The following is a 230686-nucleotide window of genomic DNA, read 5'->3' on the forward strand; positions in this document are numbered from 1 at the left end:
TTGAAAATTTTTAAGGGAATTCTAGTTTCTTCAATTGCATTAACAGCATTTAATGGAGTAGGTGGTATACTTCCAAGTGAAAAATCAGAAGTTGCCTACGCAGCTACTTACAATTATTCAAATAAGCAATTGAATTCTACTGTACATAAGCAAGCTACTAAACAATTAATTTTAAAATTTAAAAATGAAGCGAATTTACCATATCAGGATGGAATAGAAAAATTCATTAAAGAAGAAAAACAAGATCCTGAATTCATTGGAATTTTAGCTGAATATCCAAATGTAACTATAAATCGACTTTTTAATTCTTTAAATCCTAAAGAAATTAAAAATCTAGGTAAAGAAATAAAAGATTCTGATCATATTTCTTCTAATTTGCTAAACTACTATATTGTAGAAACTCAAGATGGTATTGATGTACAAGCGTTACTTACAAAAATTGAGAAATCATCTCTTGTTGAAACGGCGTATTTACAGGAAGAAGAGGCGTCACCAGAAGAGCGTTTACCAAATTTATCTGTTAACCCATATGATGAGCCTAGACTTACAAGACAAGGTTATCTTGAACCAGCACCATTAGGAATTAATGCACCTTATGCCTGGAGCATAAAAGGTGGGGATGGAAAAGGGACTACATTCGTAGATATGGAGTATGGGTGGTTATTTAGTCATGAGGATTTAGTGAATCAAAAGATTGAATTGATATCTGGACAAAATAAAAGCGAGCACCATGATCATGGTACTTCAGTCTTAGGAATTGTTTCGGCAGAGGATAATAACATAGGCGGAATTGGAATCGCACCCAAAGCTAAGGTAAAGGTTGTATCTCAAATTAGGGATAACGGAAATTATAATACAGCTGATGCTATTTTAAGTGCGGTTAACAATATGCAAGCTGGAGATATTCTTTTACTAGAGGCACAAGCAACTTACGATGGATATGGAGATAAGAACTATCTTCCTGTAGAAGTAAAACCGGATATATTTGATGCAATTCGTCTGGGAGCAAATAAAGGAATTATTATTATTGAAGCAGGTGCAAACGGCGGAAACGATTTAGATCAATTCAGAGACCGTAACGGTAAACAAGTTTTAAATCGTAATAGTCCTGATTTTAAAGATTCAGGGGCAATTATGGTTGGAGCAGCTTCTGCAAGAGTTCCTCATAAGCGTTCATATTTCTCTAATTATGGTAGTAGAGTGGATGTGTATGGATGGGGGAATGCAGTAGATACAACAGATGCTAAACCAAGTGAATTTACAACAAATCTATATACTTCTAGCTTTAGTGGAACATCTAGCGCATCACCTATTATTGCTGGTGCTGCTGCATCAATTCAAGGAATTGCAAAAAATAATCAGGGAAAAGTATATACACCAAGCCAGCTTAGGGATATTTTAAGTGACCCTAGTACTGGGACGAAATCTAACGATCCAATCTCTGATAAAATTGGTGTTTTACCTGACTTAAAAGCCATTTTATCTAAACTTGGTTTTTCACCAAACTTAGGTAATGATTCCTCCATTGTATTTCCTGATGAACCAGAGATAAATAAAGGGAATAAGGGAAATGAAGGATCTACTATTACATTCCCAAAAGAAGATTCCACTAATAGTGAAGGGGACTCTACCTTTATTTTCCCAGAATAATGGTAGAAAGAACTTCTTAGTATAAAGGATTCTTATATAACTAGTTATTTATAATAATAGTGAGAAAGGCTCTTATGCGTAGTAGCATAAGAGTCTTTTTGTTTTAAAATATACAAGTAGTTTAGGAAGAGTTAATTGGCATATGAATTAAGAAGATGTCTTACTTGTTCTATAAAATAATGGTGGTGTATATTATTTTTGTTACTTGACTAGCCATAATAGCCCCTTCTATGAAAGAAGCAAGTGACATAACATCTATATCATCTTTCATTTCTTATTTTTCGACTCCTTCTTTAATAAGAGATTCCATTAGTACTACTGTATTATCATATCCTTTTGCACCTGCAGCATGTAATTCAGGGAAAACATCTGTACTTTCAATTGCAACATTAAGTAAAGGATACCCACCAGCTATTAGCTATTGGGGGATTGTTGACCGTATCTTGGTATACAAGGAAGATAGCGATGATTTTATCTATAACATTTTCTTTATTTTCTATAGCCACATAAAAATGTTTCCATATGATTTCTCCACCTTTATCAAGTGCAGCCAATGCAATTTCTTCTTTGCTTTTAAATCGGCGATAAATAGCGCCTTTAGGCAGAGAAGCAGTGTCCATGATATCTTGAAGGGATGTGCGGAAAATTCCTTGCGTATTGAATAGATACAAAACTACAACATACCTACCCCTGAACTATAATAATTTAGGTCAGAAATAAACTTCTAATTTTGTGAGGAGTTAAGTACTAAAAAGGCTTAATTTTATTTAAGTATTTGTGGTAGTTTAAAGGACTTATCATTGGTTATGATATAATAAAATTCAAGTATACTAAGGGGGATTAATGAGATGATTTTTCAAAGTATGATAACAGCTATTATAGAAAAATTACAAGAGACGGTGAATCCCTATTGGATAATTGTGTTTGGATCAACGGCTGAGAACAGGGAACGAGAAGATAGTGATATTGATATAGCTTATTTAAGTGACACAACTTTAGGGAACTATGAACGTTTTTTATTAGCACAGGAGTTAGCTAACATTGTTCATAGAGATGTTGATTTAGTTGATTTATCCGAAGCTTCTACAGTTTTTCAAGCTCAGATTATACATACAGGAAAGACAATATTTTGTTCAGATGAAAAACGTAAGGTCATTTTTGAAATGAAAACCTTAAAAATGTATTCAAAATTGAACGAAGAAAGACAGATAGTATTTGATGATATAAAGAAAAGAGGTTCTATATATGAAGAATGAGGTTATTTTAAATAAAATTTCTACAATAGAGCGTTGTATAAAAAGAATCCAAGATGTATATGGAAATAACCCTGAAAATTTAGAGGACTTTACAAAACAAGATTCAATAATATTGAACATACAAAGAGCTTGTGAAGCGAGTATTGATTTAGCAATGCATATTGTTGCAGGGAAAAAATTAGGACTACCCCAATCTAGTCGAGAGGCTTTTGATTTATTGGTTACAGCAGGATTACTTAGCGTTGATCTAGCAAATAAGTTAAAAGCAATGGTTGGATTTCGTAATATTGCTGTTCATGATTATCAAAGTGTAAATTTAGATATTGTTCGTCAAATTATTGAAAAACATTTAACTGATTTTAAACTATTTACGAAAGAAGTAATGGGGATATTGGAATTTTAGGCAAAAGAACAGAATAATAGGACTGAGAAAGAAAGTAATTCTATGATTCCCGAACCAGCTATTGAAACAATTACTTAATTTCGTAAGAAGAAACTTTCGTAAGAAGAAACGCAGTCATAAGATGAATTTGTTTATGTTGTAGCGAGGCTTTGCATGAGATGTGTGTAGTTAATAGTAGGAACAATATCCACATACAATTTTATCAACAAATAAGTAAATATTTTTAAAACTAATTTTTATACATATAATGTATACCAAAAACAAAAAAGTTTCCTCACGGAAACTTTTTTGTTTTTGGTAAATTTATAGCGATTAATTAATATACAGTTTTTGAAAAAAATGATGAATCATGTCAAATCATCTTCATTTACACGAACATGAACGTAGTATAAAAATGAAGCATATCCAAAATAATTAAAGGGGCTGGAAAAATGATTAAAAAACTTATTATTGGTTCTATTGCTTTAGGCACAACAATAGGAGTGAGCAAACCTACATTTGCTGCTACAATACATTCTCCATCACAGTTTAAAGAAATTCAAAATGTTCATGTGCAATCCCTACACTCCCCACGGCAGTATTTAGGGCAAACTTCAAGGGAACTTCAAATTAAAAGTAAGGATCCAAAAGTACTAGCTTTTGAACTAGCAAAAGAAGCGCCATTTTATGAAGAAGAATTAGTAGACATATGTTCGGTAATTTTAGATGCAAATGTAGACGTTATATATTGGACAAGTAAGGAATGGGTTAGATTTGAAGAAGGAAATTATGAATTTAAACATGAAATTAAAATTTTTAGAGATAAAGAACGTCAGCAATTAATTACTGCACTAGAATCTTAGAACTTTTACAAAAAAGAAGCTATTTTTAGTATGCTATTCTACCCTCATAGTAGATAGGAAAAAGAAAACACATTAACCTATTTATTGTCGAAAATAAATTGCGATTATAATAGCAATTGTATTCCCAAAAGCAATGTGTCAAATGGATTTTAACATACCTGTAACGGTATTGTTATCAATAAAGTATGCACGGAATTACAAATGGTTGTTTAGAATATTAGAAAAAGTTTAACTGATAAAACCCATTGATCTCAGTATGTCTACATGAGATCAACGGGTTTTTATTATTATGTATTCGAAGATATGGAAAGTATTTTGTGTGTCTATAAAGTTTGGTTTTGAATTTTACGGATGTCTGTATATTACATAAACATTTACAGATGTTTTTGTTATAATTATTTATGAGGTGTATGAAATGAAACACAAAACATTTGGATATGTACGAGTTTCCAGTAAAGATCAAAATGAGGAACGACAAATTCGAAATATGAAAGATTTAGGAATAGAAGATCGAGATATTTTTATCGATAAACAATCTAGTAGAAATATGCAACGCGAAAATTATCAAATGTTAAAACGTCTTGCTCGTACAGGTGATACCATTGTATTTGATTCTTTAACTAGACTAGGAAGAAGCATGAATGATGTCCTCGAGGAATTCAGATACTATGAAAAGCATGAGATTAATTTACAATTTATAAAAGAACCATTCATTAATGTAAATTACACAGGTAAGAGTACAAATGATGTTATTCAAAGTGCTATTCAGAAAGCAACGCTTACCATTTTATCTGCTTTTGCAGAAAAAGAACGGCATGATATTAAACAGCGACAAGCGGAGGGTATTGCTCTAGCTAAAAGGCAAGGTAAACGGTTAGGACGTCCTCCAGTAGAAATTACAGCCGAATTTATTGAAGCCTATAAAGAATGGAAGTCTGGTGGTATTACAGCAGTAGGAGTCATGAAGAAATATGGTATCAAACGTTCTTCGTTTTACAAACTTGCTAAGCAGTATGAAGAAACAAAACATAAAAATCTACTGAATGATTAATGATAATTTAGGAGGTTATTATATGAAACATACAGCAAAAGTAAAAATTGGTGATTGCGTTCAATTTTCTTATCGTAAGAATCCTTCCTTGCAATTAACTGGATATGTGGTAAGAGTTTTAACGAATACCATTGTTGTAGAGGTTTCAGATATGATGGAAGAGGAGTTAATTGATGCTAGACAGGTAGTAAAGCATGGGCGTTATCATAAGATAGCCCGTAAACAAGTAAAAAGTAAAGTTTCATGAAAAACACTCTTAAAGAAATCTAGAAGCAACTTTTCAAATGTCATATACTGTCTTGAATACATTTATGTATTGGCATTTTTGTTCGTATTTTGTATACTAAACGTGAGTTTTCCTTACGTAGGCAATCTTTCAATTTCTATGAAAGCCAACTAATCTGTTAATTATGTATGGTAGCAAATAAGCTCTTATGTCCACAGATATAAGAGCTTATTTGCATATGTATCACTCTTTTATGTACAATGAAAGAAAAACATCATATGAGATGGGGAGAGGAAAACCCATGTCCAACAAACAATTAGTGAATTTACGCATTGATTTTGCTTTTAAACAATTATTTGGCACAAGTGGAAATGAAGATATTCTCATTGCTTTTTTAAATGCGATGTTACAAGAATCTTTAGAATCACCCATTGTTTCGTTACAACTAGAAGATCCACACTTGCACCGAGAACATGAAGAGGATAAATTATCGATTTTAGATATTTCCGCTACATTAGATACAGGAACAAAGGTAAATGTAGAAATACAGCTGAATAACAATCATGACATGATTAAGAGAAGTTTGTATTACTGGGGAAGGCTATATACATCCCAACTACAAAAGGGAATGCCATATAGTTCTCTTCACAAAACCATTACGATTAATTTATTAAACTTTGTAATGTTTCCAGAATATGAAGCATTTCATACAACAGGAATCTTATGGAATCGGCAACAACAAAAGAAGTTAAGTGATGATATTGAAGTTCATATTGTGGAGATTCCAAAACTCATGCAACAGTGGCGGAATGAACAAGTTAATCCCTGGGAAGATTCTTTTGTTCGTTGGTTGTTATTACTTCCAGCGAATGAGGATGAACAATTAACTCAAACATTGGAGGATATTGCGATGAACCAAGACCCTATTTTACAAAAAGCGATGAATAAATGGGAACGTATGAGTCAAGATTCTTCTTTCCGACAAGCGTATGAAGCAAGGGAGAAAGCGTTGATGGATGAAGCCGCAAAGTTTGCTTATGCAGAACAAAAAGGGATTGAAAAAGGGAAAATGCAACTTATTCGTGGTATGCATAAAAACGGAATGCCAATAGAAGATATTGCAAAGTTTACAAATTTACGTATAGAAGAAATACGAAATATTTTACAAGCCTAAATAATTAAAAGTAACAACTACAAATACTTGTAGGTATTATTTTTTAGTGACCGCCACCAGGAAGTATAGTTAATGTTTGAAAAGATTTGAACTACTCCTACTTTCACTTCGTTTTACAAAAAAGAAGGGCCAAGGTTGAAAATAGATAAATCATAATAAAAAACTACAGGTCTGTAATTGATTAAGAACCTGTAGTTTTTTTATGTTTATCCTATTTTATTTTCCATTTTTTTGCGTTTCAATAATAAATTTTGAAACTAATTCTGATAATGCTTCTACTTTTTCTTTTATGTTGTTAGATTGATTTGATACTTCCTCAATTGATGCCGCTTGTGATTGGATTGACTGTACAGTTTGAGTGGTTTCTTTAGCTATTTGTGTTGCAGTTTCAGAAACACTTGATATAGAAGCATTAACTTCTTCTGTACCAGCAGACATTTCTTCTGTTGCTGCAGATACCTCTTGAATTTGGCTAGTGATTTTATTAATAGCCACCATAATAGATGAGAATGCTTGATCTGCTTGATAAGCAGCTTCTTTTCCTTCTGTAGCCTTTTGTTGACCTTTTTGCATGACATTCACCGTATCTTTTGTATCTGTTTGAATCAATTGTATTAAATGATTAATTTCATTTGCGGATTCTTTCGACTTCTCTGCTAAATTCCTTACTTCGGCTGCAACTACTGCAAACCCTTTTCCATTTTCTCCAGCACGCGCAGCTTCAATAGCAGCGTTTAATGCGAGAAGATTGGTTTGTTTGGCAATGTTAGTGATAGGTTCTTCCAGTTAATTTTTCATTAGAGAAGATTTGAATAATTGTACCTACTTTTATTGTATTTCCCACAAATTTCTCCTCCGCACTTAAATATGATAATTACTATTTTGTTGATTATTATAATCATTTGATTTTTTGTCCTAATAGCACCTCTATAAGGGTATTTATTCTTTTATCTTGCACACTATAATAAGTTTCGTATCCCTTTCTATTGCTAGCTAGTATTTTTTGTGATTTCATTACGGCTAGATGTTGAGATGTGGTAGACTGTGGCCTTTCTAAAAAGTCTGCTATTTGATTTACATTGCATGGACCTCTTTTAGTAAGTTCTATTATTATTTTGATTCTTATTGAATGTGATATTGCCTTTAAAAGGGTAGCGTTTTCTTTGTAAATAGACATTTAAATTTTTCTCCCTAACGTGTATTTCTATTGCTGTTTAAATAAAAAATATAAAACTATATATAATGATTAATAACTTTATAAAAATATATTATAGAATGTTAACATTTTTATAAGTGAAATTGTGCTTGCCCTTTATCAAGTAGAGGATGAAAAAGCGTTGGTATTGTAAAGTAAGAGCGAATTTTAATAATTACTTCAAGGTATTTACTGATTCCTTTTCTATAAATAAAGAGAGGTCTTAAACCTTAAAGAACTTTTAATTTAACACCTATAAAATATGGTTATAAAACAAAATCCAACTATAAGGATAATGGATATTGTAATAAATTGATTGTAGTATCTTTGCAATTATTGTATTTATTTGAGGGGAATAGTCTTTTTTGTTTTCTTATGTAAATTACGTGAATCACCAACGGTTTATTTGGTAAACATGGGATGAAATATAGCTGTTTGATTGCAATTTCATCCTGGAATTGAAGTTTCTTAATGGATTAGACGATTGCTTTCAAAGATGAAAAGCCCATGTCAATGAAGGTATTGAAGAAATATATTTCTTATCATCTTGAGGAGAATGTTGCAGAAACATTTTATAAATTTGCTCTCATTGAATTTTAAACATACAGGTAGAAAAACAAATAAAAGGGTTACTTTATAAAGGTGCTCAACAAAAATAAACGTTTATAAAATTATTTATATCACCTTTATAAATTTGATATTTCAATGTTTCATGAATATGGACCCATCGTTTGTAAAGGTATACCTTTACAAACGTAGGGGTGTAATAAAATTTCGTGGGATTTAATTTATAATTTAATTAGAATGAAAGAACAAAAGTATCCTTTATAAAAGAGATGAGCAAATTGATCTATTATAAAAGTTCATTAGTTTTAGATAAATTAAGATTCAATTGTTTGAAAAAGGTTTTGTAAGTAGTTGGTTTATTTGGCAGGATTATTAGATATCAAATCAATTATATATTTTATGACTAAAAATAAATTTTTAACTAATTTTTCAAGTTAATATTTTAATAGGTTTCGTTTTGGAAATATTTCAATGGTATTTTCTTTATATAATGGAATAGGGGACGAGAGGAATACCAAAATAATTTTTACTACTACTGAAAAAGAACTTGTAGCAATTTATACAAGTTCTTTTTGGTGTTCAGATTTAGTATGAATAATCAGTTTACATAACTATATATCAGAAATTTATATAGTGATTGATATATAAAGAGTAAATTTAGGCAAATTGAATAATTTTTTTGGTTAGTTCTTTTAATTCATTCTTATCATCTCTAGATAGTAATTCTGCTGGGCTTTTTACGTAGTGAAAAGCTTTCCAAACCTGCTCGCCAAATCCATCTACAATACTACTTTTACCTGAAACGGTTGCTGCTACCTCTTCAGTTCCTTGTATATTGAGATCACACCAAATTGGTAATTTACAATTTCGAAGCGTTAACCCCTTTTTCATGTCAAAATAATCTTTACATTGATCAGGAAAGGAAAAATAAACATGTTCTAAAATACGATTTTCTTGCTCAAGATATTCCTCTAAAGCTTTATCAGGTAAGTAATTTTCCATTTCTCGCTTATTTAGGATATGTAATATATAACCATGACTTTCACAAATACGTTTAATTTTATTAATGTATCTTTCTTTTGATGGGGTGTTATATGTACTAGGAGGAGAAATAATATCACTATCTATTATACAAATGGTCCTATGTTTTCCATTTATACTTTGGGCAACTTTTGATAAATCACTTCCCCCACCATGTACAAACTCAATCCATAATTTATTCGATCTGCTTTCTCCTAAAAGTTCTAAACATTTCTCTATAAAAAGTCTATCGGATTCTACATTTTCTAAAACTATTTTTAATGGTTGTCCTAGAAAATCCCATACAGTATCTATAGTTATTAACTCATATCTAATCCCATTTAAAATAACAGTATACCTATGACCATTTAAATATTTAAACACTTGTACTCCTGAAATTGTACCAATTTGGCTTTCAATAAGAGTATTTAATTCTTCTACACTTGAATATACCTGAACTATTGTCTTATCTTCATGTTGTTTTGATTTATAAAGAGTATTTTGTACTACCTGTTTTGTTATATAGTCTCTATAGCTTTCTAAAGCAGTTGTTTCGAAAAGTGTTAAATCGTCTTTATCATCAATAAACCATTCATGCTTTCCTGATTCAAAGTAACAAAAAAGGAACTTTATAATTTGTTTTACTCTTTCATCACCTATTTTTGACATTAATTCATTTGGAAGGTTTATCACCATGGTATTTTGCTGCCTCCCTGTTTCTCATGTAAAGAACTCCTAAGTTTTAAGACTTCATTGTAATCTTCTTCAAAAAATCCCTCTGGCCAGTTAGATATATTTCCAAATTCATCGATTTTCAATTTTCTTATTATATTATGATTTTTGCTTTTTAATTTTTCTGTATAATAAATTGCAACTTCTTCAGGATTAATTTTTCCTTCTACTATATATCTTCTCAATCTTATAATCATATGTTCACTGTGTGTCTCAACTAAAAATTTGTTTTTAAAACCATAATTTTCCCTAGTTCCTTCAATAAATAGGTCAATTAGGCAAGCTTGAGCAGAGGGATGTAAATGTAATTCTGGTTGTTCTATTATATGTAATTTTGCTAAACTACGCTTGGCATCATAGGATGTTTTAGACTGGTGTAAAAAAGTTTGTACAACAATAGGAATTAATTGAGATAGGCCGTGTCCAACATCGATTAAATTGTTTTTTTGACCAGTTATTTCATCCGTTACCATCAGCCGAAATAAATCAGTTCTGCCGCCATATTCACTTCCTATTAAATCTTCGACATCTATTCTATGGTTTAAATTTTTACTCAGCCAATTTGATACCTGATTAATTAATTGCTTTCCTTTCCTTATATCCTGTCCAAGGATGGCAGGAGCAAACTCTCCGTCATGTCCAACATAGTTAACAGCATTTTCTCTATATCTATAAGAACGTTCAGGGGTTTTTCTAAATGGACCAATATAAAAAATATTACTTGCATAAAAGTTTAGATATCGTATTAATTCCATAAACAAATAGCGGAAAGCCATAACTTGTTCATCGTCATCATCTTTAACATCTAAAGGTAATATTTTGAAATCTGGAATGAATTTATCAAATACAAACTTTTCTGCTTTGATTTTAAAGCTAGTTTGAATTATTCCTTTCACTTCATAAGACTCTGAATCTCCTATTAAATTTAAAGAGAATACTTCACCATGGTTTATATCTATATCGGAAAGGATAAATTTTTTGATTTTTAATACTCCGTATTCGTCCTGTAAAATACAAACATTAAGTTTAAATTTTTCTAAACCAGAAAAAAACCTTAAAAACCTGTTGCGTACATATGGAGAAAAACGATTAAGTTCTTTACGATCAATAATTAATTCAAACTCTATGGATTCATTTCGGTCATGCTCAAATACCACATCTTCAAAGTTTCCATAATCTATTGTTTTTCCATATAATAACAAAGGTGCCATAGAGTCATCTAGAAATGTTTGTTTTAGTACTAATGGAAACCGCATAATACTACTTTTTCCAGAGCTATTTTGTCCTATTATAAATGTTAAAGGTTTTAGTTCTATTTCCTCACTATCAATAAAACCCTTTATACGTTTTAATCTGAAACGTTCCATTCAAAGTTCCCCCTTATACATTGATTAGAAAAAGACTAGTAGTAAATTCATTCCAATTATATCTTAAACAGACCTTAATTTTATACAATTTTTCAATATGTAATTTATAAAATTAATATATACGAGAATTTAATTCATTTTTGTTTTGAGGAGGAATCAATTTCTTGATTTGATGGTGGTGTAAATGCAACCCTTAATTGAATTTTTAAAATAGCCAAAGCCCCCATTACTCATATACGATAAAGTATCTATGAAAGTAGGTGCTTTTTTCTTTGTTATATAGAAATTATACATTAATTCATATTTGGAATACTTTAAAAAGAAAAGGTGATGACGGAAGTAGAGACGGTTTGATATCCTCATGATTAATAGTTACGTTTAACTATATGTACATTACAAATATAAATATTATTCTTAAATATAGATAAATATCTTTCTGCAAGACTGCAACATTCTTCTTTACTTACCCATGTATACATTTTTACGTATTTATTATGGTATCAAAGTTGATTTAAAACGGTTTATATAAAATCAATAAATGAGATTTTTAGAGGAAGGGCAGATCTTTATTTATTGATTCACATAATTTTCAAACATTAAAACTCTAGACGTTAATATTTGTTATATAATGGAATCAATATGGTTTCCCCGTTATGAATAATGAGATAATTTATGTGTTCCGTGTATTCGTTTTAAAGCAAAAAGAACTTGTAGTGATTTCTACAAGTTCTTTTTGTTTTTCTTATTGTATTAGAAAAAAGCCCTTTAAATATAGCAGAAACAATAATAAAGTATTTATTTCTTGTTTGCTATGTAAAATGATAATAAGTGGGTTTAATATTAAAGATGAAATATTTTATAGAAATGAGATGAAGTCGAATGAGTGAAACAAGTATACATATTGAACTTGAACAAAAACCTGAAACCAAGGAGGAGACTTCTTATATTAGGCCATTACAAAGTGCAAATGTTTTGTTTAAGTTTATGAATAGAATAGAATTTCTTAAAGATATTTTATTGAAAAAGGCTATTTTACCTCGATATTACGAAGAAAAAATAGGTTACTTGGAAATTGAAGAATTGGAAAAAATTGCATTTCCTATGAGCTGTTTTTGCGATATTCATTTAAACAAACTTGTACCACATATGGTGAATTACGGTTCGTATGGGATTGGTTTGAGTAAAGAGTGGGGTATAAGACAGGGAATTCAGCCAATCCATTATATTAATAAACACTCAAATTTACGTAAAGATTTTAGTATTATTCTTAGTAAAGCCATTAATGATTCACCAGAAAAAAGTGATGAAAACAATGATTATAATAATTATTTGTTACATGATTTATTGTATATGAAGCCTCTTGATGGAGAAATGCCAACAAATAATCACCGAGAAATAGCTATAAGGAATTTTCATGATGAAAAAGAATGGAGATATATACCTAATATTGAGCAGGTAGAAACAGAATTACCTTTAATTATTAGTCAAGAGCAGATGAACCCAAAAAGTTATTTTACTTATTCACAAGCTATTGCCCAATGTCCTGATTTATGGTTGAATTTTGAATTTGAGCACATTAAACATATTATTGTTAGCAAAGAGAGCGAGAGAAGTGAACTTATAGAGTTTGTCGTCCAAAACAATATTGGTGAAACTTACGAGCAATACATATTATTCTCTAAAATAATTGTTTTTGATGAATTAAGAGAGGACTGGTAAAAATGTTTGCTAATTTTAACAAAGCTTTATTAAACAATAATCAAAAGGATACAAAAATACCGAAAGAAGTATTGGGTTCATTAAACGAGAAACTTCCTAATGACTTAGTTTATGTTGAAATAGAAGATAGGAAAGGTGTAGTTGCACTAACATCAAATAGTTCATCTATGGAATTTGGTGGACTTAGTTTCGATTTAAACAATGATGTATTTGCAGAGTTCAAACCTTCAAATGTTAAAGAAGTTTTGGAGTTTCTATATAGAACTCAGCGTAAATATACAATTAGTAAAGACGCTAATGAGTATATAACTATAAATGGTAATAAGTTTAAAATAGATGAAGTAATTAAAGATCCTTTCAAAGAAAATGAAATAGGGAAATATGACATAACTATTTATCCGCAACCTTTTCCAGAGCCATTTAAGCTGTCTTTTGAAGGAAAAGGAGTAAAGAAAGATATTACTTTCAAAAGACAACCTTTTGCTGATATGCACAAAGTACTATTTAAAAATATTGATAATGAAACTTTCAGTATTTCTTATGTTTTAGATGAGAGAGAGAAACATCTAAAATTCAATTTTAGTCTAAATCTTGAAAATACAAAAACAGTTGAGGAAACAGTTGAAGCACTAAAATTATATTATGCATTCGTTTCAGGTGATATTAAACTTAATGGGTCTGAACTTAATGAATATGCGATTAAAGAAACAGAGAAAACCTCTGTTTTGGAGACGATAAAGTTTTGGGAAAAAGTTTTGGAGTTACAAAGGAGATTGAGGGTTACTTTTATCCCTAAGTCAAAACTTGAAATAGAAGATATAGTATTGATTGAAAAGTTGTACCGGACTTTAATTGAAGAAAAACCCTATAAAGAATATATAAATATCAGTGAATTAACTTTGACAGGTACTAATGATGTTGAGAAGTTATTAGGGCAGAGTGGTTTATCTATGTCATTTCATCAACATGATAATGTTAAAGTATTTGGGGTTAATTTAGACTTGTATAGCATTATCTGTTACTTTGATTTTAAAGTGACTGATATAAAATCTTCGGAAATAAATAAAGCTGATGTTAGTAAAAGTATTTTGGTGGTTGAACCAGTAGAAGGAAGAAAAACTTATCAATCATCTATTCATTTTTCTACTGAGCAAGAGCTTAAAGATTATGAATTGAATAATACCGAATTACAATATGCTGAAGAAATAATAATCAATTAAATTATAAAAAAATTTTATTAAAAAAAAGCATCATTGGGAGATAAACAATAGTAATTGTAACTTCTTTAACAACCAGGTACGATTATACAATAACACTACAGAAACGACTATATTGTTTTATATTTAAGTATAATGAAGAGTTCACATCAAAAATTAAATGAATTTAGTATAGCCCCGTTTTAAAAATCAGAACGGGGTTATACGTGCTTTAGATTTTTAAGATAATCGGATTCATTTTCCAAGTAACATTTCTGGTACGCTATTAAAAGGTACACCTTTTAGAACGTATTTAATATTTGTAAATTGAAAAATGAGTTTTACAAAACATACAAAATGTTAAACTCATAAGAACCAGCGATATCATATAATTTTCTTTGGTATTAATGGTTTTTTTCGCTATAAAATGAAAAGAATAAGATTATCAGCTTTACAAAATAAGTTTATAGTTAAGGTAAGTTTTATATAAAATAATTCTCTTTATTTCTCAATTGATATTAGAATATTCGCATTATGTATTTTTTGTACTTTTATTGCATAAATCATTAATCTAATCTCATAATGTATTGAAAAAACAAAGACATTAAAATTAAATATTAATAAAAATACAAAACGTAAAAAATATGTAGAATACTGTCTAATTTATTATATTTTCTCCTCTTTATATAACAATTAATCTATTAGGTGATAAGAATAAAATCTTACAATAGATTATAGGGGGAGAAATTTATGAAGAAAATTTTAGTTGGTGCAATAACAATAGGAGTTATACTAGGATCTGGTAGTAGTTTTGCTGCTGCAGATGAACTTGATAGCATTTCTAAAAATGAAAATACAATTCAATCAATATCTGCTTCAACCACAAAATCAATAACTACGAATCAATTTAATAAAATTTATGCAGCCATGAAAAAATATGAAGGCACACCATATAAATATGGTGGGAATAGTCCTAAAACTGGATTTGATTGTTCGGGGTTAATGCAATGGGGATATGGGACACAAGGGATTAAATTGCCACGTACAGCACAAGATCAATATAATAAAACTACACGTATCGCTAGAAGTGCTCTCCAACCAGGAGATTTAGTTTTCTTTAAAGGAACAGTTTCAGGCAAGTCAGGTATCACTCACGTTGGTATGTATATTGGCAACAACAAGTTTTATAATGCTAGTAATTCTGGAGTTGGTGAAGCTAGTTTAAATAGTTCTTATTGGAGTAAATATATTGCAGGATACGGTCGAGTTAAATAAAAATATAAGATTTAATAAAAAGAACTGAAGTTCATTTTGACTTCAGTTCTTTTTGATAATCATTTGCTTTAAACTATCAATCTTCAATAATTTATTAAATTTTTCATCTCAGAGTGGAGAAAAATTATAAGACAAGAGAAGCAATAAAATAAAATTGGTGTATCTGTATGAATAGTTCTTTACAAAGGAAAAAAGTTAAAATCGCTTCAATATGCCATATAAGAAAGTAAAAGCTGCTTCACAAAAAAAGCCCTTTCCATTGCTACAAAGCAATAGAAAGGGGGAAGTATGATGAGTGATCGTATTGGTGAAGGGTATAAATAATGATATGCTTTCAAAAATATTTTAGCATGTTCATAAAAGAAATGAAGGAGGAAATTTAACTTGATGAAAACCTATAGAATACTTTGTAAAATTAGTTTTTTGCAGTCTTCTTTAAGGGTTTCGTTTTTTTTATGTCAGCTACTGTTTTAACTACTTTACTAACAGTATTTTAATAAAGAAATTTCTTCCTAAATGAGACCCTGTTGTCCCTTCATCAATCTTATTGTTGAGATAAGAGAATTCTTTCCTTCATTTTTAAAATGATTTCATCAGAATTAATTTTTTTGGCTGATGGAACTCCTAAAATAGCAGAAGCCCCCTCACTGGCATATACTTCTTCTCCATTTTCGTGAGAAACAATAAATAACCCTTGTCCTTCAAATTCAATATATATAATTTTTTTAATTTGTTTTACATTTGTTTGTATAGACCTATAGATTTCATATAAATCTTTACTACGTTTTTCTCCCCCCATACGTATAGGCTCTTGTTCATTTGTAAAAATTAATCCCTCTGGATTGTTTCTATTTAAAATAAACCATAATTTTTCATCTGTGGGCAATAAATATTCAGATAGCTTTTTGGAGTCATTATTTATAATGTTTTGTTGTTGTATTTCATAAACATGGAAAAAAAATGTGGATATTTCTAAAGTTGAATTAGACGTAAAATTATGATTTTGATAAAGTTGCTTGCCGTCTTTTAATAGAGCACTTTTACTATTTTGATAATCTTTTAGTGCTATCTTTTCAGGTGACTCTTTAGAATTATCTGTTGCTTGAGCAATTTTATTCATACTTATTAATGCAATACTTAAAAATACGCCTAAAATTATAGTTCTCGTTATTTTTTTCATAAACTTATTTTCCTCCTTATTTTCATTTAATATCCTCTACTAATACCTTGAACTGTTTCATTCCACCAAAATCTATCGTTATTTTTAAATGATTCAAAGTTATGTTGATAATGATCTCCATACCAAGGATCCATATAGGTAATATAGTTCATATTATTCATACCTTTAAAATAACCATCTAACACAAGAAAATGACCAATATTCCCTCCGTTTTTCCAATTAATTAGTGTAATCATTGGTTTATTGCTATTAATTTGGCTTCTAAACTCATCATAAGAAAGAGTTCCTCTATTAATTGTTGAAGTTAAACCAAAATAAATAAGGCCATTTTGTATTTCTCTAGAAGTAGCTGGATAATTGTATAAGCCTCCCTTTACATATCCTACAAATTGCTGTTGTGTAGTTGGTTGCCCAAAATAGTTTAAAACAGATACTGAAGTACCTGCCCAACACCAATTAGACTGCTGTTGTTTAATGTTAGGAACATTTAGTTTAATAGTTGTTGTAGAATTAGGTGGATTTCCATTTATAAATGCCGAAGCAACATATGCTTTTTTCCCGTTTTTAAAAAAATAAAACCAGCGATTATCTATACTTCCAGTCCAATAATCTTTTAAACCCTCTCCATATTCCCAACCATTGAAGTAAACGGTTTGATTTCCTTGAAGAACATCTATTATATTTCCAGTCGAATCTTTATTATCGCGCACATTTACCCCGATAGGAGCAGTTACACCTGAAAATTCAACTTCTTCGGCAAACACATCATTGACATTAGTAAAATTCCACAGAGATAAAATAAATACAACTATAATTAAAATTCTTTGTGCAAGCTTCATCTTCTCACATCCTCATATGATATGTTGAAAAAACTATTAAAACGAAAAATTAAGTTACTTAACTTTTTAAAATTTCAAGTACACACTACTTTTTTATAACCCATGATGTAACGCCCCTTTCATTTTATTTCTATACTATTTTAATTTATTCTAATATCCACATAATTCCTCTTGAAATTCTAATATGTAAAAAATATGACACAATTAAAATTTGGTTCTCGAATGCTCCCTAGCTAGCAAATAGGAGCATAAAATGTGAGACAGGTAGTCAAATATGGCTGTTATAAGAAAATAGTAGATAGAAAAGGAATCAATCAATAATAAATCATAAAAATACCCCTAGAGAAATCGCAGGCGTTTTTTATAGATGAAGTCTTCAAAAACATACCTTTAACTCATTTTTTAGAAATCTACCTTCCGTTCATTAGTTCCAATATTCTGAGTTTGTTTTAGAAATAGACACCACTTTATTTATATAAATATGCAATTATTCATATTTATATAAATATTTTAAAAGTAATTGTATATTTAAGTTTGTAATTATACTTTTTATTTGACTTATATTGAAGGGGGAAGATGTATGAAAAAAACTGTTATTACATTACTTGCTGCAGGAACAATGTTAGGTGCGCCTTTTTCAACTGCATTTGCAGAAGAACAAGCATCCCAAAAAGAAGTAATGGATAAAATGGAAGTGCAACAAAAGAATTGGAATGAGGAACAAGGAAGTCCATCATTTCTTTCAGGTGAATTATCTGATAAAAAGGTAGAAACTCAAAAAGCAGTGAAAGAGTTTCTTGAAGAAAATAAAGAACTATTTAAGGTAAATCCACAAACGGATCTGACACTGAAAGAAGTGAAATCGGATGATTTAGGTATGAAACATTATGTTTATACAAGGTCTGTAAATAAGGTGCCTGTTGATGGTGCACAATTCATTGTTCATACAGATAAAGAGGGCAAGGTAAAAACAGTAAATGGAGATGTTCATCCGGCTGCTGCAGAAAGTTTAAAAGGTGATACAGAAGCAAAGATTACAAAAGAAACAGCGCTTTCAAATGCTTGGAAACATATTAAACTTACAAAAAATGATACATTAGTAAAAGTAGATGGAAACACATTAGACCAGGTAAAAGAAAACTTAGATTCTACAAATGAAAAAGCGGACTTAGTTGTATATGAAAAAGACGGAAAGTATTATCTAACGTTTAAAGTGCAACTGCAATTTATTAAACCTTATGGAGCTAACTGGCAAATTTATGTGAATGCAGAAGATGGATCAATCATAGATTCATATAATGCAGTTACAGACGCAGATAGCGCTCAAAAAGGATATGGATATGGAGTATTAGGGGATCGAAAAGAACTGAATACAACATTTGATAGTGTACAGAAAAAATACTATTTAAAAGACACAACAAAGCCTATGAATGGAGGCTATATTGAAACATTTACGGTAAATCATAGTGATGCAGATTATCCAGTTAACTATCGTCTACTGGATAATGATAATGCTTGGATAAATAAAGATCAAGGACCTGCGGTCGATGCTCATTATAATGCTGGAAAAGTCTATGACTACTATAAAAATATTCACAATCGTAACAGTTTTGATGGAAAAGGAAAAACAATTCGCTCTGGTGTAAATTATGGAGTAAATGTAAATAATGCATTTTGGAATGGGCAGCAAATGGTTTATGGAGATGGTGATGGGCGCATATTCTCTCCACTTTCAGGTTCCCTTGATGTTGTTGCGCATGAATTAACTCACGCTGTGACACAGTATTCAGCTGATCTTCGTTATGTAAATCAATCAGGTGCATTAAATGAATCTTTCTCTGATGTATTTGGATATTTTGTTGATCCAACAAATTGGGATTTAGGAGAAGCTGTATATACGCCTGGTATTTCTGGAGATGCACTTCGCAGTTTATCAAATCCTGAAAAATATGGCCAACCTTCTCATATGAGGGATTATCAATACCTTCCTGCAACTGAAGAAGGCGATAACGGTGGGGTACATATTAATAGTGGTATTCCGAATAAGGCTGCATATCTGACAATCAATGCTATTGGTAAAGAGAAAGCAGAAAAGATCTATTATCGCGCGTTAACAACATATTTAACACCAACAAGTGATTTTAAACAAGCTCGTACAGCTTTATTACAATCCGCAGCTGATTATGATGGCTATGGTAGTGCAACCTATAAAGCAGTAGAAAATGCTTGGAATCAAGTGGGCGTAAAGTAAATTAAAATTCGTTTATAATATTTTTATGTTTTTAACATTTAAATCATAAAAGGACCTATGTCTTGTTAATACAAGTAGGTCCTTTTATTGTATTAATTATATTTATTAAATGTTATAATATGTGTAAACGATAAATGGAGGTTATTATGAATCTTTCATCAAGTGTAAGCAATCAGGTACTAGATCAAACAATGATTTTGGTTGGACTGGAATCCAATTTAGCAATGATAGAATTTAATTTAGATACAGAGGTAATTTGGGTAAATGATCATTTTGCACAAGCTTTAGGTTATACAATCAGTGAAATGAAGAACATGGTACATAAACAATTTTGTCCCCATAGTTTTATAAATAGTAGAGAATATAATCAGTTATGGGAGAATTTAAAAAAGGGAATTAAGTTTCAAAAGAAAATTCAAAGAGTTGGTAAAAAAGGCGATTTAACTTGGTTTGAGGCTACCTATATTCCAATTAAAAATGAACAAGGGGTAGTAGATGCTGTACTAAAAATTGCAACGGATATTACAAATCGTGAAAATCAAACAAGAGAAGTTGTTTCACATTTAAAGAATTTATCTATAGATTTAGGAAGTAAAGTCGACATTAATTCTAAGGAAAATATGAAAGCTCTACAATCTTTAAAAGAACAGATTAACTTAGTAAGTGAAATTGCTCAAATGATTAAGGAAATTTCTTCCCAAACTAATATTTTATCTTTAAATGCAGCAATTGAAGCGGCAAGAGTAGGAGAACATGGACGTGGATTTGCAGTAGTAGCAGAAGAGGTAAGAAGATTGGCAAGTAATGTTGATGGTGCAATAAAAAAAATAAATTTAAATGTAGAGAGTATCACAAATGGTGTAACCATTGTTAGGAATGTGACTGAAAAATTACAAAGAGAAGTGATTAATAATCAAATTGAAATTAGTAATACTATGGAAAAGTTCGAAAATATTGTGGGGTGAATATAAGCATAAAGAACTATCTTTTGAAGTTAAGCTATAAATTATACATAAAAAAGAAAGGCATGTCTTACATGCCTTTCAAGTGATTACTATTTTCTAAAGAGGGATGAAAGCTTAGGTATATAATGGCTAAATAATTTTTTTGCATATTTTGTTGGTAATAGAGCATGATATTACCAAATTCAACGGAGGTGTTTAAAAAATGCAAATTCGCGAAAATAATAATTCAAACGAAATTTTAATAGCAGCTGCAGCAAGTGCAATTGAACAAATGAAATATGAAATTGCTCAGGAGTTTGGTGTTACACTTGGACCGGATTCAACAGCAAGAGCAAATGGTTCAGTAGGTGGAGAAATTACAAAACGTTTAGTTCGTATGGCGCAAGAGCAGTTATCTGGTCAATATAAAATTCACTAAAGTTAAAGGTATATCCCATTCAAGGGATATACCTTTTTAATTTGCTTTTAAAGAGGGCTGTTCAATTTTTTATTGTTGGTTTAGTTTAGATACTGCAAATTTAGCTGTGAAATTCATTTTCTTCATGTAAGAAGAATTTACTCCTGCTTGAAATTGAACGGAAATATTACCATCTTTTTGTGCTTTGAAGACGCGACCGTATGGTGAATTAGCATTGTATGTGCCAATTACTTGATTATCTGCATCAAAGACTGTATAAGAAATTGGGAACCCTGAATTTTGTACAAAGACTGTAAGCTCTTCCCCTTTATTAAGATTAAATGATTCTTTTTGAGAAACTTCATAGGAACTCATAGAGTAATATTTTGTAACTTCTTGAATATCTAAATTTGTAGTTGCCGCACTCGCTTTAGGTGCCTCTGCTCCTGGTAAGTTCATACCTGATAGTACTGCAATTCCTAATGCCCCTGCTAAAATAACTTTTTTCATAATGCTAGTTCCTCCTTTAATATACTGTGAGATTTGAAACCGGAGTGAAAATATCACTCCTTGAAACCATTATAGTTACAACGAGAATGATTTTCAATGAGATTTGATATGTAATTCTGCATACATAAGGTGTCGATATAGGGTAATCTATCCGAAGTTTAAAGTATTCTTAAAGAAGGAGAGGACAATTTTTCAAAACTATGAATGAGATGGTGGCTGGTTTTTATATACGTTGGTTCTATAAGTAAATATTTTGTTGTTTTCTATCGTGCATTGTATATAATGTAAATAAACACTCAAATGTTGATAAAGTTGTATAATATGGAATTATTAAACAAAATTAAATGATTATATGCTATAATAAAGCTGCAATAAGGTTCAACATCCTAATCTTATTGTGTATATTTAACCTATGTATGTCGTTTGTATAAAAAATAAGAAGTCTCTCAAAAAGAGGCTTCTTATTTTTTTGATAGAGGGGGAATACGGATGATGGATTATTATCAAATTTTTTTATTTACGATGGCATGTATTGCCTTGTTTTTTTATATACTACATGCTGGGAAACCAACAAAAAGAAATAAATGGAAATTTATTGGTGTAATATTTTTATTTTTCCTTTTAAATTATTTATTTCTTAAATTCCTATAGGTAAATGTAAGAGGAAATATGTTTGTTGCTCTAAAATTACAGTAAGAAGAACTTTTAAGACAAAAGAGAGCTACAGGAAAAAGTCCAATAACTGTCATAATTTTTGTGCGAGTTTAATAAATTGATATGCGATAATTTAACTATAGGGTTATTTGAATGTGATAAAGGTAAATGAATAATTGAGTATGAAATTATAAGGTTTTGTATTCAATTGTTAATTTTAGTTATACGTGTTTAGCCTTCACTTACATTCATGCTCTTAATATAGTAAGAAATTCAATAGGAGGGGACTAGTAGTATGAATAAAAAAATTTTAGGGCAGTTTAGAAAAATGGCTACAAATAAAAAAGGATTAAGTGCTGCTGCAGTAGCAGTGGGAATTATGAGTACAACTCTTATTCCTCAAAATGCCTATGCACATGGGTTTGTTGAAAAGCCAGGTAGCCGTGCAGCTTTATGCAGTCAAAATTATGGGGCGCTAAATTCAAATTGTGGAAATATAATGTATGAACCACAAAGTTTAGAAGCTCCTAAAGGATTCCCACAGGGTGGACCAGCAGACGGGAAAATTGCTTCAGCAGGAGGCCTGTTTGGTGGGATTCTTGATCAACAAACAGCTGATCGATGGTTTAAGAATACGATTAAAGGCGGAGAAAACACCTTTACTTGGAAATACACAGCTCCTCATTCAACAAGTCAATGGCACTATTACATCACGAAAAAGGGATGGAATCCAAATAAACCTTTAACAAGAGCAGATTTTGAGCCAATTGGTACTGTAAAACACGATGGTTCTAAAGCATCTAATAATTTATCACATAAAATCAATGTACCAACTGATCGCAGTGGGTACCATGTTATTTTAGCTGTTTGGGATGTAGCTGATACTGTAAACGCTTTCTATAATGTAATCGATGTGAATCTAATAAATGATGAAAAACCAGATACAGAAGCACCAGCTCAGCCATCTGGACTACAAGTAGTAAAAACTACCTCAAATAGTGTAGAACTTAATTGGAAACCCGCAACAGACAATGTAGGAGTGAAAGAATATCAAGTGCTACGTAATGGAGAACTAATTAATACTGTAGTCGGTACAAGTGTAATTGATAAAAAATTAAACCCAAACACAGAATATACGTATACAGTAAGAGCAGTAGATGCTGCAGGAAATATATCTGAGAAAAGTGAAGCATTAGTTATTAAAACAACAGAGGAAAAACCAGATACAGAAGCACCAACTCAACCTAAAGGATTACACAGTATGGGAACTACTACGAGTAGTATTGATTTAATGTGGAGTCCATCGGAGGATAATGTAGATGTGAGCCATTATATTGTATACAGAGAAGTTGGAGGGGCCATGAAAGAAATAGGTACTGCTAATACAACTTCATTTATGGACAAAGATTTGCAAGCGAATACAGTATATAAGTATGTAGTATCTGCTGTCGATACATCTGGTAATGAATCAATGAAAAGTGATGCCATCACAGTTACAACAAAAGGACAAGAAAACTCTTATGAACAATGGAATGCGCGTAAAGCGATAGGTGCGTGGATTGAAATGTGACGGATATAGAGACAGGTGAAAAAACAAAAAGTCGCACCTTATATAGGTGTGTGTGGATTGAAATCTTAAAGAATACTATGAAATTGAAAGAAGTACTGTCGCACCTTATATAGGTGCGTGAATTGAGATCGCTAGTGCTAAACGTCTAAAGGAATTGTATGGGAGTCACACCTTTAGTAGGTGTTTGGATTGAAATTGATAAGACACTTGATAGTATTTTATTAAGCCTTAACGCATTACCCATATACTATTTGACTAACGTCCTTCATAATCTTGAGGGAAAAGGATTCTTTTGGTAATGCGTTAACTTTAATTAAAACCTTCTTGAAATGTATAACAATATTATATAATATATAGGTATATTGTTAGTTTATTTGATTCCGTTTATTCCCACACCTTATGTGTTGTGGTTGAGTTGTAGAAGCAAGTTGCGTCTTGTTTCAATTGTGAAAGGGCTTCTTTGAGCCGATTAGTGTATATATAGCTTATTTTGCTATACACATTTTTAATCGACTTGAAGAAGCCCTTTTTGTGTTGTTTTCAGGTTTGCAGGCGGGGTTATTTTTGATTTATAAAATAACAAATTAAAAAGTAGAGGAGATAAAAAATGAAAAACGATTGTAGACACTTAAGACTAATACCAACAGTAGAGGAACATAAAAAACGAATGGAAAAAAACCGGAAGTCATATGCTGCATCAGCAATGTTAATCGAATCCAGATCGAGAATTAATCAATTGCGAGGTTGTTTAGAGGCAGAAATCATATTACCTGATGGTAAAATGCAATATTTTAAACCAAACGCCATTCATGAAAAGGAAGCCATTCAAGAAATTGCATTATTTATTGAAGGCGTACAGGAAGCAAAAGGAGGCTATGTTATCTTATGGCGCTTTGTCGGGCAACAAAGTTTTTTCCAGGGTACAAAGGTCGTAGCTGAACCGAAGTTTCGTAAAATTATGCGTAAGCTGAAAGATTATTTTTTTGACTACGAGGAAGTTGTTTATGAGACTGAAAAATAAGGAAGATAGAGGGATAGATATGAAAAAAGATAACATTTGGACAGTATTAGATGATCCAAAAGAGCAGGAAACAAGAGGGCCATCTCAAGAACCGGATGATATATTCGCTGGTGTGGATGAACTACCGGAGATTACAGATGAAGAACTACCATTCTAATTATGTCGAGGTAGTGTATAGAGGGTAAAAGGAAGAACTAAGTAATGTATATACTTGGATCTTCCTTTTTTTATTATAAAAAAAGAACTTGGAGGAAAATATAATGAGAATCGGAAATGATTTAGCGGCTGGATTTTATCCAACACCACTAACAGAAGGGAAACATTTAGTACAATTATTACAAATGGAATCACAGCGAGCTTATGCTTGCTTTGACCCGTGTTGTGGAGAAGGTACAATTTTACGAAGTTTTGCAGATGAGGTGAAACAAGTTGGTATACAACTTGATACATATGGTGTGGAATTAGATGCAACTCGATATTACAAAGCAAAAGAGCAATTAGATGTAGTGGTACGCTCGAGCTTTGAAAGCATGATGATTAGTCATGACTATTTTCCACTAATCTTTTTAAATCCACCTTATAATACGGAGCTTCGTATAGATAATGAAAAATCAGAGGAAATGGAGTTCAACTTCCTAAAACGTGCTCACCATTATTTAGCAGAAGGTGGGATTATGGTATATGTAATTCTATATGACAGATTTGCTAGAGACGATATCAGTTATTTCTTGGCTAAGAATTATGAGGAAATAGGCTTAATGCGTTTTGGTGATGAAAATAAGGAGTTCGATGCATTTAAACAGTGTGTCTTCATCGGTCGTAAGCGTGAAGCTATGAAAAATGATACATACTTTAACGATCGGTTCGCTAATTTTTGTGAAAATATGTCAGACCTTATTTTCGTCAAAAAAAATGTGAATACATTAGCAGAAATGGTGAATCGTAAAAGTTGGATTATACCTGAATTGCATCATCAGAAAAAAATCATTTTTACATCAAGAGTGGATTATAAAAGTGCTTATGAAGGAGTAGGGAAATCGGAAGGTATCTCGTCGCTCAAAAAGCGTTTAAATAGAGGGAATGGTTACTCACTACAAGGCGAGAAAACAGCTGCAGAGAGAGCAAAGATGCCAATTGCTTCTGGACAATTAGGACTATTGCTGATAACAGGTGTGGCAGATGGTTTGCTTGGTGAAGGTGATACACTCCATGCAGTTCGTGGATCTGAAAATGTGTATTATGAACATTCATTTGAGCAATTAGAAAAAACAACAAAAGAAGTTGTTTTACAAAAACGTCGCGCTAAATTTATCATTGCAACGCCAAAAGGTGAAGTCAAAGAACTTGTCTAGGAAAGGAAGAAGGCTATGTATGTACTATTAGGAATAGGAGCATTATTTATCGTATGGGAATTTAGTAATCGTATGTTTCGTATTGCTATTGTACTTACAGTCATTTGTTTATGTGCTTCTCAATTAGGTGCAGGTGATATGTTACATGCGGCTGAACAGTCATTACCAGAGTGGAAACAGTTTATAGATTTTCAGCCAATAAATTGAATGAGTAGGACATGAAACGTATCGAATAAGATGCGTTTTTTATTTTAGGAGGGAAACTTATGTTACAAGAAATGATTCAACAAGATACATTTGATCAGGGACAAACACCAGCGATGTTGCAATTGGAGACGGGAACTGCTTCCCATTCAGCCTTCTGCTTTGCTATGGCAATAAATCATCATCGTGAAATACAATTTGCAGTACTAGGGGCGAATGATAGTACATTAAAGTCATTTAGGGCTGCCATATCGATGGGAACTAGCCGTTTGTATTTTGGAGAAGGAAAAAGGGAAGAATCACATTACACATTAGATAAAAAAGTGAATGTGATCTCAAAAGGACAATTTGAATTTATTAATACGCAAACTATCAATAAAAAGAAAGCAATTATTGCGTTTTCTAAACAATTAGAGACGAAATACATTGTTGCAATTGACGAAGCACCAGAAATGCAAGTGAGAGACTTCTTAATGGCTCCTCCGTACGGCTTGCCAATTTTAGAAGAATGGGCGAAGCCAATTTATGAGGAGATGCTAACAAGAAATCTATTACAGCCATTAAAGGTATATTTTGATAAGAATGAATTTTCTTCTCTATCTATTGCACAAGTCGTACTAAAAGAAAAGGATTGTAAAGAGTTTTTATCAGAAATGATTCGCTCTGGAAAATGTCAATTTCCACAAGAGGGTACAGGTGAAAAAATTAATAAAATACAAGATTTAAATGAATATCTATTGGAATATTCACCTGTCATGCTTGATAAGGTAACAAAATTAGATGAGCCATTGCATCAACCAATGAAAGATCAGGCATTATCTCATTTTGATACATACAAAAGACCATTATTCCCTGTACAGGCACATGTAGCAACAGGTGCAGCAAAAGCATTACAAGTACAAAAAGGAATCATTATACAGGGGGAAATGTCGTCCGGCAAAAGTGCAATTATGACAGCGACAGTAGATGGATATTTCCATTTAACCGGGAAAAAAGGGTATCGTACCTGCGTATTTGTTCCACCTACTCTTACTGAGAAGTGGGCAAAAGAAGAAATACGACACTTAATACCAGAAGCAGAAGTACATCTGATTAAACGTACAGAGGATTTAATTGGCATTCATCAATCATGGATTCAATCTGGAAGACCAAAACCAGAAAAACCAACCTACTTTGTCATTAGTTTTACTACGATGCGAGGGGATTCTATTAAACACATGCCATTACGCTATAAGAAAATTGCACTTTCCAAGAAATCGGAGGAAGAGGTGCAAAGATATTATAAGAATGGATACTACTGTCCAGATTGTGGTGCTAGGTTACGTAAAAAAGTGTCTTCTATTATGGTTCAACAAGCTAATGGCGAACAAAAGGAAGTCTGTCAGTATAAAGAATTTACAGGAAGTGACTTAGATTCTAAAACCAATAAAAATAGTGTATGTGCCGATTGTAATTCAAATATTTGGAGCCCGAAGGTAAAAACAAAATATGCAAGTTTTAAAGAGTGGACAAAATATGAGAATAAATTAGTACAGGCAATTAAAGAGGGAAATAAAACTTTACAAAAACAACTAGAGTTAGAAAATCGCAACAAACCTTATAGTGCAAAACACTCAGGAAGAGCATATAGAAAAGTAGCTACAGTTGAGTATATTCGTAGGAAAATGAAGCATTTCTTCGATGCTCTTATCGCTGACGAAATACATGAACTGAAAAGCGAAACTGCACAAGGAACTGCTCTAGGGAGTTTAGTTAAAGTTTGTAAGAAATTCGTAGGTGGAACAGGAACTCTATTTGGAGGGAAGGCAAGCGATGTATTTTATACGTTATGGCGTTTATATCCTTCCAAGATGGTTAAAAGTGGGTTTGAATATAGCTCTTTAATGGATTGGAATGAAACCTACGGAAATATTGAGAGAACGTACTACCATGATGGTGAAGTTGTATCTAATGTAGCTTCACGTGGTGCGCAAGGAATGCTGGATAAGACAAAAGTTGTTCCTGGTATTTCACCTTATGTGTTTACTCAATTTTTAATGGATACAACAATAAATATACGCTTAAAAGATGTATGGCCAAATCCAGTCGAATTAATCAATGTACCTACGATTCTTGTTGATATGTCAGATGAGCAAAAACAAGCATATGAGCATATGAAAGAGTCGTTTGAAAAAGCAATTGAAGCAGCGAAAGGTACACCTGATGTCGGCAAATTATGGCTTTCTTACATCCGTACAGGCAATGCATACCCAGATAACATGAATCATTATCCTGACTATTACTTAGATGGTAATGAAAAAGATGTTGTTTGGTCCAATGGAGAATTTAGATTCGATGAGGATTGTATACAGCCTAAAGAAAAGAAGTTGCAAGAGATATTGTGTACTGAAATTTCTGAGAGCCGACCTACTATCATTTATGTATCAGATACAGGATCTACAGTGAAGGAACGAGACATTCAGCCTCGTTTACAGAAAGTTGCAGAGCAAGTACCTGGTGCGAAAGTAGCAATTTTACGTACCAATACAGTTACTCCGCCAAAACGTAGCGAATGGTTAAAAGAACAAGTAAATAGTGGTGTGAATGTTATCATCTGTTCACAAGAATTGGTAAAGGTAGGATTGGACTGTGCGACAAGAAGTTGCTAACAGATAGTGCTTCATAAGAAGTCATCTTAGTCGTTAGAGATGTTCCCGCCCAAAACTGCTTTTCGAGTAATCGAATTGTTGGGTTGCATGAGGGTTAAATGCTTAATGGAGGACTTTACACAGAAGCTCAACAGAGCTAGGGAAAGATTGAGAAGGTATAAGCGAAGCTGAACCTTTGTAGACTCCGTCACCGACAGCAGACGTACTGTGGTAGAAAAAGTCTGTAGAAGCGGATAGGAAAAGTTCTACGGTCGAGGGACTGTGCGACGACCCATAGATCCGCCGGAGGAAAGAAGGATGCCTAACCCAATCGTATCTATCGTTAGTGAAACTTGGTAAGCCCTATGTATTCCTCTCATTCGAGGTAGGAGAATCGTAAGAGACTTACAACATACAGAGGGTAAAGGATTGTGGAAAAAGCGAATGCCAACAGAACGAAAGTTCAGACGAAAGCTCATTTGTATAAGTCGTTGGATAGGGCAATACCCGAACTGAAAGGTTGCTGACTTCCACATGGTCTTCAACACGAAAGAAAGCGAAAAGAATAATCCTATAGAGAGGGAGATATGTTATGAAAACTAACGAGAGTGTTAAGTCGGCTGTTTCCCCACTAGTGGAGAATTGGCACTCAATTAATTGGGTGAAAATTCAACGCTATGTTAGGAAACTTCAACAACGAATCTATCGTGCCGAACAGTTAAACCAAACAAGGAAAGTAAGAAAACTTCAAAGATTACTTTTAAGAAGCAAGGCTAATCTACTTCTAAGTATTAGACGAGTCACTCAAGAGAATAAAGGTAAAAAGACAGCAGGTATAGACAGTTATATCTCTAACACGCCTCAAGAAAGAGTTGATTTATTCAACAAATTAAGCAGATATAGTGTTAGAAATATCAAGGTTAAACCAGCTAGAAGAACCTATATTCCTAAGAAGAACGGTAAACTTCGTCCACTAGGTATTCCAGTTATAGTTGACAGAGTATATCAAAATGTATTCAAAAACGCATTAGAGCCACAATGGGAAGCAAAATTTGAAATGACCTCTTATGGATTCAGACCTAAACGCAGTACGCATGATGCAATGAGTGATTTATTCACTAAATTAAGCAAAGGTAGTGCTAAGGGATGGATTTTTGAGGGGGATTTTGAAGGTTGCTTTGACAATTTGAATCATGATTACATTATGGGTTGTATTAATAACTTCCCTAATAAATCAATAATTCGAGACTGGCTCGAAAGTGGATATGTAGACAATGATGTATTCAATGAGACAACAAAAGGAACGCCACAAGGTGGAATTATCTCACCATTGTTAGCAAACGTGGCACTACATGGAATGGAGAAAGAAATCGGTGTTAGATACATCCATACAACACGACAAGGAGATACATTGTACTCAAATTCAGTCGGTGTTGTTAGATACGCTGATGACTTTGTAATTGTCTGTCCTACAGAAGAAGAAGCATATGGCATGTACGATAAGTTAGAACCATACCTGAACAAACGTGGATTAAATCTTGCGAAAGACAAAACAAGAGTAGTACACATTAGTAAAGGGTTTGACTTCTTAGGATTTAATTTCAGACAATATCCAACAAAAGACGGAATGCGCTTGTTCATTAAGCCTTCCAAAGATAGTGTCAAACGAGCTAAACAAAAGATTAAAGAAATATTCGAATGGGGTAAAGGTAGAGAAACGTCGGTCCTAATTGATAGATTAAATCGTGTCGTTAGAGGAATAACGAACTATTGGTCTCCTACGGTTGCCAAGAAGATCTTCAGAGATATAGATAGTTATATTCTGAAAAGAACGCTAATTTACTTGAAACATAGACATCATCGTAAATCAATTAAATGGATTAGAAAGATATATTTCAAACCCGACCATACTGGTGTGAGCAAGGACAAATGGATTCTTACGTGTCCACATGATAATACAAAACAACTCATGAAAATGAGTTGGGTAAAAATCGAAAGACATATTAAAATCAAACAATATAACAGTCCATTTGACGCTTCACTAAAAGAGTATTTCGAGCGACGAGATAAAAAAGAGTTCGATAAGGAGAACACTTTAGCGAAACAAAAACTTGCTAAAAAGTCTAAATACAAATGTAGGGTCTGCCATGAATCGCTTGTTGGAGACGAACCATTAGAAGCAAATCATATAATACCGAAAATTATAGGTGGTCGTGACACTTATGAGAACCTTGAGTTACTTCATAAGTCTTGTCATAAAACACATCATGCATTATTAGAGAGATATGGTAACGGTAAGCAATTACCAAAAGTTCAGTCTTACCTTAAAAGAAATAATGTGGATGTAAACAGTAAACAAGCGGTCAAATATATGATGGATGCATTTAAGAAGTTTGCATACTAATTGTCTTCGGATGAAAGAGGGCTTGAGCCGGATGTGCTGAAAGGTACAAGTCCGGTTCTTAGGGGGGAAAGAGATGGTAACATCTTTGACCTACCCGACTGCTGGCAACGCCAACATTGATTTTCGTGCGAAACGTTCATCATTGAAAAGATGATGCACTATCAATCAGAAGTTTCTATGTGAATAGCAACACAGAAAGATAGGAGAACTTTTATTCCGAGAAGTGGAATGACGGAGTAACGCCCCGAAACGCTTCCCCTAAAGCTACGACGTGCATTGAAAGATGTGTTTATTTCTTTGTACGAGGCTCGTTAAGGTCGGCAGAAGTTTGCCGTAAATTCATTTTTATAAATGAAATGCGAAAAGGCGCTGGAGGCAGTGTCCGTAGATGATATGCCGGGGGTCATAAAAAACTAGATATGGCGAGAATGTGTGGAAACACTGACGAACTTGCGAATGTACGGCTCCTGAAGTGACCATATAGAAACTGTATGGCACGCAACAAAAGCGTGGTATCTGTGGTTTAGTACGATTGAAGATTAGGAAAAACCATATGTAGTTATAGGCTACATCAAGGATACGGGGTTAAAGCAAGCGCCTAAGTCTAGGTCTGATAGGAATAAAGGAACGTTGGAAGCTATGGATGTGGAGGGAACACACCCGTTGAAGCAGTACAAGGGAATTCATAACCTTGTTTAATCATAGTGAAAGTAGTGGCACGACCGTTGAAGTCCTTGTAATGAGGATGGAGGAACAGCCACAAGTCGTACCTAATAGAATTGAAACCTCACACTTCATGGATTCTCGTAAGACTTAAAAGGTCACAGATCCAGAAAGGAGTGTGATAAACCATGAGATTCAATTTGGAGAACAAAGCAAGAAAAAATGCTAATCTTCGCCACGCAGAGTATTACGATATGCAAAGCGAATTTGATGCACTATACCAAGATAGCAAGGATGGTAAGAGCTTCAAGAATTTAATGAAACTCATAACATCTGACAATAACATCATACTCGCCTATCGGAATATCAAAAGAAACACTGGTAGCCCGACACCTGGAACTGATGGAATCACTATCAAGGATATAGAGAAAATCGAGACTAATGAGTTTCTTATAATGGTTAAAAAACGGTTTAATTTCTACAAACCAAGAAAGGTAAGAAGAGTAGATATTCCTAAAAGTAACGGTAAAACAAGACCTCTTGGCATACCGTCAATATGGGATAGAATCGCTCAACAGTGTATCTTGCAGGTAATGGAGCCAATTTGTGAAGCTAAATTCAATAGACACAGCTACGGTTTCCGACCATTCCGTTCAACCGAACAAGCCTTTGCCGATGTTTCACATCGAGTCAATAGTAGCAACATGCAATATGTCGTTGATATTGATATAGAAGGATTTTTCGATAACGTGAGCCATACAAAGCTAATGCGTCAAATATGGTCACTAGGAATACAAGATAAACAACTATTGGTCATAATCAGACGGATGTTAAAAGCACCAATCGTCATGCCCGATGGTAAGATCACTTACCCAACAAAAGGTACTCCGCAAGGTGGGGTTCTTTCACCCCTACTAGCAAACATCAATCTAAATGAATTTGATTGGTGGATTGCCAACCAATGGGAGGAAAGAAATCTAAAAGAAATTACACCGCAATATCGCAAAGATGGTAGAAGAAATCGTAAAAATGAAAATGTGAAGCTAAGGAAATCGACCAACCTTAAAGAAATTTACCTTGTAAGATATGCAGACGACTTTAAGATTTTCTGTCAAACCAGAAAGGAAGCGGTCAAAACATATCATGCAGCTAAATTATGGTTGGAAGAAAGGTTGAAACTAACCATTTCCAGTGAGAAATCAAGAATAACTAACCTCAAAAGAGAACCCAGTGAATTCTTAGGTTTCACATTCCGAATGGCGCAAAAGGGAAAAAGAGCATCAGGCGAAACAAAATTCGTCATACGCTCCAATGTCTCACCAAAAGCCATAAAACGAATTCATAACCAATTACGCGACCAAATTAAGAAAATTCAAAAGGCAAATAGAGGATACAAAGCCCTAGCAGAAATGAACAAATACAACAGCATGGTAAACGGTATTCACAACTACTACCGTTTAGCTTCTCATGTATCAAGAGATTTCGGCACACTAGGGGGTCACATCCTAATAACCTTATATAACAGGTTAAATGGACTTAGTAAGATAGGGAAATATGAAGGGAAGCATAAAGGCATTCTCGCATATATGGAATCATCCGGTGTGAGATACTACCGCAAATATCCCATCTTGCCCATTTCTTATGTTCAACACAAAAGTCCAATGAATGCCAAAGTTTCGATCAACAAGTATACAAAAGAAGGTAGATTAGGAATTCACAAAAATCAGTCAATCATTCCTGAATGGAAATTGAAGTGGCTGCGAGAAAATCCTGTAGTAAACAATAGGGTATCCATTGAATTTGCAGATAATAGAATATCCAAATTCATAGCTCAGGGTGGAAAATGCGCTATTACTGGAATCGAATTAGACCTTGAAACCATGCAATGTCATCACGTCAACCCTTACCATAAAACGAAGGATGACTCGTATAAAAACCTTGTAATTGTAAGTTACGAAGTCCACGCACTAATTCATGCAACCAACCTTGAAGTTATTAAGAAATATCTAAAGGCTCTGAAATTAAATGACGAGCAACTGGACAAGCTTAATAAATTGAGGAAAAAAGCAGGAAATGACAAAATTTAAAACCTAATCACCTAAGATGTTAGGAAAAGCAAACTATCCAAATTAAATTGTTGTGAGGGAAACAGATATTTTATTAGATACGAGGGAGCGCCGTATGTGTTGAAAGGCGCAAGTACGGTGTGGATCGGGGGAAAAGGTGGAGATTACCTCAAAGCCTTACCTATCGATATTATCAATTATCATTTAGCTTATTTACGTTAAATCAGGCTGCAAGAAGACATTGGCGTATTGGTCAAACAAAGCAGTGCAGAACTTTCTATCTTGGTTACCGAGAAACGTTCCAAGAACAACTGGCGCAATTAATTGCCCAAAAGAACAAAGCTGCTGAAGCAATGAACGGTGATGCAACAAGCGACGGACTGAATGCAATGCTTGGTGATACTGGTGATCTACAGACTCTATTAATTCAAAACATTAAGAGAGGGAATCAATTAAAAGGTTCAACAGAGGAATGGACAAAAGCAGCATCTGATGAATCTAAACGCGTCCTTGAAAACTTTGGCAATGTAATAAAGACTGTATTTGAACCAATTGAAATTCAATTTATGAATTGGGTGGAAAAATTGCCAAAAACAATGAACGTAGCATTTATGAAAGAGGCTAAATTTGTACAAAAAGCTGTTGAATGTATTAAAAAAGAGCAAGTACCTGGTGTTCGAATGAAGCAGAATGTACTTGAAATAGATGGAGAAATAGAAGATGTGATTCGAACTTTAACAACACTGAATACAGATAAGCGTATGCTTGTACAAAAACAAGACATTACACTGTGGGATGAATTGATTGTGGAAGTAGATACTTCTCAAAAGAAAGGGAAAGGGAAACAAAAAAATAAAGTAATTGAAGGACAATTTGAGTTTGATTTATTTGGTTAAATGAGAGGGGAAAATCATGTTTAAGATGCTTCTTATCGCATTAATTTGCTATATATGTTTTGTAGTTTACAAAACAAAAAGAAATATGTTGATAGAAGAGAAAAGTAAAGAAAAAGGACCAGAACCGGTGGAACGACCTGTTTATTGGTGTCCAAGAGAAAATAGGCCTATTGGCAGGGAACAAGAACGTGTTACTGTTCCAACGAGAGAAATTACCTTAGAAAAGGATGTAGCAAATATATATGATTTAGTTGCTGCATCGATTCAAATGAATGTAGGTGAAGAAGAAAAAACGTTAGAACAGAACAAGGACGTTGCAAAGGAAGTGGAGTATGTTGAAGATTTTCACCATACTCCTGCTTCTGAAGCAGTATATAATATCCCTTTTCCTAGCGATGAGGATATACCAGAGGAATTACTAGAATATGAGGAGACATTTCTGGAACTAGAACAGTTGCCGATCCCACAAGAAACAGAGCATATCGTCACTTTTCAACAAGGAATTTCAGGGGTAGATGATATGGATTTTGTAAAATGGATCGCAAAAGTAATAGGGCGAGAACAAGGACTGACACGTGTACTTAATATGTCTAATAACAAGCGTTATTGGATTCATACAGAGGGAGAAATCTTACCAGAAAATCGACCGTTGTATTTAGAATTACAAATTGATTCACCGTATTCTTATACATTAGTTGAATGGAGCGATAGACAACTAGGGAATATATAAATTAATTTCCTAGTTGTATTTTTATAGATAGATAGTATGAATGCAGCATTTTTCCACTCATTTGTACAAGGATAAAACATTTTTTTATTTTTGTACAAATGAGTGGGACAGAATGATTCACCATATAAGAATATTCGACTATAATGAGACATTGTACGTCATTGTAATATTAAAATGTTTAAGATTAAGTGATTATAATCTTAAAACAGGAGAACTGAGAACTCTCCGCAATATAACAATGCTTAAAATAGATTAAATCCAAACATGAGGATTATATGAAGTAAAAATATTTATGATTTAAAAAATAACAATTTTGAAAGGTGAATGTAAATGATTATTAATTCCCTAAGTAACAATGTAGTAGAAAAATTAGAACAAACGGTGCGCTATGAAAAGAAACAAGTTCAGGTATTACGTGTAAGTAAAAGTAGCTCAAATGTACATGCTTACATGATTTTTCCGGAATTCTCAGAGGTTAAAATTTCAAATACCGAACTGGATGAATATATAGAAAACTTGTCAACAAGCGTGAAGTATGTCATTGATCGTAAGTTGAGTCAACAAGAAATCGAAAAGCAAAATCATTCTTTTATTATGACGTGTGAAGTTGAAGAAGATGGTGTGATAGATGATGAAACTCTTCATTTTAATACGACTTATGTTAAACCACCAACAATTGCAAATAAAGTATTTAAATTAGTATGTGGATTAGGAAATCGTCTAGATAGCCTAAAAGAGTTACATATCACAGTACTAAATAATAATATTAATCGAATTGAAATTGAATTTTACAATGAAAATGAAACATACATTGCAGTAGAGAAGGAAGAAATTGCGAATGCTATTATGGGAGCATATACGAAAGCAAATATCTATTATGCAGCAGATCTTTATTATGTTGCGGAAGGAAATCAAATCAAATTAAAAAGCGTTAAACCGAAATTAGCGGGTGATGTGTGATGAAACAAGAAAAAGGGATGATTGGAGTCCTATGTACGCTTATTTTAATGATTTTACTACTTATACCCTTACAAGCGGCTCAAGCTTCTGTAAAACCAAGTTTTAATGAAGGAAAAGGGAGCGAACTTTCGTCGTCCTTTCAAAAGGGATTAAACAATCGAGCAAAAGCAACAGAGAAAGATGATTCATTTGGCTCATCAATCATACAAAAGATTGAAGGTATGTATGCACCGGCTTTTAAAGTAGGAGTAAATATCTTTTCTATTTCATTCGTATTAGGCGTTATTGTCATGGTTATGGCATTAATTACAAAGAATGGTCAATGGATGAAGTGGGCGACTGGGAGTATGATTTTCTCATTTATTAGCATGATGTCCATGAGACTAAGTGTGTACTTCTTATTTAGTTCCGATGTATTTTCGTTTATGAACATCTTTACGGATTTTTTAGACCTGTTTAAAGCAACAGCACTTATTTTCACACCATTTATGTTAATTGCAGGTATTCGTTTAAGAAAGATTCATGAAAGTACGAAACAGCCTGAGTATTATCGTTGGTCTAACCGTGTCATAACAGGATCTTGTTTGCTGTGTATGTTAGCCGTACTCGCTCCATGGCTATTTGCTAATATGTAAAGAACCATATATAAAGATAGAAAAGGTACTGAATCTAAATTCAGTACCTTTTATCTACCCATTAGGTTACTTCTTTCATATTCCGCAAATGTTTCCTTAGTTATAGGAGATAATATGCCACTTAGATACACTGCTCTATATAAAAAATATTGTTCATCTTTAGTTTGAATGGTAAGAGTTCCGTGTTCCTCATTATAGGGAATAATTCGATCAATTTTTAGTTGTTTTTTGTCGCAAATGATTTCTTGTATTGTATAGAGATTATGTATTGTCAATCTTTCGATATACAGACAACTACGCTCTAACAGATAGAAAGTGAGTGCCATTTGTAGAATGAACACAACTTGTAGTAGAGCTGGTATGCCTGCAAAACTGACAAGGAAAATGGAAACTAAAATAATATTTAACTCGGAAAACCATTTCTCGTATTGTTTCATAGAAAGAATACTTGTCTTTGTTTGAAAGACTAGGAACCTCGTTATAAGGAACAGAATTGTAAATATCCCTTCATAACTAAGCAAAATATGCCACTCCGAATTAGAAAGTTCTATGGCTAAATATATGATGCTGGTTGAAATAAGAATTGGTACGAGGTGTACCAGGGTAAATACTATTGTATGTTCTAACATTCTTTTCTTATAGATGTGATTAGTCATTGAATCCAAGTTTCCTAACTCCTTCTGCAATTTTCATGATGACACCGCCAATAAGTAGATGGTATTCGCCTATGCCCTTTTCGTTCACATACCAGCACATATAGTGTCTGATGCCTTCTTTTGCTCCGTGATCATGTAAAGGGAAAGGAGAAGCATATTTTTCTGGGCAGTTATTATTAAAAGGAACTTGTTCTGCAAGAGTAAAGCGTTTTTTTGAGTCATTTACAATCCAACAACCAAAATCTATTGTTCCATACCACATTGCATCTTTATGAATCGGATCAATAGAAGGTTGTGCTGGATAATTTTCAGTTAAGATTTGCGCTTTTTCTTCACGAAGTCGTTGATGTATATGTGAATTCAATGGATCTTCCGTTCCAATTTCATAGGTTTCTTCAAAGTTCCCACATTCATAAGGGATATGGGGATTATTTGAATCAGCTGCTAATTGTAGACTACAAGAATCTGATTTTGAAAGATAATATACGCAGTCTTTGCAGGTGAAAAAGTTTGAAAAAGCTGAATCTGTTTTTGGTTCCGGTTCTGTTACGGTATTATCTACTACAAGTTTTAACATATCTATCACAATCCTTTATAGGCTATTTCAAAATTTAATATAGACGTATCATATCATGCTTATTTTTAAATGTAAATATTTTCCATTTAAAAACACCCTAATTTATTTTGAAAGGAATGTTTGTTTTGAAAAGAAATCGGGAATATATTGCTTTGCGGAATTCTATTTTAATAGGTTGGTTGCTTACAATCATTGTTATAAGTCTATCTATCTATTTTTCATCTATCGTTTATTTATTAATTGGATGTTTCATTTTATCGCTTAAATACGGATTAACGGGCACTGTAAAGAATGTGGAAAAGCGTTTGCCTACCTGGGCAAATTTTGGAGTTATTGAAAAGCCAGTAAATCGAAGAGTGACAAGACCGTTTCCGTTTAGGGGCGGGCTCCTTCTTTCATTAGCCTTAGGATTTGTAGAGATGGTGATAAAAGGCTTATGTATCTCATATTTTATTTTAGGATTAGAAACATATATCTATCGTCTAATGCGCAGAAACGTAAGAGTATGAAAAGGAGGATTTTATAATGAAAGTATTGATATTCGAGTTAATTCTCATTGCAATTCTAATTCCATTAAATTTTGTTGTGAAAAAACATGTGCCAAAATGGAAAGGGAAAGTCGGAGAAAAATTAGTGAAGCGTACATTGAGCAAATTGGATTCAGAAAAGTATTGCGTGTTACATGATGTTACGATTCATACTGAGTATGGTGATACAACGCAAATTGACCATATTGTTATCGCGGAAACCGGTGTATTTGTTATAGAGACGAAAAACTACGAAGGATGGATCTATGGAAATGAGAAAGCTGCAAGGTGGACACAGGGTATTTTTAGAAAGAAATCTTCTTTTCAAAATCCATTTCGACAAAATTATAAACATATAAAAGCTATTGAATGGGTAATGGAACAACAGCTGCCGTCCATCTCTATTGCAGCGTTCCATCCAAAATGCAGTCTAAAAAGAGTAAATGTTCAATCTAAAGATAAACATGTCCTGTATTATAACGATCTACAAAAATGTATTGAATCATATACTGAAGCGCAACTAACAAATGATGAGGTCCAGCACATCTACCAAACAATATTACGAGCGAACATTATGGATAAGGATGTTGAAAAGAAACATGTGAAGTATTTACATAATAAGTTCGCTAAACAATAAGAAATGGGGAAAGAGAGACATGTTATATGTAATAGGTTTTTTAGTAATCTCCATAGTAGCTATTCGTCTTAACATGAAGTATTACAAACTAAAAGGCGACCCTAAATATTTTATGATGAAGAAAAATAAGTGAATTTCCTAATAAAAAAGGTTCTAGGGGACTAGGACCTTTTTGTGAATAGTATTAAAATTTAAATATATAATTATTTATATATTTAAATTTTAATGAAATTCGTTACTTGACTAAAGAATAGTCGGATAATTAATAGCAAAATCAATTAGAATAAAGATACAGTCTGCACTGATTAAAGTTTTACTTTGTAATGACAATTACATGGCAAGCTGTTTTAGCGTTTTTGTATATCTTATAATTAATAGGGTATTGAGATTATCGTGTGAATCCTTGCTATAAGTATGTGTTAAAATAAACTTAAAAAGTATAATTTATGAGATAGTTTTTCAAGAGTTGAGATATTTAAGCTGAAGTTATCGGTACTCCGAATGAAGTGCAAGGGGAAAGAGTTTCATTTATATAATGATTTATTTATATAAATATCTTACGTTACCTGTTTTAAATATATATAGTTGATTATAAAGAAGGAGTTACACAATGGTAGAAAATATAAGAAGTGAATTGTTTTTCTTAAAGCAGTTCGGCTTTAATAATACCCTTTTACAAGATATTTTTCTTTTAGGAATAGATCCTATAAACATTATTTTTAATAGGGGATACAAAATATATGCTGAATTGGAAAAAAAATTTACTGATAAAGACAGAAAGTTGGCAGAAAATTACTATAAATACAGGGATTTTAAAATCGACTTATTTAAAGAAGATGATTTCTTAAGGGACAGTAAAAGTAAAATGTATTTTAAGTATGATGTGAATGAGATGACAGAGCTAATACCAGAAAAAATAATGCCACTTTTTATGTATTCAAAAGGAGATATTTCACTTTTAGAAGTTAACCAGAAAAGAGTGGCAATCGTAGGTACTCGGCATCCTTCCCCAAAAGCTATTGCAATTACTAAGAAGTTAACCAGAAAATTTGTTGAGGATAATTATGTTATTGTTAGTGGATTAGCAAAAGGTATTGATACAATTTCTCACGAGACAGCAATTGTCCATAAAGGCAAAACAATTGCCGTATTACCTACAAATTTCAACAAAATTTACCCTAAGGAAAACCAAGAATTAGCAAAAAAAATATTAGATGGAGGTTTGTTGGTAACATCCATTGGTCCAAAAGAAAATACTTATAAATCTAGTTTTTTAGATAGAAATCAATATTTAGCAAATATAAGCGATATAGTAGTAGTTACAGAAACGAATTTAAAAAGTGGGACTATGAATACAATTAGAAACGCAAGTGAGGCTAGTAAAAAGATTCTATTTGTTGATCAAGAAGATGAATTAATTAATAATAAAATCAGGGGTTTTGGAGGCGAAATGCTAAATGACTAAAAAAAACAAAATGATTTTTATATCGAAATTAGTATTTTTTACTGAAGATAATGAATTGATTGAGGAAAATTTGAAATTTGCCGACTTGTTTTATGAGAAAGATATATATTTAAGAATTGTTGCTAGAAAATCAACAATTAACATATTACAAAATAAAATACCTAAAGAGTATAAAGATAAAATAAAACTACTTGATCGAAGCTCAGAAACGAAAGATAAAATCAAGGTTTTAAAAAAGAAAGGTGCACTTTTTGGTATGATAGGTATTGTCCAAGAAGATGCTATTTTTGCTTTTAACTGCAAAATACCATTATTTAACCCTGAGAGACTGAATAGTGGTAGAGTTGTCATTTCTGATAAAGTAAAACAATATGGTTTGCCAATCATTGAATTTCAAGATGTTGTTGATTGCTTAAAAGCTTTTGAAATTCATAAAGCAAATTACTTTCATATGTGTTTTGAGGATAACTTCAGTGTTATAAGTTTAAATAATGCAAATACCCATCATCGACCTGAAAAAGAAGCTAGAGTTAAACAAATTTTTGAAACAAATTTAAAAGGTGATAAATCCATAAGAGATCAAAGAATTTTACTTCTTCTATTATTCCATTTAATAAACGAAGTGACAACAAACCCTTATTTTGATAAGATTGACTATTGGGGGACTTTCCCTTCTTCTAAACCTGATAATACAGTTACATCTGTTTCTTTCTTAAAGGAAGCGCTTAGGGTTCTTATTGACGGTAAACCAAGAAGAGGACCAGAAATATTGATTAGACAAATGCCTATGAGATCAAAACATAATAGCAGTAGTACTTTGCGCTTGATTAATAAAAGCGATAAAGATTTCGATACTTTAATCGTAAATCCAGCTTTAGTTGATAAAATTAAGGGTAAGGTGATATGTATTATTGATGATTATATTACTAACGGATACTCGGCTGAATCAGCAAAACATTTGCTTTTCGCCGCTGGTGCTAAAGAAGTTATTTTTCTTTCATTCGGAAAATTCGGGAGAAAATACCACTCGACGAATTATCAGATTAAAGGTGATGTATCGAAAAAATATTCTTATCAGTTTGTTGATGAAATCCCTTATGGAGATACATTTAAAGGGGTAAAATATTATAACTTAGATAATGATTTGGAAATTTTGGATTTTGCTGATTTAGTTTAATGCTACATATATATAAGCATAATTTCTCGATAAAATCGAAAAAGCTTTTATATAGCATTTACATTTGACCATAGATGTTGAGAAATCCTATTCAGTCTCAATTCTATTTGTATATAAATATAGTAAATGTTATTATGTAAATAATCCAATACTAAAAAATCATATTGCAAAAGGACACACCTACGCATAACCATAGCGTAGGTGTGTCCTTTTTTTGTTTAAGGAGGAAAAGTTATGGGGAAAACGTTATTTATTGCAGAAAAATCAAAAGTGGCCAATGAAATTATGAAATCGCCACGATTCCGTCACTCACAAAAGTACATTGGTAGCAAGCCTTATTATGGTTATTATGAAAATGATCATTATATTGTCAGTTGGTGCCGTGGACATTTGCTGGAACTAAAAAATCCGGAAGAGATGGATCCAGAGTATAAAATGTTTAAGTTAGAACATTTACCTTTAATTTATCAGCCAGCTTATAAAGTGATACAAGAAAATGCTGAACAATTACAAATCCTTGTTAAACTACTGCAACGTCCTGATGTTGACCATGCGGTGAACGTATGTGACGCGGACCGAGAGGGAGAGTTAATCTATAGGGAAGTGTACGAATATGCAGGTGTGAATAAAAAGCAATCTCGCGTATTTAAATCCTCTTTTGAAGCTGCAGAACTTGAAGCAGCTCTCAATCGATTAGAAAGCGCATCTAAATACGATGGACTGGCGTATTCTGCTAAAGCAAGGCAGTATCTGGATTATCTATTAGGGATGAATATAACCAGGGGATGTACCACAAAATTAGCGCAAAATAAATTCTTATTGTCATCTGGCCGTGTACAAATGTGTTTATTAAATGAGATACGCCAACGCGAATTAGCAATTGAAAACTATAGAGAGCAATCTTATTATCATCTGCAGCTAATAACAGATTTAGGACTTACACCGGTTATGAAAACAGAAGATCAAGTGTTAAACCCATCGCCATTAAGAAGTTTGGGAGAAAATTTGAAAGGGCAATATCTTGTAGTAGAAGAATTTAAAGAGGGAACCAGGAAGAAAAATCCTAAATTGCTATATAACTTAACAGATCTGTATAAAGATGCCCATGCGCAATTGCAAATTAATGCTGAAACTGCAAAAAAACATATTCAGAACTTGTATGAAGAAGGGTTTATTACATATCCTCGTTCATCTTCTAGGCATTTGCCTACAGAGCAAGTAGAGCGTGTAAAAGGTGTTATGCAGGCACTAGCTAAGAGTCAGTATTCTTTACTGGTACAATCCGTAGATATTGAAGCAATTGATGTGAAACATAAAACATTCAACGATGAGCTTGTATCAAGTCATTTTGCTATTATACCTACGACTAAACAATATCAAGAGGAAGGTCGTCCAGAGATTGAAAAACAACTATATAGCCTCGTAGTAAAACGTTTTGTGGGTAATTTCATGCGTCCTGCAGTATACCTGGTAAGAGAAGTATTACTTATTGACGCGATGGGAAATATCTATCAAACAAAAGAAAGTGTACTTCGAGAAAAAGGATTTCTAGAAGTGTTTCAAGAGGAAGTAGAGGAAGAAAGTGTGGAAGTATTTAAAATTCCTATTATGCAGAAAGGACAGGAACTTCAAATCTGCGATTTTGAATTACTAGAATCCAAAACAAAGAAACCTGCTCTACACACAGAAAGCTCCATTCTGACCTTTATGGAAACAGCAGGACGTAAAATAGACGATGAACATTTAAAGGAATTAATGAAGGGGAAAAGAATTGGAACCGTTGCAACCGAAGCAACCTTTATTCCAGCTTTACATGAGAAGAACTATATAGCCATTGAAAAAGGGAAAATTACTACGACTCCAATTGGACGTGCCTTTATTGAACAATTTCCTGTTCAACAAATTAAAGATCCACTATACACAGCTGAAATGGAAGGAATGATACACCGTATTGAAAAGAATGAAATGAGTTATGAAGACTTCATTGCCCAAACAAATACATTTGTACAAAAAATAGCACAAGAGATTATAAGAATACCTGACACGGTTTCGCACAATCTAATAGAGACCTGGAAGCAACAAATAGAAGTATGCCAATGTCCTTGTGGAAATGGAATAATTTTAGATAGAGGGAAATTTTTCGGGTGTAGCAATCATCCAAACTGTAACATTGGATTACCCAAAAGAATAAAAGAAAAAACGATTCCTGCAGCACAAATTAAAAAACTGTTTGAAGAAAATAAAACGGACATTATAAAAGGATTTAAATCTAATGGCAAAGAATTTTCTGCTTATTTAGCATTCGTTAACGGTGAAGTCAGCTTTAATTTGCCTTCAGTTGAAGAATTATCGCTAGGTCAGTGTCCAAAGTGTCAAAAAGGACAAATCCTAAACCGTAAAACGTTTTTTGGGTGCTCAGAATATCAAAACGGATGCGATTTTATGTTGCCGGCTAAAATTAAAGGAAAGAAATTATCCGATAGCCAGATTAAAAAACTAGTGAATAACAATGTAACAGACTTCATTAGTGGTTTTAGTGGAGAAAAAGGAGAATTCACAGCTGCGATTCGATTAAACCCGGACCTTAGTATTTGTTTTGAATTTCCAACTGCAGAGGATCGTACAGTAGGTAAATGCCCATTATGCCAGAGTAGAGTCATAATAGGGAAAACAAACTATCTATGCGAACAGTACAAGAAGGGCTGTGATTTCATTGTTTCAGGAATGATACTTGAAAAAAGAATTACAGCTAGTCAAATCAAGAAATTATTAGAAAAGAATATGACGGATACAATAAAAGGATTCATATCGAAAAAAACAGGAAAATCATTCGATGCGAAATTAACATATGACTCTACACAGAAGAGAGTCACGTTTATATATGAGAAGAAGAAATAATATCGCAAAATCTTAAATTTCATATATAAAATTAATAAGAAATATGATATGATGAAAGTAACAAAATACTTCTAAAACTATCTTGCAAAAGGACACACCTACGCATATATATGCCATAGGTGTGTCCTTTTTTATTTGTTTTTGAGATGCAGCTATTTACGAATTTTGATTAGGAGGAAGAAATTTCGATATGAAAATATGGATTAAGGCTATTTGTTTAACATCATTCGTACTTCAAATGGCAGCATGTAGCAATTCGACACAAATAAATAATGAATCAAGACCTGCCCAAGCAGTACAAAACGGGATACAACAGCACATGGAAGGGAAAGGTATTGTTGATGTTCCAGAAGCTTATAAGGGAAAAATAAAAGACTTAGAGACTGTTAAAGGGAAGGTATTACATATAAAGGACGGAGATACGATAGACGTGAACGTAAAGAGGCAGAAACAGACGGTACGGTTACTGTTATTGGATACTCCTGAGTCTGTATCTCAAAAAATCCCACCACAAAAGATGGGAAAAGAAGCCTCTTCCTTTTTAAAGAAACAACTAGAAGGGAAAAGTGTAACTTTGGTTTATGATCGGGGACAAAAAGAAGACAAATACGGTAGGAAATTGGCTTATGTATTTTGTAACGGAATACATATTAATGAATTAATGGTCAAGTCTGGTTATGGGATTATAGCCTATATCTCTAGACTTAATACTACATTTCTACCTGAAATGCTAGAAGCAGAAAAAGAAGCAAAAGAATTAAAGGCTGGTGTGTGGGGCATTAAAGGATTTGTAGATGAAAAGAATCGGCATTATAACCGTAATGATGCAGCTTAATATCAATACTTATTCCAAAAGGAGGTTTCTTGAATGAATGGGAACAAAAGAAACATGCTCTTATCTTTTTTTATTTCTACTTTTTTTATTTTTTTGAGTCTATTTCCATTTAGCGGTAATGAATTTGTATATGTTATTGCAAAAATTGGAGCTGCAGCCGGTGTAATAAATATTGTGATGATGAGTGTGGTCTTGTATTTTCAAAGCAAAAAAATGAGACACCTCTTAAATTAATACGGCAAAAACGCTTGTTTTCCTTACTCGTATACAAAAGAAAGGGGTAAGGAAAACCGAAAGGGGCATTTTTTAGATGAGTCAAATTCCAGGGTTTTTGAAGTTCGTTTTAGCAAAGGAAAGACGATATGTATATTTGGCTGTAGCAGAAAAGAAAAACAAACGAGTGAAAACACATATTGTATATAGATTCGGTCCACTAGAAACAGCATTAGAAACTATGTACGGAATGCGTGATGATTTTGAGAATTGCTTTCCACCAGAGTTGAAAGATAAGGGGTATGACTGGGAAGATCTAAATGATTGGATACTATCCATTGAAACCGGTTATTCCAAATACGGAAATAAATTAGTGACATTCTAAATAGATAATTGAGATAATATTGCATCCTTATTATAAAACCTTCAATACAATTAAAATCGTGTGAGGAGAACATAAAATGGAATGGATTCGTAAGTACCACATTGCAATTGCTTGGATGATAGCTACTAGTGCAATGCTAATTAGTTTATTTTTTAGTGAATGGATGAAGCTGCCGCCATGTGATTTATGCTGGTACCAAAGAATGGCCATGTATCCATTAGTATTAATATTGGGGATAGGAATGTATAGAAAAGATCCGCGCGTCAGCATGTATGCATTTCCATTTACGTGTATCGGTTTAATATTATCTGTATATCAAATTACAATACAAGCATTTCCTATTAATGAGATGAAGATTTGTTCAGTAGGAGTTTCATGTACAGAAGATTACTTAAATTTATTCGGTTTCATTTCGATACCTATGCTATCTTTTATTGGATTTTTAGTCATCATAATACTTATATATATTGAATCTGATAGAGAGACAAAAGAATAAACATTATAGTGGTTATGAACAATGTACTCAAGTAAACACAACATACTTAAAAATAGATAATTAAAATAAAACAAAATTATAAAAGGAGAAATTAAAATGACAACTATTCAAGCAAGTAATGAAATGTACAAAATCCCAGAGGCGGATGTAGAATTATTAAAGATTATGGCCCATCCAGTTAGGTTACAAATTGTGAAGGAGCTAGAACACCGCAAAATTTGTAATGTAACACAATTAACAGAGCTATTAGATGTCCCTCAATCAACTGTATCTCAGCACTTATCTAAGATGCGTGGCAAGATTCTCCGCTCGGAAAGAAGAGGGTTAGAGATGTACTATCATATTGCAAATTCCAAAGCATGTCAGATTGTTAGTGTACTAGGTTTATAAATACCTCAAATTAAATAGCGGATTATGAAATTAAAAATAAAATAAGGGCAGCCTAGCATAGCTGCCCTTATTTTATTTGTGATTTTGCATATATTTGTGCGCATTTAGTATAGCAAACATTATTCTTTGCTTTCAACCTTCAATATTTTTTGTTTCTCAATATGTTTAGTATGCTTTTATTTTATAATAAACTTAATTCTTTTTATTTATCTATATTTCCTGGGGTGAATCCTTTTATTAAGGATTCCTTTTTTGTTTTTACCACTTTTTAAATTAAAAAAATTCAATTTTAAGCAGATTTATATTTATAAAGAAACCGTTGAAATAGCTTGTTTATAAAGGAATTGTTGCTTTCCGTTACTGGAGACTAGCACTGAAAATTTATCAACAGCAATAATAATGCCAGGTACTCTTACTCCGTTTATTAAAAATATTGTTACTAGTCTTTGTTCCTCTATTAATTTTTTATAGAAATCTTCTTGTGTATGCATTAATAGTTAATTCCTCTCTTAAAATTTTAAGCTCCCTTTTATGGATGCAAAAGGAACCAGTTACTTTTAATTTCTATATTAAGATTCTGAAATGATTGTATTTTGTAATTTTATAATAGGGATCCCCATATAAAAATAAAAGTCCTCACAATGAAGTGAAGACCCTTGTTTTTTATCATCCGCCAGTATGGCCGTGAGCATATTGTACAATTTTTTCCTCACTAAGCGCTTTCTGTGTATCAGTTGCATGGCTAGAATTCAAAATAAATGTGAATGCAGCTGTAATCCCGATTAAGCTAAAAATTACTTTTCTCATTTTAAAGCCTCCTTCTCAAAGTTTTTTTCTTCGGCTTGATGGCTAAGGTAAAAATAATCACTTGCTTTTGAACGGTTATTCTCTTGATGGAATAAAACTGCTAATTTTTTAGCGTATTCTTGTACGTACTCATGTAGGTTTTCTCTCTCAAAATAAGAGATTCCTGTTTTAATTGTCTTTTCTAATTCGTCAGCGGTTACTTTTTGATTTAACTTTTCTAAAATCCAAAAGTGATGTTCGTACTCTTCATTTTTAAGCTCTTTACAAACTTCTAATCCTTTATCTATAAGGTTAGAAGTTTCCTCTGAATCTCCCATTTCCATATGCTCTCTAGCCTTAATAAAGATTGCTTTATAGTCTTTAGGGAGTTCTTGTATTACTTCAGATAAGTATCGTATTGCTAGTTCAGATAAATTTTGGCCAGCATACATTAATCCTAAGTTGTGACGAACAAACGTAATAAATTTTTCTTCACCTGATTTTTTAAATGTATTAATAGCTGTAATAAAGTGTTCTTCAGCTTCTTCAAATTGTTTTAAGTGTGTACAAGCTAAACCAATTAAATTATCACATAACGCAATAGTAGCCTCATATCCTGCATGCTTTTTAAAAATCTCTTTTGCCTTAGTTGCTTCTTTGATAGCCGCCAATGGCTTATAGATATGATAATGGAAAGTGGATAGTTTGAAATAAAATTCTCCATGTTCAACTTCATCCGGGATATGGTTTAATAGTTCTTCAGCTTTGTTGTAATGTTCTTTCGCACTTGTAAAGTTACCTGTAATATTTGAATGAATAGCTTTAAAGAAATGGTAGTAGTACGATAAAAACTGATCTGCAGGCACCTCTAATGATTCAACCTTATCAAAACTGTCTTTTCCAATGCTTAAACTATCAACCATATATTGATGACGAAAATCTAAAAGAGAATAGTATAAAAGCAGGTTTTGGTCCTCTTCAATATTGTGTATTTTTTGATCAATTTCAACTTTTAATTTATGCGCCTTTCCAATATGTCTGGCACGAATCTCTATATACCAGTCATTTAACATTTTTGTGATTTGCTCATTACCCTTTATCGAAGCAATCATTATATATTCCCCCATCCTATAGAGTATCCTATTTATTACCATCATAGCAGAAAAGCAGGATATATTATGTAATTTTAATTTATTTATCAATAAAATTCTGAAAAAAAAGTTAATTCACTCATCGCTCAAAAAACAACAATAAACTTCATTAAGTTTATTGTTGTTTTTCGTATATATAAAATATATAATTTATATATATATTATTCTAAAATTAATACTCTGAAAGGGGGAGTGCCGAGATGAATATTAATAAGCTATAAGTGAAGAAGAAGGAATTCAACTCAGTAAAGAAAGAATTGTAGAAGTAAGAGAGAAGTGATTTTCATAACTGGGAAGGGATAAATATAATGCATAAATCTAATGAAAAAACCAATGCAAATGTTATAGTGTGTTTTTTTATAACTATTATTACGATTATAATTGTGTGGTTTATTTTTCCGGCAATACAGTCAGCTATGACAGAATATGAAATTGAAGAAGAGACAGTAAAAAAAGGAAGGTTAGTACAGGCGAAGGTTATCGATAAAAAATTTATTGAAGGCGATCCTGGAAATCCTCTTATGGGTGATACAGGTTCTCCAGACAAACATCTTATTACATTATATACGAATGAAAAGATGCGAATTATAGACGTGAAAAGTGATGTTTTTAACCAAATTGATGTAGGTAATGAAATAAAGGCTTATGAATATAAAGAACGCATAACAATAGAACAAGAAAAGAGAAAAAGTGGTTGGGATTAAGGGCAACTGCTCCAAGTGAATATGAAAATTTCACCTTTATTTAGTTAAGGGGGGATAGAAAAATTGAACGGTGATTTTTCGTGATTACATATATAATACATAATATAATGATATAATGTATTATATAAAAACCTAATACGTTTAGTTTACATAAATTGAAATGGGGTTGAACAAGAATGAAAAAGAGTTTACTTGAAAAGATTTTAAGTGCATTATCAAATAATATACCCGCTAAGGGGCTTTCAAATTACTTATACCAACAAATTCAACAGTTAACATCACAAAAGGATATTGAAGCCTTTTCAGCTAATTTACAAGAACGAGTCAAGAATATTGAGTCAGCATCTCAATTCGAATTAGTGAATTTAGGCACAGCACTATATGCAGCGTTCTCAGCTGATAGAGAGTATAAAAAAGGTTGGATCGTAGATGCTTATTGGGAAGTGTATAATAAATGTAATTCAGCCAATCAAGCTGTATTAACTGGTGTTTCAGGCTGGTAAGTTTTTTTATCACTGAGTAATAAATTCAACAGTATAAAAACAGGATACTTCTTTAAGGAAGTATCCTGTTTTTATTCAAATTGTCTTTTTTCTAATCGATCAATGGCTTCGCGTTTCTTCTCGTTATTAATATTAGTATAAATACTAGTAACTTCAACAGAGGTATGGCCAAGTTGATCGCGTAATAATACTAGATCCTTATTTTCTTTATAATGATTTGTAGCATAGGTATGTCGTAGTTTATGAGGACTGCGTTTTTCATCAAATGCACTTGTATATTTATCTACTAAATTTTGTATGGCACGGACAGAAAGCTGGGTGTATTTTCCTTGGTACCTTGTTACAAACATAATTTCTTCTTCTGGAGGACAACCATACCTTTCTTGGCGTACTTTCAAATACTCTTGTACATCATCTAGACTGGATTGAGTAGCAAGTATGGATGATTTTTTATTCCCTTTACGAATCACTTTGATAGTTTTTTGGCGGAAATTAACGCTAGATAGGCTAAGACTTGCTAATTCTGATACACGTAGCCCTGTACCTAAAATAAGGCTAATTAAGGCAATATCACGTTCTTTGTCACGTAAAAAGTAATTGTATTTACGAGTAGAAGTTTCTTTCAGAATAAATTCATAATCGTTTGCTAGAAAGCGCAGGAATGCAGCATCATCATTATTATTAAATATCATATTCGCTACATCATCTGCTCTTGCTGCAGCATCTATTTTTTCTTTATGTAATTCTATTTTATCCATTACATTTCGTGAAAGATAGCTATTCCCATATTCATCTTCAGTTTTTTGTGAAAGGTATTTAAAAAGAGATTTTAAAGCCGAAAAGGTCCTGTTAATTGCTTTGATTTCAATACCTTCACTCTTAAGGTACATATGAAATCGATTCACTTCATTTAAAGGTAGGCTTTCTAACAATTCAATTGGAATTTCATGTATTTCAGTTGCGACATTTCCATTTATGACCGCTATTCGTTTCTCAATCATCCATTTAAAAAACTTTTCAAATTCTGTTATATATCCATATAAAGTAGCAGGGGAGAGCATTGCTTTCATTTCTATATATTCTACTACATACCAGGGCATATTTTTTTTGTGCTTTTCGACAAGTGATTTAAAGCGTTCTTTTTCTTTGTTACTCATTTTATACACCTCTAATACTTTGGAGTATTATACTGATTTACTTTTGGGAAATTCCCAATTAGATTTTTTTAATTCGGGATGAATTTTTTGAATAATTAATTCTGCTTTCATCATTATCTCTTCAAAACTCTCCGTTAAAAAGTCAAACTTCCATTTATATAGGGAGTTATATACTCTAGGTATTGATTGCCTACGAGCAATATTTCCCTTAATTTGGGGATTTTTAGATACTATTGAAATAATATTTGATTTTAATTGATGTAATTCTTGACTTGAAAGATACCCTTCCGTTGGTAATTTAACTTTTAAAATAAGATCTTGATAATTAAATTCCCAATAGAATGTTATTTTTTTATTAGAAATGGTTTTATCTAACCATCCTGGTTCCCAATTCATAATTGGATTATTATTACCACTGTAAATATTCCAGGCTATTTCGTTTTTTGAATTGGATTTTAGATGTTTGTAAAGGTAATAAAAAGCAGTGAAATGCGTACGATACCCGTTCTTGCGCCAAGAATCTTTATCTTTAATATTAGTTAAAGTAGGAAGTAAGTTCTTAATGGTTTTACCTTTTTTTAACTCGACTTGCAAAGAGTCCATCCAATCCCTGTATATATAGTGCTCACTATCAATGTTATTAAAGGCAGACATGATATCATTTAAGCAAAAAGTATTAAAGTGCTTATGTTTTGGAATCTGACAAATTTGAGAAGATCCAAACAGGAAAAGAATAAATATAGCATCTTCGCTGCTGTGAAAACCATCGTAGGTTGCAGTAAGTTGGTCTTTTTTGGCTATAGTGTCAACTTTCATTTCGATTACTATATATTTTAGGTCACCATTATTTAGTGTTATTTCAATAACAAGATCCACTCTTTTTCCACTTCCGATAGAAAATTCGGGTTTACACTCTATAAAATCAATATCCGAACTTTTGAAAGGGGGGAGGATGCCACACATTTTATATAAATTGCGAAGCACATTTGATTTTTCGTTGTGATCAATCAATTCATTGCTTGAGTCTAACAACCATTTTATAGCACCTGTATGAACTTTTTCAAACTGATACCCTACAATATCTACAAAATTAGATCTCACAGTAAAAAACATCCTTTCATAGTGGGAAATTTGATTATATACGAAGAATAAAAAAACAGCTATCTATTCTTCACGTTAAATACAATTTTAACGAACAAATGTTCTTGTCGTTTTGAAATCATATTCTATTTACTAATTCGCTTGAAAATTTCATTATGGATGATTCATACGTCATTCATACTATAACATTTACAAACTATTATTTAGTGTTGGGAAAGTAGGACTCTGTACTATAAGGCACTCTTGTATTCATTACCTGATAAATGGTTAACTGATCAGCTAATATTTGTTTTTCACTGGCATGGTATTCTTTAAATACTTGTAGTAAATTGAAGTAGACGGGTGTTTCTTCATAATATAATTCATTGTATGCTTCAATAAGATCTTCGAAATTATACTTCAAACCTTTACTGAAACATACTTTTTCATGTTTAAAACGAGGTTCCTCAAAGTAATCTTTTATTTCATTCCAAGCTGTCTCAATGTCTTTTCCGTCTCGTATTCTAGGAATCATTAAACCACAGAATAGTTGTACAAATGTTTCTGCTTGCAAATATCTTTTTTCTACTTTTTTTGTTTTTTCTTTCATAAAAGGAATTTTCATATTAATTCTCCTCAACTTATAATAAATGACAATAACATCATAACATATAAATAAGACAATACCAACTGTTCGTTAAATCGGAATTTAACGAACAGTTGGTATTTTGTTCATCCTCCCTCCCCTTTCTTAAATTATTGTACAAAGACATGAAACTCTAAACTAATTAGACAAGAAAGTCTAAACTATCATTTGGGGAACTTAGTTGGGACAAGAAAGTCTAAACTAAAATTTTTTAGATTTATATAATATCCATTAAACATAATGTTAAACCAAATTAATTTGAAAGAATATAATTTATTAAAGAAAAATCCCCAAAAATATGAATTTTTAGGGATTAGATATATTATACGTATAAACGGTTTAACACTTGTTTCATTTCTGGCTTGATACTAATGCTTGAACGGATTTCTTTTGCTTTTTGTTCAGCTTCTTCCACATTAGATGCATGCCCTAATTCTACTAACAACCCTGTAGCAACTGTACCTGTACGATTACGTCCACCAGAACAATGGAAAAATACTTTTTTATCTTGTTCAACAGCTTCCTTGACCGCCGCAATTGCATTTCTTACTGATTCATCTTGCCCTTCAACACCTTCTACGATTGGATAAGCATGACGTTTAGTCCCAGACGGAAACCCTTCTGGTTCTTCTCCACCAGCACGTAAATCAAACACCTCTGTAATCCCGTGCTTGTTTACTGCGTCTTGTATAGCGTCTACTCCACCAATATATACTTTTCCTTTTACTAATTCGTGATAGTTAGTCATGTTTGTTAATCTCCTTCAATTATTAGTTAGCAGCAGTTAGATCCGCCACTGATAACCAGTCCTGCGCCTTGTTGATCCTCTACATAGTCTAAAGTTAAAGTATTAACAATTTCAGCTACTTTTGGATCCATAGCGACTTGAACACCATTTACTGTTTCTGTGATATCACTTTCTTCTGCTTCGCCTAAATTAATACCGTAACTAGGGCCACAGCATCCAGCACCCTCAAATGTAAAACGTAATGTTGAAACACCGTTTTCTTTCATGGCATTTTCAATAAATTCTTTTGCTTTATCTGTAATATTCATTATTATTTCTCCCCTTCACAGTAACTAATTAAAATGTTTTATTTTACTAACTCTTTAAGTTTCTCATATCCTACAATATCTTCCGATTGCCAAGGGATAATAACACAGTTATTTTGTGATTCCTTTTGCACTTCTTGAATCCACTGTATTTCGGACTGTGCTCTTCCTCTTAACACAAAGTCACTTGTATGTGTTGCGTAAAAACTTTGATTGATAACCCACCATTTCGGAGTAATATCCGCACGTTTTAAATCTTCTTGTAGACGGCTTGCTTCATGAACTGGTGTTGCTTCTGCAAGTGTTACAATTACAACGCTTGTTTCTTCTGGATTACGCAAACGTGGTAATAAGTTTTTCACAGACTGTGGTACTTCACCCGTAGAACGTGCAATTTCCTTATGATACGTTTGTGCTGCATCTAGTAACAATAATGTATGACCTGTTGGTGCTGTATCAATTACTACAATTTCATCATTAGCTCTTTCAACAATATCGGCCAAAGCACGAAAGACTGCAATTTCTTCCGTACAAGGAGAACGTAAGTCCTCTTCGAGATACGCTAAACCTTCTTCATCAACTGTATCTTTTGCTTGCTCTATGACTTCCTTACGATAGTTTTCAACTTCTACTTTTGGATCAATTCGGCTTACCGTAATATTCCCTTGTTCTCCATGCATGACATAATCAATATGTGCTGCGGGGTCAGTTGTAGTTAGGTGTACATGGTGCCCTTTTTCAGCCAGACCAACTGCAATTGCTGAAGCTACTGTAGTCTTTCCGACACCACCTTTTCCCATTGTAAAAATTACTCGTTTTCCTGATTCTGAAAGATTAGTAATCAATGTCTGAAGTGAAGGGATAGAGACGGTATTTGCTTCCTCATCTGAAATCAAGAGATTTTCCATTGGTTGAACCAGTTTTCTCATATTCTCTATTCCAGTAACATTAAACGGTACTAATGGAATTTCATAAGTAGGAAGATTTTTTAATTCTTCTGCCATGTTTTCTAACGCGCGTGATTGTCTCTTAAACAGTGCATTTGAGACATTATCATTTTGCATATAGTCTTTCAAAATCCCATTTACAAGTAGAAATTGATTACTAACACCAATTTCTTTTAATTCATGAGCTGCTCGTTCTGCTTCTTGTAATGGAGAACTATCCGGTCGTGTAACAAGCATTAACATCGTTTGGTTTGGATTAGATAGTGCCTGAACCGTTTGATTATACAACTCTTTTTTATCACCAAGTCCTGCTAATGGCCCTAAACAAGAAGCCCCATGAGTACTTTCTTCCAGGAAACCACTCCAAGCCGTAGGAAGTTGAAGAAGACGTAACGTATGACCTGTTGGTGCTGTATCAAATATAATGTGATCGAATTTTGATGTTAATTCTTTATTTGTAAGTAACGTAGAGAATTCATCAAATGCAGCCATTTCTACTGTGCAAGCACCAGATAACTGCTCTTCCATCGTTGCAATAACAGCATCAGGAAGCTTTCCACGATATGGACCAACAACACGTTCTTTATATTCATGAGCAGCAGTTTCAGGATCTAAGTTTGCTACTTGTAGATTTGGAACACTTGGAATTTCTTTCGGTTTATTCGTAAGTTCTATTTCGAACACATCTTGTAAATTAGAAGCTGGGTCAGTACTTATTAATAAAACTTTCTTCCCCATATCAGCTAACGTAATAGCTGTTGCACATGCAGTAGATGTTTTTCCTACCCCGCCTTTACCAGTAAAGAACAAAAATGGTGTGAATGCTATTGTGTTTGGGTTATATAAGTTTGTCATTGCCTTTCACTTCTTTCTCTATTTTTTCACGTTTAGCTTTAAACGTACGACTGGCTTTTGACTCAACTCTTCTTCTGTTATATCTGTTAATTGTGTAAGTTCTTCATTTGTCAGGTGACTTTTTTCTTTTACTACTTTTCCATCCACCAAAGTTACAGGTAACACGTCTGGTCCTTTATCTGTTAATAGTTGACTGATAACACCATTATTGGCAAATGCGTCTGGTTCACTTGCTAAATTATAACGAGTCACATCAATTCCTTTATTCTTCAAGTTGTTCACAGCAACTGAAATACGAATTAACTCTGGATCAACACTTGGACCGCAAACTCCAGTAGAACAACACATTGCAGGATCAAAAATTTCAATTTTTTTCATCTCTGATTTCTCCCCTTCTTTATAAAAAAGCCGAGAAAGAATTCTCGGCCTATTTTGTTTTCAATTATTCTCCTGTTTCAGCATACTTTTTAATGCGTGCGCCAATTTCATCACGAACTCTTTGGAATACAGACCATTCTTGACCCGCTGGATCATCAAATCCCCAGTGAACTCGTTTTACATGAGGTGGTGTTGTTGGACATACGTCATTTGCATGACCACAAAGTGTTACAACTAAATCTGCTTTATCTAAAATGTCACGATCGATGATATCCGATGTTTGATCCGTAATATCAATGTCTACTTCTTTCATTGCTTTAATTGCATTCGGATTTACTCCGTGTGCCTCAATGCCAGCAGAAAGTACATTCCATTTGTCACCTAAGTATTTTTTACCCCAAGCTTCTGCCATTTGGCTACGACATGAGTTTCCTGTGCATAAGAAGTAAATTGTTTTTTTGTTTTCCATGATAATTCCACCTTTATTATGAATAATTATTTTGGTTGTGTTTGAAAGTATTTACGCTGAAACCAAAGTGCTACATTTACAAGCGCTATCATAACTGGAACCTCGACTAAAGGTCCGATAACTGCTGCAAATGCTGCACCTGACTGAATTCCAAATACACCTACAGCTACCGCAATTGCTAATTCAAAATTATTACTTCCAGCTGTAAACGCTAATGTTGTTGATACACCGTAACTTGCACCGATTTTTTTGCCCATAAAGAAAGAGACAAAGAACATGATTACAAAATAAATGAGTAATGGAATTGCAATGCGTACAACATCAAATGGTACGCTAACAATCACTTCTCCTTTTAGAGAGAACATCACAATGATTGTAAATAGTAATGCGATTAAAGTGATTGGACTAATCTTTGGAATGAATACTTTTTCATACCATTCTCGCCCTTTCGTTTTTACAAAAATCAAGCGTGTTAGCATTCCTGCGATGAATGGAATTCCTAGATATATAAACACTGATTTTGCAACCTCTGCCATAGTTATATCTACAACAGCACCTTCAATTCCTAACCATTCTGGAATAACTGTTACAAATACATAAGCATATACTGAGAAAAATAACATTTGGAATACAGAGTTAAATGCTACTAATCCTGCCGCATATTCTGTATCACCTTTTGCTAAGTCATTCCAAACGATTACCATCGCTATACAACGAGCCAAACCTATCATAATTAAGCCCACCATATATTCTGGTTTATCCGGTAAGAATATAACAGCTAAAGCAAACATCAGAACAGGACCAATAATCCAGTTTTGTACCAACGATAATACTAATACTTTTACATCTTTAAAAACTCGCCCCATCTCTTCGTAGCGAACTTTCGCGAGTGGAGGATACATCATTAAAATTAATCCAATGGCAAGTGGAATAGAAGTAGTTCCTACCTGTAAGCTATTCATTCCCTCAACAAAACCAGGGGATAGATATCCAACTCCAATTCCAACAGCCATTGCAAGGAAAATCCAAAGAGTTAAATACCTATCTAAAAATGACAGTCGCTTTTTCCCCGTGTTGCTCATTCTTCTCACTTCCCTTTCCTATTGTCACACTAACATTTACATCGAAGGGTTGGATTACACTTTTCAATTTGTTGAATGTTTTCTTTCTGATCAGGTACATGCTGCAAAATATCTTTAATAATTGGATAAAAACTACTTTCCTCATTTAAAGAATAGTAAATCCATTGTCCCTGCCGTTCTTCCTTTAATAATCCAATATCTTTTAATTTTCGAAGATGTTGGCTTATAGATGGTTGGCTCATATCAAATACTACTTGAAGTTCACATACACAACATTTACGCTCATTTAAAATTGCAATGGTTGTTAGTCTTGTTTTATCTCCAAGTAGCTTCAAAACACCTGATACTTGAGCTAACTCTACAACTGTTTGTTGCATCGCAATCCCTCCTTTCAAATAATTATATAAGCATACACTTATATGTTAGGTAAAAAAATAAATCCTTATGCAGTTATTCAAAATAAATATTAAATCATGACTGAATTCGATATAAGTATATAACTAATTACTTATATGTTTCAAGTAATATAACTGATTTCTAGAAAAAATTATTGCTTCTAGGGATTTAATGCGAATGTTTTATTTAAACAACACCTATAAAGAAAAATATGAGGTTTCTCTTATTTTGTAATCAATTCATCAATCTTACTTATTTCTTTATATGCATGCTCGAAGTTTTGAAATGTATAATTCCCATATGCAGTATGATCTCCTCTAAAAATCCTATTAAAAATAATCTCCTTGGCCTCAATAACAGTACACTGCTGAGAATTCATAACTAATCTAAAATAGGATTTAAAGTATTCGACACTAAGCTGGCTTCCATTATTAATAATCATATAATCACCTTATTTCATTTATTTAACGACCTATCTTACCACTTCTTCTCTCCATCAAAATGTTATCTTTCCAAATTCCATTTACCTGCCCTATTTTCTCTCTTACCCCTACAATTCTAAATCCATTCTTTTCATGAATTTTTATGCTTGAAATATTTTCTGCAAAAATATTTGCCTGCAGTGTCCAATAACTATTTTCCTCTGATAAATCTACAAGCTCTTTGAGTAATCTGAATCCAACATTATTCCCTATATAGTTTGGATGAACATATACACTCGTTTCTCCTACACCCACATATGCACATCTTGATGATATTTTACTAACAGAAGCCCATCCAATAATAATTTGATCCACTTTAGCTACAATACATGTCTTAAGATCACGGTTCATTTTCCATTTATACCAATCCGGACATTCTGTCTCAAAAGTAGCTGTTTTAGTTAAAATACCCTTCAAGTAAATATCACTAACCTGAGGCCAATCCTTTTCTGTTAGCTGAACAATACTATACTCCATAACTTTCATCCCTTCTACTATTTTGCTTTGAAATATTATAACTACGTTTTAAGGCCCTTAGTCAATATGCTAAGGACCTTAAAGTAATTATTTATTCAAAACTTTCAAAACGGATTCCATTTGAGGCTTTGTAGCAAAACTCACTAATGTTCCATTCACCACTACCGCCGGTGTAACGTAACGCAATACAGAATCTTCACTAATATTCCCAAAGCCACGCTCTTGGATTAACTGACTTAATTTCTTTTGAGCTAATACGCGATCCATTGACAATTCATAGTTATACAAATGAACATTAACCAGTTTATCGAAGTGTTCTTTTAATTGTTCCTTTAATTCTAAACTTTCTTCAAAAAATTGATTGCTCTCTTCGCAGCAACCCTCTTCTGAATTATTATCACTGTCACAACAGTCAGTTTGGTTAGTAACAACGCTAGGAAAAATCTCTATTAAATCATTTTTATTCATAGTCATATCCCCCTTAAACTGTCTCATATAAACGATGTACTGGCTTAGGTGGTAATGGACTAAAACATTCATTGTATGTTTCACTCCAATTACTACCTAACTCTTTATTAATAGCACCGATAGAATCTGCTACAACTAAGTTAAGGATAGCAGGAGTTGCCTCAATACGAATATTTAATACGATTCTAAATTCTTTTCCTTCTTTTACATTTTCAACTGTAAATGTAGGTGCATCACCTGTTTGAACCATACTAGCTTTTACATAGCCACCTTCAAATCCTACATGTACTTTTAAATGAGCGATAGCCATTTTTTCACGGATAAAGTGCTTATTAAGATTATCCAACAATTTTTCAGCCCATTCACGAGGGTTTATATCTTGCTCTGCTTTGATATCTCCTAAAATATTCATCCAAGCTAACTGCGCTTCACCCTCAGCATACAGTTCATAGTCAATATCTAAAACCTTATCTCCGCCTAAATCAGTCGTCAGCCATGTATGAGTTAAAGCTTCTAAGTTATCTCCTCTTTCAGCAGAAAAAGTTTGAATGATAGTTTGCGGGTACCTCTGTTGTAAATATGCTTTCAGTTTAGCAATCTCCTCTTCAGAATAGCGGTCTACTTTATTTAAGGCAATAATATCAGCTTCAGCTAATTGCTTTTCAAAAATATAACTAACTGATTGAGAGAAGAACGGTTTCGTATTTTCATCAAGATTAAGCTCATGTAGCAACCTTGCTGGCTCTACTACAATAGTTAATGGTGCTGTCTTAAACTTATCTGCATAATACTGTTTTAACGGTTGAATAACAGTGGCAGCAAGATCCGTACAGCTTCCAACAGCCTCTGCAATAATTACATCTGGTTGTTTTTCTTTCATTAAAGTATTTAAGTTATTGTATAAGTCATCGAATTGACAGCAAAAGCAGCCTCCTGTCACCTCTTTAGACTCTAATCCATTTGCACGAGCTAATTCAGTATCGATTAACTCTTTCCCTTGGTCATTTGTTACAATTGCAACTCTATAACCTTCCTTTTCTAACTTTAACGCTGATTTAATCATAGTCGTAGTCTTACCCGCTCCTAAAAATCCTCCTAATAAAACAAGTCTTGCTGTAGACATTTATCGTTCCCCCTATTTTCTATTGTTCATGTATAAATTTATAGACTATTGCTGCTAATAACGCTCCTAACGTTGTTGCAACTAGGTATATCCATAAGTACTCAAACGTACCAGAGATTAAAGCAGGTCCAAAAGATCTTGCTGGATTCATTGATGCACCGCTAATTGGTCCACCAAACATTGCTTCAAGTGCTACAGTTGAACCTATGGCAACCCCAGCAAAGGATTTTGTTGCTTTTCCATGTGTAGCTGAAGCAAAAATAACCATCATTAATATAAATGTTAATACAAATTCAAGAATGAAACTTTGTGTCCAGGATTGACTTGGCAATGTTGCACCCAAATTCGCAATGTCCCCAAATATGGAAAGTAAAAATAAACTAGCGAATGAAGCACCAATCATTTGAATTAAAATATATAAGATAGCTTCTCTTCTAGAAATTTCTTTAGCCGATAATAACGCAATTGTCACAGCTGGGTTAAAATGAGCACCTGATATATGACCAAACGAATAGATTAATGCAAGAACTACTAACCCGAAAGTGATTGCTACACCTATGTGCGTTAAACTTTGAGTTATAGAATTAACAATAATTGCGCCCGTTCCCGCAAAAACTAGTGTGAATGTTCCGATAAATTCAGCTAATAATTTCCTTTTTAATTCCTTTGAATACGCAATTTCACGAAAAGAGTCTAATTTGACAGTGGTAACATAAGAACTCGCGACTGATTTATCTCTCATACAAGTTCACATCTCACTAACATTTTAAACAACATCTTTTAAAGATTCCTTCCTCCGGTGGAGTCAACATTTCAAAATATAACTCGTCAATCTTTGAATCTGGATGTTTCCAGTCGTAATGGAACTCATATTCTGTTAACTCTAAGTCTTGAATAGATTGTTTACGCAATAACGGAGACCCTTTATATAGATAAAGTCTTGTTTCATATTGAATTGGATCAATAATATTCCCTAACTCATTGTCTTCTACAAATGATCTAAATGTTGTTAAATCCTCAAAAGTTGTCCAAGGATTGAACATAATAAAAGTAGGATTTAATTTAATATCTATTTCTCTTAAATATGCAATTCCTTGTTCAATATCAGCGACAGAAGTATCTTTTGCTACCGCATCTAAAACCTCTTCTGAAGGGAATTCTAGAGCTGAAGTAATAAATTTAACTCCTAGTTCTTTCATTTCAGCAAGTGTCTTCTTGTTCTCAAGAATGTGATCTACACGAGTTGTAAAATCGTAAGTTAATTCTGGAAATTCTTCGTGTAGCTTTCTTAAAATCTTAATGCCATGATATTTAGCATTAAAGAAATCGGCATCAATAAAAGTTAAATGCGTCATGCCGCCCTCTACTAAGTTTCGAACATCTTGCAAAACAATTTCTTCTGGAACTAAAATAACTTTTCCATCATAAGCGGCAAATACTGAGCAGTATAAACATTTATGATGACACCCTCTTGCAATTTCAGTAGATCCAACCACTTGATCAGATCCAAGTAAACGATTGATTTGTTTTTGTGGATATTTATGTAATGCTGGAAGTAAATGTCTTGAAGGAATATCTAGATGATTGCGTGCCATATATGGATGAACTGATTCTCCTTTAATCGCTTGTTCTGCACTTAAAACTCCAGGTAGGCTCTCTTGCGTTTCTCCTGATAAATGTTTAGCTAACAAAGTTAGAGGATGTTCCCATTCCCCACTTATACAAGAATCACTGTAACGACCCGCAAGTCGATTTGCATTTATAGTTGCATGCTGCCCAAAGAAAGTTATATGAGCATCAGGATTTATCTCAGCTACTTTTTTCGCCACTTCAATTCCTGCTGTAACAGCATCAAATAATGGAACAGAAATAGCAACCAATTGTTTGTCTTTAAATTTCTCTTCAACTAAACCTTCTACATATGTATCTAGGATTTCTACATTAAAGCCCGCTTTAACCAGTGGTGTAGCAGCTGTTGCAATTGTGTTGGGCTGAAATCCTCCTTCAAAATTAGAAACCAATAAGATATTCAACTTCTTTCCCCCTATTTCATACTTCAACAATTTCAATATCATTTGTTATACATAATCAACCAATAACACAGTACGTAAGTTTCTTGTAACGTTAACTTACGGCCATACTGGATCAATTAAAAACACTACAGTTGCTGCAAAAAGAACTACTTTCATCCCAAATAATTGAACTTTTGTTTTCATAAATTATTTCCCCCTGTTATTAACCTTTTTAACATTTTTATAAAATTAGTTTTTTGTTACTAACTTTAACTAAATCATAATTCAACAGGTAATCATTGTCAATACATTATTAACATTTATTTTACATTTACTTTTTGTTCAAAATTGTTAATAATAGTGAGTAAGTAGTAAAACACAATATGATTGGAGTTATAATATGTTAGGTCAACGTATCAAAGAGCTAAGAAAACAAAAAAAACTAACTCAAGAGAAGTTAGCCGATGGTATTATTACACGTAGTTATTTAAGTCAAATAGAAAAGGGATTAATTCAACCTTCTTATGAAGTATTAGAGGCTTTAAGCAATAAATTAAACTGTTCTGTAGAGGATTTCTTCGATGTTGTGGAAAACAAAGAATTAACACTCTCTCAAATAAAAAAAGATATTAAGGCAGCAGAAAACCACACTACAGCAAATCTATGGGATAAAGTTAAGAACTTTATTGAGCAAAAGAACTATTTTAATCACCCAGATGTGAATAAGTATGACGAAGGAATTTTGAATTGGATACACGGTAAATATTACGAGCATATTCATGATTTCAATCACGCTATTCCATACTTTACAAAAAGCATTTCCTTATTAAAAGAGGGTAACTATGTAAATGAACTTGTTAGATCGTTAGATTCTCTAGGATACTTATATAGTAGAATTAACAATCACGAAACAGCTCTCTCTACACTGAATAGAGCTTATAAAATAATAATTCATGAACAAATTAGTGGAATTCTACGTGTTTCTTTACTTGCTAATTTAGGTATTGTTCATGGTCGGTTAAGCGAATATTATTCAGCAATTAACTTCTTAGAAGAAGCAATTGAACAAAACGAACAAACACGAACTCATTATAAAGCAGGCGAAATCTATATGGCACTTGGTATTTGTAATATGGAACTCCAACGCTTCGATCAAGCTAAAAAAGCAAATGAAAAAGCTCTTAAATTTTTCAAGCTAAATGAAAACAAACTTTATGAAGCAGGAACATACACGAATCTTGGTATTCTTTCTTCTTATAAAAAAGAGTTTCATCAAGCTCAGTTATCATTTAAAACAGCTCTTAATCTTTATACTCAAAACAATGCAAAACCTAATGAAATTATGAACGTACAGGTCGAATTAGCTAAAAGTTATTTCGCTCAAAAAGATTATGAATCAGCAAAATCAATTTGCTTCGACACGATTGAAACTAAATCGAAGAATAAACATAAAGCACAAGCTTATGAATTGCTGGGCGACATTTATCTTGAAGAATCTAATGAAGAATTAGCACTAAAGTATTATATGGAGGCAAAAGAAATTGCCGAGTTTATATCGCCAAATAATAAACAAGTTTGTAGACAAATTTGCAAAAAAATTGGAGATTGTTATGTTGTATTGAAAGACTTCGAGAAATCTGCCTATTACTACCAAGAGTGTTTCTAAGTAAAAAAAGAACAGTGAATTCATATTGAATTCACTGTTTTTTATTTAAATGCTAACTAATAAAAAATATAAATTTATATAACTTTATAGATAAATTAAATGATTGCTTTTAAAAGATAATATACAATTACCGCTATAATACCAGCCCCTGGCAGAGTCACTATCCACGACAAAATAATATCTCTAATTACAGACCAATTAATCGTTTTTGCTCCTTGCTTCATACCTGCTCCAATGATAGCAGAAGTACTTACATGTGTTGTTGATACTGGTAACCCTAATTGACTAGAAGACATTACTAAGCAAGTTGTCGTTATTACAGAAGATAAAGAACTATTTTCATCAAGTTTTGTTACTTTACGTGCTAATAAATTTGTTACAGCTAGTCCCTTCACAAGACTACCAATACTCATTGCAACAGTAACTAAAAGGAATAAGGATAGGTGTGATTCATCTCCACCCTCTTGAAATCCATTTAATGTTGCTACGAGTAACGCGATTGCTACTATTTTAGGAGTATCATTAACAGATCGTACAAAACAAATAAGTCCACTAGATAACCAAGCAATACCCTTTCCAGCTTGAGGATTAATATGAATTTTATTAACAAATAGATTAAGTATCCAGGCTACTCCAAGACCTAATACAGGACTCAAAAGTAAAGGCAATACAATTTTGCTCACTAAATTCCCCCATAAAACACTGGATACACCATGAGATATACAAGCTACCAAAATTACTGCTCCTATAATTGCGTGGGTTGTTGATACTGGTAATGAAAATTTAGTAGCTAGTGCCACCCATAAAGTTGCCCCAATAGCCATGGCCAATGCCATAGTAGCTGAAAGTTGATAAGAAGAGTTCATTAATCCCTCTGTAAATAGCTTTAATATTTTTGACGCGAAGAAAACCGAAAGTCCTCCTCCTATTGCAGTCATTATAGAACCATATAATAGTGCTGTCTTTTCCGTAGCAATTTCAGCAGCTACAAGAGGTGCAACACCTTTCGAAACATCATTACCACCGTTCTCTACGGCTAACCACGCTACAATACTTAAACCAATAAAACTCATAAATGAATAACTTGGAAAAATACCCAAAGCATAAAATGCCATTGTAATTACACACGCCAGTACCAATCCTGTCAAAGGATTGGATGTAAAATTAAACTTCTTATTTATTACCGTTTCCTGTCCAGAACTAACTTCAATAGGTTGTTGATACACACTTTCTTTCATAAACCCCATCATCCTTAATATATATTTAGTTTTAATATCCCTTCTATCCATCACCCAAGTTCCAATATGCTATATATTTTCATGTTGTCTCCCCTTACAAACATAAAACTTTCTCTTGATCAACATATTGGAGGAAAAGAACAATGAAATTCATTTTGATTCCACTGCTCTTTTAATTAACATTTCATAAACCGCTGGAGAAACTAACTTCTTGATTTCTTCATGATTTACTTCATAAAAAGACCATTGCGCTTGATTATGTTTTGTTATGATTTTGCTACTCAACAACAGCTTTAAATGATAAGACATCTTAGATTGAGGCATCTTAAAAATTTCTTGTAAATCGGAAACACACAATCGATTATTTTGTGAAATTTCATAAAGAATCTTGAGTCTGGTTTCATCCGCCAGTGCCTTGAATTTTATTACATTGTCATTAAGCATCCTAAACTACATCTCCACTAATTCACTAATAGCTAATTCAAAGCACTCATTCAACGAATCAGCTATCTTTTTTGAACTTTCTTTTTTATTACCATCAACAATATAATAACCGATACGATCAAAGTTACTAGTTGTTTTATTTACTCTTTCCCCTTTATTTACATACCAGTGTATTTCTTTAATAGATTCTGCTCTAAAGTTTTCATTGAAAGATATGTAACCTTCTTTATCAGCAATTAAAAAGCGAATTGAAGAAGAAGGAACTAATTCTTTGTTGCAACAACTATTTTTAATAGGTAAACCTAGGTTAATTCTTAATGCTATTCTACGTAAATCTATTCCTGTCACATACTCTACAAGATCAGTTATTCTATCTCCTCCAGGTCTAGCATTAACCTCAATAACCTTAGGTCCGTCACTTGTCACTTTTACTTCAGTATGAGTTACCCCAAAGTCAACACCTATAACATCTAAAGCATTTATTACAGTCTCGTGAATAGATGTTTCTATATCTTCCTCAAGAACTGCTGGGAAGTTATGTCCCACCTCCACAGACAGGGGAAAAGGAGTTACTACCTTTTCAGTAACACCTACTATAGTAGTTTTTCCATCTATAGTATAAGATTCAATGCTATATTCTGGCCCATCTAAATATTCTTCTACAATTGCTTCAGGATCTAGAGTTTGTCCCACTAGATTTAATTTTGAGTTACTAATTACATCCACAGCTTGTTTAACTTCATTGTAATCTTTACAAAGATATACGTTCTTACTTCCCGAATCATTAGAAGGTTTGACAATTACCGGGAAAGAAAAGCCTTCTAATTTTTCATTCAAGTTATCAAGTTTCCTAATAAGAATAAATTTCACAGAACTTACATTTGAATTATTTAACTTTTTACGAGCTAATTTCTTATTCCGACAAGTAATTGCCGTTTCATAGGATAAGAATGAATTAATCTCTAAAATTTCACCAACTTTTGCGGCAAGTGGAATACGATATTCGTTTAATGTGTAAACGCCTACTACATTGTATTTCTCACTTAACTCCTTACATTTTCCCACAACAATTTCTTCATCATTTAGATCAATTTCTACTGGTACTTCAACACTGAACATTTCATCAAAGGAAATATTCTTTCTTATCAAAATAACGCCATAACCTAATTCTTTTACTAAATCAACTTCATTATCTCGAGGACTAATAACAAGAACATACTGGTTATTCATATTGCTCCTCCTTATTCACAGCAAGTCGATGTTGGTTTTGTTTCTACTTTGATATCAAGTAGGCTTCTTGTTTTTTCTGCACTTACTGCAATAGCAATCGCATTTACATGACCAAGTTCTTCTTTTGTAAATCCAATTTGTCTCGCTTGTAACACAGCACTTTTCAGTAACTTTTCATTACCTGTTACAGTAGCTGCTGTAAGAATAGCTACAACTTTTTCTTTATCAGTCAGAACTCCCCCCTCAATAACCTCATTGAAAAACCCTTCAAATTTCTCATTTAATTTTTCGTTTAATGCTAACATTATATTTCTCCTTTTCATTAACATTTTTAACTTTTTTTAAAAATGTATTATTTTGTTAACTAAATAATACCTATGTTATTAACATCAGTCAACAAAAATTCAGAAAAATAAAAATGATAAAAAAGTAAATACGTGTTGACAATGTGATTAGTTGTATTTTACAATCAATTTAGAAACAGTTGCAGAATACAACTAATTGATAACTTTAGAAAAGTGGTGGAAGTATGACTGATATCTTAGGTTATAAAAAAGAAGCTTATCAACTTCGTCAAATGCTTCAAATTTTAATTAGAAGGTTTGGTTTATTAGAAAAAGAAGGCGCACAATGTTGTGGGGTTTCTCTTATACAAAGTCATATCTTATTTGAAGTACAACGTCAGAAAAATCCTTCTTTAAATGAATTAGCTTCTTCATTAGGATTAGATAATAGTACATTAAGTCGTCACATTCAGGGGCTTGTAAATAAGGATCTTGTAGAAAGAACACAATCTCCTACAGATCGAAGATATTTATCTATTACCTTAACTCCTGAAGGTGAGAAATACGAAAATGAAATTGGAAAGCAAATGAACACATATATCGAAGAAATACTATCAAATGTTCCAAAAGAAAAACGTATGCAGGTATTAGAAAGTATTGATTTAATATTGGAGGCTATGCAAAGAAGTAGTTGCTGCTAAAGCCTCCTTCTTCTAAAATCTATAGTTGCAAAATACAACTATTGAAAATAACAATTATATATTAAGGAGGGATTTATATGTCAGAAACATTGACAAGAATATTTTTTGAATTTTTATCATTAAGTAAGAACTTATTAGTTTTATTTATCGGTATTACACTTTTTATTAACTTCATTCAAGCTTATGTACCTTTTGACAAACTTGAAAAATTAATGGGCAGCAAAAATCCATTTATCGGGAATCTATCCGGAGCCATCCTTGGCTTTGTTACCCCTTTTTGCTCTTGCTCTACAGTCCCATTACTTGTCACAATGATAAATCGAAACATTCCGTTTCAAACAGTAATGACATTCTTATTTACTTCTCCACTACTTGATCCTTGGATTTTAGGATTGATGGCTTACATATATGGAGTAAAAATAACAGCAATCTACACAGTAGCTACCTTCTTCTTCTCAATGATTATTGGCTGGATCTTAGATAAACGTGATTATAAGAAATATGTAAAAAAAGTTATGGTTAAAGGGAATCTTGCTGAACAAGATTTAGCAAGAAGAAAGAGTTTAGCCTTAAACATAAAAGAATCTGTTAGAGAAACTGTTGAATTAATGCGTTCTGTAATCCTTTATGTTCTAATCGGAGCATTAATTGGAGCAATTATTAAAGAAGCTGTTCCAATGAATTTCCTAATGTTCATTTCAGATCAAAATCAATGGTGGGTTGTTCCGGTTGCAGCTATCGTGGGGGTGCCATTATATATTCGTCTCTCAACAATGCTACCTATCGCACAAGCGTTACTTATTAAAGGATTTCCGATTGCGCCAACTATGGCTTTACTAATTGGAGGAGCTGGAGCAAGTCTTCCAGAAATTATTATGCTGAAGAGTATCTTCCACAAGAAATTACTTGGTGCATTCATTGTCTCTGTGTTTACAATGGCCACTTTCTCTGGCTATTTATTCTTAATACTAAATTTATAATGGAGGATGATAACTATGGGTTTACTATCAATTTTTAAAAGGGACAAAAAAGAAAAGGATTGCTGTAACATTGAAATTATTGAAATAAAAGATGAGCAAAGTGAGAAAGAAAGTTGCTGCTCTAAGAATACTGAAAAAGAAGATAAAAATTCATAATATCTATTATTACCCTAAATCGGCTAAATCTTCATACGAAGGGATGGGATCAAATTGATCAATGAATATGAGTTTTTAATGTTCGCTAAACAGAAGCAAGAAAAAGAAAGAACTCAGTCAAAAACTTTGGAGTCTAGTTCAACTAGTTCTTATAAAAATAAGGTTATTAATCTATTTGAGAGACGAAGAAATAGCCGAAAATTAAAACCTTGTTGTGTAGAATGTTGCTAAGTAGTAAGTATTAACTATTCACATGAGATACTAACAAAATAGGTATAACAAAGCACCCTGACATTTGAGTTAGGGTGTTTTGTTTTATTTAGGGGATACTGACAGTAACAAACGGGAGGATTGCAGTAGCTAAATCCCAAGAACGATATTTAGGACGGCCACAACTAAATTGATCCATTTTAATACCAAAACAAAATATACATTGATGAAATCCATTCAAAATGGAGTGGCACCTTTATATAAAAAATACATCACTATTTAATATTACTGATTAGTTCAAATAATGATCTTTAGTTATTAATGCCTTTATCGCTAGATTAAGGGTAACAGGTTAGTTTTTTGTCTATATCCATTACAAGACTCTCCATATAATTAGAACGGCCGCTCGGAAAATAGAAGTGGATGCTTTCGTTCTTCTCTAAAGGGATTTTTATAAGATACACAGGAATATCTGCATTTGGATATAAGAGCTCAAACTCCTTTGGATGATGCATTACTTCTAACCATTTAATGTAACGCTCAATTAATAGATATGATGTAATTCTGTTAACAACATAGCTTATAGTACTAAGATTATATTTTAATAAATTAAATCCCCCTTCTCCATTAATAGCAGGTTCTTGCTGAAAAGTGTTTAATATTTCTTTTAAATGAATCATAAAAGGGCCTTTTGGAAAAATACTAAATTTATCATTAAGAAATCTAAAATCAGACAAGCTTGGAATTTGAGCTTGGTTTAAAATTCTTGGATATATTCTTCTTCCTTCACATTCAGATTTCCATAATATAAATGCATAAGCATGTAGGCAGATAGGGCCATCTTGATATGTATCATCAAAATTTCTTATACACTTTTTATGTATATTAATTATTTTATTTTGGATATATCTACTGATTGATTTATATATAATTCTGGTTTGTTTGTAAATTTCAAAGAAGATGCTTTCAGTGGGACATTTTTCTTTTAATTTAAAGTTATGTGTACGATAAGGGAAAATTTGATTATAACTTGCGCTTAAATGATGATAATTATCTTTGATTTGAAAAATATTTTCATTAGAGTAGATATTCATTACTTGAGAGTTATCTATTTTGTTTTCTGTAAAAGCACTGATTAGCAGTTGAGGAATCTCTTTTAAATGCTGAGTCGTATTTTTCTTATCAAATTTAGAATTGTTTTTGTAGTTATAAAAAGGGTAACTTAAATGGTACATATTAATTATATGTTTAGGTAATGCTTTCCATGTATTAACCAAATTACTTTGAACGATTAATTCTTTTTTCCATGAAGAAAAAATGCCCCTTATATTCTTTGAACTTAAAAAATAGTGACCGCAAATACAATTGTATGCATCTATATTTTCTTTGTTTATGGAGTATTCTGGCATTGATCGTTTACATTTTGGGCATGTACTTATTAAATTTTGAAGGGGATGAAATAAACAATGATCAAAAAACTTAATTTGATGAAATATACTATGGTAACCCGTATTTAGACAGGCTGGACAATAATTTAAATGCCGATGAAAATTGTAATCCATGTTACTCCTATTGATAGCAAACGGGTAAAGTGATTTATCTAATAAATAATCATGATATTGTTTTAAATTAACCCCTAGAATTTTTCTACTTAATTTGCAATCAACACCGTGGAAATAAATTAAATCCCGGTGATGCCTACCAGCGTTTGAAATCTCTTTGAAGTTCCTAACTTTTTCATTTCCTATTAACTTTAATACGATATTACCGTTAATAGCATTAGCATACTTGAATTTTTCTATTATCCCCCATGGAGACTCGTATTTTTGAATCCACTCAGTAGACCATGCGAATTGAAAGTTCATAACTTATCCTCCATATTAAATTAACGCTACAGTGTGTCTTAATATGTTGTCTGATATAGTTCGGATTGAATATAACCAGAATTCTTAATAGACTCTTCCCAATGAGTTTTTTCTATTGTTGTTAAATCAAGATTATCAATCCCAAAATTTTTCAATGCATATTCTACCGTTAAAGTTATATGCTGCATTGGAATTTCTACTTTTTGAGATAATCCATGTTCCCTTCTTAAATCAACAAAGACTTGAAACAATTCTTCTGCAGAATTTTGTAATCTAAGACCTCTTATGAAAGAATCGGCAAAAAAGTATTTAGTAAAGGACCAATTACTATTAATAGGATATTCACAATATTCATCGTACCCTGTTAAACAAATTTTTAAATCTCTAGGAGTTTTTATTCCTTTAAATTGATATTCTTGACTCATAAAACGACCAACTATTTGAAATTTCTCTCCACTTATAAATGCTGATCTTTGATGAACTAATTCTTTTTGACCTACTAAAATTGTTGTTAAAGTTATGCCATATTGTTCTAATTCATTGAACAAATCCATTAACCAGTCGTAATGTATTTCAACTAACCTTTGAGCATCATCAATGAAAAAAACAACTTTATTTGTACCAGAAAAATCAGATCGTTCTACAAGAAATTTCAAAAGTCTATTTCTCTTTACATTTGCTTTACCTTGTATAGCAATTGAATGACCAACGGCAAGTAATAAATCTTCAAAAAAGGAATTTTCATTAGGCCGTTTATACGTACGACAACGCACATGATAAATCGGCATATTGTTTCCAAAGTCCTGTGGCAAACAATTCATCAAGTAAGTAATAGCCCTTGTTTTACCTAATCTTGGGCGACCATATATAATAGCACCAGGTATTCGGTTTCCTATCCATTGAAGTACTGTTTGATACATTCTATCTATCTCATTTGTTGAAATTAAATATTTACCTGTTTCAACTGGATGTGTACCTTTAGGAATATAGGGGCGTATGCTATTACTAGTAAGTTGCTCTAACTCTAATTCTTCCGTCATGTTGAGGCCTCCAAATTAAAGAATGATAGTATTTTTTAAAATTCTTTGATCTACTTGTTGGTTGTCATTTGCCTTTTTCTTCGATTGTTCCATTTGGTTTTGTTGTAAATTCCCGCTATTTTTAATAGTATTTTCTTCAATGTGGGTCTCTCTAGGATATCGGCTTTCTCTATTTTTTTTACTTTGATTGAGGCTGGCTAGTTTATTCCTACTAGATTTATTTTTTATGGATTCTTTTTCGAGGTAATTTTGATAAACATTAATGGGATCTTCATATTGATTGAAATGTATCATTTTATTATTTTTAAGTTTATTTATAGCCTTCCTAGTTCTTAGATTATGTGGATTTACACCCCATTTCCCAATAGCAGTTAAATTCCCTAATTCGCTGCCATCTGTTAAAAATGCTTTTATAACCCTTAAATCATCTGTATTGATAAGTAATTCAAGTGATTTATTAATTAGTTGGGGTGAACGAAGTAATACTTCATTGGAGTATTTTACACCTTCGTAATAAACATAAGGTCTTCTTCCTTCTTTGTTATGACCTTTAACTTTCCTTGTTACCTTTAAAGAAAAAAAGTTCATTTCATTTCTCCTTTCTTGAGATAATTGAGTTATTGTCATGCCTCGGTTTATTCTTTGTTGAAAAACTTCTAACGGACTTAGATTATTATTTCCTTCATGGGGTGTTCCGTTATATTCAGCAATTAATACATCTGTTAATTCTTCTAGATGCTCCGCTGATATACGGTATTTAACAGCATTTTCTTCTGGTTTTTTCCTCTTAGTATCTTTTGGATGACTTCCAGTGGTCGAAGGTAGTCGATGAAAACCGTTCTGTTCCAAAGTGCGGAAAAAACGTTCAATTATTGGTCTACGAATAGGTACTGCAACAGGTCCAGTGTTAATAGAACAACCTATTAAATTTACAAGTTTATTTTGTACAATTTTTGCTAGATTTGCTTTTGCATTGTCATAACAGAATTCATCCCATATACCATAGCTTGCTTCTGGTATAGCATTAGATATGAAGTTTGCTGATGAAGAGTATTTTAATCCATTAATAGTTAATTTTCTTTGTTTCCAAGGTATGATTGCATTGCGAATACACATTAGAACATCATCCGAGGAATATTCTTTATTTAGACAAAGATGGTATCCCAATACAGCTCTCGTGGCGACATCGATAACAGAAAGAATCCAAATACGATTCATTACTTCTACTATCTCATCCCCTTCCGGTGTTTTAAAAATTATAGCAATAGATGTATCAATTCTATGACCATCAAATTCAACACGTTCAAGGGGTCTTATGATCATAGGGTTGTTTTTATTGCCCTTTCCTGTATTTTTTGCAATCATAAATGCTTGATCACCATTTCGTTTTGCAACATCAACAAAATGAGATTTAGATAAAGATCTAACAAAGCGTTCGATTGATTTCTTGGCTAAAGTTTTTGTGTTAAATGGATACTCAGTTATTTTTATTCCCAAATGCCGACACTCATCTATAAACTTTTTATGAAGATTTTTGATGTTAATAATAGGTTCAGTAACTTGAAGCTCCTTTGTTTTCTTGCTGAAATACGAATTAATAATTAATTCTTTTAGAGTTGGATAAGTATCAAGTAGTAAGTTGAAAGCACCTGAAAAATTTTTAGAGTCTGCTTTAGTCATTGGAAAATCATTCCGATTGTAATCTTTTAGTCTTTTGTAGGGAACTAGTCCTCTATAGCCCATTATTTGCTCAAATTCGTCCTTTTCTAAACATCTTCTAATAAGCCTATATATTTCACTTCTATGTATCCCTACTTGCTGTTCTATCTCATATATTTTTGTATTTGTTGTCATAAACAAATCAATTGCTTTCTTTCTAATTAAAAATTTATTCAATTCCTCTTCGGTGAGATTTTCAATTAATACTTGGGGCCAATTTGCCATAACTAAATCACTATCTTCAATTTTTAAACCTTCTAAGACCCGTTTAGACATTAACCCATACCTCCGTATTTGTTCCAAAATACTCTTTAGATATGTTTGAGCATATTTCACCTGTTAAAATCATTTGTCCAATGGATATTAATAATCTATTTGAGGGGATTTGAGTTGCTGTAATTATTGAATTAAGTGTGGTTTTTTGTGTTTTATTATGTTTTAGCATCTTCATAACTTGATATCTATCTGTTTCGATTTGTTGTGTTTGTTGTTTATTTCCCTTAACAAGCACCTTTAAATTAGAGAGTAAAATTCGATTTACACATATATCTTCTTCTGTTCTTACACGATGCTGGAACCCATTTTCTGCACACCAATATTTTTGTGTGAAAATCTGATTTATTACTCTTTGTTTGATTAAATCTGTGGAATATTTAATTTCTATAAATTCTTCATTTCCATCTTCATATTTTACCCACATATCGACAATAGAGGTCACTGATTTTCCATTTATACATGCAGTCATAACTAGAGGTTGTTCACAAAAATTTATAACTTTAGGGTTTGATTCTACCATTAACCAATGTTCGTATTCTAAATCACTAAATAAAAAAACTTCTCTTTTTAATTTAAAGCTATACGTTACCCATCTGTTATTCCCGTACTTTTTACTAACATTAGTAACTAGTGGTTTATACATTAACTGCCCCCTTCTTTTGTTAATTCATCTACAAGTATATTTTTGGGAATTTTATACTTTCATGTCTATAGTTTAAAAATTTTTTCTATTCTTGTCCACTGAAAAAGACAAAAAAATACCTACAAACCAGGTTATAAGTAAAGATTAGTCAATATTTTATGTTGTAAATTTAGTTTAGAATTTCAAGTCTTTTTACAACACTCATGCTTGAAATTTTCTAATCAAGTATCTCAAATGTTTGCTATTGCATTGTTTTGGACAATTGATTCTAAAATAATTTTGACAGCATGACGTATATAGTGAAAACAGCAAGATAGAATCCTTACTTCACAGTATTTTTTTGCTATTTTCACTATATACTTACTGAAAATATACAACGATACAAATGTACAAACTCTACGTAAAAAAATGATTTTATAGCATTTTTTAATACCCATGTCCTCCTGGCCAGCCACCGTGTCCGCCTGGCCAACCACGGTGTCCTCCTTGCCACCATCCTTCATAGCCTTGTCTCTGTGAGTTCATTCCTTCGCATCCTTTCTTATTAAAAATTCAAATACTGAAACTGGGTATTCTCTAAATATAATTATGTATCCCAAAAATAAATGTATTCGCAAACATCTCGATTATTGGTAAAGTAATTATCTAATGAAAAACATTTATCTTTATAAATTTAAAAGGCCACTTTTACTAAAGTGACCTTTTCTTGTAGGACCTTAAACTTATCTTTATATCACATCATATCCTTGATCTTCAATAACTTCTTTCATTTTTTCTACATCTACTTTTGTATCATCATATTCTACATTTACAGTTCCCTCTTGTAAATGTACTTCAACATTTTGTACTCCTTCTAACTCTGTAAGTGCATTTGTTACTGACATTTTACAATGATTACATGTCATTCCTTGTACGTTTAATGTGATAGTCATAATAAATCCCTCCATTTAATTTATATTTTGACACGTTTCAAACGAAGCGCGTTAGTAACAACAGATACTGAGCTAAATGCCATCGCTGCCCCTGCTACCCAAGGCTCTAATAGTCCAGCCGCAGCTACAGGAATTCCAATTGCATTATAAAATAATGCCCAGAATAAATTTTGTCGAATATTTTTCATTGTCTTACGGCTTAATTCAATTGCTTTTGGTATGTGTGACAAATCACCACCAACTAAAGTAACATCTGCAGTCTCAATTGCAACATCTGCACCAGTTCCAATAGCCATACCAATATCAGCTTTCGCAAGAGCTGGTGCATCATTAATGCCGTCTCCCACCATCGCTACTCGTTTTCCTTGTTTTTGTAAATCTTCTACAATTTTAGCCTTATCTTCTGGTAATACCTCTGCATATACATGGTCAAGATCAACAAGCTTCGCAATTGCGTCAGCTGTACGTTTATTATCCCCCGTTACCATGTATACTTCGATTCCTATCTCTTTTAATGTTTGAATCGCAGCCTTAGAGCTTTCTTTTACTGTATCAGCTACAGCGATAATTCCAGCAAGTTTTCCATCAATCGCGACAAGCATTGCTGTTTTACCTTGATACTCTAAGTCTTTCATAACTTCTTCATGCTGTGATATCTCAATTGACTGTTCATTCATTAATTTACGTGTTCCAACAAGAACTTTTTTATCTTCAATGTTTGCTTCAATACCATGGCCTGGGATTGCTGAAAACTGCGCTAAATCTTTTAAGTTAATTCCCTGTTGCTTTCCGTATTCAACAATGGCATGTGCCAATGGATGTTCAGAAGCACTTTCAGCTGAAATGGCATAATCCAACATACCTTCTTCAAATTCTAAGACATCAGTAACTTCCGGTTTCCCTTTTGTTACAGTTCCTGTTTTATCAAGTAATACAGCATTAATTTTATGCGTTCCTTCTAGGAATTCACCTCCTTTAAAGAGAATTCCTTTCTCTGCTCCCTTTCCTGTACCAACCATAATAGAAGTTGGTGTAGCCAGACCTAACGCACACGGACAAGCAATTACAAGGATTGCAATCCCAACTTCTAATGCATTTGGTAAATCTCCTGGTGTGATAAAGAAATACCATACAATAAAAGCAACTACAGCAATCGCTACAACAATAGGAACAAAAATACCTGAAATGATGTCCGCTAATCTCTGAATAGGTGCTTTTGACCCTTGTGCTTCCTCAACAATTTTAATAATACCTGCTAAAGCTGTATCTTTCCCAACCTTTTCAGCCTTAATTGTTAGAACTCCATTTGCATTTATAGTAGCGCCAATAACAGCGTCTCCCTCTTTTTTATCAACTGGAATAGATTCTCCAGTAATCATAGATTCATCAACAGAAGATACCCCTGAGGTTACAATACCATCTACTGGTATTTTTTCACCTGGTTTTACAATAATCGTATCTCCGATAACTACTTCCTCGAGTGGTACTCGTATTTCTTGACCATCACGCACAACAAGTGCATCTTTGGCTTGTAAACTCAATAATTTAGAAATTGCTTCCGTTGTACGTCCTTTTGCTAATGTCTCAAAATATTTTCCAACTAGTATTAATGTAATTAAAACTGCGCTTGTTTCAAAATAAAGATCCGGACTGTAGTTTGCGTTTCCTAGTGTTTTCAATGCCTCATATAAGCTATAAAAGTACGCTGCCGATGTTCCTAAGGCAACTAAAACATCCATATTAGCACTTTTATTTCGAAGCGCACGGTAAGCACCTACATAGAAATGTCCACCAATATAAAATTGAACAGGTGTTGCTAATAAAAGTTGAAACCACGGATTCATTAAAATATGTGGCATTGGTATCCCTGTATCAAATGGCATATGTCCAATCATTGTATAGAGTAAGGGCAAGGATAAAATAATTGAAATGATAAGTTGACGTTTTTTTGCCTTAATCACTTCTTCTTTTCGTTCTGAACGATCTACATCTTCACTGCGTATTTGTCCTTTATATCCTGTTTTCTTTATCTTTTCTAAAATATTTTCTGTAGAAATTAAACCTTCATTATATTCAACAACCGCGCTGTTTGTAGCTAAATTAACAGTAGCATTTGAAACACCTTCCATTTTATTTAGTACCTTTTCAATTCGAGTTGCACATGCTGCACATGTCATTCCTTCAATATCTAAAGTGATTTTTTCCTCTGCTACGTTATAGCCTAGGTTTTCAATTTTATTTTTTATATTAGAGATTTCTTGCTGTGATGGATCATATTTAATACTTGCTTTTTCCATAGCCAAGTTTACATTAGCGTCTACCCCATCCATTTTATTTAGCACTTTTTCAATTCGGGTTGCACATGCTGCACATGTCATTCCTGTAACGCCGAGCGTCACATGCTTTTGTTTATCCATTTTATACCCCTCCTATTTTGAAAATTGTCTTATTACACTCATTAATTCTTGAATAGATTCATCTCCATCCCCTTTGTTAATTGCTTTTGCTACGCAATGTTTTGTATGACGTTCTAATAAAGAAAAACCTACCTTATTTAAAGCAGCATTAATCGCTGAAATTTGGATTAAAATATCTACACAGTAACGATTATCTTCAACCATTTTTTGGACACCACGTACTTGCCCCTCAATACGTTTTAAACGTTTTATAACATTTTGAATTTCTTCTTCTGTTCGAGGAACCATTTTAGGATTTATCTCACTGCCTTCACAATGCCCCATCAATATCACCTCATTTATAATATTTATTGTTCTTTTAATACATTATACGGGTAGGGGGTATAAAACGCAACTGTATGTAAACCTATTTTTAAAATTTTTTTTAGAACGTATATGCCAATAAACTAATCTGTATGTATTTTCAACAGAATAACTTCACTCTATACACTCCATAATCTTTATTAAATTCAGGGGAGCTATTACTTTTAATAAAAGCCATTCCATAAAAAAGAACCTACCATGATCAGTAGGTTCTTACATACTCATTTATCAATCATACTTATTGTAATGCTTTTTGAAGTGATAGTATGTTTGATTTCATAACACTTAAATAATCATCTTTATTTTGTATCTCATGCGCTGTTAAACTCTCTAAATTATGAAGTGTTAACGAATCTGCTCCAACTTCTCTTTTTACAACTGATGCAACCTTGTTACTAAGATTAGGCTCAAATAATACATAAGAAATATTATTTTCTTTAGCTAATTCAATAATCTCCTTTAACTTTTGAGAAGATGGCTCATTAGTAGGAGATAGTCCACTAATCCCAATTTGTTTCAGTCCATATACATCCTCCCAATATCCGTATGCAGAATGGGAGACAACAAAGGTTTTTTTTGGAGCCTTTGTAACTATATCTCTGAATTCTTGATCTAGACTTTCTAATTTTAGTTTTAATGCATTGAAGTTTTTTTCAAAATCGTCTTTCGCATCAGGTTTCAGTTGGATTAGAGCCTCTTTTATATTTTCAGCCATTTTAATGGCTCGTATAGGATCCAACCAAACATGTGGGTCTACATCTAGCTCTTTCTCTTGTTTTCCCTCTTGTACTTCAGTATTTTTTGCATTAATCAGCTTAATACCTTCTGCTGCTTTTACAATTGAAACCTTCTCATTTTTTACTGTTTGTTTAATTTTGTCTGCAAAACCCTCCATTCCCGTACCACTATAAATAAACATGTCACTTTGAGCGATTTTCACCACTGTCTTTTGAGTAGGATCGAACGAATGTGCTTCCGTTCCTGGAGGAGTAATATTTTCTACCTCTACATAACCATTTCCAATCTGCTCTGCTAAAAATTGAAGTGGATAAATGGTAGTATATATTTGTAATTTATCGGATTTCACCCTGTTTTGTTGCCCTTTTTCCGTATTCTCTTTTTTAACACCACATGCACTAAAAAGACTAATTACCAATAATAAAGAAATACATACTTTTATTAACTTTCGCATAAAGTTCTTCCTTCCTAATCATATATATGAATTCAATCTCATTATAAATCGTTATCATTACGGTTTATAATGAAGTTATCATATTTGTTTTACACAATAAAGTAAATACTTTTCATAGATTATGCAGATAATTTGCAGATACATATAGGCATAAGTACTCCACATTTAAACATATGATGAAATGAATAAAAGGACAGGGAGGTATCATTATGTCCACCTATACGCTAACTATCCTAACGCTTTGTTGTATATCAGTTATTGTTACAACATACATTTCTAAATCTAAAGGTACCCTAATGGAGTATATGGTATTTATTATGTCTTTTAGTATGTGTATCGGTTTAAGTATAGGATTTTATTTAGGTATTATCTTTAAAGGTGAATTACTATATTCTACTTTGCTTGCTATTTTGATTAGTAGTATTATCGGTCTTTTAGTCGGCCTACGTTTTCATCTATATTCTGCTTTAGAAGGCATGTTTTCTGGATTAATGGCAGGTATGATGGGAGCAATGATTACAGAAATGTTGAATGCTCAACAAGCACACAGTATACTCCTGATTAGTCTCTTGCTTACCATAGCCATTACAACTTCATGTATCATTCAATTCTTGTCAGAAACTTTTTCTTCCTATATTCACCGTAGGTTCCTATTACTACTTTCAATTAGCGTAGTAGTTGTTCTTACTGTATTCATTACATTCCCAGAACTTACTCCTCCATCCTCATCCAAACATGAGCAACATATGCATGAACATTAGCAGTTTATGTCAATAAAAACACCCCAAACTTTTCATATAATCAGGGGTGTTTTTATAGATTTCATTTATTTTATTCTTGAACAGATTTGAATAAAAAATTCTAGTGACCACCATGACCTTTTCCACTTGCTGATACAATTTCCAATTGTTCATCCAAAATACCTTGTGTTTTATTAGAAAGTTCCTTCTCTGTACCTAACAAAAAAGCATGATTATATGGGCCTTCAGTTGGTGATTCTTTAAACATAGGTTTGATAGTTGCTAAGAAATCATAAACCGGTTGAGTAGGTTCTCCTTTATCCAAAAGAATAATTGGTGCATGTTTTCCTAAATGTGAAATAGGTGCCCCCACAACAGCTAGATCTGGAGAATCTGTAGACACAAATGATACTCCATGTCCTGGTTGTGTTATCCCCCAACCAAATTTCGTTTTTGTGTCTCTAAACTTTGCAAATGCTATAGAATTTTCCACAGGGTCTTTACCACTTATCCGAGTAACCGTTCCATGTTCTCCTAACTTCTTCTCTACATCAGCTGAGATAATCGATTCCGGTCCTACCACGTAAATATTTGCTTTTCCTTTACGTTCTTTTAAAGCTTCAATTGTAGCTTGAGGAACTTCATTTTTGGTTACATATAGTAAGGGCTCTGGCATATGAGCAATCCAATTTACAATAGGTGTCGTGTATAGACGCGCTTCTTCATCTGAAGAACCAATAATAACACTTGATGGATATCCATCGGTGTCATTCGCATACAATTTATCTACATCTTTTGCAAACGTCGCACTATCTGTCCCTTTTACTTGCTTAATCTTATAATCCTTTAGAGAATTAATAACAGAATTACTCACATCTCCCATTACCATCACTTGTATCCCATCTTTTGTTCCGACTGGGTTTAACCGCTTAATTTCGTTTAACGTGCTAGTTGGAACATTATCCTTATCAATGTACAAAACCGGTCCGTTATTTGGATGATGAATTAAGTCCGCGCTCGCAATATCTATTTGCCATGATCCAAGTGGTACAAGAATCACTGCTCCGGGCTGATTTTCCTTGTGCGTCGCTGGCCAAATTGTTTGAGAGACCTGTATAGCTAACTGAATTGGATCACTCGTGTTAAGGCGCGTAACATTCTTTGTATTCGTAACCAAAAGTCCATTTGTTGCGTTAGCATTAAAATCAGTTGGAATCATAACTTTATGTTTCATATTTCCTTTATCTTTCATATCATTATTTTCATCTTTATCCATGGAGCCATGATCCAAATCTTTCATATTCTCATGATTCATATTGTTTTCATTACTTTTCCCACATGCAACCACTCCTAAAGACAAGAGCAATATCAGTCCTATTACTCCTAAATTGAATGATTTAAATATCTTTTTCATTTATATTCCTCCTTCGTTTTGAATCATGTATAAATATATCAACACTTTGACTTATACATTTTTCTCTCTTAACATTCCCCACTTTTAAATATTTTTACGAATAAAATGATATTCTGCTTTAAAACATTTTTACTTGTTTTACAGCATACTTATCTAAACAAAGAAAAACACTAGCAGAGCTTTTGCTAGTGTTTTTCTCAGTAATACGAACAAGTGATATGTAACTAAACCTATTCATAATAAATAATATATTCCATCTTTGATAGGCTAAATAGGCTGAATAAGTTATAAGAAATACTTTTTTAGATAAATTTTAAAAAAAGTTCGGATCGTTATTTTTTTTCGTCTTTTTTCATAGACCCATGGTCCATTTTATCCATATCTTTTTGATCCATATTCTTCATATCCTTTTGATCCACTTTTTTCTCCCCATTGTTACTGCATGCAGCTAATCCTAAGGATAAAGTAAATACTAATCCTACCAATCTAATTTTTGCAATACGAGACCTTTTTTTCATATCTCCCTTCCCTTCATTGTAAGGAATAACATTCTGTCTTTCAATAGCTGAAGTAACTTATACCCTTTTAGAAAAGCGGTTCCAAAAATAATGTGTCTAAAAAACTTTGGAATGTACCTTTCATTTTTCAAATGTTATCACAAAATTATGAAGAAATTATGAAGGTTATATTTAATTTTCCTTTTGTCTTGCCTCTCCATAAGAAATGCACAATTTTATTTTAAAGTAAAGGAACCATGTACAAAGGAGGTATTTTATTGAAAATCAGAATTGTTGCTATCCTTGCAGTGGTACTGATATTGGGGTTTAAGTTCCTAAGCCCTACATCTGAAACTCCTAAAGCTCAAGCACCTCAGTCGATCAATACAGACAAAAAAAGTGTTTCTACATTTTCTGTTGGTTTAGAAAAAGATCAACAAGCACCTGAATTTACTTTGTCAACACTGACTGGAGAATCAGTAAAGTTATCATCATTACGTGGAAAAACGGTAATACTCAATTTTTGGACTACATGGTGTCCACCTTGTAAATCTGAGATGCCAGATATGCAACAATTTTATTCGGATTATAAGAAGAACAATATTATTATCATTGGAGTAAACTTAACAGATAACGAATCTAATACAAAGCAAGTAAAGGATTTTACTAAACAATATAAGATTTCGTTTCCTATTCTACTTGATACTAAGGGAGAAATCAGGAAACAATACAAAATTATTACTATTCCTACAACATATATTATTGATTCAAATGGAATAATTGCAGAGAATGTTATTGGTCCTATTACTTATGACAAAATAAAAAAATTAACTTTAAATAGCGCAAACATAAAGAAAGGATGAAACTATACAATGAATCTTTTATCTATTCAACCTTTAAATCGCATAGCAATTCAGTTTGGTCCTTTAACCGTTTACTGGTATGGAATTATTATTGGAATTGGGATTTTACTCGGATTAATCTTAGCCACTCGTGAAGGCAAAAAACTACAAGTTCCTTCTAATACATTTACAGACTTAGTATTATACGCATTACCGATTTCCATTCTGTCAGCACGTATTTATTATGTACTTTTCGAATGGGCTTATTATAAAAATCACCTCAACGAAATTTTTGCTATTTGGAATGGTGGGATTGCAATTCATGGTGGACTCATTGGTGCTATTGTAACCACTATAGTGTTTACAAAGAAACGAAATATTTCTTTTTGGAAGCTAGCCGACATAGCAGCTCCAAGTTTGATTTTAGGTCAAGCAATTGGCCGCTGGGGTAATTTTATGAATCAGGAAGCTCATGGTGGTCCAGTCTCTCGTACATTTTTAGAGTCTTTACGATTACCTGATATTATAATTAATCAAATGTATATCAATGGTTCCTACTACCATCCTACGTTCTTATATGAATCCATTTGGAATATAATTGGATTTGTTACTTTGTTAATACTTCGAAAAGGAAGCCTAAAACGAGGTGAAATATTTTTAAGCTATCTAATTTGGTATTCTATAGGTCGATTTTTCGTTGAAGGACTGCGAACTGACAGTCTAATGCTTACATCTTCCTTACGTATGGCTCAAGTTATGTCAATATCCCTTATCATCATTTCGCTTCTTCTTATGATTTATCGTAGACGAAAAGGTTTAGCAACTACACGTTATAATGAACTAAACAATAATGCATTAGAATAATGGACATAATCATAATATCACCCTATCCTTTGTTATCTTTTATATCAAAAGATTTAGCTACTCTCTCTTCATGAGAAATCTCATAAAAAATAGCAATATAAATAACAGCCCAACACAATAAATGTTGGGCTATTATTACTCGTTGTCAAATAATACCAATAAATAAACTAATAAAAAATCCCGCATAATTATTGGAGATAAACGCACTTTAATAGAGGCATGGATAATCCATTTTCAACAACTATAAATAAACTATTAGAAGGAGAAAAAAACAATGCAAAATATGTATCAAGCTTGTATCGAGGAATGTTTAAAATGTATGGAAATTTGCAATTCATGTTATAGTGCATGTTTGCAAGAATCAGACGTTAAAATGATGGTAGAATGTATTCGATTAGATCGAGAATGTGCTGATATTTGTGCACTTGCTGCTAAATCAATGAGCAGTAATAGCCCTTTCGCGAAAGAAATTTGTCAGCTGTGCGCTAAAATTTGCGAAGCATGTGGAAATGAGTGTAAAAAACATGAACATCAGCATTGTAAAGAATGTGCCGATGCTTGTTTCCGATGCGCAGAAGCTTGCAAGCTAATGGCGAGTTAATCTCAAATCATTAACTGCTTAAAATCTCCTAGAAATATTAGCCATTCAATCAACACGAAAACTAATAATTTTGTACTCAAAAAGCTGTTTACTATATCTTGAAGTAAACAGCTTTTTATAGTAAAGTCTCGCTCGCTACAAATTGAACACCTGAGTTTTGTCTTCATAATTATCCTCTAAATATTCTTTTCGAATTTATTAGGTTATTAACTATAAAATTTTTATTTTAGTTATGATTTTCATGATTATTTGCAAATGGATCATATACACCCTTCAACAATGAAATAGATAAGAGTATACTTAGCACAATCAATCTGAAAAAAGTGAATCATTTTTTGTTTCGTACAATGAATGCAAGTATCCCTAATAAGATTGTAATACCTAAACCAATATTTATTTTTTCACTCCTTTTATTATCGATACGTAGTTATTACATTCCTGAAAGAAGCAATGCAAACACAAAAAAAGTAGTCATCACAAAGGACAGAAGAATTATTAGTATAGGCAATTCTTTTTTACTTTCTTTTAGCAGCGATACAAAACCAAATATATATCCAATCACTGTAACTACCATCCATAAAATATCCGCGATGAATTCAGGCAATCTAGCTAGTGCTGTGCTGAAAAATAAAATAATACAGAACATTTGTAATAACAATACAAATAATAAATATTTATTAAACTTTATATACGCCACCCCCTACGTAATATTTAGAATTATGCTACCATGCATTAAAAATATATCAACCTTTTTTTGTTAAAGCGTTTTAATCTAATGAAGTATAGTTATATAGATTCCAAGTTGCTAGAACTAAACATCTTAATAATTTTTTCTGGTTATCTTTAAATTAATAATAAACTGTTTTAGAAGTATGCAAAGGATTTATTATGTTCTGGTAAACACATAAAACTCTTTAATGTATAAATCATTAGAAAGAGTATAAAAATCGTCATTTTCTCCATAATTTCTTGATAATAGTTTTTTATACTTAATTTATCAAGTTGCTGGCACAGCATTAAAAATTGACTATTGCCTCCACGCAATCTTTACTTTACTTTCCGTGTACCCTTCCTATTAAAATTTATATACAGGTATTCGATTCTAAATCAATCGAATACCTGCTTTTTTATTGCAATTATATTTTTCTTTCCCAACGTATTTTGGGATTCACACTATCCTCAGCTTCATAATTTCTCGACAATTTTTCATTATACTTAGAGCATTAATTGTATATTAGAAAGGAGACGCAACATTGAAAAAAATATTAATCAGTAGTTTAGCTATTACATCTATCTTTATAGTCACAGCTTGTTCTAATGGACAAGAACCATCCCAAAAGAAAGAAGAGGTTTCCCAAGCTAGACGGGATACAAATAAAGAAAATAATGTAACATCAAATGTTATTGCTCAAAACTTGTATAAAGAAATTTCATCAGGAAAAATTGAACATATACATGGGATTGGATACCCTGGAAACCTAACCGGAGTTTCAATTGCAACTCACAGTGGAATAAAAATATATCAAAATGGAAAATGGTTAGAATCAAAAGAGCAAAAACATGATTATATGGGCTTTCAAGCTACAAAAAATGGATTCTTTGCAAGTGGTCATCCTGAACCAAGTTCGGATTTAAAAAACCCATTAGGATTAATTAAAAGTAATGATGGAGGAGCAAGTTTTAAAAAACTAGCTTTTTATGGTGAATCGGATTTCCATAACCTTGCTGCAGGATACAATAACGAAACTGTATATGTATATAATGAACGCCCAAATTCTAAACTGAAAAATGGATTTTATTACAGTACAGATAACGGAAATGCGTGGAAGCAGGGTAAATTAGATGGCATCTCAAGTGCAGTTAGCTCATTTGCTGTACATCCTGATAAATCCAGTGTTGTTGCAATGAGTACCAAAAATGGAATCTACTTATCTACAGACAATGGTAATACATTTAAATTGTTCTCTAAATCACAAGAAACAACTGCACTAACATTGGGAAGTGAGGATGTTATTTACTCTTACATAACTGAACAACAACAACAACAATTGATGAAGCAACCCCTTGCTACGAGTCAGGGAGCAGATTTAAACATTCCAGCTTTAGATTCTAAAGATCAAATCATGTATATATCTCAAAATCCTCAAAATCCTGCTGAAATAGTTTTTGCCACCATAAAAGCAAATGTATTTCTTACTACTGATGACGGAAATACATGGAAACAAATCGTTAAGAATGGGAATTTAGAATATAACTAATCATTAATATAAAAAATAAATAGAGTGATACTTATATATCCCAAATATAATTCAGAAAGGTGAATACAACTTGTTTTCAACAATTAGTCAATGGAGTTATCAACTCATGTCACCCTTTATAGACATCGCTAACTCCACTAAATCAATACCTATTCTTTTTTCGTTTTTATTAGGTGTAGTAGGTACTCTTGCACCATGTCAATTGACAGGAAACATTAGTGCAATGACTCTCTATGGAAATCAGTCTCTACAGAAAGGTATCTCTTGGAAGCATATTTTGTTATTTACTTTAGGGAAAATAGTAGCTTTTACGTCCCTTGGATTATTAGTATGGTTTCTAGGGAAAGAAGTACAACAATCATTAACTTCATACTTTCCATGGTTTCGTAGATTTATAGGTCCGTTGCTAATATTTATCGGACTCATATTAGTAAGAATAATAAAAATAAGAAGTTCTTTCTCTTTACATGTTCCTATTCTTGCTTTTAAGAGGAAAAAAGAAGTTGGTTCATTTTTTATGGGATTTATCTTTTCTTTAGCATTCTGCCCTACCATGTTTGTTTTATTTTTTGGAACACTAATTCCTCTATCTTTATCATCTAACAATGGATATTGGTTTCCAATGTTTTTTGCAGCAGGAACTGCTATCCCAGTTATCCTTTTACTTTTAATTATTGCATATCTTGGCCTAAGTGGCTCTTTACTTAAAAAGAGTCGAAGAGTTGGAAAAATAATTCAATTTACAGCGGGTCTCTTTATGATTCTTATAGGGATTTACGATACTCTTCTTTACTGGATATAAAAATTAACAGTTAAAATACTTTACCGAATTGATCGTATACATAAAATGTAATTGTTGTAATAGTGCAGCAATCTGTTGTTATGGTATTAGAACTGGAATTGGACCATGACAACGCTTCTAGAAAACTGGATATTTCCCGTATCTCCACTGTAGTAGAAGATATAATTGCTATGAAGGGAAACTTCGGAATATTAAAATAGATTTTCATTGGTCAGTATAAACTCATCTAGCAAAAAGAAGTAAATATAAAACCAAACCCCATCCCTTCAGCTTTGAACGGCTGGGGTTTGGTTTTTACTTATAAATACAAGAACTCCTAATAATAATTTATATTAATTTTGTAGAAGACATTAAGCTACTTTTCGATTTATCTTAGCTTTATCCTTTAAGCCTGAACCTATATCCAAAAACACTGCTAAAAATACTGTTAAAGTAACCTCATTTATTCACTCAAAGTATGTGTACCATGAGATGAAATATCTGGTTCTACCAAAAAAGGAACGCTGCTTGGATCAAACACTATCCAGATTCCTAATACTATTAGCCCTATACCAATTATTTTTGAAAAATATTCACCTGAGGGGAGTATCTTCTCAAGAAAAGTAAGCAGAGTTATAATCCCCATCCAGAACAAATTCATAATACCGACTGCAAATAAAATAACCATCAGCCCCCAGCAACAACCTACACAATGAAATCCATGTTCGACGCCCATACGTATTGCCCCAAGCCGGCCGCTACGCCAACCGTTTAATACATAATGAAGAGGATTTCGACAATGTCGTAAACAAGCTTGTTTGAGTGGTGTAAGCTGGTAGAGTCCTCCTAAAGCTACGGTGAGACCGGCAACGATAGGCCCTTGTTGATTCCATGCAAGGAAACCAAGATTCAATAAGTCAATGATCAAATAAAGACCATATGCAATTAGGCCATATGTAGTCCAAGCTATCAGATATCCAATAAGGAAAACCCATGTGGATACAAGTGGAATCTTCAGATTTCGGGTACGCTCTGCTGACACGCGAGCAAAGGTAATGACCATGGGTGTGACGGATGGCAGCATCATAGCTGCCGTCATCGTTACCCACATACCCACATACCAGCCAAATGTACCTAGAACCATGCCATTACTACTAGTCATATTATAGTGATCCAGCATAATCATCCAAGCAATAATTGTTATCGTTAAGAGAATTGCTGTCAAAGGAATATTACCTATCGTTCGTGATCGAATTAATCGAATAATTAGTGGCTGTTTTTCTTGGGTATTCATCAAGAGCCTACTTTCCAATCAAAAGGAATATGTTTACTGGATTTTCCTTTATATTCATGAGAGAAATCAAATCCAATGGCTTTATCCTCTTTTACAACACCCCAAGTGGCAATTTGTCCTGGACCCGTTTCAGAACCCGGCGGATTGTGTAGTTGAACTCGACGCTTTGGATCAGCTGTTGGACCTGTAAGAGCTTCAGCACCAACGGATACCTTATTTGGAATTTCTGCTCGCCAATAGGCTAAATCATCTGCAGCATCAAACTTGATGGGGGCATACTCAATTCCACGTAGTTCGCTAATGAGGCTGCCAAATTCCCCCGCCCAACCTCCAACCTTTCCGGTGAAAATTTGTTCAAGAGCCTTACGCTGATCTTGATCAGCACGTTCATCAATATAGAACATCAACTTCATCGTCGCATCGGGATCGCCAATCCACATATTCCCTGCAAATTCACCAAGGGCTACTACTCCGAAACCATCTAATCGTATGTCATTGTAATACCCTTCGTGGACTTGCCATACCAGTGTAAAGAGACAATCCCCGTTCGTAGGCTCTTGAGCAAATGTACAGGGACAAGGAAGTTTGCAACTGCAGACATCGAACCACTCACCTTTTAAATGCCACTTCGTTTTAGACATATCAATCCCTCCATCCGTTTTAATAAAATCACTTTTTCTCTTCCTTCAACATGACAAATATATTCTCACTGATAGCCATATAGTACAGAAGTTATTGTGGAATTATCTACTGAAAGCAAGAAAAATGTTAATGAAGTTGCAGTTTGATTTTTCTATTTAGTTGAAAAATTCCCTATAGAAAATGATAGCCTTTTAGAAGAGGAGGAATAAAATTGAATATCAAAAATTCGACTTTAGGTATGATAAATTGGAATAATATTTTACCACCAACCAATCAACTTCACAGATTCCAATATATGATGAAAGGACATACTAAGTTACTGTCAGCTATCAATTCTTTTACTTATTCGCTCCCTTTAGCGAACACACTTCGTACGATAGCAATCCTTCCATCTAGTTTGAATATGCTATCTACTATTCCTCAAATGATTATTGATACTATTAATAATTGATCTACAAAAATATTAGAATTTCCAATCAATATAAAGCAGAACGCATCAGCTATCTTTCTATTTTTGATTTTCATTTTGCTCTTTATCTATCAACTTTGTATAGCACCAGCTATACAAAATATATATAAGAGGAAAGTTCTTTGTATTTCTGAATTTACAGAAAATAAACCTTGAGAAAATGCAAAACAAATAAAGACTTCTTTAGAACAAGATTTCGGGATTGTCCTCGATATTATAAATAAAATTCGAGTTATCAATCGAGAAACACCAGTTTTCCGATCATACCACCGTATTTTTGATACAATTTATACCCTTATAATAAACCTGTAATAATAATAGAAAAAATGAAATAGGTCATTCGTAATATATATGAATTCAATAGGTGAAGAAATGAGTGGATGAGTTTTCACAGGAAACTTAGCAAAATAAAGTGGTAACCAAAGGTGTTTTTACATTCAGAAAACACCTTTTCAGTTTATAATTCTATTTCTATTTCTAAAGTCTAAGCATTATTGAGCAAAGTAATAATCAGCATTAGGAAAAATTCTCTTGAAATCTATTTAGTATCGTAAAGATATATTTTCTCGAATATATCTTTTGTTCTTAGTTTTTGAAAACCTTAGCAATAATAAATAATAATATTAACTGAAGTGAAAAACAAAAGACATTGTAAACGATGCACCTATATTAACAAACACTACTTTAGGCGAAGCAACTTGTGCAATGCCGATATAACTATGAAAACAGTAGATGTTGTAGGTCATGTTGAATTGGAAAACTCATACAAAAGCACTATTTCTCCATAATTCCACAGAAAAATAGCGCTTTTGTAAATTGGAAATAATACCTTTTTTTAACTTGATGAGTGACTGTTAGTTTCGTTATTTAAATTAAAAAGCATTTTACTTAATATATAGTTTTGGATTTACAGCATTACTCTTTTGAGCATTCCACTCACCTTTATGAACTTCAAAATGCAAATGTTGTCCCTCGGATTGACCGGTATTCCCCATAAACCCAATTTGTTGTCCTTGTTTTACGCTTTGCCCAGCTGAAACAGAACGACTATTTAAATGAGCATATACAGTTGTGTATGTTTGTCCATTCATATTATGAGAAATAAACACGACATTCCCATAACTTTCCGAATAGTAAGAACGTGTAACCACTCCATCTGCTGCTGCTGAAACGGATACCGTGCCAGAGGCAGCAATATCTAATCCATAATGCATTTGTCCACCGCGTTTTTCAAATCCAGAAGTATAACTTCCAGCAGCTGGCTTAATGAAACCACTTGCTGTATTTTCATTTGTTGTACCTACCTCTGAAGGTGGTTGTTCCTCCACGGTAGCTACCTTTGTTTTTGAAAGATAGTTCATACCTACAAATCCTGTTTTTCCATTGTAATTGATTTTATACCATCCAGCCTGCTGTCCAACAACTTGAATTTTTTGATTAGGCTCAACAACTCCAATTACTTCATAATTCATACCTGCTCCACTTCTGACATTTAGAGAACTAGACTTAACATAGTAGTTTTGAGCAGGTTCTTGTTTCTCTTGCTCACGAGTTGGTTGTTGAACTACTTCTTGTTTCTCTTGCTCACGAGTTGGTTGTTGAGCTACTTCTTGTTTCTCTTGCTCACGAGTTGATTGTTGAGCTACTTCTTGTTTCTCTTGCTCATGATTTGGTTGCTGTGCTTGTTCTAGTTTCTCTTTTGTTTGAGTTTGCTCTTGAGTAGAAGAACCTTTTAAAAATTTTACAAATTCACCACTCACATACCCTGTACGGTTGTTATACTTAATTTTATACCAACCGTTTTCTATATCCACTACTTGTAAACTTTGTCCTTTTAGGACTCCTCCGATAACAGGATGATAGTTTGCGGGACCTGTTCTAACACGTAGAACAGCAGCATCTACTATGTATGTACCGTTCTGTTGAACAGATTCTGTCTGTATCGATTGTGGAAGGTTAGCGGTATTATTTGTTCCGCGGGATACATAATCTTTGTTTATATAAGCAAATCCCTCATTCAATTTTACTCTATACCAATCTTGGACTTCTCCTACCACTTGCACAACCTGACCTTTGTTCATTACACTCACTACTGGATGAGACATACTTGGACCTGTTCTAACTCTAAGAGAAGATACGTTCACTGTATAACTTCTACTTGCTTGCACCTTTTGTTTTTTGGATTTTACTAATGATTTATTAATTGATACATAGTCTTTACTAACATAAGCATCCCTATTATTATATTTAATTTTATACCAACCATCAGCTTCCCCAGTGACCTGTAATATTTCTCCTTCACCTACAAGTCCTAAGATAGAGTTGGATGTACTTGGACCTGTTCTAACACGTAAAGTTGTAGTACTTACTTTTATATGATTAGGAGTTGCATACTCCTTATTTACATAGGCTTCCGTGTTATTATATTTAATTTTATACCAATCTTCAGTTTCATCTACTACTGGTACAGATTGTTCTTTTGATACCAGTCCTAGAATTGTATTAGATGTACTTGGGCCTGTTCGGACACGTAATGCGTCTACATTTACTGTTACTCGATTTTCATGCGTTACTACATCAGAAGCTTGCTTGGATTGCGTGTCTTCTGGTGCTATAGATGTTTGTGCTTGAGCAGTACCAATAACTGTGCCTCCTGCAACAGAAGCTACTGCCATACTAGCTAGGATTTTTTTCATAAGTGTAAGGCACCTTCCCGTAAATATATTTTACATTTCTTTAAGTAAAAGAGTTTAAATACATGTTGATCTCTATCAAGTTATATAGCTATTGATGTTGATCCTAGAAATCCATTTAATTTTACTTATAACATCAAAAAAGAATAAGTCTTATACTGATTTGAAAAAATATTGTATCCTTAAAACAACACTTCATAAGCGTTTTATTTAGTTATTACCTTCTCTCTTATATCATTTCACCTACTCCCGTATATGCCATTTTAAATAGAGGTATCATTTTCTGTTTATACAAAGTCATCCTTTGTAAGCTAATATAAGTTAGAGAAACATGCACATTTTGAGTAGTGTTCATATTTCTTACTATTCTCCTGCTGCTCCCAACAGTAGATAAACAAAGTACAATGGTAATTTTCATTTTAACAGCTTATCTATATACCCCTTAGTTATTATACAAAGCAACTTTGCAGAACCTGTGCAAAGTTTCTATATTAGAAAAGAATAAAATTTCCCCTTTAACTTTTAGTAACCTAATTAATAAGGGATTTTCTGTTATGTGCTCTTAAATAAATATATCCTTATATAATATTAATTCAATTGAGTAATACTTACGCTACTTAATTAAAGTAAGAAGAGAAGGGGGCTCTCTCCCTTCTCTTCTTACATAGATACATATTTACAAATAAAAATTCATTCGAATTTTTAATCTGGTTGATTTAATTGTATTCAATAGACTTTTACAAAAAACAAAAATCAATTCATAACTCTTTTTATTTATGCATTATAATTATTTTTGATAAAACTTACAATTACATCTTCATTGGGAGCAGGAGCAGTGACACGATCAACTTCTTTTCCGTTTTTCAATAATACCAGTGTCGGTATACTCATCACACCAAACTTTTTTGCTAAATCGATTTCTTTGTCAACGTTAACGTCAAAAAATACAATTTGATTACCAAATTGCTCAGAAACACTTTCAACTACTGGCGCTAATTGTCTACATCCAGGACACCATTCTGCAGTAAACTTTAATAATATCGGTTTACTTATTACTGAAATTTGCTGTTCAAGCTCAGTTAGATTAATTTCCTTTAGCATGCATAATACCTCCTAAAAATTTTAAAGGTCTGACTAAAAACAATCATCCGACAATTTGACTTCTAAGATTCTCTAATCCAAATCGATTAATAAACCTTGAAAAAGGCTCTCTCTTTTTACCATGTTCAGAATAGATATCAATTATCTTTTCAACTGCCTCATAAAGCTGTTTAGGTAATAATTGCTCCATAAATAAAACCCCCATTTGAGCATCCTTTCCTTTTGCTTTACCACCAATATATAAATCATATCCATTTCTTATTTTCATTACTCCAATGTCATTTACAAGAGGTTCACCACAGCCAACCGGACAACCAGTATAGGCAGGACGGAGTGTAAAAGGTACTGGTTTCCCAGCAATTCGTTTATTTAATTCAATTGCAACCGGCATACCTTCTTCTTCTTCTCCTTTACAGAAATTACAGGTTCTTAGACTTTTGGTAAAGTTGCCCACTGGATAACAAGATAAACCAACTTCCCTAAAACTTTCTTTCACTTGTTCTACATTACTTTCAGGTACTTCAATGTAAAGTTGTTGGAAAGTGGTTAGCTCCAGTTCATCACCATCATTCAAATATTCAGCAATTGCTAGCAATTGTTTTCCGTTCAACATTGCACCGAATGATATACCACCATTAACAGCTATTTTAACCATTTTTTCATTTGATTTCATTTGGATTCACAACCTTAATTTTTATATTAATTTATAAACATTCATTACCTATTCTCGACTGAAGAGGGAATATTTTTCTTAGTTAAACTTTTTGGTAGTCTTAAAAGTCATTGATGAATATGGTATTTCCAATTTTGAATAAAACTCATAGGACCTCACTCAAATACATTCCCGATTTTTCACTATCTTGATCATCTATATTAGGACCACATTTGCACATGTAATACAGGTTCCTTTATCAACAATTAAAAAATTCAATAATAAATAACCTCCTTTCTTTTGTTAAAAGTATAATACCATACCCTAGATAGGTATAAAATAGGTTTTTGTTTCATTTTAATGAATCAATTCCATTTCTCATTGAATTTTATATCTCCATATTTGCTTGTTCATACTTACTCAACATTTAAATAGCCCTTGCACATTCTCTACTCTCGCTATAGTACTTTAGAAATTAATTCTCCCTTACATTATTCTTCAAGACAATAAAATCCCATTAAAATCTTTAATCATATATATGTATTTTTATAAAAAATTATATTTTTCTTTTCAATTAAAAAAACATGTAGTATACTAACTTCAAAATCAGAGGAGAAAGGGAGCAAACAACTATGCTTACAAATACAACTTTAGTTACATTTGCACAAAAACAACATCATCATCACACTTAACCCTTGAAACCTAGCGGAAAAATTACGCGTAGGTACAAGGGTTATTCCCGTTGTACCTACGTCAGGCAAAGAGCCATGTAGGTATTTTTTATCTACATGGCTCTTTTTTATTTTCAAAAAAGCTAGAAAAAATGATAAGTGAACAAAACTAATACAAAGGAGTTATACAGCTATGGAAATGAAAAGTAGACTTTATGGATTTTAATAACATTTGTTTGTTGTAAGAAATGCCTAAAATTCGGTATTTACTAAGGCTCAAATACTGTATCTACAAAATTCATAAAATGTCAGGGGAATTCCTAAACTAAAGAAAAATAAAACTCAGTTAAAGGTGGTATTTTATAAAATGAAACGTCTAATAACTATAATTTTAATAATAGCGGCGGTATTTTCGGTTATTACAGGCTGCTCTAAACCGAAAGAAAAAGAGGATAACACATTAGTAATTGGTATCGACGATAAATTTGCACCTATGGGGTTCAGAGATGAGAGTAATAAAATTGTTGGTTTTGACATTGACTATGCTAAAGCAGCTGCAGAAAAAATGGGAACAAAGGTTAAGTTTCAACCCATCGATTGGAAAACAAAGGAGTCTGAGTTAAGTAGTGGTCGAATTGATCTCATTTGGAACGGCTACACAATTACAGATGACCGTAAAAATAAGGTTCTTTTTACAAAGCCTTATTTAAAGAATGCACAGGTGGTTGTCACTTTGGCTGATTCACCTATTACTAAACTAAATAATTTAGAAGGAAAAGTTGTAGGTCTTCAATCCCTTTCTTCTGCATCAGATGCTTTGAATTCTAATCCTATCAAATCTAAAATTAAGACCGTTACAGAGTTTGCCGACAATGTTTCTGCCTTAAATGATTTAAAGAGTGGTCGTTTAGATGCAGTAATTATTGATGAAGTCGTTATTAATTATTATATGACTAAAGAGAAAGATACTTTTAAGATATTGGACGAGTTTCTTTCTCCAGAAGAATATGGAATAGGTGTTAAGAAAGGTAATGATGCCCTACTTAAGAAACTTCAAAAAGCACTTGATGAGATGAATGAGGATGGTACTGCTACAGAGATCTCTAAAAAGTGGTTTGGAGAAAATAAAATACTAAAATAATTAAGAATATAGAGCAAAACAGGATTTCCCTATGGTACCCTGTTTTGCTTTTGGGGGAATCCTTTTATGTCTTTTGATTATATTAATTCAATTCTTATGCCAATGCTGGAAGGAGCACAAATGACAGTCCTCTTATTTTTGATTGCCATTGTGGTGTCAATTCCAATGGGTTTTTTATTAACACTGGCTGTAAGAAGTAATTTAAAGCCACTGTCTTGGCTTGCTCAAGGTTATATTTACGTATTGCGTGGAACTCCACTATTACTTCAATTACTATTTATATGCTTCGGATTGCCGTTGCTACCTGTGATTGGTGAATATTTGGTTATGGATCGATTTGTCGCTGCCTGTTTAGGGTTTATTTTGAACTATGCTGCATATTTTGCAGAAATCTTTCGTGGCGGTCTTTTAGCGATTGATAAAGGCCAATATGAGGCATCTCAAGTTCTCGGTTTGAGTAAATGGCAGACGATGAGAAGAGTTATACTTCCTCAAATGTTTCGTATAGCACTTCCCGCTGTAGCTAACGAATCTGTAACACTCATTAAGGATACCGCCCTGCTCTATGCGGTTGCTGTACCAGAATTGTTACATTTTGCTCAAACTGCTGTCAATCGGGACTTTACAATCACACCATTTTTCGTGGCAGGTCTCATTTATTTAATCATGACGCTCGTATTAACTATGTTCTTTAAATGGTTGGAACGTCGATTCAAATTTGAATAGGAAGGAGTGGTAAGTATGGGGATTATTGAAATATCCAATTTAAAAAAATCATATGGCAATCTAGATGTGCTAAAACGAATTTCTTTTGATATAAATAAAAATGATGTAATAGCAGTAATCGGTCCTTCTGGCTCTGGAAAAAGCACGATGCTTCGCAGTCTCGTCTATCTCGAAGAGTTAGACAACGGTAGCATCTGTGTATCTGGCGATTATCTAGTGAAAGATGGAGTATACGCAATACCTCAAGAAATTAGACAGATTACTGGTAAAATGGGGATGGTCTTTCAGCATTTTAACCTTTTTCCACATCTTACGGTCAAAGAGAACTTGGAGCTAGCTCCTAAAATGTTAAAAAAGGAACTATCCGCTGACATTCATCAGCGAAGTGGTGAACTCCTAGAGAGAATTGGACTCTCTGATCGGGCAAATGCATACCCCGCTAACCTTTCAGGTGGACAAAAACAAAGAGTCGCAATTGCTAGAGCGTTAATGATGAATCCAGAATTCATGTTATTTGATGAACCGACTTCTGCCTTGGATCCAGAATTAACTGGTGAAGTATTACAAGTCATGAAGGATCTAGCTCAAGAGCAAATGACAATGATTGTGGTTACGCATGAGATGGGGTTCGCTAAAGAAGTGGCAAACAAGGTTATTTTCATGGACAATGGAGAGATTGTTGAATCGGGTAATCCTACGGACTTATTTATGAACCCAAAGTTTGAACGAACGAAAGCTTTTTTAAATCGTAGTTTGAAATAAATATTTAAACGCTTCAGCATTTGTTCTGGAGCGTTTTTTGATTCATAGTTTGGTTTGAACCTTATATTAGAAGCTATGCCCAAAAACATACTATAAGGGGTAACGCCCCACCTATTTAGTAAATGCACACGGTCTTTTCACAACTCAAAAAATAATATATTCTTTAATTAAACTTGTTGTATTCTAAAAAGTTATAAATGAATAAACTGTTGTCACCTTTTAATAAAACTTTTAAGACCTCGCTTTAATACATTACGATTTTTCCAATATCATAATCATTTATATTAGAATCACACCTTCACGTGTAATATAGGTTTCTTTATTACACTTATATAATCTGGTAATAAAATAAACTTCTTTCTTTTTCGATAAACCAATAAACTATCCCCCCGATATGTATTAAATAGGGTCTTGTCTTGTTTTATTTTAATTCATCTCCTCAAAAAAACTGCTGAATTAAATTCAACAGTCTACTGGATCTAACGAATAGTTATCATATTGATATCCAAGAGATGTATGATCTAGTACGTCTTTCGGAGTTAATGTATTTTTTTCTCCTTCTCTAAATTCATGCATTGGATCATCTAGTCCCAATTCATCTGCACCTGTTGTACCACTAGTTGGTAAATAAGGTTCATTAAGATGTTCTCTTTGCCATATAGCCCAAAGACGATCAATATTGCTATGATGCAACCAAAAAACTGGATCTTCGGGTGATCCTGCTCCTGCCATAACTCCTCCAACCCAATTATGAGGACCATTATGCAACTCTTCTAATGCACTTCTAAAACCACTTGTTACCTGCCTCCAGGGAGCTGTATCATAGGGCGTTGTATCTATAGCTTCCTTAACTTGAGTACGAGTTGGCAAAAAAGGATTTGCACCTAATTGACGATTCAGCCCTGTAAATGCTCCCATAAAGTTTCCTCGCCATATTGAAGATGTTATTGAATTATCAACCGTCCAATCCCAATATGGAATTGTCACATTTCGATTAACTTTTTGTAATTCAATTTCGAATTTATGAAGAAATTCACGATGCCATGGGAGAAACATTGCACTTTGATGTATAGGATGAAAAAAATGTTTACGATGTACATCAACATAGGGTTGATATTCTCCATTTCTTTTTAGTTCCTGAATTGCATCTACAAAAGCTGCCTTCTCTTCATCTGTCAAACATGCTTGATTTTTTCTTATTCCCATTTTTTCACCTCAAACGATAGTTTTTATATCGTTTGTTAGTTATTTCCTATTACATATTAATCTATTCTAAATATTTTACAGTTTAAACGAGCTATATTTTATTCTGCTATCCCAAAATTACATTCTTTTATTAAACTATTCAATAAAGCAGCTATCTTAGAGATAGCTGCTTTAGATTAGTATATAGTAAGTTATGTGATTTTAAAATTACTCTGGCATATTAGGAATATTAGGGTTTGGAACATAATCAGATTTGTAATCTTTATATTTCACTTCTGTTACCATCCCCGCTGAAGCATGATGTAAATCGTGACAGTGGAACATCCATTCACCTGGATTATCTGCTACAAAGGCTACTTCATATTCTTCTCCTGGTTTCAAGTTAAGGGTATCTTTTATAATTGGAGAACCTTCTATTGGCTTTCCATCTTTACTTAATACTTGGAAGAAATGACCGTGTAAATGCATTGGATGATCATCTGTTTTAGATTTGTTTACTAATTTTACTTTTACTAAATCTCCTTTTTTCACCTGAATTGGATCAATATCAGGGAATGTTTTTCCATTAATTGTGTATACCATTTCATTTCCATTCATTTGAGTGTTTAAATCCATTGTATATGTGGCAGTATACTGTTGGTCTAATGTAAAACCTCCTAATTTCTTTGCACCGTATTTTGTCATATCTAATTTTGGAAGTTTTTCTTTTTCATTTGCTTTATCTTTCATCTCTTTGCTGCCATCATATTCAATAACAGCTTTCATTCCTTTTGCCCCTTTATCTTTTGCATGATCCTCAACATACCATTTTCCAGGGTTGTTAGCTGTAAACTCAACGTCGTACCGTTCACCTGGTGCAATTGAAATTACTTGGTCTTTTATAACCTTTGGATCATTAATTGGTTGGCCATCTGTCGCAATCACTTTAATATCATGACCATGAACATGGATATCATGTGATAGATAACCAGCATTAACGAATCGAAGTCGAACCTTGTCACCTTTTTTCACTTTCAATGGCTCTATTAAATCCCCACTTTTACCATTGATTGTGAATAAATCATACATACTCATATCATGGCCTTCCATTTGCATTCCATTCGACTCTTTATTTTTATCCATCTTCATATTTCCATGGTCCATGCCTTCCATACTACCAGAGTCTTTTTTGTCACTTCCCATGTCCATACCCGAATGATCCATGCCTTTCATATCATCATTCTTTTTCGCATCACCGTCTGTTTTTTCTACTTTACCTTTTGTCATTTCTTTTATTTGCTTATCAATTTCTTTTTTATCTGTTACCCATTCATCTAACATTAATGTGTAATCTTTATCATACTTTTCATTTGTATCTTCTACAACAAGAGCGCCATACAATCCTCTATCTAGTTGATTAACAGAGTCTTGATGTGAATGATACCAATACGTTCCTGGTACGTTTGCTTCAAATTCATAGGTAAAACTTTTTCCAGGTTCAACCGCATCTTGTGTAACTCCCGGGATGCCGTCCATATTATTTGGAACCGGATACCCATGCCAGTGAATAGACGCAGGTGCAGATAGTTCATTCTTTAATGTAACTTTAACCTTGTCACCTTTTTTTACACGGATTTCTGGTCCAGGAGATGATCCATTAAATGTCCATACCGGAACAACAACACCGTTGCTTAGTTTTTGTTTCTCTTCTTTCGCCACTAGAGTAACTTCTGGCCCTTTTACAACTTGTAACGGCTTTGTTGCCGTTTCAGTTTGTGTTACCTTTTTATCATTCATATTTTTTTGATCACTTGTTGTATTTGTAGTCGCAGAACATGCGGCAATTAAAGATATTGCGGAGACTGTAACTGCTGTTAATACAAATCTCTTCATGAAAAACTCCTCCTTCTGTTTGTTCAAGGTTATTATATAAAACGATTATCGAGAAATTATGGAGATGGAAAATGGGCAAATTAAAAAAGACCTGCACAATTTTTTCAATATTTTTTAGTAAAATATCTTTTGCTTAGGTATTATCTTATTTAAGGAGGATTTTTATGATAGACATTCTATTGGTGGATGATGAACCACGTATGTTAGATTTACTTTCATTATATTTAACCCCACGGGGATATCACTGTATAAAAGCAACTTCTGGTAAAGAAGCAATTTCTTTAGTGGAAGCAAAAGAATTTCGCTTACTATTGTTAGATATTATGATGCCTGAAATGAACGGATGGGAAACTTGCAACAAAATCCGTGAATTCAGTAGCGTACCAATTATTATGTTAACTGCTCGTGATGATACACAAGATGTTATACAAGGATTAAAAAAAGGTGCTGATGACTATGTTACAAAACCATTTCATGAAGAAGAGTTATTAGCCCGCATAGAAGCTGTTCTTCGTAGGACAAAGCGTCACCATAAAATTGAATATAAAGGATTAATTTGGGATGAAGCCAGACACACTGCGGCTATGAATGGAAATGAACTTTTATTTACCCCAATTGAATTTTCACTACTTGGTTTATTTTTAAATAATTTAAATTACGTATTTACTCGTGAACAACTGATTGAACGTATTTGGGGGCATGCGTCAGAAACTGAGGATCGAACTGTAGATTCCCACATTCGAAACTTACGTGAAAAATTAAGAAAAGCATCATTTCCAATTAATGAGCACCTTAAGACTATATACGGAATTGGATATCGCTGGGCACATGAAGAGAAAGATATATGATATGATCTTATCAAACAACAAGGATAGTGGATTTTTATGAAGCGTATTTCAGTTAAATTTGGATTTTATTTTTTTATTTGCACCTTTCTAATTGAAAGCATATTATTTCTCTTATTGTATTACAGTTTAGTCGATACAAGAGTTCAAGAAGAAGTGAAATCGCTCCTTGCCAGAGGAAATAGTCACCGTGATGTTTTGGAGAAATACTTTGATAATCCAACGATATCCCATGTAGCTCTCATGGAGTCTGAAGCTGAAACAAAAGTTGTAATCACTTCTAAAACTGGTAAAATACTTGCAAAATCAAGCGATGTAGATGCTTCCATGGAAAAACATCTATATACAAAAATGCCTGATGTTAATACAAACGGTAGTGTTGCAGAGGACCACTGGAAAACATCTAATTATATTTGTACCATTAGTCCCATTCAAATCGATAATGAAATTAAAGGCTATGTATACATGTTTTTAGGTACTGACTCCATTAAACAAATGATTCAGCGCTTAACGTATCAATTTATATTTGTTGGAGCTATTACTTTCATCATTACGGTTATAACTATGTTCTTATTATCAAGATTTCTAACAAAGCCTCTAATTAGAATGAAAAAAGCAACAGAAACAATGAGTAAGGGTGACTTATCAGTGTCTTTAAATATTAATGGAAAAGATGAAGTGGGAGAATTAGCACACTCTATTCAAAAGCTAGCAGACGATTTAAATTATATGAAAAAAGAACGAGGTGAATTTCTAGCAAGTGTTGCACACGAACTTCGAACACCTTTAACATATATTAGAGGGTATGCTGATATTATTTTAAAAACAAAGATGTCTACACAAGATCAGAAGCATTATCTTTCTATTATTAAAGAAGAAGCTGATCATGTAACAGGCCTTGTTCAAGATTTATTTGAATTAGCTAAAATGGAAAAGCATAACTTTATTATCAATACAAAGCAAACTAATCTATATGATTTGTTAAAACATATAGTAGCAAAAATTCAACCAGCTTATACTGAAAAAAATATTCATATCATTTTCTCATGTCCAGAAGATCTTGTTCTTCTACTTGATGAACAGCGCTTTGAACAAGTTATACTCAATCTGTTAAACAATGCATATTCCCACTCTGAAGTAAATTCTAAAATATTTGTTATGGTTACAGATAAAAAGGAAAGTATCCAAATTATAGTGAAAGATGAAGGAGAAGGTATCCCTGAAAAAGATCTTCCTCATATTTTCGAACGATTTTACAGAGTTGATAAATCTCGTACTCGCGCTACAGGTGGTAGTGGTCTAGGTCTAGCAATTGTAAAAGAAATTATTGAATTGCATAGAGGGAGTATTTCTGTAAAAAGTGAATTGGGTCACGGGACTATCTTTACTATTCTTCTTAAAAAGTAAAGTATTTTCCTAATGAAAGGCTCGTCAATAATTTGACGGGTCTTTCATTATAGGGTTTAATAACAATTTATAATAAATAAACTGAGGTGAATTATGTGCAATGGTTAAGCCTTTTCATCATTATTCTATTCCCTATTTTAATATTTTCCATTATAAGATTAACAAATAAAAATGGTTGTTGTCATACAAACAAAAGAAAAATTAAGAAATGGTATACCAATAAAGAAGAATCTTAATTCATTATTTTCCATACTTTTTCTGCATAAGTTCTTTAAACTTCTTTTTTATAATGTAACTACAGGAACTTCATCCTGTAATTAACACGGCATAAACACTACTTATCAGATGGAGGTTGAAAATATGCAATGGTTAAACCTTCTCCTTATCTTACTATGCCCTCTCATGATGTTATTTTGTATGAAAGGTATGCGTAAAGGAAACCATCACTCAAAAGGAGGAAACCACAATAACCAAACAGATACGGATCAAAAATTATTAGCTGAAAACAAGCAACTTCGACATGAAATCCAGCAGCTAAAACACGCAACAAATCATAATGACATAGCATAATTTAATTATTAATATCAAAGTCAATTCCCCCAGACACAAAAACGTACATCCCAAAAAGAGATGTACGTTTTTTGGTGAAAAACTCTACTAATTTTTTAAAATCTATCTCTTTTTCATAGTCTGATATAAAGAGCTTGTACATATAATTTAGAGAGAGGAGGGGTATATTGGCACTTAACTATACCTATAAGAAAAAAATAAGTATTAAAAAAGGAATCTTAACGTTTATCTTTTGTATTCAACTATTATTTCTCCTATCTGCTATTAGTGTTTCTCTCTTATCTCATTTAAAAGCTTCCTTTTTACAAAACTGGTCACAAACTCAATCATTGACTAGTTTTTTATATGCACTTGAAACAGAGAACCATTATTTCACACAAGAATTTAAGAAACAAACAAATTCATTGAACCTTTCCTCTACCATTTTTTCTTTAGTAACCAATATAAAATTAAACGATATACCAACTCTCATAAAGAATGAACTTCCTGGATTCTCAACATATTATTCAGAAATTGCTGTAGCTGGAGAAGGAACTAATGAAAGTAATATTCCTAAAGAACCAAATGTTTCATTAGAAGAACTTACAAAACAAAGAAACGCTAATTTAGATGCTACACAAAAAAAACAATCCGAAAATTCAACAAATAATATTCAGCAAAAATCCATTTTCATTTACCATTCTCATAGTCGAGAATCCTTTCTTCCCTTACTCCCTGGTACTACTGATCCTAATGCAGCATCTAGCGATAAAGTGAATGTGTCCTTGTTGGGAGACAGGTTAAAAATCAAACTTGAAGAAAAAGGAATTGGTGCTATAAATAATAAGAAAGACATAGTAGATATGTTATTAAAACGAGGATTAAGTTATCCTAGTTCATATAACGTTTCCAGAGAAGTTGTCCAAGAAACTCTTGCACAAAATAGGGATATCCAGTACCTCGTTGATATTCATCGAGATTCTTCTCGAAAACCGTTAACGACAAAAATGATAAACGGGAAATCGTATGGTCGACTCTATTTTGTTGTTGGTAAAGAAAATAAACATTTTCAGCAGAGTTTACAATTTGCTAAAGCCATCAATTCTTATCTAGACAAAAATTATTATGGTATTAGTCGAGGTATATTCGTAAAAGATCGAAGAGAAGGAAATGGTGTCTATAATCAAGACTTATCTCCACATGCTATGCTAGTAGAGATTGGCGGTGTAGATAATAATTTGGATGAACTAAATCGGACTGTAGATATATTAGCTGAAGCCATTAACGATTACTATCAAAAAGCAAAAAAGTAAATAAGTAATAAGAAATTACAAGTGAATTGTAGAAGGTACTCATGGCACACAAATCATAATCGATAACGCGGTTGTTAGCTACTTTCATTTTATTGTATTATTACTGACTAAGTAGTTTAGAGTTTCTTGTCCTTTGTTCAAAAAGTTTAGACTTTCATGTCCCAGCACTGAGACATGAAAGTACCTACAAATTTTATGATAATGGCTGTTTATCAACGATTGCTCATGATATTTTAGTTTAGAGTTTTATGTCTTTTTACAATTATGCATTTACAGAAGCAAATCCATGTGATCTTATGGGTACGTGTAGGTTTAAATGTAGGTTACTTTTCTACTCTGTAACAAGTTTAAATATATAGTATATAAAAAATAAACAAGATAGATATGCTAGTCTATAGCTACTAGAGATTGGGTGTGTAGTAGGTATATATAAAGAACCCGACATTTGTGCCAGGCTCTTTTGGGTTATATTTGAGATTAGAGTTTGTTAAATTTAGTCTTTATTTCTTCTTTTTCTTTTCGCTCATCTTTTGGTGTACGCGTGAAGCATACGGAAATATTCCTTGTACCAATAAGCTTATGAGCATCGGGTAAAAGTTTTTCCGTTTTCGCTTTATTTTCTAAACTCCGTTTTTTTCCATTTAAATCATTATTAAGGAAACTGCGAAAATATATTTTGTCTTGTTCATTATCTTTACTGGTAGGATATGAATATGAACAAGCCAATCTATCCTTAAGCAGAATATTAGCTTTTGTTGGAATAGCGTTATGTAGAGCCTTGAAAAAATATAGTGGTTTAAAAGGACCGTTTTTATTATAATCAATTTCCAGGAACTCACAAAGTTTTTTGTATAAAATCTTATTTAGATCTGCTAATGGTAAGTGAAATGATTTGTAATTTTCTTCATTTTTGTATATTAACGGTAATTCCAAAAATTCGTTAGTGCCTCTTTTAAATAGGCCCAATGTGTATACTTTATTTGCTGTATCATCATAACTTTTTTTATCATCTATATCCTCATAATCATATTTGAAAATAGCACTGATTTCTAAATTATTTTGATAGCGTATTCCATTTACAACTTGGTAATCAATATCTTTTAGTAACATATTTTCTGACAAAGAAAACAAATTTCTTAGTTCAAATGTTTCTCCCATGTTAATTCTCCTTTCTATAAATTAAATAAACTTGTTTTTAGTGTTTATTTCTCCCTTTTATTGTATCGAGCAGTTAGGAGGTATTTCAACGCTTACGCTGCAGCGTCCAGTATATGATCTATATCCCTTCCAGCGGCGTATTAGTGTTGATGGGGCATTTTCTTTTACAGGTTCATTATGACATATTTTAGTTATTGATATCATTAGAATAAAGAGATTATTTTTTAATGAATTACCAAATAAAAACCCTCCTGATAATGGAGGGTTTTGTTTTCTAAATAATTTACTTTTAAATTGTAGTCCTAATATTTTATTGTAACGGTCCTAATAACCCCATAATTTCTTTGGCTTTTTGGTTTTCAATGCTATAGTAAATTTCTAATCCTTGACGATTACCTCTTATAACCTTCCCTTTCATTTTAGATAAATGTTGGGAAACTGTTGATTGTGGAATGTTTAAAATTTCGGTCATTTGGGTTACATTTAGTGTTTTATGTTTAGAAAGCTCACTGATCAGTTTTAAGCGCATTGGGTGTGCCATAACCTTTAAAAGCTCTACATCCTCTTCTAAAATCGTATTTTCTACGTGTTGATTCGCAAAACTTGTCATAGTATCTTCTCCCCTTATTTGTTCTCTTCTCTTCTCTTCTCTTCTAATGTCATATAAATTCTGTAATACCGAATATCATCATATTCGAATGTACTTTGTGGATTATAATAACTAAATTATACAATATCAATTTGTGTTAGTAGTGTAGTTAATGTGTGGTTTGTATGAAGTTTTAAGTTGTAATGGTCTGCATGTAGCCTATTTATTAGGTAAAAATACTTAAGTCATTAAGTATACAGGTGAGATTAGACTTGAATCAATACTTTACATAATCTATAACTAATTAAGGTGCCAAACTCCTTTGCTTATTGCAAACTTCACGTTATTTTCCGTTTATTACTAAGTTTAGCATTCCATAGATATTATAAATTTTCGAACTTATATTTAGGTATTTTAATTTTTGTATATTTAAAAGTTAAAGGTTACGTGTTATTATTTATATTGCAGGAATCATAGCTACCCTGCTTTTTTAAGTAACTAAGGAGGAGTGCAATGATGAGAGTGGTAATCGAATTTTTGTTATTTATGTGTTGCCTTGCTTCTATTTTTCAGCTTGCATTGGTAATTAGACGCTATATGGCCATAAAAAAAGATTGGTTATTATGTAAAACAAAAGAAAAGGTTCAAACTAAAACAAAAGTCTTTAGTCAATCATGTGTGACTGGTTGTTATATTCTAGCTTTTTTTGTATTGAGATTTTATTAAGAACCTTCTATATAAGAATTGATACTAATGAATTTTAATTGATTGAGAACAAAAAAAGAGCTTAGAAACCATAATGTATAAGGGTTCTAAGCTCTTTTTTTGCTATTGAGACATTAAGTTACTAGCAGGTTTATTACCGATTTTAGCAAAAAATACAATTTACAATTTCCGTATTACACCCTCATTAATTCCAGTCATATAATCTCCATACATATTCCTTGCGAAAAACTCGTTTTGTACTCCTAATTCCCACTTTTCGTTTGTAGTAGCTGCAAGATAAATAAACATATCTTTAACATGTAATTCAGTCTTCTTTTTATCATAATTGTCATAATTACTAAAGGAACTTATATACCTACAATACATCTCGAACAAGTGAGTTTCATCAAAATAAGTATCTCCTATGACACTGTAAACATGATCATTTCCAAAAAGGAACTCTGTCATTTTCGATATTAGGTCAAATTGATGCTCCTTTAGTACAAACCATTCTGCACCAAGGTGCTTAGTTTTTTCTGGTTCTGATTTATCATAACGAACTGCAGATGCAAGTTTAGAAATGTAGCTTCCTGTTATCACCACTAGCATATCTGCTAATTGTAATCCAACAAATTCTTTAGAATCCTTCTCTTCCATTATATTGCCAAACCCAATATTCTCAAATGGCTTAGAAGGTATTCCCTGATCAAGAATTAGTGTTGATTGCTCAGGTTCCCATATACCGTGTAACTTATTCTCGCTTAACCATAAATCAACATCCGAGCTTACCTTTTCCCAGTCAAATGATACTTTTTCAAATACCGCATCATTAGCTAATTTCTTCCCATTCCCAATGTCCTTTATCATTTTTTTGTAATATGCTATTTGGTTCCTCATTCTAGCAACATTCTTATGTTTTGCCACGAATTCTTTCAAATCTTTTTGAATAGAGTATAGTATTTCATTGATTGTTTTTTCTGGATCAAAAAGATTTCTAATAACCTCTTCAGATGCTTCTAATTCACAATATTTTGTGAGACTGTATTTAAATAAAATAGCAGAATCGATAAATCTTTTTGCTTCCAGTTGGAGAATCCACTGTGTAAGCCTAGCATCAATAACCATCGACATTTTATTTACTGAAAATAGTAAGTTAGAGACATTTGCATCTAGTAGCATGTTAAATAAATTTAAATAAAATCTACTATTTACTTCTTTCATACTTGCAACACCGAAATTGAAATTTCCTTTTAGAATATCAATTCCTTTTAGCTCTTTCTCAACCTTATTTTTTTGTCCGTTTCTATAGTTTTCAACCAGTTCCAGATATTTTTTGTTAACATTTTCTAGGGAATCTTCTGGAATATAAAGTACATCAGCTACATAAGAACGCATTAAATCATCACCTAGATTTATTCTTCTATCGTCACGGTATGTATTTGGAATTCTGATTGTTTCTTGTGGTCCTTTTTCATCAATAAAGACTTGTCCCATTGTTAATCATCCTCTCTTCTACTTAGTTCATTTAATTTTTACTACATTGCAAATAGATAAATAGTACACTCTAAAATCTCTATTTAACGCATTTTCTTAATGTTAGTATCTATAAATATATTATATATACGATATATGTGTTTTGTATGGAGATACTGTAAATTTTTTGGGAAGTTTTCACAAAAGTAACCTATATAAAGAAAGCCTTAACTCTAATCTTTATGAATATGCTTATAGTTCAAAAAAGATAAAAGCTCTCCTGTGAATAGGAGAGCTTTTATCTTTCATATAAGTGAATCCGATTTTATGATTTTAAAAATGAATGTCGTCTGTTATACCCCTATAACGCTGACTTCATTATTATACTAATGTATAGAACGGAAATCAATATTCTAGTAATAGGTAGATTCCCCCTGCTACCCTTCTTTTTAATAATAAAAACATCATAAAAATTGTATTTAGATATATATAGTTTTATGGTTTTAGTTATTATATACTTATACAAGTGATTTAGCTCTTTCTAAGAGTTGAAATTACGTTATATATAAGGAGTGGTTTAAATGAAGAACAAATTTACGCGTATGGTCATGTTAATAGTGGTAATGGCTTTATCAGTTACAGCACTTGCAGCATGTGGAAATAATCGTAATCCGGAAGAAGTTGCTACAGCGTATTTCGAAGATGCAAAAGAAGGAAATGTTAAAGATTTTGGCGAGTTATTCACTCCTGAAGCGAAGAAAATCGTTGCTTTTGTGGGCGGAAATGCAGACCTAATGAAATCAGTTAGCAAGGATCTTAAAAGCTATAAAATCCGAAAAGTCGAAGAGAAAAATGAAATTGCTACAGTAACTGTTGATGCTGTATATAAAGATAATCCTAATAGGGGTAGCGTCAGGAAAATGCGGATTTACAACGTTAAGGAATTCAATATAAAAAAGCCTAATTTCTCGGTGTTGCAAGAGCTTAGGCCTTTTTAAAAAACTATAAATACCGTTTGAATTAATATTAGGATCCATCTTGGTACTTCAACTTTCCGGAGTTAACTAAATTAACTTTAACTTTTAAATTCTTTATACTGTGTTCATTTAAGTAAAACGAGTCTGTTTTTACTTCTTCTTTCCATTTTCTTGGATTCTGACGGTATAATGATTCACCTAATTTGTAGATATCTGCATTTATTTCTATTCCTTTTTCAAAGGATTTTAGAATTTCTAATTTGATAATATCTTCAGTTTTTGTAATCAACTCTTTATCACTAATTTCCTTGATCTTCTCATTTATTCCAGCTTGAACTTCAACTCGAATATTAAAAAGTATGGGCTTACTACTCATAATAGGGGAAATTGTAATCTTAGGTTTCTCTATCACTACGGAAACAACAGCGCTATCATTCTCAATAATCCACACAGGAGATCGAACGTTTTTTTCATCCATCCATCTTAGACCGTTTAAATCAGTCTCAGAAAGCCATCCTTCTAAGCGATTATTCCTTACAAAGAACGCTCCATCATTTCTTAATAATGGTGCTTTTTTGGATTCTTCTTTCCAATTTTCTGTTGAAATTTTAAGTGATGGGATATAAGCAGTTTGCCCCATCGGATCACTATCTCTAATAAATTGATAAAATTGTTTAGGTTGTATGTAAGACCGTTGTTTATACCTTTCCTTTGGTTCATGGAGAATGGTAGACAACCCCGATAATGTAAAAAAGGCTTTTGTTTTAAGTATATCATCAATGGGTTCCTTTGTAGCGTATAAGAGAATATTATAGCGTATTTCTCGGTACCGATTAATAAAATCAATAGAGTCTTTAATATCTTGTCTGAGCAGTCTTTCGCTTAATATTATTGTAGATACATGTCCCCAAAAAAGTCTTTGTTGAGCATCCTTATATAATTGATTTAATGCTTCCGTAATGGTAAAACCTTCACCTCTTCCTATCCACACTGGTGGTTGTTTATCAGGTCTAGCCCCCTCTAACTTAGCAACGTTAGAAAAGTCAAGTAACTGAGCATAAGCTATATATTTTCCTTCTTTAAAATCTATACCAAGAGCTGCAACATAATAAATATCTTGAACTTCTTTAATATTCCAACATCCAGATAACATTGCACTAGTGATAAGCATCATAATTATTAGTTTTATTTTGTGCAGCTTCACTGTTTTCCTTCTCCTTCGTCCGTTTTAGAACTATCATTGGTTCGGAGATAATCAACTCTATGTCTATAACTTCTCCACGGTAAACGAAACAATCCCTTGAAAAAATCTGAACTAGATTTTGGGAAAACTAAAGCTAAGTAAGGGATTCCAAAGGAACGTAATCTTGAGATATAAAGAACGATTACGAATCCGGCAAGCATAAATCCATATAACCCCATCAAAATTGAACATAATAGTACAAACCCTCTGAGTATGGATACTGCTCCTGCTAATATTTGGTTTACTAAGGTATATCCCGCAATAGCAGATAAAGCAGTAATAACAATGACAGAAGGGGAGATAAAACCCGAACGGATTGCAGCATCCCCAATGATTAGTCCGCCTACCACTGAAAGGGTTTGACCAAGGGGGGAGGGTAATCTTTGACCGGCTTCACGGAACATCTCAAAAAGGAACAAAACAATTATAAGCTCAAGTGGTGCTGGAAATGGTAGACCTGATCTTGCAACAGTCACAGTCGCAAGAAGAGGGAAAGGAATTTGATCTTGGTGATAAGCAAGTAATGCCATCCAAAATCCGGGTAGGAAGACAGCTAAAAGAAATCCTATCCACCGATAAAAGCGTGCAAATGATACAGTTAGAAAATTAAAGTGGGAATCTTCTGCAGCTTTTATTAGGGGTACCGCCAGCATTTCGGAAAAAAACCACGCTAAGAGAATATATATAAGAAAAGAGCCAGAATTTACCCCGCTAAGAGTAAATCGGCTCTTTAATATATAAAGGATGCACAGAAAAACCTAGAGGGGTTCAGCCGAGATACTTGTAGAAATGGGTCATAATCATACATTATTTTACAAATACATCTTATCTTGAAGGTATATGGATTATATAAAGTTAAAAATATAGTGTTAAACCCAAAAAAACACCATAACAGTGTTCACGGTGTTTTCCATATTAAAAATAAGACTATTATTTAAGTACTCTGAAACTGATTCATATTGTAGAAATATCCATTTTAAGATAATGATACGCTTCAAAATCTTCATTAAATATATCTGTAACTAATTTTATAGCCTCCGTATCATAAAAGCTCTGATATGTCGGCAGCCGAGGGAAAGATGGATCTGTAATGTCAGCTTCAGCGTAGTTTCCCTTATGAATCATCTTAGGCGCCTGATGATGCCATGATCTCGTTAATGTGTCTAGTGGGATAGTCTGTAAGTTATATTTGTTTTCTATTTTTGAGATTTCATTAGAGAAATTCTCTAAATATATATAATTGGTTACAAACTCTTCTTCTCCTTGAATATATTGTTGTGAATAGTGTGGATTAAGATAGTCAGAATCTGCCCCATTCGCGTGAAGATAATGTAAAAAATGTTTAAATGATTTTTTCTTTTTGCATGTACTGTCGTTATAAATAAACTTTCTAATAGGTTCCCACTCTGGATTTTCTATACCTGGTGGAGCAATAAGGGGTCACCATACCCAAAAAAGAAAATTGTACATTTAGACAAAATTTAGACACATTTAAACTGATTCCTGTACGTTAAGGAACCGATTACTTAGTTTACTACTTTTTTTAAAGAATCAAATAGTGAAAATTTCGTGGAAATTTGCTTAACGTAAGTTTTATATCAACTATTACGTTGGAGTACAGCCAAGGTACGTGTATTATCTACTATGAAAATCAGGAATATTTAAAGTATTCTAAGAAGAAGAATTGAGTGATAAGCTACGTTAACTACTTGATATCTTAACTAAGTAAATTATGTATTTAATGTATTCAAGGTAGTGCAATGAGAAGGTATCGAATAACCTTGCTTGGATAAACCGTGTCTCTTAAGAGCTCCTTAAGGCGCGTCCGTTACCTTGAGGGCAACGAACGGTTGTAGACTTCGATGTTGCAAGGATCGTTGTCAAACAAATTGTTTACATGTATTCAATGTAAAACTCTTATTAAATTAAGGTTTTTACTCCTAAGTATAGATAACATGTATATCTCGTCTGTATCCCTTTTTGACTTGCTCTTGATTGACCAAATAAGTCAAAATACCTTTCTAAATTTCCCTCTGATATTCCCCTATTTTATCTTATTCAAACTTGCATTCCAATAACCCATTTCTCATACGCCTGTTTCTAAAATAATAATTTAAATTGGGACCTCTGAGAGATCCCAATTAATTAAAAAGTAATGTCTCCTCTTGTTACATCATTTACAATTTTTATACTAATCCCTCTAACATCTCGAAGACTTCTAAATTATTTTTTTGGTAGTTCAGGGAATAAATAATGTAATATACAGATGGTCAAACGTCTGGATTTGCCTTTATACGGATATATATGCATATACATCGATGGATTAAAGTTTGCCTCAATAATTCCATAAGCATTTTTATTAGCTGCAGGAACTTCTGTATTTTCAATAATCAAATCAATACCACTAATATTTGCTCCAAGTGCCGACACAGCATCTACGGCAATTTTCTTATAATCATCGGGAATTTGATCTGTCATATCAATTGAGTCTCCACCTGTACTGACATTAGAATTTTCTCGCAGAAAAACAATTTCATCACTTGTTGGAATAGAATCTTTTCGATACCCTTGAGCTTTAAGCATTAGGACCTCTAATTCACCTAATTGTATATTTTCTAAAGGTGTTCTATGGTCCATTCCTCTTAATGAATTCAGGTTCTTTTGAGCGACTAACTCTTCAATCGTATGTGAACCGTCTCCTATAACATTGGCTGGAATTCGTAATAAAACGGCAGAAACTTTGCCATCTAGCACAAAAAATCGATATTCTGTTCCATTAATAAATTCTTCTATTAATACTGATGAGTCCTCTTTAAATGCTATTGTGAGTGCTTTTTGATAGTCTTCGTAACTTGCTCCGTTTTCTTTAAAGATAGATATTCCTAAACCATAATTTGTTGTTTTTGGTTTAACGACAAAAGGCTTTCCTGCAAATATATCATAGGAACGTAAGGCTTTTTCTATATCACTAAATTCCTCACCTATTGGTACACGAAATCCATGCTGTTGAAGAATTTTCTTTGTTACTGTTTTATTTTCCATAATTAATGGTGATATATAACTATCTTTACTTGTCATATTCCCATTTTTCACATATTCAACATGATTTCCTAACTGTAGTTTTAAAAATTGATCTTGTCGATCTAAAACGTCTACTTGTAATCCTTGTTGAATAGCATCAAACATTAAAATTTGTGTAGACAACTCCATGTCAGTAAATCCTGATAGTTGATATGGTTTATCCCATGCTTTTTTATAATTTTCTTTAGCAATACGGGAAGCTACCTGACTTTGACTACTTTTTATAATCTCTTTATAAAGTCTTCCAGCTAAAGTCTTACTTGGATCTGTTAGCATTTCTCTCAAGTTAACAAATAAGGTATTCGAAACAGTTATGTCTAACAGCCCTGTTAAATGTTCCATCTCATCAATAATACGCTCAGCATCTGTTTTAAATTGCGTATGTTCTAACGGATGTTCAAGAGCCACTAAATTATTTTGAAAATCACCGATTTTTACCCATTCATCATTATTATCGTCTTGATCAATCCAGAGTAAATAGATGAGGAAAAGATGTAGAAATTCTGCTTGTTCATGGCTAATTCCATATGTTTCAAAAGGATTTAAATCTAGGTTTCTTAATTCAATATAACGAATCCCATGATTTTTTAAATCTGAAACTTGAGGACCGCCCCTTAAACGGACAGATGCATAAAATTCTTTTTCTTCTAATAAAACCCCTTTACTTACCAGCGAAGAAAGATCAGATATATAGTTCTGTAAACTACTATAGGATACTTGAACATCATTTTCATTACTATAACCATATTTACTATTTCTAATGCTTCTTACGGCGTCATTTAAAGGATTTATTTCAAAGAAATTCTTTTCACTACTAGGAGAAGCACCGAAGAAATAAGTTATTAACCATCGATAGTGTAAATAATTCCTTGTGACTTTCAGATAAATTTCTGTTTTAAATTGATGATAATCTTTTATTTCTGATTGTAATTCAAATAATGCCTGAATCAAATTATCGCTAAATTCAAAATTGTAATGAATACCACTAATCATTTGTTTTCGTCGACCATAAGAATTAGATAAATATCGACGATATAAAACATTTTCATGATTATTAAGTTTCGCAATAACAATATCTTCTTCTTTTTCGGGCAACTGTGGTGGCATGCTTAATGGCCAAAGCATTTCGTTATTTCCCATAGAACGATAGGCAACATCATGGATAGCTGCTAAATAATTAAATAAATCTCCTAGTGTCTCAGTAACTGGTGTGATTAATTCCATTTGTGTTTCAGAGAAATCTCGCTGAATATAAGGATGTTCATCTCTTACTGAAATACTTTTGGGATGTTCCGTTTTAGCTAAACTTCCTGATAGGTCAACTCGTTGACTTTCTTTTTCAACTCCAAAACGTGCTTTTAATAAATATGGTTTAATACGGTCATTGTTTAACATTTTTTTCATTTCCATACAAACTGTACCTCCCATCAACTCAAATATTTGATATAGAAATAGCTAAAATTATAACCATTATTTTTTTGAATTTAGCATTTGGATATTAATGGCCAAAGCATTTTATTCTTATCCACGGAAAGAGAAGGGATTTCACGAATAGCTGCTAAGTAATTAATCATGTCTTCTAATGTTTTAGTATTAGGCTGAATATATGATCTTGTATCTCTTATCGAAAACGGTTTAGACGTTTCAGTTGAACTTTCAAATAAGTCAACTTGTCGATTTTCCTTTTCAATCTCATAACGAGATTTTAATAAGGATGGTTTAACACGGTAATTAAATAACATTTTTTTAATCCACATGAACTCTTCCTCCCAATTTATTTGTTTTTACAAACTATATAATATGACAAAATATAACAATCAAAAGCACCCACATCTCTACATGCGGATACTTTTGTTACTATATTTTGCTGTAAACTTAAATACTTCATATGCCATTGGAAGTGGGTATTGTTGTAAATAAGAATCATCTTAAATACTTCATATGGAAAGAGAAATGCTCATTTAAGAAAGTGGAAATAAAGAAGTAGCTATGATCATAGCCCTCCATTTTTTTATAAGTTACCATTTGACTATTTTTTTGAGCGTTCTCTAAGAAAATATGTTCTTCCAATTGTTTCGGATAAAACTCGTCTTGACTACCTTGCATAATAAGAATTGGTGGAATAGTAGCTTCTTTAATTAATTCTGAAGCATCCCATTCTTTCCAAGAATCTTTGTCTTCACCTAAATAAGAGGTGAAAGCATTTATTCCCCATGGTACTTGACTAGGAGTTAAGATTGGAGAAAAAGCAGAAACCGCTTTGAATCTCTTAGCATTTTTCAAACCGATCACTAAAGCCCCATGTCCTCCCATTGAATGCCCCATTATGCTTTCTTCACCTGAAAAATTAGGTACTATAGTCGAAGCAATGGATGTTAATTCATCTACGATATACGAATACATTTTATAATGCTGTGCCCAAGGATCCTGGGTAGCATTTAAATAAAAAGCTGCCCCTTGTCCAAGATCCCATGCTGCAACATCAGAAACGTATTCTCCACGTGGTGAAGTATCTGGCATAATCACTGCAACTTGATGTTTTTCAGCCAAACGTTGAAATCCACTTTTTTGACTAAAATTATCATCTGTACAAGTTAAACCAGATAACCACCATATAAGTGGAATTTTTTTCTTTTCTTTATTTGATGGTAAGTAGATACTAAATTTCATATCACATTGCAAGACTTCGGAATAATGGCTATACTTACGTTGCTCTCCTTCGAAAGAACGATGTTGTTCAATACATTTAAGACTCATTATCTCACTCTCCGTAAGTTAAAATCGTACGAATGGATTCACCTTTGTGTAATAAGTCAAATGCCGCATTGATGTCTTTAAATTCTAAATGATGAGTAATAAATGAATCTAAATCAATATCACCATGCATATAATCTTCGACCATTTCTGGAAGTTCAGATCTTCCTTTAACTCCACCAAAGGCTGATCCACGCCATACTCGGCCCGTTACTAATTGGAATGGACGAGTATGGATTTCTTTACCAGCACCAGCTACTCCGATAATAATACTTTCGCCCCAACCTTTATGACATGCTTCAAGAGCGGATTTCATTACTTCAACATTACCAATACATTCGAAGCTATAATCCACGCCACCATCTGTCATTTCGACTATAACTTCTTGAATTGGGCGATCATAATCTGCAGGATTCACAAAATCAGTCGCTCCCATTTTTTTAGCGAGTTCCCATTTTTGGGGATTCAGGTCAACTGCAATAATTCGGCTTGCTTTTGCTTGAACCAATCCTTGAATAGCTGCTAATCCAATCGCTCCTAAACCAAATACAGCTGTTACAGCTCCTTCTTCAACTTTTGCAGTGTTGTGTACAGCACCAATACCTGTAGTCACACCACATCCTAATAAAGCAACTTTATCTAACGGAGCGTTTTCATCGATTTTCGCTAAGTTAATCTCATTAACAACTGTATATTCACTGAATGTACTAGTTCCCATGTAATGATAAAGGGGCTCTCCATTATAAGAGAAGCGAGTTGTTCCATCAGGCATTAAACCTTTACCTTGTGTTTCTCGTACAGCACTACATAGGTTTGTTTTACCAGAACGACAGAATTTACATTCTCCACATTCAGGTGTATATAGTGGAATAACATGATCCCCAGGTTTTACTGAAGTAACTTCATCACCTACTGAAACGACAACACCAGCACCTTCATGGCCTAATACAGCAGGAAATACTCCTTCTGGGTCGTCACCTGATAATGTAAAAGCATCTGTATGACAGACAGAAGTATATAGTATTTTTACTAATACCTCTTTTGCTTTTGGCTCTTCTACATCGATTTCTACGATTTGAAGTGGCTCCCCTGGCTTAAATGCAACAGCAGCTCTACTTTTCAATTGAATCCCTACTTTCTTTTTTTATTGTTTACACCACTAAGATTACACTTTATAATTTTAATTACAATACTGACAAATTTGTCACTATAAACATTTTTTTCGCGAGAGGAAGGTCAAAAATTATGGTTATTCATTATAAGGACAAGGAATTTTTCACTGGAAAAGATTTAGCTTTATCTGTGATAGGAGGGCGTTGGAAAATAGCAATTATATGGTGTTTGTTACAACGTTCGCCATTAAGATTAAGTGAAATACAAAAAAAGCTGCCTGAAGTTAATCAACGTATGTTGATTAGACAATTAAGAGAATTAGAAGACGATAAAATAATTACTCGATGTGTATACCCCGTAGTGCCTCCTAAGGTTGAGTATGAACTTAGTGAAATTGGTCATCAACTAGAGAATGTTGTAACAGCCATCTGTGATTGGGGAGATGACTTTAGTGATTTTGTAGAAAAAGATTCGGACGAACTTAGTTGAAGAAACAAGTAAATATCGATTCATTAAAAATAGTGCGTAATTGTATGACTTAATCCATAAATTTGCATACAAAAAACCGATAACTTTGCATCGAATGCTGTAAAGTCATACGTAACGACTAGTTAAGATAATTAACGAAAATATACGCTAAGTAAATTTCGACATAAAATGAGCCGAATTTCCTACTCTAAGGGGTCCCGCCAACCAAATGACATAAAACCCACGTTAATAAATTTTATGGAAAATAAAAATCCGGTTTTCCTGTATTAAAAAATATTTTACAAAGAAAAAGCTGATTTCCTTATCTTAAAGAAAATCAGCTTTTGGCGTAGTTATTAATTTAGAGGTTGATGGGGTTCAGCCGAGATACGTGTAAAAACGGGGCATGAGCTGTAATATATTTCCATTGTTGGGTTTTTAGATAAAAATATCTACCTCATGATTAACAAAAAGCTGATTACCTATGCGCTATAAATGAACTGCCCCAATTGTTAAACAAAACCTAGCAATTGGGGCAGTTCATAGTTATCATTTGACTCTTCTAGTGACCTTCTCAAGTAAAGCACCCTTTGGTTGAATAAGATTTATTTATTCATTCCCATCAATCGCTTAATTGTTCTTATTTGGGGTACAGTCAGGAAAATGCGGATTTACAACGCTAAGCCCATTTCCCCGACTATTCCCCCAGTTTTAACAACGTTAAGAAAGTTTCAAGGGTCTTAAAGAATCTAACGAGACCATTTTCTCCGAATTAAAATGGTATTCTCCAAGTAAATTAATATGTTCCCAACCTAGAGGTGACATATGGTGCAATAATTCTTCATTAAAACTACCTGACCGTTTTTGATATTCAACTGCCTTTGTTAGATGTAAAGTATTCCAGATACTGATGGCATTGATAATGATGTTTAAAGCACTGGCTCTTTGCAATTGATGTTGTATAGTCCGTTCCCTAAGCTCACCTTGTTTTCCGAAGAAAATAGCTCTTGCTAATCCGTTCATGGCTTCTCCTTTATTTAATCCCCTTTGTATTTTTCTTCTTAATGATTCATCCGATATATAATTCAAAATAAAAATTGTTTTTTCTATTCGACCCATCTCACGTAAGGCTATAGCCAAGCTGTTTTGTCTTGAATAAGATCCTAGTTTCCCCATAATAAGGGATGCTGAAACTGTTCCTTCTCTTATTGAGTGAGCTAATCGCAAAACATCCTCATAATTTTCTTTAATGACCTTTGTATTTATTTGTCCACGTAAAATGGCTTCTAATTTTGGATACTCACTTGCTTTATCTATTGTAAATAATTTTGAGTCTGCTAAATCTCTTATTCTTGGGGCAAATTTAAATCCTAATAAATGAGTCAGTCCGAATATTTGATCTGTGTAACCAGCTGTGTCTGTATAATGCTCTTCTATGTTTAAATCCGTTTCATGGTGCAACAAACCATCTAAAACATGAATCGCATCCCTTGAATTAGTATGAATAATCTTTGTGTAGTAAGAAGAGAATTGATCACTAGTAAAACGGTAGATGGTGGCTCCTTTTCCAGTTCCATAATGTGGGTTTGCATCTGCATGTAGTGATGAAACACCTAACTGCATTCTCATACCGTCTGATGAGGATGTTGTACCGTCTCCCCAATAGGAAGACAATTGTAATTTGTGATGAAAATTTACTAATACGGCTTGGGCTTTATTCATTGCATCTTCATACATGCGCCATTGAGATACATTGGCTAATTGCTTATATGTAAGTCCGGGTGTTGCTTCAGCCATCTTGCTTACACCTATATTCATTCCCATTCCTAAAAGGGCAGCCATAATAATAATCGTTTCTTCTTTATCCGGTTTTCGATTATTGGAAGCATGAGTAAATTGCTCATGAAATCCTGTTATATAAGCAATATCCATCAGTAAATCGGTTAATTTTATTCTTGGTAGCATCTGATAAAGGCTTGCACTAAACTTTTTTGCTTCTTCTGGTACATCTTTTTCTAAGCGTGCAAGTGACAGCTTTCCTTTATCAAGAGAAACTCCATCTAACTTGTTGGAATTGGCAGTTAACCACTTTAACCTTTCATTAAGGCTGCTGGTTCTCTCCGTTATATAATCTTCGAATGATAAACTAACTGATAATCTCGTATTCTCTTTCGTTTGATTCCATGTAAATTCGGAAAACAAATATTCCTCAAAATCTCTATATTGTCTGCTGCCAACAATGGAAACATCTCCTGCCCGAACATGCTCCCGAAGTTCTGTTAAAACAGCCATTTCATAGTAATGACGATTGATTGTTGTACCATCATTCTCGTATAAACGCTTTTTCCAACGTTTTGAAATAAAATCCACAGGTGAGTCATCAGGTACTTTTCGTTTTCCGGATTCGTTCATTCCTCGGATAATCTCTACAGCTTGTAAAAGTGGCTCATTTGCCTTTGTAGAATGAAATTCCAACACCCTTAATAGCGTTGGCGTATATTTTCTTAGTGAATAAAATCGTTTTTGCAGTAAGTCTAAATAATCATAGTCAGCAGGACGTGCAAGCTCCTGGGCTTCTTCGACCGAAGAGACAAAAGAATTCCATTCAATAACGGATTCTAAAACCTCAAAAACGTCTAATTTTTCCTGTTTTGCTTTGATCAAAGCTTGTCCGATGTTCGTAAAGTGTATAACTTTCTCATTCAGCTTTTTACCGTTCAGTTTCTGAATTTCCTCTTGAGCCTTACGACCTTTTGATAAGAGACTAAGTATTTGTCTGTCATGAATTTCAAAAGCTTTATCCGTCAAATCTTGATTAAGATGTAATAAATAGACGGTTAGTATTGAATATCGTTTATTTTCCTGAAAATCACGGAATGCATAAGGTTCATATCTTGAACCCAAGCGAGACAGCTGTAACAGGCGATTGCGGTGCAAATGATTAATTTGCACCGTTTCTAATTCCATTCCTCGTATGTATTCGAGTCGTTCTATTACTTTTAAAAAGGTTTCGGGTGAAGGATGTCCCGGTGGTTCTTTTAACCAACCCAATATCGTTTTATTGGATTCTGACGAATGCTGCAAGGTAATAATATCTTCAAGTTTTTCTTTTTGTTCATTTGTTAGGGATTGACTAACCGTGTTAAATAGCTTCTTTTCAGCCATTGCCCTTGCTTCCCACACTATTCTTTCAAGTGTAGTGATAGCAGGCAGTATGATTTTGTTTTTTCTTAGAAAATCTATGCATTCATGTAGTAGATGAATGGCATCACCATTTTCCAAAGCCAATTGATGTAGGTGCTTAAATGTCATTCTATATTCTTTCAGGCTTAATCACAGGGTTACTGCTCTAGTCCGTCAGATATATTACAATAAAAGGAAAATGGTTTAGCTTTGCTGCTTTTCTTAGTTATCTTGATGGTCTCTATGTTTGAAATTATACTATTAAAAAAACATGTAGATCAGAGGGAGAACCAGTGAAGAAAAATTGGAATGAAGAAGAGCTTTTAGCAAACTTTATGTTAATGCCAAATGAACTACATCTATCTATGGGGAATAAAACAGAAACGAACCGTTTGGGCTTTGCCGTGTTACTAAAGTATTTCCAACAGAAAGCTAGATTCCCTAGCCAAAAGCAAGACATCCCAAAAGTAGTGATCGAGTACATAGCGAAACAGCTTGATGTTTCGCATGATCAATTTGATGAATATAGTTGGGGTGGAAAAGAAAAGACTTATACCCGACATCGAAAAAATATAAGGGATTTTTTTGGATTTCAGGAGCTTACACGTACAGATAATGATCGTTTGGGACAATGGTTAGAAGAACAAGTTCAGTCTACACATGATACAGACTATTTAAAAAACCAAGCATACAGTCTCTTTCGTAAATGGAAAGTTGAACCTCCTTCTATTGGGAGCTTAAAGCGTATGATTGACTCTGCCATTGATACTTTTGAAAAGAGCTTATATAAAATGACATATCAGCAATTATCTGCTAAGACGTGCACTCGGTTAGATGCTTTACTTGAGTCCCATGCTGATGAGGATTCTGATGGAGAGGAAACCGACATTTTAACTTTTCGTCAACTATTATCTTCTCCTCGTAAACCAAGTGTAAATGCGATGGAGATGGAGGTTAAAAAACTGTTAGCTATACGACATCTCCAAATTCCTAATGGTTTGTTTCATCATATGACTCCAAAATTACTAAAGAAATATCGACTTCGTGCAGCTACTGAGACTGTAACGGAATTGCGAGCACATCCAGCACCCATTCGCTACACCTTACTTGCCATCTTATTTTGGCATCGTCATGCTGAAGTTATCGACTATTTAGCTGATCTGTTGGATGAAATCACTCTCAAGTTCGGAAATAAGGCCAAGAATACTACCCGTAAAGAAGCAGTAGAAGAGTTGGAAAGGGTTCAAGGGAAAAATAAACATATTATCAACTTATTAAAAGCGACGGTTAATCATCCAGATGGAATTATTCAAGATACTCTATATCCGATTGTAGGCGCTTCAACAATTCGGGATATTATTAAAGACATGACAAGAAATCACCGAGAATACAAAGAAAAAATCTATATAAAGATGCATTCTTCCTATCGGGGGCATTATCGGATTGCTTTCTGTAATATCTTAAAAAATCTTACGTTCAGATCTAATAATCAATCTCATCAACCTGTCATTGAAGCTCTTCAACTAATTCGAGAATATGGTGATAGTGGTCAACGTTTTTTTGCAGCTAATGACGAAGTTCCTATTGAAGGAGTGATCCAGCCCAAATGGAAGGATATCATTATTGAGACGGATAGTAAGGGAATGGAGAGGGTTAACCGAATCAATTATGAGATTGCTGTTTTACAAACACTTCGAACGCGCCTCCGGTGTTTTACCGTTAATATCAATAACATGTGTTGTATTATCGATTTTACGAGTACTGATGTTAGAATTTACTTTATCAAAAGATAATGTAGAACTGCCCCACATTTCATTAAATTCAACCTCATATATACCAGCTAGTTCTGGCCAATTGATTTCTACAACATGTTGTTGGTTACCATCTAAAATTCCTTGTTCCATATTCGTTTCAGAACCATAGGTCCTAAAATTACTCTCAATCCTTACTTCTTTATTAAAACAAGTATAAAATGATTCCTACTTCAAATACTAAAAAAAAACTATTGAAGGATATGATTCAAATGACACTCCATCTAAATAAAAATAACTGCCCTAATTATGAAAAAATTAAATACATCCTCAACGAATCACCAGACTTAATGTGTAGAACACTTGAAGTTGGTGGAGATTGTCTCGAAGTTATTTTCATGAAAAATTTAATTAAACAAGAGTTTCTAAATGAGTATGTAATTAAATACATTCAACAACTTCCGATAGAATACATAACTTACTCTTATTTATTGAAAAACATACCAATGAACGAAGTAAAGAAAAACCTTAAGGAACAAGAGATTATCTCTTCCCTCTTAAATGGATTCGCTTATATTTACTTATCAGACGAAAGTAAAGCATTTATGGTAAATTGCGCCAACCCTATTGAAAGATCTATTGAGAAAGCAGAAACAGAATCATTGGTATACGGTCCTAAAATATCGTTTACAGAATCATTATCTTCTAACATTAAAATTATAAGACGAAATCTAAATGATTCTAATTTGTGTACAGATGAATTAAAAATAGGAGAACGTGTTAAGAAGCAAGTAAGAATTATATATCTTAAAGATATAGCGGATGATGACACACTTAAAACACTTAAGGAGAAGTTTGAAAATATAAAAACTGATAATATAAGTGACAGTTCAGTATTGGCACAATGTCTTGAAGATAATCATTACTCATTTTTTCCACAGTTTATATTAACAGAGTTGCCCGATAGATTCCTCTACTCTATTTTAAACGGACGGATTGGTGTTCTTATAGATGAAAGTCCAATTGCTATTATTGGACCTGCTAATTTTTTTTCGTTTTTTGAATCAACAGAAGACATATATTTGAGATGGTCCTTAAGTACTTTTATAAGATTTATACGATTATTTGCTATGGCAGGGTCACTATTTCTTACAGCATTTTATGTTGCAACCATGACATTTCACTCTGAACTAATTCCATCTAAATTGTTACTTATAATTGGGCAATCACGTTCACAAGTTCCTTTTCCACCTTTGCTAGAAGCACTTTTACTCGAATTATTAATTGAATTACTTAGAGAGGCTGGGGCACGCCTTCCGTCAAAAGTAGGGCAAACAATGGGGATTGTTGGAGGTATTGTTATTGGCCAAGCAACTGTTGAGGCAGGTTTAACTAGCAACATTTTAATTATTATTGTGGCATTTAGTGCATTAGGGGCATTTACGGCTCCTATTTATGAAATGGGCACTGCTATAAGAATTGCTAGATTTCCTTTCATTATTCTAGCAGGTGTTTGGGGATTAAATGGGATTATTATCGGTGTCTGTGTAATGATGGTCCACTTGTTAAAATTGACATCATTAAACAAACCTTATCTTGCACCTCTATACCCTTTTAGGATTAAGGATATAAAATACTTCTTAATACGTCTACCCCACCATTTTTATATGAGACGTCCTGTTGTCAATCGCCCAAAAGATTCATTCCGCACAAGGTGGAGATTTAAAAAAACAGAAAAAGATTTAGATGAATTTTGAGGTGGATAATGAAATCAAATATTAGTTTTGTAAATGCCTATATGGCTTTCTTTATCATACACACTTCGCAAATTGGTATGGGCATACTTGGAGTCCCGAAAATTATTTATCTTGAATCTAAGAAAGATGCTTGGATCTCAGTTTTACTATCCGGTCTATTCATTAGTATTATCACTTGGATTATTATTAGCATACTTAAAAAACATGGAAACTGTAATCTTTATGAAATACACGAAAATTTATTTGGTCGCTTTATAGGAAGTATCATCAATACCTTAATTGTCATTTACTTTATTGCTGTACATTACTCTATCATCATCAGTTATGTTGAATTGTCCCTAACATGGGGATATGAAGGAGTTTATGAATGGGTAGGCACTTTAGCACTATTATTAATAACAATTTATGCAGTATCAGGTGGATTCAGAGTAGTTGCAGGGATATGCTTCTTATCCTTTTTAATGACTATATGGCTGCTATTTGTGATGTATCAACCACTTGATTCCATAAACTTAACTAGAATTTTACCCATCATGTCGACAACTCCGTCAGAAATGATGAAAGGAGTTTTTAAAAGCAGTTATACAATGTTGGGTTTTGAGACTTTATTTTTTATTTTTCCTTTTATAAAGGAGAAAAAAAAACTACTTCTATTCAGTCAATTAGCAATCTGGTTTACCACACTTCTTGTTTTAATTGCAACTGTTATTTCCATATTATTTTTTAGCCCTAAAGAATTAGAAAAACAGATCTGGCCTATTGTCAGTATGATAAGCGCTGTCCATTTTCCATTTATTGAGCGCTTTGAATCTATAGCAGTTTCATTATGGATATTAGTTATTTTTCCAAATTTATGTATAATCCTATTCATTTCTTCCAAAGGAGTTAAACAAATATTTCATTTAAAACTAAAACATGGAATATGGGTAATCTCAATAATCATTTTTATCACGAGTTTTTTTATCACAAAAAGAGTCGACAATAACCTTTTGATTGATAAAGTTGGTCAAGTAGGCTTTTACCTATGGTTTATCTATCCAATATTCTTATATTTCATTTCAATCATTAAATCTAAAATCTTTTCACGTTCAAAACGGAGTTGAAAAAATGAAAATATGGCTTATTCTACTACTTTGTTTCTTTCTCTGTACGGCATGTATGCTACCTGAAAAAATATTAGAAAGGCAAGGAATTTCAACTATTATTGGTTTTGACTTACTTGATGAGAATACATACAAAGGCACTATTAGCTTGTTACAATTCGACCGTAAAGAAGAAAAGACGAGTGTAACCCTTTCTGCCGTCGGAACTACAAGCAAACAAATAAGACAAAATTTAGAACAACAGACAAGCCACGACCTTACTTCTGGTCAATTAAGGACAATTTTATTTGATAAATATATGACAGAAATGATAGGGATTTCATCTTTTCTAGATACAATGCAACGAGATAGTAGCATCGGATCTTTAATTTTTTTGGCAATTACAAACAATGCTGAGAGTACAATTAATAATAAAAACTATGAAGAATACCCTGAAATGGGGTCATATATTTATCAATTATTAGATAAGCACGAAAAGAAGGAAATGTTAATAAACTCCAACTTGCATGATTTTATTTCCACACTATATGAAATTGGTATCGATCCTACCTTACCTATTCTATCGAATGAGAATGGTGTAGCACCCTATTTAGATGGGGTTGCATTATTTAGGGATGATAAAATGGTTGGTTCTATTTCCATGAAAAAAACCCTGTATATAAAATTATTCACCGATCATAATGCTTTTTTTGGGGGATATAACTTTAAATATTCCTACAGAGGTATTAGAAGAAAAGGGAATAAAACTAGTCGAAAAGCAAAAAGGAGATAAATTTAATATTACAATTCACCCAATAAAGTACCGCGGAAATGTTGAATTATCTCAGAAAGAGTCGGTTAATTTAAATGCATCTATTTTAGTTTCAACTATAGAATTACAGCCTTCTGTTACTCTTAAAAATAAGGAATCAATAAAAAAAATGGAGCTAATAATTGAAGAAGAACTAAACAAAGAATTCGGGGATATTCTTGAGAAGTTTAGAAAATTAAATACTGATCCAATTGGCATTGGAAGAAAAATAAAAAGTATAAGAAAATATTCCAATTTAAATGAAAAAGATTTGAGAGGAAAGTATTCCACATTAAATTTAAAACCAAATATTAAGGTAGAAATAAAACGAACTGGGGCAGTTGATTAGTTCACGAATTACTTGTGAAGAACCTCATTTACTTATGAAAAGCTCACCGAGGTTGATATTAAACTTATCTTCCAATAGTTCAATAATTGTATGTAAAACCATAATTAACTACAATCCTTATTCAACAATCTGGCCCTATTGCGGAACAAAAATAAAAGAGCTCTCTTCAGTCATACTGCGGCTGGTTAGTTTAATAAAATTAGCCCCATAAACGGACATTTATGGGGCTGGTCCTTATTGGAGCAAGACACACTCTATTTACCCTGATCTTTGGTACCAAAACTCATTCCCAAAATCAAAGTAACATTTTTAATAACAAACACCGTTTTTGGTGCTAATATATTCATATAAATAGTTTTTAGTAGGTGATTAATTATGATTTTTGGTTACGCGCGAGTGAGTACGGAGGAACAAAACCTAGATATGCAAGTTGATGCATTAACACAATTCGGGGTTGAGAAGATTTATAAAGAAAAATTAACTGGCACACGAAGAGATAGGCCTCAATTAGAAGACCTTTTAAAAATTTTACGAAGTGGCGATAAAATTGTTGTATATAAACTTGACCGTATTTCACGTTCCACAAAACATTTGATAGAACTGAGCGAATTATTTAACGATATGGGTGTACATTTTGTATCAATTACTGACAGTATTGACACTTCAACCGCAATGGGAAAGTTTTTCTTTCGTACAATGGCAAGCATCGCTGAACTAGAAAGAGATATTATTAGTGAACGAACAAAGTCTGGTCTTCAAGCAGCAAGATCAAGAGGAAAGAAAGGTGGGAGACCTACTAAGAAAGAAGATAAAGTGGAAATGGCTGTTAAGATGTATAAGAGTAAAGACTATACAATTAAGCAAATTACAGTGGCGACTGGTATCAGTAAGACCACGCTGTATAGGTATTTAGACAAGGCGCTATAGGGTTGCCTCAGTAATTTAGTTATTAACGATTTGTAAAGATCTTATCGATTAAACCGTATTCTAAAGCTTTTTCTGCTGTCATGAAGTTGTCGCGGTCTGTGTCGCGTTGTAGCACTTCAAGTGGTTGACCAGTGCGGTCAGCAAGAATTTGGTTTAGTTTTTCACGTAAGAATAGGATACGTTTAGCAGCGATTTCGATTTCAGTCGCTTGACCTTGTGCCCCGCCAAGTGGTTGGTGAATCATTACTTCACTGTTTGGAAGTGCATAACGTTTTCCTTTTTCACCTGCTGCAAGTAAGAATGCACCCATAGATGCAGCCATACCGATACAGATTGTTGATACTTGCGGTTTAATAAACTGCATTGTATCGTAAATTGCCATACCTGCTGTGATAGAACCACCAGGGCTGTTGATGTAGATGTGAATATCTTTTTCTGGATCTTGAGATTCCAAGAATAAAAGCTGGGAAACGATTGAGTTAGCTACGTTGTCATCAATTGCGCTACCAAGCATAATGATGCGGTCTTTTAATAGTCGAGAGTAAATATCGTAAGCGCGTTCTCCACGATTTGTTTGTTCAATTACTGTAGGAATTAAATTCATCTGTTATTTCCTCCTTATAAAGCTTTCTTAGTCTTATAATACAATTATGGTCAATAAAGGTCAAACGAAACCACTTTAAATCAAAAAAATATGTAGTTGTACCATGAAATATTCGCTATGTTTTTGAAATTCCCTGCTTATGTATCTTCAACATCATAACCGAATTACATAAATTTAAACGTTATAAAAACTGTAGAAAAAAAGAAAAGAACGCCTTTTGACTGAAGCGTTCTTTCGATATCTATTCTTTTAAAAGATAGGTTACTTTATTTAAAATCTTTTCGATTTGTTTCGCGTTTTTACTATACATTTCGCTCGCTGATTTCGACTTTGTTTCTAAGGAAAATAGTTCAAGATCAGCATGACATTTTTTTAATGATGCTAATAATAAAGGTTTGTTTTGAGGAGAAGGCATTTGTAGTTTGTCATTATAAATGTCGATAGTCAGTTGTCCGTATGAATCAACTTGACCGAGAAAGACATTTTCGATAACAACACCGAGCTTTTCTAGTTCAGCATGTAGCCAAGCGCGGTTATGTCCACTTGCGGATAGCGGTTCATCTAAGACATTGCCATCCATAATAACAGTTTGTGGTTCTTTTTCGTTTGCTACTTTTAAACCGATGTCTTTTGCTGTGAGTGGTTGGCGATCTTTCTTTAATAATACATTTAATTCTCCGCTCGGTTCTAGTACAGCAAATTCAACATCAGCTACGCTGAAGGCATCTTTTCCACGAAGAAGTTCCAGTAATTCGTCACTTGTATATTTTTCTTTCTTTAAGTTGTCTTCGAGTATCTTTCCATCTTTTATTAATACGGTAGATTTCCCTTCAAAGAAGTCCCGAGCTGTTTTGTTCTTTAAAGAAAGGATTCCTGTTAAAAAAGGTACCACAGCGAAAATGAGTATCGCAAAGACGCCGTGAAAAAATTTTGAATCGAGCCCTGTAGATACTTGGGCAGCGATGTCACCGATTGTCATTCCGGCTATGTATTCAAAAAAGGAGAGCTGAGAGATTTGTCTTTTCCCTAACCATTTCGTAATAGCGAATAAAATAATTAATATGAATACAGAGCGAAGAATGACAAGTGTCCATTCCGGCAGGTGAGACATAGTCATTTCCTCCAGTCTACTTAAAACCCTTTATATTGAGGTTCTTCACGTTCTAATACTGAAACTCTATTTTGTAAATCCGCGATGATGCTCTCCATTTCTAACATACATTCATGAAATACACGTTTTGATTTTGCGTCCTGTGAATGTAGTGAAAGGGAGCTCAAACTTGCTTGAGCGCCCCTTACACTAGCAAGGCAGGTTTTGACGCTAGCGATAACTGTCATACGAACACCTTATCCTTTCGGTTTGAATAGCAATGCTCCGATGAAGCCGAAAATAATAGCTGCGGATACACCGGCGCTTGTTACTTTAAACATGCCGGTAATAACGCCAACGATGCCATGTTTTGCAGCTTCTTCCATTGCACCGTGAACGAGGGCATTACCAAAGCTTGTAATAGGTACAGTTGCCCCAGCTCCAGCGAAATCAATTAATGGTTCATACAAATTGAATCCATCTAATATAGCTCCAGCAACAACGAGTGTTGCCATTGTATGAGCTGGTGTTAGCTTTCCAACATCAAACATAAGTTGGCCGATTACACATATAAGTCCGCCAATGACGAAAGCCCAGAAAAAAATCATTGCGTTGCACCTCCAAATTCAATCGAAACGGCATGAGCGATACACGGAATCGTTTCTTCTTGTTGGAATGTAAGTGGAGATAGTAAAGCGCCTGTCGCAACGACAAGTATTTTATTAAACTCTCCTCTTTTCATTCGGTTTAATAAGTGACCGTATACGACCGTTGCGGAACACCCTGGTCCACTAGCGCCAGCGATGACAGGTTGCCCTTCTCTATAAATGAGCAGCCCGCAATCTTGAAACTGTTCGCTCGTTACTTTCGTTCCGTGTTTATGTAATAAGTCATAAGCAATTTCGCGTCCTACATGTCCGAGGTCACCCGTTACGATTAAATCGTAGTAAGAGGCATCAATTTGTCGTTCGCGTAAATGGGCTTCAATTGTATCAACGGCAGCTGGAGCCATTGCACCTCCCATATTAAATGGATCTGTTAATCCCATATCAACCACTCGTCCGATTGTGGCAGATGTTACCCTAGGACCGTGTCCAGTATCGCTTAAAATAGCAGCTCCTGCTCCGGTTACTGTCCACTGCGCGGTAGGTGGTTTTTGCCCACCATATTCGGTAGGATAGCGGAACTGTTTTTCTACAGCTGTATTATGACTGGATGCACCAGTTAATAAATATTTTGCGCCTTTTGCATTTACGATACTTGCTCCAAGTGCTAAACCTTCCATAGAAGTAGAACAAGCGCCGAATAGTCCGAGATAAGGAGTGCCCAGTGTACGGCAAGCAAAGCTTGTAGGGGTAATTTGATTAATTAAATCGCCTGCGAGTACAAATTGAATATCGTCTTTACGAAGTTTTGCCTTTTCAGTAGCGCGGCTACAAGCTTCTTCGAACAAAATTTTATGTGCTTTTTCATAGGAATCTTGTCCGAGCCATAAATCTTCATGGAGGGTATCGAAGTCTTCTGGAATTTTGCCTTTAGCTTCAAACGGCCCGCCAACGACTCCCGTCGAAATAATAACTGGTTTGTTTTCAAATACCCACGTTCGGTGTCCTTGTAACATTTATAGCCCTCCCCATTGAACGAGAATCGTTTTAATAAGTGCGATGACGAAAGCGGAAAATACACCAAATAAAATAACAGAACCAGCTAATTTAAACATGTTACCACCAACGCCGAGTACAAAACCTTCTGTGCGGTGTTCGATACATGCGGCAATAACGGAGTTACCAAATCCAGTGACAGGTACAGCTGTGCCTGCTCCGGCAAATTGACCAAACCGATCGTATATACCAAATCCAGTTAATAACATGGAGATGAAAATAAGAGTTGCGACTGTTGGATTCCCTGCTGAGCGTTCAGTGAAATCGAAATACGTAATATAAAAAGTAGAAATGAGTTGCCCAATTAGGCAAATGAAACCACCAACGAAAAAGGCTTTTATACAGTTTTTTAAGACAGGACGCTTCGGTTCGCGTTCTTGCTCGAATTTTTTATATTCCTGTTGCACAGGGGTTAAGTTTTTATCTTTACTAGACATTGCAAACCTTCCTTTTCTTTTAAAAAGCGTTAAGTGTTAGACTCCATTTTTTTACCAATGAATTTTAATTGTTTATTAATTTCATCTTTAGATACTTTCTTTTCCTTAATTTTTCTTTCAAGCTTTTCAAGTAACATAAAGATTTTTTTATCTGTACTTACACGAACATCGAAAGTGGGGTGCTCATCACTTAGCTGCTTTTGGAGCTTCTTACGGAGAGGTTTTAATCCAAATCTTTCGTGATGCTCAGGTGTAACTGCTATGTAGAGATCTAAATTTGAATTTACTGCTGTACTTTTTATAATTTCATCCATAGTGAGAGCTCTTTTCTTGGCTCCTTGTGATATAGATTGATTAAAGGATTCCATACTCGTTTTTGTTAACTTTGGACCTTTCTCTTTCTCCGTTCGTTTTGCTTCTTCTTTCACTTTTTTATCTAAAGGACTATTATCACATCCGGTAAAAGAGCTAAATAGAAGGGCAAATAATACGGTTATGAGTCCGAGTTTTTGCATATTTATCATTCCATTTCTATTGCAATATGTAATGTGATAGAAAAAGGATGACTGCATATCATCCTTTTTCTATTTCACAGCAAGACTGATTCGTTATTGCTGTGAGTATTGTGGTTCTTCTTGTTTGACTTCTTCAACGCGTGGGTTTAAAGAATCGATAATCGTTTGTGTTTGCTGTGCAGCTGTTTGGAAAAGTTGCTTAGCTTGTTGGTTATCCGTATCAAGAGCGAATCCCTCTAAGCTAGCTTGTGCACTTTTTAATCCAGAAACAGTTTGTTTTAATTTCGTAATTACAGTCATTGAATGAAGCCCCCTTTGGAATATCAATTCAAAGATTATAATTTGTGAGTTGGGGTGAATTTATGATTGGAAAATTTAGGGGGGTGCTTTGTTAATATACTCATAACTAAGCGTCATAAAGGATTACGGGGATATTTTTATTGATTTAGATGGATTTTATTGCTATTATTATGAGAAGAAAATGAAGTGTTTTCTATTATCATGCGCCCATAGCTCAGTCGGATAGAGCGGTGGTTTCCGGTACCACGTCTTATATGACAAAGGAAACCAAATGTGCTTTAGGGTGCGGTATAAAGCTGTTTGTCGGAGTTTTTAACGCTTAACTTGAGCGGGAACAAACCGCAAACGTCCTACGTAGGCATTAGCGAATTATTGTCGCATAGTAAAAAGGTGCTACGTGTAACCAAATGAAGATAATGATAGTACATATGCGGAGAGCTTCCGTCTGAAATTCGTTTCAGATAGGGGGCTCTTTTTTTATTATGTCTAAAAGTATACGAGTAGTAAAAAGACGAAGAGAAGTAGTTGGGTGTTTTTGCCCATCCCCCCGAAAAGGTGGAATAAGGAGTACCTCACTGAAAGATTAGGGAAGTACTCCTTAAACATCGCTTACTCTGTTTCCGATATTACGTTTAATTGGGCTAATTCTTGAATAATTGCATCCAAATCAACAGACTCTTGTTGTATATTAAACTCGTATCTTCCATAGAAGTTAATATGTTGCCATGCAACTGGGGATATTTTTTTCATAACGGGGTAGCGTCAGGAAAATGCGGATTTACAACGTTAAGGAAACCAAAATATAAAAAGTCTAATTTCTCGGTGTTATAAGTGAAAAATTAGGCTTTAGTTACTTCATTAAAGCGCCTGATTGTTGAAGACTAAAGTTTATATTCACCAAGAAAATTGATGTGCTCTTATCCTAACAAATTTTATTTAGGACTTACATGTATGCCTTCACGCTCTCGCCAATCTGCGTAAAGTATACGCTTTACATTATCATATCCATTGGTAGTTAATTGGTTATCTAACCACTGTTGATCAAATCCGAGTTCATGTAAATTATCCCATAAAATTTCCCCATCTATAATTAACGATGTTGGGAGGTCTACTGGACTTTCTGGAAGATTGAGATCTGGTTTTTGATACTTGGATTTTAATAATAAACTTATTTGCCCATTAGCTTCCAATATACCGTATTTGACTTCGCGAACTGAAAAGACATTATTTTGACGGAGTATACTCAATACTTGATTTACATCCAATTTGTTCTTTGTAAGTAACTTTCTGTCCATAACACCATCTCGAATGATGATGTTAGGATTGCCTAATAAGAGAGAACGTGTCGATTTATTTTTTAGAGTCATAAACTCTATTCCCAACATAAGAAACGTCCACAATCCGATGGCATATAAAAAATGAAAAATCCCTACCTTATCTTCATAAATGTTATTTCCTAAAAAATCTCCAAGTACTAACACAAAAACTAAGTGAAACGGGGTTTAACTGATAGATGGATGTTCTGCCTGTTATGATAATGATAAAAAATAAAGTTGCAAAACCTACTATGACTTTGATTGCCAGTAAACCCAAAAAAACTTCACCCAAAATTTATTCCTCCATTTTATATTTCACTCGATTTCAAAAATCCTCATGTTTTAAAATATTTATATTACAACATGTAAGCTAATTAAAATCAGAAAGATAAATAATACCGGTTTTTTCAACTTATAATAATGGAGAAAGCACGCGAGCACCCTGTTCAACAATGCGCTCGGTCAGGGATCGTTGCACCAAGTCTTCAATTCTTAATGGTACAGAATCAGTAAGATCCCTCTCGAACTGCTCTGTGAGTTCCCTTGTCACATCAGCACTGTACACGACTTGACACACCTCATAATTCAGGCGAAAACTTCTCATATCATAGTTTGCTGAGCCTACGGCAGCAATCTCCTCATCGATGGTCAACACCTTCGCATGTATCATTCCTTTGTCGTACTGGTAGATTTGAACTCCAGCTTCTATAAGTTCTCCGTAATAAGTACGGCTTGCAAGACCCACGATTTTTTGATTATTGTGGCGAGGAACCAGCAATCTTACACGGACACCACGAGTTACTGCTGTCTTTAATGCCATGATAATATCCGTTTCTGGTACAAAATAGGGTGTTGTTAAATCAATAGTCTTGGTCGCCTGTGTTATACATATAAAGTAAGCTTGCCGAATGACTGGGGTAGGAATTCCAGGGTTTCCTTCCAACGTATGGATATACGCTTTATGCAATGTCCTAGTTTTTCCGGATATGTCCATTTTTTTATCATCAAGGGTGCTCAACTCTGATCCCAATTCGGCTGACCATTTGGAATGATCTGCTCTGCCGATTGAATTGATTTTCGTTACCTCTGATTTTGTTTTCAAATTTGTTTTTGATTTTATCCTTTCCGGCACAGCGATTTCCCAATGAACATCAAAAACAGTCTGCAAGTCGCCTGTTGCTTCCCCTATAATTTGCAAATGAGTGTCCCTCCAAAATCCTACGTCTGGCTTTAATCCTGTATATTCATACCCAACGTTCATACCGCCAGTAAAGGATTCCTTTCTGTCAATCGTCACAATCTTACAATGATCCCGATAATTCCAATTGGACAAAATCCAGGGAAATCGCAGAGGAAATATTGTCCTGCATTCTATCCCTGCTTCAACCATCTGCCGGATTTTTTCACGCGGGAATTTATAACTCCCCAAGCTATCTCTCATAAAACGAACCTGCACTCCATTTAATGCTTTTTCGATTAGCAGTTCTGTGATTCGATTACCAATTTGGTCGTTCCGATAGATGAAATATTCCAGATCAATGGTTTCTTGGGCTTTTTGCAGGGATACAAGGAGTTGATCATATTTTGCTATCCCATTGTTAAACACTTGGACTTGGCCCATTCGAAGCCCATTCACAGTGAAATGCCGTAAAGCATTGGCAATTACCGATGCTGAAGCACCGAATGTCTCAGGTAATTTGTTAGATTCATTTTTAGAACAGGTCAATCTTTTTCGATGAATAAACTTAGGGTTTGATATGCTAAGATATAGCCAGAAACCAATGACAGGTAAAAAAAGGACGATTATTATCCAATTCAAAGCCTTGGCAGGCCGACGAACTTCCCAAATTGCTATGAATAAGATAAAGAACGTATTTAACAGGTATAGATAAAAAATCCACTCCAACTGGAATCCCTCCTTCTGTTACTCTTAACATGTACAAACTATGTAACCAGTATACGTATGGAATATGAAGGGATTGTCTGTTATATATTATGGACTACCTTTATAAGAACTTGTATAAGATATTAAGAACGAAAAAAAGAGAATTAAGGTTGGGAAAGTTCTGACATCAAGAAAGGCGTAATGATCTGGGCACTGTCCTAACTAGAGACTTAGTGATTTTGAAAATTACCATCTGGTAAATTCCTAAATATAGGTATAATTTTTTATAAATTTGGAAAATGAAAGTGGTAAATGCAATAAGAAGTAAATAAGAGAAAACATTAATTTATATTGGGAGGAAATCGTCTTAAAATTAGTCGTTAACATCTTTTTTGTTAATGGTTAATGAATGATCGGTATCTCTAACAGCAGCATAAAAAAAATCTTTGATTTGAAGATATCCCTTTGCCTTTAGTTCTTCCTTTAACCACTTTTCATTTTTGTTGATAAATTTTAATTTACGCTTTTGCACTTTCCCTTCAATGACAACGGCTATGGGTAATCCGCGGTATTCCACTTTCATATGTAAATCTTTTGGAGTAATAGGAACTAATTCTTTTCTTGGAAAAATGCTAATTTCACCTGTTGCTTCCAAAATCGCATATTCATTATCGTGAATATCCGGATATCCTGTTGTTCTTAAATTAGACAACAGCTCAGGTAAAGGATATCTACTTTCCTTTAACTTTCGATTAAGATAAAAAAAGAATCGCTCCAAAATCATGAGGGGTAAGTTGGGCTAGAGCTGATTTCCCTAAAATATTTACTGCTACAATAAACACAATATAGATAAAAATAACTTGGGTGTTTTTGCCCATCCCCTCGAAAAGGTGGATTAAGGGATCTCCCTAAAAACAAATCCCCGTTAAAAGGCGCTTCCTTATGCAAGAATAGCGCCATTTAATGGAATAACTAAATTCTGACCTCTTCCATAAAATTACTTAATAAACTAACGCACCCCGATAGCGAGTATTTGGGTTGGGAGAAAATCGTATTAAACTGAGGGAGTTTAAGGTTTAAGTATTATCCTCCACAATTTAATTTTTAAAAATGTCAATTAGCTTTTTTATCGCACTAACTACTACTTCTGGTTCATCATTTTGTATAAAATGAGCACTGTTTTCAGCAATCACCAATTCACCATCTGAGGATATTTCAAGAATCTCTCTCTGCATGTCATTCCATAACTCTTGTGATTCCTTTGAATAATGAGCTTTCTTACCAGCTGAAAGAACAATTAATGGGACATTTAATTTAAGTCTGGTTTCTTTTAATTGCTTTAGACTTTCCATAAATTCATCATAATTGCCTTCATAAACAAATTGCTTGTTGTATGCTTGTTGAAAATCTTGTGACATCGTTGGGAGAAATCTTTCTCTGTAATCTTCAGGCGTAGAGTCAACTAAGACAAGTCCGCAAACTTCATTATGATATTCAGTTGCATATATCCGCATATTAACTCCACCAAATGAGTGACCAACTAATATGTACGGAGGTTTAATATTGGCTTCAATAAGAAGTTCCTTCAATTCTTTTACCATCTCACGGCTGGTTCTGGGGTTTGAACTTGTTTCACTTTTCCCAAGTCCTGCTCTATCATAAATTAGAACATTAGAGAGCATTGAAATATCCCCAATTACTGAATCCCAAGCCTTGGAAAAGTCTCCATATCCAGCGTCCATTATTATTGTTGGTTTTCCATTATTTTCCCCTATCAATTTAGCATATAGTTTACAATCACTTATTTGCACAAACATTTCTTTAGCCATTTAGTCCATTCCTCTCTTTTAGCCAACTATCATTAGTTAAAATTCAACAATTTTATGACATTCCTTCTTAATGTGTTTAAACTATCAAATGGTTGATTCTTGATTGTCAATGTCACTTTGATATTCAAGAATATCCCCAGGTTGACAGTCCAATGCCTTACAAATAGCTTCTAAAGTTGATAATCGAATCGCTTTAGCCTTTCCATTTTTCAAAATAGAAAGGTTAGCCATTGTGATTCCAACTCTTTCAGATAGTTCTGTTACACTCATTTTTCTTTTAGCTAACATCACATCGATATTGATTATAATTGCCACTGTTTCACCTCAGACCGTAAAATCATTTTCTGATTTTATATCTAAAACGTTTTTTAATAATTTCTGAAGAACCGCAGTGAAGACTGCAATAACAACAGAAGTAAAAATAATTGTTAATCCGATAATTGCTATTCCTGGGTGTAAGGCGTTTTGAGACATAAGAACGATGGTCCCTATCAAATATAAGATACTGATTGTAATTGCACAGTATTTTATATATTTCAAAACCTTTACAGACAATTCCGAAAAAGCATTGTTATTTTCAATGTAGTTTAAAAGTTTTAAAGCTTGATACAGAGCAAGGAAAAATGGTATCACAGTTACATACAAACCGATTAATACAGGATATTGCAAAAAAGCAAACTCCGGAAACATTTCTGCCGTATCATTTGCTAACCAAGGCAACCAAAATATACACAAGGCGAGTACCGTAATCCCAATAAGAAAAACAGCTATCTTTAAAAAAACAGTTGTTCCTCGTTTCATAAAAATGCACCTCACTTATTTATCGTTTTACAATAAATCATTATCCATATGCAATATATTATTGTTTTTTTTAAACAACCCCTTTTATTCTTATTTTTAGACTAAAATAAAAAGCATTCATCATTATAAAATACTTCACAATCCTTAGCTATTTAATTTATCTCTTGTTCAACTAAATGGTCCGTACGTGGAGCAAAAATTCCACACTCAATTCTTTGGGTTCTTTTTTGTTTATAAAGGTGTACTTTTAAAACCTGTCTAATAAAGGGTGGTTCTTGCGTTTATAAATCTATGAAAATATTTTTATAAACGTTTACTAAAATCGTCATACCTTTAGAAACTAAATATAGTAAAATAGTAGAAGAAAATATATCTTCTGGAGGAAGTTCATTGTGAAGATCGGTTATGTTCGCGTTTCATCTACAGATCAGAATGAAGAACGTCAAATCAAAAAAATGTTAGCTTTAGGCATCGAAGAGCGAATGATCTTTGTTGATAAACAAAGTGGAAAAGACTTTAATCGCCCCAGCTACCAGACGATGAAGCGTATCCTGCGGAAAGGGGATCTCCTTTATCTGGATGCCCTAGATCGATTGGGGAGGGATTACGAAGGGATTATCTATGAATGGAAACACATTACAAGGAACATTCAAGCAGATATTGTCGTGTTGGAAAACGAAACGTTATTTGATAGTCGTAAATATAGAGAGATGGGAGATATCGGAAAGTTAATGGAAGATCAGTTTCTAAACCTTCTCTCTTATGTGGCCGAACAAGAACGAAAAAAAATCAAACAGCGCCAAGCCGAAGGCATAGCGCTCGCCAAATCTCAAGGTAGACATTTGGGACGACCAAAGCTTAATTTACGGACCCTTTCCCATGAACAGCGCCAATTATTAGATTCTCACTATCCGAAGTGGAAAAATAAAGAGATCACGGGCGTTGAGTTCATGTGTTTACTTGGGTTGAAAAAGAACTCATTTTATAAAGTAGTCAGGGAATTTGAGATTGGAATATGAATATGGAGAATAATACAACTACCCAAAAACGGTTGAGGATTCTTAGCGAAGATGAAGTAAAGATCATTTATGACAGACCAGGTTTCTCATACGAAGATCGCTGTTCTTATTTTTCTCTTTCACAGCCAGAGAAAGAGCTGCTACACACATTGCGTTCTGTCAAATCTAAGGCTTATTTCGTTTTACAACTGGGTTATTTCAAAGCCAGACAACTATTTTTTACATTTGACCTCCATGAGGTAGAAGAGGATCTTCAATATATTCTGAAGGAACATTTCAACAACAGTCAAATTGATGACTTGAGTTCAATTGATAAGTCCACTAGGTTAAAACAACAACAATTGATTCTTAAATTATTTAACTACCACAGTTGCGGTGCCGAAGAACGGCGTAAGATGGAGGAAAAAGCTCAAAAGTCTGCGGCGTTTTGTGGTAAGCCGATTTACATCTTTCGAGAAATCATGAATTATTTGTCTGAAAACTGCATTGTTGTTCCTGGCTATAGTTTTATGCAAGATATGACAGGACAGGCAATAACCCATGAGCAAAACCGATTAATTTCATTGATGCAGGATCATCTAAAACAGAATGATATGGAATCCTTAGATCGATTACTTGAAGATTCTTCAGGGCTGTATGAAATAACACTACTGAAACACGAACCGAAAGACTTTAGCGCCACTGAAATAAAGCTTGAAATGAATCGTGGTAAACAAATACAGCATTTATATTACCTTGCTCAAGAACTGTTACCAAAGTTAGGTATTTCCAACGAAAGCATCAAGTACTATGCTTCATTAGTAAGTTACTACTCTGTCTACAAGCTCAAACGGCTGAATGTATGGATTGTTTATGTCTATTTGTTATGTTTTGTATCCCATCGTTATCAACGGATGCATGACAACCTGATCAATACCCTCATATATAGTGTAAGGGGGTATGCAGATGAAGCTAAATTAGCAGCAAAAGAACGAGTTTACGAGTGCTATACAGAGAGTAATCAAGACATCAAAAAAGCAGGGGAACTGCTTAAAATATTCACTGATGATCATATTCCTGCCAATACTCCCTTTAGGGATATTCAAGACCGTGCATTTACTATTTTGGAACGTCAGAAACTGGAATCCGTAGCCAAACAGATTACTACAAATATAAAATATGATGAAACTGCCTTCCAATGGGAACATATTGGTCAGCAGGCACGACGATTTAAACGTTATTTAAGACCTATATTTTTGCAGGTTGATTTCGTAGCTCCTTCACCAAATGATCCATTAATTAAAGCAGTGAATTTTATGAAAACTGCTTTTAATAAGAATAAAGCGTTAGGACAATATCACTCAGATGATTTGCCAAATGGTTTCATATCCGATGGTGTGAAGCGTTATATCTATGAACAAAAAACAATTTTAGCAGATCGATATGAATTTTTAGTCTATCGCCTCCTACGCAACCGTTTGGAAGCAGGAGATATTTTTTGTCGTGATAGTATCCGATTTCGCAGTTTTGAGGATGACCTGATCAATGATCGTCAATGGGAACAGAAAGAAATGTTGATCGCTGACACTGGTCTGACGATTTTCAACCAACCCATTCATAGTCATTTAGTGGAGCTTGAGAAGCGATTAGAAGATCGCATTACTAAAGTTAACCAGAGTATTTCATCTGGGAAAAATGAGCATCTTCAAATCAAAAAACGGGGTTCACATACCCGATGGACATTACCTTATACTCGTGACACAGAATCTATTAATCACTCATTCTACGATACATTAAAGCAAATAGACATTAGGAGTGTCTTGCATTTTGTTCAACAGCACTGTCAATTCCTTGACTCATTTGAGCACATCTTGGGACGTTATGCCAAACAGAATAAAGACAATCGAATTCTTGTCGCCTGTCTGATTGCTTGGGGAACCAACATGGGGTTAGGGAGAATGGGGGAAATTTCTGATATTAGCTATCCGTTACTGGCTGCCACATCTGATAACTTTATTCGTCTGGAGACTTTAAAAGAAGCGAATGATTGTATCAGTAATGCAATAGCCAAACTCCCAATCTTTAAACATTATGACATTGGGGAGACGATTCATTCTAGTAGTGACGGGCAGAAAGTTGAGACTCGAATCAATACCATTAATTCCCGTCATTCACCTAAATACTTTGGTCTTGGTAAAGGGATTGTTTCCTACACAATGGTAGCCAACCATATCCCTGTTAATGCTCGAATTATTGGGGCCAATGAGCATGAAAGTCATTATGTATTTGATATTTTATTTAACAACACAACTGATATTCAGCCTGATGTGCATTCCACGGATACACATGGAACCAATGAAGTGAATTTTGCTATCCTGAACTTTTTTGGTTATCAGTTTGCGCCTCGCTACAAGGATATTCACGATAAGGTCAACAAATCTCTTTACGGATTCAAACATCCAAGCCAATATGGAGATAACCTGATCAAGCCAGTTCGAAAGATTAATACGAATCTTATTATAGAGGAATGGGAAAATATTCAACGAATTATGTTATCCCTTGCAGTTAAAACAACCACACAAAGCATTATTATTGGTAAGCTAAGCGCTTATGCACGGAAGAACAAAACCAAACGTGCTTTATGGGAGTACGATAACATCATAAGAAGTCTATATTTTTTGGATTATATTGATTCTCCCCCTTTACGCCGGAATGTTCAAAAGGCATTAAATCGAGGGGAAAGTTATCATAAATTACGCAAAGCAGTATCCTTTGCCAATTTTGGAAAATTACGTTTCAAAAATGAAAATGATCAACATATTTGGGGCGAATGCAGTCGCTTACTCTCCAATTGCATTATTTATTACAATGCCAGTATTTTATCTAATATGTTGGCTTACAGAGAAACAAAGGCTCTAGATTCGGATGTTATGAAAAAAATATCCCCAGTTGCATGGCAACATATTAACTTCTATGGAAGATACGAGTTTAATATACAACAAGAGTCTGTTGATTTGGATGCAATTATTCAAGAATTAGCCCAATTAAACGTAATATCGGAAACAGAGTAAGCGATGTTTAAGGAGTACTTCCCTAATCTTTCAGTGAGGTACTCCTTATTCCACCTTTTCGGGGGGATGGGCAAAAACACCCATCCATGTTTCTGTTTGTCCCATTTTAGCTACAACATGTGGTTCGTCGATAAAAGTAACTTCTTTACCTAATAAGCGTTCATAAGTATCTTTAATATTATTTACTTCAAAATAAATTACTGAACTTGAAAGAGCGAATTCCTCTTTTTCTGGAAGTGTTAACATGAGACGCAATCCGTTGCATTCAAAGAATGCCATACTATTAGTGTTAAACAAAAGTGAGAGACCTAATTTTTCTTTATAAAAATCTAGTGCTCTATTTAAATCTTTTACAGGTACTCCAATTTGTCCAATTTTTTGGATTATATTAGTTTCCATAAAAATTTGCTCCCTTCAAAATATCTTATTATTAAAAGGATAAATTATTTTACCTAATTTTTCTTATCCAATATCACCTTTTTTCGATATTCTTTAGGAGATATGCCAACATGTTGCTTAAACATTTTGCTAAAGGATACAGGATTTTGAAATCCAAGTTTAAAGGTTATATCGGTCATATTATTACTTAATTCTGATAATAGTTGTTTTGCTTTTGTTACTCTAAACTCTGAAATATGCTGATGAGGAGTTTTACCATATATTTGTGTGTATGTTCTTAATAAATGATTTGGAGATAGACAAGAAATTCGTGCAATGTCATTTAATTTAATAGTTTTGTCATAATAAGCTCTTATGTAATCATGGGCTATACATATCCTTCTATATAATTCTTCACGTGTAGAGGTCCTTATTGCACTTAAAGATTCAACTTCCTTGTATGTATTAAAATGTTCATTCAAAATATATTGCATTAACTTATGAAATTGTTCCTCATAACCAACAGAATTAATTTCGAGACTAGGTAAAATATGTTTGAAAGTTTCAAGTTGAAAAGATAAAGTATTATTTTTATGATAGGTTTTATCAAAAAAAACAATAGAACTCGTATCCATAAATGGATCGTTTAGAAGATTATCGTTTGTTTCTTTTAATGAATTAAAGACCTCGGCTTCAAACCCATCTTTAAAGAAAATACAAAAAGATTCCACATCCTTCGTTTCATCAATTGAAATTGTGTATGAACCTTTATTAAGGAGTAGGTATCTACTTTCTTCAACAGCAAACATGCCTTTATTAGTCTTATAATGGGCTTTACCATTTGAAAATGTTTTTATGGACAGTTGGCCAATTCCTTCCCAGTAAAATTGGTCACTTTTTGCATGTAAAACGAAATTGGTAGAATCATTTTTTGACATAATACACTCTCCATAAGTGGCGTCATTATTTTTTTAACTTTATTATACATAATAATGGAATCTAAGTATGAAAATATATATTATCAATCTAAAACAGTACGGTGGATATGCGTATTGTAAGTGTTAAACTTAAACAACTTATTGTAATCTTAACGTATCCTTATTGCAAATGGTGACAGCTTCGCTGGTACTCACCCTAATATTGCCGTCTATAGCAAAAATATTCATTTTAGTTACAACCCTTAGCGTACCTAAATCAAGGATTTGAATTCCAAAAAATGTCTTAACGTGGGTTTTATGTCATTTGGTTGGCGGGACCCCTGAACGAACAAAGTCTGGTCTTCAAGCAGCAAGATCAAGAGGAAAGAAAGGTGGGAGACCTACTAAGAAAGAAGATAAAGTGGAAATGGCTGTTAAGATGTATAAGAGTAAAGACTATACAATTAAGCAAATTACAGTGGCGACTGGTATCAGTAAGACCACGCTGTATAGGTATTTAGACAAGGCGCTATAGGGTTGCCTCAGTAAGTCGGTTGCAGAAATTACATTTTATGTAAATCATCTGACGGACTAGAGCAGCAACCCTGTGACTAGGCCATATTGAAAGTGTTGTATTTGAAAATGATAAAGCTAAATGTTTTTATGATAAATTCCCAGTAAATAAAGGTCATATGTTAATAGTACCGAAGAGACACTGTGAGGATTATTTTGGTTTAACTATTGAAGAAAAACTTTCAATAGATAAATTAGTATTGAGATGTCAACAGCGGTTCTATTTTCCCTAATTTCAGCGGTCCAAAATTCCCTATTACTAATTAACGGCCGGTTGTATGCCGGCTTTTTGCTTTTCACGAAGTCTAAATGATTGTCCTTTGATATTGAAAGTTGTGGAGTAATGCAACAATCTATCCAAAACCGCTGTTGCTAGGACGTCATCGCCAAATATTTTCCCCCACTCAATATACGATTTGTTAGAGGTTAAAATAATTGACCCTTTTTCATAACGTTTTGAAATGATACGAAAGAATAAATCTGCACTTAACTCATCAAACGGAAAGTATCCCATTTCATCAATTATGAGTACATCGCACCTACTTAACGATCGGACCAGGCGAGAAGTGGTTCCCCTTTGTTCTGCCTTGCGGCAGGAAGTAATGAAATCATCGGCCCGGGTGTAGTAAGCTGTGTATCCTTGACGAAGTGCTTCGATAGCGAAACCTATCGCCAAGTGGGTTTTACCAACACCTGGCGGTCCTAATAATAAGATATTTTCTCCATTCTCAATATAACGACCAGTTATTACTTCTTTTACACGCCGTTCGCTAACACTTGGTTGAAATGAGAAGTCAAAGTCTTCGATAGTCTTGTGAAACGGTAGCTTTGATTTCTTTATTCTAGTTTCTAGTGCTGCACCTTCTTTGTGTTCAATTTCATGTTGAAGAAGGGTGTTTAGAAATTCAGAATATGTTACATTATGTTTAGAGGCATCTTCTAGGATGCCATCTAATTGATTGGCTATGTAAACCAAGCCAACTTTCTTAAGACGTTCAGTTATAAGTTGTGCGTTCATTTGTGATCACCAGCTTTTAATTGTTCTTCATACACGTGAAGTGAACGTTGTTCCACTTCATGATTAGAGGGCTGAATGTGACGGGTCGCCAAACCGTTTTGTGTCACATCTGGCTCTTTTTTTATGTTCTTTATGTGGTTGATATCCGTTAATGATTTATTGATCCCAGAAATAATCGGATGAGTAGCGATGCACTCTAGATCAAAATAGATCTCTAAATGATGATCAAGAGTTTCCTTCACCTTTACTTCCATCCCTTTATAACGATAAGGAACCGAATAGTTTCGATCATTATAAGAAATCATGCTGCTTTCCGTTACGTAAGTAACCTTCCATTTACTTATTGGGAATAAGGGTCTCGTATTCCAATGTAATAAGTGTTTTTGTTCCTCTTCAAAACGCTGTAGAGGTGGCTCAAGCGTCGTTTGATTCGGTTTTTTATTGGCCACTTTGTCCAGCCATCCACTTAACATCTCATTCATCTCATGAAGTGTATTCTTTTGTTTTCTTTGCAGAAAATTCTTCTTAAGGTAACCAACCGCACTTTCTACTTTCCCTTTGGTTTGTGGTCTTGCTGGTTTACACGCTTTCGGAACAACTCCATAGTAAGCTAGGAATTCTTCGAACTTTCGATTAAAACGTATTTGTGTTGGACTATGTAAGGTGACTACCGTTTTCATATTGTCATAGAGTATGTGTTCAGGAACGCCGTTAAAATAGGCAAATGCATTCATGTGGCATTTCATTAGCTGCTCCATATTCATCGTATTTGTAATTTCCATGTATTTCATACGGGAGTAACCTAAAACGATGATAAATACATAAAGCTTTTGTTTCTTCCCATCAACCTCATGTTCTCCAATCTCTGCCCAGTCCATCTGTGCTTGCTTTCCAGGAGGTGTTTCAAAACGGATACTCGATTGTTTCTTTGGTTTCTGGCGATAAGGTCTGATGAAATCTCTTAAAATAGTCATCTTTCCTGGATAACCCATAGATTGAATTTCCTCAAGAAGCACTTCGCAGTTAGTGGTACCTTCCTTTAACCGTCTTAATAAATAGTCTTTATATGGATCTAAAAGGCTTGTTTTCAATTTACCGTGAGGTTGTTTTTTTTTCTTTGGTAACTCATTTTGATTTAAGTATTTTCGTATTGTTTTTGGATCAAAGCCTGTTAATTCTGCTATAGCAATCTGAGTCCAACCTTTTGAGTGATACTCTTTAATCATAAAAAATTCCCCATCCTTGATCATTATCTCTCTACACTCCAAGTTGTTTTTGAGATAATTATCCGTTATTATTGGGGAATTTCACACCGTTGTTATTAGGGATTTTACCACCGTTGTTTTCAGAGAAGTAAATCATTATTGGATTCAAGGTATAAACCGGAAGGTTACAACATTGGAGTGAATTGTGGGGAGACAGCAGGTCAAACGATTTTTCATTGTCACATACACTTAATACCAAGATACTTTAACGATATTAATGACCCCACAGGTGGTGTTAGAGGAGTGATTCCACAAAAAAGGATTTATAAATAATTATACATATTATTAGGAGGTTCCAATGCTAACAAATTTGTATTTGGTTAGACATGCCCATTCTACTTACACACCAGAGGAATTAAAAAGACCCTTATCAGAAAAAGGACTAAAAGATGCTTACAAAGTCAAAGAGTTACTAAGAGAAGAAAACATTGATCATGTTATCTCAAGTCCATATTTAAGGGCTATACAAACGGTTGAAGGAATAGCATTAACACTGGGCAGGGAGATTCAAATTGTAGATGAATTTAAAGAAAGAAAGCTAACGAAGGAAGATGTTAATGATTTTGAGCAAGCAATTAGAAAGGTTTGGGACAACCCTGATTTTTCTTGGGAAGGTGGAGAGTCAAACAAGAGTGCCCAACAAAGAGGAATTAAAGGCATTGAAATGGCTTTAGATAAATATGAAGGCAAAAATGTTGTTGTAGGAACACATGGAAATATTATGGTACTAATGATGAATTATTTTGATGAACAATACGATTTTGAATTCTGGAAGAAGCTTGCTATGCCAGATATATATAAACTTTCTTTCCAAAAAAAAACCTTAGTTAATTGTATAAGAATATGGAAAGATTCTAACTTAATTTAACTTGTGAAATCCTTATTAATAGTGAAGTATAAAGTTCTATTTCAAACGGTAGCTTGTTTAGTTGAACAAGTCAGTTAAAAAAAGTCGGTTCCTTAGCGTACAGGAATTCGACTTTTTTTAGTTAAAATTCGCTTAGCGTACAAAACTTCCGAAATGTTGGCTGTACCCCTATAATTCCCTCAACAACTTCGTTCTATTCATCTGATATTAAGCTAGTCCTGGCTTATATCGGCCGGACTAACTTAGAGCAAGAAAAAAATGCTAAGCCCGTCACATCAAAGGCTTAGCGTATATTTTGTTCATCCAGCCTAGTTATCCATTTTGATAAAACTTTAAGGTGCTCGCAGTCAAGCAACCGTTTTCCCAACGAAACTACACATTTTCAATAATAATCCTTTGTGCTGTTCTCAGGTTGCGTTTTACAGTTCTCAACACATTTTCTTCTTCTGCGTAAGCACCTACTTGCACACCGTCAACAATTACACGTTTAATAGCCATATTGCTTTTCAGATTAGTCGATTTTCTCTTCAAATTAAACGCGCGTGCTAACCCATTAACATGCCCTTGGGCAACCGCTTGCCGCCAATTCGGGTCTCTTAATTTTTGGGCATCGCTTGCATGATCAATAAATCCGTTCTCCGTTAATAAAGCGGGCATTCTGGTTTCTCGCAGTACATGGAAATCGGCCTTTTTTTTACCACGGTTATGCAAGTTATTTACTTTGACAATTTCTTCATGCATAATGTCCCGAATTAACGCTGTTCTCGATGAATCAGACAAACTGTTATGAATATAATCTTCATACCCATGAGCTGAACCGTTAAATGCATTAACGTGGATGGATAGAAAATAATCTGCACCCCAAGCATTCGCATCATCTGTACGTTCTTTCAAGCTGCGCGTAATATCTGCTGTTCTACTCATTTTAATTTGCAGGCCTTCATAATGGTTTTCCAAGAGATTCCGGATGCTATGGGAAATATTTAAGGTAATTTCTTTTTCCTGCATCCCATTGCCAATAGCTCCTGGGTCCACTCCCCCGTGACCAGGATCTAAATATAATTTAAACATTTTACACCACCTCGTACAAATACAATATGATCGAAGAGTAACGGAGGTATAGGAATTCGTCTGAGGTACATATAAAAATAGGTGATGATAGGCATTACATTTCATTGAATCAGATGATTTATTTTAAAGCTAAGAAATTTTCCAAATGCGAGACCATATGTATGAGCAGCAGGAATTAATGTTCCATATTTTTCGTGGGTCAGGCAAACTCTTTTCATCTAGACAGTAGGCTGATTGATTATTGATGCTTCTTTCTTAACAAAACACCTAAGTGATTCTCTGTGCATATACTGTATCATTACTACAGGATTATGATTAAATACAACTCAATCCATACATAAAATAATCAAGGAGAGGTTAATTTTGAAAATTCCAAAGACAGCCAAAGTTAGTATCCCCTTTCCATCCGTATGGGGGATTGATGCTTCTATTGCGGGGAGATCCATTATTAGAGGTATACTTACCATTGATTCCATTGTAGACAACAAAGTAGTAGGTACAGTTAATTTTCGTGGTATACCTATTCCGATTAATGGGTATTGGGACGAAAGCGCTAAACAAATAAGTTTCGATTCACCATATGCCTCCTTTTTTGGCAACTTGACAATATTTGATGAGACCGCTATAAGCATTCGGCATTTCGTTTTAAGTGGACGGTTTATAATGAAACCTCCCTCTTTGCTGGCTGGTGAATATGGAAATTGGATTGCTACAACCTTTACACCCCGTTTGGGACCTCCCATATATACTAATGTTTTACCACCTGCTGGTGCCTTTTCAGTCTCAAGTATGCTCTTGGGACAGCAATTGTTTTAATTAGACCATGACTTTATAAAAACAACCTTCGTTTGTGATTGACTAAGGTTGTTTTTTATAAAGTGTTCTCGGAAAATACAGCCTTGCTTTAAATCTGAGTTTAGCGTATATCTCCGTTAAAATGTACTCGGAACCCTTTGATGATCGTGCCTAGTTAGATAAACAAATATTGATACTTCCTTATAGAAATAGCCTGCTTGGTTAGGTACGTTGTTTCACAATCCCCGGAAATTTTTAATATAAGTAATGAATGCTTATTTTTTTCCTTCCGATAGCTTTCTATATAAAGAAGCTCTAGATACATTTGTAATTTCACAAATTTGATTTACAGTCATATTTCCTTCTTTATATAGCTTTACTGCATAATTCATTCCTGCGTGATTTTTATGATATTTCTTTAACCGTCCTTTAAACTTCCCTTCTTTCTTTGCGAGCTCAATTCCTTCACGCTGACGCATACGAATAAGGTCTCGCTCTAATTGGTTAACACCAGCCATTACCGTAATTAAGAATTGGCTATATGGATTATCTTCTGATAAATCTAGCCATGTATCCTTAAGTGATTTTAAGCTTCCCTTTTTATTTCGTATTAAATCAATCAATTCAAATAAATCTTGCGTACTTCGAGTGATCCGAGTTAAATCTGTAACATAAATAATGTCACCTTCCTGTAAATCCTCTAACATTTTTTGAAGTTGTTCACGATCTTTTGTGGCTCCTGAAGTTTTTTCTTCATAAATAATATCCATTCCAATTTCGTTCAATTGCCGAAATTGTCTTGAAGGATTTTGGCTAGTCGAACTGACGCGTACATAACGGGGTGGCGTCAGGAAAATGCGGATTTACAACGATAAGGAATTTCCAATATAAAAAGCCTGATTTCCCATCACCTAAATTGAGAAATTAGGCTCTTTTTTCGTTACTCCATAAACAGCATTCTATTACTGAATATGTAATTTACTTCGGGATAACAGGGACCCAGAGTTCGTGTCTTGGTTTATGCTTCGGACCGTAATAACATTCTATACACGGTAAATTTGCAAGTTCATACTCGGAGGTAGGGACCCACTCGGAATATAAACGTTTCCATGCATCCACTATGTTCGGAAAAACTGCCCATGTACTTGCGGGAATAATAAGCGTCTCCATATTTTCTGGGGATTCCCCATCGTATCTTACGCCCATGAAATAGGAAAATTGTTCATCTGTGATGGCAGCTTCTTTTCCGCAAACCCCCAGAAGGCTTTCAAGCGTGCATTTTGGATTTTCCCATGACATATCTACTAGTTCTTGCATAAATCCATCTTTTTTCGCAGTGTTCCAAAGCGTAGGGATTGTTTTAAATGCTCTGCTTGTTTTTACTGGCTTGCTTTTTCCGACAATTCTTAATTCAAAATCAAGGTTTTCAATTCTGTAGTCCATCTCGGTATCTCCTTTAATAGAAATTTGAAAGGAAATTTTGGGAAAGGCTTTTAACTGTACCCCTCTATTACGAGCATTGGAAGGGGTTACCCCATGCATTTTTTGAAAAGCACGTGAGAAAGTATCAGAAGAAATATAACCATATTTAATTGCCACATCGATGATCCGAATATCACTTTTTTGAATTTCAAATGCTGCAAGTGTTAACCGTCTTCGTCTAATATATTCTGATAGCGATACACCTGAGATTGAAGAGAACATTCTTGAAAAATGAAACTCAGAACAGTTAGCTGCTTTTGCAATCTCTTTGTAGTCTATTTCTTCATCCAGGCTATTTTCAATGTAGTTTAACGCATTGTTCATTCTTTCTAGCCAATCCATAAGTTTACTCCCTTTCAATATTTACTTTAAAACAAAATAGATAATAATTACCGACATTTCATGCCTAAAAATGTTGGTGAAAAAATACACCTTTTGATAGAATCAGGACAAACTATTTGTTTCTTTCCGATAGATTTCTATATAATGAAGCCCTAGATACATTAGTAATTTCACAAATTTGATTTACAGTCATGCCGCCTTCTTTATATAGTTTTACTGCATAATTCATCCCTGCGTGATTTTTATGATACTTCTTTAAACGCCCCTTAAACTTTCCTTCTTTCTTTGCTAACTCAATCCCTTCACGTTGACGCATACGGATAAGGTCGCGCTCTAATTGGTTCACACCAGCCATTACTGTAATTAAGAATTGGCTGTATGGATTATCCTCTGATAAATTTAGCCATGTATCCTTGAGTGATTTTAAGCTTGCCTTTTTCCTTCGTATTAAATCAATCAATTCAAATAAATCCTGCGTACTCCGAGTGATCCGAGTTAAGTCTGTAACATAAATAATGTCGCCTTCCTGTAAATCCTGCAACATTTTTTGAAGTTGCTCGCGATTCTTTGTTGCACCAGAAACTTTTTCTTCAAAAATAATATCCATCCCGATTTCGTTTAATTGCTGAAATTGCCTTGAAGGATTTTGGTTAGTCGAACTGACACGTATATAACCAATTTTCCGCAAAATATCACCTCATTTTTGAGATAAGTCTTATGAGACACTCTTAACTATGATTTTATCAGTCTACTATAATTGTATCAATAGAGTACACTCTATTGATTTATAATTGAACTAATTAACTGAACAATTACAGAAATGAGATGATACTGTATGAAAGTTGCGAGAGGTAGAGAATTGCTTACATCGGAACAGCGACAGGTCCTTATGCAAATTCCTGAAGACGAGTGGGTGCTAGGAACCTACTACACTTTTTCCAAACGGGATTTAGAAATTATCAATAAGCGAAGGAGAGAAGAAAACCGTTTAGGGTTCACCGTTCAATTAGCTGTTCTTCGATATCCCGGTTGGCCATACACTCATATCAAAAACATCCCGGATTCAGTCATACATTATATATCAAAACAAATCGGTGCTAGTCCATCCTCGCTAAAGCTTTATCCTCAAAGAGACAATACACTTTGGGATCATTTGAAAGAAATTCGAATTGAATATAAACTAGTAACTTTTACTCTGAAAGAATATAGAATGACATTTAAGCACCTACATCAATTGGCTTTGGAAAATGGTGATGCCATTCATCTACTACATGAATGCATAGATTTTCTAAGAAAAAACAAAATCATACTGCCTGCTATCACTACACTTGAAAGAATAGTGTGGGAAGCAAGGGCAATGGCTGAAAAGAAGCTATTTAACACGGTTAGTCAATCCCTAACAAATGAACAAAAAGAAAAACTTGAAGATATTATTACCTTGCAGCATTCGTCAGAATCCAATAAAACGATATTGGGTTGGTTAAAAGAACCACCGGGACATCCTTCACCCGAAACCTTTTTAAAAGTAATAGAACGACTCGAATACATACGAGGAATGGAATTAGAAACGGTGCAAATTAATCATTTGCACCGCAATCGCCTGTTACAGCTGTCTCGCTTGGGTTCAAGATATGAACCTTATGCATTCCGTGATTTTCAGGAAAATAAACGATATTCAATACTAACCGTCTATTTATTACATCTTAATCAAGATTTGACGGATAAAGCTTTTGAAATTCATGACAGACAAATACTTAGTCTCTTATCAAAAGGTCGTAAGGCTCAAGAGGAAATTCAGAAACTGAACGGTAAAAAGCTGAATGAGAAAGTTATACACTTTACGAACATCGGACAAGCTTTGATCAAAGCAAAACAGGAAAAATTAGACGTTTTTGAGGTTTTAGAATCCGTTATTGAATGGAATTCTTTTGTCTCTTCGGTCGAAGAAGCCCAGGAGCTTGCACGTCCTGCTGACTATGATTATTTAGACTTACTGCAAAAACGATTTTATTCACTAAGAAAATATACGCCAACGCTATTAAGGGTGTTGGAATTTCATTCTACAAAGGCAAATGAGCCACTTTTACAAGCTGTAGAGATTATCCGAGGAATGAACGAATCCGGAAAACGAAAAGTACCTGATGACTCACCTGTGGATTTTATTTCAAAACGTTGGAAAAAGCGTTTATACGAGAATGATGGTACAACAATCAATCGTCATTACTATGAAATGGCTGTTTTAACAGAACTTCGGGAGCATGTTCGGGCAGGAGATGTTTCCATTGTTGGCAGCAGACAATATAGAGATTTTGAGGAATATTTGTTTTCCGAATTTACATGGAATCAAACGAAAGAGAATACGAGATTATCAGTTAGTTTATCATTCGAAGATTATATAACGGAGAGAACCAGCAGCCTTAATGAAAGGTTAAAGTGGTTAACTGCCAATTCCAACAAGTTAGATGGAGTTTCTCTTGATAAAGGAAAGCTGTCACTTGCACGCTTAGAAAAAGATGTACCAGAAGAAGCAAAAAAGTTTAGTGCAAGCCTTTATCAGATGCTACCAAGAATAAAATTAACCGATTTACTGATGGATATTGCTTATATAACAGGATTTCATGAGCAATTTACTCATGCTTCCAATAATCGAAAACCGGATAAAGAAGAAACGATTATTATTATGGCTGCCCTTTTAGGAATGGGAATGAATATAGGTGTAAGCAAGATGGCTGAAGCAACACCCGGACTTACATATAAGCAATTAGCCAATGTATCTCAATGGCGCATGTATGAAGATGCAATGAATAAAGCCCAAGCCGTATTAGTAAATTTTCATCACAAATTACAATTGTCTTCCTATTGGGGAGACGGTACAACATCCTCATCAGACGGTATGAGAATGCAGTTAGGTGTTTCATCACTACATGCAGATGCAAACCCACATTATGGAACTGGAAAAGGAGCCACCATCTACCGTTTTACTAGTGATCAATTCTCTTCTTACTACACAAAGATTATTCATACTAATTCAAGGGATGCGATTCATGTTTTAGATGGTTTGTTGCACCATGAAACGGATTTAAACATAGAAGAGCATTATACAGACACAGCTGGTTACACAGATCAAATATTCGGACTGACTCATTTATTAGGATTTAAATTTGCCCCAAGAATAAGAGATTTAGCAGACTCAAAATTATTTACAATAGATAAAGCAAGTGAGTATCCAAAATTAGAAGCCATTTTACGTGGACAAATAAATACAAAGGTCATTAAAGAAAATTATGAGGATGTTTTGCGATTAGCTCACTCAATAAGAGAAGGAACAGTTTCAGCATCCCTTATTATGGGGAAACTAGGATCTTATTCAAGACAAAACAGCTTGGCTATAGCCTTACGTGAGATGGGTCGAATAGAAAAAACAATTTTTATTTTGAATTATATATCGGATGAATCATTAAGAAGAAAAATACAAAGGGGATTAAATAAAGGAGAAGCCATGAACGGATTAGCAAGAGCTATTTTCTTCGGAAAACAAGGTGAGCTTAGGGAACGGACTATACAACATCAATTGCAAAGAGCCAGTGCTTTAAACATCATTATCAATGCTATTAGTATTTGGAATACCTTACATCTAACTAAAGCAGTTGAATATCAAAAACAGTCTGGTAGTTTTAATGAAGAATTATTACACCATATGTCGCCTCTAGGTTGGGAACATATTAATCTACTAGGAGAATATCATTTTAATTCGGAGAAAGTGGTCTCGTTAGATTCTTTAAGACCATTAAAACTTTCTTAACGTTGTAAAAATGGGGGAATCGTCAGGAAAATAGGCTTAGCGTTGTAAATCCGCATTTTCCTGACGGGACCCCTAATAAGGTAATCGTAATTGAACTAGAGAAAACGGATGATGGTTGGAAAATTAGTAAATCATAAAAAAACGGTCTAGAATTCTAGACCGTTTTTTTAGTTCCCTCAATCTTCTTCTTCAAAATCACGTAGACTAGCAAGCAATTCTGTAAATGTTGAGCAAACAGGATATATTGCTTTTTCCATGTCCTCTTCTTCATGGTCCCAAAATACGATTGTTGGTAATGCGGAATTATTACGATAGTCAAAGCATAAGAAATTCCCAAAAGGATCATTTGCGAAAGGATATATATTGTCTAATAATTCTTCTTTTATATCTTCATAATTTTTTACAATTGAATACTCATCTTCTATATGGAAGGTCAATAAATCATTGAATACATTTTCATCTTGTCCTGGTACATCAAATATTTTAGGACGTGGGTAACCTCCATCGTATTTCTTCACACATTCAATAAAATCATTAGGTAGTTTAATGTTAAAATATTTTTCTACTTGTTCGATTTCATGATCTGTTACTTTTTCATTACTTACACCAACCCATACAATGTTATGCATTAATAAACCTCCCTATTTTTCTCCGTCTTTCCCCCAGATGTTATACCCACCCGTGTGACCAGTTTGCTTATGTAATTTCGCGTCTACAAGCTGCATTCTTCCTGTGTCCTGATGGTGATGCCATGTATATGTTTTGGGTTTCTGACCATTTTTAAATAATTCAATTTCTTCTGCTGTAAATTTAGCTGCTAGTTTTGGATCTTCTAATATCTGTTCATATAACAGCTTATTACATATTCTATCATGAGTAGGTCTTGATTTTTTAAAGTCAACTTCTTTTAATTTTACTTCAGCAAAAGCATCGAAAATAGGGAATCCATTTAAGTCATATGGTATACCTGAAACTGGATGTTTATTTCCAGCTAACTCACCCATTCTTAAACTAATTGTCTTTGGACCATTTTTACCTTCATAAGTATATGGAGCTGCTTTCTGCAAGTACTGTTTAATACTACCGACTCCCGCATATGAAAGATGATTTCCAGCTTTGAATTCATAATTGTTTAATATATGTAATGCATTTCTATATGTCGGAGAATTAATTACAAGTGATTTTCCTTTAGTAAAACCTGTAATAGCAGCTACCTTCCCAACTTGTCCTGCTTTACTAAGACCCTTATCCCCCAGAAGCCCGAGCCCTAACGTTGCTATACCATAAGCTACATAATGCTCTCTACTTTCCAGATCCCCATTCCAAAATTTATTCATAAACGTATCTGATACGGTGTTCCATGCAGCAGGAATAGTCTCCCTATAGTTTACAATTGCATCTTGCATATTCAGCCAGGTTTCTTTATCACCTAAGGATATCAGTCCTTCCCACGCATCCACTGCACCATCTACAAACCCAGTAGAAATACCAGTCCATGCAGCATTTAAATCTTTTTTATTGAAAAATGACTCTTCTGATTTTGGAGGGAGTTTTCCACACATGGCACCTTCTTGAATATCATGGTCAGCTAAATTTCCACCATACAATTCATCTGCATCTCGGAATTTAACAGCTGCACGTTCTAATTCTACTGCTATTTTATCTAATTCTTGCAAGATGTTAAACATCATTGGCTTTGCTTCATTAAACATCTGATAAAAACGATCACTGCTTGCTCCGCTCCACTGAGAAGCTATATATTCAGTTTGAGAGTATAAATCTTTATGTATATATTCTAATGATGATCTCGTATTTCTTACTGTTTTAGCAGCTTGTTCTAATTGTTCCGGTGTTACCTTAATTTGTGTGCTCATTCCATCCCTTCTTTGCATATATATTATGAAAATTATAACATATCATTCTTTCGTTAATGGTTATCATTTGAAAATATCCGTTCCAAAAGGCGAAAGTATGTCCCATCATAAAAACAGCCCAAATTCCTAATGAGAAATTTGAGCTGTTTCTGTTATAAATATGTTTTATTTTATATTTTTTCATAGACTTATTTCTTTCATTGCTAACAAGGAATCTTAATTATTTCAAAATTTCTAAATAAAAATAACGGCATAAACCCCTTAAATAACCGATTTTTCCTAACTAGCACTATATTAAAATTGTTAGTAAAATATTCCATTTATCTAATAATTTGTTATAATCGTATTTAATAAGAATTATTGTTAGTATTTTACAAATTTATGATGTATTCTCCTATCCAAAAAATAAAACATAATGCTACAAAGCCAACAAGATTTATCATTACTTCCTTTTTTGTAGGTCTGTCTCTAAATATAAAAGCGGATAAAAACAATAAAAACGCCATTCCATACAACCACCAAACTGTACGAGATATGCTAAACAACCCTATAGACAGTGCAACTACAATAATTACGTAAATACGTTCATTTTTTGAAGTAATCTTACCAAACATATTGACTCCTACCTCCTATTTTTAGAAAATAATTACTTTTCAGAGAATGACTGTATAATATATTGTATTAAATTTCTTATACAAATGAAAGGGGATTATTATGAAAAAAACATTATTAGCAGGAAGTTCATTGGTTTTATTACTAAGCTCAGGGTTTGCATTTAGTTCAACAACGCAAGCAGCAGAGAACAAGGAAGGAAATTCACCTGCAGTTTCTTACAACCAGGATGTATCAAAAGAAAATAGAGCAATTGATATTAGTTCATTACCTCAACAAGATTTAGACTCTTTATTCCTAAATGGACAAGCTCCCTTTAATCCAATAACACCTAAAGATTCGGATCAAATTCAATATGTTCACCCCACAGCTGGTACATTCAACTGGAAATATGTAACGACAACTTATGGAAACAATGTATTTTATAATGCCTCATATCGTTTTATGGTTAACGCAGCTATAGCAGGTTTAGGTGCTGGGGTTATAGCGAAAATCGGAAATACGTTTGCTTCTGGTGTAGCTGGGTATGTAATAGGTGGACTATCTCTTCCTAAAAGTAAAAACTATTGGTGGACTGTACAAAAATGGCAGGATCAAGATGCATACAATGTTTATATTAAATACAACATTAAAGTTTATTCTGATTCTGGACGTACAAAATTAGTTGATTCTTATACCGAGCAATTTGCACAAAGATATAGATAAAACCATTGCCGTAAAATATATTAAAGACTAACTATTAAATGGGTTTGCTTGTTTTCAAAATAAGCAAACCCTTCCCTATAAAACTACTTTTATTTTTTATATCACTTAAATTAGGAATCACAGTATAAACCACTTAATTTAGTCCCTCATATTTCCAAACGTTGACCAAAAAATGAAAATATGGTATGTTTACTTTAGATTAGTTATATATTGAATGCATATTCAGTATATATAAAGTATAGTACTTAACTGAATTGCATAAACTAAAAAAGACGAGATGCTGTCAACATCCCGTCTCATAACTGCTACTGTCAAGGTGGCTGTTATTATGCATTATCTTTTTCTTTTAGACCCACGCTTGTACTTTGGTCGGTGAAGCGCGGGTTTTTTGTTGTCTTTTTTTTCGAATTGCTTTTTCAGTGCGTATGCTGAAACCTCACGCACAACTGCTCTTGCAATTTCTTTTAAAAGTTCGAACAAAAATTCCATGTTATATCACCCCCTTTCCTTCCAAATGGAAAGAAGGGATAATAACAAGCCCACCTTCACACGATATACAGTTATACTTCTATTTTACCATACTTCAACAATCTAAAATAGAAAATCTGTCCAATTTTAGTCTGTATATAATCTTTTAGTTAAGGAGTTTTATAAGAATTTAGTTTACTATAATCTGAATATGTATACTGTATTTCTTGGATTTTTCATAATTGACCTTAGTTTCATATGCTATTTTTTGAGAATATAATTTCAAATAAAACGCCCTTGTAATTATCCACTTTATTTTCCTTTATTTTCTAACTTATATATATTAACCCTTTTCTTGAAATTACAGTGATTTTTTTAGGAATGCACCCGAAAAGTGACCTCTCAAAATCGTCTGTAATCGTTTTTTGTGTTTAGGGTAATGTAATTGCACTCGGAAGAGAGAAAGTTTCTTAAAAATGAAAATAGAACCCTTTTAATGTTTTTTCATTTTTCAGGGATCTATTCTCTCTGGGATTTCTATTCTTCTATGTCTTCTTTTACTTCTGCAGATAAAATGTCTTCAGCAAACTTCTTGTAGCCATTATACCCTTTCTTTGCAGCCTTTTTCTTTATTGCTTCTACTACCTTTTCATCAAGATAGAGACTTAAATGCTGCTTTTTCTCTTTCGATTCTTCTTTTGATCTGTTTTCAATTCTTTCTTTGAAAATTTCCAAATCCTTTTTTAAGTACAATCGTTCAGTTGATTTCCCTTTAGCAATCTCTTTAAAGGGCAATATCCCATCTTTAGCTGCATTATGAACGTAAGTCTTAGACTTACTTAGAAATTCAGCTGCTTCTTTTAATGTTAAAGAGTCTTTGTATAATTCCTCTAACTTTTCTACATCTCCTTGCTCAAAGCGATATCCGCCATCTGCTTTCCAAGTGGCCATATTGATAGGTTCGATGTGTTTATACTTAATTAAATAGCCTAATTGATTTTTTGTTAAACCTACCCTATCGCATACCTCTTCTAAAGATAAATAGTCCATTTCTCACCTCATCCGAAACTTTCATTCTAGCTGTTGTTTAAATTTTCTTAGTTGATACTTTGTTAAACCGGTTTCTTTTACTACATCTGTGATTGAGTACTCTTTATACTGAAGATACTTAAAAGGATTTTCCATATAACGTTCCCGTACCTTATTAAATGTACTCTTTTTCGATAAAGAATTCAATTGCTCTCCTTTCTCTCGGATGGAATCGAAAATGGGACAACCTTTACAATGTTTGTAGTTTCTCTGTTTTGCCTGTTCTTGCTCATCTGTACAATTCACTGATAGGTTGTTCAGAGGGCAAATTGAACAATGGGTATCTTCTAAGTTATGGATTTCTTGTAAAATTTTCAGACGAAGACTAGTCAAAAAAATCTCCTCCTACCGCATTTGGATTGAAATGTACAAAAAAATCAATTAAACATTTCCATTATACATTACCTAAATAGAAACGTTAAATAATAAGCCAAAAATATATATTTAAACATTTCATTTTATACCACAATAAATTATGTATTTATTGTGGTATAATTAGAATTATAAAATTTTATATAAAAATATTTGTTTAATATTTAATTCTATAAAAGGTTGTGTTTAAATTTGAATATTATAAATTACGAACATAATAACCAAATTGTAAAATCAAAATCAGATTTTTTTGATAGCAGTCATTTTGAAAAAATTATGGGTTTGGGTATCCGTAATATTGACTACTCCCAATTAAGTGAAGAATCATTAGTTTATTTATTTTTACACGATGAGCCTTCTTTAACGAAAAAAAGAAGTGAGCGAACAAAACAACAGTATCTGCACGATCTTTCTCATTTTCTTCGCTACATAAAAGAAGCAATCGGAACCATCCAGGAGTTATCCCATAATGACGTGGAAATCTACTTCTATGAATTAAGTAAGAAATATGCTGCCACTACATTACGTAAAAAGAAAACAGTAGTTCAGCAGTTTTTAAAATATGTGTATGATAATAACGGACTCTCAGACAACTTTAGTAGTCGCCTTAAAAAAGTATCCGTAAAAAAAGAAGAGCTAGTCAATCGTGACCTTTATCCAGAAGAAGTTACCCAGATATTAGATGAACTGAAAAAATCCAACTATTTTGTTTACACTGCATTTTTCCTGTTAACTACAACAGGACTACGAATCGAAGAAATCGCAACTGCTAAATGGGCAGATTTGGTCTTTCATTCATCTTTAAATGCCTATCTACTTCGTGTAGTTGGTAAAGGGAATAAAAGTAGGGAAGTTCGTATCTTTGAAGATACATTGGATGCTTTATGCCATGTTCGAAGTTTACGTAAACAAACAACAAAACTAGATGCATCGAATACCTCCGCTTTTCTCCCTAAAGCTGATGGATCAAATTATAGAGCAGACTATCTATCTTCTCTTGTGGCAAAAAAAATTGAAGAAACAAATTTAACTTTTCTGCGCTATCGACAGGATAGAATTACTCCTCACACTTGTAGGCACTTCATGGCTAATTACTTAATGGAAAAGGGTATTGAATTAAAAAAAATCAGGGACTATTTAGGACATGAGTCTATTATGACGACGGAACGTTATTTAAGAGAACGTACAAGACGTCAAAACTTGGCCACAATAGATATTGGAAATTCATTATTTTAGTAAGTATATATAATAGGAAGATTCTCGATTCGATGTGTCGATTTTAGGAGTTAAAATTTCAATTCAATTCGGTTCTCGTTTTCAGTTTGTGAATTCTTCACATACATTTCACGAATTTCAAAATCGATATTTAGGAAATATCCCTAAAAACAACAAATGCGATTGCCTCTACTGAGACAATCGCATTCGAATTATTTAAGGCTCAACCCATTCCACTTCCAGGATCAGCCATTCTAGCTAATAATTGTTCTGAATCTTTTTTCACTAATTTGTTTGGTTGCTCTTTACTACCAGCAGCGGTGTAAACAATTCCTGCCGCTAAAACGATACTTGTTAATATAAATAATATTTTCTTCATATAGCACCACCTTCGTACATTATACCATTTCCATTAAATTCTACCACTATTTTTTTAGGGAATCTACAATAGAAGCGATTCCCAGCGCACTCTAGTAGCATAATTGACTTTTCAATTAAAGAAATATCATTCTTTGCTATCCCTAAATAGCAATATTGCATCGGTGTGAGCATACCATTTTTCTTTTCTATATCATTCAGGATTTCAACTGCTTTCTTGTGATTCCCTCTAATAATTTCTAAAAAAGATTTTTCTGCAGAATGATATATATCAATATTCTCCAATTCTTGCTTATTCACTAACTTAATAAAAGCATAGGTGTTAAGAATTGATTGCTTTCTTTGTTTTTCCCTTTCAAAATTACATGGTCCTAACTGCTTTAGTGCCTTCTTCATATACCAAGATGCACTATCATAACAATCAAAGGTATATGATTCTGCTATATAAGCAAGTGCTGATGCTCTTAAAAGGTGGAAACAATTTTTAGGATCATCTATCGCTAAAATTTCCTTACATAATTTCCTAGACATTTTAAGGTTATCTTGTACTAAATAGGCATAAGCTAATCCTTCTTTAATCCTACCTAAATAAGATGACTTAATAAAACTATCGGTAATTGCATTAATATCTGGAAGCAACATCTCGGCATACTCGAACAGAGAATTGTATTTTTCTAAATCATACATAGTGTAGTAAGTTAATATACCACATAAGACCTTCATCTCGATTGTCTTAATTATCTTACTCCCCTTATGGTCTTCAAGCCTGGATAACAATTCCTGCTTTTTAATCGTCCCGTTACTTCTAAGTAATACCATTTCATATACATAAGCCCACTCTCTATTCATTGCGAGTGAAGATTTTCTCTCTCGATCTACTAATAACTTGAGAAGTGATAAGTCACCTTTTGCATTCGCATATTCCATGGCAATCCTCAAGTTTTTCTTACTTGTTGTGACAGAACAGAAAGTGTGTAACATCTTTCTCTGTTTATGAAAATCACTCGGATATAATATATTCAGTAACTTGATTAAATTCCAAAATCCAAATTGGTTTTTTCCAGTTAAATTTTTAGAAAGAGTTCCAGGAGAAATACCAACTATTTTTGCAATATCTTCTTGATTTTTTCTTTGGAAATCAATTTCATCAATAATTCTATCCAAGAATTTCTTCAATGTTTGTTCCAAAGTTTTATCTTCTTTCTTAAGCATTTCGTTCATATTATTTCCCCTTCTAAATCTAAAAAAGAATGCTGCAATATCTCTTATTATATTATTCCAACCTAATGTTAGTATATGGTATTTTACCATAAGCATATCAAAAAATGTGTTATTTGTAGTTGTTATAATAGTATAACTGCATATGCAATTATGCATAAGTGTATCAAATGGCAAACTAAAAGGAGTCGAAGATGTTCGACTCCTTTTTTTACTTATTTTTTAATTTCAGCAAACTTATAGTTAAATTCTCCACCAAAGTCGTTTGTTATAATTCCGTTAATAGAAGAACGCTGTAAGTATGATCTGCCTGATTGATAAAATGGTGCGACCGCTCCATCTTCTAATAATATTTTTTCTGCTTGTTTCATTGCCTCCCAACGAGCAGTTTCATTACCAGCTAAATCTGTTTTCACTTGATGAATTAGTTCATCATATGCCTGATTTGAATACTTATCAAAGTTATAGCTACTATCTGTCGCGAATATATCTAAAAATGTGATTGGATCAGGAATATCGGGAGCCCATACATCAACACCTAAATCATAATTACTATTTAGTAGCAATTGAATTTGTTGTTTGCGCGGCTGCGGCTTCACATTGACCGTTAATCCCTCTAAATTCTTTTCTAATTCACCTTTTAAGTACTCCGCATTCTTTTTAGCAAACACATTATCACTTGTAAGCAATTCTAATGTTACCTGTTCTTTCCCAAGTTCTTGCTTTGCTTTCTTCCAGTTTTCCTTCGCTGCTTTCACATCATCTTTTACTAATTTTCCATTTTCCTTTCGGAAGTCTTTTCCGTCCGAACTTGTAGCAAAATCGACTGGTATAAAACCGTCTGCAGGAAGAGAACCATTATTCAAAACTGTATCTACAAAGGCTTTCTTATTCATTGCTTGACTGATTGCCAAACGAACATTTTTATTTTTTAATACTTCATTCTTTTGATTCATACGTAGGAATTGCACTGTAACTTCAGAACGTTCCTTGAAGTCGGGATTCTTTCTATATTTATCTACAAACTCACCTGTTAGTCCTACACGGTCAAGCTGACCTGATTCATATAGATTTATTTCTGTTGATTTATCTTTCACAATATCAAAGTTAATCTCATCTAATTTCACTGTTTTAGAATCCCAATAGTTAGGATTCTTTTTCAACTGAAAACCTTGTTCATGCTTCCAATTATCCAATGTAAACGCTCCGTTATAAACCAATTTGCTTGCTTCTAAGCCATACTGCTTTGCTTGTGATTCAAAATACTTTTCGTTAATGGGTAAAAACGTTGCGAACGTTGTCAATTCGATAAAATAAGGGACAGGCTTCTCTAATTGCACCTCTAATGTTTTATCATCTATTGCTTTTACCCCTAACTGATCTACAGGTAGCTCTTTACTATTAATTCTCTTTGCATTCTTTATATCAAAGAATAGAAATGCATATTCTGCTGCTGTATCAGGATTCACAGCACGTTTCCAAGAAAACGCGAAGTCAGCAGCTGTTACAGGCGTTCCGTTTGACCATTTCGATTCTCTCAAATGAAACGTGTACGTTTTTTTATCCTCACTTACGTCATAAGATTGTGCCACTCCAGGAATCAATTTATTATCTTCTCCTAGTGTGTACAGACCTTCAAAAACATTACGCATTACATTCATTGATTCACTATCAGTTGCCTTTGTTACATCCATTGTTGGGATCTCCGCTATATACGGTAAATTAATGGATTGTTTTGTTTCATTCTTGTCAGTTGCCTTTGCTGTATTTTTAGTCTCTTTCTCTCCACTACAAGCAGTTAATAGAAAACTAGTACATAAAACAGAAGCAACAACCGATGTAACCTTTTTAAACATCTTACTTTCTTCCTCTCTACATGTATGGTTTATATAATTAAATTATCCGTATATGGAATTTTACAGAATATCAGAAGAGAGTTTTCCATTCTCTAAACTTATTTCAGCATCTATTCTCATATATGTTGCATCTAATTAATAAACCACTTATCACTTTAATATTAAAAACGTAGCACTCTAAAGATTGTTGTGTCAATCACTAATTAATAATTTAAACGTGGTATGTGAAATTATGTTGGTAAAATAGACAGAATTATTCTCAACAAATACGAATACCCAAGTTATATTTAAAAACTACACATTAACTAGTATATTTAAATACCTGAATGTATTTCTTATTCATTGTTACTTGTTGGTATTTTCTTTAATTTAGGTGTTTCAGACCAAATTATCTTATGTGCCATGAATACTACGAAGGAAAAATAAACTACATATCCAATAGAAAAAATCATGAAATTAAAAACCGTTCCTCCAATATCATCTGGGAAAGTATTCAAAAGAAATCTAAAAGGAACATTATTAGGGTTAAGTATTACAGGAAAGAAATATAGCCAAAAACCTATTGTAACGATTACTTTTAACAACAAACCAACTTTATTCATCTTAATTCCCCATCCTTTCTCGCCTCTTTTTATTTAATAAAATATTTAGTTCCCTCTAATTTACCTACTAAATTCAGCCTTTCTCTTTGAATAAGGGAAAGGCTAGCAACTCGACCGCCCTCAAAATATACAATTACTTATTTAAGTTTACCATTTTTATCCCCTTATCATCTACTAACATAGAGGAATACAGTAGGAAAGAACTAGTAAAACTAAATGAAGATGTATTGTGTTATTTTCTCCACGGCACTCATCCTTAAAATTCCCAACAGGATTTCTTTTTGTCTGATGCATAGATTATATTCCTATGTTACCTTTAAAATAAATATATATTTCTCTATGGTTTTTTTGATTGGAGATTACCTCCCAACAAAGTAACTTCTGGTAACAATTTTGCACCCGTCATATAATGTAAATATTAATCTCTAAAACTAAGATATGTGAAATTACAAACTCAAATGGAGGATTCTTATGGATATATCCTTGAAAATAAGCAAGTCTCAAGATCCGCATAATACAGCTGTTAAAAACATTTCTTCCGTATTTAAAAAAGGATGGCTTACAAGTTATGATTACAAAAAACAAAAACCCACTCACTATCAAAGTCAACGAGCACCGGGGAATCTTTTCACAGCACAGACTATAAAACCGATTCTATATCTAACAAAATTGACTCACGCTGCTTTATATGAGGATCATAACCTAGTATCCTCTTTTCTAAAAAAAGAGGATACAGCCTGGAAAGAAGTTTTAAAACACAATGAAAACGGTGGTTTATGCATTTATGCAAGTGTTTTACTTTACTGTTTATTATTAGAATCAAATGAAATATCCAGAAATAAATTATCCTTTATGCAAGGCTATTATCACCATGAATTCCACGATCAACATATACTTAAAAATATGTATCAAAACGGTGCATTCGGACTTCATTCTTATATTCTCTATGAAGGGTACGTAGTTGACACTACAATCCATCAAATTGCCTTTAATTATTATCCTGGTGAACACAAAGAATTTAATTTTATCGGTGAAATCACCGGTGGTATTAACCTATATGGATTTAAAGAAACAAATAAAACTGTACATAAATATGCGAAAAAGTTTGCTAGAGATGCCGATATGACTATTGAAACTTGGATTAACTATCACCAATCAATAATGAATGAATACATTTCAAATCAAATTTCACTTCTAAATGATAAAAAGGACTCATGATTCATTCAAAGAGTCCTTTTCTTTCCCGATTTCTTTTATTCTTATTTTTCATTATGTACCATGTACCTCCTTTATTATATAAGCAGCTCTCCTATAATAAGAATCTAGTGAATTATATGCGGTACTTTAAATTTTTTTCAACTCTTAATAGTATCTCTTTTTTATCTACCACTAACGGTAGTGAAAACACAGCTGTATTTTCTAAATCTTCTCTTCTATATCTTATTAGCGATTGAATCATTTTTTCACATTACGTTTCATACTGTTAAAATCGACTTATATCATATAGAAGCAGATAAGACCAATTCAACTTAGGTATAGCAATCAAACATTCGCTACGGCTCACCTCTTCCATATACACATCATATGTGTTTTCTCGTACCTTAAAAGTATGTCTCTTCATGCGAAATTCTCCTTTTCAGTTATAATATCTTTCAAGTTAAAGATTGGACACCATTTTCCCAGGATACAATTCCTCCATTGCTTCGACAGTAAATATCCATTCTCCCCTTTGCTTCCCTTCGGGTTTATAATATTTCGCTTTCCCGTCTTTAATTAATCTATTTAACATATCACTATTTTTCAATCTATTTAATTTCATATGTAAGCTGTCAAGTGAAACTCCCAAACGATCACACGCTTCTCTTGGTGTCATAATTTCATCTAAAGTAAATAACATTCTCTCATCTCCTATTTCTGTTATTTATAAGTAACTCTACTTCTTATTTTATGTTATTTACAACTAACATTCCAGTTTTTTACATATAATTTTACAAAGTTTTTACAAGGGATATGCTATAACATGGCGAAAACAAAAAATATAATCATATCGTTTTACTTCTATTTATAAAGGAGATGGAGAAATGTATTTTTCAAGCGAAGAACACGAACGGAATTACATTAAATTATTAGATGCTAAAAAAATTGAACCTGGTGATGATCCTGAATACGAGGCAGCTTTCTACATAACTGCACATCCTGAAATTCACAATTGTTTTGATTGGAATTTATTTAAGACAGAATACTCCCCATTAGGTGCATTGATTTCTCCTGAAGAGGATATAAAAGGAGTAAATCCTGGCGCGCTTACTGGAACAACACTACCACTTGTTAAAGCTGGACAATCATTATTTAACGGATATAAAGTAAATTTATCGGATTTACCTTTATATAATGAAGAACTTTTCCAAGTGTTTTTTCAGGCATGTAAAATAAGATGGCGTGTAACTTTATAAAAAATTCTATTTAATAAAAACTTAGATCGAGTTTTTTCTATTTTTGTTGCATACGATACAACAGCTTATTTAAAAACCTGTTGTATCCATTAATCAGTTGTGCAATTTCTTGTTTTGAAATAAACTTTTCTAATTTATTTCAAATACCCTTTATAAAAGAACGTAGGTTCGTGTATAATAAAAAAACGAACCTACGTTCTTATTATATTTAAGGGGGAATCAGGGTGTATGACTATTCAATCCTACCAAATAGAATCATCTTATGTGTTGATTTACGAAGTTTTTACGCTTCAGTAAGCTGCATCAAAATGGGATTAAATCCTATGCATACCAAATTGGCTGTAGTAGGTGATGTGAATAGAAATGGTTCAATCGTTCTAGCTGCAACACCCCCATTAAAAGCGTTGGGTGTAAAGAAGATGGCAAGGCTCTACGAGATTCCTCGTCGCAAAGATATTCTAGTTGTAAATCCAATTATGGGGACTTATATTAAATGCTCCAACTACATAACAAAGTTAGCTTTGCAATACGTTCCTTATGAGGATTTTCACCAATATAGCATAGATGAATTTCTGATGGACGTTACTGACAGCATTCATTTATTCGCTAACGATCCCTATGAATTTGCTATGAAATTCAAACGTGAAATATATGAACATACACGCATTGAATGTACCATCGGAATAGCTCCGAACCCTTTAATGAGCAAGGTTGCTTTAGATATTGAAGCAAAGAAGAACAAAGAAGGAATCGCTCATTGGAAGTATGAAGATGTCCCAACTAAATTATGGAGCATACGGCCACTTAATAAGTTTTGGGGTATTTCGTACAAAACAGAAGAAAAGTTGAATCGAAAAGGGATATACTCAATTGGAGATTTAGCAAATTATCCACTTAAATATTTAAAGCAGAGTTTTGGCAAGATTGGTGAGGAATTGCACTTACATAGTAACGGCATTGACTTCAGCCGTATTTCAGAGAAATATGTCCCTGCTACAACTTCAATTGGAAAAAGCCAAATTCTAATGCGTGACTATACAATAGAAGAGTTTCCGATTGTCCTACTGGAACACATTGAAGAAGTCTGTTATCGCCTTAGAAGACAAAACAAACTTGCTCAAACCGTTCATTTTTCTGTTGGTTATAGCAAGAGTTATAACGGTGGTATTAGAAAAACACATACTTTAAGTCGTCCGACTAACTTAACAATGGATATTTATAAGATTTGTACATACTTTTTACATGAACAATATACTGGAGAACCTATCCGCAGCATAAGCATCTCTTTAACGAATCTAATTCAAGAAGGGGAGGAACAAATTTCTCTTTTCGATAATGTCACGCAACGAGAAAAAGAAGTAAAACTAACAAAAGTAATGGATGAAATACGCACAAGGTTTGGGAAGAACAGTATTTTGCGGGGGATTTCCTACACGCATAGCGCCACAGCTAGATACAGAAACACACTAATAGGGGGCCACAAATCGTGAACAATGCTAATATGCCAAAAGGAAGAAAAATGGTCAAATGGACTCCATTCGCAGCGATGCCAGAGCAATTCGCTGGTATCCGTGAAATTATTAAAGAAAAGACGAAGGTAGAACGACCTACATTAACTCAGGATGAACAAGAACGAATTGAGAACATGCTCTTATGTTCATTAGTATCAGAAGAGGAAATAATGATTACATATTATGAGGATGGTTATTTGCTCTCTAGTTATATGACCGTTGTTGATATTGACCCGTCAAATAGCGCTGTTGTATGTACAGATGCTTTTTATAACAAGATGAAATTGCAATTCGCTAATATAGTAGATGTAAAATAGAATAAAATGCTATACTCACGTTTGGATCATTATTATGAAAATACGTTAGTTTTTCAGAGTGAATTTTAGGTTTTTGTTATACTTAAATTTATATATAACAAAAATAAGATTTGTTGTGTTAAAATGAAATGGATATGAAAAATTGCTGATATATGTATTTAGTGTAAAAGTAGTGTTAGTAAAGTATTGGTGGTTCAAGTCAAAGAAAAAAGACATCCATATGATGTCTTTTTTCTTTATATATATATGAATAGATGTTATTAGGTTAAATAAAATCTTTAATGTAATTAGCTATGTCACTAGAAAACAGTGCCATAATTGTAACAACTATATACATAGCAAATAACGATTTTGCTTTTTTCCTCTCATCTGCTTGTTCTTTTTGAAGAGTGATATAGTAAAGAGATGTTAATAGAGTTCCAATAAAGACAAATATCAGGATTATTCTTTGGAGTATGACAGCTTGTTCTTCAGCTATTTGCATAAGAGTTTCAACGTCAGCTTTTAATAATATGTTCAGTCCAACCATTACATATAAAACTAATAAGGCTAATTTAAGAAAAGTTAATTTTTTCATTTTTATAGTGTTCCTCTCTCTTAAATTGTATCGTGAAATACTTTTAATATGGTTTATAACTGTATAAAATAATTCTTACTTTACTAAGTGTTGCTGAATTTCTTTAATTAAAAGTTCAGCCCCTTCAGGACTAAGAACAATTTGTCCATTAGCTAATGACATGTTTTTTTCTGAAATATCACCAGTTATTGTACAAGCATCATATGACTTGTATTTTTGTAGTATTATCTTTTCACCTTCTACAAATATTTCTATAGGATCTTTTTCTGCGATTCCTAATGTTCTTCTCAATTCTTTCGGTAGAACAATACGTCCTAATTCATCTATTTTACGTGTAACACCTGTTGATTTCATGCTTTACCACCCTTTTATTTGTTTTTTAAATCGTTCAGTTCTTTTAATAAATCTTCATGTTTCTCACATAATCTATATACATCTAATAACAATTGTCTACCATTTATTGCTCCCCATTGATTAGATATGTTAACACCATGCAAACATTTGATTAAATCTGGATTCAATATGGCATTTTTTATTTCATCTATACTCATTTTCATTTCTTCTTTAGGCATTTGCTCTTTCTCCTTCGGATCTATCTATCACATATGGACAGACGTACTAAATGATGTATTTTGGGTATCATTTGCATTTAATACTACAATTTTATCGATAAGATTAATTGCTTTATCCAACGAAATGTTTTTTTCATAACATTTATAGCCTAGTTCTAATGTTAAAAGTGTAGCTTCACTTAAAAGTGATTGTTTTTGAATCTCCTCAATTTTTTTCCCTCTTTTACGAAGATTAATATACTGTTCTATCGACATAATTTCATGCTCCTCTCGCTACAATTACATATCTAAATTACTATTATCATCTTTTATTTCGTTTTCTCTCTCTTTAGCTTCTAACATAAAGTTAGCATAAATCATTATCTTTTCTAATCCATCTTTCGTTGCATTATAATCTGTGATATAACGTTCTTTTCTTCCTGGACTCATATATTTGTTATTTTTCATTTCGTTTATTGTTTCTATATTTAAGATTTTTCCCTTTCCTTTTAATTCGTTCACGAGTTTCAAATTAATAGCTAGGCCTATACTCCAAAGAATCAAGCCGATAACGAAAGAAAGTAATAGATGTACTGAAAGAGAATTATCAATGATCATGAAATAGAGAAAATAGATAATTGAGATTGTCCACAAAAATGGATTGTAGTACTTTTGAATTTTTTTATATTTTTTTATATTTATTTCGTGTTGCTTTTTTCTCATTTCAAGATTCTCTAACATGTAAAAGCTCCTTTTAATTAGTTAACTAAGCTTTTTTTCAAGCGTTGAGTATAAACATTACGTTTTCACTCTATTTCTATAATTTTAATTGTAATTAGACTGCTCAGAATTACCTTCTTAGTTTATTGTAGATGTGATTTGCTTAAATTCCTTAAAACCTATAACCCTATCATTTGGATCATATGCGTAAGCTAATTTATAAATCCCTGTATTTGTGGTCACCTTGTAATACTCCGTTTTTGATACTGGTTCTATTAAAATATCTGTAATAGGTAATTTGAGCTTTTCTTTTAGCAGTTCCTCTTGTTTTTTTTCGTTGTACGCTAACCTTTCATTTTTTTGTTTAACCGTTTGATCCTGTTCAATTGTTTGGAAGTACCCGCATACCATTAATCCTATAAAACTCCCTACCATTACAACTGATACAACAATTTTTGCAATCTCAGGTAGATTAGAACCGATAATGATTATAGCAATTGAAACAATACATATAAACAATAATAAAAAAGTTACGAATTGTAATGCTGTCAACTTAACTCAAACCTTTCCATAAGCCACTTTTCTCTAATGCTATTTTTGATTAGTGATTGTTGCAAGTTTAACAAAAAAGCTATTCGCAAATTCATGGAAAAAGTAAATTACACCATAAGCCAATAGCAAGACACCTACCGAAAAACAAATTAATACAATTTGTCCTTTCCAATTGTATTCGCCTAAATGCCTAAATTTAAAAGATACAGCTAGTAAAAGAGGGCTTATAAAAAGTAATGGTATAGTGAATTTATTTAAGGGAATACTCCCTCCAATGAAGCTCCCTAAAACTAATCCACAAAATAAAATTGCTAATATCATTGGTTTTTTTATGCTCATTGCAATCTGTCCTTTCATCTGAATATATTTAATAAATTGATTGTTTTCAAAGTAAATAACAGGAGAACTCTCCTATATTAATTAGTTAGAATCGGGGTAATCTTTTTGATGATCATATTATCATCCATATCACGTGTAAAGATAACTCTAAATACCCCTTTTTCACTGGTTACCTTCGTATAATCCTCATAATCTTCGACTAATAATTTATCGCTAGTCGTTCCCAGTTCATTTTCTAATAGTCTATTTTTATCATCTATTTGCTTTTGTTCAAGGTCTCTCAAGTTTATAGCAAGTACTGCAAGATTATGATCTGCATCTTTACCAGAGTAATATAACGATATGGAAAGAATAGCTACCGTCACTATTATAAATACTGTAGGTAAAGGATTTTCGTGAATAGAACTCAAATCGTTATTTATACCGAATAATAACATTACGCCAGCAGTTATAACGAGTGAAATTGCTAGTATTGCTAGTGTTTGCATACTACGTTACCCTCCCATAATTATTGTATTCGCTCAAAACAACGACATAATTTGATTCAACAACTGGAAAACTGTAAGTAGAAAAAACAAGAATTTTAAATAGAATTAATTTCTTTAATCTTTTCCATCATCATTATTGCTTGTAATAGATGAAAACAAAGCAACACCCATCGCCTTCTTATTACTACTAGAATACCCTCTATATGTTGATTTTCCAAAAATCATCCGTTTCATTAATATCAAAGTAATTAGTAATACAGATACACAACCCACTATCCATAAACAAGACCAAAATAAATTAATCAAATCATTGAAATTATTCATTTAAATCCCCCATTATTAGTTAATTTATGTTCATAGTCTATTTGCTTTAAAAAGAGCAAGCAGCAAGAAGAATCCTAATAAGCATAAAATTGTTATATTCAATGAGATCCCTGTGTAATGACCAATTGTTACCGTCAAATTATTATAAGTAGGTTCAAATTTATCTTTAAACATAAGTAAAATTCCCGAACTAATTAAACAAATAATTGCTCCAGTTAATCTAATTATGTCTGGAGCATAAAGCTGCTTAGTTTTTAGCCAAAGAACAATAATCGTTGCTAGGGTAACTATAGAAAAGATAAAGATTGATATGATAAGAGTTAAAAGTCCCATCGTGGTAACCCCCTTTCGTTTAATTATAGTTCATAATCAATAAATAAAACTTTATATATTGATTATATAATGAACACAGATATTAAACAACAATAAACTTCATGAAGTTTATTGTTGTTTAATTAAATTGATAGAAACTCTATAGTAATGCTATTATATAAATATGAAAAAGTTAAAGGGTGTTCAATATGACTAAAAAGAAACATTATAAAGTAGTGAATAGAAAACAATTATCTACAACATTAGCCAATGATTTGAATGAAAGATTAGAAAAACTTAAAGAGGATACAAATATACCTAAAACAAGACTATTAGACCAGGCAGTTTCACTGTTATTACTCTTTCAGTCTAATTCTACTAATGCTTTCATTAGTGAAATGAACGAATTAAAAGAGCAAAAAGGGCTTAATAGTAGTGAACTCACAGATTATATTTTAAATAGTCTAAAGAAGGACTAACATGGTTTTATCTAGACTGCTAAGAAACAATCTATGGGTATAGTACTAATTGCATCAAAAGTATAGGCACGTTATAATAGTCACCTAATTACATATAACGAGGTGTAGAAAATGAATAAGACTGAATTAACAAAAGTAGTAGCAGAAAAAGCAGAACTTACACAAAAAGATGCAGCTGCAGCAACACAAGCTGTATTAGATACAATTACAACGGCACTAGCAAGTGAGGAGAAAGTTCAGATTCTTGGATTTGGTACATTTGAGGTTCGCGAAAGATCTGCACGTACAGGACGTAACCCACAAACAGGTGAAGAAATGCAAATCGCTGCTTCAAAAGTACCTGCTTTTAAGGCTGGAAAAGAATTAAAAGATGCAGTGAAATAATTACATATAATGAAAAGGGTTTGATATTCATATCAGACCCTAATGAGACTAACTTAGTTTTAGATATAGAAAAATTTAATTTTCCTAATAGTATTTGAGATGACTCTCCTGATTTGATAAAATCTTAATATATGTAAATTTGCATGTATAAATGTTTGTTTTAATGTTATACTAGATTTAACCAAGAAGCATCCAACAAATTATGATTAATCACTACATTTTCTTTCATAGTATGTCAACGTAAAAAAAGACACTTTCTATAGTGTCTTTTTTTACGTTACTAGATGAATAGATGGATTACAACTTATATTTGGCGATTTTTTATCATATATTATATGATGCTATTTATTATATATTTAATAGCATCCACCATGCCTTGCTGAAACTTATCACTTTCGGTTGGAACTTTTATACCAATTGGTGTTAATCCCCTATGAGATAATTGTTTATTCTCACGGGGATGTAAATTAGGCACAATAATAAAGTGCTGACCGCCTATGCTATTGTGAATGTCCCTATATATTTCCTTAAAATATACATCTTTAAAAGAAAATCCAATAAACAACAAGAATTTACCAGACATAATTCCATTTAGGAAGTCTTTTGTTTTTCGATCCGTATACAAATCATTATAATCATTTTTCGTAACAACCATTGTTTTAGGCCTTTCTGCCATACCGTGAAAATGAACAACTTGCTTTTTACCTTTATTTAAATGATTCTGTAGATTTTCTATATCTTCGATTATCTTAGGAGAACTATAACCGTCCTTCTCTTTATTCCTATATACATCTAATGCATTATCATAATTTGTAGTCAGTATAAAACTAGAAGCCAAATTCATAATATCCCTAATGTTATGCTTACTTTCATCTACTTGATTATTAAAATCGCTGTCTATTTTATTCGTTATATATGTTTTTATTTTATCCTCAGTATTTAAAGTTGGTGAATACTCAAGTATTGTATCTACAGCACCTAGGAAATCACCACTATTAATTAAACCTTCACAGTACTCTTTATCTATTGCTGTATGAAGCTTTTCTTTCATACCCCAAATTAATCCATACCAATCCGGAAGACCAAGTGGCTTTGAGACGCCTGCTCCTAAAAATGGGACTATCTTATCGACATTTTCTTTCAATAACAAGTAGTTATCCATATATTCCTCTTGCAAATACTTTGTTAGCATTTCCTCTTGTTTAGAATTTACCATCTGTATAAACTCCTCTCTTAATTCAAATATTTCTTTAATAAAATGGGATGGACTTTCATGGATTTTCTGCTCACAGAACTCACAATCTTCGTTTAAATCTTCTACAACATCATGTTCTTCATGTTTTAGACATTCATAGGCATAACTTTTTTCAAATAAACTTTCTTGTAATAAGTGTTTCACAAGAAAGTTTATTTCTTTTTCGTTTAATTTTGCATGATAAAGATCTTCTTTTGAGAAAGGTTGCATATTAACTGTGTTAATTAAAGTTTCAAGTAAACTTAAAACCTCTTCTTGCGACTTGAGTAATTCCTGTTTAGCGGTAATGATTAAGTTCTCCAATGACATGATATATAAACTCCTTGCCTAGTGATTTTTTCTGTAAAAATACTATTCTAAAGGATGTCTGCTTAGCATAAATTGTAGTCTGTGAAACCAAACAATTATCTGGGTTAGTATTTCTAAAATCTAAAAACCAAGAAATAGACCATTCTTCTAAATCAGATGATTTTTCAAATTCAGTATAGAGGCTATGAAATAAATCTGTATAGGCAACAGGAATTTTAGATCCTCCGGATTGTGCAGCCCCTTTACTAAATTTACTGGAAATAAATTTTATTCTTGTTGGATACCCTTTTAGAGGTATCTGTTTTGCTATTTTTACTATATCCTTTGTTTTATACTTTTTGCTTATAAACGCAGAACATAACATCGATTGTATTTTCATTCCAAGCGGAGCAGTATTAGTTTTAATAAATGCACTATCATTTGGGAATAGTTTTCTAAGAATAGTTTGGACGCTATCCTTTACCTCTTCTTCTGTAGCTTTTAAAACTTCTTCATGGATGTCTCCTAATAGATTATGTAAAAGATTGGAACATAAATTATACATTCCTTTCCTATCTGACTTCACATCTATACTTTCTAAATTAATTAAAGGTTCAACTATCAAATTTTTAACAGTTGAATACAAGCGATTAAAAGATTTTGGATAATCATCATATTGATTATTCTCATCATTTTTTTTAGATTCTGCCTCTTTTTCATTCTCAATATCTTTTATGTCAGTTAAATTTCGAATCATTGTTAAACAAGTACCATTTTCGAAATTAATATCTATTCCCGCTATAAAGTATCCTATCCTTGTTCCTCTAGGTACAACTTGAACAAATATAAATCTAGCAGTTTTCACCTTATCTCCATTAGTAGTATAGTCATAGCCTGCAATAAATTTAGTACCTAAAGCCTTTATGTCTAACATATCCATTAAATAATACTTACCATCATTCATTTTAGAGAGTAGTGCTTGCGGTATTCTTGTTTCGTTATTAAAACTTTCTAGAATTCGCTTTACTTTCATGTTAAAAGTCGAAACCTCTAACGTGTTATCTGTAACATTAAATCTATCTACAAAAATATTTCTTAATCTACTGTACATTATATGCTCAAAAAATATAGTGTTAAGTAAATACCTATCTTTAGGATTATTTCTAATTACTTCTTCAAAATACGTACTCAATTTCTTTTTATCTTCAATTTTTATAGAAGAACTTAATTTTTCATTCGCTTCTTCTATAATCTTAGAAGAGTCTACAAATTCCAAAAACTTGTGGCCAGTAAATACATAATTTGTCGTCACTTAATTCACCTTCTATTTATTGTTATATAAATATCCTTATTTTAAGTACATATCACTAAAGACAGATCCTGTACCAGTTACTTTACATACTATATTTTTTTGTAAACCATCAATTGTTTAATACTCAACGGAAGCATGATATGCATTATAATATTACTTTAATGTTTTTAAATTATTTAAGATAGAAACGAATCCTAAGACTTTTTGTATTCCCAAAATCCTCATTTCAACCGATTCTAGAAATTTTATAAATTCATTCTTAGTAAACTTCCTTTGTATAATTTCTAACTCTTTTAGCTCTTGCAAATTTTCGACCTCATCAAATCCTTTATGTAATGTAAAGTAAAGGACTCCACCATCTTTAAAGATTTCATAAATTGAGTGTAAGGTACTTTCTAAGTGCTTATTATATTTCATGGAATCTTCACTTTTATTTACCATTGTTAGGCAATCAAAGAAGCGTAGTTTATTCACTATCAAGATATCTTCCTCTATTTTTTTATATGCTGGCGTTAAATCGTAGTTAGAATACTTCTGTAATCTTTTTTCTTCAACTTGTTTTTTTCGCATTTCCTCAGCATCCGGTATTATAAATATACCTTTTTTTATTTCTTTAAGTACACCTTGCTTTTTTAAAGCTAACAATCTTTGTTTACTAATTTCAAATCTATCCATAATATCTTTTGAATCCATCGTATATTGTTTAACGATTCTTTCTACAATCTCTGAGCTATTAATTTTTAGGATTAATGCAAGTTCTTCCAGATCAATAAAATTTGTCATTACAGACCCTCCCGTTTACAAAGTAAATAGATGCTTACTGAATTGTACTATGTACTGTTTACTTTGTAAATAGGTTTAAAAATAATATGGTACGTGAAATTTTATAATCTAGTGCTTTTGTTGAAAATTTATATAGTATTTTATATGGATTATATGTTAAAATATAAGTAGAAAATTTGTTTCCATTGTTTATACTCTATTGTACGTAGCGTGAAGGACAAACCTTACGCCCAGTTAACTCGGGCGAGGTTTGTCCTTTTTTTTACTTTAAGGAGGAATTTACTATGAATAAAGTCTACAAAATTGGAGCAATTGTTACTACATTATGCGTTGCTTGTATCGCTATCTTTACTTTAACTAAAAATGAATCTGTTAACCCAGAGACTGTAACACCAAACAAAACAATTGTATCAGCTGCAGAAACAAAAGGATCGCCCGAAAATATTAAAGATATTTCAAAAGAAGAATTAAAGCAAAAAATACAATCCCATGAAGAGTTTATTGCGTACTACTATCAACCAACTTGTCATTATTGTAAAAAGGCAGCACCAGATATCAATAGTATGTCAAAAAAGCATGATAGAACCATCTATCGTATTGATATCTCTACGCCAGAAAATCAAAGTGCCTTTCAAGAGTTCGATATTCCTGGCACTCCAGTTGTTGTAGCTTATAACAGAGGTGAAGAAATTGAACGCCTAGAAGGTGCAGTGTCAGCTGCTACATATGACGGATTCTTTGCGAGACGTAATTCGAGCGCTAGTTAATATAGTGCTCGTTTTTCTTTTTAAGAAAGGGGAATTTACATGCAACAAAACGCCCGTATTTATTCTTTAGACGCAATAAGAGGTATAGCCATACTATGTATCCTATTTTCTAATCTACCTACTATGACGGGACTAGATCCCTTTAACCAGGCCGGTTATTCCGGTACAGATAAAGGGATTCGTTTTTTAATAGATTTGTTTATACAAGCAAAATTCTATACTATTTTTGCATTCTTATTTGGGGTAGGATTTTTTATCTTTATAAAAAACGCGGAAGCAAAAGGATATTCTATATATAAGCTATTTAGCCGTAGATTGTGTATTTTGCTACTCTTTGGTTTACTCCACTTTATCTTTCTATGGTATGGAGATATTCTACACGCATATGCCTTAGCTGGTTTTATCCTATTGTTCTTTTATAAGCGATCTACAAAGCTTATCTTTATAGTTGGCTGCATCTCTCTATTTGTTAGCTATACACTACATGCTATTTTATTTATACAAGCAAGTTCTTCTATTTCTGCCGTACCTAGTTACTATCAATATATGTTTACAGGCAACACTACCAATCACACTGTAAATCTATTTACACATTATTCACAACAAGTAAAAGCTCGTCTGTTCTTTTTAATAATCGAGGAATTTCAACAATTACTAATAGGAATTCCGGAATATATAGGCTTGTTCTTAATTGGTTTATGGGCTGGTAAGAAAGATATTTTTAAAAGGGTACCGGAATTAATAAAGGAAATTAGATTTATCCAGTGGAGTTCGTTATGCATTTCATGTCTTCTCTCTTGTCCTATTATCTACTATTTTATAAAAACGGATGTCTATTACTCTCAGGATATTAAACTATGGATTCTATTTGGAGGGAAAACGCTAGCTATATTCTATGTTTGTACTCTACTTAGGGTTTGTGAGAATAAAAAATATATAGAGCAGCTGCAACCCTTTATGAACGTAGGCAAGTATGCTTTAACGAATTACATTAGCCAAAGTATACTAACTCTTGTCATTCTTTCGTTGAACTTTAAAGATGTCTCACAGGTATATTACTGGCAATTATGTATCTTCGGGATTTTAATTATCTTTGCGCAAATTATATTCAGCAAAATTTGGAGTAAATATTTTCGCTATGGTCCCATTGAATGGATATGGAGAAAAGGCATTTACAAAAAATAACCTATTTTTCACCAGTTTCATGCAATTGACTGAAAAAAATGATAAAATATCATATGAAAGATTAAAGATATATTTGTGATTGTAAAATGATGTTATTAAAATTAAAGTGGTTCAAGTCAGAGGAAGGCACCTTAGGTGTCTTTTCTTTATTAAAATATGTATTTTAACAAAGCTTTAATACTTATGTATTAGATAATAATATTATTTAGTAAACGGCATTTTTGGATATAAGAGCCAATAAAAAAAGCCCTAACAGGGCTAAATAATTTTCTTCATACCACATTGACGACATTCTCTTAGAAAGATGAAATCTTTAACGGAACTCTTGAACGCGGTATTGCCACAGTTATCGCAACGGCCGCTAATCTTATCTGGCAGCTCTTTGTATGTGTATATTTTACTTAGATCGTAGTGTTGTTCAGGTTGTTTATTTTCCATTCGTTTCACCCACATAGCAATTTGAATTAGTATAGCTAAACCATAATAACACGAAGTGTCCGCATAGTGGATGCTTTTTATTTTTTAAAGGATGTTTGTCCCAGCAGAACCCTATAGAAAAAGCTCCCACAATTAAAATGAGAGCTAACTTCATGCAAAAAATGTTTAAAAATAATATAGTACTTTACGAACTATGAAATAAAACTTTCCTTAATCCTTGCTTTAGAACCGTATAGATTTTTTCTTCTCAATAAATCTACCGTTAAGTTTTCCATTAAAACAAATTCTCCATTGATTAGTAATTCTGCTAATTCTTTTGGATACTCGTTTGAACCTTCATCTAAAACCAACCCTTTATTTCCCGAAAGAAATATATAACCATAAATATACCCTTCTCTTTTTCCTGATTGAAATTCACTCATTGTAAAATACCTCCTTATATCTATTTATATATCTAAAATTATTATTTTAATGCATTGCTTTATTTTTCGACCAGTGGAATTAAACATCTTTATTGTTACTAATCACCACTTGTTAAAATTTTACCTTCATAAAAAATATTAAAAAATGTTTTCAAGTGCTACATTAAGCAAAGAAGGAAATTTATAATTCGCTTGTGTTTCCTCCAAAGAATCAGCAATTCGAATTGTTCTTGTTCCAGCCTTCTTCCCTGCACATATATCGGTTTCTTGGTCACCAATCATATAACTACTCGCTAAATCAATATCGTGCCTTTGAGCTAACTGCAGCAGCATACCAGCCTCTGGTTTTCTACAGGGACACCCATCTTTTGGCCGATGGATACAGGCAACAAATTCATGTATATGAGCATCGACGTTTTCATTAATTAATTTTTCTTGCATATGTTCATGTATTTCTAAGAGCTCTTCTTGAGTCATATAACCCAATCCGACGCCCGCTTGATTTGTTGTTACTAGGACCATATATCCCTTTCTATTAAATATAGCAATTGCGTCAGCTGCACCAGGTAGCAGGTAAATATCTTCTGGTTTATTTACAAATCTAACACGATCTGTAAGTACTTGATTAATGACCCCATCACGGTCTAAAAATATTGCCTTTTTTTTAGCCAAGTTACTCTCTCCTTACCTACAAATTTTCTATTAAAAAATCTGAAGTATAACAATTATTAAGTTCATAGTAGCATGAACGACAAATGATACTAGTAACCTATTAGTACGTACATATATTGCCGCAAGTACAAGTCCAATTAGAAAATATCCAAATACAAAAGGAAAATCAAAATGCATGATAGAGAAAAACAATGCACTAACTAATATACACACAATTTTATTGAATTTACGGCTTAATATATTTATGGCCGCGTAACGAAATACAAGCTCCTCAACTAGTGGAGCAAGAATTACAATTGATAAAAGAGCAAGAGGAGAAATTGCTACAGATTCAATATTACTTGATGTATTTACTGATTGTGTAGTTAAGTGAAATATACTCGTATCCAAAATACTACCAATTGTCTGTGCAAAGAATACTGCAACTATTCCTATTAAAATCCAACCGAATAATACTCTTGATAATTTAATCGATAACTTTGAATCATTCATCGTTTCTTTCTTATATATAAGATAAATGAATATTAATATGAGTGAAAACCCTATTAGTTCCCAATGAACAAGTAGTTGCTGAATTGCTTGCTGTTGATTTCCCTTAATATCATACCAACCTGTCTTAGCTAGCAATTGTACTCCTATAATCCCAACAAGTTGAGTCATTACAAAGTAGATGAGTATAACATAACCTGATTTATGTAAATTACTATGATTCATTTTACTATATTCACCTTTCATTTACCTGCAAATTTTATATTATTCGAATTTTAAATCGAAATAGTATTATCTACTCTTCTTTAAGAATTTTATTTATACCTGTAGGTTTATACATAACAAAATCCCCTTCACTATTGCTGACTCTTTTTGTTTCAAAGTAGATTCGGTATTCTTCCCCATCTTTTTTTATTTCTGATACTAACTCTTTAGTTATCCAGTAATTTCGATTCAGCAGATCTCCTGGTACAGCAGTCATTCGAGAATATTTATTATCTGTATTTAATTTTTTCGCAACCATTTCCTCTGCAACTTTCACGTTACTCCTAGTTTGTTCCATCCTTATCTCATGATTCTTATCTTGTTCCGCCCTAAATTCCTGAGCAAATCTAGCACCGATACTGAGTATTAAGATTATGCCAATAAATATAAAGAATGCTTTTGCATTGAACTTTTCCATTTCCATAACATCAAATCCTTTCACTTCCTAATAATACGAAACCATTTTATTATTGTTTAAGGTGCGATAACCGAGAGAAACAATATATAACTACTGCTATATATAGAAAAATCGTTAAATTACTAATAGCCATTAACGTTTCTTCTACTGTAAAACCTTTAGTCATTGTCATTCTCCCTACCATCTTTAAATGTTTTTTTATTGTAAATTGTTCATTTCCTTAACAATTCGTTTCGTTCTTGCAACTAACCAAAATTCTAATACCATGAAAATAAAAGGAACTACATAACATGCTATAATATATAGCCACACAGAGACATTAGTATCAAACAAATCCTTAGTTACATTACCAAAAATAATACTGATAATTGCACCAATTAAAATAAGAAACGAAGATAAAACATTGCTCCCAAATTCTTCTTTCAAGTCTTTCATAGTTTGAAATTTATTCATAATTCATCCCTCCATTTTTTCTTCTCAAATAATGCTTTTTTAAACTTCTTTTAAATCCTCGTACAGAGGAATATGATCACTTTTCTTCACCTCCCTTTCTACACAAAACTCAAATTGTATTAAATTGAATTTATTCTGTGGAAATTCCAATAAACATTGATAAATTACCGGTAATCCTTTCACCTACTCTTAAAAATAATCCCGCTGGTTCTCCACCAATTAAATGTGACCCTATTAATAATTTACCTGTATAATCTCCATCCCACGTATCTATAGTGCAGTCCGGCATTTCAATATACTTTTGATAAATTTTATGTTGTTGCTCGTAGTAAGGCGTTTTATCTGCAGCTACTTCTTTCCCTTCATTGATGATGGAAACCCCACCGCCTTCCCTTCCAAATGTCGCTTTTTTCACATAATCTATATCATTTTCTTCAAATTTGTCCTTTGAGAAATAAGTTGGTAAAAAGTACTTTTCGATAATTTTATGTTCTTTTTCTGTAAACCATTTATTTTGCTCGTGAAGTTGCCATATAAGAGCTAGTACACCTTTATTTTGAATTAAGAATGCTGAAGGAGGATTAATAATTTTCACTCTCCCCTGTGCAATATGGTCTAAAAACATAAGGCCAATTGATTTTCCGCTATAGTCCTTATCTTCTAATAAGTACTCTAGTGGATATAATCGATACAAATATTCTATTTTAACGCCATCTGGTGTATATAACCCATCGTCTGCAACGATAATACTTTGTATCCCCACATAATCACTTGGCTGCGGACAATATTGTTGAATAAATTTTACCGTTTGATAATCTTCTTCATGCCAATCATAACTAGTGAAATGTATAACATCATGAGGATTCAATTCATAATCAGAAATGATTTTATGCCACGTTGTTTCTAGCTTCTCTTCTATGCAGTTTGGATTTATAACTTGATGATGATCACATAAAACTTGATTAGCTACAGATGGCTCCAAATAGCCGGTGGGTGTGTCTGCATTAATTTCTATTAGTTTGATTTCATCGTTTGCAACAATGAAATCAAACCTAGTGAAATATGAAAATAAAACATCATAATTTGTTCTAGTCACTTCCCATAATTCGGTGGGTAATTTTAATTGTAAAAAACCCTCGTGACTTTCTAGTAAATATTTATAAACCTTTTGAAAAATGATTTTTACTAATTCAGTTGCTTCTATAATATTATTATATTCCTCTTTTCTGATTCTTTTGATACCAGTAGACATATACTGACACCATTCATTATTCTCTAATAAGCTTGACCAAGTAAAACCACGTGTACAAGCTTGCTCAGATAAAGCAAACCATTTTTTCATATATTCTTGTTGCTGTTGATTGTCTAACATTTTTTCTCCTCCTATAAATTAAGATCCAGCTGGTGCTTTTGCATTTCCGATGCCACTAGATCCACTGGTAACCTTACTTGTTGAAGATGGTTTTGATGATTGTGTTGGATTACTTGTTTTCGGAGATGGTACGTTACTTTTATTCGAGTCACTTTTATTTAAATTAACTTTATCTTTTGATTCATTTTTATTTGTAGAAGCAGAATTATTTGTTTGCTTATTTGCACCTCCACCACTTGTGGTAGTAGTACTTGTACTTGTCCCTCTCCCTTTTTCCTTCTCTTTTTCTTTTGGAACTTCTGGTAACGGTCTTTGTGTCATTGGTGGTCTATATGTATGGTTGGTATTATTATTAATTTGTCCTGGATTTTTCTTATTTAATGAATTAATCAACATCATGCCAGCTGCCCCTGCAGCAAACGGAACTAAAGCCGAACTCCAACCATTATCATGCTCTACACTTGGATTATCCTGTTTGTCTTCGTGCTTAATTGGTCCTGTAGTTGGCATCTCTTCAAAACACTCATTATCATTTATTTGATTAGAAGTACATTGTTTTTGCGTCTCCTCTTTATCAGTTGTGTCTTGGTCAATTGCTAGTGAATTATCTTCTTCGAGATCTCCTACACATCCCGTTAATAAAACTGTTGAAATTCCAAGGTTTGCCGCGATTTTCATAAATTTTTTATTACTCATTTTCATAACTAAAGAGCCTCCTATATTTTTCATCCGTATGGTGAGTTCAAAATCAATTACAGTAGCACCTTTGCTTTTCAAGATTCTCTGCTGCCATCATTATCACTAACCATATATAGTTATAAATACATTAAATCTTGTCCTATACTTGTTTAACTTATAAAGGATTAATTAAATCCCATTCATGTTGAACTTCCCAAAATTTTTTATCAGGATGTTTCCAATTACAATCACTATAAAACCCCTTTTTTATTACTAAGTATTCGTCAAAAAACTCATCATAAAAGTAGGCTAGTATATTATCTTTATTAACAGGATAGTAAATCCCCTCGACAGAAAACATATAGAGAGCAACTTGTGATTCTTTCGTATCTAATTCTAATTGTCCATTTAAATCAGCATTCAAAAAGCATTTAACACTTTGTTCTGGTATTGATAGCATTTCGATTCCTCCAATATCAACTTTATAATTTTATATAAGGATTATATGATTATACAATCTAAATAAATCCCTATACCACTTAAACTTATGCTACTTGCAAATGCTTTAACCCAATCTCTAACGCGCCTGTTCCTCCAAAACCCTGATTAAATAAAAGCGGGACATCATACTTCTTTGCGTACTCTTTTGCTACATCAATAGACACATGACCACATGCACCTTTCTGCACTACAATAACATCACATTTTTTTATAACACTACGAAATGTTTTCTTTACACCACCATGATTTTTTCCGTCGTGAAAAATCACCTGACAATCTCTTTTTTTCGCTAACTTCTCTAATGTTCTACCATTTGAACCACCTAAAACTAGAATTGTACTCATTTCCATTCACTCTCCACATCTTTATTTTTTTTATATGTACTTGGTGATACTAATAATACAATTGTACAAATGACAATATTCAGGAATACCACACCCACTATTAATACAATTGCAAAGACTGGTAACAATAGCATGAAAATAAAACCACTTACAAGCAAGCAGATGAATATAAATCCATTGCTCATGTCTTCATAACCATCTAATCCTGTTACAATATCTAAACTGTGCATCCAAACTGTGATACTATCCCAATTTGTTATCAACAGGTATCCACTACCTACTAATAAAGCCCACCCAAATATTGTCCCTAAAAGTCCCGAGCCTCTTCCAGAAGAATATCCTGCAAAATAGTTTGCTGCGGTTCCAAATAATAATCTCATTCTTTTTACCTCCACATCTATATCATTTCACTAATATATACAAATTCCATTTAACCATAACTTTATTATATCAGAAAATTAAGAATATTCAATAAATATTTTTAGGTACTCTTTATATTTTTTAATAAGGGCTGTGATTTTTATTCACAACCCTTATCTTTCAGTTAATCCACAGGAACTTCTTCTTGTCCATGCGGTATTTGTTCAATTGGTGTTACAATTTGCGCATATTGATTTACCTGAATTTTAAATTGTCGTGGTTCCAAGAAGTTTACCTGTTGTATTAAAACCTCTATATGAAATGTATCTACTTTTTTCCCGCGGTCAATTTTGGTAATACGTGCATTGTAAAACTTATCTCCATTTAGGAAATATCTTTGAACAGCTTCTGTAGCAAGCATACGTTCATTACTTGTCATTTTCATTGGTTCAATACCAAATCCAGCCTTTGTAAACAAATATGGAACATCATAACTACTATTAGAAATTTTTCGTAGTAAATCCTCTACTGTTTTTGTTTTTGCAATATATTCTTCTTCTTTTGTATCAAATCTCTTTGGTTTATCTCCAAGCATCTCGATTTCATCTTGATTTACTTGCTCTTCCTCTTGCACTTGTGATTTCAGCATATAATCATGAATGGTATTATAGGTGGCAACACCTGCCACTAGTACGATAATCCCCAATATGACCAAGTATTTACGAGGCATATTAGATAAAATGTTGATTATTTTCTGCATCTACTCTCATCCCTTATCAGTCTATAACATTACGGATTTGTGTCATATGTTGTCCTCTTGCCGTATAGTTTAGACCTGTAATTTGTACACCCTTATTATCACCAATATGAATCATTTTTTGATTCCCCATATAAATCGCAACATGCCCTGGATTTTCATAGAAAATTAGATCCCCTGGTTGCGCATGATTGATGTCTGGCACTTGTTTTCCTTGTCCGACTTGAGCACCAGTCCAATCTCCAAGTTGTACACCTATACTTGTTCTAAATACATACTGAGTAAATCCTGAGCAATCTGAAGTACCTCCTGGCGGATTACGATCCCCTAAGACATATCTCACTTTTCCTTGACCAAGCCATTTTTTCGCTTCTGCTAATACTTTTTGTCGTTTGTCATTCGTCATAATAGGAGAACCACCAGATGATAGTCCTGGATCATCATTTTTCTTAAAGAATTTCATTGGATCCGTTGGTTGGTCGTTAATACGAATTTGGAAATCTAAATGAACAGCGTAGCCATTCATATTAAGGAAACCAGTGTTTTTATCATAGTTAGAACCACCCATCTCTCCAATAATTTGTCCTTTCGTCACCATGGTTCCTTGTGCAATTGATATTTTACTCAAATGTAAGTAACGAGATACAATACCATTTCCATGGTCTACATAAACACCTAGACCTCCACCATTTACATTACCTGCTTGGACTACAATACCTGCTTCCATTGACCACACGGGGTCTCCAGCTTTTCCAGCGGTCATAGCTCCAATATCTACAGCATTATGTTGCTTTCCACCACGAACTGCATCAAATGTATCTGTAATACGCCCTGATTTCGTTGGCCATTTCCAACCTTTATCGGAAATCCATTCTCCATCTCCAGATTCTACACAACCTAAATCTTTATAATATTTCAAAACTTTGGAAACGTAAGTGTAATCTCCATAACACGCTCCAACTTTGGTTCGGAAGTTATTAGGATCAGAACAACCTGCTGGATTTTCACCAGCATGCTCCCTAGAAAACGCAATAGCTGTTTCTTCTGAATATCCACCTTTTGCTAATGCATAACTAATGAATCCAGGACCGTAATTATAACTCTGTAAGGCAAGTGCTATATCTCCATTTGCCTTCGCTAAAACATCTTTAAATTCTTGTACGCCTGCTTCAATAGAAATATTGGGGTCTTTAATACACCCTATACGAGCACTTCCTTTTAGACCTATACAAGATGAACTTAAGTCTCCATAATGCCCTTCTGCAGCTTGCATCGGGTCACTTCCCTCTCCTTGTGATTCCTGCATCATTTGGGCAGCCAAAACACCAACATATTGAGCTACACCATGTTTTTCTGCCATTTCTTTAATTTTAGGAAGGTATCCTGTAACTTTTGCATTAAGGTTAACAGGTTCTCCGCCAGGGCTCACATTACCTACACACATACCACCAACAAAATTACTAGAAGGTGCCAGATGTCCATACATTCCTTCTAACATTCCTGCTGCTAATATCTCACGCGCACGATCTTTTTGACTCTCACTAAATTTTGCAAGCTCCATCGCTTTTTCTAATCCATGAGAAGAAACTGTTACTTTTTTACTACCACTTGCATTAATTTCATCTATTTTTTTCTTAAAATCTGTATCTCCCAATATCTTTTTTACATCTGGTCCGGAATAACTTTCAGATTTGGTTTTTTGCATCTCCTTTTTCTTTTTTTCACAAGGACCATTCGGCCCTGCCTCACATACCTCTTTTTCCGTATATTCTTCATATTGGATATCCAAGAAATATGATATAGCATCATGCGGATCTTTTCCAGTCAAATCATTATCATACCGAGCCATGTCAAAAGCGACGACCTCTTTCCAGTCTACGTTTAGTGCCATTGAAATTTCCATATACTTTTTGACTTGCTCTTCTGTTTTACTCTCATCATCGGTAAATGGTACAAAAGATGCTAGAATCACACATACAGTAATAATAAGAGCCATAATGAGAGCAACAGGCAATCCTACTGCTCCCACGATAGCTCCGACAATTTTCACTATACCAGCTCTTAGCAGTTTGGCAGCAGCTTTCGCTGCCGCTCTTCCTGCTTTTCCTGCCATTTTTGCCATTTTCCCGCTTGCCTGCATCCCTTTTTTCTTAATAAAGTGAGATGTCGCATCTTTTAAAGGGTTACTTTTCTTCTGGTTATTTGGATCGTTAGGATTTTGACTCATAGACTTGTCACTCCATACTTTCCATTTTCATTATTTCTACTTCTTCGCTGTGCTAAGCGAGGGTTTGGCGCAAATGGAATCAGGTTTTGTGGGTCATGTTCTGATAAATTCAAATGTGTCTCTGTACGTACAACTTCGTCCTGTGTATGAGTTACTAGGATTTCTTCTCTCGGTTTAATACTGCTATCTTTCACTTCACAAACCCTTTCAATTCTTTGGTTTGCTTGTAATCGTGTATCTCCTTTTCCGAACGGAGAAATACGTGACACTGTACCGTCTGTAGTTGTCGCAACCATATAACTACGATCTCTTTCTACCACCATTTGCACATTCTGGTATCCCCCCTGGTCTAAATCAGACATATAGAAGTGACCATTGTCTACCTTATGACTTACCGTAAGTGGCGGTTCACTAAATACTGGTTTCTGTTGTAAAGGTCTTTGATTTTGATTTCCTATTAATTGGTTTGGATTAATATTGATAGAACGATTGATACTAATTTTCCCACCACTAGAATCTTGAATATATGCTGGTGTTGCTTTCATACCATTACGGTACTGCGTTAATTGTCCATCCGAAATATTTAAGTCTTGATATACAACTTGTCCCGAACGAATGCTACTATCACCACTACCATAACGAGATACAACTTGTGTCATTCCACTGGAATCTTTCGCTTCAATCCATGATTTATTATTTGTCGTAACAAGACGTACTGCACCTTGAGCAACTGATTGTCTTCCAGTCGCATCTGTTATTGTTGGTACCATTCCCTTAATCTCTTGAATTTCTTTTGCTTCTGTTTGAACTGCTTTATTATAAGGATTATGTTTACTTACCATACGTGCAGTAGCTTGGTAAGCACCTGCACCACCAATTACACCTGCTGCATAGCTTAATCCTTTTGTCACATTGTAATGGCGTTCTGCTGCATTACCTCCTAATGAAGTATGAACGGCAGCTGCAGTTCCACTCATCACTCTTTGTACTGCATTTCCACCAGCCTGCTGAACAGCACTAGATGCATTAAAGTATGCTTGTGATACATTTTCCATACCTTTTGTATGCACGAGATGTTTGGCACCTTCCATCATACTTACACCAATCATCTTACTTTGCTGTGTCATACGTCCCACTGCTGAAGTTGGAATCGTCATTTTCCCAGCACTTTGCGAAATATTTGCTACACTAGCTGATGCATCCGCATACGAGCGCTCAATTTCAGAAACAGACAGATTTCCAGCACGTGCCATACTCGCTTGCGTTTGCGTAGCTGCAAACACAGCTTTATTGATTGCACCACCTGTCGCAACACCGTGTGAACGAACACTTTGAATCGCACTAGTAATTCCAGAACCTACTTGTTGACTCACTGTTCCAAGACTAGCATGACTTTGTAAACCTTTCGTCAATTGCGAAGCAAAGGCATCTTTATTAATATATGATTGATTATGTAGACTCTTACCACTCGTATCTTTTGCCTGTACGGGCATCGCACCCGCTTGTACCGCTGCTTGCTGAGCGACTGCTTTAAATTCATTCCCTTTATCATTCAAGTGAGACTGCCAAGCTTCTACTTTTTGCGCTTGAGACATAGTTGGAGACAAGTTTTTCATAAAGTTTGCTTTGTTCTCTGCTGCATATCCTTGTTTAAAGGATTCTGTAGATGCTTGTACTAAATTCCCAACATTACTTACACCTTTTTGTTTCTGGTTTCCATATCCATTTGCTAAACTATGTGTTTTTACACCATTTACCGCTTTTTGAATGCCAGATACACTAGATACACCCATTGCATTTATATTTGGATTGTTTTGTAATTGTTGCGATAGCTGAGAAGCAAAAGCTTCCTTATTAGCATAGCTAGTCCCATCTTTTTGTTGCACAATCCCTGCTTGTTCTGCAGCTTTCTGTGCATGATTTTTAAATCCTTGCACTTTTTGACTCAAGTGTTTGTTCCATGCAGCCTCTTTTTCTTGTTGTGGTACATCTGCAGGGAATTGCTTCATGAATCCAGCCTTATGATCTGCTGTATATGCCTTTTTAAATGCAGCAGTGGACGCACCCACAAGTGAGTCTACTTGTCCCATATTTTGATGGCCACTCTCTAGTGTTTCTCCCTTTACTCCTTCAACCGCTTTCCCAACTTTTCCAAGTGCAAGTTGAGAAGCAAAGACATCTTTATTTACATAAGACTTATCAAACAGGTTGTTGCCTTGCTTATCTTTCGCATCAACTGGCATTGCTCCAGCTTTTATTGCCGCTTGTTCTGCATGATTTCTAAATCCTTGAACTTTTGAGTTTAGATGGTCATTCCATTTTTTCTCTTTCTCTTCCGCTGACATGTTTTCTGGTAATTGACTCATAAACGCATCTTTATGGTCTGCCTCATATCCTTTTTGGAATGCGTTAGTTGCAGCGTTAACTAAATCTCTAGCATTTCCATATGGTGTAGCATTTTTCTTCATATTTTGTAAATCTTGTTTTCGCTGATTTTTGAAATGAGACATTTGATCACTATTTGTTTTTGCTACTTTTTTTGCAATCTCTGCATCAGATGCACCAGGGAATGCTTGTTTTAAACGGCTCGCAACTGCAGAATCAGGATTATCCGCTTTCCAATTTTCAAAATCTTTCGTAGCTAAGTCTTGTGCAATATCTTCATCTGTTAACTCTGGATATTGTTCTCCATTTAACCCTTTATACGTATCTAGACCTTTCTTCACACTAGAACCAATATGCTTCCCAGCACTAGTAACTCCTTCAAGTCCAGCTGCCAATGTTCTTCCTGTTACTGCACCAGGAACTCCACCTGCTTTACTTCCAGCAAATGTTCCTACTGCCATTCCTTCTGGTCCAAGTCCTGCACCCATTGCTAACCCCGCGAGTCCGCCCGTTGCTTTTCCAACCATGCTTCCAATTTGACCTGCTTTTAACATACGAGCTGCACGAGATGTTGTACCTACATCTGTCCCTAAATTGGCTCCCAACGCGTTTTTAGGGTTATCAGCATCTTCTTTTTTATCTTCCTCGCCTTCTTTTCTAGCTTTTGTCTTCTCTTTATTACTACGATGGTCATCACGTATCCCTTTAACGATACCTGCCATACTTGCTAAGGCTCCCATTCCAAGCATCGTACCTGCTCTATTTACCGCTCCCGCCGTATTTGTACTTAAACCAATGAACCCTTTTACAATTTCACCTATAGGAATAAACATAGCAAATAAGATTAATTTAATAATGGTATTATCTGATTTGCCTACTAGTACAAAAATCAACCATATAGTAATCGCATGGATACCTTGGATGAGTACTGTACCAACAAATTCACGCATCCAATATAGAGTTTGTTGTTTCTTTTGAGGAAATAACCACATACCAACCATAATCGGTCCCATTAACATCAAAATATATAGAGATACCGCTCGCATTAAATAGAAGAAGTTTGCCCAAAGTGACAATCCAACTTCAATCAACATCGCAAAAATTTGAAATAAATAATCATCCTTATTTTTATCCATAGACAATTCGGCAATTGTCTGACCTGGTTTAAAAACATCTAGCGATTGTTCTCCTATTGCTCTTTTAAACTCCGATGCTACCCAAGTATTAATATCAAATATTATGTTATAGAAGAAATCTAAATGCCATATACAAATAGAAACGATCATTAAATCCTTCGCATATTCAATGATATATGTTCGATTTGTTGGATTAATGGCAGCAGCTGAATACTTTGCACCAGCAATTACAGCACTGACTAAGACTAAAAAGGCTGCAAATTTAAACATGACTGGTAATCCCGTATTTAAAACATTCCCAGCTGTGTCGTCTTTAAATAAAAAGTTTAGTTTTGCACTATCCCCACCAAAAATTAAATCGGGGATAGTATCAATTAATTTATAGATTGGAGAAAGAAAGGTCTTGACCATAGAAACAATTAAGCCGCCAACCCATCCTATTATCTTATCAAGCATAATTTCACCTTCCTTTTCAAAGGTACGCTATTATCCTGCGTACCCTTGTACTTTCTTCATGTTATTTAAAAGCTCTTGTAGTACCGCTTCATTAGATTCAATGAACATCATTTCTTTATCTGATGGATCTGTTTGAATCCAAACCGAGCTATCTCCTATACGGAAAATCCCTTCACCTTTCCCTGGATTGTTGAGAATAATGTCGAGCTCCCCAGCAGTTAAGTTAAAGTTCTCTTGGATTTTTTTCTTATCAATCTTATTTTGCTCTAAGAAGAAATAAGAGAAAGTAGATTGCAAGATACCACGCGCTTTCACATTTTCCAAAATACGAACAAAGTCCTGACTTGCCCAACACATACCGGCATTTCTTTTACGTGAACGACGTGCTACTTTTTCTAAGAAGTTAACAGTTTGTTCATAATCGATAAACTGCCACATCTCATCCACATATAACACTTTTCGTTTGATAGCGTGTTCTGGACTCTTAATCCAATGCTCCCAAATATAGTTCAAGATAACGTGGAAGGCGATCGGTTTTAAGAAACCCTCTTCTAAATGACTAATATTAAAGTTAACAACACGTGATTCATTTAACTGTGTTTCTACACCGCGTCCAAAATTACTTTGTCCATCAAATAATGGTTTTGAGCCATCACGTAAAAACGGACGAATCGCAGCAATTAACTCTTCTGCTTTCACATCGTCTCCATGGTTTTCTACTATTACATCATAAATTTCTTTTAACTCTGGCTCCGGCTTTCTCACTTGAGACTGAATTAATTGTCCATCCACCTTCTTCACTTCATCTGTATATAAAGATGAGGGATGAGAAGTAATACCATGTTTATCGAATACTTCACGAATTGCATCTTCTAACATTGTGCGCTGGAATACATTTAATCCTGGTTGATCAAAATCTTGTCCGCGAATAATAATGTCAAAGAATCCTAGTATTTCATTGATTTTCTCTAAAATAGGCACAAATCTTACATACTTCACGCCATCACGCTCTACGAGTTCTTTCTTGTCATATTGTTCAAGCGCTTCTAGCTCTTCATCTTTATCCGTAATCTGAAGTTCTGTTACTGCAATTGCACAAGGATTAATAATGATATTACTTTCTGGTGAAATATTTAAGTTAATACCACCTAATCGTTTGGTGATTTTTACGAATTATGATGATAGGTAAGGCTTTGATGTAATCTCCACCTTTTCCCCCACCTCACACCGTACGTGCTAGTTTCCTAGCATACGGCGTTCCATCGTTTCCAACTGACTTTAAAATCAAATTATGTTACTATCGGTTCATTTCCAGCTTTAGTTCTTAGCACATTCAGTTTATCCATTTGTTTCTTGTTAAGTTTAAAAGACCGAAGGTAATGTGTAATCTTATTAAGATTCGTCATGTGAATCAGTTTGTGTATAAACCAATCTACAATTACCAAGTTGTTGTACTTGTCATCCCCACCTTGTTTAATGGGAACAATGTGATGACAATGAACACGTTCAATACCAATTTCCTCACCAGTTACATAACACTTACCATATTGAGCAACGTATTTTGATATCCTATTATCGTTGTACTCAATACTTTTATTCTTCGAATAAGTCCTCATAACTTGGTTGAGAACATCCTTAGGTATTGCCTTAAGATTACTATGTACTTTATTACGCCCCGTTTCCGTATAGTTACAGATAACCTGCGAAAAATTCCACGGGTTTTTATGATGTATTCCTGTAACTGGTAAGAGTGGAGTGTTCTGTACAACGTAAATCTTAGTGTTAGGTTGTATTCCTTTGGTCTTCCTTTTAAAATTCACAGATGTTTCACAGAACTTCATGTGCTTCATATTGTTTCTAAGTCTGGTTCTTATGACTCTTCGCAGAGAGTAATTTACCTCCGTTAAATCCATGTAAATTGTAACCGCATATTTAAAGTAATTTTGTATACCAAGAAGGGTTGAATTAAATTGAGTAACTTTCTCTGAAGTGGGCTCCTTTTGAATTCCTTTGATTCGTTCTTTTAGTTGTCTTTTAGCTTTTGTAATAGCTTTGTCGGACATACTGGTTTTTGCAATATATCCAAATTTAGCTTTACCTTGTTTAACCACTTTGATTTTGAATCCAAGGAAAACTGACGAGTTTTTCTTGAGATTAACCACTTTGGACTTTTTGGGGTTAATTTCTAATCCCAAGCGGGATTTGAGAAAATCAACTGTCGCATGATAAAAGCGTTGTGCTTCATCATAAGTCCGACACATTATTTTGAAGTCATCCGCGTATCTCACTACATAACCACATTTTAGATTCGTGTACTTCCTAGCATATTGTCGAAACCCTAAATGCCGAGTAGAGATTCTGTGAGGTTTGTAGGTTTCCCATTGGCTACTTATCCACCAATCAAGTTCATTTAGAACAATGTTGGAAAGTAAAGGAGAAATAATTCCTCCTTGCGGAGTACCCTTATTGGGAATACCCTCTCCTTCTATCTCAGATTTAAGGATTTTTGAAATAACACATAGAAGTGATTTGTCTCTTATTCCCAGAGTCCACATTTGCCTTAATAGCTTTTTGTGGCATACATTATCAAAGAACCCCTTAATGTCAATATCAACACAGTAGTGTTGGTGACCTATGTTAATAAGACTTACAACTCTACTTAGTGCATGGTGTGTACTTCTGTTCGGTCTAAATCCATAACTATGGTTATGAAACTTAGCTTCACAAATAGGTTCCAATACTTGGAGGATAGATTGTTGTACTAATCTGTCCCAAATTGTTGGAATCCCCAGGGGTCGCTTCTTATCACTGCCCTCTTTTGGGATAAGGACTCTTTTAACTGCTTGTGGTTGATAGTTATTTAATCGTTTCCTAACTTCATGAATAATCTTTGTATCGTTTAGGTGCCAAATATCTTTAATGGTTAAATTGTCAACTCCAGCCGTGTTACTCCCCTTATTAGTTTTGATGTTGCGGTATGCTAATCTAATATTTTCTTCCGAACCGATAATATCAATTAATTTATAGAAATTGTTACCATTAAGGCTATTAGAATATAACTCATCATACTTTCTTTGCATGTCGTAATATTCACTGTGCCTTAGTTTAGTTTTCTTTAACATGGGCTGTAACCTCCCCTTATTTACTGGAGGTTTACATCTCTTTAGTCTTACTCGAAACCATGTCAACCATAAGTAACAGTCAGTTTTCAATCGACTAGTGGCTATCCCTCCACGTTCATTACACGTTTCATAGGTACTGTGCCACCACTTTCACTGTCATAAACCTAGGTTATACAATTTACAATTGTTTTCCCTAGAACCACTTCATCGGAAGCAAGCCCTCAGTGTTGACAGCTTACCACGTTCCGTCATTCCTATCTGTGCATATACCGTTAGGTTTCTCCTATGAGCCTGCTACCTTGATATTGCCTGTAACAATATATGGACTTTCATAAAGGCGAGTTTTACTCATCCACAGTAGCGACACTAATTGTGTCAGTAAGCCTTTCGACTTACTTCCGATATAGACCCGTACCATCAGAGATTCGTCCGCACATACCATACTCTATTGGTTCATAGTGCATACTAACCATAGGTAATTTATAGACTTCCGGTTTATAGGTTACACCACCCACCTCTGAGTGACTTTCGTATCCTATAGGATTACGGTAACTCTCAACCGACTTCACCGAGCTTCATACAGTTCAGTTCTTGCTAACTTCACTGCATGTCGGAGTATTAAAGGAAGCCCTTCAAGGCGTTACCCTATCATTTGACTTCTTGGAATGACAGTTCACTGTTGAACTGTAAGTTCGACAATGCCTAAGCTTTTCACTTAGGAACGTGTCGCACCACCCTCGGGATCTATTATCATCGCATGTGTATCTGCAAGTGATGTTTCACGAGCTAGCTTCATTTTTAAGAGTAAACTTTTACCGGAACCTGAAATCCCTGTCACACCAATGTTATAGTTTGGTGGACGATAATCTGCGTTACCAAATGAATTTAAAAATTCTACTTGGCCAGTAATTTTGTTCTTTCCTATTGGTATACCACCGTTAAATCTTCCGGAACCTGATACAAAGGGAGCAAATGTACATAGAGCACGTCTATCGATATTGCGATATGTATCTTGCAGAGTATTTGGTGCACCTAGTGGCATAACTGCTTTCAAGCCACTCTTCACACGATTCCAAGTACTCGCTATTTTAAAGTGAGATGCTTGCATTTCATCTTCGATATACTCACATAAAACATCTAATTCTTTCTTTGAGTCAGCATACGCAACCGCCATGGTACTTACCATATAAGAGTCATTCTCATTAAATTGAATTTCATCCATTAAATTGTTTGTATCCTGAATTTTTGCATCTAAATCTTTTTCTTGGTCAATATTTCCACGTGTACGTTGGAAAGAAAGGTTCGAACGTAACATCGTCAGCTGCATATCTAACGAACGCATCGCTTTTGCTTTTGGCTCTTTATGAATATCAATCATGACATCAACCTCTCCAGCTGAAGTTAACATGTTCAGCCAATTGGTCTGCATCATACGAGGATATCCATCACGTGGAATATAAAATGGACGGAAGAAAGTATTACTTCCCAAAGACTGCTTAATTACCCCATAGTCTTCTGAATCAATTTTCATTCCTTCTGGGGCAATGACATCAAACACAGTTGTTTGATTTTCTAATTGAGGCGGAACTTCTTCTTGTTCGTACGCTTCCTCCTCTAGTTCCAATTCGTCATTCTTTTCAGCTTCTAACTTCTTTTTTTCTTTTTTCTTCTTTCCAAACAATTTCATACTTATGCCACCCCATTATTTGATTTTTCAGCTTTTTCTTCCGCTAGCACTTTCTTCATTAACTCTAGTTTTCTCTCATTTGTTTCACCGGTTGAATAGAGAGAGAAGTTCTCATTTTCAATTAAATCTTGGAAACGTGCTTTCACCGCTTTACGACGGTTAAACGCTACATATTGGAGTTCTATTAATTTATCTTTTGTTAACATTTCTACACTAATTTTTGCTTTCGATAGTAGATTTCGGGAAGCATTATAGCGACGATATAATTCGTTAAACGCTTTATCTACAATCTTTTCTTCCAATTCATCCTCTGTATCAGCTGTAATCGTACTAATATCCACTTTGTATGGATAAATTAAATATCGCTTTTGTTCATATCGAGGCTGCGAACGTTGCCAGTACTCTAAGTTGTCGATAACTTCTTGCCCATAAAGTACTGTCTCTGGTGTAAGGTCCTTCGCACCTTTCATTGTTTCTGTCATTTTTCGTACAGGATCTGTTAAATCTACAAACTTACTTTGGATATATACCTTCGTATTAAACTCTAATGTGGTTAACCATGATTCAATTTTGATATCAATCGCTTCTTGTTCCGCATTGGAAAGTAAATAATAGTTTACTGGGTGTGCCTCCGCGATTAGGATAAACGTGTCATCATGATAACGAATCATATGATTTTCAACTTCCTTAATGTCTTCTATAAAAGCACGAAAGAAATCAACATTATCCTCATCAATTTCCGATTCAGCAGGCGTATTCTTTTTATTTTTCTTTCCATTTTTTTCAGCAGTACGTTTCTCTAACCCGCCCTGGCTTTTCCCCTTTTTCTTAGAACCAAACATCGGTTTTCCATTCATTTTCCGATAAAAGAAAAACCCTACAATGGCTACCAACGCAAAATATATCATTTCTAACATCTATAAATTCTCCTTTACCCATGTAATTGGCTCGTATCCTTTTCTCCACTTGCCTTTTTCAGAACGGCTACGCATTTTGATAAGTAAATATTTATCTAGATACATGTGTTGTTTTTCTTTATAAATAAAAGCAAACGTTATTACAACTACTACTGTTGGTATTGCTAAAATTAAGCAAATAAAAAATGCTACCGCCGCATTAAAAGGTGCAAATAACCGCCATAAGAATGGCACATATAAATAAAGGGATGCTCCGCCACCCAATAGATAAATCAATTGGCGTTTGCTCAGCACACCTAACAGTGTTTTTTGTTCCGAAGTCATATCAACAGGAACGGTTACTTTTCTCATTTTGTTTCCTCCCTTATATAAGAGAAGCTCTCCCCAAATAGAGGAGAGCTTTTACAAACTCTTATGTTAAATTTTTGTAACCCAAGAAGCGATGTCGTATGCTTTGATCATGACAAAGCCTCCAATTGCTGCACACGCTAAACCAATCATGGCTTGTGTACGGTTTTCAGGGTTTTTACCTTGTGCACCAGATAGTTTAATAGCTGCAAATACAACGCAAGCTGCTACCCAAATACCACCAAAACCAATTAGTGTTGTTACAAGGGTATTCATGCTTTTTTGTACAGTGGTAGCATCTGCACCACTGGTGTGCCCAGTAAGCCCCCCCTCAAAACTTTTTTTTGCCAGTAGAAAATCTCCTACTGATGTTGTCATAAGTTTTGCAGACAACCAATTCAACATAATTCCTGCACCTCCGGGTGTTTTTGCTCGCAAAACGCAAAAAGACCCCAATACACGCACACGTCCCCTAAGGACATGGCGCATATTGAGGTCTTCTCTTATATGCGAACTGATTAATTTTTTATTTTATTGTTAAATCTTATTACGTTTATATTATAGCAATACGATTTTAAAAAAACAAGCCTTATTTACGCCTAAAAAGTAAAATTGGACTTTTCGTGTTCCGTTTTATTTCATTTCTTTTTATCCTCTTTGTTTGGATCGTACCATACCATTTGAATTTGAAAAATATCACTGTCCTTAAGACCCAAAACATTCATTTCCTCTTTCAATGAGCGCCATGGTTCTATTTTTATAGATTTTATACTTTTGTCTCTAAGCGTATACACATGTACATAATATGCTTCTTTTTTCTTTTTCATAATACAAATAACTTCCCCTTATATTCTTTATATTTTTTTAATAACAGAATAATTGAGTATGTAAAAATTACACACTTCAAATAGCATTTCCTCTTGTTACTTTCATAACTATTCCCCCTTCCTTCACATCTATTCACTTACTTTCATTAAATCAAAAAAACAGGTAATCGTGTGTACCCACAATTACCTGTTTTTTTATCATTTATATCTACCTTTTATTTCTTATAATTTCATTAACCTCTTCAACACTTAATTCTGCAACTTTTGCAATTTTTTCTATAGGTAATCCTATTTTAAACATATTTTCAATCATCTCTATCTTAGTTGCAATTTTAGTTTCTTCTGTAGCTATTTCTGCAGCTTTTTTCGCAGCTCTTTCTTCTGCTGTCTCTATTTCTGATATTCTATCTTTTATTGCTTTTTCTCTAGCCTCATATAAGCGTAAAAAATCCTTATCGCTACTTAAACGCTCCCAATCCTCTATTGCTTTTTTCAAAACTGGATCTTTTTCCATTGCTATCGCCTCCAGGATTGTTGTTAATCTCTCATCCTCATGCGCAGGAAATAATAGTAACCAACGCGCTAAAGAATCTTCCCACGGATCCATTCGTTTTCCTTGCCATTCTTGAATCACTTTTGGAATTTCAAGAAAATGCAACTGCATATTTTCGGTAATGATACGTTTAGATTTTTTGTTCATCACTGTATTAATACTATGAAACTCCTGCTCTTCTGGAAATAGAATGAAATCCACTATATTAATACAAATGGTTGGTCTTAATTCTGTATATTTCATCCCTTGAGTCATTTGAGAATAATACATACCTGACCAATAGAACAAAGAACGTTCTATCATATCTTTTTTGTCTCGAACTTGAATCTCTATATTAATTTTTATACCACTATTTAGCGTAGCTCGCAAATCTAAAATAGACAATTTATCATCCTTCTGCTCTCTTGGAAGATGCGGATCATCTAAGTGCAAAGATGTAATTTCTTCATCAATAGATGATTGTAGTACCGCGTTAAGAAACCCAATTAATATATCTTCATTTCCTTCTACTCCAAACAAACGCTTAAAAGCATAATCAACTCGTAAATTTACTAGATTCTTTTTTACATATACACTCATGTTTTCCCTCTACCTTTCTCGTTTTAAAATTGTATTTAAGAGCATAAAAAAAGATAGAATTATATTCTATCTTTTTCTCCTCTATTCATCTCATCAAATATGGCTACTAGTTACTTACTATATAAGAAATATCCTCTTCACACATATTTGTCGCATTTGCAATTGTCGTGATAGAAACTCCCTCATTATAAAATCGTTGAATGAGTTCCATTCTTTCTTGTTCCCTAGCTTTTTTATCTACGTCCATTAATTGTTGCATAATATCCATAATACTTAATACACACCTTTCTTTTATATAAAGTCCCCTAGCTAAACTGTTAAGTGTTTTGTTAAAAGAAAGTTTTACACTAATACTTCTACTTTGTTGTAAAATGTACGACTTTCTTTTAACGTGTACAATTTTGTTTTAACTTCACAATTATGATTTTTTATATTGTGCGAAAAACTGGTTTGAAAGCAGCTTGCATTGCATCATCCAGACCTTTCCCTTGTGCTGGGTTCCATGCCGCAATAATTACGTTATAGCCCTCTTTCTTTAACTCTGTCGCAAAAGCAATTACGGCAGCTCTTACTTTTTCATTCTCTACTAAGTCAGCATCAAATGCTAAGTATACATTTTCTACTCCCATATCTTTTAATACTGGCATAACGATTCTCCATGCATTTACACCTGGAATCGCAAGAACTGTTGTCCCTACTTTAGCTATTTCTTCTTTATTTAGTCTTTGAGGAAGTAAATCGGCAATCAAATCCGCCTTCATCGGCCCTTCTGTAATCATTACTGATTTTGTTTTGTGCAGCATACCAGACTTCCAATGTTTCAAATGTGAGCTTGGTACCGCTACATGTACAGGAAGTGGATTTTCACTACCTCCCGCACCGGTTCCTTCATCTTTATTTGCTGAAGAGATCCATAAGTATTTTTGACCTTTATGTATCTTTACAACAACCTTTTCCCCGTCGATTAATAATTCTTTATTTTTCCCTATTTCTAGTTTTCCTTCATAGATACAATCCTCGTTTTTCGTTATTTTCACTACATTAGGCTGTTGGACTAGTTCGGCTTGTATACCTGTAGGTCCAGATTTCACATGAACAGAGTTCTTTACTTCATCTACACGTACTTGCCAACCAACAATTTGATTATATTGGTTTCGGAATGGAATCATAATTCCTGGAAAACCTGCCATTAAACGAAGAGAAGTTTGTCCTTTCTTCATTTCATAAAATCCAGGTATTCCCTTCCAACAATCTTTTTTGCCAATTTGTTTAAATAACTTTTCCCAAATAGTTGTGTACGTATTATCATCTTCCAACACAATTTGTTGCTTTAAAAACGAACGATATTGACGTACCTGTACTTCTTCTTCAGTCATTTTTCTATCTTGCAGTAAATGTATATGATGCTTCTCCTCTAACGGCAAAAATCCGATTAAATTACGATTAAATACATCTAATTCTTCCTTACTTCGCTTACTATGCCCCTTTACTACATCTACCTCTGGTAATTGGTATTGCTTCTTACCATTTAGATAATGGATATAACTTGGATTACTTGAATTTTTACCGTATACCCACTTACTTTCCACACGGGTACATGCTACTTTCTCTTGTGAAACATGCAGCATACAGTTTCCAATAGCATTACAGATTGGGCATGGAACACGATAAAATTCCCACCAACTTCCTCTTGGATGTGCAGTTGTTAAACGAAATTGTCCTTTTTGTATGTTATAATTCATCATTTCCCACTCCTTGTATACTATTTATTATATATGGAATAGCTACTTCCATTAAACTCTTTATACTTCTATTTAGATGTTCTCTTTGTTCTCCTAACGGATATACAAAAGAATATGTATCACATACTAAATAATCGTTTCTATGTTCTTGATCTAGCAAAGCTGATTCTACATATGCTTCAAATGCTCTAGCAAACATCTCATGATTTGTAGACCAATACTTTTTAGTTCTCTTCTTATCTAACTTAATGGCTGTATCAAAATATATGGACCCTTTCACTTGATAGGGTATTTCACTAAGTTTTTCGCCTGTTTTTTTATAATGATATGCAGCTAACATTTGTGCGGTTTTCTCAAATTCTTTTTCAATTTTACGCTCCATACGCGTCTTTGTTGCTCCTGATAAAGTATCAAGCTTCCTACACAAACTAGCATGATGTGATTCTAAAATATTTGAAAGATTTCCTTTAAACACATCATAACTATCGATAACACCACCATAGAAATACCACTTTCTACTGTAGGCATTTTCCACGTTGATTACTCTGGCCACTTTTCCTTGTTTACAAGCATCTAACACAGCTTGCATCTTTTCCTTGATAATAGCAGGCAAGATATTCCCAATACTCTTCCCGCTTGATAAGAAAGCAAGACTACCATTTTGAAAATCATGACTACAATCATATAAGAAATGATCCAATGCATGTCCCCATTCATGACACAATGCCCCGACTCCATTATCACGAGTTAAATTAATGACTTTGGTAGAAGGTTCATAATGTGCTAATGCATTGCCGCTTCCTCTCGCACCAATCGCAAGTCCTAAGCGTCCTCCTAACCCTATATACTCAGGTGAAATCCCTAATATACGAGCTAAATCATGCAATGCTTCGGATACATGCCCGATATGTTCTTTTGCATATTGTTCGGTGCAATAATGACCAAATTGCATCCCCTTCAACCCAAACATAGCCACTACGTCTTCAGGTTTGGTAGCAATTTCTACTCCTGGTCCTTTTCTTTGCAGAGTATCTGGCAGTTTCCTACTCCAAGCAGCTGCGGATTTCTTACGAGTCGTAACCTTTTTCGTAAGTAAATCATTCCATGTTAGTTCATGTGATACACGAAGATACGTAGAATTAATACTTTTAGAATTTGTGCAAAGTGATATGAATTTCTTTCCTAATATTAATAACTCCATACCATCTGCATCAACAAACTCATCAAAATATTCCTCTACCATTCTTTTAAATGTGAATGTTACATTCTTATTTTTTCTAAATGTAGACCAACCATTGTTCATTTCCATTCCATAAGAGACCACAAGATCTACCCATTGTTCTGAGGTATGTACCGACTGTATATCATGCCATATTCTTCTACATGCTTGAACATATAGTTTCCTTGCAGTCGGTGTATCTACAATTGGCTTCTTATTTATTCTGCCCACTAGCAACTGCTTTAACTTTGCAACATGTGGTGGGACATCATTTTCTTTTTCATGTTCAAAAGAGAATGGAATCAATGTATTTCGATCCAATGCATTTAGCGCCTCTACTGGAGATTCTTTTTCAATTTCAGCTAAAATTTCTAAAGAAAATGATACTAAAAATGATTCTTTTAATGCTCGTATCTCTTTCTTTGCTCCCACTAATTTCTCACCTACATCATAACTGTATCGATTGCGAACTTGTTTATCTGTTCTCACATCTTGTACCATTACGTCTTCTCCAACCTCTAAACCAAACAGTTCAAATAAATTCATACTAAAATCCTCCTGAATAAAATAAAAGACAGAAATTCATAGTCATTTTGCACTACGGATTTCTATCATTCCCTCTGTCTGTACACTTCCATATAGTTATGTAAATTACTCATTACGATACACTCACACCTGTTAAAGAGAATAGATCCTCTTTTGTCGGATTTAGTGCTTGTAACCAGCTATCTACCTCTAAGAAGTTTACTTTTTTTAATTGTTCGCCTTTTTCCGCACGCTTAACCACCTCTAAACCTCCATGGTGATGCACAATCATTACAAGATCATCTTTCTTGAAAATACAATCTACATCTGCAGAGTTTATGTGGTGGTTACGTAGAATTGGTTTCCATTTCTTAAGTGAATAACCTTCTACATCTAAAAAACCACGTATAGCAGTAAAGCGAAAACTCGTTCCTCTAAAACATCTTTCCAATAAAAAAAGGAAATCCCGTACACATCCATTAAAATGAACATGATACAAATAGATTTCCCCTGCTTGTTTTGCTGCTCGCTGTGACAAGTTTGATGGTTTAATGGCAAACTGATAACAATCTCGTTCCCAAAATGCTCCTTCTTTTGTAACTCTCATTCGTAATGCACGTAAACTTGGAATAAGTTCATCTGGATGTGCAGAACAAAATAAAGATACTTCATAACTGATATGCATAAATAAATCCCCCTAAATAATAATTTTTGCCCAGTGTAATAATGGATTCTACTAATCAAACAGACTTGAAAACAACACAAAAAGGGCTTCTTCAAGTCGATTAAAAATGTGCATAGCAAAATAAGCTATATACACTAATCGGCTCAAAGAAGCCCTTTCATAAATGAAACAAGACGCAACTTGCTTCTACAACTCAACCACAACACAATAAGGTGTGGGAATAAACGGAATCAATTAAACAATAAATATAATTCCATATTAATGAATTCATACAAAAATTTCAATAATTTTATTTGTCCTTAAGATGTCCCGCTCATTTTTTTAAATTCATATGTTTTAACACTACCTTGGTTTCTTCATCAAATGATATAACTCCCTCCACGATAATATTTAATTTAGGATTGAAATTCTCTAAATCTCGATGTATTATATTTTTGTGTTTTTCTCAGTTCCCTAGCCGAGAATACATCATCACTTCTGAAAGAACCTGAACTCCAACGGGTTCTTTTTTTATTCCTCTTCTTGTAAATCTATTTATCTAAATGTAAAATTATAATTAAGTTCTAATATTGTGAATTGAGGTGAAAATCATGAGAAGTTTTGGCTCATTAATAATCTCTACTGTCTGTTCAGTACTTCTTGTAATTTGGAATGCCTATGAATTCTATAACGGATTCACAACAGGGCGCACATACTACTGGATTAATGGCATCGGGGCTGTTATCTTCCTTCTATTCCTTATCCTCAACATGCGAGATTTCAAAAAGAAAAACTACAGAACCTCATAACAATAGGAGTTGATACATATGTGGCAAAAGATTAATAATTATAAGTTTCATCTAAAAGATTTGAAATTTATGACTTGGCTATTTCCACACATTCATCAAGCTAATAAAAACAAATACCCCAAAACCAGAAAATTAACATCTACAGTTGAAAATCTACAATTTTTCTGTTTTAAATTCTATAAAATTTTAGCCAAATAGTGATGTGGCGATACTCCAAATTGCAAATACCTGATGAGTATAAGCATTTCTATAACTCTACTAATGTATGTTTATATCTATAAGGGGTACGGAAACGATTCGAGGTATGAGGGGCCACTATGAAAGAAAACCTAATTGATACAATAAAAACCGTAGAAATTAAATATTTCCACGGTTTTTATTTTTACCTAAGATCCTTTTAATTATTTTACAACAATATAGAACTTACCTGGCATTTCATTTTGTGCATCTTGAAATATTTTTAAAATTAAATCCGCATAAGGTCCTAACATTTTTTGAGTACTCTCGAAAAATTCCCATTCTATTGTTATAGGAAGACTTATAAATCCAGTTAAACAGTCCCACAAAGCATCTGCATTTTCCCCATAAAAACTAGGGAAATCTAATTGTTTTTTTAATATTTGGTGCAATACTTCTTTACTAGTAAATGTTCTTCCATCTAATTTTATTATATCCATAAATTTAATCCCTCTATTCCCTATTTTACTTCGGTAAACGTTTTATAATGATCAGAAGTTTTATACACTAATCCATCATTAGAATAAAGAATTCTATCATTACCTCGATACCCTGATGAATAATTAATATCCGCTTCATACCAAGTCCTATTTGGAGCACTTGGTAATAGCCTTTCATTATTATAGTAAACATTTCCACCAATACTTTTTCCTGGAGCTACTTCGTGGAGATTTCCTTTCTTTCTATCCCATCCTAAAGCTTCAGCTTGTTGCTTTGTGATGAAATTATCCGGTAATTTCTTATTTTGTTTTATATACTGAGCGACTTCATCAAAACCTGTAGGATATTTCGTGAATTTTGTATTTTTGGCTGCCGCTTCTAAAGCCTTACCTTTCTTCTCAAGGTCTCCAACCTTCCCTACAACTTTACCGATAACCCGTGTTGTGCCACCAGATACGACAGCCAATGTACCCCATGCATAATCATCTGGACCGTATTTTTGACCTGTTACTAAGTCTTCACCTTTGATAAGCTGTCCAATTTCTTTTCCTGTACCAATTATAGGTGTAATACCCAATATGAATGATACATCTCCATCATTCTTACGATCATATACTCTAGATGGATCACCACCTAAATCACGTAGTGCATTACTCAAGTCAATATTCCCCACATTGATGGTAGCAGCTGGAATATTAATCTTATGACTTGCTATTTTATTAGCGGAGTCCATAAATGTATTTGCAAGATCTATTCCCATATTGAAATCTGTGAAGAATCCTGGTACTTTCGCATCTAACGCTTGTAAATCTTGCGCAATGACTGGAACGTTTTTTCTTGTTACCTGTACAAGTTCCTCCATACCAGGTTTTGCTTCATCTATAGAATGCTTCAAACGAATGGAACTATTTACAACTGGACCTAAATCTTTAACTACACCAGAAAATCCCTTCGATAACTCTTGCATATTCAATGTGATTTGATGAATATCTTTGCTAACATCTTCTAGAAATTCACTTGTTTTATCTGCATATATACTTAATACCTTGTAAGTTTCACCATATGCTTGAGCCATGGATACATATTGTTGAAGTATAAAAGTATATGTTTCCACACTAAAATCTAGTAACTCTTTTCCATCGGCTCCAAGCAATTTTGCAAGTTCTTTCCTTTGGGTAACTGTTAAATTTCTTATATCACCTTTCATAGCATTTACTAATTCTTCTAACTTATCATGTGCTTCTATGATGACTTGCCTTTTATACTGTACATCTTGCTTTGCATCATTAATGTCTCTGGAAAGATTCTCTAAGTTTTCTACATCATCTACCCAACGTTGTTCTTCTTCTTCTAAAATTTTGATCGTGTTATTTATGTATGTTTCGTCACTTTTTAAGTAATCTAATACACCTTCAAATATCTTTATTTTTCCATCAAGCAAAGTAAGTGGACTTTTAGCCTCCTGATCAAAAATAATAGCATCATGAATGCGTACATATCCCTTTTCACCTTGGTAATTAACCTCATACCAAGAACCGACTTTCCCCACTACTTCTATCACTTCACCCTTGTTCACACTTTTTGCACGTAATGCTTTTTTCAAATCTGGCTCAGGATATACTTTTTTAACAAGGGATTCTAATGTAACCCACCCTTTAATCATTTCTCCGTCTTGATTAAAGGAGAACTTCTTGTCTTTATATGTAAAATCTCCTGTTTGTAATGCACCTGAAGGCTGTAGTAAATACCAACTAAACTCTTGCTTCATCCAACCATTTCTTGATTCATGAGAAGCATCAAAATAATACGGTTTCCCATCAACATTTGTAAATCCCGATTGCACAGGACCCAACGGACCAAAGTAATAGATTTTCCCATCGATATGTTGGATTCCAGTTTGTACCACGCCATCGGTTCCTAGATAATAATCATATCCACCTGTATGTAACCAGCCCGTTTGCATAAAACCATCGGTACCAAAATAATATCGTTTCCCATCAATTGATTGGAAACCTGTTACTCTTTGCCCATCTTTTTTATAATACGTCCATTTTCCTTCTTCTTGTACCCACCCTTGTTTATTATCTAAATAGAGTACTTCTTTTAATTGATCAATCCATTGTAATCCATTCGCGAGAACATTTAGATCACTATCAAGTTGTTTATCAAATTTCTTTTGAATATTTGGTGGAAAATATTTTTCGGGATCTTTATGATACTCAGTTATCATGAAATGAGACAAATTCGTTGCTTCTTTTGCTACATCCCATGAACGAACTGGTGATTCACCAATTACAACAGACTCTAGTACTCGGACATATCCAATTTCTCCTTGGTATTTTACCTGATACCATAAACCTTGCTTGGATATGACTTCTAAAACATCTCCATCCTTTACAGGCTTAGATTTCGATAGAAACTTTGTTTCGGGCTTTGGATAGATTCTTTTAACAGCAGAACGTAGAGTAATCCATCCCTTTTCCATATCCCCGTACTTATTAATTTCAAATGGTTTTCCTTGATAAGTAAATGTTCCTGTCACATACTTCCCATCTTTTAAATAGCTCCATGAAGTTGCAGAGAAACTCCATCCAGTCTTTAGTTTACCAGGTTCACTATAATATAAAGTATCTTTCCCTACCTGCTTACTCCCTTGGAATAGCCTTCCATCTTTAAAAAAGGCGTACTCTATTCCATCTAACGTAATGTTATCCCTTTGCTTACTACCATCTTTGTTGTAATAGTACCAATTCTCGTTCTCCTTCACCCAGCCAACTGATTCATCATTTTGCATATTTGTTACTTTCATAATCGTCCTATATAAGAACATAGAAAATTGCTCTCTAGTAACAATGCCATTTGGATTAAAATTCCCGTCACCTGTACCACTTGTTATGTTGTTACCGGCTAATATTTTGACATATTCGTTGGCCCAGTGACCTTTCATATCCGTAAATTCAACATTTCCTTGCGGTTTTAAATCAAATGTTTTGACAAGCACAGTTGCCATTTCGGCACGTGTCATATTATTTTTTGGATTGAATTTTTTTTCAGCATTTACACTGAAAATGCCACGTGCTGTTAGTGCCAAAATTTCCTTTTTGAAATTGCTGTCGCCAATATCAACAAATGGATTATTTGTACTATCTTGCGGTTTTAAATATCGATACAAGAAAGCAGCGAGATGTTCGCGAGTAATAGGATCGGCTGCACCGAAATACCCATTTCCGTATCCTGTTATAATCTTATTCTCCACCATATACATCATTTCTTTATACGCCCAGTGAGTTTTAGGAACGTCAATAAAAGATGATGAATTCACTTGACCATTTTGTTCTGCATACGCTGTTCCTACTGTACTGAATAACAAAATACATACGATAAAACTTAAAAATAATTTCTTAATTGTATTCATAATAGCTCCTATTCAATTGTTAAAAATATAATTGCAAAATCAGCACTTATTTTATCCTTCATTTACGGCATTTTATATAATTATCAAATTTCTATTCATACTGATATTTCGCATAAGGACAACCTAAGTCATTCTGTCTAAACAATAATTAATTCATAAGATGTTTCATTTTTTAAATCTAGTAGTCCGTTTATAGAACCTTCTTAATATACAGTAAAACCAAGTTTTTCAATTTGAAAATCCCTTATTGTAAAATTCGCATTATGTTGACAATATCCATAATAATACCAGTCTCCTTTCTTTTTGACGCGACCTATTTGAATTAAAACTTCGACTTCCTCTGTAAACATTGGTGCATAGGTAGAAAATAGTTAAAATAATGATAATATAAGTCCTATGATTTTCTTCATACTCGTATCTCCTTATCAATTCGTAAAAAACCTTTCAATTATATATTAAGTTTCATTGCTATTAAAATAAAAAAATATAAATATGCATAATTGCATATTTTCCCTCTCGATAGAGTGTACCCTATTGATAATAACTTGTCTCCTTGATAATAAAGGGTTCGCAGACTATCAATAGCACTTATCAAAATTAAAGAGAATAAAGGTGAAAAAATGATATATGGATATGCTCGTGTCAGTGCACAAGATCAAAATCTAGATACACAGATTGAACAGCTCATGAAATATGGAATAGATGAAATTATTAAAGAAAAAATAAGTGGAGTAACCAAACAAAAGCCAGAGTTAGACTCTATACTTTTAAAACTAACTACTGGGAATACTTTAGTCGTAACTAGAATGGATTGTTTAGGTCGAAATACCATTCAGCTTTTACAATTAGTAGAACAACTTCGGGAAAAGGATGTTCACTTTGCGATTTTAAATTTGGGAATAGATACGAGAACGCCAACAGGAAAATTCTTTTTAACTGTCATGGCTGCCTTTAGTGAACTTGATCGAGAAATGATTAAAGAAAAGCAACGTACGGAAATAAAGTTAGCGAAACAAAAAGGATTGTATAGAGGAAGGTTGAAGAAATATACGGATAAGCACCTAGGTATAAATCATGCGATTGAATTGCGCAAGCATACCAATAAAACTGTTAAAGAAATATGCCAAATTACTGGTGTGAGTCAGGACGCTCTGTATCATAGATTAAAAGAACTTGAATAAAGTTCTTTTTTGATTTGTAATTAAATCCCAGAGTGGCCCCTCATACCGATAATCGTTTCCGTACCCCTATAATAGAAAAAGCTCTCACAATTGATGTGAGAGCCTTATAACCGAATTATACTATTTCATTCTACTTTCAATCTCATCCCTAGAATTGTACAATTCGTTAATCTGTTGGCGCTTCTTATCGTTCAAATAAGGGTTGTCCTTCTCTGTTTGATTCTGCTCTGTTTGCTCCTGGTGCAATGGTTTATATGGATGGCGCTCTTCTTCTCTTATTCCGTTGTAGATGATGACACCTAAAACAACAACTATAATCCCTAATAAGATTATGAATTCTTTTAATGTCTGCTTACTCATCTCTGTTTGCTCCGCTCCTTGTGTTAAAGTCTCTCTAGTTGTCCTTCAGCTTCCCATTTACTTTCTACAGGCTGTTTACCAATTTTATTAATTTCCATCTTTTTTCCTATTATGGTAGTTCTTTATGCTTAGACCATTTTTAAAAGCAGATATGTACTGTCTTTTATATAATGAAAATGAGGTAGAAAGATTTAGTCTTTTTTACTAACTAATAGATTTATGATATGTATTTCAAAGACCAATTTTACATTTGTTATTATATCACAATAAATTAATATAAGGTTAGGAAGTATTGAGTATCATAGTAAAACCTCTCGAATATAAAATTATTCAAAATGCAAAGTCTGTTTTATTAAAAACAAATGCAATCACATATGCTGTAAAAAAAGATTTATGATGTTTAAATCTAATTTTTTTACTATCCATAAAAAAAAGGCGTTATCCTTGCTGTATCATTATAGGAAAGGATGGCGTTTTTGTATGTCTATTTCTGTATCTGATGAATTAAACCTATTTGCTTGAGAAATTCAAAGCTTCTTATCTCCGAATATCTTACGAGATCTTGCTAGAGATGTTGGTTTTGGACAACGAACCAGTAAATACCAACCAAAAGATTTAGTCGCTTTATGTGTATGGATGAGTCAAAATGTTGCTGAAACCCCTTTAACTCAGTTATGTAGCTGTTTAGAGGTATCAACAGAAGTACTTATCAGTCCTGAAGGACTGAATCAACGATTTAATGCCACAGCCGTGCAATTTCTACAACAAGTGTTAGCCGAACTTCTCAACCAAAAGTTATCTTCAACTAAGCTGCTCTATTCTCCATACACTTCTATTTTCAAGCGTATTCGTATCCTAGATTCAACGTCATTTCAACTTCCAGATCCTTTTTCATTCGTTTATCCAGGTGCAGGAGGATGCAGCCATACCGCGGGAATGAAAATTCAGCTTGAGTATGATTTATTAAGTGGACAGTTCCTTCATATTCATACAGGTCCAGGGAAACAACATGATCGAACCTATGGTTCCCTGTGTGTCCCAACTATAACAGCGAATGATTTATGTATCCGAGATTTAGGTTATTTTCATTTGAAAGATCTTCAACATATACAAGATAAAAAGGCTTATTATATTTCACGTATCAAATCAAATACACGTATTTATCAAAAAAATCCTAACCCTGATTATTTTCAAGACGGCAGAATCAAGAAAGGTACAGAGTATATCCAGATAGATATGGAGGATTTAATGAACTCTCTTCAACCAGGACAAACATGTGAAATATCCAACGCTTATGTAGGAATGACAGATAAAGTCCCAACTCGTGTGATTGTTCATCGACTAACAAAAGAACAGCAACAAAAACGATTGCAAGATCAAACTGTAAGAGAAAAGAAGAAAGGAATGAAGTATTCTGCTCGTAGTAAACGACTTAGCGGTATCAACGTATATATGACAGCTACACCTACAGATATTGTCCCAATGGGACAAGTGCATGATTGGTATTCTTTACGTTGGCAAATCGAGATTTTATTTAAAACCTGGAAATCATTCTTTCATATTCATCATTGTAAAAATATAAAACGAGAACAATTGGAATGCCATTTGTATGGGCAACTGATTGCCATTTTACTCTGTTCTTCTACTATGTTTCAAATGCGGCAACTACTTCTTATGAAAAAGCAACGAGAACTGAGTGAGTATAAGGCCATATATATCATTAAAGATTACTTTCTTCTTCTTTTCCAAGCTATACAGAAAGACACCCAAGAGCTATCAAAGGTTCTACTTCGCCTGTTCAACCTCCTACAGCAAAACGGGAGAAAATCTCATCGATATGAGAAGAAAACAGTCTTTGATATATTAGGTGTCGTTTACAATTGTACCATGTCTGATAATCAAGCGGCTTAATTCAAAAAAATGAAACCCGTTAGGGTTTATTTCGTATGCAAATCTTTAAATTCCTTACACATAACCTTTAGAAAAAAGAAACACTCTCTACTATAATTGACGTTTTATGAGCTTAGCTTGATAGCGATGGGCTATTTCCAATTGTCAGTTTGTTATATGCCTATGAATTCTTTTCTGGGCTAATGTACCACCAGGAGATTCGTTGGCTTAAATTAATATGCATGGCGATAATGATTATAGGATTTATGGATATTCAAAAAAAGCTTAAAAACAAAGATTATAGAGTGGCTTAAATCACCAAACACTCTTGAACTCATTTTCGAATTATTGTATTATATTTTCGGGTCTTACTTCATAAATCATTATCAAGAGAATCTGCAGATTTGCAGGTTCTTTTTTGCAAAATAAAAAGCATCCACTACGTGATCACTTCATGATATTGTGATTCAGTTATTTAAAATCAGATTGATATGTAGGTGAAACGAATGGAAAATAAAGAACAAGAACCAAAATACGATTTAAACAAAATATACACATACGAAGAACATCCAGATAAGATCAGTGGTCGCTGTGACAATTGCGGTAATTCTGCATTCAAAAGTTCCATTAAAAATTTCATCTTTTTAAGAGAATGCCGTCATTGTGGCATGAAGAAAATCATCTAGCCCCTAGGCAGAGGTTTTTCTTTATAAAATAAAAAAGCAGCTGTTAGGCTACTTAAAGTTCGTCTTATCACCAAATAAAATGATATATATATTCTCCCGTTATACTTTCATCAATTCCTGCAACTCTAGCAAATCTCATCAAGTCAGCACCCTGAAGGAAATACATTGTTAGCATAACTGGCACCCGTGACCACATAAACCGATAAAGCTCACCCACCCTTTGCTTAGTCGTAACAATTAAATCATTCGCAGGTCCATTAATCCATGCAGTTGTCCTAACTGAAGTAAACGGAAGATCTTTCCCATTAACCACTATCCTCGCCATAATATGTGTTATATCCACATCAATCCCTCATTCCAAGAGCCAAATCTATTTTCCATATTTACATAAGTATTCAACGCTATAAGAAATGTTTAAAATGCTTCTTTATAAAATAAAAAAGCAGCGGATTCGCTACCTTAAAATCTACATAATTCCCTTTTCGTTCGTTTTGTTCACTTGTTTTATTAGATGTTCAATGAAATTGAAACTGTATCCTTCGGGTTAATAAGTACTAATAAAAAAGAGTGCGATTAAGATATGCACTCTTTCAAAAGACTTTACCAATCTCGACGATCATCATGATTATGATCACGGTCATGATTACGTCTACGACGACACTCATCACAATCACAGTCGCGTCTACAATGACATTCGTTAAAATCGTTTCTTCTACGTCTACGACCGCATCCGCAAAATACTAAATCATCCCAAAAGCTATTACAATCTCGAGAATGTCCAAAATTATTATTCCATCCCATAGATATGATTCCCTCCTCTAAAAATAGAATTCATCATATTCTATGATTAAAAGGTAGAAATAGTTTGTTTGCTAGTCTATATTTTGTATTTTAGGCTAATAATATTTCAATTTGTAAACCTATCTCACTTCTGTATTTTCAATCGTTGTGTTCTTTTGTTTTGTTTAAATGGGCTAATCTATTAATTTTATTAAATCCATTAACTTAAATATTACACATTAGTGTTTTATACATATACTATAGTAGATTGCTAGAAAGGTGGTGTAACCATGGATAGTTGCGTTGTGTTTGTAAATGGACAACCTTTTTTAGTTCTCTCAGTAGCTGGTATTGAAATTGCTAGATTAGAGATTTCTCTTCAAGTAGCTTTAGCTCTAAGAGTGCTTGGAATACCAATCTGTGATTAATTACCACATCCAAAAAAGAGGGCATTAGCTCTCTTTTTTTATCTCCCTCTTATCTCTCCTTAACAACAAACAAGGCGCCGCCCAGATCGCGCAGCGCCTACAATAACTGCTATAAACTTAATCAAACTTATTTACCCTCACATTATTTATTTCTTTGCTTCCATACCCCATTCTCTTTATGATAAGTATTCTTGCCGTTCATGAAGTCAGCTGTATTACCCGGAATGCTAAATTTCTTATTCTTTTTCTTAGCCTTCTTCTTCAGCCTTTTCTCTTCCTGAATAGCTTGCAAATCCGCCTTCCATTGTTTCAACAAATCCTTTTCACGTCGCATCGAATTTGTACCCCTTGGTTTAAATGTGAATCAAATAATTAGATTCTCCCTATTTATATACTCATTTAAACAAAATGTCTATTTTATTCTTATTCTCGTTTAATATATACCAATCTATGTTTTTCCTTCTAAATAGACCAACAATATATTAAAATCTTCTATATACCCAAGGAGGTTTACCACGCTTAATTTTCAAAACATTACCCATATTAGGGTTCTTTTGGTTTTTATACGGTTTCATCGGTATCATCTTTTATTACTTATTACTAACTCCTTAACGTGTAGGAACAAATCGTATAAATATATGTTTAATATGTAATTTTTATATAACAAGGGAAAAGCACCCGTATTGGATGCTTAATGTATACTAATATTAATATTGAATAGCTTCATTGATAGACTTTCTAGAACAATAAATATACTAGCTGAAACTGATCTATATCCGATATTCTTTCCTGTAACATTAATAGTAATCTCCGCTAAATGGGTTGGCACATCATGTTTTTCAAAAATTTTATCTTCAACCTTTTCAACTATAGCTACATTATCTACTTCTTTAAAAGTTTTTAGCAATTTTGTTTCTAATAAAGTAAAATCAAAATTTTCATCTTTAACCACATCAAATATAATCTTCACTTTTCTTTCCCCATTTTTAACTAGTTAATATATTAAAATCCGTTTAATTATATATTTTAGTATTAAATAATTCAAAAAATATGTTTTATAAAATCCCCCACAGTTAACCTATCTAATAGAGAAAAATAAAAAAAGGAAGAAGTTCCTCTTCCAATTTCAAGATTAATCTCAGCCTTCTCGTTTATACTCCGTAAAACCATCTCAATACTTCGACTATTTAATGAACTTGTAAGATAATGATACGGCAATTTAAACATCTAGTTATCCTCATCATTTTATCAGCTATTTATCGATATTTTTAATAATTTCAAATAGATTAAGTATATTCATAGATTTGTAATCCCTTAAATTTCTCAGTAGAATTTATAAATAAATCAACATCATATCTAAGGGAGGTTAAATAATGGAAAATCGTGTAACATTCCCTGTAGACTTTGCTTCAAATTCTATAGCTCGTCCCTTATACACGCCGTCATAGTCTACTGTACTTTTAAGCTTCATAGAACCCACTCAGCATACGGACACCTTTACAGGAGTCTGACACTTGTTTATTAGCGCCACTCCGCCTCGTTGATACATTTCATTTACTAGATTGGTAAGCATTTCAAATGTCATTCCGTGGTTTCCTAGCCCCATTGTTATTCCTCACTTTCTATTAAAAGGATTACTTCATTTAGTTTCTATAAAATGGTAATTAATATATAATTAAACTATTCAAATCTTAGGTGGTGATGCAAATGACTGATACAATCCGAATTGCTCTTTTTACTCTTGTAGGAATAAGTGCCGTATTTTCCGTAATTAAAGAATTTCAAAAACCAGAAAAAAGAAAGTTTTGGATTACATTCGAAGCTTTAATTCTGCTCGGAGCAGCCTGGATGTTAATAGGACTTCTCATGTAACCTACATAATTAGTACAGCCTCTTTGAATAAAACTCAATATTCCGTCAATAATATAGATGACATTAGATTTTTCTCCTTGTTCCCCCTTGGAGAGGAGCAGTTAGTTTTTGCTAACTGCTCCTTTATTTATAACAATGATAAAATTCTTTATAATGATTCTTCTTTATTTCTCAATATAAGGAGCCTTGGATTTCCATTAATAGTCCTGTAGTATATAAACAAAGAGTAAGGTAAGAGTTACTCTTTGCCATTTTAGAAGGGGTTCTGTTGGAGACAACAGGACCTTTTTTCATATAGAGATTGTTTTGTTTAATTTTTCACCACTAACCACAAAAACATCTTATAATCGTTATATACTAAATTAAATTACGAGATTAGGAGCAAATCAAATGCCAGTTACACTAGAACTTATTCTTTTCATTCTTATAGCAATTAGTGCTGTTGGCTATTTAGTAAAAGAACTTCAAAAAACTAGGAAAAGAACACTTGGAATTTCACTAGAATTTTTGGTTCTTTTTTGGTCAATATGGAAAATATCAACTATCATAATCTAATTTGTAAAACATGAATTCCTTCGAATAAAACTCAATATTATGTCCATAATGTTGATAGGCTGTATGCCAAAATCCATTTAGTTTTCTCTGTATCTCCTTGTATTGAGCAGTTAGCTTTTGCTAGCTGTTCTTTTATATGTAACCTCATTAGACAAGTTTTCATATAATGTAGTCATTCCTTTCTTATAAATTAAGCTCGTCACTTAGGTTATAAAAATGGGATTATATCCTATGACCTTTTCAGAAATTATTCATACTTTATTTCTGAAAAAGTTGCTCTGTTTTATAAAAAGGTGGTTGCGGAAACGATCGCCTTTTTATTTATGACCAAATGAATTTTTTAAAGATTCATTACAAAGTATGTTATAACTGGTACAATTCGGTATGATAAATATAGATCAAACATTGAAAGGAAATATGACAATAAGGAGATATTTTAACTTCGTTTCACTTTTCTTCACTGTACTTGTAATAATCAATCTTACAAATATACATACGAAGTACCAATTCTTTATAGGAGCATCTGTAGCACTGTTTGTAACTATTATTTCTACAAATGAAATTATAAAATTCCTTGCTACTTGTACCTTATTGGTTTACGGATTTACTGCTTTGACTTATTTAAGTATAGCTTGATAAATTTCAATTTCCCTTTGTGTTAAACTAACGTTTTTGTTTAAGATAATAGTTTTAGATTGGTTGGACACATTTACCAATTTATTCACCGCTAAATCCATGTTAAAATCTCTTGTGAGTACGACATAACTCAATCTTATGAAGCCCTGTAACATTTTCTGCGGGGCTTCTTTTTTCAACAAGACGTTAGTTAATTGTGCTGACTACCTTGATTTACAAAATCACTTTTTGTTCACTTTTTTGATACATTTATGAAACATTCATGTGTTATCTTCAGTATGTTCTTTTCTTTTTATAATGTCGTGTGAGATATACCATGACTAGAAGCCCTAGCCCCCTAATCCTAGGGCTTCTATATTTAAATAAGGATTTTGTATATTTTTATTCATTCCGTCCGAAAATTATTTATACGTAATATATAAATAATTTTATAATCCCTTTATGAAACGTCACGTGTTTCAAATACAACACTTTTTGATGGCCTCTTATCTTTCCGTATTTCTTTTTAGCCATTTCTATCGCTTTGCCTTCAGACTTTGCCTCAAACCAACGAAGCTTCCACTTCTCATCTTTATCGTAAAACTCTACTGAGTACGTCATAACGCTATTACACTTCAAGAATTTGTCTACGGTACTTGTTGCGGTATAATCAAAACTTCCGACTACATCCTCCAGTGTTAATTGTTTCATGCCCCTTACCCCATTGAGCGAGATTTAATTTTGTTCTTATCCGCTTGAGCCATGATTAATACGACAATTTTTAGTTGATGTCTTCCTAACTCTTTTGCTATTTCAAGAATATCTTTATCCTCATCCCACATTTCTCGTAATTGAACCGCTTCACTTTTATTAAACACTAAGCCCAACTCTTATAAAGGTATATATAAATTACCACGCGATTTCTTCATGTACTTTCACTGCTGCAACACCATTGTGTAATTCTCCTTTTTCAAATCCGTTCCAAGTCATGACATCCCATTCTCCCTCCAGTTGTAATTAATGAATTTCTTTTAACTCCGCCATAACAGCATAACGTCTTCTACCCATTTCTTCAGGACTGAGATTCCCTACTTCGCAAATACACAGTGCAAATTGATAGCAGCCATTCCCCATGTTGTTCTTAATTACTCCCGTTCTCACATACACACATCGGTTATTCCCCTTTTAAAATGGCAATGCCTTTCTTTAAAAGTGATCGTTCTGAAGTTATTTAGAATCCACGATACAATCCGTTCATCGTATGCCTCATCTAAACGCTTTCCGGTGAGGTTTGTCTTGAAGATAATTTACCTTGCCTACTATCGAAAACATCGAATAACACCCTATTAATGAGGTTTTTCGCTTTGGCATTGACATCTAACGCGCCTAATTCTGCTTCTAAATTATCGATTATCAATACTTCTGCTTTTACTAAGCTCCGAATAATAGCATCCTCAGTTAATGTAGAATCTTTACTGAATTTACTTTTTATCTTTCATAGCAATTCACCGCCTGTAATGAAGACAACTGATTTCCCTGCTCCTGCAAGCTGATCCACGATAGCATAAGCGAAATGTGTTTCCCTGCCCCACAATTCCCGGCCTTAATCGTGTTAAATACATTTCTATTGCAATAATCCGTCGCAATGACCTTTGCGAGTTCATAATTGTCAAAGTTTGCTTTCTTAATGTTGCTATGTGTAATCATGCTTTGTTGATAAAACATCAATTTCTTCTCATGAGCTTTATCAGCATCGTATTTCGCTTGCTCCTGTTGCTGAGGCTTCTTACTATCGTTTTCAAGGAAGTAACGCGGGCAAACACAACTTGCCCACCGAACTTCATCTTATTCATGCCATGTGTATCACAAACTTCAGAATCCATAGTCGTATTCAACTTTTTGATTATATCGCTTGGTGTTGCCGCCGCGGCTCTCTTTTTTATTTTCGTTCGACAAATATAACAATATAAGAATTAATGATTTGCTATCATTGTGTGGAAATCTTACATTTATCAACAAATTATTATTGTATTTTTAATTTTTAGAATGTAAAATATTTCTATGTAAATACATACCATTTAGGGAGATGGAGAAATTCATGAAAAAACTATTAGCTTCAGCAACAGCGTTCACACTATTAACAGTAGGATACAGCTCTGCTGCATTTGCAGAAAAAAATCCAAATGACAAGAATTGCAGTCACTTTAAAAACAAACAGGAGGTTATGGAATTCTGGCACAGCAATGGATACAGTGCGACTAACGATCCTCATGATTTAGATCGTGACAATGATGGTTTACCTTGTGAAGTAAAAAAAGGGGATTACGATCAATTTTTAGCTAGTAAACAGCCTACTAAAAAAGATGAAAACAAACCACAAGAGCAAGTTAAACAGGAAAATACTAAACAAGAACCTGTAAAACAAGAAAATACACAACAAAACAACCAAGCAACAACCAATAAGCAAGAGCAAACTAAGCAAACAGCTGTAAAGGCTGAAACAAAAAAACAAGGTGAAAAGTTGCCTAATACAGCATCAAACGGTGTTACAATGATGCTTGCAAGTGCTGGCTTAGTATTAGCCGGTTCAATTCTTATATTCCGTCGTAAAAAAACGAATGCATAAACTAATACCTAAAGACGGCAGGAATATTCCTGTCGTTTTTAATGTGGAGTGATAAACTTGAAAAAACTTGATTGGTTGGGAGTTTTATTAATTACTATAGGCTCTTTTGCTTTTGTTTATTACTTTATAGATTGGTATGATGCAAGAAAAACTGTTGAAGCCTTAACAAGTAATGAAATTCAACAATATCAAAATATACAATCTGCCACTAATGATGGAAAAGATGCAAGTGATGAATCAAACAAAGAACAATCCCGTTATACTCTACCAAATCAAGAAACTAACCTTACAAACACTAATGAACCATTACCAGGATCACCAAAACAGATTCCAGCTTCTCAAGCTCAGCATCAAATGGGAGAAAAAATCGCCTATATGGTTATACCCAAAATTAAACAAAAATATCAAGTTTACTGGGGTGCTGATGCTAAAACTTTAAAAAAAGGAGTAGGAATGTTTGTTAGCGATATTACGACTACTCCTTCAGGTAATGGACATACAGTTTTAAGCGGACATCGTGATACGGTATTTACTAATTTGGGAGATCTACAAGAAAATGACTATATTTTAGTTGAGTATGATAAAAGAGTATACATTTATCAAATTCAAAAACATTGGATTACAGATGCAAATGATCGTACTGTAATTGTCGCAAAAGATAAATCAACTTTAACATTAACTACATGTTATCCATTTAACTATATTGGAGATGCACCGGAACGATATATCATTGAGGCATCCTTAGTTGCTATTAATTGAAAAAGAGAGCTTCGGCTCTCTTTTTTTATTCCCATTCGACATAATATGACAAAATAGTTATGACTGAATTTGTTATGCTTGTTTCAGAAATCTTACAAATTGAATGTGTGGAGGACAAATATATGAAACGCAAATTACTTACAGCACTAACTTGTAGCGCATTACTTATGGGATTAGCTGCTTGTGGTTCAAATGATAAAGCAAGTACATCAGAAGAACCAAAACAAGAAACTAAAAAAGAAGATGAACAAAAGAAGTTAGATGAGCAAAAACAGGAAAATGAACAAAAGAAAATAGAAGAACAGAAAAAGGCTGAAGAACAACGCAAACAAGAAGAGGCTACGAAAAAGGATCGATCAACAATTACTTCTGGTAACACTATTAAAGGCTTAAAAGACGAGCTATCCATTGGTATGTCATTTAAAGATTATCTTGCTAAAAAGAAAACATTAAATGTAGAGAATCCCTTCAGTATTTCACTTGGAAAAGGTAATGTAGGTAGTGTTCTTCAAGCTCAAGATGGAGTATTAGTTGTATGTATTGATGGAGAAAAGATATTTGATTTAAAAGTATTTAAAACTATTGACGAAGTTAAAGCGTATGAAAAAAGCTTAAAAGCAAAATGAAATAACATTTAGATTGGCGTCCAATACATATTATTAAAATTAAAGTATTCCTAGTCGGAAGAAGGCAATTTTTGATATCGTTTCTATAAAAATCATCTACAAAAAAATGGTCTAAATCTAGACCATTTTTTCTTTTAATTATTCAAATTCAGATGTAATTCCATTGTATTTTTTTCTCTTTACCTGCATCATCTGCTATCAGCCAAATTAATTGTCCTTTATGACCTGTAGCACTAACCATTTCAGATTTCTTTAAACTATTACATAGGTTTGTAACAAGCTTTTTTAATACGTTTAAACTGCATAGATGTTGAATTTTAAACTTATCGCTTAGTGCACTCATATTATTATTTAGGCAGAATATCGCCAATAAACACGATATTATTAAATTCATAAAATGGATTTTTTATCTTCTGTAGCAAAAAATCCTGCATAATTAATCCCCTTAAATCAATAATAGATAGGCTAAATACAAACAGCATACTAATAAGTTTCCCTACAGTAACTGAACTACTTGGTTTTTTTCCCTATCTTTTTATTTACCTTAACGCAATCCATTCATAACTTGCCCACTCTTTCGGCTTCTTATCATACTTAATACGACCAGTTGTACAGAATGAAGCAATCACCCATTGTATAAGATTCATCTTGGCATATGGATCAATACAATCCTCTATTTTTTTTAGCTGATAGCCTGTACTATTTTTCTGCCAAATTGTATATAAACGAAAATGTGTTGTTGTAACAAGTCTAGCTTTTGTTGTAACTTGCCATTTTGCAATTTTCGTTAAATCTTCTTTTACTTTTTTTTTATAATCTTGTTTTATTACCTTATAACTCTTCTCTTTATTAATTAGTCCATTTGAGAATGTAAAAGGCTTTTGATGCACCTCATAGACAGTTCCTTCTTCATCTCCTAAAATATTTGATTCTACTAAGAATATATTTTTTAGTTTTAACTGTTCCGTTAATTCTTTTCCACTCCTATAAAACGGTTTTTTTATCCTCTGAAGCAGGACAACCTGTACAATTAATCCGATAAGTAACGGATACGCTAGTATAAACACCATATTAATAAACATATTTGTAATAAGTACCCCTACTAATGCGAATATCGTGAAATAAATATACGTTTCTCTTTGATGAATGATTCTACTATTCAAGCTAAAACACCTCCGTTTTGATAAATTGTGAAAGCAACATACACAATTGCTCCTAATAAAATAGAACAAGCCCCCGGAAAGCTCTGTATCAGCTGTATTTCTTTCTTTGGTAGTTTTGCCCCAAATATAGAAGCAGCATGCTCCAATTGGTCTTTAATCGCTCCTACAAACCCTAAAATTTTAATTAATCGATACACACTAGCGACCCAAAAGAATAGTAAATGGAAAGCTGTTAATGTAATAGCGGTAAGGATAGCTGTTTCTTCTACTACATTACTAACATATACAGCTACCACAACAAGCATTTTTGTATCACCTGGTGAAGAAAATTTAAATGTCTCTAACAACAAACCACATGCTAAGGCCATGGCTAGTACAATCACAATCTCTTTACCTGTTCTTATTCCAGCAAAATACGTGATTCCTATACCTACAATTAAGAATAGCAAATGCCATATATTTTTCGTTTTTCTATATTTCAAGTCAGTAAATATATTCAGGGTCATATATCCTAGTAGTATTCCTATTACATATATATTCATAATTTTCCCTCCTTATTTTTTCCTGTTTAGATGGATTATTACGGTCCACTCACTAGAGACCAAGTGACCGTAGAAGTATAAGTAACTTGCCGATTCTTCCCTACATAAGTTGTCCCTGGATCTATCTGCAGTTGTAATCCATTTTGTCCAAAATCGAGTTGATATTCTCCAATTGCTACATCTTTCGAAGCCCGGATAATAGTGTGTGCTGCCCCATTATCAATAGGTGTATTTGGAATCTGTATAATAGGTTTCCCTGTCTCTGGACCCTTTACTTTTGTTACACTCACTTGATTCTTTATGGATAGAGAACCCTTTGGCAATTGTTTTGCAATGTTCGACTCTGTAAATGGAGAAATTGTCATATTCAATCTCCATCCATCCGCTTGATTTCGACTATCATGTATCATGAGTTTACCTAATGTACCAAATGAATTTTGCTTTTCTCCATTTAGTTGAATTGGGGTAAACTCTACACTTTTAGGAACAGTAAGCATATCTACTCGTCCTTTTTGTGTGGTAGAAATATGCTTCGTCGCACTTTTATTCCCAGCTTTATCTACTGTTCGGATATGTACATATTGTGGTTTCGCATAATCAGTCGGAAACTGAATGCTAGTCTGATTTGTAAACTGAACACCACTTACTTTATCAATTGATGTGTCGGATTTATCATTCACTACATATTCATATCCTTTTACGCCACTTGTTACAGTTGCAGGAACTTCCTTAGAAAAGTCCGAAACGTCATTCCTACCAATTCCACGGATTTTATAATGATAGGTACTCCCATCATCTTTCGCAGGGGCAAACGTTACTTTATTTTTTTTCAGTTCTCTATTTTCAATTTGGAGGCCTCCTGGTGTTGTGGGCACTGCCTGATCTTTTTCTTCTTTATCTACATGGTCAGAGAGTCTACCATTATATATTTGCTGATTCCCTTGGTATACTTCTGCTTCCGATGCGTATCCCACTTTCAACTCATCTACATATGTAATTCCTTCAGAATAGGCAAGCATATAAAAAGTTACGCCTCGTTGCTCGGTAATATAAAACGGATTATTTGCAACTTGAGTATTCATACTAAATGTAGACCATCCATTTATTTCTTTGTTCGTATCATTCTTTGTGACTGTACGGTTATTTGGTAATTGGATCGGTGTAGCCCATTTTCTTATTTTTAGGCGATCCCCTTGTTTCATTGGAGTCACAATAGTACTATTTGATATTAACTTGCCCTTTCCAGAACTACCCTGGTAAGGTATTACCTTATCAATCGTGGGTGAATCTTGATATACATCTTTGTTTATATCCGAAGTTATATGTCTTCTATCCCTCGGTATATTGGTACCGGGTTCTCTTTCTGGAAACAAAGAGATATTACTAATTTCTAATTCTTTTGAACAGCTTGGAGCATCTTTTAAAACAGTAGCGCATAATAATCAAATTCTCTCCTTGTTTCCCAGCTTCCATCATCATAGAAACTAATTCTCCTAATCCTTGTGATTTCGCCTCACATATTGCTGAAATATAAGCATTATTAGGTACGTTTAATCGCTTAAAAACAGCAATTGAACTCTCCATTACTGTATAAGGATATAAGACTCGATTCCCGTTGCAAAAACCTTATAAAACTATATAAAGTTTGTTTATTTCCCTGTTCTACGTGTCCGATTTTGCCGAAGCTACTTTCGTTTGATATAACACTCCGAGGGCGTGAATTCGGATACAACGAATCCTACATATTAGCAATAACGTTCATGTGTTAAGTTGCTAATTGATAACGCGACAAATTAATAGATGCGTTGAAATCTCTGTCTATTTCATGTCCACAGTCACAGGTGTATATCCTTTCGGATAAACGCAAAGTTTTTTTGATTTCACCGCAAGTCGAACACATTTTAGACGAAGGAAACCACTTATCAGCTTCCATATACTCAATCCCATATTTCTCACACTTATACTGTATTTTCATTTTGAAATCATATAAATTTTGTTGTGCAATAGCTTTTGATAAGTGTTTATTCTTCATCATTCCTTTGATATTCAACATTTCCATCACAACTCTGCAAGGTTTGGTTTTCACGATTGCAGTAGTTACTTGGTGAATATGATTATCTCGGACATTTTTCAAGCGCCTATGTAAGAGTTGTATCTTCTTTTCAAGTTTTATAATGTTGATGGTTTTGACGAAACGGCTCCCCTCCTTATTCATTTCATATTTACGAGAAACTTGACGTTGCAACCTACGAAGGCGTTTCTCCGCCTGCTTAACTACCTTTGTTTTATTAATGTTTTTGAATTTCATTCCATTCGAACACACTGCAAGTTCTTTAATGCCTACATCTATCCCTAAACTCTCAATTGTTAGTTTTTGCTGCATTTTCTCTTCTTCAATACCTACGGACAAATACCAATACTTCCCATCGAAATGAATACGTGGATTCGTATACTTCACATCGATTGGTAATGATTCTGAGATTTTCATCCATCCAACTTTTTCAATCAACACCTCGTTATTTCGGACTTTCAATTTCACATTATCATTATAAAAAGACGGCTTTGATTTTCTTCTACTTTTGAAACGTGGTTTATCAGTCAGTCCCTTGAAGAATCGCTTATATGCTTGACAAGCATCTTTAATCGCTTGCTTTGTAATGTTATTGGATACCTCATATAGCCATGCATATTCTTCTGTTTGCTTCAAAACTGTTAATTCTTTACGAAGGATGCCGTCAGATAAAAATTTACCACCGTGCTTATGATTTTCTTCCTGTTTACCTAATGTCCAGTTATAAGCCCATCGGGCTGTTCCGACAGATTTCCAAAGTTGATGTTCTTGTTCTTTATTCGGTCTTATTCTTATTTTCCTTGCAAGTATCATTTTCCATCAACTCCTTAATCATCTTCTTGGCTTTATTGGCTCTTTTACCTTGCAGTCTACTGCTGAGAACAGTGGCAATCTGAATTAAACTTTCTACTAATTCTTGTTCCTCGGTCTTTTCGGTATGGTCAATGACCTCAATAGTCGTTCCATATCTATCACATAGGTTTTCGATTAATTCATACCCGAATTGAATTAACAGATCTTTTACCTACTTCCTTATGTTTTAAAAGGAGGGAGCTATATGAAACACGCCCCCTCTTATTTTCAATCTAAAACTTATTTTTTGTTCCAAGAATCTACATCTGCATTGCTTGATGCTTTTGTGAATCGAGCTAGAATTGTATCATAACCACCTTGGATTGCTTTCCATACAAACGGTCCAATTACTAATACAATAATTACCGCTAAAGCGATTAACATTCCGTTTTCTGATGACAACTGTGAATCCTCATTTTTTAACCAATTCTTCATTTTTGATAACATTGCATTTCGTCTCCTTTATATATCGATTTTAAGAATTTACTAAAATAAGAACTTAACTATTTAAATCTTTTATTACTTATTCCAAGAATTCACGTCTGCATTGCTTGATGCTTTTGTGAATCTTGCCAGGATCGTATCATAACCACCTTGGATTGCTTTCCATACAAACGGTCCAATTACTAATACAATAATTACCGCTAAAGCGATTAACATTCCGTTTTCTGATGACAACTGTGAATCCTCATTTTTTAACCAATTCTTCACTTTTCCTAACATGATTGAATCTCCCTTATCCATTTATTTGAGCTATACGTAATAAACATCCTTGATTTAAAACTTCTATTATTTGTTCCAAGAATTCACATCTGCATTGCTTGATGCTTTTGTGAATCGTGCCAGGATCGTATCATAACCACCTTGGATTGCTTTCCATACAAACGGGCCAATTACTAATACGATAATTACCGCCAAAGCGATTAACATACCGTTTTCTGACGATAATTGTGAGTCTTCATTTTTTAACCAATTCTTCATTTTCGTTAACATATATTTTGCTCCTTTACCTATTCCATTTTGAATAATGTTTTTCTATATACTTGCAAATCCTTGCATTAAGGATTGAATAACAATAACCATTGGATAAATTACAATACATCCAATAACAGCTACGTTAAATTTATTCATTTCCATTGGCTTATTTTGAATGAGACGGTTATAGTTCTCATGTTTTAACTCACGCATCATTTTAATCTGTGCATCCATAATACGAAGACTCTGTACCTTGTCCGTTTTTTGTGCTTGTTGCAATGCAATCGTAAAGGTATTTACTTCTGGACTATTTAAGGCTGCAGCAAAGTTTCTAAATGGTTGATCCGAACCCGCATACATTTCTAATTCCGCTGTAAGTGTAGATACATACGGTCGAAGATGTCTTCCAGCATATATCTGCGCCTTTTTTACTGCTTCTAATGTTGTATGTGTTTTTAACAACTGCAGCATAGGAATTAAATACTCCGGTAATTCGAACTTCCTT

Annotated in this window: 230 protein-coding genes and 20 pseudogenes (1 of these 250 cut by a window edge); 94 read left to right on the forward strand and 156 right to left on the reverse strand. The window is 33.4% G+C overall.

The window, feature by feature from the left end:
* Entirely contained in the window at positions 1-1650 is a 1650-nt protein-coding gene (locus NLJ82_RS27105) for a S8 family peptidase (protein ID WP_046647639.1), read from the forward strand.
* Positions 1651-1781: 131 nt separating this feature from the next.
* On the opposite strand, the pseudogene NLJ82_RS27110 reads toward NLJ82_RS27105, so the two are convergent.
* A pseudogene (locus NLJ82_RS27110) lies at positions 1782-2321 on the reverse strand (TetR/AcrR family transcriptional regulator).
* 177 nt (positions 2322-2498) lie between these two features.
* On the opposite strand from NLJ82_RS27110, the gene mntA reads away from it, so the two are divergent.
* The 6 genes from mntA to NLJ82_RS27140 all read left to right on the forward strand — a co-directional run bounded on the left by mntA (position 2499) and on the right by NLJ82_RS27140 (position 6602).
* Entirely contained in the window at positions 2499-2906 is a 408-nt protein-coding gene (mntA, locus tag NLJ82_RS27115) for a type VII toxin-antitoxin system MntA family adenylyltransferase antitoxin (protein ID WP_000577223.1), read from the forward strand.
* A complete protein-coding gene (gene hepT / locus NLJ82_RS27120) occupies positions 2896-3309 on the forward strand; it encodes a type VII toxin-antitoxin system HepT family RNase toxin (RefSeq protein ID WP_046647635.1) in 414 nt (137 codons plus the stop codon). Before mntA ends, hepT begins: the two co-directional genes overlap by 11 nt.
* 431 nt (positions 3310-3740) lie before the next feature.
* The gene (locus NLJ82_RS27125; RefSeq protein WP_046648596.1) at positions 3741-4151 is read left to right on the forward strand and encodes a hypothetical protein; all 411 of its coding nucleotides are present in this window, start codon (positions 3741-3743) and stop codon (positions 4149-4151) included.
* Positions 4152-4566: 415 nt separating this feature from the next.
* Entirely contained in the window at positions 4567-5202 is a 636-nt protein-coding gene (locus tag NLJ82_RS27130; protein WP_000681164.1) for a recombinase family protein, read from the forward strand.
* Between the two features lie 22 nt (positions 5203-5224).
* Positions 5225-5449, forward strand: coding sequence for a DUF2187 family protein (locus NLJ82_RS27135; protein WP_000683046.1), 225 nt, complete (start codon positions 5225-5227; stop codon positions 5447-5449).
* Positions 5450-5729: 280 nt separating this feature from the next.
* Entirely contained in the window at positions 5730-6602 is an 873-nt protein-coding gene (locus tag NLJ82_RS27140; RefSeq protein ID WP_046648599.1) for an Rpn family recombination-promoting nuclease/putative transposase, read from the forward strand.
* A gap of 216 nt (positions 6603-6818) precedes the next feature.
* Here NLJ82_RS27140 and NLJ82_RS27145 read toward each other — a convergent pair.
* The 4 genes and pseudogenes from NLJ82_RS27145 to NLJ82_RS27165 form a co-directional block, all read right to left on the reverse strand.
* Positions 6819-7376: pseudogene (locus NLJ82_RS27145) on the reverse strand (methyl-accepting chemotaxis protein); the annotation flags it as partial.
* Positions 7377-7500: 124 nt separating this feature from the next.
* Entirely contained in the window at positions 7501-7779 is a 279-nt protein-coding gene (locus tag NLJ82_RS27150) for an ArsR/SmtB family transcription factor (protein ID WP_046648601.1), read from the reverse strand.
* Between the two features lie 1242 nt (positions 7780-9021).
* The gene (locus NLJ82_RS27160; RefSeq protein WP_046648603.1) at positions 9022-10080 is read right to left on the reverse strand and encodes a hypothetical protein; all 1059 of its coding nucleotides are present in this window, start codon (positions 10078-10080) and stop codon (positions 9022-9024) included.
* Positions 10074-11483 (reverse strand): DUF3696 domain-containing protein, encoded by a 1410-nt coding sequence (locus NLJ82_RS27165; RefSeq protein WP_046648605.1) that lies wholly within the window; start codon positions 11481-11483, stop codon positions 10074-10076. The genes NLJ82_RS27160 and NLJ82_RS27165 overlap by 7 nt, the downstream gene beginning before the upstream one ends.
* An 879-nt stretch (positions 11484-12362) precedes the next feature.
* On the opposite strand from NLJ82_RS27165, the gene NLJ82_RS27170 reads away from it, so the two are divergent.
* The 3 genes from NLJ82_RS27170 to NLJ82_RS27180 all read left to right on the forward strand — a co-directional run bounded on the left by NLJ82_RS27170 (position 12363) and on the right by NLJ82_RS27180 (position 15673).
* Positions 12363-13202, forward strand: coding sequence for an abortive infection system antitoxin AbiGi family protein (locus NLJ82_RS27170; RefSeq protein WP_046648607.1), 840 nt, complete (start codon positions 12363-12365; stop codon positions 13200-13202).
* A 2-nt stretch (positions 13203-13204) separates the two neighbouring features.
* Positions 13205-14422: an abortive infection system toxin AbiGii family protein gene (locus tag NLJ82_RS27175; RefSeq protein WP_046648609.1), complete on the forward strand. Its 1218-nt coding sequence runs from the start codon at positions 13205-13207 to the stop codon at positions 14420-14422.
* Between the two features lie 726 nt (positions 14423-15148).
* On the forward strand, positions 15149-15673 hold the full coding sequence (locus NLJ82_RS27180; RefSeq protein ID WP_046648611.1) for a C40 family peptidase: 525 nt from the start codon (positions 15149-15151) through the stop codon (positions 15671-15673).
* 544 nt (positions 15674-16217) lie between these two features.
* Here the strand turns inward: NLJ82_RS27180 and NLJ82_RS27185 are convergent.
* The gene (locus tag NLJ82_RS27185; protein ID WP_000724525.1) at positions 16218-16853 is read right to left on the reverse strand and encodes a hypothetical protein; all 636 of its coding nucleotides are present in this window, start codon (positions 16851-16853) and stop codon (positions 16218-16220) included.
* Positions 16854-16879: 26 nt separating this feature from the next.
* Positions 16880-17692 (reverse strand): C39 family peptidase, encoded by an 813-nt coding sequence (locus NLJ82_RS27190; RefSeq protein ID WP_046648613.1) that lies wholly within the window; start codon positions 17690-17692, stop codon positions 16880-16882.
* A gap of 580 nt (positions 17693-18272) precedes the next feature.
* Here NLJ82_RS27190 and NLJ82_RS27195 point away from each other — a divergent pair.
* The 4 genes and pseudogenes from NLJ82_RS27195 to NLJ82_RS27205 all read left to right on the forward strand — a co-directional run bounded on the left by NLJ82_RS27195 (position 18273) and on the right by NLJ82_RS27205 (position 21326).
* Positions 18273-19943 (forward strand): M4 family metallopeptidase, encoded by a 1671-nt coding sequence (locus NLJ82_RS27195; RefSeq protein ID WP_000754399.1) that lies wholly within the window; start codon positions 18273-18275, stop codon positions 19941-19943.
* 224 nt (positions 19944-20167) lie between these two features.
* Positions 20168-20434, forward strand: a pseudogene (locus NLJ82_RS28965) (PAS domain-containing protein); the annotation flags it as partial.
* Positions 20414-20908 carry a methyl-accepting chemotaxis protein gene (locus NLJ82_RS28970; RefSeq protein ID WP_370530099.1) on the forward strand — a complete coding sequence of 165 codons (495 nt, stop codon included), beginning with the start codon at positions 20414-20416 and terminating at the stop codon, positions 20906-20908. The pseudogene NLJ82_RS28965 and the gene NLJ82_RS28970, both read left to right, overlap by 21 nt.
* 202 nt (positions 20909-21110) lie before the next feature.
* The gene (locus NLJ82_RS27205; RefSeq protein ID WP_001167047.1) at positions 21111-21326 is read left to right on the forward strand and encodes an alpha/beta-type small acid-soluble spore protein; all 216 of its coding nucleotides are present in this window, start codon (positions 21111-21113) and stop codon (positions 21324-21326) included.
* A 69-nt stretch (positions 21327-21395) separates the two neighbouring features.
* Here NLJ82_RS27205 and NLJ82_RS27210 read toward each other — a convergent pair whose 3' ends face one another.
* Positions 21396-21815 (reverse strand): hypothetical protein, encoded by a 420-nt coding sequence (locus tag NLJ82_RS27210; RefSeq protein WP_000755782.1) that lies wholly within the window; start codon positions 21813-21815, stop codon positions 21396-21398.
* A gap of 949 nt (positions 21816-22764) precedes the next feature.
* On the opposite strand from NLJ82_RS27210, the pseudogene NLJ82_RS27215 reads away from it, so the two are divergent.
* The 12 genes and pseudogenes from NLJ82_RS27215 to NLJ82_RS27270 form a co-directional block, all read left to right on the forward strand.
* Positions 22765-24015, forward strand: a pseudogene (locus NLJ82_RS27215) (lytic polysaccharide monooxygenase); the annotation flags it as partial.
* A 631-nt stretch (positions 24016-24646) separates the two neighbouring features.
* Positions 24647-25060: a DUF6018 family natural product bioysynthesis protein gene (locus NLJ82_RS27220; RefSeq protein ID WP_046648621.1), complete on the forward strand. Its 414-nt coding sequence runs from the start codon at positions 24647-24649 to the stop codon at positions 25058-25060.
* Complete coding sequence (locus NLJ82_RS27225) at positions 25044-25217, forward strand: hypothetical protein (RefSeq protein ID WP_154304934.1); 174 nt, start codon at positions 25044-25046, stop codon at positions 25215-25217. The genes NLJ82_RS27220 and NLJ82_RS27225 overlap by 17 nt, the downstream gene beginning before the upstream one ends.
* Before the next feature lie 103 nt (positions 25218-25320).
* On the forward strand, positions 25321-26412 hold the full coding sequence (locus NLJ82_RS27230) for a DUF6094 domain-containing protein (RefSeq protein ID WP_046648623.1): 1092 nt from the start codon (positions 25321-25323) through the stop codon (positions 26410-26412).
* Between the two features lie 15 nt (positions 26413-26427).
* On the forward strand, positions 26428-26619 hold the full coding sequence (locus tag NLJ82_RS27235; protein WP_046648625.1) for a hypothetical protein: 192 nt from the start codon (positions 26428-26430) through the stop codon (positions 26617-26619).
* Positions 26620-26678: 59 nt separating this feature from the next.
* Positions 26679-29264, forward strand: coding sequence for a DEAD/DEAH box helicase family protein (locus NLJ82_RS27240; protein WP_046648627.1), 2586 nt, complete (start codon positions 26679-26681; stop codon positions 29262-29264).
* A 571-nt stretch (positions 29265-29835) separates the two neighbouring features.
* Complete coding sequence (gene ltrA / locus NLJ82_RS27245) at positions 29836-31647, forward strand: group II intron reverse transcriptase/maturase (protein WP_046648629.1); 1812 nt, start codon at positions 29836-29838, stop codon at positions 31645-31647.
* Between the two features lie 851 nt (positions 31648-32498).
* Complete coding sequence (gene ltrA / locus NLJ82_RS27250; RefSeq protein WP_172656215.1) at positions 32499-34397, forward strand: group II intron reverse transcriptase/maturase; 1899 nt, start codon at positions 32499-32501, stop codon at positions 34395-34397.
* A gap of 158 nt (positions 34398-34555) precedes the next feature.
* Positions 34556-35272 (forward strand): annotated as a pseudogene (locus NLJ82_RS27255) (hypothetical protein); the annotation flags it as partial.
* Positions 35273-35288: 16 nt separating this feature from the next.
* On the forward strand, positions 35289-36002 hold the full coding sequence (locus tag NLJ82_RS27260; RefSeq protein WP_254754771.1) for a transposase: 714 nt from the start codon (positions 35289-35291) through the stop codon (positions 36000-36002).
* A 330-nt stretch (positions 36003-36332) separates the two neighbouring features.
* Complete coding sequence (locus tag NLJ82_RS27265) at positions 36333-36962, forward strand: hypothetical protein (RefSeq protein ID WP_000586356.1); 630 nt, start codon at positions 36333-36335, stop codon at positions 36960-36962.
* Positions 36962-37597 (forward strand): hypothetical protein, encoded by a 636-nt coding sequence (locus NLJ82_RS27270; RefSeq protein WP_000806908.1) that lies wholly within the window; start codon positions 36962-36964, stop codon positions 37595-37597. Before NLJ82_RS27265 ends, NLJ82_RS27270 begins: the two co-directional genes overlap by 1 nt.
* A 50-nt stretch (positions 37598-37647) precedes the next feature.
* Here NLJ82_RS27270 and NLJ82_RS27275 read toward each other — a convergent pair whose 3' ends face one another.
* The gene (locus tag NLJ82_RS27275; protein ID WP_000377936.1) at positions 37648-38262 is read right to left on the reverse strand and encodes a hypothetical protein; all 615 of its coding nucleotides are present in this window, start codon (positions 38260-38262) and stop codon (positions 37648-37650) included.
* Positions 38246-38830 carry a hypothetical protein gene (locus NLJ82_RS27280; RefSeq protein WP_000916405.1) on the reverse strand — a complete coding sequence of 195 codons (585 nt, stop codon included), beginning with the start codon at positions 38828-38830 and terminating at the stop codon, positions 38246-38248. Before NLJ82_RS27280 ends, NLJ82_RS27275 begins: the two co-directional genes overlap by 17 nt.
* Before the next feature lie 125 nt (positions 38831-38955).
* Between NLJ82_RS27280 and NLJ82_RS27285 the strand changes: the two genes are divergently transcribed.
* The 10 genes from NLJ82_RS27285 (at position 38956) to NLJ82_RS27330 (ending at position 47853) form a co-directional block, all read left to right on the forward strand.
* Entirely contained in the window at positions 38956-39339 is a 384-nt protein-coding gene (locus NLJ82_RS27285) for a hypothetical protein (protein WP_000828164.1), read from the forward strand.
* A gap of 16 nt (positions 39340-39355) precedes the next feature.
* Complete coding sequence (locus NLJ82_RS27290) at positions 39356-39994, forward strand: nuclease-related domain-containing protein (protein WP_000865997.1); 639 nt, start codon at positions 39356-39358, stop codon at positions 39992-39994.
* Between the two features lie 610 nt (positions 39995-40604).
* Positions 40605-41459 carry a DNA processing protein DprA gene (locus NLJ82_RS27295; RefSeq protein WP_000230030.1) on the forward strand — a complete coding sequence of 285 codons (855 nt, stop codon included), beginning with the start codon at positions 40605-40607 and terminating at the stop codon, positions 41457-41459.
* A complete protein-coding gene (locus NLJ82_RS27300) occupies positions 41452-42636 on the forward strand; it encodes a phosphoribosyltransferase (RefSeq protein ID WP_000162900.1) in 1185 nt (394 codons plus the stop codon). The genes NLJ82_RS27295 and NLJ82_RS27300 overlap by 8 nt, the downstream gene beginning before the upstream one ends.
* A 234-nt stretch (positions 42637-42870) precedes the next feature.
* On the forward strand, positions 42871-45534 hold the full coding sequence (locus tag NLJ82_RS27305) for a type IA DNA topoisomerase (RefSeq protein WP_000520746.1): 2664 nt from the start codon (positions 42871-42873) through the stop codon (positions 45532-45534).
* A 190-nt stretch (positions 45535-45724) separates the two neighbouring features.
* Entirely contained in the window at positions 45725-46369 is a 645-nt protein-coding gene (locus NLJ82_RS27310) for a thermonuclease family protein (protein WP_000708141.1), read from the forward strand.
* Between the two features lie 33 nt (positions 46370-46402).
* Entirely contained in the window at positions 46403-46603 is a 201-nt protein-coding gene (locus tag NLJ82_RS27315) for a hypothetical protein (RefSeq protein ID WP_001014120.1), read from the forward strand.
* A gap of 76 nt (positions 46604-46679) precedes the next feature.
* The gene (locus NLJ82_RS27320) at positions 46680-46967 is read left to right on the forward strand and encodes a hypothetical protein (protein ID WP_000078380.1); all 288 of its coding nucleotides are present in this window, start codon (positions 46680-46682) and stop codon (positions 46965-46967) included.
* 76 nt (positions 46968-47043) lie between these two features.
* Positions 47044-47463: a disulfide oxidoreductase gene (locus NLJ82_RS27325; protein ID WP_000454806.1), complete on the forward strand. Its 420-nt coding sequence runs from the start codon at positions 47044-47046 to the stop codon at positions 47461-47463.
* A 96-nt stretch (positions 47464-47559) separates the two neighbouring features.
* Entirely contained in the window at positions 47560-47853 is a 294-nt protein-coding gene (locus tag NLJ82_RS27330; protein ID WP_000207870.1) for an ArsR/SmtB family transcription factor, read from the forward strand.
* Between the two features lie 305 nt (positions 47854-48158).
* Here NLJ82_RS27330 and hfq read toward each other — a convergent pair whose 3' ends face one another.
* From hfq to NLJ82_RS27345, 3 genes are all read right to left on the reverse strand, one after another.
* Positions 48159-48344: an RNA chaperone Hfq gene (hfq, locus tag NLJ82_RS27335; RefSeq protein WP_000557400.1), complete on the reverse strand. Its 186-nt coding sequence runs from the start codon at positions 48342-48344 to the stop codon at positions 48159-48161.
* A 175-nt stretch (positions 48345-48519) separates the two neighbouring features.
* Positions 48520-48660: a hypothetical protein gene (locus tag NLJ82_RS27340; protein WP_001233271.1), complete on the reverse strand. Its 141-nt coding sequence runs from the start codon at positions 48658-48660 to the stop codon at positions 48520-48522.
* On the reverse strand, positions 48657-49751 hold the full coding sequence (locus tag NLJ82_RS27345) for a Rap family tetratricopeptide repeat protein (protein WP_000561969.1): 1095 nt from the start codon (positions 49749-49751) through the stop codon (positions 48657-48659). Before NLJ82_RS27345 ends, NLJ82_RS27340 begins: the two co-directional genes overlap by 4 nt.
* Before the next feature lie 347 nt (positions 49752-50098).
* Here NLJ82_RS27345 and NLJ82_RS27350 point away from each other — a divergent pair, with 347 nt between their 5' ends.
* Positions 50099-50494, forward strand: a complete 396-nt coding sequence (locus NLJ82_RS27350) for a hypothetical protein (RefSeq protein ID WP_000549611.1) — start codon at positions 50099-50101, stop codon at positions 50492-50494.
* Positions 50495-50670: 176 nt separating this feature from the next.
* Entirely contained in the window at positions 50671-50997 is a 327-nt protein-coding gene (locus NLJ82_RS27355) for a hypothetical protein (RefSeq protein WP_000749219.1), read from the forward strand.
* A 71-nt stretch (positions 50998-51068) separates the two neighbouring features.
* Here the strand turns inward: NLJ82_RS27355 and xerS are convergent, their stop codons facing one another.
* The 15 genes from xerS to arsL all read right to left on the reverse strand — a co-directional run bounded on the left by xerS (position 51069) and on the right by arsL (position 63643).
* Positions 51069-52154 (reverse strand): tyrosine recombinase XerS, encoded by a 1086-nt coding sequence (gene xerS, locus NLJ82_RS27360; RefSeq protein WP_000066152.1) that lies wholly within the window; start codon positions 52152-52154, stop codon positions 51069-51071.
* 27 nt (positions 52155-52181) lie between these two features.
* Positions 52182-53267, reverse strand: coding sequence for a PD-(D/E)XK nuclease family protein (locus tag NLJ82_RS27365; RefSeq protein ID WP_002073815.1), 1086 nt, complete (start codon positions 53265-53267; stop codon positions 52182-52184).
* A gap of 187 nt (positions 53268-53454) precedes the next feature.
* Positions 53455-53859, reverse strand: coding sequence for a hypothetical protein (locus NLJ82_RS27370; protein ID WP_000701128.1), 405 nt, complete (start codon positions 53857-53859; stop codon positions 53455-53457).
* Positions 53860-54202: 343 nt separating this feature from the next.
* A complete protein-coding gene (locus tag NLJ82_RS27375) occupies positions 54203-54628 on the reverse strand; it encodes a protein-tyrosine phosphatase family protein (protein ID WP_000186246.1) in 426 nt (141 codons plus the stop codon).
* A 26-nt stretch (positions 54629-54654) separates the two neighbouring features.
* Positions 54655-54936, reverse strand: coding sequence for a HesB/IscA family protein (locus NLJ82_RS27380; protein ID WP_001027741.1), 282 nt, complete (start codon positions 54934-54936; stop codon positions 54655-54657).
* Between the two features lie 38 nt (positions 54937-54974).
* A complete protein-coding gene (arsA, locus tag NLJ82_RS27385) occupies positions 54975-56735 on the reverse strand; it encodes an arsenical pump-driving ATPase (RefSeq protein ID WP_000183539.1) in 1761 nt (586 codons plus the stop codon).
* 18 nt (positions 56736-56753) lie between these two features.
* On the reverse strand, positions 56754-57113 hold the full coding sequence (gene arsD / locus NLJ82_RS27390) for an arsenite efflux transporter metallochaperone ArsD (protein ID WP_000717835.1): 360 nt from the start codon (positions 57111-57113) through the stop codon (positions 56754-56756).
* Between the two features lie 64 nt (positions 57114-57177).
* Entirely contained in the window at positions 57178-57582 is a 405-nt protein-coding gene (arsC, locus tag NLJ82_RS27395) for an arsenate reductase (thioredoxin) (protein ID WP_000428327.1), read from the reverse strand.
* A gap of 26 nt (positions 57583-57608) precedes the next feature.
* Complete coding sequence (gene arsB, locus NLJ82_RS27400) at positions 57609-58664, reverse strand: ACR3 family arsenite efflux transporter (RefSeq protein WP_000072358.1); 1056 nt, start codon at positions 58662-58664, stop codon at positions 57609-57611.
* Between the two features lie 29 nt (positions 58665-58693).
* Positions 58694-59041: an ArsR/SmtB family transcription factor gene (locus tag NLJ82_RS27405; RefSeq protein WP_001188007.1), complete on the reverse strand. Its 348-nt coding sequence runs from the start codon at positions 59039-59041 to the stop codon at positions 58694-58696.
* Positions 59042-59524: 483 nt separating this feature from the next.
* Entirely contained in the window at positions 59525-60028 is a 504-nt protein-coding gene (locus tag NLJ82_RS27410; protein ID WP_002019979.1) for a GNAT family N-acetyltransferase, read from the reverse strand.
* 78 nt (positions 60029-60106) lie between these two features.
* Positions 60107-60487 carry an ArsD-related vicinal cysteine protein VcpD gene (vcpD, locus tag NLJ82_RS27415; RefSeq protein ID WP_001038621.1) on the reverse strand — a complete coding sequence of 127 codons (381 nt, stop codon included), beginning with the start codon at positions 60485-60487 and terminating at the stop codon, positions 60107-60109.
* Positions 60488-60500: 13 nt separating this feature from the next.
* Entirely contained in the window at positions 60501-61610 is a 1110-nt protein-coding gene (locus NLJ82_RS27420) for a GTP-binding protein (RefSeq protein WP_000100984.1), read from the reverse strand.
* Positions 61611-61629: 19 nt separating this feature from the next.
* Positions 61630-62352, reverse strand: a complete 723-nt coding sequence (locus tag NLJ82_RS27425; protein ID WP_001205149.1) for an MIP/aquaporin family protein — start codon at positions 62350-62352, stop codon at positions 61630-61632.
* Positions 62353-62368: 16 nt separating this feature from the next.
* Complete coding sequence (gene arsL / locus NLJ82_RS27430) at positions 62369-63643, reverse strand: arsinothricin biosynthesis radical SAM protein ArsL (protein WP_001023736.1); 1275 nt, start codon at positions 63641-63643, stop codon at positions 62369-62371.
* A gap of 379 nt (positions 63644-64022) precedes the next feature.
* Between arsL and NLJ82_RS27435 the strand changes: the two genes are divergently transcribed.
* Positions 64023-65288, forward strand: a complete 1266-nt coding sequence (locus NLJ82_RS27435; protein ID WP_000901453.1) for a tetratricopeptide repeat protein — start codon at positions 64023-64025, stop codon at positions 65286-65288.
* 95 nt (positions 65289-65383) lie between these two features.
* On the opposite strand, the gene NLJ82_RS27440 is transcribed toward NLJ82_RS27435, so the two are convergent.
* From NLJ82_RS27440 to NLJ82_RS27455, 4 genes are all read right to left on the reverse strand, one after another.
* Positions 65384-66526 carry an inorganic phosphate transporter gene (locus NLJ82_RS27440; protein WP_000665209.1) on the reverse strand — a complete coding sequence of 381 codons (1143 nt, stop codon included), beginning with the start codon at positions 66524-66526 and terminating at the stop codon, positions 65384-65386.
* Positions 66527-66676: 150 nt separating this feature from the next.
* Positions 66677-66970: an ArsR/SmtB family transcription factor gene (locus tag NLJ82_RS27445; protein ID WP_000930885.1), complete on the reverse strand. Its 294-nt coding sequence runs from the start codon at positions 66968-66970 to the stop codon at positions 66677-66679.
* A gap of 6 nt (positions 66971-66976) precedes the next feature.
* Entirely contained in the window at positions 66977-68200 is a 1224-nt protein-coding gene (locus tag NLJ82_RS27450) for an ATP-grasp domain-containing protein (RefSeq protein WP_001064922.1), read from the reverse strand.
* A gap of 11 nt (positions 68201-68211) precedes the next feature.
* Positions 68212-68505, reverse strand: a complete 294-nt coding sequence (locus tag NLJ82_RS27455; protein ID WP_000880520.1) for a carboxymuconolactone decarboxylase family protein — start codon at positions 68503-68505, stop codon at positions 68212-68214.
* A gap of 224 nt (positions 68506-68729) precedes the next feature.
* Here NLJ82_RS27455 and NLJ82_RS27460 point away from each other — a divergent pair, with 224 nt between their 5' ends.
* From NLJ82_RS27460 to NLJ82_RS27470, 3 genes are all read left to right on the forward strand, one after another.
* Positions 68730-69185, forward strand: a complete 456-nt coding sequence (locus NLJ82_RS27460; RefSeq protein ID WP_000129743.1) for a MarR family winged helix-turn-helix transcriptional regulator — start codon at positions 68730-68732, stop codon at positions 69183-69185.
* 77 nt (positions 69186-69262) lie between these two features.
* Positions 69263-70165, forward strand: a complete 903-nt coding sequence (locus NLJ82_RS27465) for a permease (RefSeq protein ID WP_000005252.1) — start codon at positions 69263-69265, stop codon at positions 70163-70165.
* 15 nt (positions 70166-70180) lie between these two features.
* Complete coding sequence (locus NLJ82_RS27470) at positions 70181-70321, forward strand: hypothetical protein (RefSeq protein ID WP_000523765.1); 141 nt, start codon at positions 70181-70183, stop codon at positions 70319-70321.
* A gap of 548 nt (positions 70322-70869) precedes the next feature.
* Here NLJ82_RS27470 and NLJ82_RS27475 read toward each other — a convergent pair.
* The 8 genes from NLJ82_RS27475 to NLJ82_RS27510 form a co-directional block, all read right to left on the reverse strand.
* Complete coding sequence (locus NLJ82_RS27475; RefSeq protein WP_001010919.1) at positions 70870-72396, reverse strand: hypothetical protein; 1527 nt, start codon at positions 72394-72396, stop codon at positions 70870-70872.
* Between the two features lie 38 nt (positions 72397-72434).
* Complete coding sequence (locus NLJ82_RS27480; RefSeq protein WP_000134102.1) at positions 72435-73436, reverse strand: AAA family ATPase; 1002 nt, start codon at positions 73434-73436, stop codon at positions 72435-72437.
* A 15-nt stretch (positions 73437-73451) separates the two neighbouring features.
* Positions 73452-75431, reverse strand: a complete 1980-nt coding sequence (locus NLJ82_RS27485; RefSeq protein ID WP_000044817.1) for a TnsB C-terminal domain-containing protein — start codon at positions 75429-75431, stop codon at positions 73452-73454.
* Complete coding sequence (locus NLJ82_RS27490) at positions 75424-76074, reverse strand: TnsA endonuclease N-terminal domain-containing protein (protein WP_000277808.1); 651 nt, start codon at positions 76072-76074, stop codon at positions 75424-75426. The genes NLJ82_RS27485 and NLJ82_RS27490 overlap by 8 nt, the downstream gene beginning before the upstream one ends.
* Positions 76075-76802: 728 nt before the next feature.
* Positions 76803-77006: a copper chaperone CopZ gene (gene copZ / locus NLJ82_RS27495; RefSeq protein WP_000156565.1), complete on the reverse strand. Its 204-nt coding sequence runs from the start codon at positions 77004-77006 to the stop codon at positions 76803-76805.
* Between the two features lie 20 nt (positions 77007-77026).
* Positions 77027-79423 carry a heavy metal translocating P-type ATPase gene (locus NLJ82_RS27500; protein WP_000360777.1) on the reverse strand — a complete coding sequence of 799 codons (2397 nt, stop codon included), beginning with the start codon at positions 79421-79423 and terminating at the stop codon, positions 77027-77029.
* A gap of 12 nt (positions 79424-79435) precedes the next feature.
* Entirely contained in the window at positions 79436-79747 is a 312-nt protein-coding gene (locus tag NLJ82_RS27505; protein WP_000509716.1) for a metal-sensing transcriptional repressor, read from the reverse strand.
* A gap of 277 nt (positions 79748-80024) precedes the next feature.
* Positions 80025-80978 carry a metal ABC transporter substrate-binding protein gene (locus NLJ82_RS27510; RefSeq protein ID WP_001228573.1) on the reverse strand — a complete coding sequence of 318 codons (954 nt, stop codon included), beginning with the start codon at positions 80976-80978 and terminating at the stop codon, positions 80025-80027.
* Positions 80979-81187: 209 nt separating this feature from the next.
* On the opposite strand from NLJ82_RS27510, the gene NLJ82_RS27515 reads away from it, so the two are divergent.
* Positions 81188-81739: a hypothetical protein gene (locus NLJ82_RS27515; protein ID WP_000109258.1), complete on the forward strand. Its 552-nt coding sequence runs from the start codon at positions 81188-81190 to the stop codon at positions 81737-81739.
* A 100-nt stretch (positions 81740-81839) separates the two neighbouring features.
* Here NLJ82_RS27515 and NLJ82_RS27520 read toward each other — a convergent pair whose 3' ends face one another.
* Both NLJ82_RS27520 and NLJ82_RS27525 read right to left on the reverse strand, forming a co-directional pair.
* Entirely contained in the window at positions 81840-83132 is a 1293-nt protein-coding gene (locus NLJ82_RS27520; protein WP_000718096.1) for a cell wall-binding repeat-containing protein, read from the reverse strand.
* A gap of 332 nt (positions 83133-83464) precedes the next feature.
* On the reverse strand, positions 83465-83650 hold the full coding sequence (locus NLJ82_RS27525) for a hypothetical protein (RefSeq protein WP_000747418.1): 186 nt from the start codon (positions 83648-83650) through the stop codon (positions 83465-83467).
* Between the two features lie 257 nt (positions 83651-83907).
* Between NLJ82_RS27525 and NLJ82_RS27530 the strand changes: the two genes are divergently transcribed.
* From NLJ82_RS27530 to NLJ82_RS27550, 5 genes are all read left to right on the forward strand, one after another.
* The gene (locus NLJ82_RS27530; RefSeq protein ID WP_000702218.1) at positions 83908-84492 is read left to right on the forward strand and encodes a peroxiredoxin family protein; all 585 of its coding nucleotides are present in this window, start codon (positions 83908-83910) and stop codon (positions 84490-84492) included.
* Positions 84493-84501: 9 nt separating this feature from the next.
* Entirely contained in the window at positions 84502-85335 is an 834-nt protein-coding gene (lgt, locus tag NLJ82_RS27535; RefSeq protein ID WP_001050886.1) for a prolipoprotein diacylglyceryl transferase, read from the forward strand.
* A 274-nt stretch (positions 85336-85609) separates the two neighbouring features.
* A complete protein-coding gene (locus NLJ82_RS27540) occupies positions 85610-85936 on the forward strand; it encodes a four-helix bundle copper-binding protein (protein ID WP_001180616.1) in 327 nt (108 codons plus the stop codon).
* Between the two features lie 1253 nt (positions 85937-87189).
* Positions 87190-88194, forward strand: a complete 1005-nt coding sequence (locus tag NLJ82_RS27545; RefSeq protein ID WP_000721963.1) for a F510_1955 family glycosylhydrolase — start codon at positions 87190-87192, stop codon at positions 88192-88194.
* A 70-nt stretch (positions 88195-88264) separates the two neighbouring features.
* Positions 88265-88996: an urease accessory protein UreH domain-containing protein gene (locus NLJ82_RS27550; RefSeq protein WP_000493107.1), complete on the forward strand. Its 732-nt coding sequence runs from the start codon at positions 88265-88267 to the stop codon at positions 88994-88996.
* A gap of 442 nt (positions 88997-89438) precedes the next feature.
* Here the strand turns inward: NLJ82_RS27550 and NLJ82_RS27555 are convergent, their stop codons facing one another.
* The 5 genes from NLJ82_RS27555 to NLJ82_RS27575 form a co-directional block, all read right to left on the reverse strand.
* Positions 89439-90269 (reverse strand): DUF2182 domain-containing protein, encoded by an 831-nt coding sequence (locus NLJ82_RS27555; protein ID WP_001095946.1) that lies wholly within the window; start codon positions 90267-90269, stop codon positions 89439-89441.
* Positions 90269-90910, reverse strand: a complete 642-nt coding sequence (locus NLJ82_RS27560) for a DUF1326 domain-containing protein (protein WP_000047658.1) — start codon at positions 90908-90910, stop codon at positions 90269-90271. Before NLJ82_RS27560 ends, NLJ82_RS27555 begins: the two co-directional genes overlap by 1 nt.
* A gap of 1354 nt (positions 90911-92264) precedes the next feature.
* On the reverse strand, positions 92265-94076 hold the full coding sequence (locus NLJ82_RS27565; protein WP_000721639.1) for an SH3 domain-containing protein: 1812 nt from the start codon (positions 94074-94076) through the stop codon (positions 92265-92267).
* A gap of 771 nt (positions 94077-94847) precedes the next feature.
* Positions 94848-95174 (reverse strand): thioredoxin family protein, encoded by a 327-nt coding sequence (locus NLJ82_RS27570; protein WP_000910569.1) that lies wholly within the window; start codon positions 95172-95174, stop codon positions 94848-94850.
* Positions 95175-95217: 43 nt separating this feature from the next.
* Positions 95218-95847 carry an NAD(P)/FAD-dependent oxidoreductase gene (locus NLJ82_RS27575; protein WP_000839996.1) on the reverse strand — a complete coding sequence of 210 codons (630 nt, stop codon included), beginning with the start codon at positions 95845-95847 and terminating at the stop codon, positions 95218-95220.
* 1017 nt (positions 95848-96864) lie between these two features.
* Between NLJ82_RS27575 and NLJ82_RS27580 the strand changes: the two genes are divergently transcribed.
* From NLJ82_RS27580 to NLJ82_RS27590, 3 genes are all read left to right on the forward strand, one after another.
* Entirely contained in the window at positions 96865-97638 is a 774-nt protein-coding gene (locus NLJ82_RS27580) for an amino acid ABC transporter substrate-binding protein (RefSeq protein WP_000825672.1), read from the forward strand.
* A 66-nt stretch (positions 97639-97704) separates the two neighbouring features.
* Positions 97705-98364, forward strand: a complete 660-nt coding sequence (locus NLJ82_RS27585; RefSeq protein WP_000007171.1) for an amino acid ABC transporter permease — start codon at positions 97705-97707, stop codon at positions 98362-98364.
* A gap of 15 nt (positions 98365-98379) precedes the next feature.
* Positions 98380-99126, forward strand: coding sequence for an amino acid ABC transporter ATP-binding protein (locus NLJ82_RS27590; protein ID WP_000511339.1), 747 nt, complete (start codon positions 98380-98382; stop codon positions 99124-99126).
* A 462-nt stretch (positions 99127-99588) separates the two neighbouring features.
* Here the strand turns inward: NLJ82_RS27590 and NLJ82_RS27595 are convergent, their stop codons facing one another.
* A complete protein-coding gene (locus NLJ82_RS27595; RefSeq protein ID WP_000512863.1) occupies positions 99589-100332 on the reverse strand; it encodes a tyrosinase family protein in 744 nt (247 codons plus the stop codon).
* Positions 100333-100539: 207 nt separating this feature from the next.
* Positions 100540-102204, reverse strand: a complete 1665-nt coding sequence (locus NLJ82_RS27600; RefSeq protein ID WP_000820021.1) for a multicopper oxidase family protein — start codon at positions 102202-102204, stop codon at positions 100540-100542.
* A gap of 164 nt (positions 102205-102368) precedes the next feature.
* Here NLJ82_RS27600 and NLJ82_RS27605 point away from each other — a divergent pair, with 164 nt between their 5' ends.
* The 4 genes from NLJ82_RS27605 to NLJ82_RS27620 all read left to right on the forward strand — a co-directional run bounded on the left by NLJ82_RS27605 (position 102369) and on the right by NLJ82_RS27620 (position 106318).
* Complete coding sequence (locus NLJ82_RS27605; protein WP_000565448.1) at positions 102369-103052, forward strand: response regulator transcription factor; 684 nt, start codon at positions 102369-102371, stop codon at positions 103050-103052.
* A 36-nt stretch (positions 103053-103088) separates the two neighbouring features.
* On the forward strand, positions 103089-104456 hold the full coding sequence (locus NLJ82_RS27610; protein ID WP_000822722.1) for a sensor histidine kinase: 1368 nt from the start codon (positions 103089-103091) through the stop codon (positions 104454-104456).
* A gap of 360 nt (positions 104457-104816) precedes the next feature.
* Complete coding sequence (locus tag NLJ82_RS27615) at positions 104817-105026, forward strand: DUF2933 domain-containing protein (RefSeq protein ID WP_001198645.1); 210 nt, start codon at positions 104817-104819, stop codon at positions 105024-105026.
* A gap of 167 nt (positions 105027-105193) precedes the next feature.
* Positions 105194-106318 carry a stage II sporulation protein P gene (locus tag NLJ82_RS27620; protein WP_001207347.1) on the forward strand — a complete coding sequence of 375 codons (1125 nt, stop codon included), beginning with the start codon at positions 105194-105196 and terminating at the stop codon, positions 106316-106318.
* 477 nt (positions 106319-106795) lie between these two features.
* On the opposite strand, the gene NLJ82_RS27625 is transcribed toward NLJ82_RS27620, so the two are convergent.
* Positions 106796-107476, reverse strand: a complete 681-nt coding sequence (locus tag NLJ82_RS27625; protein WP_000504798.1) for a DUF6037 family protein — start codon at positions 107474-107476, stop codon at positions 106796-106798.
* Positions 107477-107786: 310 nt separating this feature from the next.
* On the reverse strand, positions 107787-108086 hold the full coding sequence (gene pagR, locus NLJ82_RS27630; protein ID WP_000200275.1) for a transcriptional repressor PagR: 300 nt from the start codon (positions 108084-108086) through the stop codon (positions 107787-107789).
* A gap of 492 nt (positions 108087-108578) precedes the next feature.
* Here pagR and NLJ82_RS27635 point away from each other — a divergent pair, with 492 nt between their 5' ends.
* The gene (locus NLJ82_RS27635) at positions 108579-108791 is read left to right on the forward strand and encodes a hypothetical protein (protein WP_011167276.1); all 213 of its coding nucleotides are present in this window, start codon (positions 108579-108581) and stop codon (positions 108789-108791) included.
* Between the two features lie 159 nt (positions 108792-108950).
* Here NLJ82_RS27635 and NLJ82_RS27640 read toward each other — a convergent pair whose 3' ends face one another.
* A complete protein-coding gene (locus NLJ82_RS27640) occupies positions 108951-110264 on the reverse strand; it encodes a hypothetical protein (protein WP_000531857.1) in 1314 nt (437 codons plus the stop codon).
* A 560-nt stretch (positions 110265-110824) separates the two neighbouring features.
* On the opposite strand from NLJ82_RS27640, the gene NLJ82_RS27645 reads away from it, so the two are divergent.
* A complete protein-coding gene (locus tag NLJ82_RS27645) occupies positions 110825-111241 on the forward strand; it encodes a nuclear transport factor 2 family protein (protein ID WP_000790838.1) in 417 nt (138 codons plus the stop codon).
* A gap of 28 nt (positions 111242-111269) precedes the next feature.
* Here the strand turns inward: NLJ82_RS27645 and NLJ82_RS27650 are convergent, their stop codons facing one another.
* From NLJ82_RS27650 to NLJ82_RS27680, 7 genes and pseudogenes are all read right to left on the reverse strand, one after another.
* A complete protein-coding gene (locus NLJ82_RS27650; protein WP_000766211.1) occupies positions 111270-112424 on the reverse strand; it encodes a Ger(x)C family spore germination protein in 1155 nt (384 codons plus the stop codon).
* A complete protein-coding gene (locus tag NLJ82_RS27655; RefSeq protein WP_000881732.1) occupies positions 112421-113116 on the reverse strand; it encodes a spore germination protein in 696 nt (231 codons plus the stop codon). The genes NLJ82_RS27650 and NLJ82_RS27655 overlap by 4 nt, the downstream gene beginning before the upstream one ends.
* Positions 113117-113417: 301 nt before the next feature.
* A pseudogene (locus tag NLJ82_RS27660) lies at positions 113418-113900 on the reverse strand (sulfotransferase family 2 domain-containing protein); the annotation flags it as partial.
* Positions 113901-114686: 786 nt separating this feature from the next.
* Positions 114687-116954: a bifunctional glutamate--cysteine ligase GshA/glutathione synthetase GshB gene (gshAB, locus tag NLJ82_RS27665; protein WP_000425291.1), complete on the reverse strand. Its 2268-nt coding sequence runs from the start codon at positions 116952-116954 to the stop codon at positions 114687-114689.
* A gap of 74 nt (positions 116955-117028) precedes the next feature.
* Positions 117029-117301: a hypothetical protein gene (locus NLJ82_RS27670; RefSeq protein WP_000264853.1), complete on the reverse strand. Its 273-nt coding sequence runs from the start codon at positions 117299-117301 to the stop codon at positions 117029-117031.
* Between the two features lie 166 nt (positions 117302-117467).
* Complete coding sequence (fghA, locus tag NLJ82_RS27675; RefSeq protein ID WP_254754774.1) at positions 117468-118301, reverse strand: S-formylglutathione hydrolase; 834 nt, start codon at positions 118299-118301, stop codon at positions 117468-117470.
* A 4-nt stretch (positions 118302-118305) separates the two neighbouring features.
* On the reverse strand, positions 118306-119421 hold the full coding sequence (locus NLJ82_RS27680; protein WP_000842153.1) for an S-(hydroxymethyl)glutathione dehydrogenase/class III alcohol dehydrogenase: 1116 nt from the start codon (positions 119419-119421) through the stop codon (positions 118306-118308).
* A gap of 122 nt (positions 119422-119543) precedes the next feature.
* Here NLJ82_RS27680 and NLJ82_RS27685 point away from each other — a divergent pair, with 122 nt between their 5' ends.
* Complete coding sequence (locus tag NLJ82_RS27685; RefSeq protein WP_000234699.1) at positions 119544-119900, forward strand: winged helix-turn-helix transcriptional regulator; 357 nt, start codon at positions 119544-119546, stop codon at positions 119898-119900.
* 699 nt (positions 119901-120599) lie between these two features.
* On the opposite strand, the pseudogene NLJ82_RS27690 reads toward NLJ82_RS27685, so the two are convergent.
* Positions 120600-123209, reverse strand: a pseudogene (locus NLJ82_RS27690) (Tn3 family transposase); the annotation flags it as partial.
* A gap of 146 nt (positions 123210-123355) precedes the next feature.
* On the opposite strand from NLJ82_RS27690, the pseudogene NLJ82_RS27695 reads away from it, so the two are divergent.
* The 6 genes and pseudogenes from NLJ82_RS27695 to NLJ82_RS27715 all read left to right on the forward strand — a co-directional run.
* Positions 123356-124774: pseudogene (locus NLJ82_RS27695) on the forward strand (DUF4158 domain-containing protein); the annotation flags it as partial.
* A 311-nt stretch (positions 124775-125085) separates the two neighbouring features.
* Positions 125086-126570 carry a spore germination protein gene (locus NLJ82_RS27700; RefSeq protein WP_000172443.1) on the forward strand — a complete coding sequence of 495 codons (1485 nt, stop codon included), beginning with the start codon at positions 125086-125088 and terminating at the stop codon, positions 126568-126570.
* An 8-nt stretch (positions 126571-126578) separates the two neighbouring features.
* On the forward strand, positions 126579-127673 hold the full coding sequence (locus NLJ82_RS27705) for a GerAB/ArcD/ProY family transporter (RefSeq protein WP_048519518.1): 1095 nt from the start codon (positions 126579-126581) through the stop codon (positions 127671-127673).
* A gap of 4 nt (positions 127674-127677) precedes the next feature.
* Positions 127678-128445, forward strand: coding sequence for a Ger(x)C family spore germination protein (locus tag NLJ82_RS27710; RefSeq protein WP_496559967.1), 768 nt, complete (start codon positions 127678-127680; stop codon positions 128443-128445).
* A complete protein-coding gene (locus NLJ82_RS28975; protein WP_496559968.1) occupies positions 128363-128812 on the forward strand; it encodes a Ger(x)C family spore germination C-terminal domain-containing protein in 450 nt (149 codons plus the stop codon). The genes NLJ82_RS27710 and NLJ82_RS28975 overlap by 83 nt, the downstream gene beginning before the upstream one ends.
* Before the next feature lie 375 nt (positions 128813-129187).
* Positions 129188-129739 (forward strand): recombinase family protein, encoded by a 552-nt coding sequence (locus tag NLJ82_RS27715; RefSeq protein WP_000576160.1) that lies wholly within the window; start codon positions 129188-129190, stop codon positions 129737-129739.
* Between the two features lie 22 nt (positions 129740-129761).
* Here NLJ82_RS27715 and clpP read toward each other — a convergent pair whose 3' ends face one another.
* The 16 genes and pseudogenes from clpP to NLJ82_RS27790 all read right to left on the reverse strand — a co-directional run bounded on the left by clpP (position 129762) and on the right by NLJ82_RS27790 (position 140177).
* Positions 129762-130343, reverse strand: coding sequence for an ATP-dependent Clp endopeptidase proteolytic subunit ClpP (gene clpP / locus NLJ82_RS27720; RefSeq protein ID WP_001049162.1), 582 nt, complete (start codon positions 130341-130343; stop codon positions 129762-129764).
* 241 nt (positions 130344-130584) lie between these two features.
* Positions 130585-131454: a DUF421 domain-containing protein gene (locus NLJ82_RS27725; protein ID WP_000018909.1), complete on the reverse strand. Its 870-nt coding sequence runs from the start codon at positions 131452-131454 to the stop codon at positions 130585-130587.
* Positions 131455-131474: 20 nt separating this feature from the next.
* On the reverse strand, positions 131475-131681 hold the full coding sequence (locus tag NLJ82_RS27730) for a DUF1657 domain-containing protein (protein WP_000215902.1): 207 nt from the start codon (positions 131679-131681) through the stop codon (positions 131475-131477).
* A 9-nt stretch (positions 131682-131690) separates the two neighbouring features.
* Positions 131691-132041: a stage V sporulation protein AE gene (gene spoVAE / locus NLJ82_RS27735; protein ID WP_000575919.1), complete on the reverse strand. Its 351-nt coding sequence runs from the start codon at positions 132039-132041 to the stop codon at positions 131691-131693.
* Positions 132038-133054 (reverse strand): stage V sporulation protein AD, encoded by a 1017-nt coding sequence (spoVAD, locus tag NLJ82_RS27740; protein ID WP_000938965.1) that lies wholly within the window; start codon positions 133052-133054, stop codon positions 132038-132040. Before spoVAD ends, spoVAE begins: the two co-directional genes overlap by 4 nt.
* Positions 133055-133531, reverse strand: coding sequence for a stage V sporulation protein AC (gene spoVAC / locus NLJ82_RS27745; RefSeq protein WP_000095403.1), 477 nt, complete (start codon positions 133529-133531; stop codon positions 133055-133057).
* Positions 133532-133560: 29 nt separating this feature from the next.
* The gene (locus tag NLJ82_RS27750) at positions 133561-134046 is read right to left on the reverse strand and encodes a YhcN/YlaJ family sporulation lipoprotein (RefSeq protein ID WP_001170598.1); all 486 of its coding nucleotides are present in this window, start codon (positions 134044-134046) and stop codon (positions 133561-133563) included.
* A gap of 93 nt (positions 134047-134139) precedes the next feature.
* Positions 134140-134346 carry a DUF1657 domain-containing protein gene (locus NLJ82_RS27755; protein ID WP_000216164.1) on the reverse strand — a complete coding sequence of 69 codons (207 nt, stop codon included), beginning with the start codon at positions 134344-134346 and terminating at the stop codon, positions 134140-134142.
* Positions 134347-134955: 609 nt separating this feature from the next.
* Positions 134956-135096 carry a hypothetical protein gene (locus NLJ82_RS27760; RefSeq protein WP_000724271.1) on the reverse strand — a complete coding sequence of 47 codons (141 nt, stop codon included), beginning with the start codon at positions 135094-135096 and terminating at the stop codon, positions 134956-134958.
* A 182-nt stretch (positions 135097-135278) separates the two neighbouring features.
* Entirely contained in the window at positions 135279-135713 is a 435-nt protein-coding gene (locus NLJ82_RS27765) for a DUF421 domain-containing protein (protein ID WP_014315598.1), read from the reverse strand.
* Between the two features lie 60 nt (positions 135714-135773).
* Positions 135774-135827 (reverse strand): annotated as a pseudogene (locus NLJ82_RS28835) (hypothetical protein); the annotation flags it as partial.
* A 247-nt stretch (positions 135828-136074) separates the two neighbouring features.
* Entirely contained in the window at positions 136075-137568 is a 1494-nt protein-coding gene (locus tag NLJ82_RS27770) for a phospholipase D-like domain-containing protein (protein ID WP_000454745.1), read from the reverse strand.
* 352 nt (positions 137569-137920) lie between these two features.
* Positions 137921-138425: pseudogene (locus tag NLJ82_RS27775) on the reverse strand (DUF421 domain-containing protein).
* 219 nt (positions 138426-138644) lie between these two features.
* On the reverse strand, positions 138645-139376 hold the full coding sequence (locus NLJ82_RS27780) for an alpha/beta fold hydrolase (protein ID WP_001040756.1): 732 nt from the start codon (positions 139374-139376) through the stop codon (positions 138645-138647).
* An 84-nt stretch (positions 139377-139460) separates the two neighbouring features.
* The gene (locus tag NLJ82_RS27785; protein WP_000974627.1) at positions 139461-139691 is read right to left on the reverse strand and encodes a helix-turn-helix domain-containing protein; all 231 of its coding nucleotides are present in this window, start codon (positions 139689-139691) and stop codon (positions 139461-139463) included.
* Between the two features lie 9 nt (positions 139692-139700).
* Positions 139701-140177: a DUF2975 domain-containing protein gene (locus NLJ82_RS27790; protein WP_000820334.1), complete on the reverse strand. Its 477-nt coding sequence runs from the start codon at positions 140175-140177 to the stop codon at positions 139701-139703.
* Positions 140178-140569: 392 nt separating this feature from the next.
* Here NLJ82_RS27790 and NLJ82_RS27795 point away from each other — a divergent pair, with 392 nt between their 5' ends.
* Both NLJ82_RS27795 and NLJ82_RS27800 read left to right on the forward strand, forming a co-directional pair.
* Positions 140570-141196 carry a recombinase family protein gene (locus NLJ82_RS27795; RefSeq protein WP_000690663.1) on the forward strand — a complete coding sequence of 209 codons (627 nt, stop codon included), beginning with the start codon at positions 140570-140572 and terminating at the stop codon, positions 141194-141196.
* 2 nt (positions 141197-141198) lie between these two features.
* Positions 141199-144246, forward strand: coding sequence for a Tn3 family transposase (locus NLJ82_RS27800; RefSeq protein ID WP_012477907.1), 3048 nt, complete (start codon positions 141199-141201; stop codon positions 144244-144246).
* A gap of 45 nt (positions 144247-144291) precedes the next feature.
* Here NLJ82_RS27800 and NLJ82_RS27805 read toward each other — a convergent pair whose 3' ends face one another.
* Positions 144292-144645: a VOC family protein gene (locus NLJ82_RS27805; protein ID WP_000449611.1), complete on the reverse strand. Its 354-nt coding sequence runs from the start codon at positions 144643-144645 to the stop codon at positions 144292-144294.
* A gap of 53 nt (positions 144646-144698) precedes the next feature.
* Positions 144699-145562, reverse strand: coding sequence for a helix-turn-helix domain-containing protein (locus NLJ82_RS27810; RefSeq protein ID WP_000041618.1), 864 nt, complete (start codon positions 145560-145562; stop codon positions 144699-144701).
* 322 nt (positions 145563-145884) lie between these two features.
* Here NLJ82_RS27810 and NLJ82_RS27815 point away from each other — a divergent pair.
* Positions 145885-146076, forward strand: a pseudogene (locus NLJ82_RS27815) (helix-turn-helix domain-containing protein); the annotation flags it as partial.
* A gap of 85 nt (positions 146077-146161) precedes the next feature.
* On the forward strand, positions 146162-146347 hold the full coding sequence (locus NLJ82_RS27820) for an HIT family protein (protein ID WP_078214948.1): 186 nt from the start codon (positions 146162-146164) through the stop codon (positions 146345-146347).
* A gap of 26 nt (positions 146348-146373) precedes the next feature.
* Here the strand turns inward: NLJ82_RS27820 and istB are convergent, their stop codons facing one another.
* Together istB and istA are read right to left on the reverse strand one after the other, a co-directional pair.
* On the reverse strand, positions 146374-147132 hold the full coding sequence (gene istB / locus NLJ82_RS27825) for an IS21-like element ISBce16 family helper ATPase IstB (RefSeq protein ID WP_000993737.1): 759 nt from the start codon (positions 147130-147132) through the stop codon (positions 146374-146376).
* The gene (gene istA / locus NLJ82_RS27830) at positions 147129-148382 is read right to left on the reverse strand and encodes an IS21-like element ISBce16 family transposase (RefSeq protein WP_000588560.1); all 1254 of its coding nucleotides are present in this window, start codon (positions 148380-148382) and stop codon (positions 147129-147131) included. Before istA ends, istB begins: the two co-directional genes overlap by 4 nt.
* A 105-nt stretch (positions 148383-148487) precedes the next feature.
* Here istA and NLJ82_RS27835 point away from each other — a divergent pair.
* Positions 148488-148670, forward strand: a pseudogene (locus NLJ82_RS27835) (HIT family protein); the annotation flags it as partial.
* A gap of 25 nt (positions 148671-148695) precedes the next feature.
* Positions 148696-149265 (forward strand): histidine phosphatase family protein, encoded by a 570-nt coding sequence (locus tag NLJ82_RS27840; RefSeq protein ID WP_000957215.1) that lies wholly within the window; start codon positions 148696-148698, stop codon positions 149263-149265.
* Positions 149266-149637: 372 nt separating this feature from the next.
* Here the strand turns inward: NLJ82_RS27840 and NLJ82_RS27845 are convergent, their stop codons facing one another.
* Positions 149638-150336 carry an N-acetylmuramoyl-L-alanine amidase family protein gene (locus tag NLJ82_RS27845; RefSeq protein WP_000475617.1) on the reverse strand — a complete coding sequence of 233 codons (699 nt, stop codon included), beginning with the start codon at positions 150334-150336 and terminating at the stop codon, positions 149638-149640.
* A 363-nt stretch (positions 150337-150699) separates the two neighbouring features.
* Between NLJ82_RS27845 and NLJ82_RS27850 the strand changes: the two genes are divergently transcribed.
* Positions 150700-151152: a hypothetical protein gene (locus NLJ82_RS27850; RefSeq protein ID WP_000701227.1), complete on the forward strand. Its 453-nt coding sequence runs from the start codon at positions 150700-150702 to the stop codon at positions 151150-151152.
* A gap of 254 nt (positions 151153-151406) precedes the next feature.
* Here NLJ82_RS27850 and NLJ82_RS27855 read toward each other — a convergent pair whose 3' ends face one another.
* The 3 genes from NLJ82_RS27855 to NLJ82_RS27865 all read right to left on the reverse strand — a co-directional run bounded on the left by NLJ82_RS27855 (position 151407) and on the right by NLJ82_RS27865 (position 153643).
* Positions 151407-151982: a recombinase family protein gene (locus NLJ82_RS27855; RefSeq protein ID WP_033656251.1), complete on the reverse strand. Its 576-nt coding sequence runs from the start codon at positions 151980-151982 to the stop codon at positions 151407-151409.
* Positions 151983-152109: 127 nt separating this feature from the next.
* Complete coding sequence (locus NLJ82_RS27860) at positions 152110-152955, reverse strand: AraC family transcriptional regulator (protein ID WP_000383881.1); 846 nt, start codon at positions 152953-152955, stop codon at positions 152110-152112.
* Between the two features lie 112 nt (positions 152956-153067).
* On the reverse strand, positions 153068-153643 hold the full coding sequence (locus tag NLJ82_RS27865) for a recombinase family protein (RefSeq protein ID WP_001226074.1): 576 nt from the start codon (positions 153641-153643) through the stop codon (positions 153068-153070).
* Between the two features lie 147 nt (positions 153644-153790).
* On the opposite strand from NLJ82_RS27865, the gene NLJ82_RS27870 reads away from it, so the two are divergent.
* Entirely contained in the window at positions 153791-156757 is a 2967-nt protein-coding gene (locus tag NLJ82_RS27870) for a Tn3 family transposase (RefSeq protein ID WP_220784094.1), read from the forward strand.
* A gap of 71 nt (positions 156758-156828) precedes the next feature.
* Positions 156829-156894: pseudogene (locus NLJ82_RS27875) on the forward strand (DUF4878 domain-containing protein); the annotation flags it as partial.
* 39 nt (positions 156895-156933) lie between these two features.
* On the opposite strand, the gene NLJ82_RS27880 reads toward NLJ82_RS27875, so the two are convergent.
* The 3 genes from NLJ82_RS27880 to NLJ82_RS27890 form a co-directional block, all read right to left on the reverse strand.
* Positions 156934-157386, reverse strand: a complete 453-nt coding sequence (locus tag NLJ82_RS27880; protein ID WP_000551585.1) for an SMI1/KNR4 family protein — start codon at positions 157384-157386, stop codon at positions 156934-156936.
* Positions 157387-157398: 12 nt separating this feature from the next.
* Entirely contained in the window at positions 157399-158631 is a 1233-nt protein-coding gene (locus tag NLJ82_RS27885; RefSeq protein WP_000107156.1) for a WXG100 family type VII secretion target, read from the reverse strand.
* 371 nt (positions 158632-159002) lie between these two features.
* The gene (locus NLJ82_RS27890; RefSeq protein ID WP_000467112.1) at positions 159003-159245 is read right to left on the reverse strand and encodes a hypothetical protein; all 243 of its coding nucleotides are present in this window, start codon (positions 159243-159245) and stop codon (positions 159003-159005) included.
* Between the two features lie 100 nt (positions 159246-159345).
* Here NLJ82_RS27890 and NLJ82_RS27895 point away from each other — a divergent pair, with 100 nt between their 5' ends.
* Positions 159346-159948, forward strand: coding sequence for a hypothetical protein (locus tag NLJ82_RS27895; protein WP_000751948.1), 603 nt, complete (start codon positions 159346-159348; stop codon positions 159946-159948).
* A gap of 333 nt (positions 159949-160281) precedes the next feature.
* On the opposite strand, the gene NLJ82_RS27900 is transcribed toward NLJ82_RS27895, so the two are convergent.
* The 3 genes from NLJ82_RS27900 to NLJ82_RS27910 form a co-directional block, all read right to left on the reverse strand.
* Entirely contained in the window at positions 160282-160437 is a 156-nt protein-coding gene (locus NLJ82_RS27900) for a hypothetical protein (RefSeq protein ID WP_000394773.1), read from the reverse strand.
* A gap of 516 nt (positions 160438-160953) precedes the next feature.
* Positions 160954-161466, reverse strand: a complete 513-nt coding sequence (locus NLJ82_RS27905) for a helix-turn-helix domain-containing protein (RefSeq protein WP_000385108.1) — start codon at positions 161464-161466, stop codon at positions 160954-160956.
* A gap of 21 nt (positions 161467-161487) precedes the next feature.
* Complete coding sequence (locus tag NLJ82_RS27910; RefSeq protein WP_000202840.1) at positions 161488-161838, reverse strand: zinc-finger domain-containing protein; 351 nt, start codon at positions 161836-161838, stop codon at positions 161488-161490.
* Between the two features lie 231 nt (positions 161839-162069).
* Between NLJ82_RS27910 and NLJ82_RS27915 the strand changes: the two genes are divergently transcribed.
* Entirely contained in the window at positions 162070-163113 is a 1044-nt protein-coding gene (locus NLJ82_RS27915) for a tyrosine-type recombinase/integrase (RefSeq protein WP_001021532.1), read from the forward strand.
* Positions 163114-163315: 202 nt separating this feature from the next.
* Here the strand turns inward: NLJ82_RS27915 and NLJ82_RS27920 are convergent, their stop codons facing one another.
* The 4 genes from NLJ82_RS27920 to NLJ82_RS27935 all read right to left on the reverse strand — a co-directional run bounded on the left by NLJ82_RS27920 (position 163316) and on the right by NLJ82_RS27935 (position 167146).
* On the reverse strand, positions 163316-163471 hold the full coding sequence (locus NLJ82_RS27920; protein ID WP_000721800.1) for a hypothetical protein: 156 nt from the start codon (positions 163469-163471) through the stop codon (positions 163316-163318).
* Positions 163468-164691, reverse strand: a complete 1224-nt coding sequence (locus NLJ82_RS27925; protein ID WP_001004561.1) for an AimR family lysis-lysogeny pheromone receptor — start codon at positions 164689-164691, stop codon at positions 163468-163470. The genes NLJ82_RS27920 and NLJ82_RS27925 overlap by 4 nt, the downstream gene beginning before the upstream one ends.
* Before the next feature lie 212 nt (positions 164692-164903).
* Entirely contained in the window at positions 164904-166544 is a 1641-nt protein-coding gene (locus tag NLJ82_RS27930) for a peptide ABC transporter substrate-binding protein (protein WP_000475303.1), read from the reverse strand.
* A gap of 335 nt (positions 166545-166879) precedes the next feature.
* Entirely contained in the window at positions 166880-167146 is a 267-nt protein-coding gene (locus tag NLJ82_RS27935) for a hypothetical protein (RefSeq protein ID WP_001045035.1), read from the reverse strand.
* A 471-nt stretch (positions 167147-167617) separates the two neighbouring features.
* Between NLJ82_RS27935 and NLJ82_RS27940 the strand changes: the two genes are divergently transcribed.
* On the forward strand, positions 167618-168364 hold the full coding sequence (locus tag NLJ82_RS27940; RefSeq protein ID WP_000355316.1) for a hypothetical protein: 747 nt from the start codon (positions 167618-167620) through the stop codon (positions 168362-168364).
* 265 nt (positions 168365-168629) lie between these two features.
* On the opposite strand, the gene NLJ82_RS28980 is transcribed toward NLJ82_RS27940, so the two are convergent.
* Together NLJ82_RS28980 and NLJ82_RS27950 are read right to left on the reverse strand one after the other, a co-directional pair.
* Positions 168630-168767 carry a YueH family protein gene (locus NLJ82_RS28980; RefSeq protein ID WP_154698455.1) on the reverse strand — a complete coding sequence of 46 codons (138 nt, stop codon included), beginning with the start codon at positions 168765-168767 and terminating at the stop codon, positions 168630-168632.
* A gap of 36 nt (positions 168768-168803) precedes the next feature.
* Positions 168804-169043, reverse strand: coding sequence for a helix-turn-helix domain-containing protein (locus tag NLJ82_RS27950; protein WP_000899536.1), 240 nt, complete (start codon positions 169041-169043; stop codon positions 168804-168806).
* A gap of 184 nt (positions 169044-169227) precedes the next feature.
* Between NLJ82_RS27950 and NLJ82_RS27955 the strand changes: the two genes are divergently transcribed.
* The 3 genes from NLJ82_RS27955 to NLJ82_RS27965 all read left to right on the forward strand — a co-directional run bounded on the left by NLJ82_RS27955 (position 169228) and on the right by NLJ82_RS27965 (position 171427).
* Entirely contained in the window at positions 169228-169599 is a 372-nt protein-coding gene (locus NLJ82_RS27955) for a DUF2538 family protein (protein ID WP_000273950.1), read from the forward strand.
* A gap of 224 nt (positions 169600-169823) precedes the next feature.
* A complete protein-coding gene (locus NLJ82_RS27960; protein ID WP_000272590.1) occupies positions 169824-171089 on the forward strand; it encodes a Y-family DNA polymerase in 1266 nt (421 codons plus the stop codon).
* A complete protein-coding gene (locus NLJ82_RS27965) occupies positions 171086-171427 on the forward strand; it encodes a YolD-like family protein (RefSeq protein WP_001057823.1) in 342 nt (113 codons plus the stop codon). Before NLJ82_RS27960 ends, NLJ82_RS27965 begins: the two co-directional genes overlap by 4 nt.
* A gap of 265 nt (positions 171428-171692) precedes the next feature.
* Here the strand turns inward: NLJ82_RS27965 and NLJ82_RS27970 are convergent, their stop codons facing one another.
* The 10 genes from NLJ82_RS27970 to NLJ82_RS28015 form a co-directional block, all read right to left on the reverse strand.
* On the reverse strand, positions 171693-172004 hold the full coding sequence (locus NLJ82_RS27970; protein WP_000736944.1) for a hypothetical protein: 312 nt from the start codon (positions 172002-172004) through the stop codon (positions 171693-171695).
* A gap of 75 nt (positions 172005-172079) precedes the next feature.
* The gene (locus NLJ82_RS27975; protein ID WP_000843050.1) at positions 172080-172358 is read right to left on the reverse strand and encodes an AbrB/MazE/SpoVT family DNA-binding domain-containing protein; all 279 of its coding nucleotides are present in this window, start codon (positions 172356-172358) and stop codon (positions 172080-172082) included.
* A gap of 14 nt (positions 172359-172372) precedes the next feature.
* Positions 172373-172576, reverse strand: coding sequence for a hypothetical protein (locus tag NLJ82_RS27980; RefSeq protein WP_001123650.1), 204 nt, complete (start codon positions 172574-172576; stop codon positions 172373-172375).
* 27 nt (positions 172577-172603) lie between these two features.
* On the reverse strand, positions 172604-172831 hold the full coding sequence (locus tag NLJ82_RS27985; RefSeq protein ID WP_000021288.1) for a hypothetical protein: 228 nt from the start codon (positions 172829-172831) through the stop codon (positions 172604-172606).
* 24 nt (positions 172832-172855) lie between these two features.
* On the reverse strand, positions 172856-173296 hold the full coding sequence (locus NLJ82_RS27990) for a hypothetical protein (protein WP_000892314.1): 441 nt from the start codon (positions 173294-173296) through the stop codon (positions 172856-172858).
* A gap of 117 nt (positions 173297-173413) precedes the next feature.
* Positions 173414-173827: a hypothetical protein gene (locus NLJ82_RS27995; RefSeq protein WP_000126133.1), complete on the reverse strand. Its 414-nt coding sequence runs from the start codon at positions 173825-173827 to the stop codon at positions 173414-173416.
* A gap of 39 nt (positions 173828-173866) precedes the next feature.
* The gene (locus tag NLJ82_RS28000) at positions 173867-174166 is read right to left on the reverse strand and encodes a hypothetical protein (RefSeq protein WP_000023422.1); all 300 of its coding nucleotides are present in this window, start codon (positions 174164-174166) and stop codon (positions 173867-173869) included.
* A 77-nt stretch (positions 174167-174243) separates the two neighbouring features.
* Complete coding sequence (locus NLJ82_RS28005) at positions 174244-174654, reverse strand: hypothetical protein (protein ID WP_001193820.1); 411 nt, start codon at positions 174652-174654, stop codon at positions 174244-174246.
* A 114-nt stretch (positions 174655-174768) separates the two neighbouring features.
* Positions 174769-174978, reverse strand: a complete 210-nt coding sequence (locus NLJ82_RS28010; RefSeq protein ID WP_001058763.1) for a hypothetical protein — start codon at positions 174976-174978, stop codon at positions 174769-174771.
* Positions 174979-175008: 30 nt separating this feature from the next.
* The gene (locus NLJ82_RS28015) at positions 175009-175311 is read right to left on the reverse strand and encodes a hypothetical protein (RefSeq protein ID WP_000523775.1); all 303 of its coding nucleotides are present in this window, start codon (positions 175309-175311) and stop codon (positions 175009-175011) included.
* 188 nt (positions 175312-175499) lie between these two features.
* Here NLJ82_RS28015 and NLJ82_RS28020 point away from each other — a divergent pair, with 188 nt between their 5' ends.
* Both NLJ82_RS28020 and NLJ82_RS28025 read left to right on the forward strand, forming a co-directional pair.
* A complete protein-coding gene (locus NLJ82_RS28020) occupies positions 175500-175769 on the forward strand; it encodes a ribbon-helix-helix domain-containing protein (RefSeq protein WP_000162598.1) in 270 nt (89 codons plus the stop codon).
* Between the two features lie 111 nt (positions 175770-175880).
* Positions 175881-176153 (forward strand): HU family DNA-binding protein, encoded by a 273-nt coding sequence (locus NLJ82_RS28025; protein ID WP_001043947.1) that lies wholly within the window; start codon positions 175881-175883, stop codon positions 176151-176153.
* 331 nt (positions 176154-176484) lie between these two features.
* Here NLJ82_RS28025 and NLJ82_RS28030 read toward each other — a convergent pair whose 3' ends face one another.
* The 3 genes from NLJ82_RS28030 to NLJ82_RS28040 form a co-directional block, all read right to left on the reverse strand.
* Positions 176485-177717 (reverse strand): SIR2 family NAD-dependent protein deacylase, encoded by a 1233-nt coding sequence (locus tag NLJ82_RS28030; RefSeq protein WP_000051204.1) that lies wholly within the window; start codon positions 177715-177717, stop codon positions 176485-176487.
* Positions 177686-179008, reverse strand: a complete 1323-nt coding sequence (locus NLJ82_RS28035) for a hypothetical protein (protein ID WP_000210898.1) — start codon at positions 179006-179008, stop codon at positions 177686-177688. The genes NLJ82_RS28030 and NLJ82_RS28035 overlap by 32 nt, the downstream gene beginning before the upstream one ends.
* Positions 179009-179161: 153 nt before the next feature.
* On the reverse strand, positions 179162-179791 hold the full coding sequence (locus tag NLJ82_RS28040) for a hypothetical protein (RefSeq protein WP_000181006.1): 630 nt from the start codon (positions 179789-179791) through the stop codon (positions 179162-179164).
* A gap of 284 nt (positions 179792-180075) precedes the next feature.
* Here NLJ82_RS28040 and NLJ82_RS28045 point away from each other — a divergent pair, with 284 nt between their 5' ends.
* Positions 180076-180558: a thioredoxin family protein gene (locus NLJ82_RS28045; RefSeq protein ID WP_001045585.1), complete on the forward strand. Its 483-nt coding sequence runs from the start codon at positions 180076-180078 to the stop codon at positions 180556-180558.
* 39 nt (positions 180559-180597) lie between these two features.
* Positions 180598-181743: a DUF418 domain-containing protein gene (locus NLJ82_RS28050; protein ID WP_001186864.1), complete on the forward strand. Its 1146-nt coding sequence runs from the start codon at positions 180598-180600 to the stop codon at positions 181741-181743.
* 258 nt (positions 181744-182001) lie between these two features.
* Here the strand turns inward: NLJ82_RS28050 and NLJ82_RS28055 are convergent, their stop codons facing one another.
* From NLJ82_RS28055 to NLJ82_RS28180, 26 genes and pseudogenes are all read right to left on the reverse strand, one after another.
* Positions 182002-182181, reverse strand: a complete 180-nt coding sequence (locus NLJ82_RS28055) for a DUF8096 family protein (RefSeq protein ID WP_000428650.1) — start codon at positions 182179-182181, stop codon at positions 182002-182004.
* A 191-nt stretch (positions 182182-182372) separates the two neighbouring features.
* Complete coding sequence (locus NLJ82_RS28060) at positions 182373-182603, reverse strand: hypothetical protein (RefSeq protein ID WP_254754769.1); 231 nt, start codon at positions 182601-182603, stop codon at positions 182373-182375.
* A gap of 138 nt (positions 182604-182741) precedes the next feature.
* Complete coding sequence (locus NLJ82_RS28065) at positions 182742-183275, reverse strand: D-glycero-alpha-D-manno-heptose-1,7-bisphosphate 7-phosphatase (RefSeq protein ID WP_001074762.1); 534 nt, start codon at positions 183273-183275, stop codon at positions 182742-182744.
* 30 nt (positions 183276-183305) lie between these two features.
* On the reverse strand, positions 183306-184010 hold the full coding sequence (locus NLJ82_RS28070; RefSeq protein WP_002020067.1) for a CPBP family intramembrane glutamic endopeptidase: 705 nt from the start codon (positions 184008-184010) through the stop codon (positions 183306-183308).
* 49 nt (positions 184011-184059) lie between these two features.
* On the reverse strand, positions 184060-184452 hold the full coding sequence (locus tag NLJ82_RS28075) for a hypothetical protein (protein WP_000425107.1): 393 nt from the start codon (positions 184450-184452) through the stop codon (positions 184060-184062).
* Positions 184453-184644: 192 nt separating this feature from the next.
* Positions 184645-184899: a hypothetical protein gene (locus NLJ82_RS28080; protein ID WP_001032086.1), complete on the reverse strand. Its 255-nt coding sequence runs from the start codon at positions 184897-184899 to the stop codon at positions 184645-184647.
* Positions 184900-185029: 130 nt separating this feature from the next.
* Complete coding sequence (locus NLJ82_RS28085; protein WP_000886566.1) at positions 185030-186271, reverse strand: glutathionylspermidine synthase family protein; 1242 nt, start codon at positions 186269-186271, stop codon at positions 185030-185032.
* 18 nt (positions 186272-186289) lie between these two features.
* Positions 186290-186973, reverse strand: coding sequence for a hypothetical protein (locus NLJ82_RS28090; RefSeq protein ID WP_000784097.1), 684 nt, complete (start codon positions 186971-186973; stop codon positions 186290-186292).
* Between the two features lie 151 nt (positions 186974-187124).
* Entirely contained in the window at positions 187125-187409 is a 285-nt protein-coding gene (locus tag NLJ82_RS28095; protein WP_000949089.1) for a hypothetical protein, read from the reverse strand.
* 85 nt (positions 187410-187494) lie between these two features.
* Positions 187495-187800 carry a DUF2325 domain-containing protein gene (locus NLJ82_RS28100; RefSeq protein ID WP_000426065.1) on the reverse strand — a complete coding sequence of 102 codons (306 nt, stop codon included), beginning with the start codon at positions 187798-187800 and terminating at the stop codon, positions 187495-187497.
* Positions 187791-188174, reverse strand: a complete 384-nt coding sequence (locus NLJ82_RS28105; RefSeq protein ID WP_001237722.1) for a hypothetical protein — start codon at positions 188172-188174, stop codon at positions 187791-187793. The genes NLJ82_RS28100 and NLJ82_RS28105 overlap by 10 nt, the downstream gene beginning before the upstream one ends.
* Positions 188175-188338: 164 nt before the next feature.
* Complete coding sequence (locus tag NLJ82_RS28110) at positions 188339-188914, reverse strand: hypothetical protein (RefSeq protein WP_002163382.1); 576 nt, start codon at positions 188912-188914, stop codon at positions 188339-188341.
* Positions 188915-188930: 16 nt separating this feature from the next.
* Positions 188931-191138, reverse strand: a complete 2208-nt coding sequence (locus tag NLJ82_RS28115; RefSeq protein WP_000081398.1) for a lysozyme family protein — start codon at positions 191136-191138, stop codon at positions 188931-188933.
* Positions 191135-195115 (reverse strand): TrbL/VirB6 family protein, encoded by a 3981-nt coding sequence (locus NLJ82_RS28120; protein WP_000884601.1) that lies wholly within the window; start codon positions 195113-195115, stop codon positions 191135-191137. The genes NLJ82_RS28115 and NLJ82_RS28120 overlap by 4 nt, the downstream gene beginning before the upstream one ends.
* A gap of 30 nt (positions 195116-195145) precedes the next feature.
* Positions 195146-196288, reverse strand: a pseudogene (locus NLJ82_RS28125) (putative type IV secretion/conjugal transfer ATPase); the annotation flags it as partial.
* 116 nt (positions 196289-196404) lie between these two features.
* Entirely contained in the window at positions 196405-198237 is a 1833-nt protein-coding gene (ltrA, locus tag NLJ82_RS28130) for a group II intron reverse transcriptase/maturase (RefSeq protein WP_000914978.1), read from the reverse strand.
* 733 nt (positions 198238-198970) lie between these two features.
* Positions 198971-199924, reverse strand: a pseudogene (locus NLJ82_RS28135) (putative type IV secretion/conjugal transfer ATPase); the annotation flags it as partial.
* Between the two features lie 2 nt (positions 199925-199926).
* A complete protein-coding gene (locus NLJ82_RS28140) occupies positions 199927-200841 on the reverse strand; it encodes a hypothetical protein (RefSeq protein ID WP_000892011.1) in 915 nt (304 codons plus the stop codon).
* Positions 200842-201192 (reverse strand): PrgI family protein, encoded by a 351-nt coding sequence (locus NLJ82_RS28145; RefSeq protein WP_001233525.1) that lies wholly within the window; start codon positions 201190-201192, stop codon positions 200842-200844.
* Between the two features lie 66 nt (positions 201193-201258).
* Positions 201259-201678 (reverse strand): hypothetical protein, encoded by a 420-nt coding sequence (locus NLJ82_RS28150; RefSeq protein ID WP_001216648.1) that lies wholly within the window; start codon positions 201676-201678, stop codon positions 201259-201261.
* 149 nt (positions 201679-201827) lie between these two features.
* Positions 201828-202016 (reverse strand): hypothetical protein, encoded by a 189-nt coding sequence (locus NLJ82_RS28155; protein ID WP_000727316.1) that lies wholly within the window; start codon positions 202014-202016, stop codon positions 201828-201830.
* Positions 202017-202224: 208 nt separating this feature from the next.
* Positions 202225-203148: an Rpn family recombination-promoting nuclease/putative transposase gene (locus NLJ82_RS28160; RefSeq protein WP_000118205.1), complete on the reverse strand. Its 924-nt coding sequence runs from the start codon at positions 203146-203148 to the stop codon at positions 202225-202227.
* 106 nt (positions 203149-203254) lie between these two features.
* A complete protein-coding gene (locus NLJ82_RS28165) occupies positions 203255-203416 on the reverse strand; it encodes a hypothetical protein (protein WP_000353863.1) in 162 nt (53 codons plus the stop codon).
* Between the two features lie 160 nt (positions 203417-203576).
* Positions 203577-204890 (reverse strand): DUF3854 domain-containing protein, encoded by a 1314-nt coding sequence (locus tag NLJ82_RS28170; protein WP_001108760.1) that lies wholly within the window; start codon positions 204888-204890, stop codon positions 203577-203579.
* The gene (locus NLJ82_RS28175; RefSeq protein ID WP_001048058.1) at positions 204880-206655 is read right to left on the reverse strand and encodes an LPD1 domain-containing protein; all 1776 of its coding nucleotides are present in this window, start codon (positions 206653-206655) and stop codon (positions 204880-204882) included. Before NLJ82_RS28175 ends, NLJ82_RS28170 begins: the two co-directional genes overlap by 11 nt.
* Before the next feature lie 112 nt (positions 206656-206767).
* Positions 206768-207319 (reverse strand): hypothetical protein, encoded by a 552-nt coding sequence (locus NLJ82_RS28180; RefSeq protein WP_000548269.1) that lies wholly within the window; start codon positions 207317-207319, stop codon positions 206768-206770.
* A gap of 590 nt (positions 207320-207909) precedes the next feature.
* Between NLJ82_RS28180 and NLJ82_RS28185 the strand changes: the two genes are divergently transcribed.
* Together NLJ82_RS28185 and NLJ82_RS28190 are read left to right on the forward strand one after the other, a co-directional pair.
* Positions 207910-208107, forward strand: a complete 198-nt coding sequence (locus tag NLJ82_RS28185) for a hypothetical protein (protein ID WP_071713420.1) — start codon at positions 207910-207912, stop codon at positions 208105-208107.
* Between the two features lie 18 nt (positions 208108-208125).
* On the forward strand, positions 208126-208305 hold the full coding sequence (locus NLJ82_RS28190) for a hypothetical protein (RefSeq protein ID WP_000267727.1): 180 nt from the start codon (positions 208126-208128) through the stop codon (positions 208303-208305).
* Positions 208306-208508: 203 nt separating this feature from the next.
* Here the strand turns inward: NLJ82_RS28190 and NLJ82_RS28195 are convergent, their stop codons facing one another.
* Both NLJ82_RS28195 and NLJ82_RS28200 read right to left on the reverse strand, forming a co-directional pair.
* The gene (locus tag NLJ82_RS28195) at positions 208509-208784 is read right to left on the reverse strand and encodes a barstar family protein (protein ID WP_000351384.1); all 276 of its coding nucleotides are present in this window, start codon (positions 208782-208784) and stop codon (positions 208509-208511) included.
* Positions 208785-208804: 20 nt separating this feature from the next.
* Entirely contained in the window at positions 208805-212200 is a 3396-nt protein-coding gene (locus NLJ82_RS28200) for an S-layer homology domain-containing protein (RefSeq protein ID WP_002029168.1), read from the reverse strand.
* Positions 212201-212820: 620 nt separating this feature from the next.
* Between NLJ82_RS28200 and NLJ82_RS28205 the strand changes: the two genes are divergently transcribed.
* Positions 212821-213381, forward strand: a complete 561-nt coding sequence (locus NLJ82_RS28205) for a recombinase family protein (protein ID WP_000639134.1) — start codon at positions 212821-212823, stop codon at positions 213379-213381.
* A 120-nt stretch (positions 213382-213501) separates the two neighbouring features.
* On the opposite strand, the gene NLJ82_RS28210 is transcribed toward NLJ82_RS28205, so the two are convergent.
* Positions 213502-213741, reverse strand: a complete 240-nt coding sequence (locus tag NLJ82_RS28210; protein WP_000043818.1) for a hypothetical protein — start codon at positions 213739-213741, stop codon at positions 213502-213504.
* Between the two features lie 525 nt (positions 213742-214266).
* Here NLJ82_RS28210 and NLJ82_RS28215 point away from each other — a divergent pair.
* Both NLJ82_RS28215 and NLJ82_RS28220 read left to right on the forward strand, forming a co-directional pair.
* The gene (locus tag NLJ82_RS28215; RefSeq protein WP_223290729.1) at positions 214267-215652 is read left to right on the forward strand and encodes an IS4 family transposase; all 1386 of its coding nucleotides are present in this window, start codon (positions 214267-214269) and stop codon (positions 215650-215652) included.
* Between the two features lie 485 nt (positions 215653-216137).
* Positions 216138-216317, forward strand: coding sequence for a DUF8096 family protein (locus NLJ82_RS28220; protein ID WP_000428143.1), 180 nt, complete (start codon positions 216138-216140; stop codon positions 216315-216317).
* Positions 216318-216384: 67 nt separating this feature from the next.
* Here NLJ82_RS28220 and NLJ82_RS28225 read toward each other — a convergent pair whose 3' ends face one another.
* Both NLJ82_RS28225 and NLJ82_RS28230 read right to left on the reverse strand, forming a co-directional pair.
* A complete protein-coding gene (locus NLJ82_RS28225) occupies positions 216385-216642 on the reverse strand; it encodes a hypothetical protein (protein ID WP_095209908.1) in 258 nt (85 codons plus the stop codon).
* A 275-nt stretch (positions 216643-216917) separates the two neighbouring features.
* On the reverse strand, positions 216918-217118 hold the full coding sequence (locus NLJ82_RS28230; RefSeq protein WP_002163380.1) for a hypothetical protein: 201 nt from the start codon (positions 217116-217118) through the stop codon (positions 216918-216920).
* Between the two features lie 269 nt (positions 217119-217387).
* On the opposite strand from NLJ82_RS28230, the gene NLJ82_RS28235 reads away from it, so the two are divergent.
* A complete protein-coding gene (locus NLJ82_RS28235; RefSeq protein WP_000376554.1) occupies positions 217388-217525 on the forward strand; it encodes a DUF3956 domain-containing protein in 138 nt (45 codons plus the stop codon).
* A 142-nt stretch (positions 217526-217667) separates the two neighbouring features.
* On the opposite strand, the gene NLJ82_RS28240 is transcribed toward NLJ82_RS28235, so the two are convergent.
* The 3 genes and pseudogenes from NLJ82_RS28240 to NLJ82_RS28250 all read right to left on the reverse strand — a co-directional run.
* Positions 217668-217859 (reverse strand): hypothetical protein, encoded by a 192-nt coding sequence (locus tag NLJ82_RS28240; protein ID WP_001250590.1) that lies wholly within the window; start codon positions 217857-217859, stop codon positions 217668-217670.
* A 357-nt stretch (positions 217860-218216) separates the two neighbouring features.
* Positions 218217-218495, reverse strand: coding sequence for a hypothetical protein (locus NLJ82_RS28245; protein WP_000691220.1), 279 nt, complete (start codon positions 218493-218495; stop codon positions 218217-218219).
* Between the two features lie 402 nt (positions 218496-218897).
* Positions 218898-219131: pseudogene (locus NLJ82_RS28250) on the reverse strand (Holliday junction resolvase RecU); the annotation flags it as partial.
* A gap of 101 nt (positions 219132-219232) precedes the next feature.
* Here NLJ82_RS28250 and NLJ82_RS28255 point away from each other — a divergent pair.
* Together NLJ82_RS28255 and NLJ82_RS28840 are read left to right on the forward strand one after the other, a co-directional pair.
* Positions 219233-219397 carry a hypothetical protein gene (locus NLJ82_RS28255; protein ID WP_000132657.1) on the forward strand — a complete coding sequence of 55 codons (165 nt, stop codon included), beginning with the start codon at positions 219233-219235 and terminating at the stop codon, positions 219395-219397.
* A 972-nt stretch (positions 219398-220369) separates the two neighbouring features.
* Positions 220370-220588, forward strand: a complete 219-nt coding sequence (locus tag NLJ82_RS28840; RefSeq protein WP_012614917.1) for a hypothetical protein — start codon at positions 220370-220372, stop codon at positions 220586-220588.
* Between the two features lie 405 nt (positions 220589-220993).
* Here NLJ82_RS28840 and NLJ82_RS28260 read toward each other — a convergent pair whose 3' ends face one another.
* From NLJ82_RS28260 to NLJ82_RS28275, 4 genes and pseudogenes are all read right to left on the reverse strand, one after another.
* Positions 220994-221278, reverse strand: a complete 285-nt coding sequence (locus NLJ82_RS28260) for a hypothetical protein (protein ID WP_000811978.1) — start codon at positions 221276-221278, stop codon at positions 220994-220996.
* A 5-nt stretch (positions 221279-221283) separates the two neighbouring features.
* The gene (locus NLJ82_RS28265) at positions 221284-221445 is read right to left on the reverse strand and encodes a hypothetical protein (protein WP_000482387.1); all 162 of its coding nucleotides are present in this window, start codon (positions 221443-221445) and stop codon (positions 221284-221286) included.
* Positions 221446-221476: 31 nt separating this feature from the next.
* Positions 221477-221701, reverse strand: a pseudogene (locus NLJ82_RS28270) (hypothetical protein).
* A 23-nt stretch (positions 221702-221724) separates the two neighbouring features.
* Positions 221725-222450: pseudogene (locus tag NLJ82_RS28275) on the reverse strand (ATP-binding protein).
* 215 nt (positions 222451-222665) lie between these two features.
* On the opposite strand from NLJ82_RS28275, the gene NLJ82_RS28280 reads away from it, so the two are divergent.
* The 3 genes from NLJ82_RS28280 (at position 222666) to NLJ82_RS28290 (ending at position 224578) form a co-directional block, all read left to right on the forward strand.
* On the forward strand, positions 222666-223193 hold the full coding sequence (locus NLJ82_RS28280; protein ID WP_000734522.1) for an excalibur calcium-binding domain-containing protein: 528 nt from the start codon (positions 222666-222668) through the stop codon (positions 223191-223193).
* A gap of 57 nt (positions 223194-223250) precedes the next feature.
* Entirely contained in the window at positions 223251-223952 is a 702-nt protein-coding gene (gene srtD / locus NLJ82_RS28285) for a class D sortase, LPxTATN-specific (protein ID WP_046647062.1), read from the forward strand.
* A 122-nt stretch (positions 223953-224074) separates the two neighbouring features.
* Positions 224075-224578, forward strand: a complete 504-nt coding sequence (locus NLJ82_RS28290) for a hypothetical protein (protein WP_000823722.1) — start codon at positions 224075-224077, stop codon at positions 224576-224578.
* Between the two features lie 539 nt (positions 224579-225117).
* On the opposite strand, the gene NLJ82_RS28295 is transcribed toward NLJ82_RS28290, so the two are convergent.
* From NLJ82_RS28295 to NLJ82_RS28335, 9 genes and pseudogenes are all read right to left on the reverse strand, one after another.
* On the reverse strand, positions 225118-225741 hold the full coding sequence (locus NLJ82_RS28295) for a hypothetical protein (RefSeq protein ID WP_001088474.1): 624 nt from the start codon (positions 225739-225741) through the stop codon (positions 225118-225120).
* The gene (locus NLJ82_RS28300; protein WP_001029022.1) at positions 225738-226283 is read right to left on the reverse strand and encodes a hypothetical protein; all 546 of its coding nucleotides are present in this window, start codon (positions 226281-226283) and stop codon (positions 225738-225740) included. The genes NLJ82_RS28295 and NLJ82_RS28300 overlap by 4 nt, the downstream gene beginning before the upstream one ends.
* A 38-nt stretch (positions 226284-226321) precedes the next feature.
* Positions 226322-227897: pseudogene (locus NLJ82_RS28305) on the reverse strand (WxL domain-containing protein); the annotation flags it as partial.
* A 151-nt stretch (positions 227898-228048) separates the two neighbouring features.
* Positions 228049-229167 (reverse strand): RNA-guided endonuclease InsQ/TnpB family protein, encoded by a 1119-nt coding sequence (locus NLJ82_RS28310; RefSeq protein WP_000599424.1) that lies wholly within the window; start codon positions 229165-229167, stop codon positions 228049-228051.
* Positions 229130-229375 (reverse strand): annotated as a pseudogene (locus NLJ82_RS28315) (IS607 family transposase); the annotation flags it as partial. The gene NLJ82_RS28310 and the pseudogene NLJ82_RS28315, both read right to left, overlap by 38 nt.
* Positions 229376-229446: 71 nt before the next feature.
* Positions 229447-229653 carry a hypothetical protein gene (locus NLJ82_RS28320; RefSeq protein ID WP_000949458.1) on the reverse strand — a complete coding sequence of 69 codons (207 nt, stop codon included), beginning with the start codon at positions 229651-229653 and terminating at the stop codon, positions 229447-229449.
* Positions 229654-229725: 72 nt separating this feature from the next.
* Positions 229726-229929: a hypothetical protein gene (locus NLJ82_RS28325; protein ID WP_000900885.1), complete on the reverse strand. Its 204-nt coding sequence runs from the start codon at positions 229927-229929 to the stop codon at positions 229726-229728.
* A 66-nt stretch (positions 229930-229995) separates the two neighbouring features.
* Positions 229996-230199 carry a hypothetical protein gene (locus NLJ82_RS28330; protein ID WP_000956353.1) on the reverse strand — a complete coding sequence of 68 codons (204 nt, stop codon included), beginning with the start codon at positions 230197-230199 and terminating at the stop codon, positions 229996-229998.
* A 42-nt stretch (positions 230200-230241) separates the two neighbouring features.
* Positions 230242-230686: the 3' portion of a type II secretion system F family protein gene (locus tag NLJ82_RS28335; RefSeq protein WP_000201161.1), read on the reverse strand. It continues 422 nt past the right edge of the window; the window shows 445 of its 867 coding nt (coding positions 423-867); its start codon lies off the right edge, out of view; it ends in the stop codon at positions 230242-230244.

Origin of the sequence: Bacillus paranthracis (assembly GCF_024296885.1) — a bacterium.
GTDB lineage: Bacteria > Bacillota > Bacilli > Bacillales > Bacillaceae_G > Bacillus_A > Bacillus_A paranthracis.

Excerpts from the sequence above, each read along its gene's own strand:
- NLJ82_RS27570 (WP_000910569.1), bottom strand. The coding sequence starts at position 95,174 with ATGCTAAAGGAAATTAATCTAACTGAGCTTGAACAGCAAATTTCAGTA.
- lgt (WP_001050886.1), top strand. The coding sequence starts at position 84,502 with ATGAATCTTTTATCTATTCAACCTTTAAATCGCATAGCAATTCAGTTT.
- NLJ82_RS27575 (WP_000839996.1), bottom strand. The coding sequence starts at position 95,847 with ATGAAATCAAATGAAAAAATGGTTAAAATAGCTGTTAATGGTGGTATA.
- NLJ82_RS28100 (WP_000426065.1), bottom strand. The coding sequence starts at position 187,800 with ATGGAAATGAGTACAATTCTAGTTTTAGGTGGTTCAAATGGTAGAACA.
- NLJ82_RS27935 (WP_001045035.1), bottom strand. The coding sequence starts at position 167,146 with ATGAATAAAGTTGGTTTGTTGTTAAAAGTAATCGTTACAATAGGTTTT.
- NLJ82_RS27645 (WP_000790838.1), top strand. The coding sequence starts at position 110,825 with ATGAAGAACAAATTTACGCGTATGGTCATGTTAATAGTGGTAATGGCT.
- spoVAD (WP_000938965.1), bottom strand. The coding sequence starts at position 133,054 with ATGTTACAAGGACACCGAACGTGGGTATTTGAAAACAAACCAGTTATT.
- NLJ82_RS27625 (WP_000504798.1), bottom strand. The coding sequence starts at position 107,476 with ATGGGAGAAACATTTGAACTAAGAAATTTGTTTTCTTTGTCAGAAAAT.
- NLJ82_RS28040 (WP_000181006.1), bottom strand. The coding sequence starts at position 179,791 with ATGACAAATTTTATTGATCTGGAAGAACTTGCATTAATCCTAAAAATT.
- NLJ82_RS28330 (WP_000956353.1), bottom strand. The coding sequence starts at position 230,199 with ATGTTAACGAAAATGAAGAATTGGTTAAAAAATGAAGACTCACAATTA.
- NLJ82_RS27640 (WP_000531857.1), bottom strand. The coding sequence starts at position 110,264 with ATGGGACAAGTCTTTATTGATGAAAAAGGACCACAAGAAACAATCAGA.
- NLJ82_RS28235 (WP_000376554.1), top strand. The coding sequence starts at position 217,388 with ATGGATAGTTGCGTTGTGTTTGTAAATGGACAACCTTTTTTAGTTCTC.
- NLJ82_RS27130 (WP_000681164.1), top strand. The coding sequence starts at position 4,567 with ATGAAACACAAAACATTTGGATATGTACGAGTTTCCAGTAAAGATCAA.
- NLJ82_RS27160 (WP_046648603.1), bottom strand. The coding sequence starts at position 10,080 with ATGGTGATAAACCTTCCAAATGAATTAATGTCAAAAATAGGTGATGAA.
- NLJ82_RS27235 (WP_046648625.1), top strand. The coding sequence starts at position 26,428 with ATGTATGTACTATTAGGAATAGGAGCATTATTTATCGTATGGGAATTT.
- NLJ82_RS27225 (WP_154304934.1), top strand. The coding sequence starts at position 25,044 with ATGAGACTGAAAAATAAGGAAGATAGAGGGATAGATATGAAAAAAGAT.
- NLJ82_RS27780 (WP_001040756.1), bottom strand. The coding sequence starts at position 139,376 with ATGGCTAAAGAAATGTTTGTGCAAATAAGTGATTGTAAACTATATGCT.
- NLJ82_RS28325 (WP_000900885.1), bottom strand. The coding sequence starts at position 229,929 with ATGTTAGGAAAAGTGAAGAATTGGTTAAAAAATGAGGATTCACAGTTG.
- NLJ82_RS27635 (WP_011167276.1), top strand. The coding sequence starts at position 108,579 with ATGATGAGAGTGGTAATCGAATTTTTGTTATTTATGTGTTGCCTTGCT.
- NLJ82_RS27300 (WP_000162900.1), top strand. The coding sequence starts at position 41,452 with ATGACTAAAAAAAACAAAATGATTTTTATATCGAAATTAGTATTTTTT.
- NLJ82_RS28090 (WP_000784097.1), bottom strand. The coding sequence starts at position 186,973 with ATGAAAATGAGTAATAAAAAATTTATGAAAATCGCGGCAAACCTTGGA.
- NLJ82_RS27425 (WP_001205149.1), bottom strand. The coding sequence starts at position 62,352 with ATGAGAGATAAATCAGTCGCGAGTTCTTATGTTACCACTGTCAAATTA.
- NLJ82_RS27615 (WP_001198645.1), top strand. The coding sequence starts at position 104,817 with ATGCAATGGTTAAACCTTCTCCTTATCTTACTATGCCCTCTCATGATG.
- NLJ82_RS28025 (WP_001043947.1), top strand. The coding sequence starts at position 175,881 with ATGAATAAGACTGAATTAACAAAAGTAGTAGCAGAAAAAGCAGAACTT.
- NLJ82_RS27185 (WP_000724525.1), bottom strand. The coding sequence starts at position 16,853 with ATGAAAAAAATAACGAGAACTATAATTTTAGGCGTATTTTTAAGTATT.
- NLJ82_RS27580 (WP_000825672.1), top strand. The coding sequence starts at position 96,865 with ATGAAACGTCTAATAACTATAATTTTAATAATAGCGGCGGTATTTTCG.
- NLJ82_RS28150 (WP_001216648.1), bottom strand. The coding sequence starts at position 201,678 with ATGCGCCATGTCCTTAGGGGACGTGTGCGTGTATTGGGGTCTTTTTGC.
- NLJ82_RS27705 (WP_048519518.1), top strand. The coding sequence starts at position 126,579 with ATGAAATCAAATATTAGTTTTGTAAATGCCTATATGGCTTTCTTTATC.
- NLJ82_RS28180 (WP_000548269.1), bottom strand. The coding sequence starts at position 207,319 with ATGCATATCAGTTATGAAGTATCTTTATTTTGTTCTGCACATCCAGAT.
- NLJ82_RS28205 (WP_000639134.1), top strand. The coding sequence starts at position 212,821 with ATGATATATGGATATGCTCGTGTCAGTGCACAAGATCAAAATCTAGAT.
- fghA (WP_254754774.1), bottom strand. The coding sequence starts at position 118,301 with ATGAGTCTTAAATGTATTGAACAACATCGTTCTTTCGAAGGAGAGCAA.
- NLJ82_RS27210 (WP_000755782.1), bottom strand. The coding sequence starts at position 21,815 with ATGAAAAAAGTTATTTTAGCAGGGGCATTAGGAATTGCAGTACTATCA.
- NLJ82_RS28075 (WP_000425107.1), bottom strand. The coding sequence starts at position 184,452 with ATGGAAATGGAAAAGTTCAATGCAAAAGCATTCTTTATATTTATTGGC.
- NLJ82_RS27520 (WP_000718096.1), bottom strand. The coding sequence starts at position 83,132 with ATGAAAAAGATATTTAAATCATTCAATTTAGGAGTAATAGGACTGATA.
- NLJ82_RS27805 (WP_000449611.1), bottom strand. The coding sequence starts at position 144,645 with ATGGAAACTAATATAATCCAAAAAATTGGACAAATTGGAGTACCTGTA.
- NLJ82_RS27885 (WP_000107156.1), bottom strand. The coding sequence starts at position 158,631 with ATGAGCACACAAATTAAGGTAACACCGGAACAATTAGAACAAGCTGCT.
- NLJ82_RS27930 (WP_000475303.1), bottom strand. The coding sequence starts at position 166,544 with ATGTTTAAAAAGGTTACATCGGTTGTTGCTTCTGTTTTATGTACTAGT.
- arsD (WP_000717835.1), bottom strand. The coding sequence starts at position 57,113 with ATGAAAAAAATTGAAATTTTTGATCCTGCAATGTGTTGTTCTACTGGA.
- NLJ82_RS27490 (WP_000277808.1), bottom strand. The coding sequence starts at position 76,074 with ATGTATAAACCACTAGTTACTAATGTTAGTAAAAAGTACGGGAATAAC.
- NLJ82_RS27760 (WP_000724271.1), bottom strand. The coding sequence starts at position 135,096 with ATGAAAAAAATATCCCCAGTTGCATGGCAACATATTAACTTCTATGGA.
- ltrA (WP_046648629.1), top strand. The coding sequence starts at position 29,836 with ATGAAAACTAACGAGAGTGTTAAGTCGGCTGTTTCCCCACTAGTGGAG.
- NLJ82_RS27870 (WP_220784094.1), top strand. The coding sequence starts at position 153,791 with ATGAAAGTTGCGAGAGGTAGAGAATTGCTTACATCGGAACAGCGACAG.
- NLJ82_RS28115 (WP_000081398.1), bottom strand. The coding sequence starts at position 191,138 with ATGAGTCAAAATCCTAACGATCCAAATAACCAGAAGAAAAGTAACCCT.
- NLJ82_RS27755 (WP_000216164.1), bottom strand. The coding sequence starts at position 134,346 with ATGACTGTAATTACGAAATTAAAACAAACTGTTTCTGGATTAAAAAGT.
- NLJ82_RS27445 (WP_000930885.1), bottom strand. The coding sequence starts at position 66,970 with ATGCTTAATGACAATGTAATAAAATTCAAGGCACTGGCGGATGAAACC.
- clpP (WP_001049162.1), bottom strand. The coding sequence starts at position 130,343 with ATGAATTTAATTCCTACAGTAATTGAACAAACAAATCGTGGAGAACGC.
- NLJ82_RS27345 (WP_000561969.1), bottom strand. The coding sequence starts at position 49,751 with ATGATTGCTTCGATAAAGGGTAATGAGCAAATCACAAAAATGTTAAAT.
- NLJ82_RS28170 (WP_001108760.1), bottom strand. The coding sequence starts at position 204,890 with ATGAATTATAACATACAAAAAGGACAATTTCGTTTAACAACTGCACAT.
- NLJ82_RS27590 (WP_000511339.1), top strand. The coding sequence starts at position 98,380 with ATGGGGATTATTGAAATATCCAATTTAAAAAAATCATATGGCAATCTA.
- NLJ82_RS27330 (WP_000207870.1), top strand. The coding sequence starts at position 47,560 with ATGACAACTATTCAAGCAAGTAATGAAATGTACAAAATCCCAGAGGCG.
- NLJ82_RS27305 (WP_000520746.1), top strand. The coding sequence starts at position 42,871 with ATGGGGAAAACGTTATTTATTGCAGAAAAATCAAAAGTGGCCAATGAA.
- NLJ82_RS27950 (WP_000899536.1), bottom strand. The coding sequence starts at position 169,043 with ATGTTATTTACTTTAGATGAAATTATGACACCAAGAGAAGCGTGTGAT.
- NLJ82_RS28120 (WP_000884601.1), bottom strand. The coding sequence starts at position 195,115 with ATGCTTGATAAGATAATAGGATGGGTTGGCGGCTTAATTGTTTCTATG.
- NLJ82_RS28005 (WP_001193820.1), bottom strand. The coding sequence starts at position 174,654 with ATGCAAACACTAGCAATACTAGCAATTTCACTCGTTATAACTGCTGGC.
- NLJ82_RS27845 (WP_000475617.1), bottom strand. The coding sequence starts at position 150,336 with ATGTTTAAATTATATTTAGATCCTGGTCACGGGGGAGTGGACCCAGGA.
- NLJ82_RS27610 (WP_000822722.1), top strand. The coding sequence starts at position 103,089 with ATGAAGCGTATTTCAGTTAAATTTGGATTTTATTTTTTTATTTGCACC.
- NLJ82_RS28030 (WP_000051204.1), bottom strand. The coding sequence starts at position 177,717 with ATGTCATTGGAGAACTTAATCATTACCGCTAAACAGGAATTACTCAAG.
- NLJ82_RS27585 (WP_000007171.1), top strand. The coding sequence starts at position 97,705 with ATGTCTTTTGATTATATTAATTCAATTCTTATGCCAATGCTGGAAGGA.
- xerS (WP_000066152.1), bottom strand. The coding sequence starts at position 52,154 with ATGAGTAACAAAGAAAAAGAACGCTTTAAATCACTTGTCGAAAAGCAC.
- NLJ82_RS27435 (WP_000901453.1), top strand. The coding sequence starts at position 64,023 with ATGTTAGGTCAACGTATCAAAGAGCTAAGAAAACAAAAAAAACTAACT.
- NLJ82_RS27765 (WP_014315598.1), bottom strand. The coding sequence starts at position 135,713 with ATGACTCTAAAAAATAAATCGACACGTTCTCTCTTATTAGGCAATCCT.
- NLJ82_RS27560 (WP_000047658.1), bottom strand. The coding sequence starts at position 90,910 with ATGTCTAAAACGAAGTGGCATTTAAAAGGTGAGTGGTTCGATGTCTGC.
- NLJ82_RS27730 (WP_000215902.1), bottom strand. The coding sequence starts at position 131,681 with ATGACAGTTATCGCTAGCGTCAAAACCTGCCTTGCTAGTGTAAGGGGC.
- NLJ82_RS27450 (WP_001064922.1), bottom strand. The coding sequence starts at position 68,200 with ATGAATAACCAGTATGTTCTTGTTATTAGTCCTCGAGATAATGAAGTT.
- NLJ82_RS27940 (WP_000355316.1), top strand. The coding sequence starts at position 167,618 with ATGGATATATCCTTGAAAATAAGCAAGTCTCAAGATCCGCATAATACA.
- NLJ82_RS27195 (WP_000754399.1), top strand. The coding sequence starts at position 18,273 with ATGAAAAAAACTGTTATTACATTACTTGCTGCAGGAACAATGTTAGGT.
- NLJ82_RS27505 (WP_000509716.1), bottom strand. The coding sequence starts at position 79,747 with ATGGGGCATTGTGAAGGCAGTGAGATAAATCCTAAAATGGTTCCTCGA.
- NLJ82_RS27205 (WP_001167047.1), top strand. The coding sequence starts at position 21,111 with ATGCAAATTCGCGAAAATAATAATTCAAACGAAATTTTAATAGCAGCT.
- NLJ82_RS27480 (WP_000134102.1), bottom strand. The coding sequence starts at position 73,436 with ATGACGGAAGAATTAGAGTTAGAGCAACTTACTAGTAATAGCATACGC.
- NLJ82_RS27860 (WP_000383881.1), bottom strand. The coding sequence starts at position 152,955 with ATGGATTGGCTAGAAAGAATGAACAATGCGTTAAACTACATTGAAAAT.
- NLJ82_RS28055 (WP_000428650.1), bottom strand. The coding sequence starts at position 182,181 with ATGGAAAATAAACAACCTGAACAACACTACGATCTAAGTAAAATATAC.
- NLJ82_RS28210 (WP_000043818.1), bottom strand. The coding sequence starts at position 213,741 with ATGAGTAAGCAGACATTAAAAGAATTCATAATCTTATTAGGGATTATA.
- NLJ82_RS27465 (WP_000005252.1), top strand. The coding sequence starts at position 69,263 with ATGTCAGAAACATTGACAAGAATATTTTTTGAATTTTTATCATTAAGT.
- NLJ82_RS27135 (WP_000683046.1), top strand. The coding sequence starts at position 5,225 with ATGAAACATACAGCAAAAGTAAAAATTGGTGATTGCGTTCAATTTTCT.
- arsB (WP_000072358.1), bottom strand. The coding sequence starts at position 58,664 with ATGAGCAACACGGGGAAAAAGCGACTGTCATTTTTAGATAGGTATTTA.
- NLJ82_RS27350 (WP_000549611.1), top strand. The coding sequence starts at position 50,099 with ATGCATAAATCTAATGAAAAAACCAATGCAAATGTTATAGTGTGTTTT.
- NLJ82_RS28255 (WP_000132657.1), top strand. The coding sequence starts at position 219,233 with ATGACTGATACAATCCGAATTGCTCTTTTTACTCTTGTAGGAATAAGT.
- NLJ82_RS27900 (WP_000394773.1), bottom strand. The coding sequence starts at position 160,437 with ATGGAATTTTTGTTCGAACTTTTAAAAGAAATTGCAAGAGCAGTTGTG.
- NLJ82_RS27920 (WP_000721800.1), bottom strand. The coding sequence starts at position 163,471 with ATGAAGAAAATATTATTTATATTAACAAGTATCGTTTTAGCGGCAGGA.
- NLJ82_RS27340 (WP_001233271.1), bottom strand. The coding sequence starts at position 48,660 with ATGAGAAAAGTAATTTTTAGCTTAATCGGGATTACAGCTGCATTCACA.
- NLJ82_RS27895 (WP_000751948.1), top strand. The coding sequence starts at position 159,346 with ATGAAAAAAACATTATTAGCAGGAAGTTCATTGGTTTTATTACTAAGC.
- NLJ82_RS27190 (WP_046648613.1), bottom strand. The coding sequence starts at position 17,692 with ATGAAGCTTGCACAAAGAATTTTAATTATAGTTGTATTTATTTTATCT.
- NLJ82_RS28240 (WP_001250590.1), bottom strand. The coding sequence starts at position 217,859 with ATGCGACGTGAAAAGGATTTGTTGAAACAATGGAAGGCGGATTTGCAA.
- NLJ82_RS27565 (WP_000721639.1), bottom strand. The coding sequence starts at position 94,076 with ATGAAAAAAATCCTAGCTAGTATGGCAGTAGCTTCTGTTGCAGGAGGC.
- arsA (WP_000183539.1), bottom strand. The coding sequence starts at position 56,735 with ATGACAAACTTATATAACCCAAACACAATAGCATTCACACCATTTTTG.
- NLJ82_RS28225 (WP_095209908.1), bottom strand. The coding sequence starts at position 216,642 with ATGGCGAGGATAGTGGTTAATGGGAAAGATCTTCCGTTTACTTCAGTT.
- NLJ82_RS27230 (WP_046648623.1), top strand. The coding sequence starts at position 25,321 with ATGAGAATCGGAAATGATTTAGCGGCTGGATTTTATCCAACACCACTA.
- NLJ82_RS27990 (WP_000892314.1), bottom strand. The coding sequence starts at position 173,296 with ATGTTAGAGAATCTTGAAATGAGAAAAAAGCAACACGAAATAAATATA.
- NLJ82_RS27790 (WP_000820334.1), bottom strand. The coding sequence starts at position 140,177 with ATGAAACGAGGAACAACTGTTTTTTTAAAGATAGCTGTTTTTCTTATT.
- NLJ82_RS27310 (WP_000708141.1), top strand. The coding sequence starts at position 45,725 with ATGAAAATATGGATTAAGGCTATTTGTTTAACATCATTCGTACTTCAA.
- NLJ82_RS27670 (WP_000264853.1), bottom strand. The coding sequence starts at position 117,301 with ATGTGGATTAAAAAAATGTTATTTAATTACCGTGTTAAACCATCCTTA.
- NLJ82_RS28045 (WP_001045585.1), top strand. The coding sequence starts at position 180,076 with ATGAATAAAGTCTACAAAATTGGAGCAATTGTTACTACATTATGCGTT.
- spoVAE (WP_000575919.1), bottom strand. The coding sequence starts at position 132,041 with ATGATTTTTTTCTGGGCTTTCGTCATTGGCGGACTTATATGTGTAATC.
- NLJ82_RS28145 (WP_001233525.1), bottom strand. The coding sequence starts at position 201,192 with ATGAGAAAAGTAACCGTTCCTGTTGATATGACTTCGGAACAAAAAACA.
- hfq (WP_000557400.1), bottom strand. The coding sequence starts at position 48,344 with ATGCATACACAAGAAGATTTCTATAAAAAATTAATAGAGGAACAAAGA.
- mntA (WP_000577223.1), top strand. The coding sequence starts at position 2,499 with ATGATTTTTCAAAGTATGATAACAGCTATTATAGAAAAATTACAAGAG.
- NLJ82_RS27955 (WP_000273950.1), top strand. The coding sequence starts at position 169,228 with ATGTATTTTTCAAGCGAAGAACACGAACGGAATTACATTAAATTATTA.
- NLJ82_RS28010 (WP_001058763.1), bottom strand. The coding sequence starts at position 174,978 with ATGAATAATTTCAATGATTTGATTAATTTATTTTGGTCTTGTTTATGG.
- NLJ82_RS27525 (WP_000747418.1), bottom strand. The coding sequence starts at position 83,650 with ATGAAAAAAAGGTCTCGTATTGCAAAAATTAGATTGGTAGGATTAGTA.
- NLJ82_RS27370 (WP_000701128.1), bottom strand. The coding sequence starts at position 53,859 with ATGAAAATTCCTTTTATGAAAGAAAAAACAAAAAAAGTAGAAAAAAGA.
- NLJ82_RS27540 (WP_001180616.1), top strand. The coding sequence starts at position 85,610 with ATGCAAAATATGTATCAAGCTTGTATCGAGGAATGTTTAAAATGTATG.
- NLJ82_RS27455 (WP_000880520.1), bottom strand. The coding sequence starts at position 68,505 with ATGTTAGCATTAAACGAAAAATTAAATGAGAAATTTGAAGGGTTTTTC.
- NLJ82_RS27605 (WP_000565448.1), top strand. The coding sequence starts at position 102,369 with ATGATAGACATTCTATTGGTGGATGATGAACCACGTATGTTAGATTTA.
- NLJ82_RS27500 (WP_000360777.1), bottom strand. The coding sequence starts at position 79,423 with ATGGATAAACAAAAGCATGTGACGCTCGGCGTTACAGGAATGACATGT.
- NLJ82_RS28070 (WP_002020067.1), bottom strand. The coding sequence starts at position 184,010 with ATGAAAGGTGAATATAGTAAAATGAATCATAGTAATTTACATAAATCA.
- gshAB (WP_000425291.1), bottom strand. The coding sequence starts at position 116,954 with ATGGAAATGAAAAAAATGTTAAACAATGACCGTATTAAACCATATTTA.
- NLJ82_RS27700 (WP_000172443.1), top strand. The coding sequence starts at position 125,086 with ATGACACTCCATCTAAATAAAAATAACTGCCCTAATTATGAAAAAATT.
- NLJ82_RS27380 (WP_001027741.1), bottom strand. The coding sequence starts at position 54,936 with ATGAATATTACAGATAAAGCAAAAGAATTTATTGAAAATGCCATGAAA.
- NLJ82_RS27420 (WP_000100984.1), bottom strand. The coding sequence starts at position 61,610 with ATGTCTACAGCAAGACTTGTTTTATTAGGAGGATTTTTAGGAGCGGGT.
- NLJ82_RS27510 (WP_001228573.1), bottom strand. The coding sequence starts at position 80,978 with ATGCGAAAGTTAATAAAAGTATGTATTTCTTTATTATTGGTAATTAGT.
- istA (WP_000588560.1), bottom strand. The coding sequence starts at position 148,382 with ATGATCAAGGATGGGGAATTTTTTATGATTAAAGAGTATCACTCAAAA.
- NLJ82_RS27710 (WP_496559967.1), top strand. The coding sequence starts at position 127,678 with ATGAAAATATGGCTTATTCTACTACTTTGTTTCTTTCTCTGTACGGCA.
- ltrA (WP_000914978.1), bottom strand. The coding sequence starts at position 198,237 with ATGTTAAAGAAAACTAAACTAAGGCACAGTGAATATTACGACATGCAA.
- NLJ82_RS27220 (WP_046648621.1), top strand. The coding sequence starts at position 24,647 with ATGAAAAACGATTGTAGACACTTAAGACTAATACCAACAGTAGAGGAA.
- NLJ82_RS27175 (WP_046648609.1), top strand. The coding sequence starts at position 13,205 with ATGTTTGCTAATTTTAACAAAGCTTTATTAAACAATAATCAAAAGGAT.
- NLJ82_RS27840 (WP_000957215.1), top strand. The coding sequence starts at position 148,696 with ATGCTAACAAATTTGTATTTGGTTAGACATGCCCATTCTACTTACACA.
- NLJ82_RS27810 (WP_000041618.1), bottom strand. The coding sequence starts at position 145,562 with ATGTCAAAAAATGATTCTACCAATTTCGTTTTACATGCAAAAAGTGAC.
- NLJ82_RS27265 (WP_000586356.1), top strand. The coding sequence starts at position 36,333 with ATGATTATTAATTCCCTAAGTAACAATGTAGTAGAAAAATTAGAACAA.
- NLJ82_RS27280 (WP_000916405.1), bottom strand. The coding sequence starts at position 38,830 with ATGTTAAAACTTGTAGTAGATAATACCGTAACAGAACCGGAACCAAAA.
- NLJ82_RS27725 (WP_000018909.1), bottom strand. The coding sequence starts at position 131,454 with ATGTCTCACCTGCCGGAATGGACACTTGTCATTCTTCGCTCTGTATTC.
- NLJ82_RS28195 (WP_000351384.1), bottom strand. The coding sequence starts at position 208,784 with ATGGATATAATAAAATTAGATGGAAGAACATTTACTAGTAAAGAAGTA.
- vcpD (WP_001038621.1), bottom strand. The coding sequence starts at position 60,487 with ATGAATAAAAATGATTTAATAGAGATTTTTCCTAGCGTTGTTACTAAC.
- NLJ82_RS28220 (WP_000428143.1), top strand. The coding sequence starts at position 216,138 with ATGGAAAATAAAGAACAAGAACCAAAATACGATTTAAACAAAATATAC.
- NLJ82_RS28230 (WP_002163380.1), bottom strand. The coding sequence starts at position 217,118 with ATGGGATGGAATAATAATTTTGGACATTCTCGAGATTGTAATAGCTTT.
- NLJ82_RS28310 (WP_000599424.1), bottom strand. The coding sequence starts at position 229,167 with ATGATACTTGCAAGGAAAATAAGAATAAGACCGAATAAAGAACAAGAA.
- NLJ82_RS27375 (WP_000186246.1), bottom strand. The coding sequence starts at position 54,628 with ATGACTAACTATCACGAATTAGTAAAAGGAAAAGTATATATTGGTGGA.
- NLJ82_RS27985 (WP_000021288.1), bottom strand. The coding sequence starts at position 172,831 with ATGTCGATAGAACAGTATATTAATCTTCGTAAAAGAGGGAAAAAAATT.
- NLJ82_RS27295 (WP_000230030.1), top strand. The coding sequence starts at position 40,605 with ATGGTAGAAAATATAAGAAGTGAATTGTTTTTCTTAAAGCAGTTCGGC.
- NLJ82_RS28085 (WP_000886566.1), bottom strand. The coding sequence starts at position 186,271 with ATGTTAGACAATCAACAGCAACAAGAATATATGAAAAAATGGTTTGCT.
- NLJ82_RS28175 (WP_001048058.1), bottom strand. The coding sequence starts at position 206,655 with ATGAATTTATTTGAACTGTTTGGTTTAGAGGTTGGAGAAGACGTAATG.
- NLJ82_RS28840 (WP_012614917.1), top strand. The coding sequence starts at position 220,370 with ATGACAATAAGGAGATATTTTAACTTCGTTTCACTTTTCTTCACTGTA.
- NLJ82_RS28300 (WP_001029022.1), bottom strand. The coding sequence starts at position 226,283 with ATGAATATATATGTAATAGGAATACTACTAGGATATATGACCCTGAAT.
- NLJ82_RS27475 (WP_001010919.1), bottom strand. The coding sequence starts at position 72,396 with ATGAACTTTCAATTCGCATGGTCTACTGAGTGGATTCAAAAATACGAG.
- NLJ82_RS27555 (WP_001095946.1), bottom strand. The coding sequence starts at position 90,269 with ATGAATACCCAAGAAAAACAGCCACTAATTATTCGATTAATTCGATCA.
- NLJ82_RS27180 (WP_046648611.1), top strand. The coding sequence starts at position 15,149 with ATGAAGAAAATTTTAGTTGGTGCAATAACAATAGGAGTTATACTAGGA.
- NLJ82_RS27715 (WP_000576160.1), top strand. The coding sequence starts at position 129,188 with ATGATTTTTGGTTACGCGCGAGTGAGTACGGAGGAACAAAACCTAGAT.
- NLJ82_RS28105 (WP_001237722.1), bottom strand. The coding sequence starts at position 188,174 with ATGAGATTATTATTTGGAACCGCAGCAAACTATTTTGCAGGATATTCT.
- NLJ82_RS28260 (WP_000811978.1), bottom strand. The coding sequence starts at position 221,278 with ATGAAACAATTAACACTGGAGGATGTAGTCGGAAGTTTTGATTATACC.
- NLJ82_RS27925 (WP_001004561.1), bottom strand. The coding sequence starts at position 164,691 with ATGAACGAAATGCTTAAGAAAGAAGATAAAACTTTGGAACAAACATTG.
- NLJ82_RS27750 (WP_001170598.1), bottom strand. The coding sequence starts at position 134,046 with ATGCAAAAACTCGGACTCATAACCGTATTATTTGCCCTTCTATTTAGC.
- pagR (WP_000200275.1), bottom strand. The coding sequence starts at position 108,086 with ATGACAAGTTTTGCGAATCAACACGTAGAAAATACGATTTTAGAAGAG.
- NLJ82_RS27290 (WP_000865997.1), top strand. The coding sequence starts at position 39,356 with ATGAAAGTATTGATATTCGAGTTAATTCTCATTGCAATTCTAATTCCA.
- NLJ82_RS28165 (WP_000353863.1), bottom strand. The coding sequence starts at position 203,416 with ATGGATATTATGCAACAATTAATGGACGTAGATAAAAAAGCTAGGGAA.
- NLJ82_RS27170 (WP_046648607.1), top strand. The coding sequence starts at position 12,363 with ATGAGTGAAACAAGTATACATATTGAACTTGAACAAAAACCTGAAACC.
- NLJ82_RS27165 (WP_046648605.1), bottom strand. The coding sequence starts at position 11,483 with ATGGAACGTTTCAGATTAAAACGTATAAAGGGTTTTATTGATAGTGAG.
- NLJ82_RS27470 (WP_000523765.1), top strand. The coding sequence starts at position 70,181 with ATGGGTTTACTATCAATTTTTAAAAGGGACAAAAAAGAAAAGGATTGC.
- istB (WP_000993737.1), bottom strand. The coding sequence starts at position 147,132 with ATGAACGCACAACTTATAACTGAACGTCTTAAGAAAGTTGGCTTGGTT.
- NLJ82_RS27890 (WP_000467112.1), bottom strand. The coding sequence starts at position 159,245 with ATGTTTGGTAAGATTACTTCAAAAAATGAACGTATTTACGTAATTATT.
- NLJ82_RS27365 (WP_002073815.1), bottom strand. The coding sequence starts at position 53,267 with ATGTTTTTTACTGTGAGATCTAATTTTGTAGATATTGTAGGGTATCAG.
- NLJ82_RS28140 (WP_000892011.1), bottom strand. The coding sequence starts at position 200,841 with ATGTTAGAAATGATATATTTTGCGTTGGTAGCCATTGTAGGGTTTTTC.
- NLJ82_RS27240 (WP_046648627.1), top strand. The coding sequence starts at position 26,679 with ATGTTACAAGAAATGATTCAACAAGATACATTTGATCAGGGACAAACA.
- NLJ82_RS27410 (WP_002019979.1), bottom strand. The coding sequence starts at position 60,028 with ATGAAAGTTATGGAGTATAGTATTGTTCAGCTAACAGAAAAGGATTGG.
- hepT (WP_046647635.1), top strand. The coding sequence starts at position 2,896 with ATGAAGAATGAGGTTATTTTAAATAAAATTTCTACAATAGAGCGTTGT.
- NLJ82_RS27975 (WP_000843050.1), bottom strand. The coding sequence starts at position 172,358 with ATGAAATCAACAGGTGTTACACGTAAAATAGATGAATTAGGACGTATT.
- NLJ82_RS27600 (WP_000820021.1), bottom strand. The coding sequence starts at position 102,204 with ATGAAGAGATTTGTATTAACAGCAGTTACAGTCTCCGCAATATCTTTA.
- NLJ82_RS27150 (WP_046648601.1), bottom strand. The coding sequence starts at position 7,779 with ATGTCTATTTACAAAGAAAACGCTACCCTTTTAAAGGCAATATCACAT.
- NLJ82_RS27125 (WP_046648596.1), top strand. The coding sequence starts at position 3,741 with ATGATTAAAAAACTTATTATTGGTTCTATTGCTTTAGGCACAACAATA.
- NLJ82_RS28050 (WP_001186864.1), top strand. The coding sequence starts at position 180,598 with ATGCAACAAAACGCCCGTATTTATTCTTTAGACGCAATAAGAGGTATA.
- NLJ82_RS27315 (WP_001014120.1), top strand. The coding sequence starts at position 46,403 with ATGAATGGGAACAAAAGAAACATGCTCTTATCTTTTTTTATTTCTACT.
- NLJ82_RS27140 (WP_046648599.1), top strand. The coding sequence starts at position 5,730 with ATGTCCAACAAACAATTAGTGAATTTACGCATTGATTTTGCTTTTAAA.
- arsC (WP_000428327.1), bottom strand. The coding sequence starts at position 57,582 with ATGGAAAACAAAAAAACAATTTACTTCTTATGCACAGGAAACTCATGT.
- NLJ82_RS27800 (WP_012477907.1), top strand. The coding sequence starts at position 141,199 with ATGGAGAATAATACAACTACCCAAAAACGGTTGAGGATTCTTAGCGAA.
- NLJ82_RS28280 (WP_000734522.1), top strand. The coding sequence starts at position 222,666 with ATGAAAAAACTATTAGCTTCAGCAACAGCGTTCACACTATTAACAGTA.
- copZ (WP_000156565.1), bottom strand. The coding sequence starts at position 77,006 with ATGACTATCACATTAAACGTACAAGGAATGACATGTAATCATTGTAAA.
- NLJ82_RS28190 (WP_000267727.1), top strand. The coding sequence starts at position 208,126 with ATGTGGCAAAAGATTAATAATTATAAGTTTCATCTAAAAGATTTGAAA.
- NLJ82_RS27270 (WP_000806908.1), top strand. The coding sequence starts at position 36,962 with ATGAAACAAGAAAAAGGGATGATTGGAGTCCTATGTACGCTTATTTTA.
- NLJ82_RS28200 (WP_002029168.1), bottom strand. The coding sequence starts at position 212,200 with ATGAATACAATTAAGAAATTATTTTTAAGTTTTATCGTATGTATTTTG.
- NLJ82_RS27460 (WP_000129743.1), top strand. The coding sequence starts at position 68,730 with ATGACTGATATCTTAGGTTATAAAAAAGAAGCTTATCAACTTCGTCAA.
- NLJ82_RS27405 (WP_001188007.1), bottom strand. The coding sequence starts at position 59,041 with ATGCAACAAACAGTTGTAGAGTTAGCTCAAGTATCAGGTGTTTTGAAG.
- NLJ82_RS28290 (WP_000823722.1), top strand. The coding sequence starts at position 224,075 with ATGAAACGCAAATTACTTACAGCACTAACTTGTAGCGCATTACTTATG.
- NLJ82_RS27325 (WP_000454806.1), top strand. The coding sequence starts at position 47,044 with ATGGAATGGATTCGTAAGTACCACATTGCAATTGCTTGGATGATAGCT.
- NLJ82_RS27970 (WP_000736944.1), bottom strand. The coding sequence starts at position 172,004 with ATGAAAAAATTAACTTTTCTTAAATTAGCCTTATTAGTTTTATATGTA.
- NLJ82_RS28980 (WP_154698455.1), bottom strand. The coding sequence starts at position 168,767 with ATGAAGAGACATACTTTTAAGGTACGAGAAAACACATATGATGTGTAT.
- NLJ82_RS28080 (WP_001032086.1), bottom strand. The coding sequence starts at position 184,899 with ATGAATAAATTTCAAACTATGAAAGACTTGAAAGAAGAATTTGGGAGC.
- NLJ82_RS28155 (WP_000727316.1), bottom strand. The coding sequence starts at position 202,016 with ATGAAAAAGAAAAAAGAAGCATATTATGTACATGTGTATACGCTTAGA.
- NLJ82_RS28110 (WP_002163382.1), bottom strand. The coding sequence starts at position 188,914 with ATGCAGAAAATAATCAACATTTTATCTAATATGCCTCGTAAATACTTG.
- NLJ82_RS27685 (WP_000234699.1), top strand. The coding sequence starts at position 119,544 with ATGGTTATTCATTATAAGGACAAGGAATTTTTCACTGGAAAAGATTTA.
- NLJ82_RS28320 (WP_000949458.1), bottom strand. The coding sequence starts at position 229,653 with ATGTTATCAAAAATGAAGAATTGGTTAAAAAATGAGGATTCACAGTTG.
- NLJ82_RS28060 (WP_254754769.1), bottom strand. The coding sequence starts at position 182,603 with ATGAGTGAATTTCAATCAGGAAAAAGAGAAGGGTATATTTATGGTTAT.
- NLJ82_RS28015 (WP_000523775.1), bottom strand. The coding sequence starts at position 175,311 with ATGGGACTTTTAACTCTTATCATATCAATCTTTATCTTTTCTATAGTT.
- NLJ82_RS27260 (WP_254754771.1), top strand. The coding sequence starts at position 35,289 with ATGTTTAAGATGCTTCTTATCGCATTAATTTGCTATATATGTTTTGTA.
- spoVAC (WP_000095403.1), bottom strand. The coding sequence starts at position 133,531 with ATGTCTAGTAAAGATAAAAACTTAACCCCTGTGCAACAGGAATATAAA.
- NLJ82_RS27355 (WP_000749219.1), top strand. The coding sequence starts at position 50,671 with ATGAAAAAGAGTTTACTTGAAAAGATTTTAAGTGCATTATCAAATAAT.
- NLJ82_RS27515 (WP_000109258.1), top strand. The coding sequence starts at position 81,188 with ATGTCCACCTATACGCTAACTATCCTAACGCTTTGTTGTATATCAGTT.
- ltrA (WP_172656215.1), top strand. The coding sequence starts at position 32,499 with ATGAGATTCAATTTGGAGAACAAAGCAAGAAAAAATGCTAATCTTCGC.
- NLJ82_RS27320 (WP_000078380.1), top strand. The coding sequence starts at position 46,680 with ATGAGTCAAATTCCAGGGTTTTTGAAGTTCGTTTTAGCAAAGGAAAGA.
- NLJ82_RS27655 (WP_000881732.1), bottom strand. The coding sequence starts at position 113,116 with ATGCTGGCGGTACCCCTAATAAAAGCTGCAGAAGATTCCCACTTTAAT.
- NLJ82_RS28000 (WP_000023422.1), bottom strand. The coding sequence starts at position 174,166 with ATGAGCATAAAAAAACCAATGATATTAGCAATTTTATTTTGTGGATTA.
- NLJ82_RS27980 (WP_001123650.1), bottom strand. The coding sequence starts at position 172,576 with ATGCCTAAAGAAGAAATGAAAATGAGTATAGATGAAATAAAAAATGCC.
- NLJ82_RS27905 (WP_000385108.1), bottom strand. The coding sequence starts at position 161,466 with ATGGACTATTTATCTTTAGAAGAGGTATGCGATAGGGTAGGTTTAACA.
- NLJ82_RS27595 (WP_000512863.1), bottom strand. The coding sequence starts at position 100,332 with ATGGGAATAAGAAAAAATCAAGCATGTTTGACAGATGAAGAGAAGGCA.
- NLJ82_RS27880 (WP_000551585.1), bottom strand. The coding sequence starts at position 157,386 with ATGCATAACATTGTATGGGTTGGTGTAAGTAATGAAAAAGTAACAGAT.
- NLJ82_RS27485 (WP_000044817.1), bottom strand. The coding sequence starts at position 75,431 with ATGTCTAAACGGGTCTTAGAAGGTTTAAAAATTGAAGATAGTGATTTA.
- NLJ82_RS27440 (WP_000665209.1), bottom strand. The coding sequence starts at position 66,526 with ATGAAAGAAAGTGTGTATCAACAACCTATTGAAGTTAGTTCTGGACAG.
- NLJ82_RS28095 (WP_000949089.1), bottom strand. The coding sequence starts at position 187,409 with ATGCTATCAATACCAGAACAAAGTGTTAAATGCTTTTTGAATGCTGAT.
- NLJ82_RS28020 (WP_000162598.1), top strand. The coding sequence starts at position 175,500 with ATGACTAAAAAGAAACATTATAAAGTAGTGAATAGAAAACAATTATCT.
- NLJ82_RS28160 (WP_000118205.1), bottom strand. The coding sequence starts at position 203,148 with ATGAGTGTATATGTAAAAAAGAATCTAGTAAATTTACGAGTTGATTAT.
- NLJ82_RS28185 (WP_071713420.1), top strand. The coding sequence starts at position 207,910 with ATGAGAAGTTTTGGCTCATTAATAATCTCTACTGTCTGTTCAGTACTT.